Raw genomic sequence first — 225077 nt, forward strand, 5'->3', positions numbered from 1 at the left:
ACGGGCTGGTGATGCAGGTCGGCACCCCGACCGAACTCTACGAGCGGCCGAATTCGGTGTTCGTCGCCGGCTTCATCGGCAGCCCGAAGATGAACTTCGTCAACGGCCAGATCGCCCAGGGCTTCGACGCCCACACCATCGGCATCCGCTCCGAGCACATGGTGGTCGACAACGTCAGCCCGATCTGGCGCGGCGAGGTCGTCCACGCGGAAAACCTCGGCTCGGACAACTATCTCTTCGTCGACATCGGCTCCGAGGAGCCGATCCTGGTCCGGCAGGAAGGCAAGACCGCGATCCCGTGGGGCGCGAACATCGGCGTCCGGCCGCTGGTCGAGAACCTGCACCGCTTCGACGAGAAGGGCACCCCGATCCGCTGAGGGCCGGTCGCGCCGTTGGCCTCGATGCCCGCGGCGCGACGTACCCCCCGGGGGCCGCCAGTGAGCGCGCTCGGGGCGCCGCCGGGCGGCATGAAAGGGCCCCCCTCGCCCTCCGAGTGACCCCGCACCTCTTCGATCCCCAGCCGCACTCTCCCCCCAGCCGCACTCTCCCCCCGGTCGCACCGTCGGACTGACGGCGAGCGACAGGGCGGACGCAGCGCCAGCAATCCGGGCGCATGGCTTTCGATCCAACGCGCGAGCAGCTACGGTCCGGGCCATGGTCGGACGCATCATCGAGACGGACGACGACGTGGCCGAGGGGGCGGCGCATCTGGCCGCTGCCGAGCCGCGCTTTGCCCGGGCGCTGGCGCTGACCGGGCCGTTGCCGCTGCGCCGGCGCGAAGACGGCTTTGCCACGCTGTTTTCGGCGATCGTCAGCCAGCAGGTCTCGACGGCGGCGGCGGGCGCGATCTGGGACAGGCTGATCGCGATGGAGGCGCACACGCCCGAGGGGATTTCCGCCGCCACCGACGAGGCGTTGCGGGCCGCCGGGCTGTCGCGCCAGAAGATCGCCTATGGCCGGGCGATCGCGGCCGCGGGTCTCGACTTCCCCGCGCTGCGCGATCTGCCGGATGCCGAGGTCGTCGCAGAGCTGGTGCGGATCAAGGGCATCGGCGTGTGGACAGCGGAAATCTACGTGATGTTCTCGCTCGGTCGGGCCGACGTCTTCGCGCCCGGGGACCTCGCCTTGCAGGAGGCGGCGGCGCGGCTGTTCGAGCTGCCGGCCCGTCCGCGCGAGGGCGAACTGCGCGCGATGGCCGAGGCCTGGTCGCCGTGGCGCTCGGTCGCCGCGCGGCTGCTCTGGGCCTACTACCGGGTCAGCGCGGGGCGTGAAGGCATCCGCTGAGCCGGAGCGCCAGCAGGCCGAGCACCAGCAGGGGCACCAGCACCGCCGCAGCGAGACTGAGGTGATGCCAGATCCACGGCACGAAGGCGTGGGCGTCGCGGCCGAGGCGCCACGCGAGGGTACACCAGAGCCCGACCCAGAGCGCCGCGCCGAGCGCGTTTGCCGCGAGGAAGCGCGGCCAGGCCATGCCGGTGGTGCCGGCAACGATGCCGTTGAGCTGCCGCAGCAGCACGACGAAGCGGGCGGCCACCACCATGAGCGGCCCCCAGCGTCGCGCGACGGCCTCGACCCGATCGAAGGCGGCGTCGGTCACGCCGAACCGGCTGCCATAGCGCACCACGGTGCGGCGGCCGAGCTTGCGGCCGATCAGGAAGCCGATGTTGTCGCCGAGCACAGCGCCGGCGAAGGCCGCGACCGCGACTGCGCGGATGTCGAGTTCGCCCCGGCTGGCCGCAGCGGAGGCGGCGATCACCGCGCTCTCGCCCGGCACCGGCGCGCCCAGGCTCTCGAGGGTCAGCGTGACGAAGAGCGCCGGCGCGCCCAGCTGCGAGACGAGATGTTCGACGGTCGCGACGATGCTCATCGGCGGCTCCGGTGGCTCGAGGGCGGGCCAGCATAGCGCGGCAGGGGCCCGGCCGGGAGGCCGGTTGCGGCGCGGGGGGTTTCCGCCTACCACCGCCGGTGACGCATTGCGGGAGCCGACCGATGACCACCCCCCTGACCGGGCCGGAGCGCCCTGCCCTCTCTGGCACCGCCGACAGCCTCGTCGTGTTCCTTCACGGCTATGGCGCGGACGGGGCGGACCTGATCGGCCTCGCCGATCCGCTGGCGCCGCATCTGCCGGCGACGGCCTTCCGCGCGCCGAACGCGCCCGAGCCGTCGAGCGCGAACCCGATGGGCTATCAGTGGTTCCCGATCCCCTGGCTCGACGGCACGCCGGAGGACGTGGCCCGGGCCGCGGCGGCGCGCTCGTATCGCCTGCTCGACGACTGGCTCGACGCGCTGCCGGCGGCGACCGGGATCGGGCCGGAGCGCACGGTGCTGGTCGGCTTCAGCCAGGGCACGATGATGGCGCTGCACGTCGGGCTGCGCCGCAGCGCGCCGCTCGCGGGGATCGTCGGCTTTTCCGGCCGGCTGCTCGATCCCGAGGCGCTGCCGGGCGAGATCGCCTCGCGGCCGCCGGTGCTGCTGATCCACGGCGACGCGGATCCGGTCGTGCCGTTCGAGAGCCTGGGCCACGCCGAGGCCGCGCTCACCGCGGCGGGTGTCGAGACGCTCACCCACGTCTCTCGCGGCGCGGGGCACGGGATCGCGCCGGACGGGCTGACGCTGGCGCTGCGCTTCATCCGGGCGAGATTCGGCCTCGACTGAGGCCGGTTGTCGGCACGGAGCCGATGGCCGGCGGGAGGCCGGCCATCGGCGCCGGTTCAGTGGCGCTGGACGTCCGCCGGGACCAGTTCGGCGGCAGCCTCGGGCGCGGGGATCTGCGCGACCTCGGGCTCGACAGCTGCCGGCTCGGTGACTTCAGGCTCGGAGACGGCGGACGCGGCGACCGCGGGCTCGGCCACGGGCAGCGGCGGGATCGCCTCGGCCATCGGGCTCGGCGTGACCTCGGCCACGGCGGCGACGGCGGCCTGGGCGACCTCGGCGCTGTCCTGCACGGTCTCGATCACCCGCTGATTGCAGATACCGGCGAGCGTACCGAAGTTGTCGGAGTACTGCTTTACGGTGCGCTCGAAGTGGCGCCCCCAGATCGCCACGCGATCCTGCAGGTTCGGAGTCTGCACCAGATCGCGCAGGGTGCTGCGGTTCTCTTCCATCCGGGTCGTGGCAAAGCGGAATCCCTCCACGCACAGCCGCTCGAGCCGCTCGAAGGCCTGGCGCTGCGCCGCCGCGGCCATCCGCAGGCCATCGCGGGTTTCCGCGGCCTCGGCAACGGCAGTCGTGGACGTGGCGCCAGCAGACACGGCAGCGGCCGGGCTCTGCTTACGGGCGGCGGCGGGCTTTCGGCGGGATGTCTGGGCGGTCATGTCGCTCTCCTTTTGCGGCAGAGAGGCCGGGGCGCCTCCCCGCGCCCGCCGGCCCTCTGGGGGATTCGGCAGCGCCCGCGGTATGGCGGGCACAGCTACCTACGGCAAGGCGGTGCACTGCCGCAAGGCACAGCCGCAGGTAGAGTCTCCGCCAGCCGCTCGCCTCAGGCAGGACCCGCCGCGGCATAGATCATGTCGATCAGCCGCTGGTTGCCGCGCGACATTTCCAGCGGGCAGGCGTAGGGCACGCCGTCGAGCAGGCTGGCGTTGAACGCGTCGATCTGCGCCCGATACTGGTCGGATCGCGGGAAGCGCTCGAACACGGTGCGCGCGTCGGCGGACCGCAGTTCGATCACCGGATCGCCGTAGGCGCCGGCGTTGAACGGCGCATGAACCGAGAGCCATCCCTCGTCCCCGTGGAACGTCATGATCTGCCGCGGCGCGAGGCGCATGGAGACATAGAAGTCCAGGGTGAACCCGGGGAAGTCGACCACCGCCCGCGCGGTGGCGTCGATGCCGCCGTCCCAGTCGATGCGGGCGTAGGGCACGGCGGTGGGCTCCGCGCCGCTGACGAAGCGGGTGGAGATCGCGGGATAGACTCCGATGTCCCGCAGCGCGCCGCCGCCAAGCTCCGGCATGTTGCGGATGTTCGCCGGATCGGGATTGTAGAAGCTGAAGGCGCCCTGCACGGCGGTCAGCCGCCCGATGGCGCCTTCCGCCACCAGCTCCCGGGCCCGGATCCACTGCGGATGGTGCGTGACCATGAACGCCTCGGCCGCGAGGAGGCCGGTCTCGTCGCGCAGCGCGATCAGGCCGTCGATTTCCTCGGCCCGGAGCGCGATCGGCTTCTCGCAGAGCACGGGCTTGCCCGCCTCGAGGCACTTGCGGGTCCAGGCGACATGCGCGTCGTTCGGCAGCGGGATGTAGATCGCATCCACCTCCGGGTCGGCGAGCAGCGCGTCGTAGTCGTCGTGGAGGCGCACCCCGGCGCCATAGGGCGCCGCAAGGGCGGCGGCCTTGCCCGGGGTGCGGCTCGCCACGGCCGCCAGTTCGCCCCGGTCGCTCATGTGGATGCCGGGCACCACCCATTCGCGCGCGATCTTGCCGGCGCCGAGGATTCCCCAGCGCACGCGGTTCCCGTTCCCATGGACGTTGGTCATGCGAGCCTCCCCCTCGATCTGTTTGGGCCGCACCCTAGGATCTGTCCCGGGCCGAGGCAACGCCGGCGACCGTGCGTTGAAACGGCTTGACCTCGGGTGCGGGAAAACCTAAGGCAACCCTCGCTGAAGGGGTGTAGCTCAGTCGGTAGAGCATCGGTCTCCAAAACCGAGGGTCGTAGGTTCGAAGTCCTATCGCCCCTGCCAGCGGAAGCGGCGGCGCACTCAGGCCCGCCGCGTCGCCCCCTCCTTCGCCCGCCGCGACAACCGGAGCCCGCTCAGCAGCGCGGCCGCGAGTCCGAGGCCCGTGGCGATCGCGAGCCCGACAGGCTCGGCCCGGGCCGGCGCCAGATGGAAGACCAGCGCCACGATCGAGGCCCCCACCGTCATCCCGAGCAGCCGCGCCGTAGCGAGCATGCCGCTCGCGGCGCCCGCACGGGTCCGCGGCGCGGCGGCGAGCATCGTGCGGTTGTTGGGCGCCTGGAAGAACCCGAAGCCGAAGCCGCAGAGCGCCATCCGCCAGGCGATGCCGGCCGCGCCCATCTCCGGCCCCGCCAGCGTCAGGAGCGCGAGCCCGGCCGCGAGCAGCAGCATCCCGAAGGCCCCGAGCACCCCGGCAGATGCCCTGTCCGACAGCCGGCCGGCGATCGGCGCGGCGAGGCCGAGCGCCACCGGCCAGGGCGTCATCAGCAGGCCGGTCGACACCTGGTCGAGGCCGAGCACCTGCTGGAAGTAGAAGGGCAGCGCCACGAAGGCGATGGTGAAGGCCGCGAAGGCACAGACCGACGCGCTGACCGAGAGCGCGAAGACTCCGTTGCGGAACAGGTCGACCGGGATGAGCGGCGCGGGGTCGCGGCGGCTGCGCCGGACGAGGAACACTCCGGCGGCGATCGCCACGGCGATGCCGATCGCCGCCGGCAGCGCCCCGCCACCGCGGGTGAAGGTGTCGGCGCCGATGAAGAACAGCCCGAGCATCATCGCGCTCAGCACCGCGCTTGCCCAGTCGAACGGCCGCGCCAGCTGTTCCGAGCGCGGCAGGTAGCGGAGCGCCAGCCACAGGTTCAGCGCGCCGAACGGCACGTTGACCGCGAAGAGCCACGGCCAGTTGCCGACCGCGAGGATGCCCGCGGCGAGCGACGGCGCGACCGCCGCCGACAGCGAGACGACGAGGCCGTTGAAGCCGACGCCGCGGCCGAGCTGCGAGTCCGGATAGATGTGGCGGACCAGCGCGCCGTTGACGCTCATGATCGCGGCGCCCCCCATCCCCTGCACCACCCGCGCGGCGACGAGGAGCGGCAGGCTGTGGGACAGCGCGCAGGCGAGCGAGCCGAGGGTGAAGAGCGCGATGCCCCAGCGATAGACCCGCCGGTAGCCGACCCGCTCCCCTAACGAGGCGAGCGGCATCAGCAGCGCGACGATGACGAGCTGATAGGCGTTGATGACCCAGACCCCGGCCGAGGGGGTGGTGCCAAGCTCGGCGACGATGCTCGGCAGCGCCACGTTCACCACCGTGCCGTCGAGCACCGCCATGGCGATGCCGATGGCGATGGCGCCGACCGCGAAATGCCGCTGGGGCAGCGGCAGGCCGTCGGGGTGGATTTCGTCCGGCACGGCGATGGGCGCCCTCTCGCTGCGTCTCTGGCCTATAGACTGGATGAACAGCGGGCGGTGGCAAGGGCCGGCCTGAAGGCTCTCCCCGGCCCCCGCGCTTGGCACTTGCAAAGCCGCAGCCACTGGCCTAGGTGCAGGCACCGCCGAGGATAGAGAGACCCATGGCCCGCACCAACCCCCTGCAGTTCATCCAGCAGGTCCGCGCCGAGACGGCGAAGATCGTCTGGCCGACGCGGCGCGAGACCATGCTGACCACGGTCATGGTGATGGTCATGGCGTCGATCTTCGCCATCTTCTTCTTCACCGTCGACGTGCTGATCCGGTTCGGCCTCGAGGCTGTGCTCCGCATGGCGAGCTGACGGCCCGCCGGACAGCAAATCCGTCCTTTCAAATCCGCGTTGGCGCACTGACCGCACTGGCGTGAGCCTTTGGTGGCGGTCGAATGCCTCCATCGGAAGTTCTGCACCAGGCGCGCAGGTGGACGGCACCGGGGACGCGACGCGGACATCGCGACGGATCGGCGGCGGCAAGGTCCGCTCCGGCCGGCCCGGACGAGATCGCCCCTTGAACCCCCGGTCGGGCCGGCGTATGTGCGCGCTTCCCGACAAGACCGCGGCGGGCGACGATTCGGTCGCGCGTCGCTTTTTGATTGCGCCGCAGGCGCGCGCCAGAGACTGAGCCGGCGGACACCGCCGCGGAGAACTGAGGTAACGGACGACATGGCGATGCGCTGGTATTCGGTAAGCGTGCTGTCGAACTTCGAGGAGAAGGTCGCCGAGGCCATCCGCGAGGCGGCAGCGCAGCACCATCTGGACGACGAGATCGTCGAGGTCATCGTCCCGACCGAGGACGTCATCGAAATCCGCCGCGGCAAGAAGGTGCAGACCAAGAAGCGGTTCATGCCCGGCTACGTGCTGGTCAAGATGGAGATGTCCGACCGGACCTATCACACGGTCACCTCGATCAACCGCGTGACGGGATTCCTCGGCCCGCAGGGCAAGCCGACGCCCATGAAGGACGACGAGGTCGCCCGCATCCAGAACCAGGTGGTCGAGGGCAAGGAGCGTCCGCGCTCGATCATCACCTTCCAGACCGGCGAGCAGGTCAACGTGACCGACGGTCCGTTCGAGGGCTTCTCCGGCATGGTCGAGGAAGTCGACCAGGGCAACAGCCGGCTCAAGGTGTCGGTGTCGATCTTCGGCCGGGCGACCCCGGTCGAGCTGGAATTCACCCAGGTCGCCAAGGCGAGCTGAGTGCGCACGGTGGGAGGCGAGGCCGGCGCGCCGGTCGAACCGCACCACCCCATGTAGCGCCCCGAGGTCGCGACCGACGGGCATGGAAGCAAGGAGGCCATCATGGCCAAGAAGGTAGCGGGGCAGCTCAAGCTGCAGGTTGCCGCCGGCAAGGCGAACCCCTCTCCGCCCGTCGGGCCGGCGCTGGGTCAGCGCGGCATCAACATCATGGAATTCTGCAAGGCGTTCAACGCGCGCACGCAGGAGATGGAGGTCGGCCAGCCGACCCCGGTCATCATCACCTACTACACCGACAAGTCCTTCACGATGGAGATCAAGACGCCGCCGGCGTCGTTCTACCTGAAGAAGGCGGCGGGCCTGAAGTCGGCGTCGAAGACGCCGGGCAAGGGCGCGAGCGCGGGGTCGGTGACGCTGGCGCAGCTGCGCGAGATCGCCGAAGCCAAGATGAAGGACCTGAACGCCAACGACGTCGACGCCGCGATGCAGATCATCGCCGGCTCCGCGCGCTCGATGGGCATCGAGGTGAAGGGGTAAGGCGATGGCGAAGATCGGAAAGCGCACCACCGCCGCCCGCAAGGCGTTCGACGGCAAGGCCGACCTCACCGTCCCGCAGGCGGTCGAGCTCATCAAGGCGAATGCCTCGGCCAAGTTCGACGAGACCCTCGAGATCGCGATGAACCTCGGCGTCGACCCGCGCCATGCCGACCAGATGGTCCGCGGCGTGGTCAATCTGCCGAACGGCACGGGCAAGGTCGTCCGCGTCGCCGTTTTCGCGCGCGGCGCGAAGGCGGACGAGGCGCAGGCCGCCGGTGCCGACATCGTCGGCGCGGAAGACCTGATGGAGACGATCCAGGGCGGCAAGATCGAATTCGATCGCTGCATCGCCACGCCGGACATGATGCCGATCGTCGGGCGCCTCGGCAAGATCCTCGGGCCGCGCAACCTGATGCCGAACCCCAAGGTCGGCACGGTGACGATGGACGTGGCCAACGCCGTGAAGAACGCCAAGGGCGGCGAGGTCCAGTTCAAGGTCGAGAAGGCCGGCGTGATCCACGGCGGCGTCGGCAAGGCGAGCTTCGCCCCCGAGGCGCTGGTCGAGAACGTGAAGGCCTTCGTGCAGGCGGTGAACCGGGCGAAGCCGAGCGGCGCCAAGGGCACGTACCTGAAGAAGATCTCGCTCAGCTCCACCATGGGCCCGGGCGTGACCGTCGACGTGTCGAACGCGGTCGGCGAGTAAGAGATTCCCCCCGGGCGACCGGGGGGATGTTCCGGGAGGGCAACCTTCCGAACTGTCCGAGACGGTGGGTGGGGGGAAACCTCGGAAATCCTGCCTGAGACGGGGAACGATCAGGATCCATCGGAGGCAACCCCTCCGGGCGATGTTGGCGGGACCCGGGTTAAGGACCCCGACGCCGGGAAAACCCGGCGAAACCTGAGCCGGTGCCGGAGGGGGCAGCCCCGATGGCGCCAAACTTGGAGCAATACCGTGGATAGAGGCCAGAAAGAGGTCGTGGTCGCCGAGCTCGGCCAGATCTTTGCTGACTCTGGTGTCGTCGTGGTCGCGCACTACGAGGGCATGTCGGTTGCAGAGATGACGGATTTCCGTCTCCGGCTGAAGCAGGCCGGGGGTGGCGTCCGCGTCGCCAAGAACAAGCTCGCCAAGATCGCCCTGATGGGAACTCCCGCTGAAAAGATGGGAGACCTCCTCAAGGGCATGACGGTGATCGCCTATTCCGAAGACCCCGTCGCCGCGGCCAAGGCCGTCGACGAATTCTCCAAGACCAGCAAGAAGCTTGTTGTGCTTGGCGGGGCCATGGGGGCGACGCCGCTCGACGAGGCCGGTGTGAAGGCCGTGGCACAGATGCCGTCGCGCGAGGAGCTTATCGCTTCCGTCGTGGCCTGCATCGGCGCCCCGGCCGGCAACCTGGTCGCGGCGATCGGCGCTCCGGCATCGAACATCGCGGCGATCCTCACCACCCTCGAGGAGCGTGAGGCGGCTTGACGCAACCCGACAGACCCGCGTGGGGCAAGGCCCTTGTCACACCGGACCTGACACCTTATGTGATGGAACCTGAAAATGGCTGACCTGAAGAAGCTGGCGGAAGAGATCGTGGGGCTCACCCTCCTCGAGGCCGCCGAACTGAAGAAGATCCTGAAGGACGAGTACGGCATCGAGCCCGCTGCGGGCGGTGCCGTGATGATGGCTGCCGGTCCGGCGGCTGGCGCTCCGGCCGAAGCGGCCGAGGAGCAGACCGAGTTCGACGTCATCCTGAAGTCGGCCGGCGCCCAGAAGATCAACGTCATCAAGGAAGTCCGCGCCATCACCGGCCTGGGCCTCAAGGAGGCGAAGGACCTGGTCGAGGCTGGCGGCAAGGCCGTCAAGGAAGGCGTGTCCAAGGCCGAGGCCGAGGACATCCAGAAGAAGCTCGTCGCCGCTGGCGCGGAAGTCGAGCTGAAGTGATCTCGGCAGGCGCCTTCGGGCGTCCCTGACCAGAAAACGGGCTGGAGCCGCGGCGACGCGGGTCCAGCCATCATGCGTCTCTGGGGGCACCTGCGTGCGGGTGTCGGCAAAGACGCAGGGTGGTCCGGGTGTGCGATGTGGGAAGTCGCACAAGCATAGGGCCGTCGCGTCCGGCACAGCCGAGGCATCCGTCCCCACCGGATGGCTCGCATGCAACGAGGTTCGAGCATGGCTCAGCGGTATTCAGGTCACAAGCGCATTCGGCGATTCTACGGCAAGATCCGCGAGGTCGCGGAAATGCCGAACCTCATCGAGGTTCAGAAGTCGAGCTATGACCTGTTTCTCGCGTCCGGCGACGGCCCGGAGCCCCGCGACGGCGAGGGGCTGAAGGGGACGTTCCAGTCGGTCTTTCCGATCAAGGACTTCAACGAGACCGCCGTTCTCGAATTCGTGAAGTACGAGCTCGAATACCCGAAGTACGACGTGCAGGAATGCATGCAGCGCGACATGACCTATGCCGCGCCGCTCAAGGTCACGCTGCGCCTGATCGTCTTCGAGGTCGACGAGGAGACCGGCTCCCGCTCCGTCAAGGACATCAAGGAGCAGGACGTCTACATGGGCGACATGCCCCTGATGACGCCGCACGGCACCTTTGTCGTCAACGGCACCGAGCGGGTCATCGTCAGCCAGATGCACCGCTCTCCGGGCGTGTTCTTCGACCACGACAAGGGCAAGACCCATTCCTCGGGCAAGCTGCTCTTCACCTCGCGCGTGATCCCCTACCGCGGGTCCTGGCTCGACTTCGAGTTCGACGCCAAGGACATCGTCTATGCCCGCATCGACCGGCGCCGCAAGCTGCCGGTGACGACGCTGCTCTATGCCCTCGGCATGGATCAGGACGCCATCATGGCGGCCTACTACGACACCGTGACCTACCGTCGCGAGGGCAACGGCTGGGCCACCCGCTTCTTCCCGGAGCGGATGCGCGGCTCGAAGCCGAGCTATGACCTGATCGACGCCGCTTCGGGCGAGGTGATCGCGCCGGCCGGCAAGAAGGTCACGCCGCGCATGGTCAAGGAGTGGCAGGAGAAGGGCGACATCGCCGAGGTGCTGGTGCCCTTCGACGCCATCGTCGGCCGCTTCGCCGCGCGCGACATCATCAACGAGGATACCGGCCTGATCTGGGCCGAGGCGGGCGACGAGCTGACCTGGGACATCGACACCAAGAGCGGCGACGTCACCGGCGGCGTGCTGAAGGTGCTGCTCGACAACGGCGTCACCGAGATCCCGACCCTCGACGTCGACAACATCACCGTGGGTGCGTACATCCGCAACACGATGCAGGTCGACAAGAACATGAACCGCGACCAGGCGCTCATGGACATCTACCGCGTCATGCGCCCGGGCGAGCCGCCGACGGTCGAGGCCGCCGACGTCATGTTCCAGAGCCTGTTCTTCGATCCCGAGCGCTACGACCTCTCGGCCGTCGGCCGCGTGAAGATGAACATGCGCCTCGACCTCGACGCCGAGGACACCGTCCGCACGCTCCGCAACGCCGACATCATCGCCTGCATCAAGGCGCTGGTCGACCTGCGCGACGGCCGCGGCGAGATCGACGACATCGACCATCTCGGCAACCGGCGCGTGCGTTCGGTGGGCGAGCTGATGGAGAACCAGTATCGCGTCGGCCTGCTCCGCATGGAGCGCGCGATCCGCGAGCGCATGTCCTCCGTCGAGATCGACACGGTGATGCCGCAGGATCTCATCAACGCCAAGCCCGCGGCGGCGGCGGTGCGCGAGTTCTTCGGCTCGTCGCAGCTCAGCCAGTTCATGGACCAGACCAACCCGCTCTCCGAGGTGACGCACAAGCGCCGCCTGTCGGCGCTCGGGCCGGGCGGTCTGACCCGTGAGCGTGCGGGCTTCGAGGTCCGCGACGTTCACCCGACCCACTACGGCCGCATGTGCCCGATCGAGACGCCGGAAGGCCCGAACATCGGTCTCATCAACTCGCTCGCCAGCTTCGCGCGGGTGAACAAGTACGGCTTCATCGAAACCCCGTATCGCCGGGTGAAGGACAGCACCGTCACCGACGAAGTCGTCTACATGTCGGCGACCGAGGAGATGCGGCACACCGTCGCGCAGGCGAACGCCGATCTCGACGAGACCGGGCGCTTCACCAACGACCTCGTGTCGACCCGCAAGGCCGGCGACTTCATGCTGAACCCGCCGCAGAACGTCGACCTGATCGACGTCTCGCCGAAGCAGCTCGTTTCCGTCGCCGCCTCGCTGATCCCGTTCCTCGAGAACGACGACGCGAACCGCGCGCTGATGGGCTCGAACATGCAGCGGCAGGCGGTGCCCCTGCTCCGGGCCGAGGCGCCGTTCGTCGGCACCGGCATCGAGGAGATCGTGGCCCGCGATTCCGGCGCCGCGCACACCGCCAAGCGCGCGGGCGTGGTCGACCAGGTCGACGCGATGCGCATCGTCATCCGGGCCACCGAGGACGTGGCGCCGGGCGATCCGGGCGTCGACATCTACCGCCTGCGCAAGTTCCAGCGCTCGAACCAGAACACCTGCATCAACCAGCGCCCGCTGGTGAAGGTGGGCGACACCGTGGGCAAGGGCGAGTTCATCGCCGACGGCCCGTCGACGGATCTGGGCGAGCTGGCGCTCGGCAAGAACGTGCTGGTCGCGTTCATGCCGTGGAACGGCTACAACTACGAGGACTCGATCCTCATCTCCGAGCGCGTGGCCAAGGACGACGTCTTCACCTCGATCCACATCGAGGAGTTCGAGGTCGCCGCCCGCGACACCAAGCTCGGGCCGGAGGAGATCACGCGCGACATCCCGAACGTTGGCGAGGAGGCCCTGCGCAACCTCGACGAGGCGGGCATCGTCTATATCGGTGCCGAGGTCGGGCCGGCGGACATTCTCGTGGGCAAGATCACGCCCAAGGGCGAAAGCCCGATGACGCCGGAGGAGAAGCTGCTCCGCGCCATCTTCGGCGAAAAGGCGTCCGACGTGCGCGACACCTCGCTGCGGCTGCCGCCGGGCGACTATGGCACGGTCGTCGAGGTGCGGGTGTTCAACCGGCACGGCGTCGACAAGGACGAGCGCGCGCTGCAGATCGAGCGCGAGGAAGTCGAGCGTCACAGCCGCGACCGCGACGACGAGCTCGCCATCCTCGAGCGCAACATCTACGCCCGCCTGAAGAGCCTGATCCTCGGCAAGACCGCGGTGAAGGGCCCGAAGGGCATCAAGGCCGGCTCCGAGATCAGCGAGGAGCTGCTCGGCACGCTCAGCCGCGGCCAGTGGTGGCAGCTCGCGCTCGGCGACGATGCCGACGCGCAGGCGCAGGAGGCGCTGCACGGCCAGTTCGAGATCCAGAAGAAGGCTCTCGAGCGGCGGTTCGAGGACAAGGTGGAGAAGGTGCGCCGCGGCGACGACCTGCCGCCGGGCGTGATGAAGATGGTCAAGGTCTTCATCGCGGTGAAGCGCAAGCTGCAGCCCGGCGACAAGATGGCCGGCCGTCACGGCAACAAGGGCGTCGTCTCCCGCGTGGTGCCGGAGGAAGACATGCCGTTCCTCGCCGACGGCACGCCGGTCGATCTCGTGCTGAACCCGCTGGGCGTGCCGAGCCGCATGAACGTCGGGCAGATCCTCGAGACGCACATGGGCTGGGCCGCGCGCGGCCTCGGCAAGGCCGTGGACGCCGGCATCCAGGAGTACAAGCACAAGGGTGACATGACGCCGCTCAAGGAGGCGATGAAGATCGCCTACGGCGAGGACGTCTACAACGAGGCCATCGCCGACCTGCCGGAGGAGCAGTTCCTCGAGGCGGCGGGCAACGTCACCCGCGGCGTGCCGATCGCGACCCCGGTCTTCGACGGCGCCAAGGAAGCGGACGTGAACGACGCGCTGGAGCGCGCGGGCTTCGACACCTCGGGCCAGTCCGTGGTGTTCGACGGCCGCACCGGCGAGCAGTTCGCCCGTCCCGTGACCGTCGGCGTGAAGTACCTCCTGAAGCTGCACCACCTCGTGGACGACAAGATCCACGCGCGGAGCACGGGGCCGTACTCCCTCGTCACCCAGCAGCCGCTGGGCGGCAAGGCGCAGTTCGGCGGCCAGCGGTTCGGCGAGATGGAGGTGTGGGCGCTCGAAGCCTACGGCGCCGCCTACACGCTGCAGGAGATGCTGACGGTGAAGTCGGACGACGTGGCCGGCCGGACCAAGGTCTACGAGTCGATCGTCAAGGGCGAGGACAACTTCGAGGCCGGCGTGCCGGAATCGTTCAACGTTCTCGTCAAGGAGATCCGCTCGCTCGGGCTGAATATCGAGCTTCTGGACTCGGAAGCGGAGTGAGGGCGGCCGCCGCCCCCACTTTCCCGCAACACGGATAAGGATTCGAGATGAATCAGGAACTTACCAACCCGTTCCAGCCAGTCGCCCCCGTCCGCACGTTCGACGAGATCAAGATCTCGCTGGCGTCGCCCGAGCGTATCCTCAGCTGGTCCTACGGCGAGATCAAGAAGCCGGAAACCATCAACTACCGCACGTTCAAGCCGGAGCGTGACGGCCTGTTCTGCGCGCGCATCTTCGGGCCGATCAAGGACTACGAGTGCCTGTGCGGCAAGTACAAGCGCATGAAGTATCGCGGCGTCGTCTGCGAGAAGTGCGGCGTCGAGGTGACGCTCCAGAAGGTCCGGCGCGAGCGCATGGGCCACATCGAGCTGGCCTCGCCGGTGGCCCACATCTGGTTCCTGAAGAGCCTGCCGAGCCGCATCGGCCTGATGCTCGACATGACGCTGCGCGACCTCGAGCGCATCCTCTACTTCGAGCAGTACGTCGTCATCGAGCCGGGTCTGACCGACCTGAAGCAGAACCAGATGATGACCGAGGAAGAGTACCTCGACGCGCAGGACCGCTTCGGCGAGGACGCCTTCCGTGCCGGCATCGGTGCGGAAGCGATCCGCGAGATGCTGGCGGCGATCGACCTCGACCAGGAAGCCGAGCAGCTGCGCGCCGACCTCGCCGAGGCGACCGGCGAGCTGAAGCCGAAGAAGATCATCAAGCGGCTGAAGCTGGTGGAATCCTTCCGCGAGTCCGGCAACCGTCCCGAGTGGATGGTGCTGACGGTGATCCCGGTCATCCCGCCCGAGCTGCGCCCGCTGGTGCCGCTGGACGGCGGCCGCTTCGCGACCTCGGACCTGAACGACCTCTACCGCCGCGTCATCAACCGCAACAACCGCCTGAAGCGGCTGATCGAGCTGCGCGCGCCCGACATCATCATCCGCAACGAGAAGCGGATGTTGCAGGAATCGGTCGATGCGCTCTTCGACAACGGCCGTCGCGGCCGGGTCATCACCGGCACCAACAAGCGGCCGCTGAAGTCGCTCTCGGACATGCTGAAGGGCAAGCAGGGCCGGTTCCGCCAGAACCTGCTTGGCAAGCGCGTGGACTTCTCCGGCCGCTCGGTCATCGTGACCGGCCCGGAGCTGAAGCTGCACCAGTGCGGCCTGCCGAAGAAGATGGCGCTCGAACTGTTCAAGCCGTTCATCTATTCGCGTCTCGACGCCAAGGGGCTTTCCAGCACCGTCAAGCAGGCGAAGAAGCTCGTCGAGAAGGAGCGCCCGGAGGTCTGGGACATCCTCGACGAGGTGATCCGCGAGCATCCGGTGCTGCTGAACCGCGCGCCGACGCTGCACCGCCTCGGCATTCAGGCGTTCGAGCCCGTGCTGATCGAGGGCAAGGCGATCCAGCTGCACCCGCTGGTCTGCTCGGCCTTCAACGCCGACTTCGATGGCGACCAGATGGCCGTGCACGTTCCCCTCTCGCTGGAAGCCCAGCTCGAGGCGCGCGTCCTGATGATGTCGACGAACAACGTTCTGTCGCCCGCGAACGGCAAGCCGATCATCGTGCCGTCGCAGGACATGATCCTCGGGCTCTACTACCTGTCGATCCAGCGCGACGGGCAGCCGGGCGAGGGCATGGTCTTCGGCTCGATCGAGGAAGTCGACCACGCGCTGCACGCCGGCGTCGTCAACCTGCACACGAAGATCACCGCCCGGATCGAGCAGATCGACGAGAACGGCGAGTCGATCACCAAGCGGTTCGAGACGACCCCCGGCCGCCTGCGGCTCGGACAGCTCCTGCCGAAGAACTTCAAGACGCCGTTCGACATCGTGAACCGCCTGCTTCGCAAGAAGGAGGTCGGCGAGGTCATCGACACCGTCTACCGCTACTGCGGCCAGAAGGAGTCGGTGATCTTCTGCGACCAGATCATGGGTCTCGGCTTCACCGAGGCGTTCAAGGCCGGCATCTCGTTCGGCAAGGACGACATGGTGATCCCGGAAGAGAAGTGGCCCATCGTCGAGGAAACCCGGAGCCTCGTGAAGGACTTCGAGCAGCAGTACATGGACGGCCTCATCACCTCCGGTGAGAAGTACAACAAGGTCGTCGATGCCTGGTCGAAGTGCAACGACCGGGTGACGGACGCGATGATGAAGGCCATCTCCGCCACCCGGCGGGACGAGGCCGGCGCCGAGCAGGAGCCGAACTCGGTCTACATGATGGCCCATTCCGGCGCCCGCGGCTCGGTCACGCAGATGAAGCAGCTCGGCGGCATGCGCGGCCTGATGGCCAAGCCCTCGGGCGAGATCATCGAGACGCCGATCGTGTCGAACTTCAAGGAAGGCCTGACCGTGCTCGAGTACTTCAACTCGACCCACGGTGCGCGGAAGGGCCTGTCGGACACGGCCCTGAAGACGGCGAACTCGGGTTACCTGACCCGTCGTCTGGTGGACGTGGCGCAGGACTGCATCGTCAAGATCGACGACTGCGGCACGGAAAAGTCGATCACGGCGCGGGCGGCGATCGCCGACGGCGAGGTCGTGTCCTCGCTCGCCGAGCGCATCCTCGGCCGCGTCGCGGCGGAGGACGTGCTCGACCCGAAGACCGGCGAAGTGATCTTCCGGGCGAACGACCTGATCGACGAGCGCGACGCCGACCGTATCGAGGCGTCGGGCGTGCTGGAGATGCAGATCCGCTCGCCGCTCACCTGCGAGGCCGACGACGGCATCTGCGCCCAGTGCTACGGGCGCGATCTGGCGCGCGGCACCAAGGTGAACCCGGGCGAGGCGGTCGGCATCATCGCGGCCCAGTCGATCGGCGAGCCGGGCACCCAGCTCACCATGCGCACCTTCCACATCGGCGGGATCGCGCAGGGCGGCAGCCAGAGCTTCCTCGAGTCGAGCCAGGCCGGCAAGGTCGAGTTCCGCAGCGCCAGCCTGCTCACCAACCTCGAGGGCGAGCAGATCGCGATGGCGCGCAACATGGAGATCGCCATCGTCGACGAGAACGGCGTGGAGCGGATGGTCTCCAAGCTCGGCTACGGCACCAAGCTGCTGGTGAAGGAGGGCGCGGAGGTGAAGCGCGGCGACAAGCTTGCCGAGTGGGACCCCTACACCCTGCCGATCATCGCCGAGAAGGCGGGCGTCGCGAAGTTCGTCGATCTCATCCCGGGCCTGTCGGTCCGCGAGGAGATGGACGATGCCACCGGCATCAGCCAGAAGATCGTCTCCGACTGGCGCGCCGCGCCGCGCAGCAACGACCTCAAGCCCGAGGTCATCGTCATGGATCCCGAGACCGGCGAGCCGGTTCGCCTCGCGAACGGCAACCCGGAGGTCCATGCCATGTCGGTCGACGCGATCCTCTCGGTCGAGGACGGCCAGCACGTCAGCCCCGGCGACGTCATCGCGCGTATCCCGCGTGAAGGCGCGAAGACCAAGGACATCACCGGCGGTCTGCCGCGGGTGGCCGAACTCTTCGAGGCGCGGCGACCCAAGGACCACGCGATCATCGCCGAGATCTCCGGCCGGGTGAAGTTCGGCAAGGACTTCAAGAACAAGCGCCGGATCATCATCGAGCCCAACGAAGAGGGCTTCGAGGCGGTCGAGTACATGGTGCCGAAGGGCAAGCACATCCCCGTGCAGGAAGGCGACCTCATCCAGAAGGGCGAGTACATCATGGACGGCAACCCTGCCCCCCATGACATCCTTGCCATCATGGGCGTCGAGGCGCTGGCCGACTACCTGATCGAGGAGGTGCAGGAGGTCTATCGCCTGCAGGGCGTGAAGATCAACGACAAGCACATCGAGGTGATCGTCCGCCAGATGCTGCAGAAGTGGGAGATCGCGGAGTCCGGCGGCACCACGCTGCTGAAGGGCGAGCAGGTCGACAAGCAGGAGTTCGACGAGGAGAACGAGAAGGCGATCGCCGCCGGCCGCGAACCGGCCAAGGGCGCCCCGATCCTGCTCGGCATCACCAAGGCGAGCCTGCAGACCCGCTCGTTCATCTCCGCCGCCTCCTTCCAGGAGACGACGCGGGTGCTGACCGAGGCGGCGACGCAGGGCAAGCGCGACAAGCTCGTCGGGCTGAAGGAGAACGTCATCGTCGGCCGGCTCATCCCCGCCGGTACGGGCGGCGCGACCCACACGATCAAGAAGATCGCGACCGACCGCGACGCGGCGATCATCGCCGACCGCCGCGAGGAAGCGATGGACGCGCTGGCAATCGACGAAATCGCCGAGCCCATGGGCTTCGACGTCGAGTAATCGCGATCCGGAATACCGAGGGCCCGCCGATTCCGATCGGCGGGCCCTCGGCTTTTCACGGTCACATTCTGCGATGCTGCACCGGCCGGCCGGAGCCGCGTTCGCGCGGGCGGCGCAGCGTAATACCAGCGCGCATAGGTCCTGACTCACGCGGGGGATTCCCCTGAGGGCGTTGTCGTGATTCATCATGGAGAACGAAGGGGTTTTCCATGGCGGCAGCGATCGGGCTTCGGGGTGATCTGGATGGTGACGATCTTCGCCGGCTGGCGCGGGACAGCCGGGATGCGAAGCAGGTGCGTCGGCTGCTGGCGCTGGCGGTGATCGCGGAGGGCGGCACGCGGACGGAGGCGGCGCGGGTCGGCGGGGTCGGGCTGCAGATCGTGCGGGACTGGGTGCTGCGGTTCAACGCGGAAGGCCCGTCGGGGCTGATCGACCGGCATGCCCCCGGCAAGGCGCCGACACTGACGGCAGAGCATCGGGCGGCGCTGGCGCAGGTGGTGGAGGCGGGACCTGAGCCCTGGCGCGACGGGGTGGTGCGCTGGCGGCGGATCGACCTGGTGCAGTGGCTCTGGGAGGCGTTCCGGGTGTCGGTGAGCGAGGCGACGGTGGGACGGGAACTCCGGGCGCTCGGCTTCCGCAAGCTTTCGGCGCGGCCGCGGCACTACGCCCAGGATCCGGAGGCGGCGGCGGCTTTCAAAAAAGTCTCCCGGAGCGCGTGGCGGAGGTCCGCGCCGCGCATCCCGGCAAGCGCATAGAACTCTGGTTCCAGGACGAAGCGCGGATCGGGCAGAAGAACAAGCTCACCCGAAGATGGGCGCGGCGGGGCGCCCGACCGCGGGCGCCGCACGACCAGCGCACCGCCTGGGCCTACATCTTCGGCGCGATCTGCCCGGCCGAGGGCAAGGGCGCCGGCATCGTCATGCCGTTCTGCGACACGCCGGCGATGCAGACGCACCTCGCGGAGATCAGCACCGCGGTGGCGCCGGGCGCCCACGCCATCCTCATCCTCGACCAGGCCGGCTGGCACCTCGCCCGCGCCCTCATCGTGCCGAAGAACATCACCATCCTGCCACTGCCGCCCCGCTCGCCCGAGCTGAACCCGGTCGAGAACATCTGGCAGTTCATGCGCGACAACTGGCTCTCGAACCGGGTCTTCAAGGGCTACGACGACATCGTCGCCCACTGCTGCGCCGCTTGGAACGACCTCGTCGACCAACCCTGGCGCATCCGATCCATCGGCCGTCGGGACTGGGCGCAAGGGTTCTGATCAATGCGGGTTGGTATAAACCATAGTTTCCCATTTACGCCCGGGAGGCCTCGGTTTGACCGGCCTCGCCTTGCGAACTGCCATTAGTTGTGTTGACCATGCCTCCGCGCCCGAGCACGGGTCCAAGCGACAGGTCGAGTTGAGGGCTGCACACCCTCGCTCAACCAACAGGAGGAAATTCATGCCACGCTATCTCGGAACCGCCGGCGCCGACAATCTCGCGGGCGGCCCGCTCAACGACTACATCAACGGTCTCGGCGGCGACGACACGATTTCGGGCCGCTTCGGCAACGACCGCCTGGTCGGGGGCGTCGGCAACGACTCGATCCATGGCGATCAGGGCAACGACCTCCTGAACGGCGGCACCGGCGACGACGTGCTGTTCGCCGACAACGGCGCGGATACGGTCTATGGCTGGACCGGCAACGACCTGCTGCGCGGCGGCAACGCGGCCGACATCCTGGACGGCGGCGACGGCAACGACACCATCAACGGTGACGAAGGCAACGACACGATCTTCGGCGGTGCCCATCACGACCGGCTGAGCGGCGGCTGGGGCAACGATTCGATCGACGCCGGCGACGGCAACGACACGGTCTACGGCAACCTCCACGACGATCGGCTGTTCGGCGGCACGGGCTCGGACAGCCTGGACGGCGGATCGGGCCGCGACCTCCTCTCCGGCGGCGCCGGACGCGACGTGCTCGCCGGCGGCACCGACAACGACCGCCTCGTGGGCGGCCAGCTCGCCGATACGTTCGTCTTCGAGGAGAGCAGCGGCACCGACACGGTGGTGGACTTCGGCCGCGGCAACGACAGGATCGACGTCGAGGACTTCGACTTCGCCAGCGCCGACGACGTGATCGCCACCGCCTATCAGAACGGGTCCGACGTGGTGTTCAACCTCGGCTCCGGCACGCGCATGGTCCTCGCCAATCACGTCGTGGCCGACTTCGACGCCACCGACTTCATCCTGTAAATATCGAGAGGGAGCAGACACATGCCCGTACAGGTTGGCACCACCGGCGCCGATATCCTGATCGGCGGCCCGCGCCAGGACATCCTCTTCGGTCTCGAGGGGAACGATACCCTCTACGGCCGCTTCGCGAACGACAAGCTCGTCGGCTATTTCGGCGCCGACGTGCTCTATGGCGACCAGGGGTCCGACACCCTGATGGGCGGCGCCGGAGACGACTCGCTCTACGGCGCGAATGGCCAGGACTCGCTCGATGGCGGCGCCGGCAATGACTACCTCTCCGGCGGCAACTCCGAGGACATCCTGTTCGGCGGCACCGACAACGACACGCTGCAGGGCGACGGCTGGAACGATACGCTCTACGGCAATGCCGGCAACGACTGGGTGAACGGCGGCACCGGCGACGACTTCGTGTCCGGTGACGAGGGCAACGACGACCTGCGCGGCGGGGCGGGGCTCGACCGGCTGGCCGGCGGCCTCGGCCAGGACACCCTGCAGGGCGGCGGCGACAACGACGCGCTGGTGGGCGGCGGCGGGCGCGACCTGCTCTCCGGCGGCACCGGCAACGACCGGCTGCAGGGCGGCCAGCTCGCCGACACCTTCGTCTTCTCGCTGCGCCAGGGCACGGACGTCATCCGCGACTTCGGCACCGGCAACGACAAGATCGACGTGACCGACTACGACTTCGCCAACGCCCAGACGGTGCTCGACACCGGCTATCAGAACGGCGACGACGTGGTGTTCAACATCGGCCTCGGCACCCGGATCGTCATCGAGAACCACGTGCTCGCCGACTTCGACGGCAGCGAGTTCATTCTCGCCTGACGCTTCCCGAGGTCTGGCGGCGTTCGTCAGAACTCGGAAAAGACCCGGAGCCCCCGCGTGGTCTGCTCGACCGCAAGGGGGCTCCCATAGACTTCGCTCAGACGGTCCGCCCGAAGCACCTCGACGGGCGGCCCGGCGGCCACGATGCGGCCTGCCTGCATGAGCGCCGCCCGATCGGCGAACCCGGCCGCGAGGTTCAAGTCGTGCAGCACGCAGAGCACGCCCGCTCCCGCGCGCACCTCGGCCCGCGCCGCGCGCATCACCACGAGCTGATGGGCGATGTCGAGGCTCGCCGTCGGCTCGTCGAGCAACAGATAGCGCCCGCCTCCGGCCGCCCGTCCGGCCCAGAGCTGCGCCAGCACCCGGGCCAGATGCGCCCGCGCCCGCTCGCCGCCGGACAACCGATCGGCGCCTCGCCCCGCCAGATCCGCGACCCCCGCCGCCGCAAGGGCCCGGGACCGGATGGCGGCCTCGTCGACGTCGGCCCGCGCCACCAGCGACATGCCGAGCCCGACCAGCTCCGACACGGTGAACGGCGCGGCCAGCGTCGGCGCCTGCTCGAGGATCGCCCGTTCCCGGGCGAGCGCACCGGGGCCGAGCGTCGCCAGCGGCCGGCCGTCGAGGCGCGCTTCCCCCGCCCCGGGGCGCAGCTCGCCCGCGAGCACCGCGAGCAGGCTCGATTTCCCGGCCCCGTTCGGCCCGCAGAGCGCCACGAGTTCCCCCGGCGCGACTGCCAGCGACACCGAGTTCGAGGACCGGCCGCCCGCCGCGCGCGAGCGAAACCCCGCGCGCCTCAAGCATTCCGCCGCATCCGCGCGAGCAGCAGCCACAGGAAGAACGGCCCGCCGATCAGGCTGGTGGCAAGACCGACCGGCGGCTCGGCGGGCGGCACCACCAGACGCACCGCAAGATCGGCGCCGAGCAGCAGCCCCGCGCCCACCAGCGCCGCGGCCGGCGCCACCAGCCGGTGCGACGGCCCGACGCACAGCCGGGCGATGTGCGGCGCGACCAGCCCGACGAAGCCGATCGGCCCGGCGACCGCCGTCCCCGCCCCGACCGCGAGCGCCGAGAACAGCCCGGCCCGCCGCTTCAGCCGCTCGACCTCCAGCCCGGCGTGCCACGCCGCCCGCTCGCCGAGCTGCAGCAGGTCGAGCCCCGCCGCGAGCCGCCAGAGCCCGGCGCCAGCAACGAGCGCGCAGGCCGCGGCCAGCCCGGCCGCGCGCCAGCTGGCGCCGCCGAGCCCGCCCATGCTCCAGAACGTCAGGTCGCGCAGCTGGCGGTCGTCGCTCAGGTAGGTCATCAGTCCAACCCCCGCGCCGGCAATGGCGTTGATCGCGACGCCGGCGAGGATCAGTGTCGCCGCGTCGGTCGTCCCGCCGCGCCGCGCGATGGCGAAGACGAGGGCCGTGGACGCCAGCGCGCCCGCGAACGCCGCCCCGGGCAGCAGCCACGGCCGGACCTCCGCCGGCACCGCCCCGACGAGCGCCTCGGCGAAGACGATCGAGGCGATGGCGCCGAGCGCCGCCCCGGCGGTGACACCGATCAGCCCGGGGTCGGCCAGCGGATTGCGCAGCACCCCTTGCAGCGTCGTGCCCGACAGCGCGAGCCCGGCGCCGACCGCCGCGCCCAGCGCCACGCGGGGTGCGCGGATTTCGATGACGATCGCCCGCGCGCTGTCGCTGCCCTGCCCCGAGAGCGCGGCCAGCACCTCGCCGAGGCCGAGCGGCACCGGCCCGAGCGCGATCCCGGCGACCGCCAGCGCCAGCACCGCCAGGGCGAAGCCGGCGAGAACGACCGCCGGTCGCGGAGACGGCCGCCTGCGAAGCGACCGCATCAGAAGCTCGAGGGTCGCGCCGGGATGCAGGGCGCGGGCCAGCTCTGCCACCGCCTCGGGCGTGCGCGGGCCGAAGCCGAGCAGCTTCAGCCCGTCCATCACCACGATGCGGCCCGTCCGCCCGGCCGGCGTCTGCCCGAGCCCGGCGGCGGCCACCGCCTGCTCTGCCCCGCCTGCCGGCCCGACCGCATGGTCGGGCAGCAGGACGACCTCGGGCGCGAAGCCGACCGCGGCCTCCGCGGACAGCGGCTTGTAGCCGTCGAAGCCCTTGACGGCATTGCGCGCGTGGGCGAGGCGGATCATGGCATCGGCGGCGGTGTCGCGCCCGGCGGCCATCGGCGCACCGCGGCCGACCGAGATCAGGAACAGGACCGACGGCGTGTCAGGCAGGGGGGCGAGCGCCGCCTCGACGCGCGCGAGATCGGCCGCGACCGTCGCGGAGAGCCGCGCCGCCGCATCGGAAAGCCCCAGGCTTGCACCGACGAAGCCGATCTTGGCCGCCACCGCCGCCATGTCGTGGCCCGGCGGCCCCACCTCGACCCGGAGGCCGGCCGCGCGCAGCTGGTCGAACACGGCGGGCGGCCCGGCATCCGCGCTGGCGAGCACGAGGTCGGGCGCGAGCGCGAGGATGCCCTCGGCCGCCAGCCGGCGCATGTAGCCGACCTTGGGCAGCGCCGCCGCCTCCGGTGGCCAGGTCGCGGTGTCGTCGGTGGCGAGCACCCGGCCGCCGGCACCGAGGGCAAAGGCGATCTCGGCGAGGTCGCCGCCCGCGATCACGATGCGCCCGGCCTCGGCCGCCCGCACCCGCGGCGCGAGGAGCGCCGCCCCGCCGGCGATGAGCGCCGCGCGACGGGTCAGCCCGCCGCGGTCAGACCCCCTCGACACTGGTGAAGCCCTCGAACTCGGGATGCCCGAGGTAGAGCGGCTTGTTGGCGCCCGCCCCCTTGTGCGCCTCGCGGAACTGCTCCGACTTCGTCCACGCCTCGAAGGCGTCGCGATCGCGCCAGATCGTGTGCGAGGCATAGAGCGTATGGTCGTCGCGCCCCGGCCCGCGCAGCAGGTGGAAGTCGACGAACCCGTCCATCTCGTCGAGCCGGCTCTTGCGGCTGCGCCAGACATCCTCGAAGGCGTCCTCCGACCCATGCTGCACCCGGAACCGATTCATCGCCACGAACATCTCGCTGGTCCTTCCCTTGCCGACGGCGCGGATGCCGCGGATTTCCAGGCGGTTTGCCCGTCCAGAGCGATTCAGTCAAGAATACGAAAGCGACGCCGCCGCATTGTTGACTGCGTAAGTCAGGAATGCTAGCGCGTTGGCGGAATAGGGGAGCCCGCCGCGGTCACTGCACCGCTCCCGAGGATCCGGCCCCGGGGTGGGGCCGCCCTCGCCGCCAGTCACGTCCTATTTGCGCCGGTCCCGTCGCCTCGACGCCCGGACGCATGCAGCAACGCCGACGAGCGGGGGACAGGACATGACCACAGCGGTGCTTTCCATCGACGCGACCGCCCTCAAGGGCTTCGATTTCGCCACCTACATCTCGACGCTGTTCGCCGACTCCGGCGCGAGCGACTACACGTTCTACGGCGGCACGGCCGACGGCGCCTTCGGGGCCACGTACTACCTGAACGGCAGCCAGATCGTCACCAGCTACGCGGACACCGCCACGGTCGCGATGATGGACGGCGACAATCTCGCCTACGACTTCATCCACTACGGGCCGGCCTACGGCCACGGCATCTCGGGCACGCTCGACTCCCTCGTCTTCGGCGACTGGGTCGACGGCGTGACCACCGGCACCGAGGGGACCGGGGCGGCCGGCCGCGTCACCGGGCTGGCCGAGGGGCTCGTCATCGACGGCTTCGGCCTGACGGCGGCAAAGGGCGCGGGCTTCGATCCGGCGACGAACAAGGTCTATGCCATGTATGCGGCGCTGACCGGCAAGGACGCGGCCGCTGTCTACGGCCTCCTCTCCGGCTACGCGCTCGACGTCACCGGCTCGGCGAAGCAGGACCGGCTCGCCGGCTATGACCACGACGACACGCTGAGCGGCGGCACCGGCAACGACCACCTCGCCGGCAAGGGCGGCGCCGATGTGCTGAACGGCAACGGCGGGTCGGACGTGCTGCTCGGCGGCACCGGCAAGGACCAGCTCTTCGGCGGCAGCGGCACGGACGCGCTCTATGGCGACGGCGGCGCCGACCGGCTGAGCGGCGGGCTCGGGGCCGACAAGCTGTCGGGCGGGCTCGGCGCCGACACCTTCGTGTTCGCGGCCGGAGACGGCGCCGACCGCATCCTCGACTTCAACCTCGCGCAGGACAGGATCGACCTGACGGCGTTCCACCTCGATGGCTTCGGCGATATCGACGTCGAGGATCGCGGCTATGGCGCCCACGTCACCGTGGCCGACGTGAGCATCGACCTGCGCGGGATCGAGGCGGGCGACCTCGGCGCCGACCACTTCCTGCTCTGAGGCGCGACGGCATGGCCCGCCGCGGGCGCCTCCTGCCCCTGCCGGTCGCCGCCGCGGCGCTCTGGGCGACGGCCGCCGTTGCCCAGGACGCGCCCGAGGCGGAGACCGTGCTCGACACCCTCGTCGTCACGGCGTCGCCGGGCGGCGAGGGGGCGGACGCGCGCGGCTTGGTCGATGCCGACGCCCTTGCCGGCGCCTACCAGGGCGCCGGACTTGCGACCGTGCTCGACGGCATCGCCGGCGTCACCACCGCGACGAGCGCGGGCGACCCGGCGATCGCCGTCAACATCCGCGGCCTGAGTGGCCAGGGGCGCACCGTCGTCACCATCGACGGCGCCCGCCAGAACTTCGCCCGCAGCGACCACGGCGTCAGCGGCAGCTTCTACCTCGACCCGGAGATGCTGCGCTCGGTCGCGGTGGTGCGTGGCACCACCGGCACCGATGCCGCGCCGGGCGCGATCGGCGGCACCGTCGCGCTGCGCACCCTCGAGGCGGGCGACCTCCTCGCCCCCGGCGCGACGCAAGGCGGCGAGGCCCGCGTGCGCACCGGCACGCTGACCGCCGAGCCGACGCTGCACGCCGCCTATGCCCGCACGCTGGGCGAGCGCGCGACCGGCCTCGTCGCCGTCACCCGCGCCGAGGCGTCGGACTACGACGCCGGCGACGGCGCGCGCGTCGAGGCCGCCGAAAGCCTGCGCTCCGGCCTCGCCAAGTTCGGCTTCACCTTCGACGGCGGCCAGGCCCTCACCCTGGGCTATTCGGCGCTCTCGTCCGACTTCCGCACGGGCACCACCTCCGGCTATCCGCGCCGCAACGCGGCCGAGGTCTCGAACGCCACCCTTGCCTATCAGGCGGGCCCGGCCGAGCTGACGCTCTACCGCAGCGAGACCGATCTCGCGCAGCAGAGCCTCGACGCCGCGCTGGCGCCTACCGGCCCGTGGCGCTCCTACGACACCACGACCGACGGCCTGCGTGCAGCGAGCAGCATCGACGTCGCCCTCGGGCCGACCGACCACACCCTCGGCCTCGTGGCCGAGGCGTTCCGCGACACGGTGACGACCGACGATCCCGCGGCCGCCCTGACCGGGGGCAGCCTCACGCCCTCGGGCAAGCGCCGCATCGCCTCGCTCCTCGCCGAGGACAGCGTGCAGCTCGGGCTCGACACCCGCGTCGCCCTGTCGCTGCGCTATCTCGACTACGCGCTCGACAGCCCGGACGGCGCCGTCTCCGACACCTCGCTCTCGCCCGCGGTCACGCTGGAGCGCCGGGTGCTCGGCGGCCTCGTGCTCTACGGCACGCTGGCACGGGCCAGCCGGCCGCCCACCCTGTCGGAGTCGCTGGTGAACGGCAGCCATCCGCCGCCCGCGACCTTCGACATCCGGCCAAACCCCACCCTCTCGCCCGAGCGCGCGCTCACCACCGAGATCGGCGCGACGCTGGCGCTCGCCGACCTGATCGTCCCGGGCGACAGCCTCGACGCCCGCCTTGCCGTCTATCGCAACGACGTCGACGACTTCATCGGGCTGGTGCAGAGGGGCACGCTGTTCGACGCGTGGTTCCAGTACGAGAACATCGACAAGGTGCGCATCGAGGGCGTGGAGCTCGACCTCGCCTATGACGCCGACCGGGTCTTCGGCAGCCTTTCGGGGCAGATCATGGCCGGCGAGAACCGCACCACCGGCGGCGCGGTCTCCGGCGTGCCGCCGAGCCGCCTCGTCCTGACCGGGGGCCTGCGCGACCGCGACCGGACGCTGGAGGCCGGCGCCCGGCTCTCCGTCACCACCGCCCGCGCGGACGGCACCCTGTCGAGCGCGGCCTGGACCACGCTCGACCTGTTCCTGACCCGCGACCTCGGCCCGAACGCGCGCCTCGGCCTCGCGCTCAACAACATCACCGGCGAGACCTACACCCCCTACCTCACCACCGAGCCCGCGCCCGGCTTCAACGCGCTGGCCTCGATGTCCATCACCTTCTGACCCCCGCCAGCAACCCCGAGAGGACGCGCCCCATGACCCTGACGATCACGCTCACCGCCCAGAACGGCCAGGGGGTGAACTTCAACACCGGCTACGACGCCTTCTTCAACGACTTCACGCCCTACGGCTTCCCGCTGATGAACGGGCCGACCTCGACCCGGATCACCCAGTTCGTCCACCTCGACACCCCGGTCACGGGCCAGGAGGCACAAACCAAGGCGATCCTCGTGAACGGCGACAATTTCCAGTACACCTTCGCCAATCACACCGTCAGCGGCGAGGTCGACGAGGTGCGCCTCGTGCGTCTCGGCGCCGCGTACAATGCCGGCACCGGCGATCTGAACCTCACGAACGGCACGGTGCAGACCGCCGCGGACTACATCACCATCGCCGGCCTCGACCTGCAGAACGCGCCGGGGGTGAAGGGCGACGTCCACGAGCTGATCGCGGGCTTCATGGGCGGCGGCCCGTCGGGCACCGAGGCCGACCCGACCGCGCTTTCCGACCACCTCTGGTCCGAGGGCCACAACGTCATCGGCTCGACGGGCAGCGACTCCTACGTCGGGTCCCGCTTCGCCGACATCGCCCGCGGCTACGGCGGCAACGACACGCTGTCGGGCCAGCAGGGCAACGACCGGCTGGAGGGCGGGGTCGGCAAGGACGTCCTCCTCGGCGGCATCGGCAACGACACGCTGGTCGGCGGCGGCGGCGCCGACCGGATGACCGGCGGCACCGGCGCCGACACCTTCGTCTTCAACGCCGTCACCGAACCGGCGACCGATCTCGTCACCGACTTCAGCCGCACGCAGAAGGACAAAATCCAGCTCAGCGCCATCGACGCCGATACCTCCACCGCCGGCAACCAGGCGTTCCACTGGATCGCGAAGGCGGCGTTCTCCGGCGACGCGGGCGAGCTGCGTTACGTCACGTCGGGCGGCAAGACGATCGTCTACGGCGACGACGACGGCAACAAGGTGGCCGACTTCCACATCGACCTCACCGGCACCATCGCCCTCGCCGCGAGCGACTTCATCCTGTGATCCGCCGCGGGCGCTGCCGGTGCGCCGGCGGCGCCTACCCCTCGAAGCGCCGCGGCTTGTGCTTGTCGAGCGACGTGACGTTCGCCTTGCGCCGGTTGGCATACGGATTGTCGCCCGAGCGCAGGTACAGCCGGATCGGCGTCCCCGGCATGTCGAAGTCCCGGCGCAGGCCGTTCACCAGGAAGCGCTTGTAGTCCTCCGGCACCGCATCCGGGATCGAGGCGAACAGCACGAACGTCGGCGGCCGGGTCTTCACCTGCGTCATGTAGCGCAGGCGGATCCGCCGCCCGGCGGGCGCGGGTGGCGGATGGTCGCCGACCTGCGCCGCCAGCCAGCGGTTCAGCCGCGCCGTCGAGATCCGGGTATTCCAGACCGCATAGGCCTTGACGATCGCCGCGTGCAGCCGGTCGAGCCCCTTGCCGGTCAGCGCCGAGACCATGACCATCGGCGCGCCGCGCAGCTGGGGCAGCAGCCGGCCGAACGCCTCGCGCAGCTCGTTCAGCTTCTGCGGCTTCTCTTCCTCGAGATCCCACTTGTTGACGGCCACCACCACCGCGCGGCCCTCGCGCTCGGCCAGATCGGCGATGCGCAGGTCCTGGCTCTCGAACGGGATCTGCACGTCGAGCAGCACCACGACGACCTCGGCGAACTTCACCGCGCGCAGGCCGTCCGACACCGAGAGCTTCTCGAGCTTCTCCTGGACCTTCGCTTTCTTGCGCATGCCCGCGGTGTCGAAGATGCGGAACGGCGTCCCCATCCAGTCGGCCTGCACCGCGATGGCGTCACGGGTGATCCCGGCTTCCGGCCCGGTCAGCAGGCGGTCCTCGCCGAGGATGGCGTTCACCAGCGTCGACTTGCCGGCGTTCGGCCGCCCGACGACGGCGATCTGGATCGGTCGCCCGACGGGCAGCGCCGCCCCCTCGCCTTCCTCGTCGACATTGTCGTCGATCTCGTCGCCGCCGTCCACGTCGACCACCTCGGCGGCATCGGGGAACTCCTCCGCCACCGTCTCCAGCGCCCGGAGCAGATCCTCCATGCCGATGCCATGCTCGGCCGAGAGCGCCACCGGCTCGCCGAGGCCGAGCTTCCCACGCCTCGATCAGCCCCGCCTCCGCCGCCCGCCCCTCGGCCTTGTTGGCGCCGAGGATCACCCGCGGCGCGCGCTTGCGCAGCAGCTCGGCCAGCGTGCGGTCGACCGGCGTCACGCCGACCCGCGCGTCGATGAGGAACAGGCAGACGTCGGCGGCGTCCACCGCCCGCTCCGTCAGCGCCCGCATCCGGCCGGGGAGGCTCGCGTCCGTCACCTCCTCGAGCCCGGCGGTGTCGATGACGGTGAAGCGCAGCGGCCCGATCCGGCCCGCGCCCTCGCGCAGGTCGCGCGTCACCCCCGGCTGGTCATCGACCAGCGCGAGCTTCTTGCCGACGAGGCGGTTGAAGAGCGTCGACTTGCCCACGTTCGGGCGCCCGACGATGGCGAGGGTAAAGGACATTTCGAGCGGCTTTCCCGGGCGGGCAGCGCCCGAGGCGCCGCGCCGGCCGATCCTTAACCGCGCGACGGGTCATTGGAAAGCGAGAAGCTGCCCCTCGGTGGTGACGATGTACATGACGCCGCCCGCGACCGCCGGCTGAGCCGCGGCGCCGCCCGGGATGGCGATCTCCGCCAGCCGCGAGCCGTCGACCGGCGAGAACGCCCGCAGAAAGCCGTCACCGCTCGCCACCCAGATCCGCCCGCCCGCGAGGATCGGGCCGTAGTAGGGCACCGCCCGGCTCGGCTTGCCGCGGCCGAACAGGCCGCCGTAGGGGAACCACTGCGGCAGGCTCACCTGCCAGATGTAGGCGCCGGTCGCCGCGTCGGCCCGCACCAGCGCGCCCTCGTCGGAGAGCAGGAAGATCGAGCCCCCGACCGGCCACGCCGGGCCATAGGAGCCCTCGTCCATCGTCCACACCCGCTCGCCGGTCGTGGCGTCGATCCGGGTGGTGCGGCCGGCCTGGTTCGAGGCGTAGACCACATCGCCGTCCACCACCGGCGCGCCGCTGATGTCGACGATGGCGCTGCGCACGTTTTCCGGGCGGCCGCCGGTGATCGCGGTGCCCCAGATCGTCAGGCCGTTGCGCGCCAGCACGCCCAGCATCTCGCCGGAGGCGAAGGGGACAACCGCGAGCTGGCCGTTCACCGCCGGGCTCGAGCCGCCGAGCACGCCCGGGCCGCCGGTGCCCTGCACCTGCCACAGGATCTCGCCGGTGCGCGCGTCGAGGGCAAAGCCGTTGTCGTCGCGCTGCACCACGATCACCCGGCCGTCGGCAACGGCAGGCGCCGCCTGAATTGGCGCGGAGAGCTTGCGCTGCCAGATCGTCGCGCCGGTCGCCGGCTGCAGGGCGTAGACCTCGCCGAAGCCGGTGGTGACGTAGAGCACGCCGTCCGCCGCGGCAAAGCCGCCGCCCGGGCCGTTGTCGTTCATCTGTCCCGGCGGGACGAGGCTCTTGGTCCAGGCGACCTGGCCGTTGCGCGTGACGGCGGTCAGCTGGCCGCCGGCGTCGATGGTGAAGACCAGCCCCTGCGTGACGATGGGTCCGGTCAGGAGCCGCCGCCGCCGGGCGTCGCCTTCGCCGATCGACACCGACCAGGCGAGCTGCGGCACCGGCCGGAACGCCGGGTTGACGAGCCGCCCGGCCGAAGCGCCGTTGCGGTGGGTCCAGTCGGCATTCGCCACCGGCGCCGGGATCGCGATCGGCTTCGCCTGACCCGGCCCGGCGGCCGGCGGCACGGTCTCCTCGCGGACGGGAATGCGCACGCCGGGCAGCGGCGCGTCCTTCTGGCTGCAGGCGGCGAGCGCGAGGAGGATCGCGACGGCGGCAGGCAGGGCGTTGGCGGGCAGCACGCGCGGACCCATCGACGTGCCGCCGTCAGCCGTTGGCCAGGGGCAGCGTCGCGCTGCCGCCTGCGGCGATGACGAGCTGGCGCGCCCGCGCCCGCAGCGCCTCGGTCGAGGCCGGATCGGCGATCACGGCGTTCAGGTCCTCGATCGCGGCCGGCTTGTCGCCCTGGTCGAGGTGCATCAGCGCCCGCTGCTCCAGCGCCAGCGGCCGGTACGGCGCATCCGGCGCCGCCAGCGTCTCGAGCGTCGCCGCGCGTTCCGAAGGGTCCATGGTCTTGCCGAGCAGCATCACCCGCTCAAGCGCGGCGAGCTGGCGGTAGACCGGCAGCGCCGTGCTGTCGTCGGCCAGCGCGAGCAGCACCGCGGCGGCCTTGTCCTGCTGCCCCGCGGCCACCAGCGCCCCGGCCTCGCCGAGCCGGGCGACAATGGCGTGCGGCGCGTCCTTCGCCACGTCGCCGAACAGGCCGGCGCGGGTCGCCGCGTCGGTCTCGGCAAACGCGGTGCGCAGCGCCTCGCCCGCGCCTTCCGCCTGGCTGGCCCGTCGCGATTTCAGCACCTCGTTCGCCGCCGCGCCGCCGACGATCACCGCGACGAGGGTGACGAGGATCCAGCCGTACCGGCGCAGCGTGGCATAGAGGCGATCGCGGCGGACCTCCTCGCTCACCTCGTGGATGAAGGAATCGCTGTTGTGCAAGGCCCGAGGTCTCCGATCCGGTCGCCGCCCCTCTTACCCGCCGGCCCGCTTGGTGCCAAGGGCTTCGGGTAACACGCTCCCCGGCCGCCTCACTCCGCCGGCGCGGCGGCTTCGTCCGGCACGCGGAAGATCTGGCCGGGATAGATCAGGTTCGGGTCGCGGATCAGGTCGCGGTTGGCGGTGTAGATCTTGGTGTACTCCACGCCCGAGCCGTAGCGCGCCCGCGCCAGCATCCAGAGGTTGTTGCCCGGCTGCACGGTCAGTTCCGGCCCCGTCGCGGCGATGGCGCCGGGGGTCGAGCCGTCCGGCCGCGGGCGCGGCGGCGGCGGCAGGTCGCGCTGGAACGGCGTCTCGATCCGGCTCGCCACCACGCCCGTCGGCCCGAGCTGGTCGACGCGCAGGCGATAGAGGCCCTGCGCCACGTCGCCGAGCGCTGTCTGCCACCGGCCGTCCCCCGCCACCCGCACCTCGCCGGCAAAGCGGTCGTCGACGTAGACGCGCACGACCGCGCCGGCGGTGCCGACGCCCGCGAGGCGCACCTCGCCGCTGGCGGCGTAGGAAATCGAGCCCAGCGTCACGCGCCGCGGCGCCGCCGGATCGCCCGGCGGCGGCAGCACGTCCACGCCGCCCTCCCGCACGATCGCCGTTGCCGCCACGGCCGGCGCCGCTGCCGTCTGGTCCGCCACGGGCGCGGGGGCGTCCGCGGAAGCCGAGGGGGTGGGCGGGGTCGCTGCCGCGTCGGCCACCGACTCCGTCTCCGGGGCCTGCGGCAGCAGCATCACCACGTCGGAGGAGTTCTCCGTTCCCGCCGGGGTGGCCGCCCCGAGGGTCAGCGCCCGCGGCGCGGCGCTCGGCTCGACGGAAAACAGCGCGACGAAGTTGCCCTGCCCGTCCGCTTCCGCCTCGGCGACGGGCGCGCCGTCGGCGAAGACCGTCACCTTTGCGTTCGGCGCCGCCGTGCCGACCACGGCGGCCTGGCCGTCGGGTTCCACCCGCACCACGTCGAACCCGGGCGCAGGCTGCGCCGACCCGGGCGCGGCCGGCGTCGCAGCGGTGCTGGCCTCGGCAGGTGCTGTCTCGGCAGGTGCTGTCTCGGCGGGAGTCGCGGCCGGCGCCGCGTCGGGCGCCGGCGCGGCGGCAGTGGCCGTTTGATCGGCCGGACCGCTCACCGGCGCCGGCTCCGGGCGGCCCGTGAGCCACGCCGCGGTGCTGCCCGCGACGATCAGGAGCGCCGTCGCGGCGAGAACCAGCGCAGAGCGCGACGATCGGTCGCCCATGTAAGCCTTCCTTCCGGGCCGCGCCGCCCCTCGCCTCGGCCGCAGCAGTTTGCTAGCTGACAGGTTGTCACAGTTTGTCCACGGCGCAAAGTCCGAGAAAGATCAGGAGCCTGCTCATGCCAGTTCCAACGGCCCGATCCGTCTGCGTGTTCTGCGGCTCGCGCGCCGGCCGCAAACCTGTCCACGCCGATGCGGCGCGCAGCCTCGGCCGCGCGCTCGCGGAGGGCGGCTTTCGCCTCGTCTATGGTGCGGGCGACGTCGGATTGATGGGGGAGGTCGCCCGCGCCGCGCTCGGCGCCGGCGGCGAGACCTTCGGCGTCGTGCCGCAACACCTGATCGACCGGGAAAGGGGCAAGCGCGACCTCGGCCGGCTCATCGTCACCGAGACGATGCACGAGCGTAAGAAGGTGATGTTCATGAACGCCGACGCCGTCGTCGCCCTGCCCGGCGGCCCGGGCACGCTCGACGAGCTGTTCGAGGTGCTGACCTGGCGCCAGCTCGGCCTGCATGCCAAGCCGGCGTTCGTGCTCAACACCGGCGGCTACTGGGATCCGCTGCTCGCGCTGCTCGAACACATCGTCCACGAGGGCTTTGCCGAGCGCAGCTTTCTCGGCTTCCTCGAGCCGGTCGCCAGCGTTCCCGAGCTGATGGAGCGCCTCAGGGCCCGGGTCGGCTGACCGCGAGGCGCTCCTGACGCAGGCTCTCGCTCGAGTAGAGCGCGAGCCCGGTCCAGATCAGCGCAAAGGTGACGCCGTGCCAGACGGTGAACCGCTCGCCGAAGACGAGGACGGCGACGAGAAACTGCAGCGTCGGGTTCAGATACTGCACCAGTCCGAGCGTGGCATAGGGAATCCGCCGCGCGGCGTAGGAGAACAGGATCAGCGGCCCGCCGGTCAGGATGCCGGAGAAGACCAGCATCGCACTGGTCCAGAAGTCCCGCCCGAACGCGCCACCCGTGCGGCCGCCGATGTCGGACCAGGCGCCGGTGTGCATCCCCCAGAGCCAGACCAGCGCCAGCGGCGTCAGGATCAGCGTCTCGAGGAACACGCTGATGACCGGCCCGAGCGGCAGGCGATTCTTCACCAGCCCGTAGACGCCGAACGTCCCGGCGATGGCGAGCGCCGTCCACGGCGCCGCCCCGAGGCCGTAGGTAAGCAGGCAGACGCCGGCCACCGCGAGCCCGATCGAAACCGACTGCAGCCGGGTAAACCGTTCGCCCAGCACCAGATAGCCGAGCGCCACCGCGAGCAGCGGGAAGATGTAGTAGCCGAGGCTCGATTGCAGCGCGTGGCCGGTCTGCACCGCATTGATGAAGAGAAACCAGTTGCCGGCGATCATCGCCGAGCTGATCGCCAGCAACGCGAGGATCCGACGGTCGGCCAGCGCCGCACGCACGTCGGCCCCGCGCCGCTGGATCAGGATGACGACGCCGAAGAACACCGCGCTCCAGAGCGTCCGGTGGCTCAGCACCTCAAGGGGCGGGACGGCGGCGAGCGCCTTGTAGTAGATCGACGACAGGCCCCAGATCGTCGCCGTCGCGACCATCGCCAGCACGCCCTTCCGCCCCTCGGTCAAGCCCACGTCCGCGCCTCGGCCACGGGCGCCCCTCCCCTTGTCAGGGGCGCGACGATGGCCGAGACGGCCGGCGGCGGCAAGAGGAACCCCCAAGGCCGCCGCCCAGCCTCCCGGCCGGGCTGCCGTCAGCCGATGTCGCGCGAAATGTCGTGCGTCAGGCCGCTGACCTCGCCCTGGAGGCGATAATAGCTCGGGTCGGGCAGCCAGCCGTGGATGTCGGCGGCGCGGATCGCCTGCGACCGGATGCCGGCATCCTCGGCCATCAGCGTGTTGTAGCTCGCCCCGGACAGCCGGCCCGCGGCGCGGTCGGCCCGAACCTGCGACGCCTGGCTGCCCAGCTCGTCGAGCAGGAAGTCGAGACGCGGGCGGCTGTGCACGGCCGGTTCGACGACATAGGCCGGCCCGGGCACATAGACCGGCTCGGGCACCACGACGGGCGCCGGACGCCATCCCCAGTAAGGCCCCCAGTACGGGTGGTGCCAGCCCCACGAGTCTCCGACCGTCACCCACGTACCGGCAGAAGCCGTCCCGGCAATGCTCAGGCTGGCGGCGAGGACAGCACCGGCAATGCCGGCGGATTTCAGAAGATTGCGCATCGTCTCGCGCTCCAGAACGCCGGCGCCGCTCACGGGCCGCCGGATCCCTCCCGAGCCTTCCGGGACATGTCGCGTCGCCCGGGGCACCGTGTCGCCGCCGAGCCGGCATGTCCGGGCTCGTGGCAAGGATCTAGGCCGATCCCCCGCTGTGCCGCAAGGCGGGCACACGCGAACGGGAAGGATGGTCCCGGGCCGGTGAACGACGGGGCAGCGTTCGGTCGCGGCGGCGATGAGCGATGCTTCAAGCAGCCGGTCGGGAGAAGCTGGTCCAGCCGAGGCTCAAGCGACCTTGCGCGGTTCGGAACAGCTGCGAGCTTCAGATTGGCGAAGATAGAAATTGGCGGACGCGAAACTACGCGAGTTCAGAGAATTGCAGGACATTGCCGCGTGTGGCGCCAAGGGCGGGCGGTTCGCCGCCCTTGGACCGGCGGGGTGGCTCAGAGCGCGCCCGCGACCTTTTCCCAGTTCACGAGCTTGTCGAGGAAGTTCGTGAGATAGGCCGGGCGCTTGTTGCGGAAGTCGATGTAGTAGGAATGCTCCCACACGTCGACGCCGAGCAGCGCCTGCTGGTTGAAGCAGAGCGGGTTCACGCCGTTCTCGGTCTTCGTCACCTTCAGCGCGCCGCTCTCGTCCTTGACGAGCCAGGCCCAGCCCGAGCCGAACTGGCCGGCGCCGGCGGCGGAGAAGTCTTCCTTGAACTTGTCGACCGAGCCGAACGCTTCGGTCAGCGCCTTTTCAAGGTTGCCCGGGATCTTCACCGGGGTGGGCGACATCCACTCCCAGAACTTGCAGTGGTTCCAATGCTGCGAGGCATTGTTGAACAGGCCGTTCTGCGCGACGGCCCCCTCCTGGTAGGTCCCCTTGACGATCTCCTCGACCGACTTGTTCTCCCACTGCGTGCCCGCGATCAGCTTGTTGCCGTTGTCGACATAGGCCTTGTGGTGGATGTCGTGGTGGAACTCGAGCGTCTCCTTCGACATGCCGGACGCGGCGAGCGCGTCGTGGGCATAGGGAAGCTCCGGAAGTTCGAAAGCCATCTCGTTTTCCTCGCTGGTTGGTCGTCTTGGGCAGGGAACCCCGCCGTTGTTATAGTCCGCGGTTCCGCCCGCGAAAGGCCCGAACGCCTCAGATCGGCATCAACGCGGCCGCCACCCGCCGCCCTTCGCCGAGCAGCACGTTGTAGGTCCGGCAGGCCGATGGCGTCGCCATGACCTCCACCCCCGGCCCCCGCGCCTCGAGCGCCGACCGCGCGGCGGCAACGCGTTCGGGCAGCGGGCCGACGCTCGGCCCGACACCCAACAGGAGAACGTCGAAGCTCTCGGCGCGTTCCAGGAACGGCGCAAGGTCGGGCAGCCCGTCCCATGCAACGATCCCGTCGGGCAGCAGGGCGAGCGGCCCCACGTGGACCGCCCCCCGCACCCGGAAGCCGCCCGCGCCGTAGCCGTCGACCGGAATCCGGCCGTCGAAGCTCACCTCGAAGGTGCGCATCAGGCCTTGGCGCCCTTGAGCGCGGTCCCCGCCTTCTTGTCGGTCGAGCCCCAGTCGCGCTTGACGCCGAAGTAGATCACCACCGCGCTGGCGACGTAGATCGAGGAGTACGTGCCGACCAGCACGCCGAAGATCACCGCGAACGCAAAGCCCGACAGCACCTCGCCCCCGAAGAAGTAGATAGCGAAGAGCGCGATCAGCGTGGTGGTGGAAGTCATCACCGTGCGGCTCAGCGTCTCGTTGAGGGCGATGTTCATCACCTCGGGCAGCGGCAGCTTCTTGTACTTGCGCAGCACCTCGCGCACCCGGTCGAACACCACCACCGTGTCGTTGATCGAGTAGCCGAGCACCGTCAGGATCGCCGCGATGATCGTCAGGTCGAACTCGATCTGCAGCAGGCAGAAGATGCCGACGGTGACGATCGCGTCATGGATCAGCGAGGCGACGGCGCCGAGCGCGAACTGCCATTCGTAGCGCATCCAGACGTAGATGCCGATGCCGACGAAGGACAGCACAACGGCGAGCACGCCGTTGCGCACCAGCTCGGACGAGACCTTGGCGCCGACGCTGTCGATCTGCAGGAACTGGATGCCGGGGAAGCTCTGGCCGAGGCCCTCCTTCACCTTCGCCACCAGCGCCTGCTGGCTGTCGGGATCGTCGCCCGAGATGCCGAGCCGCATGAGCAGCAGGTGCCGGCCCTGGCCGCTGTCGTCCGAGATGTTCGTGACCGCGACGTCGCCGACGTCGAGCTTGCTCAGCGCCTCGCGGAACTGGCCGACGGGAACCTCGTCCTGCGTCTGCACCGTCGCGATGGTGCCGCCGCGGAAGTCGACGCCGTAGTTGAGGCCGTGGGTAAAGAACAGGACGATCGACGCGATCATGCCGATCGCGGAAACCCCGAGCCAGACGCGCATCGCTGTCCGGCTGAAGAAGTTGATCTTGGTCTCGTCGGGGACCAGTCGCAGGCGCCAAGCCATTCTCGTCTCCTCAGACCGTGATCGTCTTGGGCCGGCGCCGGTTGAACCAGAAGCCGACGGTGATCTGCGTCACGTAGACGGCGGTGAACACCGTCGAAATGATGCCGAGCGCCAGCGTCACCGCGAAGCCCCGGATCGGCCCCGTGCCGAGGTAGTAGAGGATCACCGCGACGATGAGCGTCGTCACGTTGGCGTCGATGATCGAGGACATCGCCCGCTCGAAACCCGCGTCGATCGCCCGCGCCGGCCCGCGGCCCGCGCGCAGCTCTTCTCGGATGCGCTCGTAGATCAGCACGTTCGAGTCGACCGCGACACCGATCGTCAGCACGATGCCGGCGATGCCGGGCAGCGTCAGCGTCGCGCCGATCAGCGTCATCATCGCCATGATGAGCGTGACGTTGATGACCAGCGCGAAGATCGCCATCCAGCCGAACCAGCCATAGCTCGCCACCATGAAGGCCGTGACCGCGACGAACGCGACGAGGGCGGAGAGGCCGCCGGCGTTGATCGAATCCTGCCCGAGCTCCGGCCCGATGGTCCGCTGCTCGAGCACCTTGATCTCGGCGGGCAGCGCGCCGGCGCGCAGCAGGATCGCGAGCTGGGTCGACTGGTCGACGGTGAAGTTGCCGGTGATGATGCCCGAGCCGCCGGCAATGTGCGACTGGATGACCGGGGCCGAGATCACCTGGTTGTCGAGCACGATGGCGAACGGGCTGCCGATGTGCTCGGCGGTGTACTGGCCGAAGGCGGCGCCGCCCGAGGGGTTGAAGCGGAAGGTCACGGAGGGGCGGTTGTTCTGGTCGAAGGACGGCTGGCTGTCGACCAGCTGCTCGCCCGTCACCACCGGGCGCTTGTCGACCACGTAGAAGATGCCCGGCTCGTCCATCGACGGCAGCACCTCCTGCTCGAGGCCGGGGCGGACGTTGGGGTCGCTGGTGCGGTTCGCCACCGGATGGAACGACAGGCGGGCGGTCTTGCCGATGATCTGCAGCAGTTCCTCGGCCGAGCCGATGCCGGGCACCTGCACGAGGATGCGGTCGGTGCCCTGCCGCTGGATCGACGGCTCGCGCGTGCCGCTCTCGTCGACGCGGCGGCGGATGATCTCGAGGCTCTGCTGCATCGTGCGCTGGTCGAGCGCGGCCTTCTGCGCGTCGGTGAGCGTCACGACCAGCTGGTCGCCGTCGGCCCACGCCTGGAATTCGCGCCCCGACGATCCGGTGAGCGAGAAGACGGGCTTCGCCACCTCGTCCACCGCCTTCAGCGCCGCGTCCATGCCGGCGGGCGTGCCGATGCGGATGCGCAGCTCCTCCGGCGTGCCGTCGAGCCGCCGCACGCTGCCGACCTGATCGCGCAGGTCGCGCAGCTTGTCGCGCAGGTCGGGCCAGAGCCCTTCCAGCTGCTCGGCGTGGACGTCCTCGGTCTGGACCTGCACCAGCACGTGCGCGCCGCCGCGCAGGTCGAGGCCGAGGTTCACCAGCGCGTGCGGCAGCCAGACCGGCCAGCGGCCTTCCGCAGCGGCCATCTCGTCGGTGAGCGTCTGGCCGCGCTCCACCTCCTTGCGGGCGTCATTCGCCCCCTCGACGCGCGGATAGAACAGATTCGGCAGCACGATGATGAAGCCGATCACGCACACGGCGAGGATCAGGAGCTTCTTCCAGGTGGGGGTATGCAGCATGGAACGGGGCGTCTCCAGGCGGCGGCCGCCGGGCCGCCGCGGGCGGGATCAGGCGTCGTTGGCGGCCGGCTCGGTCTTGCTCAGCACCTGGGTGAGGGTCGACTTCACCACGCGGACCTTGACGTTCGGGGCCAGCTCGACCTCGACCTCGCCGTCGGCGACCTTCGTCACCTTGCCGAGCAGGCCGCCGCCGGTGACGACCTGGTCGCCACGGCGCACCGCCTCGATCATCGCGCGGTGCTCCTTCACCTTCTTCTGCTGCGGCCGGATCATCAGCACGTACATGATGACGAAGATCAGGACGATCGGCACGAAGCTGATGAGGCTGCTCGCAGCGCCGCCGGGCGCCGCAGCGGCCTGCGCGAAAGCAGGCGATGCGAACATGTCGTTTCCTTCCCTGGCCGAGCGGGCGGCCAGTCCACCCCGCCCCCCTGAAAAACCGCGCGGACCCTAGCCGCGCGCCCCGGGATTGGCAAGGCGAGTTGGGCCGGCCCCTACCGCGCGACCGCGAGATGGCGCAGGTAGCGGCCTTCCAGCCGGCGGAAGATCAGGACGAGCCCGAAGGTGATCGCCATGTAGAGCAGCGCGGCGGTCACGAATCCCTCGTAGGCGAGGTAGAACTTGGCGTTGAGCGTGCGCCCCGCCCCGAGGATGTCCTGAATGGTGATGACGCTCGCCACCGCCGAGCCGTGCAGCATGAAGACCACCTCGTTGCCGTACTGCGGCAGCGCCCGGCGCAGCGACGAGGGGACCTGGACGAGCCACGTCACCATCGACGGCCGGAGGCCCAGCGCCCTGGCCGCCTCGATCTCGCCCTTCGGCGTGGCCTCGATGGCGCCGCGCAGGATTTCCGTCGCATAGGCGCCGGAGTTCAGCGAGAAGGCGATGACGGCGCACCACCATGGATTGCGCAGGAATTCCCAGGCCCAGCTCGCGCGGATCCAGCCGAACTGCGCCAGCCCGTAGTAGATGAGGAAGGTCTGCACCAGGAGCGGCGTGCCGCGGAACAGGTAGACGTAGGCGCCGAGCGCCGGCGTCACCCAACGCACCCGGCGGGCGCGGGCCAGCCCCGCCGGCAGGCCGATCAGGAAGCCGACCGCCACCGCGATCGCGGTCAGCTCCAGCGTGATCCAGACGCCGCGGGCGAACAGCGGCCAGTTGGCGAGAACGAGGTCAACGCGCATCGGCGATCCCCCGCGTCGCCCGCCGCTCCAGCCGTTCCAGCGCCAGCGACGAGACCCAGGTGATGAGCAGGTAGACCGCGAGCACCACGATCAGGAACAGGAAGGGCTCGCGCAGGGTCTTGCCGACGTCGTTGGCCCGGCCGACGAGATCCTCGAGGCCGATCACCGAGACCACGGCGGTGGATTTCACCAGCACCTGCCAGACGTTGGCATAGCCGGGCAGCGCGAAGCGCACCACTTGCGGCAGCATCACCGTCCGGAACACCGCGAGGCGGTGCAGCCCCAGCGCCTTGCCCGCGTCCGCCTGCCCGCGCGGCACGGTGAGATAGGCCCCGCGGAACGTCTCGGAGAGGTATGCCCCGTAGAGAAAGCCGATGGCCAGCACGCCCGCGAGGAACGGCGGGAGGTCGACCGCCGGCAGGCCGATCGCGTCGAGGGCCGTGTTGAGCAGCCGCTGCCCGCCGAAATAGACGAGCAGCAGCATCACGATGTCGGGCACGCCGCGCACCAGCGTGGTGTAGGCGAGCGCCGCGCCGTGCGCGACCGGCGAGGCCGAGAGCTTGCCCGCCGCGCCGAGCGCGCCAAGAACGGTGGCGAGCAGCAGCGCCGAGAGCGCCAGCGCCACGGTGACGAGCGCCCCGGTCAGGAGGATCGGCGCGTAGCGGAGAAGATCCCCCATCGGCGCGGCGGCTCAGTCGTCGCCGTAGATGTCTTGGGAGAAATACTTCTTCTCGATCGCCTGATACGTGCCGTCGGCGCGGATCGCGGCGATGGCGGCGCTGAACCTGTCGCGCAGCGCCGTGTCCTCCTTGCGGACGCCGATCGACGCGCCGGTGCCGTGCACCGCCGGATCGTAGTGGTCGCCGCCGAGGAACGCGAAGCCCTGGCCGGCCGGCGTCTGCAGGAATCCGGCGTCGAGGGCGATGCCGCTCGCCATCACCGCGTCGAGCCGGCCGGCGCCGAGGTCGAGCACCATCTCGTCCTGCGTGCCGTAAAGCTGGAGCTGGGTGTCGGGATAGTGCGCCTCCATGAACGCCTGATGGATCGTGCCGCGCTGCACCCCCACCGTCTTGCCGGCCAGCCCCTCGGGCGTGTCGGTCAGGCCCGAGTTGGCGGCAGCCACGAAACGGTTCGGCTCGCGGTAGTACTTGGCGGAGAAGTCGATCACCTGCTTGCGCTCGTCGGTGGCCGACATGGACGCCATGATCGCGTCGCACTTCTTCTCGAGCAGCGCCGGGATGATGCCGTCCCAGTCGACCTTGCGCAGGTCGCAGGTCTCGCCCATCTGCTTGCAGAGCGCCATGCCGATGTCGATGTCGAAGCCGACGACCGAGCCGTCGGCCGCGGTCTCGGAAAACGGCGGATAGGCGCCCTCCACGCAATAGGTGAGGGCGAGCGCCGGGGACGCGGCGGCAAGGCCCGCTGAAAGCGCCACGGCGCGGATCATGCGCTGCATGAGGTTCGGCTCCCTGTCGGTTCTGTGACGCCCGAGCGTAGCCGCAGCATCCCGCGCGTCAAGCCGCGGCGCAGCGGGGTTCACCCTACGTCAGGCGCCGGATCGACGCGGATTGACAGGAGCCCCGCGCTTGGTCGCAATCTCGCCCGAAAGACGCGAGAGGGAGAGAGCCGTGCTGCCAGGCGGACCCGCGGCAACCCCGGGCCAGCGCATCGGCCTGCTGGGAGGATCGTTCGACCCGCCGCACGCCGGCCACGTCCACATCACCCGCCGGGCGCTCACCGCCTTTGGCCTGGACGCGGTGTGGTGGCTGGTGACGCCGGGCAACCCGCTGAAGCCCGACGCCCCGGCCGACCTCGAGCGGCGCATGGCCGCGGCGCGCGCGCTCATGCGCCATCCGCGGGTGCGCATCACCGACCTCGAGCGCCGGCTCGGCACGCGCTACACCGCCGCGACCCTTGCGGCGCTGCGCCTGCGCTATCCCGGGGTGCGTTTCGTCTGGCTGATGGGATCGGACAACCTTGCGTCGTTTCACCGCTGGGACCGCTGGGAGGAGATCTTCGCGACGGTGCCGGTCGGCGTGCTGGCGCGCCCGGGCCAGCAGCTGCACGCCGGGCTCTCGCCCGCGGCGCGGCGCTTTGCCCGGTGGCGCGTGCCGCAGGCCGGGGCACGCAGCCTGGCGCTCCAGCAGCCGCCGGCCTGGTGCCTCTTGAGCGGGCGGATGCTCGACCTGTCGTCGAGCGGCCTGCGGGCGCTCGGGATCTGGCGGCGGTGAGGACCACGCGGCGGAGCCTGCTGATCGCCGGGGCGGCCAGCCTCGTTGCCGCCCGCGCACGCGCCGCCGACGAGGACCTCCGGCCGCGGCCGCGCGCGCCGGGTGGAACCGGCGGCTCCGGTGGCGGCCCGGGCGCGGCGCCCCCCGACTCGCTCGACGCGATCTTCGCCCGCTCCGGCCTGCGCCCGTCGACGGGCTTCGTCGTCGTCGATCTCGAGACCGGCGCGACGCTGGAGGCCGAGGCGCCCGACGTGCCCCGGCCGCCGGCCTCGGTTCAGAAGATCGTGACCGCGCTCTACGCCCACGAGACGCTCGGGCAGGACTATCGCTTCGCCACCCGGCTGCTCGCCACCGGGCCGATCGGCGGCGGCCGCCTCGACGGCGACCTCGTGCTCGCCGGCGACGGCGACCCCACGCTCGACACCGACGCGCTCGGCGCGCTCGTGGCCGGCCTTCGAGCCGGCGGGGTGGCGGCGGTCGCCGGGCGCCTGCGGGTCGCCGAGGGCGCGCTGCCGGTCAGCGAGGCGGTCGACGACGCGCAGCCGGCCGATGCGGCCTACAATCCCGGCGTCTCCGGCCTCAACCTGAACTTCAACCGCGTCTTCGCCGGCTGGAAGGCGGGGGGCGACGGCCTCGCCTTCAGCGCCCCCGGCGAACGCTTCGAGGTGGCCGTCGACGGCATCCGCGGCGAGGCGGCCGACGTCGCGTTGCCCGCCCGCCGGCTGACCGACGACGCGGAGATCTGGACGCTGCCGCGCGCGGGAATGCGCCGTTCGGGCAGCCTCTGGCTGCCGGTGGCGCACGCCGGCCGCTACGCGGGCGAGGTCTTCCGCGGGCTGGCAGGCCAGCGCGGCCTGATCCTGCCGCAGGCCGAGCGGGTGTCCGCGCCGCCGGCGGGCGCGCTGGTCGGCCTCGGGCTCAGCCCGCCGCTCGACACGATCCTGCGCGACATGCTGCGCTTCTCGACGAACCTCACGGCCGAGGTCGTCGGCCTGCGCGCCAGTCAGGCGCGGGGCCTTGCCCCGGCGGGCTTCGCGCCCTCCGCCGCGGCGATGGCGGGTTGGGCCGGGGGCCGCGGGCTCGACCCCGCGCATCTCGTCAACCATTCCGGCCTGAGCGGCGCGGCGCGGGTCACGCCCGCGGCGCTCGCGCGGTTCCTGCAAAGCGCCGCGCCGACGGCCCTGCCGGAGCTGATGCCGTCCCGTCCGATCCTCGACGACGCGGGCAAGCCGGCGGAGATCGACGTGACGGCGCGGGTGAAGACCGGAACGCTCGACTTCGCCAGCGGCCTTGCGGGCTATCTCACCGGGCGGCGGCGGCTCGGCTTCGCGATCCTCGTCGCCGATCTCGACCGCCGTGCCGCCCTCGGCCCGGCCGAGCGGGCGGACCCGCCGGGCGGCGACGCCTGGACGGCGCGCGCCCGGCGGCAGGAGCAGGCGCTGCTGAGGCGCTGGGCCCGGGTCTATGTGGGGTAAGAGCGTCTGCGAAGACGTGGCAAGGCCGGCGCGGCCACACGCGAAGCATCCGGCAGTGCTTTGAATCCCGAGGGATTCGCCTTCAGATACGTCGCGGCCGCCTCACTCGACCGGCAGGCGGCGGTGGCGGGCGGCGCTGCCGCGCTCGATCGCCGCCGCGTGCAGACGGTCGATGTCGAGTTCCTCGCGCAGCTCGAGCAGATAGCGCAGCTCGGCCTGGAAGGCGTGGCCATCGGCTGCGGCAACGTCGCAGCAGAGGGCATAGGCGGTCTCGCGCATCGCCGCGGGCAGCGCGTCCCGCATCAGGCCGAACAGCGCGTCGAGGCCGTCCTCCTCGGTCAGCAGGTCGAACACCGTCTCGCCGATCACCCGCACCCGGTCGGTGTCGTAGCCCTCGAAGATCGGCAACGTCTCGATCATCCGGCTGATCGACAGGATCTCGCGGGTGGTCGGGTTTGCGTCCGACGCGGAAACGCCCACCATCGCCGCGACGAGCGCGTCCTGCGGGCTGAACGAGGGGAAGTCTTCCGTTTCGGTCATTTCGGTTGCCCCGGGGCTGGCGAGAGCCTCGTATAGGGGCGCCGGAGGCACCCGGCAAGCGCCGCCTCGGGCACCGATGCCCCCCCGTGGCGGGGCCGCGCGGCCGGGGCAGGTGGCTCGCTTGTGGCGCCCGCGCGCTTCGCCTAGTCTGGCTCCGATTTTTATCGCGGCGCACCGGCGCCGCACACCGATCGGGGACGGGGGATCAATGGCTAGACGGAAATCCGACGGGGCCGGGAGCCGCGCAGACGAGCCGACGCAGGACGCGCCGCCGCAGGACGCGCCGCCGCCCGACGTTGCGTCGGACGACGTCGGCCCGCTGCCGACGGCCGGCGCCGAGTCGGCGCCGGTGCCGGAGGAAACCGGCTTCGAGGGCGGCCCCGTGGCAGAGACCGAGGCCCTCGCGGCCGAGGCCTTCTCGACCGAGGCACCCGCGACCGAGGCACCCGCGACTGAGACCGTCGACACCGCAGCCGCCGGGATCGGCGACGTGACGCCGGACGCCGGGCTCGTGCCGCCCAACCTCTCGGAGCCGGCCGAGCCCGCCTCGCCGGAGGCCGAGGCGCCGCTCCACGCTCCCGAGGACACGGCGAGCGTCGAGCCCGAGGCCGACCGCTGGTCTGTTTCCGGGCCCGTAGCCGAACCCGAGCTTGCGGCAGAGCCCGAGCCTGCGGCGGAGCCGGTGGCCGCGCCGGTACACCATGACGGCCACGACGACGAGGAAGAGAGCGGCACGTCGGTCGCCGCCTGGGCGCTCGGCATCCTGCTGCTCCTGCTCGCCGGTGCCGCGTTCGGCACCTGGGCCGCGCCGAAGATCGCGCCCGCCCTGCCCGCCGGGATGAAGCCGGTGGCCGACTGGCTCGAGCCGGGCAAGGCCGACGCGGAGGCCGAGATCGCCGCGCTCCGGGACGAGCTGGCGGGGGTCGAGGCCAAGCTCGGCGCGGTGCCCTCGTCGGGCGATCTCGACGCCCGCATCGGCGCGGCGGTCGCGCCAGTGGCCGACAAGCTCGGCGCCGACCTCGCGACCCTGCGCCAGTCGATCGACGCGAGCGGCGGCACCGAGGCGCGCCAGCAGTTCGACTCGCTCACGGCCGACCTGAAGAACCAGGCCGCCCAGCTCGAGACGCTGAAGTCCGACTTCAGCGGCGCCGCCGGGCAGGTCAGCGGCGACGTGAACGTGTTCAAGGCCGATATCGACGGGATGCGCGCCGAGATCGAGAGCCTGCGCGCGCAGGTGAGCGGTCAGGCGTCGCGGCTCGACGAGGTGGCCAGGAGCGCCGAGGCGCGTGTCGCCTCCGCCGAACAGCAGGTGGCCGAGACCGAGCAGAAGGCCACCACCGCACTCGACGCCGCCCAGGCAGGCGCCCAGGCGGCGCTGATCCGCGCCGCCGTCGCGAGCGGGGCGCCGTATGGCGAGCCGGTCGCGGCGCTCGAAAGCCGCGGCGTGACGGTGCCGCCGGCGCTCGCGGCCGGAGCGCAGGCCGGCATCCCGACGCTCGCGTCGCTGCGCGACGGCTTCCCCGCAGCGGCCCACACGGCGATCCAGGCGAGCATCCTCGCCGCCGCCGGCGACGGCGTACTCGCCCGCGCCAACGCCTTCCTCAAGGCGCAGGTCGCCAGCCGCTCGCTGAGCCCGAAGCAGGGGCCGGGCACCGACGCGGTGCTGTCGCGGATGGAGGACAAGCTCCGCCACGACGATCTCGCCGGCGCGCTGGCCGAATCGCAGGGGCTGCCCTCGGAGGCCGCCGCCGCCATGAGCGGCTGGCTCGACAGCGCGAAGCTGCGCCTCGGCGCGACCGACGGACTGGCGGCGCTCGCCTCGTCCCTTCCCGCCACCAACTGAAGGCCAACGCGATGCTCTGGTCCATCTTGAAGATCCTCGCGTTCCTCGCCATCGCGGTCGCCCTCGCCTTCGGCGCGAGCTGGATCCTCGCGACCCCCGGTCAGGTGACGATCGCCTTCGACGGGCGCGAGTTCACCCTCACCCCGATCGGCGCGCTCGTCGGCCTCGTGGTGCTGCTGGCCGCCGTGTTCGTGCTCCTGAAGCTGCTCGGGCTGCTGCTCGCGGTGATGCGCTTCCTGCTCGGCGACGAGACCGCGATCAGCCGCTATTTCTCGCGCAACCGCGAGCGCAAGGGCTTCTCGGCCTATTCCGACGGGATGCTCGCGCTCGCCTCGGGCGACAGCAAGGGCGCGCTCCGCAAGGCGCAGCGTGCCGACCGGCTGCTCGACCGGCCCGAGCTGACCAAGCTCCTCGCGGCGCAGGCGGCCGAGATGGGCGGCGATCGCGACAAGGCGTTCGATGCCTACAAGCAGCTCCTGCCCGACGACCGCACCCGGGCCGCCGGCATCGAGGGTCTGGCCCGGCTGAAGCGCGACGAGGGCGACCTGCCCACCGCCATGGCGCTCGCCAAGAAGGCCGTGGCGCTGCGGCCCGACAACGAGCGCATGCTGCGCATGCTCTTCGACCTGCAGACGCGCCAGCATGACTGGGCCGGCGCGCGCGAGACGCTGACCTCGGCCATGCACGCGCGCCAGCTGCCGCGCGACGTGGGGACCCGGCGCGATGCGGTGCTCTCGCTCGCCGACGCGCAGGCCGCGGCCGCCGCGGGCAACCAGGCGGGTGCCGACGAGGCGGCCATCCAGGCGAACCGGCTCGCGCCGACGCTGATCCCGGCCGCGGTCCTCGCCGCGCAGGCGCAGGCCCGCACCGGCAACAAGCGCAAGGCCACGCGCATCCTCACCACCGCCTGGGCCGGCACGCCGCACCCGGACATCGCCGAGGCGTTCGCCGGGCTCGAGCCGGACGAGACCCCGGCGCAGCGGCGCAAGCGCTTCGCGACGCTGGTCTCCGCCGCGCCCGGCCGGCCGGAGAGCCGCATGGTCGAGACGGCGCTCGCCATCAAGGCCGAAGACTTCCCCGCCGCCCGGCGCGCGCTCGGCAGCCTCGCCGAGGACGAGCCGACGGCGCGCAATCTGACGCTGCTCGCGGCGATCGAGCGCGGTCAGGGCGCGCCCGACGCGGTGGTCTCGGGCTGGCTCGCCAAGGCGATCACCGCCTCGCGCGGACCGCGCTGGGTCTGCACCAACTGCACCGGGATCCAGGCCGCGTGGACGCCGGTCTGCGAGCATTGCGGCGCGTTCGACACCCTCGACTGGCGCACGCCGCCGCACGCCGAGGATCAGGACCTCGCGGAAGCGGCAATGCTGCCCCTCGTCACCGGCACCCTCGACGAGCCGCCGGCGGCGGCGCCCGAGGCCCCGGCCCCGAAGGCCGACGTCCGGCCGGACGGCCGCTCTCCCGAGGTGGAGGACGCGGTTCTCGCCAGCGTCGCCGACAACGCCCGAGTGGCCGGCGCCAACTGAAGACGCCTGACGACCCCGGCGGGCAGGATGCCCGCCGGCCGGCCCGGCCCTGCCCGAGCCACGCGCGCCAAAGAAATCGCGCCGGCCCCGAAGAGGCCACGGCGCCGCCCGGCGCAGTCCCACGAACTCCAGAGGCTGTTTTTCGCGATCCCGGGGCGTGACGAGCCCCGAAGGACGACCCGGCAAATATCTCGGCGAAGTCCCTCAGACGCCGTATGCGAAACAGAGGGTTCCCGCCCGCTGCCCTGTCCAGCACCTCCCGAGGGTTGTCCCGGCGCGCCAAAACGCTAGTTTGCGCTGCAACAAAGGGAGACGCTCGATGCAGACCAGAGCCCTTGGCAGCACCGGATTCGACATCGCCCCGCTGGTTTTTGGCGGCAATGTCTTCGGCTGGACAGCAAACGAGGCCGAAAGCTTTCGGCTTCTGGACGCGTTCGTCGACGCCGGGCTGAATGCGATCGACACCGCCGACGTCTATTCGTCGTGGGCGCCCGGCAACGCGGGCGGCGAATCCGAGACCATCATCGGCAACTGGCTGGCCCGCGACCCGGGCAAGCGCGAGCGCGTCGTGCTCATCACCAAGGTCGGCTCGGACATGGGCCAGGGCCACGTCGACCTGTCGGAGGCGTGGATCCTCGAAGCGGTGGAGCAGTCGCTCCGCCGGCTGCGGATCGAGGCGATCGACGTCTATCTCTCGCACTGGCCCGACGCGCGCACCCCCCACGCCGAGACGCTCGGCGCCTACCAGAAGCTGCTCGAGCAGGGCAAGATCCGCTCGATCGGCGCCTCGAACCTCGACGCCGCCGGGCTTGCGGAGGCGCTGAAGGTCGCCGACGAGACCGGCCTGCCCCGCTACCGCGTGCTGCAACCCGGCTACAACCTGCTGGACCGCAAGACGCTCGAAGGCCCGCTCCTCGACCTCTGCCGGGCCGAGAACCTCGGCGTCATCACCTACTTCTCGCTGGCGAAGGGCTTTCTCTCCGGCAAGTACCGCAGCGAGGCCGACCTCGGCAAAAGCCCGCGCGGCGGCGGCGTGAAGGACTATCTCACCCCGCGCGGCTTCGCGATCCTCGGCGCCCTCGATCAGGTCGCGGCCCGGACGGGCGCCGCGCCTGCCGAGATCGCGCTGGCCTGGATCGCCGCGCAGCCCGGTGTCACCGCGCCGATCGCGAGCGCGACCAGCCTCGACCAGCTCGCGAGCCTCGTGCGGGCGGCCGAGCTGACCCTCTCGACCGAAGACATCGCGATCCTCACCCAGGCGAGTGCCTGACAAAAAACGCCCATGCACACCGCAAAGGGCTAGCCAAAGGACAGTGACATGCGACAGCTTCAGGCTTACGCCCCGATCGTGCTCGGGATCCTCCGCATCGTGACCGCGCTGCTCTTCATCGAGCACGGCACCGCCAAGCTGCTGAACTTCCCCGCCAGCGAGATGCACCCGCCGCTGTTCTCGCTCTTCGGCCTCGCGGGCGTGCTCGAGATCGCCGGCGGCGTGCTGGTGCTGATCGGCCTCTGGACCCGGCTCGCGGCCTTCCTGCTCTCCGGCCAGATGGCGATCGCCTACTGGATGGTTCACGCGCCGCAGAGCTTCTTCCCGGTCAACAACGGCGGCGACGCGGCGATCCTGTTCTGCTTCGTCTTCCTCTACTTCGTCTTTGCGGGCCCCGGCGCGTTTGCACTGGACAACAAGCGCGCGTGATCCGCACCGACCTCGACAGCCCGCGGCGAAGACCTTAAGTCTCGCCGCGAGCTTCGAGGAGGACCCGACGGATGCACCCGACCCTGACCCGCGACGCCCGCGACCCCGCCGGCGGCGACGACCTCGGCACCCTGCCCGTCTGGGATCTCTCCGACCTCTACGCCGCGCCCGACGCTCCCGAGATCGCCCGCGATCTCGACTGGCTGGCGGCCGAGGCGCGCAGCTTCGCCGCCGACTACGAGGGCAAGCTCGCGACGCTCGACGCGGCCGGCCTGCTGGCGGCGATCCGGCGCAACGAACGCATCGACCAGGTGGCGGGCCGGCTCGGCAGCTATGCCGGGCTGCGCTACTACCAGCTCACCACCGACGCGGATCGCGCCAAGGCGTTCGGCGACATCCAGGGGCGCCTCACCGACGCCTCCGCGCCGCTGGTGTTCTTCTCGCTCGAACTGAACCGCATCGACGACGCCCGCCTCGACGCACTGCTCGCCGAGAACGCCGATCTCGCCCGCTATCGGCCGATCCTGGCGCGCATCCGCAAGATGAAGCCGCACCAGCTCTCCGACGAACTGGAGCGCTTCCTCCACGATCAGTCCGTCGTCGGCGCCACCGCGTGGAACCGGCTGTTCGACGAGGCGATGGCGGGCCTCACCTTCGAGATCGACGGCGAGGAACTTGCGATCGAGGCGACCCTCGACCGGCTGAGCGATCCCGACCGCGCCAAGCGGCAGGTGGCGGCCGAGGCGCTGGCCGGCGTCTTCACCGAGAAGCTGCCGTTCTTCGCCCGCGTCACCAACACGCTGGCCAAGGAAAAGGAGATCGAGGACCGCTGGCGCAAGTTCCCGAACCCGCAGGCCTCGCGGCACCTCGCGAACGACGTCGAGCCCGAGGTGGTGCAGGCGCTGCGCGATGCAGTGGTGGCCGCCTACCCGAAGCTCTCGCACCGCTACTACGCGCTGAAGGCGCGCTGGCTCGGCCTCGACAAGCTCGCGGTCTGGGACCGCAACGCGCCCCTGCCCAGGGACGACGACCGCAAGATCGCGTGGCCGGAAGCGCGCGAGACCGTGCTCGCCGCATACGGCGCGTTCGATCCGCGCATGGCCGAGCTGGCGCAGCCGTTCTTCGACAAGGGCTGGATCGACGCGCCGGCGACCCCGGGCAAGGCGCCCGGCGCCTTCGCGCATCCGACCGTGACGGACGCGCACCCCTACGTGCTGCTCAACTACCTCGGCAAGACCCGCGACGTGATGACGCTCGCCCACGAGCTCGGCCACGGCGTGCATCAGCGCCTCGCGGCCGGGCAGGGCGAGTTCCTGTCCTCCACGCCCCTCACGCTGGCCGAGACCGCCAGCGTCTTCGGCGAGATGCTGACCTTCCGCCGGCTGCTCGCGGGCGCGCCGGACGCCAGGGCGCGCAAGATCCTCCTCGCCTCCAAGGTCGAGGACATGATCAACACCGTGGTGCGCCAGATCGCGTTCTACGACTTCGAATGCCGCGTCCACGCCGCCCGCCGCGAGGGCGAGCTGACGCCGGACGATCTCAACGCCATCTGGATGGGCGTGCAGACCGAGAGCCTCGGGCCGGCGTTCGACTTCATGCCGGGCTACGAGACCTTCTGGACCTACATCCCGCATTTCATCCACTCGCCGTTCTACGTCTATGCGTATGCGTTCGGCGATGGCCTGGTGAATGCGCTCTACGCGGTCTACGAGGAGGGCGACCCGGGCTTTCGGGACAAGTATTTCGCGCTGCTCGAAGCCGGCGGCTCGCAGCACCACCGCGAACTGCTCGCGCCCTTCGGCCTCGACGCCAGCGACCCGACGTTCTGGGACAAGGGCCTGTCGCTCATCTCCGGCATGATCGACGAGCTGGAGGCGATGGAGTAGGCCGCTCCCTTTCGCCCACGACGCGCGCGTCCGGCAACAGCCGGAAAAGAGGACTCTGCGCGCACCCGCGCGCGCCTTGTGGCGGCAAAGGCTGCCTCCCCGGCCGGGCGCGGACGACAGCTCGGGCCAGGGGCTGCCAGCGTCACGAAACTGTCCCATATCTGTGGCAAGGCAGGCGCGCCCGACTCGGTGGACGCGCCCGACTCGGCCGACGGACACGACTCGCGGCCCGCTTGAGGAGCTGACCAACCGCCATGGTGCACATCGTCTCGGCCTTCGATGAGGAGCTCGTCCAGCTCCAGGCCCGGATCTCCGAGATGGGCGGGCTCGGCGAGGAGCTGCTCTCCCGCGCGCTCGAGTCGATGCAGGGGCGCGATGCCGGGCTCGCGCGCACTGTCATCGAGCGCGACAAGGTGCTCGACGCCATGGAGATCGCCGTCGAGGAAAGCGTGGTGAAGCTCATCGCCCAGCGCCAGCCGGTCGCCTCCGACCTGCGCGTGCTGATCGCCGCGATGAAGATCGCCTCGACGCTGGAACGGATCGGCGATCTGGCGAAGAATGTCGCGAAGCGGGCAATCCCGCTGTCGTCCGCCCGGCCGATCAAACCCACCGCGTCGATCGTCCGCATGGGCCGCCAGACCCTCAGCCAGCTCTCGGACGTGCTGAACGCCCACGCGGCGCGCGACGTGGATCTGGCGGTGCAGGTCTGGAATCAGGACGTCGAGCTCGACGAGATGTACAACGCCATCTTTCGCGAGGTGGTGACGTACATGGTGGAGGACAGCCGGCTGATCGGCGCCGGGGCCCAGTTGATGTTCATCGCCAAGAACCTCGAGCGGATCGGCGACCACAGCACCCATATCGCCGAGATGGTCTACTACATCGCCACCGGCAAGTCGCTCGGCGACGACCGCCCCAAGGGCGAGCCGGCCGGCATCGAGTTCGTGCGCGAGTAAGGAGGTCAGGATGGCAGCCAAGGTTCTGGTGGTCGAGGACGAGGAGGCCATCTCCCACCTCCTCGCGTACAACCTCGAGAAGGAGGGGTTCAGCGTGCGCGTGGCGGGCGACGGCGACGAGGCGCTCGTCGCCTTCGACGAGGAGCGTCCCGACATCGTGCTGCTCGACTGGATGCTGCCGAACGTCTCGGGCATCGAAATCTGCCGGCAGCTCCGCGCCCGCCCGGCGACGCGCGACCTGCCCGTCATCATGCTGACCGCCCGCGGCGAGGAGGAGGACCGGGTGCGCGGCCTCGACGTCGGCGCCGACGACTACGTGACGAAGCCGTTCTCGATGTCCGAGCTGGTGGCACGGATGCGCGCGGTGCTGCGCCGCTCCGCCCCGACGCTGGCCGGGGACGTGGCGACCTTTGCCGACATCGTGCTGGACCGGCAGCAGTGCCGCGTCCGCCGCGGCAAGCGCGACATCCACCTCGGCCCCACCGAGTTCCGCCTGCTTGACACGCTGATGCAGCGGCCGGGGCGGGTCTACTCGCGCGAGCAGCTGCTGGATCGGGTCTGGGGACAGGACGTCTACGTCGAGATCCGCACGGTCGACGTCCACATCGGCCGGCTGCGCAAGGCGCTCAACCGCAGCGGCGAGCGCGATCCGATCCGCACGGTGCGGTCGTCGGGGTATGCGCTCGACGAGACCTACGGGGCCTAGCGCCGCGCGGGTTGCGGCGTCGCGACGCCTCCGGCGGGAATATTTTCAGCAAGAGGAAGGCCAGGCGCCGGCGCCCGCCGCGGCGGCGCCAACCACGCGGCAGCGCGCCCCCTTCCGGTGACAGGAGGCACGCGCGTCGGCTCGCGATCAGGGACGCTGCGGCGTTAACCGCGATCTCGCCTCAGCGTCAGGCGAGATCGCCCGTCGGCGTAAGCTGGCTGCGGCCACCGAGGTAGGGCCGGAGCGCCTCGGGAAGCGTGACGGACCCGTCCGCCTGCTGCCCGTTTTCCAATATGGCGATCAGCGTCCGGCCGACCGCGAGACCCGAGCCGTTCAGCGTGTGGACGAATTCCGGCCGGGCGCCCTCCTCGCGACGGAAGCGGGCATTCATCCGCCGCGCCTGAAAGTCGCCGCAGTCCGACACGGACGAGATCTCGCGATAGGTGCCCTGCCCCGGCAGCCAGACCTCGAGGTCGTAGGTGCGCCGCGAGCCGAAGCCCATGTCGCCGGTGCAGAGCACGATGACGCGATAGGGCAGCCCCAGCGCCTGCAGGATCGCCTCGGCGCAGCCGACCATGCGCTCCTGCTCGTCGCGGCTTTCCTCCGGGCGGGTGATCGACACCATCTCGACCTTCTCGAACTGGTGCTGGCGCAGCATTCCGGCGGTGTCCTTGCCGGCCGAGCCTGCCTCGGAGCGGAAGCACTGGGTGTGCGCCGTCATCCGGAGCGGCAGGCGCGCGTCCTCGACGATCTGGCCGGCGACGAGGTTGGTCAGCGTCACCTCCGACGTCGGGATCAGCCACCAGCCATTCGTCGTCTGATAGCTGTCCTCGGCGAATTTCGGCAGCTGGCCGGTGCCGAGCATCGCCTCGTCGCGCACCAGCACCGGCGTCCACATCTCGGTCAGGCCGTGCTTTTCGACGTGGGTGTCGAGCATCAGCTGGGCCAGCGCCCGATGCACCCGCACCAGCCCGCCGCGAAGCACGACGAAGCGCGCCCCCGAGAGACGCCCCGCCGCCTCGAAGTCGAAGCCGGCCTTCGCCGCGGGGATCTCGTAGTGCTCGAGCGGCTTGCCCTCGAACGCCCGCGGGGTGCCCCAGCGGCGCACCTCGACGTTGCCGGCCTCGTCGGCGCCGTCGGGCACGTCGTCGTAGGCAAGGTTCGGGATGCCCATCAGCAGGTCGCGCAGGGCGGTGTCGGCAGCGCCTGCCTCGGCTTCGAGCCGGCCGATCTCGTCCTTCTTGTCGGCGACGAGCGCGCGCAGCCGCTGGAATTCGGCCTCGTCCCCCTTGGCCTTCGCGGCGCCGACCTCGCGGCTCGCGGCGTTGCGCTCGGCAAGGGCCGTCTCGGCGGCGGCGATGCGCGCCCGGCGGCCCTCGTCGATCGCGAGGATGTCCGACGACACCGGCGCCAGCCCGCGCCGCGCGAGCGCGGCGTCGAAGGCATCGGGGGCTTCGCGGATCAGGCGGATGTCGTGCATGGGCTCGGGCCTTCGGCGGTTGCGGCCGGGGTTATCGCCGACAACCGCCGGGATGGGAAGCGCCTTGCCGCGCCCCGCGGTGCGGGCTCATTCCGCTGCGCTCGTCACAGGCTCGCCCGCGACCTCGGGCGAGAGGTCGAGGAAGCCGCCCGACTGCCGCGACCAGAGCCGGGCATAGAGGCCGCCCGCGGCGAGCAGCTGCTCGTGCGGGCCCTCCTCGACGATCCGGCCGCGGTCGAGCACGACGATGCGGTCCATCCGGGCGATGGTCGAGAGCCGGTGCGCGATCGCGATCACCGTCTTGCCCTGCATCACGCCGTAGAGCGTTTCCTGGATCGCGGACTCGACCTCGGAGTCGAGCGCGCTCGTCGCCTCGTCGAGCACGAGGATCGGCGCGTCCTTCAGGATGACGCGGGCGAGCGCGATCCTCTGCCGCTGGCCCCCCGACAGCTTCACGCCGCGCTCTCCCACATGCGCGTCGTAGCCGGCGCGCCCGCCGCCGTCCTCGAGGCCGAGGATGAAGTCGTGCGCCTCGGCCCGCTCGGCGGCGGCCACCATCTCGGCCTCCGAGGCATCGGGCCGGCCATAAAGGATATTCGCCCGCACCGAGCGGTGCAGCAGCGAAGGATCCTGCGTCACCATGCCGATCCGGCTGCGCAGCGAATCCTGCGTGACGGCGCGGAGATCCTGGCCGTCGATGCGGATCGCGCCGCCCTCGGCGTCGAAGAAGCGGAGCAGCAGGTTGACGAGCGTCGACTTGCCCGCGCCCGAGCGCCCGACCAGCCCGACCTTCTCGCCCGGCCGGATCGTCAGCGCCACGTCGGCGAGCCCGCCGGAGCCGCGGCCGTAGTGGTGGCGCACGTGATCGAAAACGATCTCGCCCGCCGTCACCCGCAGTTCGGTCGCGTCGGGCGCATCGGTCAGGTCGACCGGCTGGCCGATGGTCTCGAGCCCCTCGCGGATCACGCCCACGTTCTGGAACAGCGACGAGAGCGACCACATGATCCAGCCGGTCATCGCGTTCAGCCGGAGCGTCAGGGCCGACGCGGCCGCAACCGTGCCGATCGACGCGTTCCCGCCCTGCCAGAGCACCAGGGCGAGGCCAATCACCGCGACGATGAGCAGACCGTTCAGCACGGTCAGCCCGAGGTCCATCAGCGTGATGACGCGCATCTGGTCCATGAAGGTGCGACGCGCGTGCTCGATCGCCTCGTCGGCGTAGGCTTCTTCCGTGCGGGTGTGGGCGAACAGCTTCACCGACTGGATGTTGGTGTAGCTGTCGACGATGCGGCCGGTGATCGCCGAGCGCGCGTCCGAGAACGCCTTCGACGCCCGCCCCACGCGCGGGATCGTCCAGGCGACCAGCCAGACGTAGAGCCCGAGCCAGACGACGAGCGGCAGCGCGAGGCGCAGGTCGGTGCCCGACAAGAGCCAGAGCGCGCCGGCGAGGTAGACGATCGCATAGACGATGGCGTCGAAGGTCTGGAACGTCGCCTCGCCCACCGCCGGCGCGGTCTGCATCATCCGGTTGGCGATGCGCCCGGCAAAGTCGTTCTGGAACCAGCCGACCGACTGGCGCAGCACGTGCCGGTGCGCCCGCCAGCGCACGATGGTGCCGACGTTCGGCATCAGCGACTGGTTGAGCAGGGCCGCCGAGACGGTCTGGATCAGCGGCCGGGCGACGAGGATGAAGGCCGCGACGATCAGGAACTCGACGCCATGGCGCGTCCAGACCTCGGCAGGCGCGGTGTCGCCGAGCACGTCGACGATGCGGCCGGCGTACCAGATGAGCCAGATCTCGACCAGCGCCACGGCAAAGACCGAGACGATGGTGAAGGCCATCACCTTGCGGGCGGGCTTCAGGTAGGCGTTCAGGAACGGCCAGAGCCGGGAGGGCGGCGTTTCGCGCTCGGCGTAGGGCGCGTAGGGGTCGACGAGCGCCTCGAAGAAACGGAACATGCGGGGAGACCCTGAGACGGAGAGCGAGGCAGTGCAGGAAGCGCGGGCCATCCGGCCCACTGGTCCAGGCCGGTCAGATCAGCGCGGAGGACCAGGTTGGCTTCATGCGAGGTGCCTTCTCAGGGGGTTTCGGTGGCGTCTTGGTACAGGAAAGTGCCGTCCGAGTCACCCCCTTCACGCCTCCTCCTCGATCGCCGCCTGTGCGATGGCGCTGGCCCCGCCGTTCAGGCGCGCGCCGAGGGCATGGCCGAGGGCGACGAAGGCGATGCAGGTGACGACCGAGACGGCGATGTTCATCCCCGCCCGCGCGGGATGCCCGGCCCGCAGCAGGTCGAGCGTCTGCAGGCTGAACGAGGAGAAGGTGGTGTAGCCGCCGCAGATGCCGATCATCACGAACAGCCGCAGGTTCTCGGACACCGGGTAGCGTCCCGAGGCCAGCGTCAGCGTGCCGAACAGGCCGATGAGGAACGAGCCGCTGACGTTGATGAGGATCGTGCCCCACGGCAGGTTGCGGCTGATCGGCGCCGCGAGCACGGACACGACGTAGCGTCCGAGGGTGCCGAGGGCACCGCCCAGCATGACGATGAGGCAGGAGGTGAACGACATGCGCGCTTCCCCGAGGATCAGGCGGCGGGCATGGCGGACGCCCGCCCCGGACATCGCGGACAGGAGTCGTCAGCCCCGAGGGGCGGTTACGAGGGGAACCCTATCTCCCCGTCCCCGGAGGGTAGGTCGCGGTTTGGCGCGGCGCAAGGAGGCTTGCGCCGCGCCGCCCGATCCGGGAGAGCTTGCGCAAACGGCCCGGGAGGGGCCGGAGGGGGCAGACGGATGACGCAGACGGTCGATCTCGCGGGGCTCGCCGCCCTGCTCGCCGCGGAACAGGGCGCGGCCCGGCGCCTCGTCGCCGTGGCGGGCCCGCCGGGCTCGGGCAAGAGCACGTTCACCGAGCAGCTCCATGCGGCGCTGGCCGGGCGGGTTGCGGTCGAGGTGCTGCCGATGGACGGCTATCACTACGACGACATCGTGCTGAACGCCCGCGGCCACCGGGCGCGCAAGGGCGCGCCGCATACCTTCGACGTCGACGGCTTTGCCGCGATGCTGGCGCGGCTGCGCGCCGACGACGGGCGCGACGTGGCCGTGCCGGTCTTCGACCGTTCGATCGAGATCGCGCGCGCCGGCGCACGCATCATCCCGGCGGCCGTGCGGCTGGTGCTGGTCGAGGGCAACTATCTGCTGCTCGACGATCCCGCCTGGTCGCAGCTCGGGCCGCTGTTCGACCGCACGGTCTTCCTGCGCGTGCCGGAGGACGAACTGGCCCGCCGGCTCACCGCGCGCTGGCAGGGCTACGGGATGGACGAGGAGACGGTGCGGGCAAAGGCCGAGGGCAATGACCTGCCGAACGCCCGGCAGGTCAACGCGCAGTCGGTGCCGGCGGACTACGAGGTGGCGAACGTCGCCGCCCCTACCACTTGAAGATCAGCGCCGCGCCGCAGGCGATGAGGGCAAAGCCGGCCGCGTGGTTCCAGGTCAGCGGCTCCTTCAGGTAGAGCACCGAGAAGGCGGCGAAGACGGTGAGGGTGATGACCTCCTGCATCGTCTTCAGCTGCGCCGCGGAATAGACCGTGTGGCCGATCCGGTTCGCGGGGACCGCGAGCCAGTACTCGAAGAACGCGATGCCCCACGAGGCGATCACCGCCATCCAGAGCGGCGACGTGGAGAAGCGCAGGTGGCCGTACCAGGCGAACGTCATGAAGACGTTCGAGGCGATCAGCATCAGGATCGGCAGGACGTAGGGAGAGAGCAGCGTCGACATGAGCTTGGGGTCTCGCGGCGAGGGGTGGGAGCGGCGCGGGCGCTGCTGAAGTGTACGACCGGCACCCCCCGCCGAGACGGGCGAGCGCCGCTTCGGGGCGGGACGCTAGCCGAAGGCGGCGGATGGCGCGAGGGCGCCCGAGGCCCGCAGGCGCATTTTCGCCCGAGCCCTGGCGGCTGCCCGCGTCGCAGGGGCCTTGCGCCGGGCGGGTGCCAGATCGCGGACCCGCAACGCCTCGCTGGACAACGCGCGCCCCATGCGACTTAAGCGAGGCGGAGAGATGGAGTCGGCTTTGGACACGGTGGGCGGCATGGTAGCGATCGGCGAAGCCGAGAAGGCGCGGGCGGCGCTCTGGTTCGAGGAGCTGCGCGACCGGATTTGCGCGGCGTTCGAGGCGCTGGAGGATGCCCAGGGCGACGGGCCGTTCGCCGGCCTGCCGGCCGGGCGGTTCGAGCGCAAGCCGACGCTGCGCGAGGGCGGTGAAGGCGGCGGCGGCGTCATGTCGGTGATGCGCGGCGGCCGGGTCTTCGAGAAGGTGGGGGTAAACATCTCCACCGTCCACGGCCAGCTCGCCGCGCCGGCCCAGCACAGCCTGACCGCGCGCCGGGAAATCCCCGGGCTGGCCGAGGACCCGCGGTTCTGGGCCTCGGGGATCAGCCTCGTCGCGCACATGCGCTCGCCCCGGACGCCGGCGGTCCACATGAACACCCGGATGTTCTGGACCCCGGGGGCCTGGTGGTTCGGCGGCGGCGCCGATCTCAACCCGATGATCGAGGTCGCCGAGGACACGGCCGACTTCCACGCCGCGATGCGGGCCGCCTGCGACCGGCACGATGCGGAGTACTACCCCCGCTTCAAGGCCTGGGCGGACGACTACTTCCTCATCCGCCACCGAGGCGTGGCGCGGGGCGTCGGCGGCATCTTCTACGACGACCTGTCGAGTGGCGACTGGGAGGCCGACTTCGCGTTCACGAGGGACGTCGGCCGGGCCTTCCTCCAGATCTTCCCGGCGCTGACCGAGCGGCGGATGGCCGAGGCATGGACCGACGCCGAGCGCGAGATCCAGCTGGTGAAGCGCGGCCACTATGCCGAGTTCAATCTGGTCTATGACCGGGGGACGAAGTTCGGGCTGGAAACCGGGCACAACGTCGAGGCCGTGCTGATGTCGCTGCCGCCCGAGGCCAAATGGCCCTGAACGCGGCTGAGGGCGCGCCGCGCTGGCCCCGGACCGGAGGGCAGGCCGCACCCCGGAGGGCGGGCCCGCAGCAGCCGAACGCAGCGGGATGAACCCGCCGAAACAAACTCGGGATACCTGGCTACTTTTCCGGCCCTGCTTCGGGCCAACGCGACGCCGGACCAAGGTGAAGCGCAAAGCTTAAGGGGGGGTTAGCGGCCGACTCTGCCGCACCGCCCCTGTGTCGCCGGAACACCCCGGTTTCCTCCGCAAACAGCCGTTCATTGGCGCCGGGGAGCGATACCGCTCGTTGCGCCGCAGGGCGTGAAACGTCAGCCTTGCGCTGCTTCTCGGACCCGGCATCGTCCGGTCTGTCGCAGGAACGGCAACAGACCGTTGGCCTCCGGCGGTTTGTCTCCCGGGTGAAATGGCCCTACCTTCGGGACCACCACGCGAGGAGACGGGAGCCATGCCGATCGACACCGCCGATGCCGCCGAGAGCTACGTCCATCATGCCGAGGGCATCGGCGCAGGGCGGCCGATCGTCTTTGCCTTCCACGGCACCGGCGGCACCGAGACGCAGTTCGTGCCGCTGATCCGCGAGCTGCGGCCGGGAAGCGCCATCGTCGCGGCACGCGGCGACGTGAGCGAGCACGGCGCGCTCCGCTTCTTCCGGCGTCTCGGCGAAGGGCGGTACGACATGGACGACCTCGCCCGGCGCACCGCGGCGATGACCGCCTTCGTCGAGGCGCAGGTGGCCCGCGCCCGCCCCTCCGAGGTGATCGGCCTCGGCTACTCCAACGGCGCCAACATCCTCGCCAGCGTGCTCTTCAGCCGGCCGCACCTGTTCCACCGCGCCGTGCTGATGCACCCGCTCATTCCGTGGACGCCGCCGCCCGCCGCGATCTCGACCAAGGTGCTCATCACCGCGGGCGAGCGTGACCCGATCTGCCCGCCGCAGGCGACGCGCGCGCTGGAGGCGTGGCTCCGTGCCCAGGGCACCACGGTCCGCACCGCTTGGCAGCCGGGCGGGCACGAGATCGGCCGGGGAGAGATCCCGGCCATCGCGCAGTTCCTGCAGTGACGGAAAGGGAGTGAAGCCATGGCGATCGACCCGAGCGAAATCACCTTCGAGGACGGCGGCTCCAAGGGCCGCTACGTCTACCGCGCCGACGGGGCGGAGGCGGACATGACCTTCACCCGCGCCGGAGAGGGGCTCGTCATCATCGACCACACGGGCGTGCCCGACGCCTTTCGCGGCCAGGGCGTCGGCGCGGCGCTGGTGGCGAGGGCGGTCGCGGACTTCCGCGCCGCCGGCAAGAAGGTGCTGCCGCTCTGCACCTTCGCCGCGGCGCAGTTCCGCCGCCACCCGGAGTGGTCCGACCTGCTGCAGGACGGCAGGCCGTGAGCTGGAACCCGACGCTCGACCCCGCCTGCCCCGGCGCGGACTCGGTCGAACTCGATCGAGACGCTGATCGTGCCGCGCGCCCGCGACCTCGGCGGCTTCGAGGTGCGCCGCGCCCTGCCGGCGCCGAAGCGGCAGATGGTCGGCCCGTTCATCTTCTTCGACCAGATGGGCCCGGCAGAGTTCCTGACCGGGCAGGGCATCGACGTGCGCCCGCATCCGCACATCGGGCTTGCGACCGTCACCTACCTGTTCCGCGGCGAGTTCCAGCACCGCGACAGCCTCGGCTCGAACCAGATGATCCACCCGGGCGCAGTCAACTGGATGATCGCGGGCCAGGGCGTCACGCATTCCGAGCGGACCAGCGCCGAGACGCGCCGCAACCCGAGCAGCCTGTTCGGCATCCAGACCTGGGTCGCGCTGCCGGAGCGCGCCGAGGACGATCCCGCGGGGTTCGAGCATGTGGGCAAGGATGCCCTGCCCTACTTCGACGACGCCGGCGTGAAGGCCCGGCTGATCCTCGGCACCGCCTGGGGTGAGCGGGCGCCGGTGAAGACCTTCACCGAGATGTTCTATGTCGACGTCGAGCTGGCCCCGGGCGCCCGGCTGCCGCTGCCCGACGGGCACGAGGACCGCGGCCTCTACGTGGTGTCGGGCAGCATCGTCGTCGCCGGCCAGCCGTTCGCGGCGATGCAGATGATGACCTTTCGCCCCGGCGACCGCCTGTCGGTGACGGCGGGGCCGGAGGGTGCCCGGCTGATGCTGCTCGGCGGCGAGACCCTCGGTGGCCCGCGCTACATCTGGTGGAACTTCGTCGCCTCGTCGAAGGAGCGCATCGAGGCGGCGAAGGAGGCGTGGCGGCAAGGCGACTGGGCGCACGGCCGCTTCCAGCTGCCGCCGGGGGACGAGGCCGAATTCATCCCGCTGCCGGCGCGCTGAGGCTCACGCAAGGGGAACGACCTCGGCCCGCGCGTCGGGCGGGAGCGCCGCGACCAGCTCGCGTACCGTGCGGCCGAGCAGCGGGTGGCGCCACTCGGGCGCGACCTCCGCGAGCGGCACCAGGACGAAGGCGCGCTCGTGCATCCGGGGATGCGGCAGGAGCAGCCCCGGGGGAACCTCGCGCTGCGCCGCGCCAGAGCGCTCCATCCATCCGCGCACCGTCGCGGCATCCGGGCTCACCACCGCACCACTCGCGACAAGATCAATGTCGCAGGCGCGCGGGCCCCACCGCTCCGCCCGCGTCCGACCCAGCCGCGCCTCGATCCGGTGCAGGGCCGCGAGCACGTCCTGCGGCGAGGCATCCGCCTCTATCTCCGCGGCACCATTGATGAACTCCGGCCCCGACCCGGGCGGCCACGCCGGGGTCCGATACCACCGGCTGCGGCGCACCACCGTCATGCCGTCGGCGATCCCGTCGAGCACCAGTTCCAGCGTCTCGCGCGGCGTCCGCCCCTGCATCGGCAGATTTGCGCCGATTGCGATAAGGTGGCTGTGTGTCAACATATCCTCCAAGGGCTTTCGCGCAGCATCGGCCCGCCGTATAAGCCAGACAAGACCTCAAGGACGCCGATTGGCTCCGGTCGCCCCCACGCTCGTCCTCTGGAGGATTTGAAAGCAATGTTTTACCGTGACGAACGGCTCGCCCTGTTCATTGATGGGGCCAATCTCTATGCCGCGGCACGGGCGCTCGGGTTCGATATCGACTACAAGCTGCTGCGCACCGAATTCATGCGCCGGGGCAAGCTGCTTCGCGCGTTCTACTACACGGCTCTCCTCGAGACCGAAGAATATTCGCCGATCCGTCCGCTCGTCGACTGGTTGAATTACAACGGCTTTGCCATGGTGACGAAGCCGGCGAAGGAATTCACCGACTCGACCGGACGGCGCAAGGTCAAGGGCAACATGGACATCGAGCTCGCGGTCGACGCGATGGAGATGGCGCCCCACGTCGACCACATCGTGCTGTTCTCCGGGGACGGCGACTTTCGCCCCCTGGTGGAGTCGCTGCAGCGCCAGGGCGTGCGCGTCTCGGTGGTCTCGACCATCCGCTCCTCGCCGCCGATGATCGCCGACGAGCTGCGCCGTCAGTGCGACAACTTCATCGAGCTCGACGAGCTGCGCGAGGTGATCGGCCGGCCGCCCCGGGGCGAGCAGGTGCAGAACGTCGTCACCGCCGACGAGGACGACTGACAGCTCGGATTGACTTCGCCGCGGCGAGTGCCGAGATAAAGCCCATGGCTATCTCGACCCGTCGTCACCTGCTGCGCAGCCGGACCTCCAGTGCCCACGCGGCGCTCGACGAGACCGTCGGCACGCTCGACACCCTGGAGCAGTATCGCCGCTACCTGCGCGGGCTGCTCGCGTTCCGTGAGCCGGCGGAGCGGCTGATCGCCGACGAGGCACCGTTCGGCCTGCGGCCGACGCGGATCGCGGCGCTCCTGCACGCCGACATGACCGACCTCGGCGTGATGCCGGCCGAGCCGGTGGCGCTCGCGGCACCCGTCGGCACGTCCGGCCTGATCGGCCTCGTCTATGTCCTGGAAGGCTCCGCGCTCGGCGCCCGCCTGCTCCGGCGGCAGGCGGCGGCCATCGGCCTCGACGCCCGGCATGGCGCGCGGCACCTCGCGGCACAGGCGGAGAGCCTCGACGCCTGGACCGGCTTCCTCGCGGTCCTCGACGGCTTCGACGCCTTCGACGAGGCCGAGGCGGTCGCGGCCGCCGAAGCGGCCTTCGCCGCTGCCCGGGCGGCGTTCACCCGGCTCGATGCCCCGGAAAATCTCGCGATCCGTGACTGACCCTGTTGATCTCTCGAACTGCGACCGCGAGCCGATCCACATCCCCGGCGCGATCCAGCCGCACGGCTGCCTGCTCGCCTGCGACGCATCGGCGGGCCGGATCGAGCGCATTTCGACCAATGCGGCGACCATGCTCGGCGCCTCGGGCCCGATCCTCGGCCAGCGGCTCGAGGAGGTCGTCGGCAATCAGGCGGCCCACGACCTGCGCAACGCCCTGACCGGCGTCACCGAGGACGGCCGGCCCGCGCTGATGCTCGGCCTCGAGACCCGTGGCGGCGTGTTCGACGTGGCCGCCCACCGCCTGCGGGGGCACTCGATCATCGAGTTCGAGCCGCCGGGCGACCTGCCCCACCCGCTGCATCGCGCCCGCGAGCTGATCGGCCGGATCAGCGGCCTGCGCGACGTCGACGCCCTGATCGCCCGCGCGGCGCGCCTCGCCCACGCCGTGCTCGGCTACGACCGGGTGATGGTCTACCGCTTCGAGGCCGACGGCTCGGGCAAGGTCGTGGGCGAAACCCGCCGGCCGGGGCTCGAGAGCTTCCTCGGCCAGTACTTCCCGGCAAGCGACATCCCGCAGCAGGCGCGCGAGCTTTACCTGCGCAACACCCTGCGCATCATCTCCGACGCCGCCAACCCGCGCGTGCCGATCGTGCCCGAGATCGACGCCGCCGGCGATCCGCTCGACCTCTCGCACGCCCACCTGCGCAGCGTGTCGCCGATCCATTGCGAGTATCTGCGCAACATGGGTGTCGCGGCGTCCATGTCGGTCTCGGTGCTCATCGAGGGACGCCTCTGGGGGCTCATCGCCTGCCATCACTACGCCCCCCGCGTGCTGCCGATGGCCGACCGGGTGGCGGCCGAGCTGTTCGGCCAGTACTTCTCGCTGCAGCTCCACACGCTGAAGCAGAAGCGCAACCTCGACTCCGCCGCCGAGGCCCGCCGCACCCTCGACCGCTTCCTGCGCCGCGCCTCGCAGCAGCCGGAAATCGACGCGCTGCTCCGCGAAAACCTCGACGAGCTGCGCCGGCTCATGCCCTGCGACGGGGTCGGCCTGTGGATGAACGGGCGCTGGAGCGCCGCGGGCTCGACCCCGCCCCCCGCGGCGATCCCCGAGCTGGCGCGCTTCGTCGAGACGGTGGCGGAAGGCCGGGTCTGGTCGACCCATCGCCTGCCGCAGGCCCACCCCGCGGCCGAGGCGTACCATGCCGCCGCCTCGGGCGTGCTGGCGATCCCGCTGTCGCAGCTGCCGCGCGACCATTTCTTCTTCTTCCGCAAGGAGCTGGTCGAAACGCTCGAATGGGCCGGCGATCCGCGGAAATCCTATCGCACCGGGCCGCTCGGCGACCGGCTGACCCCGCGGACCAGCTTCGCGGTCTGGAAGCAGACGGTGGACCGGCAGGCGCAGCCCTGGACCGAAGCCGACCGCGAGATCGCCGAGGCAACCCGCGCGGCCGCCGTCGAGATCGTCCTGCGCCACAACGAGGTGATGGCCGAGGAGCGCGGCAAGGCCGAGTTCCGCCAGCGGATGCTGAACGAGGAGCTGAACCACCGGGTCAAGAACATCCTCGCGGTCATCAAGTCGCTGGTGGCGGGTCCCGCGGCGCCGGGGCGCTCGATCGAGGACTACGTTGCCTCGCTCTCGGGCCGCATCCAGGCGCTCGCCTATGCCCACGACCAGGTGGTGCGCGGCGACGGCGGCGGCACGCTCGCCGACCTGCTGGCCGCCGAGCTCGGCCCCTATCGCGGCCAGGGCGCGGTGGTGACGATCGACGGCCCGCCCGTCTGGCTCGACGCGCGCGCCTTCTCGGTCATGGCGCTGATGCTGCACGAGCTGGCGACTAACGCGGCAAAGTACGGCGCCCTCTCGGTGCCCGGCGGCGGGGTCGAGATCGGCTGGACAATGACGGACACGGGGGCCGTTGAAATCAACTGGCGCGAGCGGGGCGGTCCGCCCGTCCGGGCGCCGAGCCGCGCCGGTTTCGGCAGCGCGCTGATCCGGCGCAGCATCCCGTTCGACCTCGGCGGCGAGAGCGACGTTGACTATCGCCCGGAAGGGCTGGCGGCGCGCTTCGTGCTGCCGGCGCGGCACGTCTCGGCGGCCAGCTCGGCGCGTCTCGACTGGCCGAAGAGCGCCGCGGCCGCGCCCGATGCGCCCGCGGCCCTGCCACCCGGCCTCGACGTGCTTCTGCTCGAGGACCAGATGCTCATTGCGGTCAACGTCGAGGACATGCTCGCACGGCTCGGCGTCGCGGCGGTGCGCACAGCCTCGACGGTCGCCGATGCGCGCCGCCGCCTCGCGGACGCCCGTCCCGACGTGGCGGTTCTCGACGTCAACCTCGGCCAGGATACCTCGATGCCGTTCGCCGAGGAGCTGGCCGCCGCCGGCATCCCCTTCATCTTCGCGACCGGCTACGGCGACGAGGCGTTGATCGCCGGCGGCTTCACCGCGGCGCCGGTGGTGCGCAAGCCCTATGACTCCGCCGTTCTCGCGCGCGCGATCACCGCCGCGCTCGAGATGTCATGACCTGAAGCCACCGGGGAGATCATCCGCATGGGCAAGACCCGCGACGTCATGGCCCGCTTCCGCGGCGGCATCCTCGCCGTGGTCGGCCTCATCCTGGTGATCGGGATCGCGGTCCTCATCGCCTGAGCGCGCGCTCACGGCAGCGGCCCGGTGCGGTGCAGCCCGACCCGCAGCCCGCCGTGCGGCACCGGCGGCAGCGGCGGCAGGAACGGCAGGCCGGTGGCGCGCGCGAGCGCCGGCTCGCTCGTGACGATGCCGACGCGCCAGCCGGAAAACCCGGCGCGCAGTACCTTGCCGAGCGTGCCGTAGAGCCCGCGCAGCAGCTCGCGCTCGCCGATCCGCCCGCCATAGGGCGGATTGACCATGACGAGGCCCTTCGGCCCGTCGGGCGCCACCAGATCCGAGATCGCCTGCCGCTGGAACGCGATGGCGTCCGCGACGTCCGCCCGCCCGGCGTTCGCCTCGGCCATGCGGATCGCACCCGCATCCCGATCCGCCCCCAGGCACCGCCACGCGGGCACCGGCCGCGCCGGGCGGTCCCTCAGGCGCGCCCAGGCGGCCGGCTCGAAGGTCGCCAGATGCTCGAACGCGAAACGCCGCGACCGCCCGGGCAGCAGGCCGCGGGCGATCTCCGCCGCCTCGATCACGAACGTGCCGGAGCCGCACATCGGATCGACCACCGGCTCGGTCCCGGCATAGCCGCACTGCCGCAGGAACAGCGCCGCCAGCGTCTCGCGCATCGGCGCCTTGCCGACCGCGACCTTGTGGCCGCGCTTGTGCAGCGACTCCCCCGAGCTGTCGACGCCGAGCGTGCAGAGATCGTCGTCGAGCCGCACCCGCACCACCACCGGCGCGTCGTCCGCCACCGGCGCGCCCAGCTCTTCGCGGATCGCCCGCGCCACCCGCTCGGCCGCGGCCCCGGCGTGGTAGATCTTCGAGCGCGTCGAGCTGGCCTCCACCCGCACCGGCACGTCCGGCCGCAGCACCTCGCCCCACGGGAACCGGCGCGCGCGCTTGTCGAGCTGCGCGAGGTGCAGCGCCCGGAACGCCCCGATCGTCACCAGCACCCGCGTCGCCCCGCGCAGCTCGAGATTGGCCCGCCAGACCTCGGGCCAGCCACCGGCGATGCGCACCCCGCCCGGCACCGCCTCCGCCGGCGCGAACCCCGCTGCCCGGGCCTCCTCGGCCAGCACCGGCTCGAGGCCGGGCGGGGCGACGAGGAAGATCTCGAGCGGCGCGCTCACCTCACGCCTCGGCCCGGCTCGGCCGCAGCGAGATCGCCTCCCACGCAGCGACCACCACCATCACCACCGCCGCGAGCAGCCCCTGCCCGAGCAGCGTCAGCGCCGTCGACATGACCGCGAGCGCCGCGAGCAGCCCGAGCCCCACCAGATGCGACAGCGGCGTCCAGCGGCCCGTCACCGTCTTGAACCAGGCGTTCCCCGCGAGAAACAGCGCCGGCCCGCCGATGATCGCCGCTGCCTGCCCGGCGGTCACATGGTGCGCGGGCTCGGCGATGATGAGTTCCGAGGCGACGGCCGACAGGACGATGCCGGCGATGATCGGAATATGCGCATACGTGAACGCCAGCCGCGCCACCCGGCCCGGATCATCGTGATGCTCGATCAGATGCGCCGCCCGCTCGTGGCCGACGTTGAAATAGACCCACCACATCGCCACGGACGACACGAAGTCGGCGAGGAAGGCCGCGAGGCCCGTCCCCGTCCATTCCGCCTCGGCGAAGGTCGCGCCGCTCACCAGCAGGGTCTCGCCGAGGCAGATGATGACGAACAGACCGCAGCGCTCGGCAATATGGCCGCCGAGCACCCGCCACTCGTCCGTCGTCGACCGTCCGAGGCCCGGGGTCCAGAACGCGAAGACCGGCCCGAGATACTCGATCGCCAGCGCAATCAGCCAGATCGGCAGGCGCACCTCCGGCGCCGCCAGCCCGCCGATGATCCAGACCACGCCGGACACCGCGAGCCAGATGCTGATCCGCTGGAAGTTGCGGGCATTTTCCGGCGCTGCCCGGCGCAGAATGACCATGGTGAACAGGCTGCGCCCCACCTGCATCCCCGCGAAGGCAAGCGCAAAGACCAGCCCGCGCTCGCCGAACGCCTCGGGGATCGCCATCGACATGAACAGCCCGAGCAGCATCGAGGCATAGAGCATGACCCGCACCGGGATCGCCTCGGGATCGAGCCAGTTCAGCGCCCACGTCGTGAAGATCCACACCCACCAGACCGCCAGCAGCAGGACCGCCGTCTCGACCGCCCCAAGCAGCGTGTAGTGGTGCAGCAGCAGATGCGAGAGCTGGGTGATCGCAAACACGAACACCAGATCATAGAACAGCTCGACGAAGGCCACCCGCCCCGCTCCGGCTGCGCCTCGGTCGCGGACCAGCGCCGCTTGCCTGCCTGTCATCGTCAACTCTCCAGCGATTTCGTCAGTCCATCGTCTGCGCGCGGCCGGTTGCCCTGCCATCCGGGCAGGTTGCCGCGAATCAGGTCGCGCGCCGCGCGGATGCCGCCGACCAGCTGCCGCTCGAAACGCTCCGCGTCGCGCTCGCGCACGTCGCGCATGATCTCGGGCACCAGCTCCGGGTCGGCGCCGAGCTGGCGGATCGCCTGCTCGCCCAGCGCCAGCGCGGCCTCGAAGGTGTCGCGCACCTGGAAATCCACGCCCGCCCCCGCCAGCGCCAGCGCGGCCTGCCGGTCGAACGCCCGCGACAGCACCGGCACCAGCGGGAACTCGGACTTCACCAGCTCGACGATGCGCAGTTGCGTGGCGGGATCGTCGACGCAGACCACGATCACCCCGGCCTCGGCGGCGCCGGCGGCATGCAGGATGTCGAGGCGCGTGCCGTCGCCGTAGTGAACCTTGAAACCGAACTCCGCCGCCGCTGCGATCATCTCCGGGTCGGTCTCGATCATGCTGATCGAGCAGCCCTTGCCCAGCAGCGGCTGGCTGACGATCTGGCCCACGCGGCCGAAGCCGATGATGAGCGCGCTGCCCCGGAGCCCGTCCGGCGCCTCGAGCCCGTCGCGTGCCACCGACCGCCGCGCCGCCAGGCGGTCGTGCAGGAGCACGAGCAGGGGCGTCGCCGCCATCGAGAGGATGATGATGGCGGCGAGATTGGCGCTCTCCTCCCGCGACAGCAGCCCGACGCCCACCGCCGAGGCATAGAGCACGAAGGCAAACTCGCCGCCCTGGATCATCAGCACCGCCCGCTCCAGCGCCTCGGCATGGGACGCGCGCGCCAGCCTCGCCACCGCGTAGATGCCGAGCGCCTTCAGCCCCATGTAGCTCACGACCCCGAGCAGGATCAGCCACAGGTTGCGCGCCACCACCGCGAGGTCGAGCGACATGCCGACGCTGAGAAAGAACAGCCCGAGCAGGATGCCGCGGAATGGCTCGACGTCCGCCTCGAGCTGGTGGCGATAGGTCGACTCCGACAGCATGACCCCGGCGAGGAACGCCCCCATCGCCATCGAGAGCCCGGCGCGCTGCATCACGAGCGCGGCCCCGAGCACGACCAGCAGCGCCGCCGCCGTCATCACCTCGCGCGCCCGCGCATTCGCCAGCACCCGGAACAGCGGGTCGAGCAGCCAGCGCCCCGCCGCGATCAGCGCCGCGATGGCGGCGAGGCCGACCGCGACCCCTTGCAACCGCTCAGCTGGCGTCGCCGCCCCGCCCCCGGGCGCGAGAAAGGCGACGAGCGCGAGCAGGGGCACGATCGCCAGATCCTCGAGCAGGAGGATCGCGACGATCCGCCGCCCCGCCGGCGCGTTCAGGCCGCCGCGCTCCTCCAGCATCTGCATGACGATGACGGTCGACGTCAGCACGAAGCCGGTGCCGGAGATCAGGGCGACGGCCACCGGATAGCCGAGCGCCAGCCCGACCGTCCAGAGCAGCAGCATGCACACCCCGACCTGCGCCACCCCGAGCCCGAAGATCTCGCCGCGCATCGACCAGAGCCGCGACGGCTGCATCTCGAGCCCGATGACGAAGAGAAACAGCACCACGCCGAGTTCGGCGACCTGCAGGATGGTCTGCGGATCCGAAAAGAGCCCGAGCCCGAACGGCCCGATCACCAGCCCCGCCGCCAGATAGCCGAGCACCGATCCGAGGCCCAGCCGCCTGAACAGCGGCACGCCGATCACCCCCGCGGCGAGCAGCACGACGATGCTCACCAGGTCGGGACCATGCGCGGCCACCTCCGCGGCGTGGGACACATCGGCCATATGGGCCTCTTCCAGACAGGGACAGCCTTCAGTGATAGGCACGGCAGCGGTCGCCGGCAACGCCCCTTCTGCCGCCCATGCCCAGTGCTTTTTCTCGGCGAAAAGTACTCTCGGGGGTGAACTGGCCGCAGGCCAGGAGGGGGCGGAAAGCCCCCTCCGCAACGCCGCCCCCGCGCGCCACGCCCGCCCGCCCGCGACATTGCACGCGGGATCCATGGCCTGCCCGCGGGGCTCTTCCGTCCGCGGGCCACCGGGAGTATGCCGCTGCCCATGCAGCAGGCAAATCTCCTCAAGGCCGGCCTCTGGATGCTCGGCGCCATCGTCTCGTTCGTGGCGATGGCGGTCGCGGGCCGCACGATCCAGGTCGAGATGAACACCTTCGAGCTGATGCTCTACCGCTCGGGCATCGGCTTCGCCATCGTCCTCGTCGCACTCGCCGCCAGCCCCGCCGGGCTCGGCCAGATCCGCACCCGGCACGTCGGGCTGCACCTGAAACGCAACCTCTTCCACTATGCCGGCCAGAACCTCTGGTTCTTCGCGCTGACCCTCGTCCCGCTCAGCCAGCTGGTGGCGCTGGAGTTCACCAATCCGATCTGGGTCGCGCTGCTCGCGCCGATCCTGCTCGGCGAGCGGCTGACACGGACGCGCCTCCTTGGCGCGCTCCTCGGCTTCATCGGCGTGCTCGTCGTCGCCCAGCCCGGCAGCTCGACGCTCGGCCCCGGCCACGCCGCAGCCCTCGTCGCCGCCGTCTGCTTCGCGCTCAACACCATCTTCACCAAGCGGATCATGGCCCACGACAGCGTGCTTTGCGTCATGTTCTGGATGACGCTGATCCAGGGCCTGCTCAGCCTCGCCCTCTCGGCCCCGGGCGGCATCCCGCTTCCCTCCGCGCACCTGCTGCCGTGGATCGCCGTCGTCGGCGTGACCGGCCTCTCCGCCCACTACTCCCTTACCTCCGCCCTCGGCCACGCGCCGGCGACGATCGTCGCACCGATGGAATTCCTGCGCCTGCCGCTCATCACGGTGGTCGGATCGGTGGTCTACGGCGAGGACCTGCGCCTCTCGGTCTTCGTCGGCGCCGCGATCATCATCGTCGGCAACCTCGTCAACATGCGCGCCGAGACCCGCCGCACGCTGGCCTGAGCGGATGTGCGGACACGCCGCAGGCCGGGCCCATCCGGTCCCTTCGCGCCCGGTGCGTCGGTCTCCCGGGTGCACGACGGTCCCGCGCCGGACCTCCGCCATCGAATTTCGGACGGTGCCTGAGGACACATGCCACTCGCACGGCGCCGGCCCCGGCGCCCTCCCTTGACATTCCGCCGCCGAGCCGCAGCATCGCGGCCAGCCGGACGCGGAACCAATCCGCGCGATCAAGGGGGGACGTCCATGCGCCAGACCGACTGCGGGCCCGCCCGGGCGAGGCCCTGACCCGTGGCCCGCATCACCTACCTCACGGCCATCGACTTCGGCCCGGGCGAGATCGCCTCGCTCGCCCCGGCCTGCGCCGAGCTGGGCATCACCCGGCCGCTGCTCGTCTCCGACCGCGGCCTCGCCGCCACTGGCCTTCTGGACCGGGTGCAGCCGCTGATGCCGGCCGGCGCGCGCTTTCTCGACACGCCGCCAAACCCGACCGAGGCGGCGGTCCACGCCGCGCTGGCGCTCTACCGGGGCGACGGCTGCGACGGCATCGTGGCACTCGGCGGCGGCTCGCCCATCGACCTCGCCAAGGGCGTGGCGCTGCTCGCCACCCACGACGGCCCGCTCGAGGGCTACGCCGCGATCCTCGGCGGCATCGCGCGGATCGGGCCGGTGGCGCCGGTCATCGCCATTCCGACCACCGCGGGCACCGGCGCCGAGGTCGGGCGCGCCGCGCTGCTCAGCCTCGACGACGGCCGCAAGCTCGGCTTCATCAGCCCGCACCTGATCCCCCGGCGCGCGATCTGCGACCCCGAGCTGACCCTCGGCCTGCCCGCCGGGCTCACGGCCGCGACCGGGCTCGACGCGCTGTCGCACTGCATCGAGACCTACCTCTCGCCCCGGCTCAATCCGCCCGCCGAGGCGATCGGCCTCGATGGCGCCGGTCGGATCTGGGCCAGCCTCGAGACCGCCGTAGCAAGCCCGCGCGATCTTCCCGCCCGCACCGAGCTGATGATGGGTGCCCTCGAGGGCGGCCTCGCGTTCCAGAAGGGCCTCGGCGCCATCCACTCGCTCAGCCATGCCCTCGGCAGCCTCGGCGACCTGAAGCTGCACCATGGCACACTCAACGCCCTGCTCCTGCCGCCGGTGCTGCGCTTCAACGCCCCGGCGGCCGGGGAGAAGCTCGGCCGGCTGGCCGCGGCGATGGGGCTCGCCGCGGCAACCGACCTCGCCGAGGCCATCGCCGGGCTCAACCGACGCCTCGGCCTGCCCGCCGGTCTTGCCGCGCTCGGTGTCACTCCCGATCGGCTCGACCTGGTGATCGAGCGCGCCCTTGCCGACCACAGCCACGCCACCAACCCCCGCGAGGCCAGCGCGTCCGACTATCGCCGCCTGCTCGCCGAAGCCATGTAATCCAAGGACAGAGACTCCGAATGCCCGCGATCTACCCCGACCTGCGCGACAAGACCGTCATCGTCACCGGCGGCGCCTCCGGCATCGGCGCCGCGATCGTCGAAGCCTTTGCCGCGCAGGGCGCGCGGGTCGGCGTTCTCGACCTCGACGCGGAGGCCGGCACGGCACTCGTCGACCGGCTGGCCGGCGACGGCGCCACCGCACAGTTCGAGCCGGTCGACCTGCGCGACATCCCGGCGCTGCGCGCGGCCATCGTGGCGGTGCGCGCGGCGCTCGGCCCGATCGGCGTGCTGATCAACAACGCCGCCCGCGACGACCGCCACCCGACCGAGGAGGTCGAGCCCGACTATTTCGACGAGCGGATGGCCACGAACTTCCGCCACCAGTTCTTCGCCTCGCAGGCGGTGCTGCCCGACATGGTGGCGCTCGGCGGCGGCGCCGTCGTCTCGCTGTCCTCGATCGTGCCGATGGTCGGCATGGGCGGCATGCCGGTCTACTCGGCGGCGAAGTCGGCGGTGGTCGGCCTCGCCCGGTCGCTGGCGCGCGACTACGGCCGGCACAACGTGCGGGTGAACGTCATCGCTCCGGGCTGGATCATGACCGAGCGGCAGAAGACGCTCTGGCTCACCCCCGAGGCCGACGCGATGCGGGCCGAGCGCCAGTGCCTGCCCCGCCGTCTGGTGCCCGAGGACATCGCCCGGGTGGCGGTCTTTCTCGCGTCGGAGGACGCCTCGGGGATCACCGGCCAGACGCAGGTGGTGGACGGCGGCTGGCTCTAGCCGACCAAGAAGCCTCTGCGCCGGGCGGCGCGGCCCGGCCGCTCGCGCGACCCGACGGGTCTTCATACGGCCTTGAAACCTGGAGAGCAGACGTTTTCCGGCAACAGCCGGAGAACCGGAAAAGAAGACTCTGCGCGCACCGGCGCGCCCCTTCTCGCGGCAAAGGCCGCGTCCCGCGGCCTCCGCCCCGCGACCGTCGGAGGGACTCCCGCGACGGGCAAAGCTCTGGTACTCTTGCCCCCGCGCGCTATTGGTCGCGCCGTTTCGAGCCAAAGTCTTTAGTCCCGCGCCGGATCGGTCGCATCACCTTGGGGGAAGTCCGCAGAATGGCACGCAAGAGGCGCCCTGCCCCGGTCCCGCCGTCTCCGCGCCTGCCGCGACTGGTGTTCGCCCAGGCCTCGCCGCACTCGATCGGCGGGCGGTCGCTGTTCGACGCGGACAGCGGGCCCGACGCTACGACGGTCGACGACTTCCGCTCCGAGGCCCGGATCTACGACCGCGCCGTCGACGAGCTGAGGCGCGCCGGCTTCACCGTGCTGCGCGCTGACCCGGAGCGGCTGTCGGTGAATTTCGCCGGCCCGCCGAGCCTCTTCGCCGCCGCCTTCGGTGCGCCGCTCTTCGCGGAGGAACGCGAGGTCATCAAGCCCGGGCAGGTGCATACCACCGCGACCTTCCTCGACTGCCGCAACGCCCGGCGCCGCGGCCTCGTCGCCACCGCGCGCAGCCGCTTCGGCCAGGCGATCGAGGGTGTCGCGATCGAGGCGCCGCGCTTCCTGATGGGCCGGCCCAGCGCCGTGGCGCCGACGGTCGACTACTGGCATCTCGACGTGCCGGACGGCGTGGCGCTGGCCAGCCGCGCCACCCTCGCCCACCGCGCCGGGATCACCGGCCGCGGCATCCGCGTCGCCATGGTCGACACCGGCCATCAGGCGCATCCGTTCTTCGAGCGGCACGGCTACCGCGTGGCGCCCGTCGTCCTCGGCCCCGGCGCCACCGACCCGGCGCGCGACACTGACGGCCACGGCACCGCCGAGAGCGCGAACATCTTCGCCGTCGCCCCGGATGTCGAGCTGCTGCCGGTCAAGATGTCGACGGTGAACACCGCCGCCGCCTTCAACGTGGCGGTCAGCCTGCGGCCGCATGTCATCTCGCTGAGCTGGGGCGGCAACCTCAAGCCGCCCGCTACCCTCGAGGCGCCGGACCTGACCCTCGCCGCCGCCATCGCGGCCGCCGTGCGCGCCGGGATCGTCGTCGTGGTCTCCTCCGGCAACGGCGAGTTCGGCTTCCCCGGAATGCACCCGGACGTGATTTCGGCCGGCGGGGTCTTCATGAACCGCGACGGCCGGCTGCGGGCGTCGGACTATTCCAGCGGCTTCGACGCCGGCTATGTCTATCCGCACCGGCACGTCCCCGATCTCTGCGGCCTCGTCGGCCAGCTGCCCAAGGCCGCGTACATCCTGCTGCCGATGCCGAAGGGCTGCCGCATCGACGACATCCGCGGCGGCGGCCGGCATCCCTATGCCGACCAGACCGGCAGCCACGACGGCTGGGCGGCGATGAGCGGCACCTCGGCCGCGGCGCCGCAGCTCGCCGGTGCGGCCGCCCTGCTGCTGCAGGCCTGCCCGAGCCTGACGCCGCACGACGTGCGGGCGATCCTCGTCGGCACTGCCCGCGATGTGCACCGGGGCCGCTGCCATCCCAATCAGGACAACAAGGCCCGCCGCGGCCGCGATCTCGCCACGGGCGCGGGCCTCGTGGACGCCGGCCGGGCCGTGATGGTGGCGAAATTCCGCGGCCTCGGCTCCCCGGGATCGCCGCCGCTGACGCCCGGCGAGGCGGCCCGCCTCGCCGACATGCTGAGCGGACCGGGCAGCTAGGGGACGCGCATGAGAGGGACACTCCCCAAGGTGATCTCGGCGCAGGTGCTCGTCGCCGGCAACGGCGACGGCACCCGGCCCGAGCGCCTGCGCACCGCCTGGCGCGAGGCGGGCTTCGAGGCCGGGCCGGTGGTCGGGGGCACCTTCTCGGTGGCCGCGACGCCGGCGCGGTTCATGGAGGTGTTCGGCGGGAAGCTGACCGCCGACGCGGAGGGCGGGGTTCTCGCCGGGAGCGAGCGGGCCCTGCCGCTCGACCAGTTGCCCCGGGCGCTGCGCGAGGGGGTGAGCCTCGTCGCTTTCGGCCGGCCCCCGAGCTTCGGCCCGCGGCGGCGCTGACCCCGCCGGCACCGCCAGATCGGCCGCCCCGTGCGGGCTACCGTGCGCGGCGATCAGCAGCTATCGTCAGGGTGCAGGAGGAGCCATGCCGCGCCATACCCAGACGCTCGACGCCCGGATGCCCGTTGCCCGGATGACCGTTGCCCGGATGACCGTTGCCCGGATGCCCGAGACCGGCGTCAGTGCCGCGCTCCGCCCCGCAGCCCGCCGTCGCCAGCAACTCGGCCGGCTCGCGCTCGTCGCGCTCGCCATCCTGCCGGCCGGATGCTCGTGGGTCGGGCTGCCCAGCCCGGCGCTGCCCGGCTCCGGCAACAAGGGGATGGAGGAGCTGCTGCGCGATCGCGTCTGGCTCAACCAGTCGCCCGACGTGCCGCCCGGCACGCTGCGCGCCTTTCTCTCCGACGGGACCCTGGTGATGACCAGTTGCGTCGAGACCTATCGCCTCGCGCCCTGGCGCTGGGTGTCCGGGGCGCGCATCGTCTGGGAGGAGGACGGCACGAACGTCGGGGCGGAGGTCGTGGTCGTCAGCAAGGACACCCTCGGGCTCGCCATCGACCTCGCCGACGGCACCACCGAGACCCACACCTTCAAGGCCGCCCAGTCGCCCGTCGTCTGTCCCGACCTGCCGCGCTGAGCCGAGCAGGCCGGCGGGCGCATCGGCCCGCCCCTCCAGCGCGACGAGCCGCGCGGTGCGGCGGGCGAGTTGCGCCTGATACGCCTCGAAGCGCGGCCGCTGCAGCCGGAACGCGATGACCCAGACCGCCACTTCGGCGACCATCACCTGCCAGACGGCGGGATCGGCCGGCACCGCCGGCAGGAACAGCGCGAGCATGGGCAGCGACGCAAGCAGGACAGCGAGCATCGAGATCGTTTCCGGCGCCACAGCGCGCCAGCCGAACTCCGCCGCGGTCTCGGCCTGAAGCCGGTCGAGCTTCTTCCGGTAGCCGGCGATGCAGGCCGCCGCCGTCGCGTCGCTCGCAGTTTGCAGTCGGGGCATCGGGGGGCTCCCGGTCAGGCTTCAGCTGCCCGGATCCAACCCCCGCATGCTTAAGAACCGGTTTCAACTCCCGGTAAAATAGTTCTCATCAACCTTAGGTTGTGTGTCTTGGCGGCAACCGTCGCCACTCGCGCCAGATCAGCGCGACGAGAATCGAATCAAAGATGCTGAGCGCCAGCAGGCCGAGCCCGAAGGTCAGGCTGAAACGCCACATCTGATAGGCGACGAACATCGACATCACGACGATCGACGTCGGATAGGCCCAGCGCTTGCGGCGGAACAGGCCGAGGACCAGCGACAGCTTCACCATGCCGTGCGCGAACAGGTAGACGGCGAAAAACTTCTCCGCCTGTACCGAGAAGCTCTGCGCCGCGTGCAGCAGAGTCGTCGCCAGCCAGTCGGTGTGGTCGCCCGGACGCACCGCGTTGATCCGGGCGATCAGCCGCAGGATCGGCGTCGGCCCGATCAGCCAGAGCAGCAGGCCGGCACTCGCCTCGAGCAGGGCGAACGCGCCCTTGAGCAGGATCGCCCCTTCGAAGGTCTCGTGCGCCAGCCGCTCGAACCGCTCGTGGGCCTCCTGGTCCAACGGCGTCGCGCTACTCGCCACGGAACGGCCGCACGTACTGGAGCGCCATGTCCCATGGGAAGAAGATCCAGGTGTCCTGGCTCACCTCGGTGATGTAGGTGTCGACCATCTCCCGGCCGTGCGGCTTGGCATAGACCGTGGCGAAGTGCGCCTTCGGATACATCCGGCGCACCAGCTCCAGCGTCTTGCCGCTGTCGACCAGATCGTCGATCACGAGGATGCCGGTGCCATCGCCCATCAGCCCCTCGTCAGGCGCCTTCAGCACGGTCATCTCGCCGGTCTGCTTCTGCCAGTCGTAGGACTTGACGCTGATCGTGTCGATGGTGCGCACGTCGAGCTCGCGGGCAATGATCATCGCCGGCGCCATGCCGCCGCGCGTGATGGCGACGATCGCCTTCCACTCGCCCCCCTCGCCCGGCCCCTGCTTGTCGAGGCGCCAGGCCAGCGCCCGGCTGTCCCGGTGGATCTGGTCCCAGGAGACGTGAAAGCCCTTCTCGTGCGGCAGCCGGTCGTTCATCCCACCCTCAGGTCATGGCGATCTTGAGCCCGAGGAGCGCGAGCAGCCCCCCGAAGGCCCGGTCTATCCCGCTCTTCATCCGCAGATACCCCGCCCGGGTCCGCTCGAGCGAGAAGATGCGGGCGACGAAGGTGTTCCACAGCGTCTCGTTCAGGAACACCACCAGGAGCAGCGCGCCGATCACCCATCCGGGCGTGCCCGGCGGCACGGTGCCGACGAAGATCGCCGAGAACATCACCGCGGGCTTCGGGTTGGCGAGCTGGGTCAGGAGGCCGAGGCGGAACGCCGAGAGCGCGCTGCGCGGCAGCCGGGCGCCAGTGTCGGCGATCGGCGCGTCGGCGTTCTTCCAGAGATGCCACGCGGTCCAGAGGAGATAGGCCGCGCCGGCGATCTTCAGGGCGACGAACAGCGTCGGCGCCAGCTTGAAGACGATGGCGAGGCCGAAGAGCGCGGCCGAGGCCCAGACCACCGCGCCCGCGCCGATGCCGATCGCGAGGAAGGCGCCGGTGCGCATCCCCTCGGTCACGCCGGTGCGCGCGGCCATCAGCACGGCCGGGCCGGGGCTGACCGCGGCCATGAGGCTCAGGAGCGCGATGGCGAGAAAGGCCGCGGGGCTCACGATGCGTCCTTGCGGCCGGACACGACGTCGATGTCGGGCGCGTCCTCGGCCTTCATGCCGACGATGTGATAGCCTGCATCGACGTGGTGCGTCTCGCCGGTGACGCCGGAGGAGAGGTCGGACAGCAGGTAGAGCGCGGACTTGCCCACGTCGGCCTGGGTCACGTTGCGCCGCAGCGGCGAGTTCAGCTCGTTCCACTTCATGATGTAGCGGAAATCGCCGATGCCGGACGCCGCGAGCGTCTTGATCGGGCCGGCGGACAGCGAGTTCACCCGGATGCCCCGGGGACCGAGGTCCATCGCCATGTACTTGACCGACGCCTCGAGCGCGGCCTTGGCCACGCCCATGACGTTGTAGTGCGGCATGACCTTCTCGGCGCCGTAGTAGGTGAGCGTGAGGAGCGAGCCGCCCTCGGGCATGAGCTTCGCCGCCCGCTGCGCCGCGGCGGTGAAGCTGTATACCGAGATCAGCATGGTCTGCTGGAAGTTCGCGGCCGTCGTCATGTCGGTGTACGACCCGCGCAGCTCGTTCTTGTCCGAGAAGCCGATGGCGTGGACGAGGAAGTCGAGCTTGCCCCAGGTCTCCGCCACCGTGGCGAAGGCCGCGTCCATCGAGGCCTCGTCGCTGACGTCGCAGGGAATCACGATGTCCGAGCCGACGCTGGCGGCCAGCGGCTGCACGCGCTTGCCCAGAGCCTCGCCCTGATAGGTGAAGCCGAGCTCGGCGCCGGCATCGTGGCAGGCCTTTGCGATGCCCCAGGCGATGGACTTGTCGTTGGCAACCCCCATGACAAGGCCGCGCTTGCCGCTCATCAGTCCGCTTGCCATGCTCTAACCCCCCGGGCGTTTGGCCCTTTTCTCTAAGGGAAAGCCCCCGGCGCTTCAAGCGCGCGGGGACTCGCATTCAGACCCGCGTGCCGCCCCGCCACACCCCCGTGAGGCCGAGCCCGGCGTCGAGATGCACGAGATCGGCCGGGCTGCCCGGACCGAGCCGGCCGAGGTCGGGCCGCCCGAGCGCGAGGGCGGGGGCGACGGTCGCCATGCGCAGCGCCTGACCCAGCGTCAGGCCGACCGCGCCGGTCAGCACGCGCAGCGCGCCCGCCATGTCGACATCGGCGCCCGCGAGCGTCCCGTCGGCGAGGGTCAGGCGGCCGTCGCGGCGGTGGATGGTCCGGCCGTTCAGCGTGAAGCACGTGGCATCCGTGCCGGCGACCGCCATCGCGTCCGTGACGACGAAGACCGTGTCCGCGCCCGGCTTCGCCGCCAGCGCGACGCGGATCGTCAGGGGATCGACGTGGATGCCGTCGGCGATGAGCCCGGCGCGCACCTCGCCCGAGTCGAGCGCGGCGCCGGCGAGGCCCGGCGCGCGGGATCCGAACTGGCTCATGGCGTTGAAGATGTGGGTGACGAGCCGGGCGCCGGCGCCGAAGCTCGCCTGCGCGCCGGCCGCCGGCGTGTCGCTGTGGCCGAGGCTGACGATCGCGCCGGCCGCGGCCAGCGCGGCGACCTGCTGCGGGTCGACCGCCTCCGGCGCCACGGTGACGAGCAGGGCCGGCAGCCGGGCGGCGGCGGCGCGCAGCGTGTCGAGATCGTCCGCGGTCATCGGCCGGATCAGGCGGCCATCGTGCGCGCCCTTGCGCCGTGGGTCGAGGTGCGGGCCTTCGAGGTGCAGGCCGAGAAAGCCCGGGACCTCCGCCTCCGCCGCGGCGATCCCCGCCGCAATCGCCGCGCGGGTGGTCTCGGGCGTGTCGGTGATGAGCGTCGGCAGGAGCCCCAGCGTGCCGAGACGGGCATGTGTCGCGCAGATCGCGCGGATGCCGTCGAGCGTGGGCGCGTCGTTCAGCAGCAGGCCGCCGCCACCGTTCACCTGCAGGTCGATGAAGCCCGGCGCCAGGGTGCCGCCGGCGAGCAGCACCCGCTCGCCACGCGGCGCCTCGTCGGGCGGCACGATGGCCGCCACCCGGCCGTCCTCGACCACCAGCGCGGCCGTGGCGTGCAGCCGGTCGCCGTCGAAGATCGCGGCGCCCTCGAAGACGGTCACGCCGCTCCCGGCCTGCATCGCGGCGCTCATCGCGTCTCCGTCACCTTGCGCAGGTACGGCGGCGTGTCGGGGTTGAAGCCGCGCCGCCGGGCCAGCGCCTCGATGAAGCGATAGAACGACACGGCGGCCACGAGCGGCGCGGTCAGCGGGTGGACGTCCGCGACCGAGGGCAGCGGCACCACCGGCGGGGCGGCGCCCGGCGCGGTCAGGAACACGTCCGCCCCCTGCCCCGCCAGCCGCTCGGCGGTGGCGACGACCTGCGGCAGCGCCGCGTCGGCGACGCCGAGCGCGAGGACGGGAAAGCCCGCCTGCACCAGCGCGGCGGGGCCGTGCAGCACCTCGGCGGCGGAATACGCCTCGGCGTGGATGGCACAGGTCTCCTTGAACTTCAGCGCCATCTCGGCCGCGATGGCAAATCCCGGGCCACGGCCCAGGACGAACGCCTGCGACGCGCGCACCAGCCGGTCGGCGAGCGGCGTCCAGTCGCAGGCCAGCGCCCGGTCGAACTGCAGCGGCAGCGCGGCGATGGCGGCGCGCAGGCCGTCGTCCTGCCGCCACTCGGCGACGAGGGCGAGTGCCGCGACCACCGAGACGACGAAGGTCTTGGTGGCGGCGACGGACAGCTCGGGCCCGGCATGGAGCGCGAGCGTATGGTCGCAGGCCATGGCCATCGGGCCATCGGCGGTGTTGGTGACGGCAACCGTGAGGGCACCGCCGTCCCGCGCGCTCTCCATCATCATCACGATGTCCGGGCTGCGGCCCGACTGCGAGATGCCGAGGCAGACCGCGCCGTCGAGACGCAGCCGGCGGCCGTAGACCGAGGCGACCGACGGCCCGACCGAGGCGACGGGGATGCCGGCCGTCATCTCCACCGCGTACTTCAGGTAGGTCGCCGCGTGGTCGGACGAGCCGCGGGCGACGGTGACGACGAGCCGCGGATCGGACGCGCGCATCGCGGCCCCGGCGGCGGCGGTTGCGTCGGCAGCCTCGGTCAGGAAGCACGCGGCCGCCGCGGGGATCTCGGCGACCTCGGCCGACATGTGGGTGGGGCGCGTCATGCGGCTGGATCCTGTACGAGATCCCGCGCCATCGCGAGCGCCCCGTCGAGGGCGCTGCCCTTGGCCGGGCGCACCAGCGTGGGATAGCGGTGGCCGAGGCGGGCGGCGAAGGTCGCGCCGAGACCGCCGGAAAAGATGATCGGGATGGCGCCGTCCGCCTCGAGATGGTCGAGCGCCCGGGCGATCGCCGCATCCGCGTCGGCGAGAATGCGGTCGGCAGCCGGGTCGCCGGCGGCGGCGAGCACCCGCGGCGCCGCCCGGGCGAAGTCGGCCGGGCCGGCGCGGCGGGCAAAGGCGACGATGGCGTCGGGCGAGCGCATCTCGCGCAGGATGCCGGCAAGCAGCGGGGTCTGCGCGATGAAGCCGTCGTGGGCGAGCAGCGCCGCCTCGTAGAGGTCGCGGCCCATGCGGGCGCCCGAGCCATGGTCGCCGAGGATGAGGCCCCATCCGCCCGCGAGCCGCACCCGGCCGCCCCGCTGCGTGCCGTAGATCGCGCCGGTGCCGATGGCCGCGACGATGCCGTCCTCGACGCCGAGCGCGCCCTTCACCGCGACGGTCACGTCGTTCTCGACCCGGGCGCTCGCAAATGGCAGGCGGGCGCGAAACGCCACCGCCGCCTCCGCGACGTTCGCGCCGGCAAGCCCGAGCACGGCGACCAGCCGGCCGAGGTCATCGCCTTCTCCCGCCGCGGCCATCGCGCCCCAGGCGGCGGCGAGCACGCTCGCGAACGCCGTGTCGGGGTCGCTCACCACATTCGCCGGCCCACCCTTGCCCTCGCCGAGAATCCGTCCCGCGGCATCGGCGACCGCCGCCCGGCAGCCGGAGCCGCCACCATCGATTCCAAGGAAGAGCGCATCACGGGTCATTCCGCGACAAGACACCGATCCGGGGCCGGATGGAAAGAGGCGCATGCTCTCGACTGCGCGATGAGCCGGCGCTACGCTCCCGCGAAGCAGGGAGAAAAAACACATGCGCATCGCACTGAAGGGCTTCCTCCTCGGGACCACGCTGCTCGCGGGCGGCGCGGCCTTCGCGCAGGACACGACGCTGACGATCGAGAGCTGGCGCAACGATGATCTGGCGATCTGGCAGGACAAGATCATCCCGGCCTTCGAGGCGTCGCATCCGGGCATCAAGGTGACGTTCTCGCCGTCGGCGCCGACCGAATACAACGCCGCGTTGAACTCGAAGCTCGACGCAGGGTCCGCCGGCGATCTCATCACCTGCCGGCCGTTCGACGCCAGCCTCGAGCTCTTCAGCAAGGGCAAGCTCACGGACCTGACCGGGCTGAAGGCGATGGCGAACTTCTCCGACATCGCCAAGGCCGCGTGGTCGACCGACGACGGCAAGCAGACGTTCTGCGTGCCGATGGCGAGCGTGATCCACGGCTTCATCTACAACAAGGCCGCCTTCGCCGAGGTGGGGGTGGAGCCGCCGAAGACCGAGGCCGAGTTCTTCGCGGTGCTGCAGAAGATCAAGGACAACGGCACGTACATCCCGATGGCGATGGGCACCAACGACCAGTGGGAAGCCGCGACGATGGGCTACCAGAACATCGGGCCGAACTACTGGAAGGGCGAGGAGGGGCGGCTCGCGCTGCTCAAGGGCACCCAGAAGCTGACGGATGACGACTGGGTGCAGCCGTTCCGCGAGATCGCGAAGTGGAAGGACTACCTCGGCGACGGCTTCGAGGCGCAGACCTATCCCGACAGCCAGAACCTGTTCACGCTCGGGCGTGCCGCGATCTACCCGGCGGGCAGCTGGGAGATTTCGCCGTTCCGGGCGCAGATCGGCAACGGCTTCGAGATGGGCGCCTTCCCGCCGCCGGTGCCGACGGAGGGCGACCAGTGCTATATCTCCGATCATCCCGACATCGCGCTCGGGCTCAACGCAGCGTCGAAGAATGCCGACGCGGCGAAGCAGTTCCTCGAATGGGTGGGCAGCCCGGAGTTCGCCACGCTCTACGGCAACGCGCTGCCGGGGTTCTTCCCGCTGCAGAAGGACGCGGTGACGATCGAGGATCCGCTGGCGCAGGAGTTCCTGAGCTGGCGCAAGACCTGCGAGTCGACGATCCGCTCGACCTACCAGATCCTGTCGCGCGGCACGCCGAACCTCGAGAACGAGACCTGGAACGCCGCCGCCAACGTGATCCGCGGCACCGAGACGCCGGAGGCCGCGGCGAAGCGGCTGCAGGAGGGGCTCGACAGCTGGTTCAAGCCGGCGGAGTGAGGGCGTGAACGCTTGCTGGCCGGCCTCGCCCGATGGTTCGGGCGGGGCTTTACTTGAGTAAGGAATATCCTTACATTCAAGCCTGAGCAGGAGCGGGCCATGATCCAGAGCCGTATCACCAGTAAGGCACAGACGACGATCCCTGCTCCGGTGCGCAAGGCGCTGGGACTTCGCGAGGGCGACCTCGTGACCTACCGGATCGAGGAGGGGCAGGTCGTCATATCGCGCGCCGAGCCGATCGACGACCCGTTCGTGACGTTTACCGAGTGGGACAGCCCGGAAGACACCGAGGGCTATGCCAACCTTTGACTCGCCTCCGGGCACGGTGATCAGCGTACCATTCCCGCACACCAATGCCGAGACGCGGCAGCGCCGGCCCGCCCTCGTCATTGCCGAGACCGGCCCGGAGCAGGCGCCCTTCCTGCTCTGGGCGCTGATGATTACATCCGCGACGCACCGGCGATGGAAAGGCGACGTGGAGATACCCGATCCTGCCGCCGTGGGCCTGATGATCCCGTCGGTGATCCGCACAGCGAAAGTCGCAACGGTTGAGATCGCCCGCGCCGACCGGCTTGGCAGCGTCGGCCCGGAAACGCTTGCCGCAGTGCGTGACGAAATCGGCCGATGGCTTATCGCCGGCCACACGGCATGACGGAGGCCGGGACCGCGCGATGAGCGACCGCCGCCCCGTCCGCTGGCATATCCCGGTGTTCCTCGCGCCCGCCGTGCTCGTCTACACCGCGATCATGATCGTGCCCCTGTTCGGCACCCTGCAGCTCGCGCTCTACCGGACGGCCGAGGGCGTGACGAGCTTCGTCGGGATCGACAACTTCCGCACCCTGTTCGGCGATCCACGCTGGTCGGCGAGCTTCTGGAATGCGCTCGGCAACAACTTCTGGTTCTTCCTGATCCACATGGCCGTGCAGAATCCCATAGGGATCCTGCTCGCCGCCCTGCTCTCCTCGCCGCGGCTGCGCTTCGCGGCGGTCTATCGCTCGGCGATCTTCGTGCCGACCGTGCTCTCGTTCGTGATCGTCGGCTTCGTCTGGAAGCTGATCCTGTCGCCGGTCTGGGGCATCGCGCCGTCGATGCTCGACGCGGTGGGGCTGAAGGCCCTGTTCCAGCCCTGGCTCGGCAAGGAGGCGACGGCGCTGACCACGCTGGCGCTCATCTCGGTCTGGCAGTTCGTCGGCATCCCGATGATGCTGATCTACGCCGCGCTGATCTCGATCCCGGAGGAGGTGCTCGAGGCGGCGGAGATGGACGGCATCACCGGCTGGGCGCAGTTCTGGAAGATCAAGCTGCCGCTGATCCTGCCGTCGATCGGCATCATCTCGATCCTGACCTTCGTCGGAAACTTCAACGCCTTCGACCTGATCTACGTGAGCCAGGGCGCGCTCGCCGGGCCGAACTTCGCCACCGACATCCTGGGGACGTTCCTCTACCGGACGTTCTTCGGCTTCCAGCTGCAGCTCGGCGACCCGCACATGGGGGCGGCGATCGCCACTGCGATGTTCGGGATCATCCTCGCCGGCGTGTCGGCTTACCTCTTCGGCGTGCAGCGGCGGCTCCGGCGGTATTCGTAGGGCGACTCTCCCGCGGAGCCGCGCCCGCTACGGCCGCCAGGCGAGGAAGTTCGCGATGAGGCGCAGGCCGGTCGCCTGGCTCTTCTCCGGGTGAAACTGCGTGCCGATCAGGTTGTCGCGCGCCACCACCGCCGTCACCGGGCCGCCGTGGTCGACCGTGGCGAGCCGGTGCGCCGGGTCCTGCGGGATCAGGTGATAGGAGTGAACGAAATAGGCGTGATCGCCCGAGGCGATGCCCGCGAGGACCGGGTGCGTGCCGGTGATCTCGAGCGCGTTCCAGCCCATGTGCGGCACCTTGAGGCCCGGGTCGGCGGGAGCGAGGCGCACGACCTCGCCGGGGATCCAGCCAAAGCCCGCGTGGTCGCCGAACTCGCGGCCGACCGACCCCATCATCTGCTGGCCGACGCAGATGCCGATGAACGGGGCTCCCTGCCCGATCGCCCGCGTCTCGATCGCCTCGAAAAGTCCCGGGATCGCCGCGAGGCCGGCCCGGCAGTCGCCGAAGGCGCCGACGCCGGGCAGCACGATCCGCTCGGCGCGCAGCACGACGTCCGGGTCGGCGGAGACGACGACGGGGCCGCCCCGGCCGGTTTCGTCGGCCATGCGCTGGAAGCTCTTGGCCGCCGAGTGCAGGTTGCCGCTCTCATAGTCGACGATGACGGTGGTCATTCCGAGAGCGTGCCCTTGGTCGAGGGGATGCCGGTCGAGCGCGGGTCGGGCTCGACCGCCGCGCGGAGCGCCTGGGCGACGGCCTTGAACGCGGCCTCGGCGATGTGGTGGCTGTTCTCGCCGTCGAGCTTCGCGACGTTCAGGGTCATGCGGGCGTTCGTCGCGAAGGCGGTGAAGAACTCGCGCACGAGCTGGGTGTCGAAGCTGCCGATCTTCTCGGTGGGGAAGTCGACCTTCCAGACCAGAAACGCGCGGCCCGAGAGGTCGAGCGCGGCGCGGACCAGCGCCTCGTCCATGGCGAGGTGGCACGAACCGTAGCGGCGGATGCCGCGCTTGTCGCCGAGCGCCTCGGCCAACGCCCGGCCGAGGGCGATGCCCACGTCCTCGACGGTGTGGTGGTCGTCGACGTGCAGGTCGCCGGCCGCGCGGATCTCGAGGTCGATCAGCGCGTGGCGGGCGAGTTGGTCGAGCATGTGGTCGAAGAAGCCGACGCCGGTCTGGTTCGAGTGCCGGCCGGTGCCGTCGAGGTTCAGCCTGACGCTGAGATTGGTCTCGGCGGTGCCGCGGCTGACTTCGGCTTCGCGCATGGCTCGGGTCTCCCGGGGATGGACGGCCCGGGGTATAGCCGACGCGGTGCCGGGGTCCAAGCGCCGATCCGGCGGTGGCGACGGCGTCGGTTCCCGCGGTCCGCTGTAGTATCGGGATACTACCCGGCCCGGTTTGCGCCGGCCTAGGCTTGCCCAAACGGGCCCCGAGACCCGCCAAGGAGGAACCATGGCCAAAGCCGTTCACAGCATGATCCGCGTGCTCGACGAGGCACGCTCGATCGCCTTCTATCGCGACGCCTTCGGGCTCGAGATCGCCGACCGTCTGGATTTCGACGGCTTCACCCTCGTCTACCTCCGCAACGCCGAGGCCGACTTCGAGGTGGAGCTGACCATCAACAAGGACCGGACCGAGCCCTACGCGCTCGGTGACGGCTACGGGCACATCGCCTTCGTCGTCGACGACGTGGCGGCCGAGCACGCCCGCTTCACGGCGGCCGGCTTCGCGCCGCGCAAGCTCGTCGACTTCAAGCACGACGGCGAGCTGCTCGCGCAGTTCTTCTTCGTCGCCGATCCGGACGGATACCAGATCGAGGTGATCGAGCGGCGCGGGCGCTACCGCTGACCGCTGCGCTTTCCTTGCCAGCCAAGAAAAAAGAGCCAGTCGGGAGGATACCAATGACACAGCTACGATCGCGCGGCCTGACCCGCCGCGCGCTGCTCGCGCATGCGGTGGTGGCGGGGGCGGCATTCTCGATCGGCTCGGGCTTCGTCGCCGCGCGCGATGCCGCCTGGGCGCTCGAGGTGACGAACCTGAAGCCGGAGACGATGGCGACGCTGATCCAGATGGCGCGCGACATCTATCCGCACGACCGGGTGGCAGACAGCTTCTATGCCGTCGCCGTCAAGGGCTACGACACCGCCGAGGATGCGGCGGCCGTCGAGGCGGGCATCGCCGCGCTCGACGCCGCGGCGCAGGGCGCGGGCCATGCCAGCTATCTCGCGATCGGCTGGGAGAGCGAGCGCGTCGCGCTGCTCAAGGGCATGGAGCTGAGCCCGTTCTTCCAGAAGATCCGCGGCGGGCTCGTCACCGGCCTCTACAACCAGAAGGAGGTCTGGCCGATCTTCGGCTATCAGGGCGAAAGCTACAGCCAGGGCGGCTACATCCACCGCGGCTTTGACGACATCAGCTGGCTCTGAGGGGGGAACGAGAGATGGTCGCGAAGTTCGATCTCGACGACGACAGCGTGGTGGTGATCGTGGGCTCCGGCGCCGGTGGCGGCGTGCTCGCGAACGAGCTGGCGCAGAAGGGCGTCAAGGTGGTCTCGATCGAGGCCGGCGGGCGCTACCTGCCCGACGACTACCTCAACGACGAATGGGCGAGCTTCCAGCAGCTCGCCTGGACCGACATGCGCACCACCTCGGGCGACTGGCGGGTGGCGAAGAACTTCCCCAACCTGCCGACGTGGATCGTCAAGGCGGTGGGCGGCACCTCGATCCACTGGGCAGGCGCCAGCCTGCGCTTCCAGGATCACGAGTGGAAGGCGAAGACCACCTACGGCGACATCGCCGACGCCAACCTGCTCGACTGGCCGATCGACTCCGCCGAGATGGACCCGTGGTACGCCAAGGCCGAGCACAAGCTCGGCGTGACGCGGACGGAGGACCGTCCGGGCCTGCCGGGGAACAACAACTTCAAGGTGTTCGAGGCGGGCGCCAAGGCCATCGGCTACAAGGACGTGCACACCGGGCGGATGGCGATCAACTCGATCGACTACGACGACCGGATGTCCTGCCAGCAGACCGGCTTCTGCTTCCAGGGCTGCAAGTGGGGCGCGAAGTGGTCGGCCGCCTACACCGACATCCCACGCGGCGAGGCGACCGGCAACCTCGAGGTGCGCGACCGCTGCTTCGCGATCCATGTCGAGCACGACGACAAGGGCCGTGCCACCGGCGTCGTCTACGTCGATGCCGACGGCAAGACCCAGCGGCAGAAGGCGCGGCTGGTCTCGGTCGCCTGCAACACCATCGAGAGCCCGCGGCTGCTGCTCAATTCCGCCTCGTCGATGTTCCCGGACGGGATGGGGAACTCCTCGGGCCAGGTCGGGCGCAACTACATGCGGCACACGACGGGCTCGGTCTACGCGGTGTTCGACAAGCCGGTCAGGATGTGGCGCGGCACGGTGATGGCCGGCTACGTCGGCGACGAGCGGAAGAACGACCCGTCCCGCGGCTTCGTCGGCGGCTTCGAGCTGGAAACGCTGTCGCTCGGCCTGCCGTTCATGGCGGCGTTCCTCGACCCCGGCGCCTGGGGACGGGAGTTCACCACCGCGCTCGACGGCTACGAGAACATGGCCGGGCTCTGGATCGTCGGTGAGGACATGCCGCGCGAGACCAACCGCGTGACGCTCAACACCGACGTCAAGGACGCGAACGGCATGCCGGTGCCGAACGTGCACTTCGACGACCACCCGAACGACGAGGCGATGCGCAACTATGCCTACGCCAAGGGCGAGGAGATGTATCGGGCGGTCGGGGCGACGCGGGTGTTCCCGACGCCGCCCTACCCCTCGACCCACAACCTCGGCACCAACCGGATGAGCGAGAAGCCGCGGGACGGCGTCGTGAACAAGTGGGGGCAGAGCCACGACATCCCCAACCTGTTCGTGTCGGACGGCAGCCAGTTCACCACCGGCGCGGCGGAAAACCCGACGCTGACCATCGTCGCGCTGGCCATCCGGCAGGCGGACCACATCGCGAGCGAACTCGGCAAGGGCAACATCTGAGCAGACGCCCCGGGCGGCGGTCGCCCGGGGCGCGCCGCACCTGTCGATGGTGGCTCGGCACGGTCGCGAGGGGGCCTTCCGCCCCCTCCTGGCCTGCGGCCAGTTCACCCCCGAGAGTACTTCTGCCAAGAAAAAGCCGAAAAGCCGGGGCGCTTCGCGCGGTTGCCCCGGGCGTTTCGAACTCGACCCGGGTTGAATTTCCGACCGATTCGCTCGAAAGAGGGAGGAGCCAAGCGCGCGCCGGCGCGCCCAGCCACGTCTCTGATACTGGTGGGGAGTGGCGCGTGGCGGGATTCTGTCGAGGCGAGCCGGGGTGGCCGGCGCGGCGCGGTCTGGCGGGAGGTTGCCGGCTGGATCGAGGCGCGGCCCGTTCTGGTGCGGTGGCTCCTGGCGGGGCCGGGGGCGATCCTTGCCGGGCTCGCGACCATGGCCGCCATGCCGCTCTGGGTGCCGGCGGGCAGCGCCGGGGTGAACGATGTGGCGCTGCCGATCATTCTGACACCATTGCTCTGGGCCGCGCCGTTCTTCTACGCGGTGCTGGCGCGCGACCTCGTGCGCGCCGTGGTCGTCCTCTCGGCGGCGATCGTCGTGCAGGCCACCGCCGTGCTCATTTCACTGGCCTGAGGGAGGACGGACGCCATGGTCCTCGGACAGATCGAGCTGAAGCGCCTGACCGCCATCCATGGCTGGTCGGCGGTGATCCTGGGACTGCTGCTCTACGTCGTGGTCGCGACCGGCGCGGTCGCCGTCTTCGCCGAGGAGATCGGCCGCTGGTCGGCGGGAGACGTGCGCGCCGCCGCGCCGATGGAGCAGCCGGTCGACGCCACGCTGCGCCGCCTCGCCCGGCAGGTGGACCCGGAGAATCGCGAGGACGTCGGCATCTGGGGCGGCGAGGGCCGCGACCTGTTCCTGTTCTTCCATACCCACAAGACCCACCCCGAGAGCGGCGAGCTCGAGGAGTTCGGCACGATCTTCCGCGCCGACAGCATCACCGGCCAGGCGATCGACCGGCACGACGGGTTCGTCTGGCGCGACGCGCCCGCCTGGGAGGACAGCGCCCTGCGCCGCTTCCTCGTCGACCTGCATGTGCAGCTCTACCTGCCGTCGCCCTGGGGCCTCTATCTCACCGGCGTGCTGGGGCTGATGATGATGGCGGCGGTTGTTTCGGGCGTGCTGATGCACCGCCACGTCATCCGCGACCTCTTCGTCGCCGAGCGGAGCGGCGGGCGGCTGGTGGGCGCGCGCGACCGCCATGCGCTGTCCTCGAGCTGGAGCATCCCGTTCGCGTTCCTGCTGGCCTTCACCGGCTCGTTCTTCAGCTTTGCGGGCACCGTCGGGTTTCCGATCGTGGCGACCGTCGCCTTCGGCGGCGATCAGGAGGCGCTGAGTGCCACGCTGTTCGAGCCGCCGGTGCCGGAGGACGCGACGCCTTCGACACTGGCCAACCTGAACGCGATGATCTCGGATTCCCGCGCGCGGAGTGGCGGCGCACCGACCTTCGTCGACGTGTCGCACTTCGGCCGCGCCGACGCCCGCGTGACCGTCTGGCACGATCCCTCGGACGGCGGGATGATCTATCCGGTCAACCACTACGACGGCACGACCGGCGTCTGGCTCGGCGCGAAGTCGACCCTCGGCAACGGTCCGTCGCTCGGCAGCACGCTCTACGGGCTGATGTACCCGCTGCATTTCGGCCACTTCGCCGGCCTGTTCTCCAAGGTGGTCTGGGGTGCGCTCGGCGTCACGATGTGCGTCGTGATCCTGTCGGGCTTCCGGCTCTGGGTGCGCCGGCGCGAGGGCGATCCGGCCTGGCGCCGGTTCGGGCAGGCGGTGCAGATCGTCGGCTACGGCCTGCCGGTCGGGATGCTGGTGGCGGGCTTCGCGTTCTTCCTGACCCGTCCGGCGCTCGACCCGTTCTTCTGGACGCCGCTCGGCTTCGTGCTCGGGGTTGCGGTCGCCGTGGCGCTGGGGGTGCGGGTGCCGGACGAACGGCGCTATGGCACGCTGGCGCAGCGGCTGCTCGGCACGCTCTGCCTGATCCTGCCGGTGCTGCGGCTGGCGACGGGCGGGATGGACTGGGCGACGGCGCTCCTGCACGGCCAGACCGATGTCGTCACCGTCGACCTGCTGCTGCTCGTCGCGGGCGCGAGCCTCTGGTGGTTCGCCCGGCCGACGCGGACGGTCGCGCGGCTTCTCATCGAACCCGCGGAGTGAGCATGGCCGCCACCGTCGTCGCCATCGTGGCCAGCCTCGCCGGGCTCGCCTATCTGACCGGCACCGATCCGAAGCGTCGGCGGGCGTTCCGCCTGCCGCCGGCCGCGTCGTCGCATCCCCGCCTCGGCTGGGCCGCCGTGCTGGGGCCGGGGATCGTGCTGCCGGTCTTCGCCGGGGGCGGCGGCTTCACCATCTGGATCGGCGCGGTGTCGGTCATCGGCTGGGCCATGGCCGCGCTGCCGCCGGAGCGGACGGCGCTGGTCGGGCGGCGCTGCGCCGCCTTGGTCGACCGGATCGCCGCCTTCCGCCCGGCGCGGCCCGCGTGGCCCATGCGGCCGGCGACCGACGACCGGGTGGCGGCCCTCGAGGCGCGGGTCCGCGCGCTCGAGGCGCAGCTCGCGGCCGGCGACGCCCCGGCCGAGTCCGACCCCGCGCCCCGCCCGCGCAGCCGCAAGACAGAGGCGGTGCGGCCGAACTGACGAGTTGGGCGGCTTCGGGCGGTTCGCCCTTGATCCGGGCCGGGGGTTCCGCGACAAGCGCGGGCATGACCGACGCCACCGTGCCCAGCTGGCGCCTGCTGCCCGCCGCCGCCTCGGGGCTGGGCTTCGCGGCGTTCGCCGCGCTGGTGCCCGAGGTGGCGGCCGGCGCGGCGCCGGAGCTGTCGTTGCCGTGGGTGCCGGCGCTCGGGGTCTCGGCGGCGTTCCGGGTCGACGGGCTCGGGCTCGCGTTCGCGCTGCTCGTCACCGGAATTGGCGCGCTGGTGTTGCTCTATACCGCCACCTACTTCCGCGGCGACCGGCGCCTCCGCTCGCTGCTCGCGACTCTCGTGGCGTTCGAGCTCGCCATGCTCGGCGTGGTGACGGCGGACGATCTGGTGACGCTGTTCGTGTTCTGGGAGGCGACGACGGTGACGTCGTGGCTGCTCGTCGGCTTCGACCACGAGCGGGCGGCGGCGCGGGCGGCGGCATTGCAGGCGCTCGTCGTCACCGCCGCGGGCGGGCTCGCCCTGCTCGCCGCCCTGATGCTGATGGGCGCGGCGGCGGGCACCGCGCGGCTCTCCGGTCTCGGGGCGCTGCAGGCGGACCCGGCCTGTCCGGTGATCCTCGGGCTGGTCGTGGTGGCGGCCTTCGCCAAGTCGGCGCAGTGGCCGCTGCACTTCTGGCTGCCCAACGCCATGGCGGCGCCGACGCCGGTGTCGGCCTACCTGCATTCGGCGACGATGGTGAAGGCCGGGGTCTACCTGCTGGCGCGGCTGTCGCCGGCGCTGGGCGGCACCGCGCTGTGGCAGGGGCTGCTGGTGCCGGCGGGGGCGGCGACGATGCTGATCGGCGCGGTCTGGGCGCTCCGGCAGGCTGACCTGAAGCTGATGCTGGCATGGACGACGCTGATGGCGCTCGGGCTGACGACGCTGCTGCTCGGGGTGGGCGGCGCCGAGGCAGTGACGGCGGCCATGGCGTTCCTGCTGGTGCACGCGCTCTACAAGGCGGCGCTGTTTCTCGGTGTCGGCATGATCGAGACGGGCGCCGGATCGCGCCAGTATCCCGACCTCGGCGGGCTTCGACGCGCGATGCCGGCGACGGCGGCGGTGGTGGCGCCGGCGGCGGCGGCGATGGCCGGCGTCCCGCCCTTCCTCGGGTTCGTGGCGAAGGAGCTGGTCTATGGCGCAACCGTGCCGGGCGTCGGGCTGACGCTGGCGGTGCTGCTCGCGAGCGCGGCGATGGTCGCCTGTGCCGGCGCGGTGGCGCTGCGCCCGTTCGCCGGGCCGGCGCGGCACCCGGCGGCCCTGCCGAAGGATCCGCGGTGGGGGCTGCGGCTCGGGCCCCTGGTGCTGGCGGTGCTGGGGCTCGGCTTCGGGCTGGCCCCGGCGCTGGCGGAAGCGTGGCTCGTCGGGCCGATGGCGCGCGCCGCCGGCAGCACGCCGGCGCATCTCGCGCTCTGGCACGGGGTCGGGGCGCCGCTGGCGCTCAGTCTCGCCACCTGGGCGCTCGGCGCGGCGCTCTATCTCCGGCTCGACCGGCTGCGCGCGCGGCTGTCGGCGGCCGAGCCGCGGCTGCCGCGGGCGGAGGCGGCCTATGCGGCGGCCTTCGCCGGGCTCCTCGCCGCGGCGCGGACGGTCACGGCCGCGACGCAGACAGGGCGCGCGACAAGCTACCTGCGGGCGAGCTTCGCGACCCTCGCCGTCCTGATCTGGGGGGCGCTCGCCGCGGGCGGCATCGCGTGGCCGCCCGTCGCGGCGCTCGCCTCCGCCAGCTTCGTCGACTGGGCGGTGGCGGCGATGGTGCTCGGCTCGGTCGGCGTGGTGCTGGCGACGCGCTCGCGGCTGACCGCGATCGCGGCGCTCGGTGGCGTCGGGTCGGGCATCGCGTTCGTCTACGTGCTCTACGGCGCGACCGACGTGGCCATGACCCAGCTCTTCGTCGAGATCCTCGTCGTCGTCTTCCTCGCGCTCGCCATGGTCCACCTGCCGGCGGCGGGCCGCCTGCCGTTCCGGCCGCGCGACGCCGGCCTCGCCGCCGTGCTTGGCACCGGCGCCACCGTCGCCGTGCTCGCGGTGCTCGGCACGCCGCTCGACACCGGCCTGTCGCGGTTCTTCGAGGCGGAAAGCTATCCGACCGCGCACGGGCGCAACGTCGTCAACGTGATCCTGGTCGACTTCCGCGGCTTCGACACGCTGGGCGAAATTTCGGTCATCGTCATCGCCGCGGTCGCGACCATCGCCGTCCTGGCGCGGAGGGTGCGGTGAACTCGCTGATCCTGACGACCGCGGCGCGCTTCCTCGTGCCGGCGATCCTCGCGTTCTCGGTCGTCGTGCTCCTGCGCGGCCACAACGCGCCCGGGGGCGGGTTCATCGGCGGGCTGCTCGCGGCCAGCGCGTTCGCGCTGATCGCCAAGGCGCGCGGCACCGCGGCGGCGCGCCGGGCGCTTCGGGCCCGGCCGCTGTCGATCGCCGCGGTCGGGCTCGGCGCCGCGCTCGCGTCCGGCCTGTGGGGCGGCCTCGCGCGCGGCACCTTCCTGCGCGGCATGTGGCCGCTCTACGACGCGACCGGCTCGCATCTGCCGCTCGGGTCGGTGCCGCTGTTCGACCTCGGGGTCTACCTCGTCGTGCTCGGGGCCGTGAGCGGCATCCTCTTCGCGCTCGACGAGGCGCTGGCCGACGATGCGCGCGGCGCCGGGCACGGGGAGGGCGGCTGATGGAAATCGTCCTCGCCGGGCTGGTCGGCGTGCTGGTTGCGGCCGGCGCCTACCTGATGACAGCCGGGCGGACCCTGCCCTACCTGTTCGGGCTGACCCTGCTGTCGAATGCGGCGAACCTCGCGATCTTCGCCACCGGGCGGCTGACCTTCGGCAGGCCGCCGCTGGTGCCGGAGGGGGCGGAGACCGTCGCCGGCGCGGCCAACCCCTTGCCACAGGCGCTGATCCTCACCGCCATCGTCATCGGCTTCGGGCTCGTCGTCTTCACCCTGGCGCTGGCGCTGCGCAGCTATCGCACCCTCGGCATCGACGACATGGACGCCGCCGCAGAGGATGCCGCCGAAGTCGCCGCCGGGGGCCGCGGCTGATGCTCCTGTTCCTGCCGCTGGCGCTGCCGTTTGCCACCGTCGTGCTCACCCTGCTCGCCTGGCGCCGGCCGGCGCTGCGCCGCGGCCTGTCGCTCGCCGGCGCGCTGACGCTGCTCGGGGCGGGCGGGGCGATCCTCGCGCGGGTGCTCGCCACCGGGCCGTTCGCGCAGCAGGCCGGCGGCTGGCCCGCGCCCTATGGCATCACCCTCGTTGCCGACGGGCTGTCGGCCAGCCTCGTCGCGCTCACCGGCGTCACCGCCACGCTGGCGCTGGTGTTCGCGCGCGCCGACGTGACGGCGGGCGAGGAGCACGCGGGCTTTCACCCGCTGGTCCACGCCATGCTCGCGGGTGTGGCCGGCGCGTTCCTGACCGGCGATCTCTTCAACATGTACGTCTGGTTCGAGGTGATGCTGATCTCGACCTTCGGCCTGCTCGTCATCGGCTCGGGCTCGCTCGACGGCGCGATGAAGTACGTCGGGCTGAACCTGATCGGCACCGTCGCCTTCATCACCGGGGTCGGCCTGCTCTACGGCACCACCGGCGCGCTCAACATGGCCGACCTGCACGCCCGCCTGCTCGGCCGCGGCGACGCCCCGGTGCTGGCGGCGGCGGCGCTGCTGGTCTTTGCCTTCGCCGCCAAGGCCGCGCTCGCGCCGCTGCACTTCTGGCTGCCCGCGAGCTATCACACGCCCGCCTTCACCACCTCGGCGCTGTTCGCCGCACTGCTCACCAAGGTGGGCGTCTACGCGCTGGTGCGGGTGTTCTCGCTGGTGTTCGACACGACCGGCACGCCGATCCACGGCCTCCTGCTCGCGCTCGCCCTCGTCTCCATGGCGCTCGGCTGCCTCGGCGCGCTGGTGATGCCCTCGGTCCGGCGGGTGCTCGGCTTCTCGATCACCGCCTCGATCGGCGCCATGGTGCTCGGCCTCGCCGTCGGCACGCCGGCCGCGCTGGCGGCGACCATCCTCTACCTCGGGCAGGACGTGCTGGTGAAGGCCGCCCTCTTCCTCGGCGCCGGGGCCATCGCACACGCCACCGGCTCGGAGACCCTCGCCCGCTCCGGCGGCCTCTGGCGCAGCCAGCCCGCCACCGCGCTGCTCTTCCTCGTCCCGGCGCTGGCGCTGGCCGGGATGCCGCCGTTCTCCGGCTTCTGGCCAAAGCTGATGCTGGTCCGCGCCACGCTCGAGGCGGGCTCCGGCTGGCTCGCCGCCGCGGTTCTCGCCATGGGCCTTCTCACCCTCGTCGCGATGGCCCGGGTCTGGGCGGAAGCGGTCTGGGCGCCGGCCGCGTCCGGGGCGCCCGCCGCCCCGCTGCCGCCGGCGATGCTCTGGCCGCTCGCGATCCTCGCCGCGCTCATCATCGTCGCGGGCGTCTGGGCCGGGCCGCTCGTCGGCCTTGCCGACCAGATCGCCGGCCAGATCCTCGATCCCGCGGCCTACATCGCCGCCTTATCGGGGCACGGCCGATGAGCCCGCTCGGCACCGCCACGCTCGGCCTCGCCTTCCTGCGCGACCTCGCGCTGTCGAGCCTCGCCGTCGCCCGAACGGTGCTCGACCCGCGCCGCGCCGCGCCGGGCTTCGTCACCGTGCCGCTGACGCGGGCGCGCACCGACCTCGAGATCACCCTCGTCGCCAACTACATCACACTGACCCCCGGCACGCTGACCGTCGACGTGAGCCCGGATCGGCGCACGCTGCTCGTCCATGCGCTCGATGCCGACGCCGCGAGCGTGCGCGCCGACGTGGCCGCGATCGAGGCGCGCGTCGCGGCGGCGGTCTCGGCGGCGGTCCCGGCGGCGGTCCCGGGGGGGCGCCGATGACCCTGCCCCCCGGCCCGCTGGGCGCGGCTGCCCTCCTCGGCCTCGCGTGCCTCGTCGCGGCGGTCGCCTGCGCCGCCTGGCGGCTGCTCGCCGGGCCGACGCTGGCCGACCGGGTGGTCGCGCTCGACCTGCTCTCGGGGTTGCTCGTGGTGTTCCTGCTGGTCTTCCGCATCCTCACCGGCGAGGCGGCCTATGTCTTCGTCGCGCTCGGGCTGGCGCTGATCGCCTTCCTCGCCACCGTCGCCTTCGCCGGCCTGCTGGGGCGCCGCGACGATGATTGACTGGTTCGCCGCACTCCTGATCGTCGCGGGCGCGGGCTTCTGCCTCGTGGCGGGCATCGGCGTGGTGCGGTTTCGCGACGTCTACACCCGGATGCACGCGGCGACGAAGGCGGGCAGCTTCGGCCTCGCGCTGGTCGCGGCCGGAACCGCGCTCGCCGCCGACGGCTGGGCCGAGGCGTTGCAGGCGGCGGCGGTGTTCCTGTTCCTGATCGCCACGGCGCCGATCGGCGCGCATCTCGTCGGCCGCGCCGCCTTCCGCGCCCGCGCGCCGGAAGCGCCGGGGACCCGCGCGACCGAGGGCGTCGAGGCGTTTCGCAGCGGGGACTGAGCCGCCGCGGGCAGCGGCGCCGGGCCGGCGACGCCCCCGACCGATCGCACCGGCGGGAAAGTCCCCTCCGGCGCGCCGCCGTCAGCCCGCCTCCTCCGCCCCGTGCCCGAGCTTGCGGCGGATCCGGCGCACCATGAACCAGACCAGCGCGACCACCGGCAACGTCAGGAGCGCGAGCAGCAGGGCCTCCGAGACATGGACCGCCTCGGCGAGCGGCGCGAACAGATGGCCCGCGAGGCTGAGCGCGTAGTAGCTGATCGCGACCACCGACAGTCCCTCGACCGTCTCCTGCAGGCGCAGCTGCATCGCCGCGCGCCGGTTCATCGCGTGCAGCACCTCGACGTTCTGCGCCTGGTTCGCCACGTCGACCCGGGTCCGGAGCAGGTTCGCCGCCCGCTCCGCCCGGCCCGACAGGTCGGCGAGCCGCTGCTCCGCCGAGCGGCAGGTGCGCATCGCCGGCTCGAAGCGGCGCATCATGAACTCCGAGAACAACTGCCGCCCGCCGATGCGCTCCTCGCGCAGCACCTGGATGCGCTGGTTGACCAGCGCCTCGTAGGCGCCGGCCGCGCCGAAGCGAAACGCGCTGGTCGCGACCAGATGCTCCACCTCGGCCGACAGCTTCAGCAGGCGCTGCAGCGTGTCGGGCTCGTGGCCGGTCTCGGCCGCCATGCTGGCCACCACCTCGGCGAGCTCGCGGTCGAGGCGCGCCACCGTCACCGCGACGTGCCGCGCCACCGGCAGGGTGAGCAGCGCCATGGCCTTGTAGGTCTCGATCTCCAGCACCCGCTGCACGATCCGGCCCAGCCGCCGCTGACCCACCGCGGGCGAGGCCAGCACGACGAAACGCTCGTGGCCGTGCTCGTCGATGCGGAAGTCGCCGGCGATCACCGCCTCGGAGTCGACGACCTGCGCCACGGCGAGGCTTTCGAGCACGAACCACTGCGGGAAGTCGTCGTCGAGCGCCACCGCCACCCGCTCCGGCGTGGCGGAATCGACTCGGACCAGCGTGGACGTGACGATCTTGCCCGGCGTCTCGGTCAGCCAGTCGGACGGAAAGATCGTCGACATCTCGCCGGAAAACGGCACCCGCGACACGCCGTCGAGAAACAGCGTGTAGGTGACGAACTCGGTGTGCATCTCCCATTTGAGAAAGCCGCGCCCGAGCGGCCCGGAGTAGTGGTTGGCGCCGGGCGGCAGATGCGGCGCACCGTAGCGGTCGAGCAATGCGGCGAGGTGCGCGCGGTCGCGCGCGCGGTCGCGCCCGGCGGCGTCGCCCTCCGGCTTGATCGCGAGATGCAGCGCCCGGCAGGGCGCGGACAGCTCCGGGAACGGCCGCGCGTGCAGCTCGTTTGTCAGCGCGTAGCGGCCGGGGTAGTCGTCGAGGGCAAGGATCGCCATGGCGGTATCCCAAGGAGCTGCGGGTGGCGGCACGCTACATGGCCCGCCGCGCTTGCGGCACCCCTATGCGCACCGGCCGGCAACCGCAGACCGATCCGGCAGGCGGCTGTTGCAGCGGTGGCACGGCGGCGGACGCGAACACTTAGCCGACCAGCAAAGTTACCGCTTGCCCGCGCCGCGCACAGGCGTATGGTTAGCCACATGTCTAAGCATGATCCGGACCTCTCGCTGCTGTTTCACGCCCTGTCGGACCCGACCCGGCGGGCGATCCTGCGGCGTCTGGCCGCCGGGCCGGCGCCGGTGTCCGAGCTGGCCGGGCCGACGGGGCTCCGGCTGCCGACGGTGATGCGCCACCTTTCGGTGCTGGAAGAGGCGGGGCTCATCCTCACGGCCAAGGACGGGCGCGTGCGCACCTGCGGGCTGGTGCCCGAGGCGCTGGCGCCGGTCCGCAGCTGGCTCGACGAGCAGCGCGACCTCTGGGAGGCCCGCCTCGACCGGCTCGACGACTACGTCACCCGCCTGATGGAGGAGCGTGCGAAATGACCCTGGCACTCGACGATGCGGCCGACATCGCGGCCGGCGACCGCTTCCCGACGCTGCGCTTCACGCGGGAGATCGCGGCGCCGGCCTCGGTGCTCTGGCAGGCGTGGACCGCACCCGCCGCGCGGGCGGTCTGGGCCGCGCCCTCGCCCGAGGTGCGCGTGACGTTTCTCGAGGCCGATCCGCGGGCCGGCGGCCGCGAGGTGTCGCTCTGCCCGGTGGCAGGCCAGCCCGACATCCGCTGCGAGGTGGGCTGGCTGGCGCTGGAACCGGGCCGGCGCAGCGTCAACTCCGAGCTGCTCCTCTGCGAAGGCGTGCCGCAGTCGGCGGCGCTGGTCACGGCGGAGATCGCCGATCTCGGCGGCACGCGCAGCCGCCTCGCGGTGACGGTGCAGCTCGCCGCGCTCGCCACCGACATGGCGGCCGGCTACCGGCGGGGCTTCGCCGCCGGGCTCGACACCCTCGCGCGCGTCGCCGAGCGCACCATGGTGATGCAACGGGTGATCCGCGCGCCCCGGGCGCTGGTCTGGGCGGCGTGGACCGACCCGGCGACGCTGCCGCAGTGGTGGGGGCCGGACGGCTTCTCCTGCCGGACGAAGCGGATCGACCTGCGCGCGGGCGGCGAATGGGTCTTCGACATGATCGCGCCCGACGGCACGGTCTTCCCGAACCACCATCGCTACGGCGAGATGCGCCGCGAGGAGCGCCTCGGCTACACGCTGCTCTGGGGCGAGGATGGCCCGAAGCACGCCGACGCCTGGGCGACGTTCGACGAAGCCGGCGGCGTCACCACGGTGACGCTCGGCATGGTGTTCAGCACCGCCGCCGAGTTCCAGGCGGCCGCAGGCTTCGGCGCGGTGGAGCTGGGACTGCAGACGCTCGGCAAGCTCGCGCGGTTCATCGGCGCGACGTAGCGCCGGCCGGCGCCGGGCAGGCGCCACGCCGAACCGGCGGTCGCCACCCGGCTTCTTTCACCGACGGGGAACAATACCGGCTGGCGCCGCGCCGGATACGGGCGGAAGATGCGAATAATTTGTGCGTGAGTCTCGTTGCCGGCCCGCGATGAATTGCCGTCTCCCGTGTTTCTCTCCCCCCGCCTTCTTCGCTGCAAGGACACATCCCATGACCACCACCGTCTTCTCGTCGTCCGTCTCCTCCGCCGGAATTGGTCCGGTCTTCATCTACAAGGCGAGCGGCGACGGCCTTGTCGTCAATGCCGGCGTAACGCTGTCGAGCGGGTTCACGGCGGCGGTCGCGCGCGAGGGCCTGACCGGCCTTCAGGCCACCATCAACGGCACCCTTGCGGCAACCGTCGGCATCGACGCGTATGGCGCGTCGCTCGACCTGACGGTCGGCAGCGAGGGCAGCACCGGGGGGATCAACGCAAGCGCGGACAGCTCCGTCTGGAACCACGGCTCGATCCGCGGGCTGCACCTGTTCGACGTCACCGAGTTCGACCGTGGAGAACTGGGGCACCCTGGGCGGCAACGGGGTCCTCTTCTACAACTACGACTCCGCCCCCGGCGATGTGACAGTCATCAACCACGGGACGGTGGATTCCTGGTCCCACGGAATAAGCGTCCAGGGCAATGACCTGAGCCTCGTCAACGAAGGCAGCATCGTCTCCGACTGGTCGGTGATCGGCTTCGGCAAGTTCGAGCCCGGCCTCTCCGCCACCATCGAGAACACCGGAGTCATCGCCACCCGGTACGGCGGTTACGCCATCGCCGCGAGTTCTCAGGTTCATCTGACGAACGATGGCACGATGTCCGGGAAATTCGGATCGCTCCACTTCGTCTCGGACGGCGAAGACATCGTCACCAACAACGGCATCCTCGACGGCATGGCCAAGCTGGGCGGTGGCAATGACATCTACCACGGCGAAAGCGGCAGCATCACCGGCACCGTCTTCGGCCAGGCCGGCGATGACCTGATCGCGGGCGGCGCTGGCGCGGAGAACCTCAGCGGCGGCAGCGGCGACGATACCATTACCGGCGGCGCGGGCGCGGACAGGCTGACCGGCGCGACCGGGGCCGACCACCTGTCCGGCGGCGTCGGCGACGACGTGTTCCGTTTCGTCACGGCACGCGAGTCGCAGGGCGACACGATCGTGGCCTCGGGCGGCGCGGCGGCGTTCGAGGGCGCCGGCACCGCGGGCGGCGACCGGATCGACGTCTCCACGGTCGACGCCGACGAACACGTCGCCGGCTCCCAGCACTTCGTGTTCGGCACCTCGCACGACGCCGGCCATCTCTGGGCGGTGGACGTCGGCGGCGTGACCCACATCCTCGGCAGCGTCAGCGGCGACTCGACCCCGGAGTTCGACCTCGCGATCAACGACGGCGCCGGCGTCGCCGCCAGCGACTATTCCGCCGCCGACTTCATCCTCTGAGGCCCTGACACGCCCACGCCCGGAGAAGGGCTTCGGCCGACCATTCGTCGCGACCTCAACGCCGGACGGATTTGTCCGTCGACAAATCCGTCCGCGGTCGCCGGGGCGACCGAAGCCGCCGTGGCAACGGGCCGGCCCGGAGGCAGGCCCGTCGCCGGTCGCGTCACGCGCTCGCCGCCTCCGGCTCGTCGACCAGCGGATGCGCCAGACGGTTCAGCATCTCCTTCGGCACGATCTGCCGGAACTTCGGCAGCGCCTCGTCCCAGTGCCGCAGGATCTCGGTGCCGAGCGGGCTCGCGGTCTCGGCGACATGGCGCTCGATCAGCCCGCGCAGCTCGCTCTCCCAGGCGTGGGAGCGCACCGGCACGTCGATGACCGTCTCCGGATTCAGCCGCAGCTCGAGGTCGCCATCGGGATCATAGAGGAACGCCACGCCCCCGGTCATGCCGGCGCCGAAGTTGTCGCCGAAGCGCCCGAGGATCACCGCCGTGCCGCCGGTCATGTACTCGCAGCCGTTCGAGCCGCAGCCCTCGACCACCACCGTCGCGCCCGAGTTCCGCACGCAGAACCGCTCGCCCGCCCGGCCGCTGGCAAAGAGCGCCCCCGCGGTCGCGCCATAGAGCACGGTGTTGCCGATGATCGCGTTGTCTTCCGGCTTCAGCGGCGAGCCGAGCGGCGGCCGCACCACGATGGTGGCGCCCGAAAGCCCCTTGCCAACGTAGTCGTTCGCCTCGCCCATCACCTCGATCTTCAGGCCCGATGCCGCGAACGCGCCGAGCGACTGCCCGGCCGGCCCGGCGAGCTTGATGGTCAGGTGGTCGGACTGAAGATTGTTCTTCATGCCGAACCGCTGGACGATATGGCTCGACACCCGCGTACCGATGGAGCGCAGGGTGTTCTGCACCGCATAGCTGAGCTGCATCTTCTCGCCGTCCTTGAAGAACGGTTCGGCGTCGGTGACGATCTGCGCGTCCAGCGTGTCCGGCACCGCGTTGCGCGGCTTCTTCCGGTCATAGCTGACCGCATCGCCCTGATCGACGTTGATGAGCAGCGGGTTGAGGTCGAGGTCGTCGAGATGCTCGGCGCCGCGGCTCACCTGCGTCAGCAGGTCTGCCCGCCCGATCACCTCGTCGATCGACCGCGCTCCGACGCTCGCCAGCACCTCGCGCACTTCCTGCGCATAGAAGCTGATGAGGTTCACCACCTTGTCGGCCGTGCCGGTGAACTTCTTGCGCAGCTCCGGGTTCTGGGTGCAGACCCCGACCGGACAGGTGTTCGACTGGCACTGCCGCACCATGATGCAGCCCATGGCGATCAGCGCCGCGGTCCCGATCCCGAACTCCTGCGCGCCCAGCATCGCCGCGATCACGATGTCCCGCCCGGTGCGCAAGCCGCCGTCGGTCCGCAGGATCACCCGATCCCGCAGGTTGTTCACCGTCAGCACCTGATGCGCCTCGGACAGCCCCATCTCCCAGGGCAGCCCGGCGAACTTGATCGACGTCACCGGCGACGCGCCGGTCCCGCCGTTGTGCCCCGAGATCAGGATCACGTCCGCCTTGGCCTTCGCCACGCCCGCCGCGATCGTGCCCACGCCCGACTGGCTGACCAGCTTCACGCAGACCTTCGCCCGCGGGTTGATCTGCTTCAGGTCGTAGATGAGCTGCGCCAGATCCTCGATCGAGTAGATGTCGTGATGCGGCGGCGGCGAGATCAGCGTCACGCCCTGCGTCGAGTGCCGCAGGCGCGCGATCAGCTCCGTCACCTTGATCCCGGGCAGCTGGCCGCCCTCGCCCGGCTTCGCGCCCTGGGCGATCTTGATCTCCAGCTCCTCGCAGTGGTTGAGGTAGTCGGCCGTCACGCCGAACCGCCCCGACGCCACCTGCTTGATCTTCGCCGACGGGTTGTCGCCGTTCGGCTCCGGCGTGTAGTGCGCCGGATCCTCGCCGCCCTCGCCCGAGTCGCTCTTCGCCCCGATGCGGTTCATCGCGATGTTGAGCGTCTTGTGCGCCTCCGGCCCGAGCGCGCCGAGGCTCATGCCCGGCGTGACGAACCGCTTGCGGATCGCGGTGATCGACTCCACCTGGTCGAGCGGCACGGGCGCGTGCTTCGGCTGGAAGTCGAGCAGGTCGCGCAGGTGGATCGGCGGACGCGCCTGCATCGCCTTGGAATACTGCTTCCAAACGTCGAAGGAGCCGCGATCGCAGGCCGACTGCAGGATGTGCATCGCGCGGGCTTCCCAGGCGTGGCTCTCGCCCGAGCGCCGCGACTTGTAGAACCCGCCGATCGGCAGCACCGCGTCGACGCCGCGCCACGCCTGCGCGTGGATCGCCTCCACCTGCCGCTGCAGGCCGGTGATGCCGATGCCCGAGATCCGGCTGAGCATTCCGGGGAAATACTCGGCCACCATCGCGCGGCTGAGGCCGACGGCCTCGAAGTTCAGGCCGCCGCGATAGCTGGAGATCACGCTGATGCCCATCTTGGACATGATCTTCAGCAACCCCTGGTCGACCGCCATGCGGAAGGCGTTCACCGCCTCGGTCAGCGACCCGGCGAGCAGCCCCCGCGCCACCCGGTCGGCAATCGAATCCTGCGCCAGATAGGCGTTCACCGTCGTCGCGCCCGACCCGATCAGCACCGCGAAATAGTGCGGGTCGATGCACTCGCCCGACCGCACGTTGAGCGAGGTGAAGGTGCGCAGGCCCTTGCGCGTCAGCCACGAATGCACCGCGCTGGTCGCGAGGATCATCGGCATCGGCGCACGGTCGGCGCTCTGCTCCATGTCCGACAGCACGATGTGGTTGGCACCGGCGCGAACCGCCTCCTCCGCCTCGGCGCGGATACGCGCGAGCGCCACCTGCAGGCCGTCGGAATGACCGCACTCGAAGGTCGCGTCGATCTTGACCGCCGACGCGCCGAAGTGGCGCACCATCGCCTCGAAGCGGGCGTTCGACACGAACGGGCTTTCGAGCTGCAGGATCTCGGTCTGGCTGTTGTCCTGGTCGAGCACGTTCTTGAGGTTGCCGAAGCGCGTCTTCAGGCTCATCACCCGATGCTCGCGCAAGGAGTCGATCGGCGGGTTCGTCACCTGGCTGAAGTTCTGCCGGAAGTAGTGGCTGAGCGGCCGGTAGCGCGTGCTGAGCACCGCGGGCGGCGTGTCGTCGCCCATCGAGCCGATCGCCTCCTTGCCGTCCTCCGCCATGGCGTGCAGGACGACCTCCAGCTCCTCCACCGAGTAGCCGGCCGCGATCTGCCGCCGGCGCAGCTCCGCCGGCTCGAACAGCGGCTTTTCCTCGGCGTCCTGCGTCGCCTTCTCCAGGTCGGTGATCGAGCCCACCCAGTCGCCGAACGGCTGGCTTGCCGCCATGAAGTCCTTGATCTCGGCGTCGTGGTAGAGCTTGCCCTCGCCCATGTCGACGGCAAGCAGCTGCCCCGGCCCGAGCGCGCCCTTCTCCACCGCCGTCAGCGGATCGGTCGGGACCATGCCGGCCTCCGACCCCGCGATGACCAGCCCGTCGCCGGTCACGACATAGCGCATCGGCCGCAGCCCGTTGCGGTCGAGCCCGCCGCAGACCCAGCGGCCATCGGTCATGGCAAGCGCCGCCGGCCCGTCCCACGGCTCCATCACCGCGTTGGAATAGGCGTACATGTCCTGCCAGTTCTGCGGCATCTTGGTCGCGAGCTTGGACCAGGCCTCCGGCACCAGCATCGACTTCGCCATCGGCGCGATCCGGCCCGCGCGCACCAGCACCTCGAACACGTTGTCGAGCGCGGCCGAGTCCGAGCTCCCCGGCAGGACGATCGGCTTGATGTCCTCGGCGAGGTCGCCGAAATAATCCGACGACATGCGGATCTCATGGCTCTTCAGCCAGTTCAGGTTGCCCTTCAGCGTGTTGATCTCGCCGTTGTGGGCGAGCATGCGGAACGGCTGCGCCAGCCACCAGCGCGGGAAGGTGTTGGTGGAGTAGCGCTGGTGATAGATCGCGAAGGCGCTGACGAAGCGCGGATCCTGCAGGTCGGGATAGAACACCGACACATGCTCGGCCAGCATCATGCCCTTGTAGATCACCGACCGGCAGCTCATCGAGCAGATGTAGAAGTCGCGGATCCCCGCGCCCGCCTTCTCGATGCGGCGGCGGATGACGTAGAGTTCGCGCTCGAAGGTCTCCTCGTCGACGCCCTTGGAGTTGGAGATGAGGATCTGCTCGATTTCCGGCCGCGTGGCATTGGCCTTCTGCCCGAGGCAGGAGATGTCCACCGGCACATGCCGCCAGCCATAGATGTAGTACCCCATGCGGAGCACTTCGGTCTCGACGATGGTCCGCGCCGTCTCCTGCGCGCCGAAATCGCTCCTCGGCAGGAAGATCTGGCCCACCGCCAGCCGCTCGCCGCGCGGCTGGTGGCCGGTGCGGCGCACCTGGTCCTCGAAGAACGCCGTCGGGATCTGCACGTGGATGCCCGCGCCGTCGCCGGTCTTGCCGTCGGCATCGACCGCGCCCCGGTGCCAGATCGAGCTGAGCGCCTTGATGCCGCTCTCCACCACCTGCCGCCGCGGCTTGCCGTCGATCGCGACCACCAGCCCGACGCCACAGGCGTCCCGCTCCTGTTCGGGATGATAGAGCCCCTCGTCGGCCAGCCGCTTCAGCTCGGCTTCCGTGCGGGCGACCCAAGCCTCATCATAGTTCGTCATGGCGTCACTCCTGGCAGGGGCGGCAAGGCCGCAGGCTTGAAGGAAGAGAGTTTTTATGCATATATTTACTCGGCGCTAACCGGCGCCGGCGCTGATCGGGCGCATGAGCGAAGTCAGCTACGAGTGGGATCCGGCAAAGAGGCTCGAGAACCTTGCAAAGCATGGCGTGGATTTCACGGCCGCCCACGTTTTCGACTGGGATACCGCGGTAGTGTTCGAGGACGGCCGCAAGGACTATGGGGAAGCCCGCTTCCTCGCGTACGGCTACGTATCCACCCGACTGCATGCCGTCGTTTTCACCGACCGGGCGGGCATCTACCGGATAATCAGCTTCAGGAAGGCAAACCGACGTGAACAAGCCGCATATGCCCCAGAACCGCGTCGCTGAAGATGACGACGACGTGGACTTATCGGACCTCGGCCCCGACGACGCACCGGAACTCACACCGGAAATGATGCGGAACGCCCGGACGATCTTCGAGATCCCCGAACTCGCCGACCTAGCGGAGCTTGTCCGCAAGGGCGGCCGGCCCGCGCTGCCCGAAAGGGACCGCAAGCGCCGCGTCACCATCATGCTCGACCCCGACGTGATCGAGCACTTCAAGGCCGAGGGAAAGGGCTGGCAGACCCGCATCAACGCCGCCCTCCGCAAGGCCGCGGGCTTCGATCCAAGCTGACGCCCGGCAAACGCCACAGGGGAAATTCGGGTCAGCCCCACTGACCCGAATTTTTCCCACGCGCCCGGGCCGCTGCAAATCGTATGCATGATCCGTGCATGCCCTGTGCATGCGTTGTGCATGCCACGATCACTCCGCCGCAACGGCCGCCGAACGGGTGTCGAGCCAGGCGAGGATGCTCTCCGCCGCCTCCCGCCCGTCGCGGATCGCCCAGACCACGAGGCTCGCGCCCCGCACGATGTCCCCGGCCGCATAGACCCCCTCGAGGCTGGTCTGCTTGGTCAGGAAGTCGGCCTTGATGGTGCCCCAGCGCGTGACTTCCAGCCCCTCGACGTCCCAGAGCTTCGGCAGCTCCTCCGGCTCGAAGCCCAGCGCCTTGATGACCAGCTCCGCCGGCTCGGTATAGTCCGCATCCGGGATCACCTCCGGCGTCTGCCGACCCGTGGCGTCCGGCGCGCCGAGCCGCATCCGGCTCACCCGCACGCCCGTCACCGCCTCGTCGCCGGTGAAGCCCTTGGGCGCGGTCAGCCAGCCGAACTCGACGCCCTCCTCCTCGGCGTTCGCGACCTCGCGCTGCGAGCCCGGCATGTTCGCCCGGTCGCGGCGGTAGAGGCACGTCACCTTCGCCGCGCCCTGGCGGATCGCGGTGCGCACGCAGTCCATCGCCGTGTCGCCGCCGCCGATCACCACCACGCGCTTGCCCTCGGCGTTCAGCTCGCCCGAGTCGTACGCCGGCACCGCGTCGCCAAAGCTCAGGTGGTTCGAGGCCGTAAGATAGTCGATCGCCTTGACGATCCCGGGCAGCCCGGCACCCGGTCCGCCGAGGTCGCGCGACTTGTAGACGCCGGTCGCGATCAGGATCGCGTCGTGGCGGGACCGCAGTTGCTCGAAGCTGATCGTCTCGCCGATGTTGCAGTTCAGCTCGAACGTCACGCCGCCGTCGGCCAGCTGGCCATTGCGGCGCATCACCACGTCCTTCTCGAGCTTGAAGCCCGGGATGCCGTAGGTGAGCAGGCCGCCGGCCCGGTCGTGCCGGTCGTAGACCGTCACCTGGATGCCCTGCCGCCGCAGCATGTCCGCCGCCGCGAGCCCGCCCGGGCCGCCGCCGATGATGCCGACGCTCTCCGGCCGTTCCGCCGCGGGCTTCGCCGGGATCACCCAGCCCTCTTCCCAGGCGGTATCGGTGATGTACTTCTCCACGGCGCCGATGGTGACGGTGCCATGCCCCGACTGCTCGATGACGCAGTTGCCCTCGCAGAGACGGTCCTGCGGGCAGATCCGGCCGCAGATCTCGGGGAAGGTGTTGGTGCTCTGGCTGATCTCGTACGCCTCGCGCAGCCGCCCCTCGGCGGTCAGCTTCAGCCAGTCGGGGATGTTGTTGTGCAGCGGGCAATGGCTCTGGCAGTAGGGCACGCCGCACTGCGAGCACCGGCTCGCCTGCTCGGCGGCCTTGGCCGCGGCGAACTCGCGATAGATCTCGTTGAAATCCTCGCGCCGCTCCGTCGCCTTGCGCTTCGCCGGCATATCGCGGGAGACGCTGACGAACTTGAGCATTTTCTGTTCGGCCATCCGACCCTCCCACGCCAATCGGGCGGGCTCCAGCCAACGCCCACCATTGCGCCAGCTTCTAAATCATTTGGCAACGATTTAAAAGTCAGTACGACTGACCCAATTTGAACTTATCTCGCCCAAGGCGTGTGCAGCGTGCCGAAGTTTTCGGCAAAATAGGTCGCAATCCCGACCTATACCGTGCCGGACTGCAGCCAGAGGCCGATCAGGGCCGCGACACCGACGATGATTCGCCACCAGCCGAACAGTCCGTAGCCCCGCCGGGACACGAAATCGAGCAACCGGCTGACCACCAGAACCGCCGCGATGAAGGCACAGACGAAGCCGACGGCGATCACCGCGAAGTCGCTGGAATTCAACGCATCTCGGTTCTTGAACAGGTCGAAGGCAAAGGCGCCCGCCATGGTCGGCATCGACAGGAAGAACGAGAACTCTGCCGCTGATCGCTTGTCGGCACCGAGCAGCAGCGCGCCCACGATGGTCGAGCCCGACCGCGACACCCCGGGGATCATCGCAAGGCACTGGAACAGGCCGATCTTGATCGCCATCGGCAGCGAGAACTGCATCGCGTCGGTATAGACCGGCCGCTCCTCGCGCCGATCCACCCAGAGCAGAACGAACCCGCCGAGGATCAGCATGATCGCGATCAGCATCGGCGTCTCGAACAGCACGTTCTTGATGAAGTCGTGCGCCAGCACGCCGATCACCACGGCGGGCAGGAAGGCGAGGAACACCGCGAGGATGAAGCGCCGGGCCTGCGGATCGCGCGGCGCGGCCAGGAACAGCGACAGGAGGCGGTGGAAGTAGACCGTCAGGATCGCGAGGATCGCCCCGAGCTGGATCAGCACCTCGAAAGCCTTCCCGGTCGAGTGGAAGCCGAGGAAGTGCCCTGCGAGCAGGATATGGCCGGTGGAGGAAACAGGGATGAACTCGGTCAGCCCCTCGAGCACGCCGAGGATGGCCGCTACCAGAAACGCGTTTTCGTGCAAGGTCAGGTCCTGGGACGGAGGTTGCGGGCAGACGCCGTGATCTCGTCATACTGGCCGTGCGGACGGTAGACGTAGAGATAGTCCTCGAGCACCGCCTCCATCGCCGTCGGAGCGATGCCGATCTCGGCGAAGCCCGGCAACGTGCCCGAGACGACATTGTCCTTGGCGAGCAGCGTGATCTGGTCGTCCGTGACGAGCGTGTTGGCGACAAGTCCGCCCGTCATGCGTTGCACGCGGTCAAGCAGCCGCGCCGGCACGCGCGCGACGCCCGCGGGGACTGCGAAGGCGAGCCGCCGGCGCTGGGTGATCTCGAGGATCCGCGCCATGACCGCGCGAAAGCTCACCACCTCCGGCCCGCCCAGCTCGTAGGTGCCGGGCGCGACGCCGCCGGCGGCCGCGCGGGCCGTCGCTTCCGCCACGTCGCCGACGAAGACCGGCTGGAACCGCGTCTCCGGCCCGACCACCGGCACGATGGGCGACATGCGCGCCATCGACGCGAACTTGTTGAAAAAGCCGTCGCCCACGCCGAAGATCACCGAGGGGCGCAGGATCACCGCATCCGGGAAGGCGGCCAGCACGGCGGCCTCGCCACGGCCCTTGCCGGCGGCATAGGCGCTCGGGCTGGCCGGGTCGGCGCCGATCGCCGAGAGATGCACCAGGCGCGTCACCCCCGCTTCGGCCGCGAGCCGGGCGATGCGCGCCGGCCCCTCGTCGAGGATGGCGCCGAAGGTCTGCTTTCCCGACTCCGACAGGAGGCCGGTGCAGTTCACCACCGCGGTCGCCCCGATGATCGCCGCCCGGGTCGACGCCTCGTCGCGGATGTTCGCCTGGATCGGCTCGACCTGGCCGACGAAGCCATAGGGGCGCACGAAGCCCGCCTCGTCGGGGCGCCGGACTGCGACGCGCACCCGCCAGCCAGCACGGGCCATGCGTTGCGCGACCTGCCTGCCGACGAACCCGGAACCGCCAAAGATCGTGACGATGGGGACGGACATGGGTGGGGCCTCCGCTGTTCGCTTCTGCAATACGGCGATCCGACGCGGCCGGCAAGCGCCCGCTTCGGTGGGAAAGACGCCACTGCATCTCCCGGGCCGGAAGAAGCGGCTCGACCCGCCGGCCGAAGGTCGCCACCGGCGGGGAAGACGGAACGGATGAGTACCGAATCCGGCCGCGGCAGTCCCTGCGGGAGGCTGGCGCGAATTCGCGCCAGCGGGGGCAGCCACGGCGGGAGGGCGCCTCCCGCAACGTCTGCATCCCTCGTGGCTTTCGACCGATCGAAAGCCCGCTTCGGTCGGTCGCCGGCACTCAACTGCCCCACGGCAGTCCGATCGACAGCGCAGCCCCCTACTCCCGCCACGCCTCCGCCACCCAGGGCGCGGGCCGCAGGTAGTGCCGGAGGTAGCGCAGCGGCGGGTCCGGGCGGTCGCCGAACAGGCCGCGGAGGTGCTCGCCCGGGCTCGCGGCGCGGTAGTTCGGCCCCCAGTGGCCTTCGATCGCATGCGGCGGCAGCAGGCCGCCGGGAAAGATCACCACCTTCGCCTCCGCCGGCAGCTTCGGCGGCAGGAAGAAGTTGAGCGGCAGCGTGCGGGCGCAGTGATAGCGGAAATGCCGCACCCACGGTGCGGGCCAGAGCTTCACGCCGCCCGGCGCCTCGCGGGTGACATAGCGCTGCTCGAACCTGTAGGTATCTGCCACGCCCTGCGGGTCGGCGCGGAAGCGCTCCTGCAACGGCACGAGCTTGCCGACCGGAAAGCGGAAGAGCGAGGTCTGGCCGAGCCGCTCCAGCGGCGTGTTCGGATTGCGGGCGAGGATCACCTCGTCCGGGGCGCCGAAGCTGAAGAAGTCGTCGAGCGAGCCCACGACCACCAGGTCGAGGTCCATGAACAGCACCGGCCCGGTCAGCTTGCCCAGCGTCGGGCTCCAGAGCCGGGCCTTGGGCCAGATGCCCTTGGTGCCCGTCGGCATCGGCACGTCGAGCGGCGGCAGCGGCTCGGCCTCGATCTCGGGGCGCAGGCCGGCGGGATCGTCGGTGAAGCAGGTGAAGCTGAACGGCGGCGTGATGTTGCGGGCCACCATGCCGTAGAGCCGGTTGACGTAGGGCGGCCCGTACTTGGTGCCCCAGCTGATGCAGATCACCTGCTTGACGGGCGAAGTCGCGGGAGAGGTCTCGGGCGGGGCGGAGGCGCGGTCCATGGGCACGGTCAGAAGTCGACCGCCAGGCCCTTCTTCTCCCAGTCGCCGTAGCGCACCGGCTCCGGCCCGTCGCGGCCGCCGATCTCGGCCGGCAGCGCGGGAGCCGGCCGCGCCGCACGGCGCGCCTCGGCCTCGGCGAGCGCGCGTGCCGCCGCGGCCGCCTGCCGCGCCTGTCGCTCGGCCGCCTGCGACGCCGGCTGCCCGTCGGCCTGCAGCACCTCTTTCTCCGCCGGCTGCGCGCACATATATCTTCTCCCGCGATGCTCCCCGGCCGATCATAAGCCGACGGCGCGGCGTCGCAAGGCGGGAGGGGGAGGATGAACTACGTCCGGACGATGATGCTGCTCGCGGCGATGACCGCGCTCTTCATGGGCGTCGGCTACCTGCTCGGCGGCACCGGCGGCATGATGATCGCGCTCCTCTTCGCCATCGGCACCAACGCGTTCGCCTACTGGAACTCGGACAAGATGGTGCTCCGGATGCACAACGCCGAGCCGGTGACGCGGGCGAGCGCACCCGAACTCTACGAGATGGTCGGCCGCCTCGCCGGCCGGGCCGGCCTGCCGATGCCCAAGGTCTACCTGATCCGCGAGGACCAGCCGAACGCCTTCGCGACGGGGCGCAATCCCGACAATGCCGCCGTCGCCGCGACGACCGGCATCCTGCGCCTGCTCGACCGCGACGAGCTGGAGGGCGTCATCGCCCACGAGCTTGCCCACGTGAAGAACCGCGACATCCTGACGATGACCGTCGCCGCCACCGTGGCCGGTGCCATCTCGATGCTCGCCCAGTTCGGCTTCCTGTTCGGCGGCCACCGCGACCGCGACAACCCGCTCGGCCCGCTCGGGGTGCTGCTCGCGGTGATCTTCGCGCCGATGGCGGCGATGCTGATCCAGATGACGATCAGCCGCACCCGGGAATATTCCGCCGACAAGCTCGGCGCCGAGATCAGCGGCAACCCGCTCGGCCTCGCCGCGGCGCTGCGCAAGATCTCCGGCGCCGCCAGCCGCATTCCGATGCCGACGGCGGAGCGCAATCCGACCTCGGCCCCGCTCTTCATCATCAACCCGTTGTCGGGGCAGCGCATGGACAACCTGTTCTCCACCCACCCGAACGTCGAGAACCGCATCGCCGCGCTCGAGGCGCAGGCCCGCGCCATGCCGGTGCGCTCCAACCTGCGGGACAGTCCGATCCCCGTCGTGCGGCGGACCCGGCCCTGAGCCGCGCCCCCGCCCCCCGTCGCGGCGCCCCGGCGCGCGGCGACCGCGCCCGCCCGCAGCCGGTCGCCGTCCCGGGCCTTGCCGCGCGCGAGGCGGCCGCGCGGCTCCTCTCCGGCGTGCTGCGCGAAGGCCGGCCGCTCGGCGAGCAGACCGGCGGCCTCGACGCGCTGCCCCCGCCCGACCGGGCGCGGGCGCAGGCGCTGGCCGCGACGACGCTGCGCCACCTCGGCCGCATCGACGACCTGCTGCAGGAGTTCGTTCCCCGCCGGCCGCCCGCCCCCGCCCTCGACGCGCTGCGCCTCGCCACCGCCGAGCTGCGCATCGACCTGATCCCGCCGCACGCCGCGGTCGACGCCGCCGTCCGCCTCGTCTCCACCGGCAAGGGCCGCACGCTCGCGGGCCTCGTCAACGCCGTCGCGCGCAAGATCGCCACGGCCGCCGACCTCTGGGACGCGACGCCGGAGGCGCCGCTGCCCGACTGGCTCGCCCGGCCGCTCGCCGACGCCTGGGGCCCGGAGGCGGCCGGGCGCATCGCGCGCGCCTGCCGCCAGCCGCCGCCCCTCGACGTCACGCCCCGCGATCCGGGCGACGCCGACGCGCTGGCCGGCGCGCTCGGCGCCACGCGGCTGCCGACCGGCAGCCTGCGCCTCGCCGCGCCCGGGCAGGTGTCGGCGCTGCCGGGCTACGACGCCGGCACGTGGTGGGTGCAGGATGCCGCGGCGGCCCTGCCCGCGCGGCTGCTGCCGCCGGTCGCGGGCCGGCGCGTCCTCGACCTCTGCGCCGCGCCCGGCGGCAAGACGCTGCAGCTCGCCGCGGCCGGTGCCTGCGTCACCGCGCTCGACATCTCCGAGGCACGCCTCGCCCGGCTGCACGCCAATCTCGCGCGCACCGGCCTCGCCGCCGAGACGGTCACGGCCGACGCGCTCGAATGGGCGCCCGAGGCACCGTTCGACGCCATCCTGCTCGACGCCCCCTGCAGCGCCAGCGGCACCCTGCGGCGGCACCCGGACCTCGCCCACCTGCCCCGCGACCTCGGCCCTCTCACCCGGCTGCAGGCGGCGCTGCTCGAACGGGCGTGGCGCTGGCTCGCACCCGGCGGCACCCTGGTCTTCTGCACCTGCTCGCTGTTCCCCGCCGAAGGCGAGGAGCAGATCGCCCGCTTCCTCGCCGCACACCCGGAGGCGCGCGTGCTGCCGGCAGACCCCACGCGCCTCGGCGTGCCGGCCGACTGGATCGACGCCCGCGGCGCGCTCCGCACACGTCCGGATTTCTGGCCCGGGTCGGACGACACCGGGTCGGACGATGGCGGGTCGGACGCTGCCGGGCCGAACGCGCTCGCGGCGGGTGGGCTCGACGGCTTCTATGCCGCCTGCCTCGCCGGCCCGCCGTGAGCGCGCGCAGGGAGCCGCCCCAAATGAGCCCGCCCCCAATGAACCCACCGCGGTGAGCCCGGCGCGTTTACCCATCCGTCACCGTCGCCGGCCTAGGAACCCGGTGGAATGGCACAGAATCCAGCCGTCGGCCCCGACACGCGCAACCTCCCCGGGACCGGCCCGGGGAACGGACGCGTGACAGGACCCCCCGCGAGTGGCTATCTGCAGTCCCAACCCTCAGCCCGCGGTCCGCTCGACATGCCTTCGCCCTCTCTGACCCTCAAGGCCCTGGGTGGGCAAATGGGCCGGCGGCCGCGCGCCTGGCAGAATCGCCTGTGGGCGCGTCAGGCGTGGTCGAACCGCCACCCGGCGCTGGCCGAGACCCTGCCCGAGCCGGTGCTGCTCGGCGACGCCGGCCGTGGCCAGCGCCTGCTTGCGGGCACCTGGGACGCGCTCGCGACGGCGCAGCCGATCGGCGAGGCGACAATCTGGCAGGCACCCGTTGCCGACGGCAACGACGCGACCCTCGACCCGCGCCTCGAGCCGCTGCGCCAGACGTTCCGCTGGCTCGACGACCTGGCCGCCCTCGGCAACCGCAGCGCCCGGCTGCAAGCGCAGGCGTGGCTCGGCGACTGGATCCGCCGCTACGGCCGCGGGTCCGGCCCGGGCTGGCAGCCGGCACTGGCGGGCGAGCGGGCGATGCGCTGGACGGCCCACGCCCGGCTGCTGACCCAGGATCTCGACGCCGGCGCGGCCGCCAGCTTCTGGCGCGCGCTGCACGCGCATCAGCGCTATCTCTCCCGCGCATGGCCACACGCCGCGCCCGGCCTGCCCCAGCTGCAGGCGCTCGGCGGGCTGGTCTGGACCGGCCTCGTCCTGCCGCATCCCGGCCACGCCGGCGCGGTGGCCGAGCTGGCGGCGCTGGCCGAGTCGCTGGTGCAGCCGGACGGCGGCACCGCCGCGCGCGCGCCGGAAGAGCTGGCCGAGGCGCTGATCCTGCTGATCTGGACCGCCCGCCTGCTCGAGGACGCGGGTCAGCGCACCATGGCGCCGCACCTTCAGGCGATCCTGCGCGCCGTGCCGGTGATCCGACCGCTGCGCATGGGCGACGGCGGCACGGCGCGCTTCCACGGCGGCGGCCGCGGCGAGCCCGAACGCCTCGACCAGGCGCTGGCCGAGCTGAAGCTCGCCGCCCAGCCGAAGCCGGCCCTGCCCATGGGCTTCGCGCGGCTGGCGGGCGGGCGCGCCGTGCTCGTAATGGACGCGGCCGCCCCGCCGCCGACCGGCGCCGCCGGCACGCTCGCCTTCGAGCTCGGCGTCGCGCGCCAGCCGTTCGTGGTGAACGCCGGCCCCGGCCACGTCTTCGGCCCGGTCGAGGGGCTGCGCGCCCGCGCCACCGCGGCCCACTCCACCGTCGAGGTCGGCGACCTCTCGTCCGCGCTGATCGCCACCGACGATCTCGCCGCCCGCACGTTCGGGCCGCGGCTCGAGGCGGGCCCGGCGCTCGTCGCGGTGCGGCAGGCGCAGGACGCGTCGGGCCAGTGGCTCGTCGCCACCCACGACGGCTATGCCGGCCGGCTCGGCCTGCTGCACGAGCGGCGGCTGTTCATCGAGGCCAAGGGGGCCGAGCTGCGCGGCGAGGACATCCTGAGCGTGCCGGACGCCGGCGCCCGCGACCGCTACGAGCGGGCGGTGCCGGCACTCGGGGGAACGGCCGGCCGCGCCCGCTTTGCCGTGCGCTTCCACCTGCACCCGGCGATCGAGGTCGATCACGACGACATCCGCCAGCTCGTCATCCTCACCCTCCCCTCCGAGGAGGTCTGGATGTTCCGCGCCGCCGGGGGCGGCATCTCGATCGAACCGTCCGTCTACTACGACGCGATGGCCCAGGCGCCACAACCGGCCGCACAGGTGGTTGTCCGCGCCGAGGTGGTCGGCTATCTCGGCCAGGTCACCTGGTCCTTCACCCGCCTCGCCGAGCCCGCCGCGCGCTGACCCGGGGGGTCTGTGGCGGACTTTCCGAAGCGGAGCCATCGCGAACCCATGCCCACCGAACTGGTCCCCATCCGGCGCGCCCTCCTGTCCGTCTCCGACAAGGCCGGCCTCCTCGACCTCGCCCGCGCGCTCGACGCCCGCGGCGTCGAGATGCTCTCGACCGGCGGCACCGCGCAGGCGCTGCGCGACGCGGGCCTGCCCGTCAGCGACGTGGCCGAGGTCACGGCGTTCCCCGAGATGCTCGACGGCCGGGTCAAGACGCTGCACCCGGTTGTCCACGGGGGCCTGCTCGCCCGGCGCGACCTTCCCGAGCATCGCGCCGCCCTCGACGCCCACGGCATCGGCACGATCGACCTGCTTGTGGTGAACCTCTATCCGTTCGAGGCGACGGTCGCGAAGGGCGCCGACTTCGACACCTGCATCGAGAACATCGACATCGGCGGCCCGGCGATGCTGCGCTCCGCCTCGAAGAACCACGCCTTCGTCACCGTCCTGACCGACGTGGCCGACTATGCGCCGCTCCTCGCCGAGCTGGAGGCGAACGACGGCGCGACCACCGCCGCGTTCCGCCGCGCCTGCGCGCTCACCGCGTTCAGCCGGACGGCCGCCTATGACGCCGCCGTCTCGGCATGGATGGCCAGCGCCACCGGCGACGCGATGCCCCGGCGCCGCGCCTTCGCCGGGACGCTGGCCCAGCCGATGCGCTACGGCGAGAACCCGCACCAGGGGGCCGCGTTCTACCGGGACGGCTCGGCCCGGCCGGGCGTCGCCTCGGCGCGGCAGCTGCAGGGCAAGGAACTCTCCTACAACAACATCAACGACACCGACGCCGCCTTCGAGCTGGTGGCGGAGTTCGCCCCCGGCGACGGCCCGGCCTGCGCGATCATCAAGCACGCGAATCCCTGCGGCGTCGCCCGCGGCGCCTCGCTGGCGGACGCCTACCGCGCCGCCTACGACTGCGACCGCACCTCGGCCTTCGGCGGCATCGTCGCGCTGAACCGGACCCTCGACGCCGAGACCGCCGCCGCCATCGCCGAAATCTTCACCGAGGTGGTGATCGCCCCCGACGTGACCGACGAGGCGGCGGCCGTCTTTGCCGCCAAGAAGAACCTGCGCCTGCTCGTCACCGGCGGCCTGCCCGACCCGACGGCCCCCGGCCTCGCCTGGCGGCAGGTGGCGGGCGGCTTTCTCGTGCAGGCGCGCGACAACGGCCGCCTCGATCCCGCCGCCCTCAAGGTGGTGACGAGGCGGGCGCCGACCGACGTCGAACTCGCCGACCTCGCCTTCGCCTGGACCGTGGCGAAGCACGTCAAGTCCAACGCGATCGTCTACACCCGCGGCGGCGCCACCGTCGGCATCGGCGCCGGCCAGATGAGCCGCGTCGATTCGACCCGCATCGCCGCCCGCAAGGCCGAAGACATGGCCGCGGCCCTTGGCCTGACCACGTCGCCCACCGTCGGCTCGTGCGTCGCCTCGGACGCGTTCTTTCCGTTCCCCGACGGCCTTCTCGCCGCCGCCGCCGCCGGCGCCACGGCGGTGATCCAGCCCGGCGGCTCGATGCGCGACGCCGAGGTGATCGCCGCCGCCGACGAGGCCGGCCTCGCCATGGTGTTCACCGGCATGCGCCACTTCCGTCACTGAGGCTCAGGCAGCAAAGCGACACGGGGTCCCCAGCCATGCCGAACCTCGCCCGAACCCTCCTCGTCGCGCTCGTCGCGTTCCTGATCGACCGGGCGACGAAAATCTGGGTCGTCGTCCACCTCGACCTCGCCAACCGGATGCACATCCCGGTCGCGGACCCGTGGCTGAACTTTGCCATGGCGTGGAACGAGGGCATCAACTTCGGCCTGTTCAACTTCGGCGCCGCCGGCCGCTGGATCCTGACCGCGCTGGCACTCGCCATCTGCGCGGGCCTGCTCGCCTGGGTCCGCCGCGGCGGCTGGCCGCAGGCGGTGGGCGCCGGCCTGATCGTCGGCGGCGCGCTCGGCAACGTCTGGGACCGCGTGCGCTGGGGCGCGGTCGCCGACTTCATCAACATGAGCTGCTGCGGCATCGCCAACCCGTTCGCGTTCAACGTCGCCGACGCGGCGATCTTCGCCGGCGCCGCCCTGCTGCTCCTGTGGAGCCGGCCATCCGGCGACGCCCCGGACGACGACGGTGCCCCGCGCAAGGGGTGGTGACGCCGCTGCCCGAGTAGGCTAGAGGTGCGCAAGACGGCTTCGAGGAGGATCATGCGCTCACGGCGGACACTGGCGGCGGCGACGCTGCTCCTGGCGGTGACGGCAGTGGCCGGCTGCCAAGGCCGCGGCGCGGCCGGCGCGTTGCGCTCGGCCGGCGTCGGCAGCACGCCCGACGAGTTCATGGTCCTGCCGACGAAGCCGCTCGATATGCCGAAGGACCTCGCCGCCCTGCCGCCGCCGACGCCGGGCGCGGTCAACCGCGTCGACTACCAGCCGCTCCAGCAGGCCGTCGCCGGCCTGACCGGCCGCCCGACGCTGGCCACGACGAACGGCACCGTGCTCGTGGCCCGTGCCGGCCCGGTGGACCCGAACGTCCGCACCGAGCTCGCCTCCGAGGACGCCGAGTGGCGCGCCACCCACCACGGCCTGTTCTTCGAGCGGATGTTCACCCGCGACAAGGCGTCGCTGGTCTACAAGCCCATGGTCCTCGACGCCCCGGCCGAGCTGGAGCGCCTGCGGCGGATGGGCATCGAGGTGCCCCCGCCGCCGCCCGCAGTGATGGACCAGAACTGAGTCCCTCCGGGCGGCGCCTTCCGCGCGACAATCTCCCCATCCCGGCCGGTGCAATGGTTCCGGCGGTGAAAGGATTGCGCGAACGCTGACTCCGGTGCGCGGGAAGACGTCCCCCATTAACCATTCTTCAGTGGCGCCGCCGCCGCGCCAATGCTACCACTAGCGTCATGAACGCGCCCACCCCCAACATAGGCCGTCGCTCCATCCGCCAGCTCGACGCAGCGGCGGCCAATCGCATTGCCGCCGGCGAAGTGGTGGAGCGCCCGGCCTCGGCCGTGAAGGAGCTGGTCGAGAACGCCATCGACGCCGGCGCCCGCCGGATCGACGTGTCCTATGCCGACGGCGGCAAGCGGCTCCTCCGCGTCGAGGACGACGGCCACGGCATCCCGGCCGACGAGCTGCCCCTGGCGCTGCAGCGGCACGCCACATCCAAGATCGACGGCAGCGATCTCGTCAACATCCTGACCTTCGGCTTTCGCGGCGAGGCCCTGCCCTCGCTCGGCGCCGTGGGCCGGCTCACCGTCACCTCCCGCGCCTCCGGCGCGCCGGAGGCCGCGAGCCTGACCGTGCGCGGCGGCGACACCCATCCCCTGCGGCCCGCGGCGCTCGCCCGCGGCACCGTCGTGGAGCTGGAGGGACTGTTCACCGCCACCCCCGCCCGCCTCAAGTTCCTCCGCTCCGACCGTGCCGAGGCGCAGGCGATCGGCGAGACGCTGCGCCGCCTCGCCATGGCCGCGCCCGGCGTCGCCTTCTCGCTCACCGACCGCTCCGACCCCGACTCACCCCGCGAGATCCTGCGCCTCGAGGCCGAGACCGGCGACCTGTTCGACGCCCTCGGCAGCCGCCTGCGCGCGATCCTCGGGCCGGACTTCCTCGGCAACGCGCTCAGGATCGACGCCGAGCGCGACGGCGTGGCGCTGACCGGCTATGCCGCGCTGCCCACCTATTCCCGCGGCTCGGCCGTCACCCAGCACATCTTCGTCAACGGCCGCCCGGTACGCGACAAGCTGCTGCTCGGCGCGCTGCGCGCCGCCTATTCCGACCTGCTCTCGCGCGACCGCCACCCGGCCGCCGCGCTCTTCGTCGAGGTCGACCCCGATCAGGTCGACGTCAACGTCCACCCGGCCAAGGCCGAGGTGCGGTTCCGCGATCCCGGCGTGGTGCGCGGCCTCGTCATCGGCGCCCTGCGCCAGACGCTTGCCGGCGCCGGCCACCGCGCCAGCACCACCGTCGGGGGCGCCATGCTCGGCAGCTTCCGCTCCGAGCCGGGCTTGAGCGGGGAGCCCCGCCCGGCCTACGCCGCCGCCCGCGCGGGTCTGCAACCGGCGCCATGGACCCCACGCCCCGCCGACGGCTTCGCCGAGCCGCAGGCCGCGGGCTGGTCCGCCCGCATCGACCCGCCCGCCGCGGAGCCGGAGGCGGCCAACCTGCCGCTCGGCATTGCACGCGCCCACATCCACGAGACCTACATCGTCGCCCAGACCGCCGACGGCATGGTGCTCGTCGACGCCCACGCCGCCCACGAACGCCTGACCTATGAAAAGCTGAAGGCCGCCCGCGCCGGCAGCGGCGTTCCGGGCCAGATGCTGCTGATCCCCGAGATCGTCGAGCTCGACGCCGCCTCCCGCGGCCGCCTGATCGAGGCCGAGACCGAGCTTGCCCGCCTCGGCCTCGGGTTCGAGCCGTTCGGCGGCAACGCCCTCTGCGTCCGCGAGACGCCGGCGATCCTCGGCGAGGTCGACTGCCGCCGCCTGCTCCCCGACCTCGCCGACGCGCTGGCCGAGGACGAGGGCCGCGGGCTGGAGGCGAGGATCGACGCGGTTCTCTCCCGCATGGCCTGCCACGGCTCGATCCGCTCGGGGCGCGCGCTCCGCGCCGAGGAGATGAACGCGCTGCTGCGCGCCATGGAGGCAACGCCCCTGTCCGGCCAGTGCAACCACGGCCGCCCGACCTACGTCGAGCTGAAGCTGCACGACATCGAACGGCTGTTCGGGCGGCGATGATGCAGAGCCGTCTTCTTCTCACCGCCCGAACCATGGCACCGTCGCGCCTGCCCGGGCGGGCGCGACGCGCCAACGGGGGGGCAGGCAGGCGCTGCCGGTGCCGGCGCACCGGCAGGGGCACCGGCGCCCGCCCCGCCGGAGATACGGCATGATCCAGCTCGGCTCCCTCACCCTCTCGCTCGCCGACCCGCGCCTCTGGGCCGCGGCCGCCGTCCTCGTGCTCGCGCTGCTGCTGCTCCGCGCGACCTCCCGTGCCGCGCGCGCGGTCGAGCCGGTCGCCCGCCACCTCGCCGACCTCGACGGCGCCGTCCGTGCCCTGAACGACGGCCAGCAACAGCTGCACGGCGGCCTCACCCACGTCTCGGAGGCGCAGATCGCCGCCCAGACCCGCCTCGCGCAGTCGCTCGACGCCCGCCTCGCCGACGTCACCCGCGCGATGGGCGACTCGCTCAACGCCAGCGCGCTCCGCACCGCCCGTTCCCTCGGCGAGTTGCAGCAACGCCTCGAGACCATCGACAAGGCCCAGTCCAACATCGAGAAGCTGTCCGGCAACGTGCTCGGCCTGCAGGACATCCTGTCGAACAAGCAGACCCGCGGCGCCTTTGGCGAGATCCAGTTGCGCGAGATCGTCACCCGCGCGCTGCCGCCCGATGTCGTCAGCTTCCAGGCGACACTCTCCAACGGCACGCGCGCCGACTGCCTGATCCAGCTGCCGAACCCGCCCGGCCCCATCGTCATCGACGCGAAGTTCCCGCTCGAGCCCTACGAGGCGATCCGCGCGGCCAGGACCCCCGCCGACCTGCAGGCCGCCCAGCGCCAGATGCGCGCCGCCGTGCGCGCCCACATGAAGGCGATCGCCGAGAAATACGTGATCGAGGGCGAGACCGCCGAGGGCGCGCTGATGTTCCTGCCCTCCGAGGCGGTCTATGCCGAGCTGCACGCCAATTTCGGCGAGCTGGTGCGCGAGGGTTTCGCCCTGCGGGTCTGGACCGTCTCGCCCACCACCTGCATGGCGACGCTGCACACGCTGCGCGCCATCCTCAAGGACGCCCGCCTGCGCGCCGAGGCCCACACCATCCGCCGCGAACTTGGCCTGCTCCACAAGGATGCCGAGCGGCTGGCGACCCGCGTCGCCAGCCTCGACCGCCACTTCGGCCAGGCCCAGAAGGACATCGAGGAGATCAAGATCTCCGCCGATCGCACCCAGACCCGTGCCCGCCGGCTGGAGGCGATCGACTTCGCCGACCTCACCCCCGCCGAGCGCCCGGACGCCAACGCCGCAATCGTCGAGCTGACCCGCAGCCGCGAGGGCTGACGCCGGGCGCCGGCCTGACGGTCCGGCATGGCCCCGGCAGGCCCGGCGTCGGGCCCGTTGCAAGAACCGACTTTCGTCCTCCCACAAGCCCGTTGTCGGACGCCGCCCGACTGGCTAGCGTAGGCGACGCTGCAGCCGTCAGAGCGAACCATGCAGCACCATATCCCAGGGAGGGACCACGATGAATCGACGCAGCTTCCTCAAGTCGTCCGCCGCCGCCGGCGCGCTCGCCGCGGTCAGTGGCGTGGCTGGCGGCGCCGCCTTCGCCGCCGACGAGATCACCATCCTCGGGTCGGTGCCGAGCCTCAGCTTCCCGTTCTTCGTCCACATGCTGAACCAGATCAAGGTCGAGGCCCAGGCGCAGGGCGTCAAGCTGATCGAAAGCGACGGCCAGAACTCCGCGCCGAAGCAGACCGGCGACATCGAGGCGGCGCTGGTGCAGGGCGTGAAGGGCATCGTCATCTCGCCCCTCGACGTCAACGCGCTCTCTCCCGCCGTCGAGCAGGCGGTGCAGGCGGGCGTCCCCGTCGTCACCATCGACCGCCGGGTGGATGGCGTCGAGGGCATCCTCGCCCACGTCGGCGCCGACAACGTCAAGGGCGGTGAGGCGCAGGCCAACGCCATCCTCGCGGCCTTCCCGAACGGCGCGAAGATCTTCCACCTCCAGGGCCAGCCCGGCGCCGGCCCGGCGATCGACCGCAACAAGGGCGTCCACAACATCCTCGACGGCGTGAAGGACAAGTACCAGATCGTCTTCGAGCAGACCGCGAACTTCGCCCGCGCCGAGGCGCTCACCGTCACCGAGGCGGGCCTCACCGCCAACGGCAAGCCCGACGTCATCGTCTGCGCCAACGACGACATGGCGCTCGGTGCCGCCGAGGCGGTCGCCTCCGCCGGCATGAAGGACGTGGCGATCTACGGCTTCGACGCGCTGCCCGAGGCGCTGGTCGCCGTGCGCGACGGCAAGCTCGCCGGCACCGTCGAGCAGTTCCCGGGCGAGCAGTCGCGCACCGCGGTCAAGATCGTCGTCGCCAAGGCCCGCGACGGCAAGGATCCGGAGCAGAAGCTCGTGCTGCTGACCCCGATCGTCATCGGCAAGGACAACCTCGACAAGGCCGAGCGCATCGGCGAGACCAGCTGACGCGCCCGCGGCCCGGGCGTACCCCGGGCCGCCGTCCTCCCCTCAGGAGATACCGCCCGTGGCCAGTCCCGCCGCAACCCCGGCGCGCCCGTGGAGTCGTCGACCATGGAGCCGTTGACCGTGGCGCCTTCGACCGTGGCCCCGTCGGCAGCGGCGCCGCTCCTCGTCGTCGACGCCCTCGGCAAGCGCTTCACCGGCGTCACCGCGCTTCACGGCGTCTCGCTCGACGTCCGCGCCGGCGAGGTCCTCGGCCTGCTCGGCGAGAACGGCGCCGGCAAGTCGACGCTGCTCAAGATCCTCTCCGGCGCCCAGCCGCCCAGCTCCGGCAGCATGAGCTTCGCCGGCGCGCCCTACGCCCCCGCCGACCCGGTGGAGGCCAAGGCGCGCGGCATCGTCACCATCTACCAGGAGCTTTCGCTGATCCCGACGCTCACCGTCGCGGAAAACATCTTCATCGGCCGCGCGCCCCTCACCCGGCTGCGCCTCGTCGACTGGCGCCGGATGCGCCGCGAGACGCGCGCGATCATCGCCCGCGTCGGCCTCGCCATCGACCCCGAGACGCCGGTCTCCGCCCTCTCCGTCGCCGAGCAGCAGCTCGTCGAGATCGCCCGCGCCCTCTCGCTCTCCTCCCGCCTCATCATCATGGACGAACCGACCTCGGCCCTGACCGAGGCCGAGGTCGCGCGCCTGCTCGGCATCATGGACCGCCTGCGCAGCGAAGGCGTCGCCATCATGTTCGTCACCCACCGCCTCGAGGAGGCCTCCTCGATCTGCGACCGCGTCACCGTGCTGCGCGACGGCCGCCTCGCGGGCCACCTCGCCCGCGCCCCCGGCCCGATCCCGATCCCCGCGATCATCGAGCGCATGGTCGGCCGGGCCGCCGCCGACCTCTACGCCCGCCCGCAGGAGCGCCACGCGGCCGGGGCCACCCGCCTCGCCGTCCGCGGCCTCGTCACCCCGAAGAACCCCGAGGCGCCGAACGCCATCACGCTGGCCGGCGTCGACCTCGACCTCCGCGCCGGGGAAATCCTCGGCCTCGCCGGCCTCGTCGGCTCCGGCCGCACCGAACTCGCCCGCGCGATCTTCGGCGCCGACCCGATCGCAGCCGGCACGCTGACCCTCGACGGCGCGCCGTTCGCCCCCACCTCGCCGCACGACGCCATCGCCCGCGGCATCGGCCTCGTGCCGGAGGACCGCAAGCACCAGGCGATCTTCGCGGCCCTGGGCATCCTGCCCAACTTCTCCGTCGCCGCGCTCTCCCGCTTCACCGGGCCGCTCGGCATCATGCGCGAGCGGGCCGAGCGCGCGGCGCTCGCCGACTACCGCCGGGCGCTCTCGATCCGCATGGCCTCGCCGGAGCAGCGCATCGACGGCCTCTCCGGCGGCAACCAGCAGAAGGTCATCCTCGCCCGCTGGCTCGCCCGCGATCCGAAGGTGCTGATCGTCGACGAACCCACCCGCGGCGTCGACGTCGGCGCCAAGGCCGAGGTCCACCAGATCCTCGTCGAACTCGCCGCCCGCGGCATCGCCATCCTCGTCATCTCCTCCGAGCTGCCGGAAATCCTCGCCGTGTCCGACCGCATCGTCACCATGCGCCAGGGCCGTATCACCGGCGAGATGCCCGCGCTCGAGGCGACCGAGCACAAGCTCATGGCGCTGATGGCGCTCGAGACGCGGGAGAACCCGGCGGCATGACCGGCACCCGGGCCTCTCGCGTCACCTCGCCCATATCCCCGCCGGTGCGCCAGCACCGGCAGCGCCTGTCTGCCCGTCACGCCGAAGGCGTGCCTCCGGCACGACGGCAGGCGCTTCGCACCCGCCCAGGCGGACGCGCCGGTGCCCCTTTGCGCCGTCGCCCCAGCCGTTGTGCCCGAGCAGAGAAGCCATGACCCAGCCCACCACCCCGGCCGACGACGCCGCCCGCGCCTTCAACCCGTTCGCGCTCCTCAAGCGCTTCGGGCCGCTGCTGTTCCTGCTGGTGCTCATGGTCGGCTTCACGATCATGAACCCGAACTTCCTGAACCCGGTGAACCTCTTCAACGTGCTGCGCCAGATCTCGATCACCGGCCTCATCGCCCTCGGCATGACCTTCGTGATCCTGACGGCGGGCATCGACCTCTCCGTCGGCTCGCTGCTCGCGCTCTGCGGCATGATCGCGGCCGTCGTGGCAAAGGGCGGCACGGCGAACACCCTCTCGCTCGAAGGCGGCGCCGCCACCGGCTACGGCTGGGCAGCCGCCCTCCTCGCCGCGATCCTGACCGGCGCGCTCTGCGGCCTGATCCAGGGCCTCGCCATCACCCGGCTGAAGGTCCCGCCCTTCGTCGTCACCCTGGGCGGCCTCACGATCTTCCGCGGCCTGACGCTCACCATCTCCAACGGCGGCCCGATATCGGGCTTCACGCCCGAGATGCGCTGGTGGGGCACCGGCCTCATCGGCCCGGTCCCGGTGCCGGTCATCATCTTCCTCGGCGCGGCGCTCCTCTGCCACCTCACCTTGCGCTACACCCGCTACGGCCGCTCGGTCTACGCGGTCGGAGGCAACGCCGAGGCCGCCCGCCTCTCGGGCCTCCGCGTCGACCGCATCCTCGTCTCGGTCTACGTGATCGTCGGCTTCTTCTGCGGCCTCGCCGCCTTCGTCCTTGCCGCCCGCCTGAACTCGGCCGAAGCCGTCGCCGGCATCGGCTACGAGCTCACCGTGATCTCCGCCGTGGTGATCGGCGGCACCTCCCTCTTCGGCGGCGTCGGCAGCGTCGGCGGCACGGTGATCGGCGCGGCGCTGATCGGGGTGCTGGTGAACGGCTTGGTGCTGAACAACGTCTCGTCCTACACCCAGCAGATCGTCATCGGCCTGATCCTGATCCTCGCGGTGGCTTTTGATCGGTGGTTGAAGACGCGGACGCGTGGGTAGATAAGTGGCGGACTGCCTAGCTAGGCGCTCCTTAGCTACCCGTGTGGATCGCCGCTGCGTTACCCTCCGCCCTCAACGGCGTCAGCGAACCTCCCCTATCTGTTGCGCCCGCGCATACTTGTGCCCCCCGCACACCCCCCAACCCCCTTGGTTACCCCCCCTCCCCCGTTGACCATTCCTTTACCGTCCCCGGCGCAACGTCCCCTCACGCGTCTCTGACGCGGTTGACGCGAGAAGCGCGGGAGACGATGCGATGGACCTGGCCGGCTATGTCGCCCTTACCCGGCAGTCGGGGCTGGCGAAGGAGATGCAGTCCGTCGCCAACAACATCGCCAACCTCTCCACCACCGGCTTCCGCCGCGAAGGCGTGATCTTTGCCGAGGAAGTCGAGGCCCTCCCGGCCGAGGGCGGCAGCGTGGCGATGACCGAGGCCCGCGCCCGCTATACCGACAGCCTGCAGGGCTCGCTGGAGGAGACCGGCGGCACGCTCGACCTCGCCATCGAGGGCGACGGCTACTTCACGGTGATGACGCCGCAGGGCGAACGGCTGACGCGGGCCGGCGCCTTCACCCGCAGCGCCGACGGCACCGTCGTCAACATGGACGGCCACCCCCTGCTCGACGAGGGCGGCGGCGAGATCGTCATCCCGGTGGAATCAAAGGCGATCAACGTCGCCGCCGACGGCACGCTCTCGATCGACGGCGCGCCGGCGGCCAAGGTCGGGCTGGTGAAGCCGACCGACCCGACCAAGGTCTCGCGCGAGGCCGGCACCCTCTTCAAGGCCAGCGCGACCGAGCCGATGGAAGACGGCCGCGTGGTGCAGGGCTTTCTCGAACAGTCGAACGTCAATCCGATCTCCGAAATGGCCCGGATGGTCGAGGTGCAGCGGGCCTACGAGTACGGCCAGAAGCTGATGGATCAGGAGGACGAGCGGATCCGCCTTGTGGTGAAGACGCTCGGCCAGTTGGGGTAAGGAGTAACCAGTCATGCGTGCTTTGAACATCGCCGCGACCGGAATGGCGGCCCAGAACATGCGGGTCGAGGTCATCTCGCACAACCTCGCCAACATGAGCACGACTGCCTACAACGCCCGGCGGGCCGAGTTTTCCGACCTGCATTACCAGCAGGCGGAACGGCCGGGCACGATCACGTCGTCCGACGGCACCGTGCTGCCGGCCGGCGTGCAGCTCGGCCTCGGCGTGCGGACGGCCGCGGTGTCGGTGCAGGTGGCCGAGGGCTCGCTGACCGAGACCGGCGGCTCGCTCGACGTGGCGATCGACGGCAAGGGCTATCTCGAGGTGACGCTGCCGAACGGCGACGCCGCCTATACCCGCGACGGCGCGCTGAAGCGCAACGGCGACGGGGCGATCGTGACCTCCGACGGCCTCGCGGTGGCGCCGGGGATCACCATCCCCGAGGACGCGAAGGACATCGAGATCAACGCCGACGGCGAGGTCTACGCCTACTTCGACGGCCAGGTGAAGGCGCAGCTGCTCGGGCAGATGACGCTCGCCACCTTCTCGAACGACAAGGGCCTCGAGGCGCTCGGCTCGAATCTCTACAAGGAAACCGAGGCTTCCGGCGCGCCGAGCCCGGGCGCGCCCGGCGAGGACGGCCGCGGCACCTTCCGCCAGGGCTATCTCGAGGCGTCGAGCGTCGACGCGGTGCACGAGATCACCGGGCTGATCGAGGCGCAGCGGGGCTACGAGATGAACGCGAAGGTCATCACCGCGGCCGACCAGATGCTGGCCGCGACGGTGCAGATCCGCTGAGGTGAATGGCTGACATGGCCCGCGCCACCGCGCTCTTCCTGCTCTTCGTCGCCCTGCTCTCGGCCGGCGCCGTCTTCGCCGAGACACTGGAGGAGATCACCCGCCGCGCCGCCGTGGCGGACGCGGCGGACGCGCCGCCGCCCGCGCCGGTGCCGGCACCGCCACCCGCGCCGGCGCTCGCCGATCTCGAACCGGAGGGGCAGTCGGTGACGGTGGTCCGCGCGCTGCGCAGCCAGAGCGTCATCGAGGCCGACGATCTCGCCGTGACCCCCGGCGGCACCCCCGGCGGCATCGATTCGGTCGAGGCCGCCGTCGGCATGGAAGCCAAGGTGGCGCTCTACCCGGGCCGCCCGATCCTCGCCAGCCAGATCGGCACGCCCGCGCTGGTCGAGCGCAACGCGCTGGTCAAGATCAGCTACATGAAGGGCCCGCTCTCGATCATCACCGAGGGCCGTGCGCTCGACCGCGCCGCCGTGGGCGAGGCGGTTCGCGTGATGAACCTCCAGTCGAAACAGACAGTGACCGGGACCGTCACCCCGGACGGCAGCGTCGAGGTCGGACAATGAAGAAAGAGATCGCCCTCGGGCTGTTGATGGGCCTCGCCGCCTGCGACATCGGCACGGTCGGCAAGGAGCCGGCGATGACCTCGATCGGCCAGGCGCGCAACGACGCGCAGCCGATCCTGACCCCCGACCGCGCCGCGCTGGCCGTGCCGCCGCCGCAGCCGGCGCGCTATGCCTACCAGCAGGGCTCGCTCTGGAACACCGGCCCGACCGGCCTGCTCGGCGACAAGCGCGCGCGCAACGTCGGCGACCTGCTGACCGTCGTGATCGAGATCGACGACAAGGCCGAGATGAAGAACTCTACCGACCGCGAGCGCTCGGGCAGCGAGGACGCGGGCGTCGACGCCTTCTTCGGGGCCGGCAACATCCTGCCGCCCGGCGCGATGAAGCTCAATCCGAACGTCGGGATGAACTCCGACTCGCAGTTCAACGGCTCGGGCTCGATCAAGCGCAACGAGAAGCTGACGCTGCGGGTCGCGGCGACCGTGGTGGAGGTGCTGCCGAACGGCCAGCTGGTCATCCAGGGCGATCAGGAGGTCCGGGTGAACTACGAGCTGCGCGACCTGCAGGTGACGGGCATCGTGCGCACCGAGGACATCTCCCGCCACAACGAAGTCGACTACGACCGCATCGCCGGCGCCCGCATCATCTACGGCGGCCGCGGCCAGCTCTCCAGCGCGCAGCAACCGCGCTACGGGCAGCAGGTGGTCGACCGCTACATGCCCTACTGAGGAGACCGGCGCCTTGAAGAAGCTGATCCCGCTCCTGATCGCGCTGCTCGGCCTCGGCACGGGCGTCGGCGCCGGCATGGCGCTGAAGCCCGCGCCGGAGCCGGTGGCCGACGCCTGCGCCGCCGTCTCTGCCGCCGCAGCGCCGGCGGCCCACGGCACGCCTGCCTCCGCGCACGGAGCCGAAGGCACGGCCGGGGCCGAGGGCGGCAAGGCGGCCGAGGGCGGTGCGGCGGCCGAGGCACCCTGCCCGCCGGCGGACCCCTTCGCGCCGGAGACTGTCGCGGGCGAGGGCGAGGGTGGCGAGCACGGCGGCGAGAAGGCCGAGATCGCCTATGTGCCGATCGAGAAGCCCTTCGTGGTGCCGATCTTCGCCGGCGACAAGACGGTCGCGATGGTGGTGATGTCGCTGTCGATCGCGACCGAGGGCGAGAAGGCGGCGAGCGAGCTCGAGGCGGTTCAGCCCCGGCTGCGCGACAGCTTTCTCAAGGTGATGTTCCGCCACGCCAATTCCGGCGGCTTCGATGGCAGCTACACCACCGGGCGCAAGATCGAGGACCTGAAGTCGGCGCTGCTCGGCGCCGCGCGCGAGGTGGTCCACGACGCACCCGTCGACGAGGTGCTCATCACCGAGATCGCCCGTCAGGACAGCTGACGGCCTGACGCAGGTTCAGACGGCGGGCGTGAGCTTCGGGCGGCGGCCGTAGACCGGAGCGGTCAACACCGTCTGCGGCTTGCGCCCGCCCAGCTCCAGCGTCCGGGAGCGCAGCACGTCCGTCGCCTCCGCCGAGCTTACCGGCAGCGAATCGGGCTCGATGACGCGGCCGATGTTCAGGCGATACCGCTGGCGCGGCTTGTTCAGCACCTCGTGGAACAGCGTGATGTCCCGCAGGGTCGGATGGATCCGGTCGAACAGGTAGAACAGGGCCGAGTTGCGCGCGGTGATGTGCAGCGGCACGACCGGCAGGTTGAACTTGCGCACCATCATCGCGCCAGAGGCCATCCACGGCCGCTCATGCAGCGACAGCCACCGCCGCTTGGCAAGCCGGCCCGACGGAAACAGTACCGCGAGGCGCCCGTCGTCGAAGGCGCGCCGGGTGTAGTCCATGGTCTCGCGGTTCTGCCTGTGCGTCCGCTTCTCCGGCCGCCACTCCACCGGAGCGATCACCTCGCCCAGCGCCGGCAGCACGCGCACCGCATCGGCGTTGGCGAAGATGAACAGGTCGGGCCGGATCGCCGAGAGCACGCCGTAGAGCACGATGCCGTCGGCGATCCCGGTCGGATGGTTGCAGACCACCATGGCGGGACCGCTGCGCGGCACGTTCTCGAGGCCGCTGACCTCGACGTGGTGCGCGATCATCTCGAAGAGCGACTGCAACGCGACGCCGCCGGGAAAGGATTCGAGCGCCTCGCCGATCTTCACCGTCCGCTCGTACTGGAGCAGGACGTGCAGCACGCGGCGGGCCAGGGCGACTCCGGGGCCCTGGCGCCGCAGCCACGGCGCCCGCTCCTCGATCAGCTGGTCGACGACCTCGCGCATGGCGCCCGACTCCTACCTCCGCGCCCCGGTCCTTGGCAAGCGGGCCGGATCAGCCGCCCGCCGCATCGCGCAACAACCTGCCGACGATCTCGGAGGTGTCCCGCGACAATCCCGCCAGCGCACCGAGTCGGCCGAGTTCTGCCCGCATCAGGGCCTGCCGCGCCGGATCGAACATCCGCCACGTCCCGAGCAGGCTGGCGAGGCGCGCCGTCGTCTGAGGGTTGACCGGATCGAGGCGGACGAGCCAGTCCACCACCAGCCGATACCCTGCCCCGTCCGCCCGGTGGAAGCCCGCCGGATTTGCCGAGGCAAAGGCACCGATCAACGAACGGAAGCGGTTCGGGTTCCGCCACTCGAAGTCCTCATGGCGGGTCAGCGCCTCGACGGTCTCCACCGCGGTCTCGGGCGGGGTCAGCGCGGCCTGCACGGTGAACCACTTGTCGACGACCAGCCGATCGTGCGCCCAGTCCGCATGGAACGCCGCCAGCTCGGCCTCGCCCAGCCCGCGGGAAACGAGCAGCGACAGCGCCGACATGCGTTCGGTCATGTTGTCCGCCGCGGCGAACTGCGCGCGCGCCAGCGTGGCGTCCGGGTCGAGCGCGGTCAGCGCCGCGAGCGCACGCCCCCGCAGCGCCCGGCGCCCGGCCGAGTCGGCGTCGGGCGCGTAGGGCCCGGACACCGCGTTCGCCTCGTAGAGCCGCCGCGCCCGGGTGCCGAGCGCCCGGGCGACGGCGGCGTCCAGCCCGCGCCGACGGCGCCAGACCGCCAGCGGATCGGGCACGCCACCCGCCCCGGCGATGTGCGCCATCACCTCGTCCTCGGACGGCAGCGACAGGAGCAGCGCCCGGAACGCCGGATCGAGGCCGGGGTCGTCCGCCACCGCGACGAGCGCGGCGAGATACGCGGGGTCGGGCTCGGCGTCGAACTTCGTCAGCTCGGCCAGCGCAAAGCTGCGGCCCGCCTCCCAGCGGGTGAAGGGGTCGGTGTCGTGCGCCAGCAGGAACGCCCGCTCCGCCGGCGGCACCTCGCGCTCGACGATCACCGGCGCCGAAAAGCCGCGGAGGAGCGAGAGAACCGGCCGTTCCGGCAGGTCCCAGCCGACGCTCGTCTCGGCCCCGGTCATCTCGACCACCCCCTCGGCCAGCGTGCCGCCGTCCCGTCCGAGCAGGCCATAGGCGACCGGCAGGACCAGCGGGCGCTTGTCCGGCTGGCCCGGGGTCGGCGGCGTCGCCTGCGACAGCCGCAGGGTGAAGCGGCCATCGGACCATTCCGTCTCGGCCCTCAGCCGCGGCGTTCCGGCCTGCGCATACCAGAGCGCGAACTGGCCGAGGTCGCGGCCGGAGGCGTCCTCGAACACCTTGAGCCAGTCCTCGATGGTGCAGGCCTGCCCGTCGTGGCGCTCGAAATAGAGGTCGAGCGCCTTGCGATACGTCTCCGCCCCGACCAGGCGGCGCAACATGCCGATCACCTCGGCGCCCTTCTCGTAGACGGTCGCCGTATAGAAGTTGTTGATCTCGATGTATTCGCTCGGCCGCACGGGGTGCGCCAGCGGCCCCGCGTCCTCGCGGAACTGCGTCGCGCGCAGGCGCAGCACGTCCTCGATCCGCTTCACCCCGGCGCTGCGCTGGTCGGCGGCGAACTGCTGGTCGCGATAGACCGTCAGCCCCTCCTTCAGGCAGAGCTGGAACCAGTCGCGGCAGGTGATGCGATTGCCCGTCCAGTTATGGAAGTACTCGTGCGCGATGATCCGCTCGATCGAGGCATAGTCCGCATCCGTCGCCGTGTCGGGGCTCGCCAGCACGAAGCGGGAGTTGAAGACGTTGAGCCCCTTGTTCTCCATCGCGCCCATGTTGAAGTCGTCGACCGCGACGATCATGAAACGATCGAGGTCGTATTCGCGCCCATAGACCTCCTCGTCCCAGCGCATCGACCGCTTGAGCGAGTCCATGGCATAGGCGCAGCGCGGCTCGTCACCCGGCCGCACCCGAGATCTGCAGCAGCACGTCGCGGCCGGAGGCGGTGGTGAAGCGGTCCTCGACGGCGCGGAGATCGCCCGCGACCAGCGCGAACAGGTAGGAGGGCTTGCGCCACGGATCCTCCCACTCCGCCCAGCCGGGACCGGACGCGACGAGGTTGCCGTTCGAGAGCAGCACCGGGGCGCTGCCGTCCCCGGGGCCCTCGATGCGCACCCGATAGGTCGTCATCACGTCCGGCCGGTCGGGCCAGTAGGTGATCTTGCGAAAGCCCTGCGCCTCGCACTGGGTACAGTACATGCCCCTCGACATGTAGAGCCCTTCCAGCGCCGTGTTGGTCTCGGGCGAGATCTCGACCTCGGCCTCCCACACGAAGGCCGCGGGCACGTGCGCCGCGGCCACGGTCAGGCCCTCGTCGTCCTGCGTCAGCGCGTTCTGCGGCACCGGGGTGCCATTGATCGCCGCCGACACGAGCCGCAGCGCCCGCCCGTCGAGCCGCAGGTCTGCGGGCCCCTCGACGGCAGGGTTGCGGCGGAAGGCCACACGGGACAGCACCCGCGTCGCCGTCGGATGCAGCCGCACCGTCAGCTCCACCGAGTTCGACGAGGTGGTCGGGCAGGCGATAGTCCGCGAGGCGGATGGTCGGGGCTTGGGCGTCGGTACGCATCGGCGGGCTCCTCTTCGGGATCGCGGCGGCCGGACCATGCAACCGGCGCGGGAGGGGCGCAAGGGCCGGACGCCGCCGGCCCGGACGCCCGCCCTGGGCATCGCCGGTTGAAATGCCGGGGAGAAAAGCCGATTAAGACACTATCGAGCAAGCCCGAGGCCGTCGAAACATGCGTCGTCTCTATCATCAGCCGCTGTCGCCGTTCTGCCGCAAGGTCCGCCTGGTGCTGGCCGAGAAGAAGATCGAGGTCGAGCTGGTGGAGGAAAAGCCGTGGGAGCGGCGCATGGACTTCCTCCGGATGAACCCCGCCGGGCAGGTGCCGGTGCTGAAGACCGACGGGCTGACGCTCGCCGACAGCCAGGCGATCTTCGAGTACATCGAGGAGACGACGCCCGATCCGCCGCTGCTGCCGCGCAACCCGGCGCTGCGCGCCGAGGCGCGCCGGCTGACCGCGTGGTTCGACGACAAGTTCCACAACGAGGTGACGGCGAACCTGCTGTACGAGCGGGTGAACAAGAAGCTCGCCAAGACCGGCTATCCGGAGAGCGAAAAGATCAAGGCCGGCCTGCGCAACATCAAGTATCATCTCGACTACATCGGCTGGCTGATGGATCACCGGCGTTGGCTGGCCGGTGACACGATGACCATCGCCGACTTCGCCGCCGCGGCGCATCTGTCGTGCCTCGACTACATCGGCGACGTGGACTGGACCCGGAACGCCGGGCTGCACGAGTGGTACGCCAAGATCAAGTCGCGGCCGGCGTTCCGCTCGATCCTCGCCGATCTGGTGCCGGGCTTCACCCCGCCACAGCACTATGCGGATCTCGATTTCTGAGGCGTCCCGCAGGCTGCGTCGACAGGACGCGGCCTTTGCCGCGAAGTCGTGCGCGCAGGTGCGCGCAGAGTCCTGTTGCCTGTTTTCCGGCTGCTGCCGGAAAACCGTCTGCTCTCCAGGTTTCAAGGCCGTATGAAGACCCCGGGGACAACGGCCGCCGCCGCGCCCGAGGCCCTGGCGCGGGCGCTGAAGGCGCGGGCGGAGGCAGAGGGCTTCTCCGCCTGCGGGATCTGCGCGCCGGACGCGGTGCCGGAGGCGGCGGACCGGCTGTCGGCGTTTCTTGCGGCAGGGCTCCACGGACAGATGGCGTGGATGGCCGAACGCAGCCACTGGCGCGGGTCGGCGGCCGCGCTCTGGCCCGCCGCGCGGTCGGTGGTCATGCTGGCGGAGACCTACACGCCCGAGGTCGACCCGCTGGAGGCCACCCGACGCCCGGATCGCGGGGCGATCAGCGTCTATGCGCGCGGGCGGGACTACCACGACGTGGTGAAGGCGCGGCTGAAGCGGCTCGGCCGCTGGCTGGTCGGCGAAACGGGCGCCGAGATCAAGGTCTTCGTCGACACCGCGCCGGTGATGGAGAAACCGCTGGCGCAGGCGGCGGGGCTCGGCTGGCAGGGGAAGCACACCAACCTGCTCGGGCGCGGCCTCGGCAACTGGTTCTTCCTCGGAGCGATCTTCACCACCCTCGACCTGCCACGCGACGCCGCGGAGGCGAGCCGCTGCGGCAGCTGTCGCGCCTGCCTCGATGCCTGCCCGACGGCGGCATTCCCGGCGCCCTACCGGCTCGATGCCCGGCGCTGCATCAGCTACCTGACGATCGAGCACGACGGGCCGGTGGACCCGGACCTGCGCGCGCGGCTCGGCAACCGCATTTACGGCTGCGACGACTGTCTCGCGGTCTGCCCGTGGAACAAGTTCGCCGCGGAGGCGCGTGAGGTGAAGCTGGCCGCGCGGCCGGAGCTCGACGCGCCGCGGCTCGCGGAACTGGCGGCGCTCGACGACGCGGGGTTTCGCGCGCTGTTTTCCGGCTCGGCGGTAAAGCGGATCGGCCGCAACCGCTTCGTGCGCAACGTCGCGTATGCCATCGGCAACTCGCGGGATCCCGCGCTGCTGCCCGTGGCCGAGCGGCTGGCGCGGGACCCGGATGCGACGGTGGCCGAGGCGGGCGCCTGGGCCACGGCCCGGCTCAGGGCAGCCGCTGCAGATTGAGCCGCGCGAGCCCGGCGAGGCTCGAGTCCGGGTGTTGCTCGATCAGCGCGAGCCAGGCGGCGGACGCGCCCTTAGCGTCCCCCGTTTCGGCACGCGCGGCCCCCTGCTCGAACATCGCCTCCGGCAGATCCGGGGCCAGCGCCACGGCGCGGTCGGCCTCAGGCAGGGCCGCCGCGGCATCGCCGCCGTTGCGCAGGGCGGCCGCGAGCAGCGCGTGGGCCAGCGCATCGTCGGGCGTGGTGGTGAGCGCCGCCCGCAGCGCGGTCGCGGCGGCGGGCCAATCCTCCTCGGCGGCGGCGGCCCGCGCGGCAAGGACGAGGCGTCCGGCATCGGGCGGCGTCACGGTGTCGGCCCGGTCGATCAGCGCGCGCGCGAGGTCGGGCTTTCCGGCGGCGAGCCACTGGTCGGCCGCGTCGACGAGGGTCTGGACGCGCAGGCCGGTCGACATGGCGCGGTTGGGATTCTCGGCCAGCGCCGTCAGCATCTGCGCCGCGGTGGCGTGCGCGCCGGTCGCCGCGAGCGCCGCCGCGGAGCAGAGCCGGGCCGGCACGCCGCCGCCGCTCCGCTCCCAGACCGCCGCATCCTCGCGCGCCTTGGCCGGGTCAGCGGCCAGCGCGGCCTTGCATTCGTCCGTGTTGGTGATCTCCGCCACCGCAGGCCATGCCAGCATCGCGACAAGCGGCACGGCGGCAAGCGGCACGGCGGCAAGCAGCACGGCGGCGCAAGAGGTGGAAATCAGCCGTCGCAAGCCGCCGCGCCTTCGGTTAGGCAGGAGGGCATGACCCAACCCCTTGTCCTGATGCTCGGCCATGGCTACTCGGCGGCGGCGCTGGCCGCAAGGCTCGGTGGCACGCGCGTGCTCGGCACCACCCGCTCGGCCGAGCGGGCGGCGGCGATGCGCGCGGCCGGTGTCGAGCCGGTCGACTGGGCCGACGCAGGCGCTGTCGACCGGGCGATCGCCGCGGCATCGGCGATCCTCGTCTCGGTGCCGCCGGATGCGGAGGGCGACCCGGTGCTCCGGCGCCATGGCGCGGCGCTGGTCGCGGCGCGGCCGGGCTGGGTCGGCTATCTTTCGACGACCGGGGTCTACGGCGACCGCAGCGGCGGCTGGGTGGACGAGACCGACGCGCTGACACCGGCCGGCGAGCGCGCCCGGCGCCGGGTGGCGGCCGAAGCGGCGTGGAGCGCCACCGGCCTGCCGGTACAGGCATTCCGGCTCGCCGGGATCTACGGCCCGGGCCGCAGCGTGCTCGACAAGCTGCGGGACGGCACCGCACAGCGGGTGGTGCGGGCCGGCCAGGTGTTCAGCCGCATCCATGTCGATGACGTGGCGGCCACCCTCGCCGCCTCGATGACCCGTCCCGCGCCCGGGCAGGCCTACAACGTCGCCGACGACGAACCCGCGCCGCCGGCCGACGTCGTGGCCTTCGGCGCGCGCCTGCTCGGCCTGCCGGTGCCCCCGGAGGTGCCGTTCGAGGCCGCCGACCTCTCGCCGATGGCGCGAAGCTTCTGGGCGGAGTCGAAGCGGGTGTCGAACCGCCGGATCCGCGAGGATCTTGGGGTGGCGCTCGCCTTCCCGGACTACCGCGCCGGCCTGCGCGCCATCGCGGCCGCAGGCGGCTGAGTCGGGACTTCGCGCAACAGCAATCGCCAAAACGGACAGGGCCCGGTTTTCCGGGCTGGCGTTCCGGGCATGCATCGGCCAAGACTCGCCTCAAAGTCGCCACAAGGCGAAGCGGGGGCCGTTGAGGTTAGGTGGTATGAGCGAGAGACGCCTGCGCGCGGGAGCGGCCGTGCTGGCTCTGGCCGCGGCCGCGGCGATAGCCCCGGGAGCGTCGGCGCCGGCGCAGGATGTGCCCTCCCGCGATGCCGAGGGGCGCGAAGTGGCAGCGCACCGTCCGTCGATGAACCTTTACGGGTCGACCGGCATCATCGACTTGCCGAGCGCCGAGATGCAGCCCGATGGCCAGGTGACGGCGAGCTACAGCCAGTTCGGTGGTTTCGTGCGGCGGAACTTCGATTTCCAGGCGCTGCCACGCCTCGAGATGTCGCTGCGCTACTCGACGATCCACGACTGGGGCCGGCCGCAGAATCCCGACTATGACCTGTTCGACCGCAGCCTCGACATGCGGCTGCAGCTCCTGCGCGAGGGCGACTATCTTCCCTCGCTCACCATCGGCTTCCGCGACCTGCTCGGGACCGGGGTGTACTCGTCGGAGTATGTGGCCGCGACGAAGAACTTCTTCGACAACTCCCTCAAGGTGACGGGCGGCGTCGGCTGGGGCCGGCTCGCCAGCGTCGGCGGCATCGAGAACCCGTTCTGCACCATCTCGAGCAGCTTCTGCACGCGCGAGATCGAGTACGGCAAGGGCGGCAAGCCCACGTTCAAGTCGATGTTCCACGGCGAGGACATGGGCTTCTTCGGCGGCGTCGAATGGCAGACCCCGATCGACAAGCTGACGCTGAAGGCCGAGGTATCGTCGGACGCCTACACCCGCGAGCAGGAGAGCCCGGACGCGACGTTCGACCGCAGGTCGCCCTTCAACTTCGGCGCTGAATACCGGGTCATGAACGGGATCACCCTCGGCGGCTACTGGATGTACGGCGACGCCATCGGGTTCAACATCGTCGTGTCGGGCAACCCCTACGAGCCGATCACGCCGCAGGACCTCGGCTCCGGTCCGATGCCGGTCAATCCGCGACCGGCGAACGCGAACATGAGCACTGCCTGGGTCAAAGACCCTGCCGCGCGCGACAAGCTGACCTCCGCGCTGAGCGATGCGCTCAGGGCCGACGGCATCACGATCGACTCGATGAAGTTCGAGGGCGACGCGGTCGACGTCTACATCATCAACCGCCGCATGAACCGGACGCCGAAAGCGATCGGGCGCACGGCGCGGGTGCTGGCGGTCGGCATGCCGTATTCGGTCGAGACCTTCCGCATCACGCCCGTCGAGAACGGCGTTCCCACCACCACCGTCACGGTGAACCGCCGCGACCTCGAGGGGCAGGTCGCGCGGCCGGATGCCGGCATGCTCAGCTGGAACACCGTGCAGATGGATAGCGCCGTACCGGCGCTGACCGGGCAGGTCTGGCACCGTGACGTCTATCCGATCTACGACTGGGCGCTGTTCCCGGTGCCGACGATCCAGCTCTTCGGCGGCAACGACGGCTTCAAGCCGCAGTTGACGGCGCAGCTGCGCGGCTCGGTGCGGGTGACCCCGGGCCTGTCGTTCTCGACGCTGGTCCGCCAGCCGGTGCTCGGGGTTTTCGACGATCCGGGCTCCAGTTCGTCGAGCGGCCTGCCGCCGGTGCAGAGCGACTCGCAGCGCTACTATGCCGGGTGGTCGCCGAAGCTGGTGCGCCTGACCGGCGATTATCTGTTCAAGCTCAACCCGGACACCTATGGCCGGGTGTCGGCCGGCCTGCTGGAACGGCAGTTCGGCGGCATCTCCGGCGAGGTGCTCTGGAAGCCGGTGAATCAGAACTGGGGCCTCGGCGCTGAGCTGAACTACGTGAAGCAGCGCGACTTCGACAGCCCGTTCGGCTTCGGCCACTACGACTACGATGTGGTGATGGGGGGCGCGTCCCTTTACTGGAACACTGGTTTCGAGGGGATCGAGACGCAGCTCTATGCCGGGCGCTACCTCGCCGGCGACTGGGGCGCGACGCTCTCCGTGGCGCGGCGCTTCGCCAACGGCTGGTCGGTCGGCGCGTTCGTGACCAAGACCGACGTGACGGAGGACGAGTTCGGCGAGGGCAGCTTCGACAAGGGGCTGACCATCTCGATCCCGCTGCGCTGGTCGACGCCGTTCGAGACGCGCCAGAGCATCGACGGCGACCTGCGCTCGCTCGCCAGCAACGGCGGCGCGACGCTCGACATCGAGAACCGGCTCTATCCGATCGTGCGGGACATGGACCGGGATCACCTGGAACAGAACTGGGGCTCGTTCTGGCAATGATTCGTCGTTCGCTTGCCCTCGCCGCGCTCGCCCTTCTCGCCGGATGCGGCAGTCAGAAGGATCCGGTGCTGTCGGAGGCCATGGGCGCGCTGGAGGGCATGTGGCGCACCCAGCCGGCAGCCACGCCGCAGCGTCAGGTGACGCGCGCCGACATCGAGCGATCGAACGTGGCGGCGATCCTGGCCCGGCTCGAGACCGACCAGCGCGGCACGGTGCTCTATGCCAGCGCCGACAACGGCGGATACGTCACCTACGTGTCCCCGCTGCTGCAGCAGGTCACGCTGAAGGGCGCGGAGATCACGGCGACGCGCGGGCTCGGCACGGACCTTCTGTCGGGGTGGAGCAGCAGCAACGACCCGCTGGTGCGCCAGACGCCGCCGGCGGCCTGGCCGGCACGGGTGGATCGCACCTACGAGCTGCCCAGCGAAGGGCCGCGTGGCCGCGTCGAGCGCTACACCTGCACGTTCCAGCCCGGCGCGGTGACCGACATGGTCATCCTGCAGGTGCGCTATTCCGGCCTGGAGATGAGCGAGACCTGCACCGGCGCGGACGGCAGCTTCGAGAACCTGCACTTCGTCGACCCGACGACAGGCGCCGTGCGCCGGTCGCTGCAATGGGTCGGTCCGAGGGTCGGGCATATCGACATGCAGGTACTCGAGCCCTACACCCCCTGATCCCGACCCTCGCGGACCGACGTCCCAATCGTCCCGACTTCGATCGGGACGTGGCGATTTCGTGCGCCACTGAAGAGGCCTTGGCCGCCCGGCGACTTCCGGGAATACGCGCATTCCGAGCGATCCAGCCTCGGGCGGATGCGCCGATCCGCGGGCACGGAGCGATGTCCCTGCGCCGAAAAGCAAATGGGCACCGCCTGACGGCGATGCCCAGAAGTCACGCGCCGCAGATCACCCGCGGCTCCGGGAGGTAGAGATCAATCGGTGGTGTCGTCGTCGTTGTTGTCGTTCGCGATGGCGTAGGCAATCGCGGCGAGACCAATGACCGGGATGATCCAGGCGGCGTTGGAACCACCCATCGGGGCCGGCTCAGCAACCACGACGGGCTCCTGGGGGGCCTCGAAAACGAGGTTGCCGGCAAACGCCTGACCGGCCAGCAGGAGAGCCACCGCAGTGCTAACGATAAGTTTCATTGTTGTCCTCCTCAGAGTGCGGGTCTGCGATACTGCTAACTCGTCCGGACCTGCGAGCGGACAAGCTAATGCCTGAACACTAGCCAACTTTCCGGCGCGTTTTCAATCGGCGAAAGCGGGCCTCCCGAGTTAAGCACAGGTGTTGTCATTCTGGCAACACCGGCCTGCAACCTGCCCGGAAGGCGCGCTGATTTGCCACTCTCGTCCCTGCCGGACCCGCTCGGATCGCAGGGAAGGCCTCCACTCCTTGTGCGGCACACTCCCCGCACCGCAATATGGCGCGGGTGTCCCGGAGGCGCAGCCACACGAGCCGCCGCGAGAGCGGACGGTGCGGAATTCATTCTGAGGGAGAAAAGCCCGCCTCTGCGGGACCGAGGAATCGGTCCCGCAGAGGTCAGGAACAGGCGTCAGACTAGCAGGACGGGCGTGCCGACCTTCGCGCGGTCGTAGACCTCGATGATGTGCTCGTTGAACAGGCCGACGCAGCCCGACGAGGACTGCCGACCGATCTTGCGGATGTCGTTCGTGCCGTGGATGCGGTACGCCGGCCACCCCAGATTGAGCGCGCGAACGCCCAGCGGGTTGTCCGGGCCGGGCGGCACGTAGCTCGGCAGGTCGGGGCGCCGCTGCAGCATCGCCTCCGTCGGGCGCCAGTCCGGGTCCGGCCGCTTCAGCGTGATGGAAGTGCGGCCGCGCCGGGTCATCTCGTCGGTCAGGGGAACCGACGTCGGGTAGATCCGATAGAACCCGTCCGCCCCCCAGTAGTGCAGCACCCGGTCGTCGATGTTGACATAGATCGCGTCGTTCTCGATCGAGTCGAAGTGGTCCTGCCAACGGGCGGTGTGCAGCCCCGAGATGCGGCGCAGGATCGTCTGCTTGTCCTGGCTGTCGGGCACATAGTCGTGCAGCGGCTCGTCGGACTCCGCAGCGAAGGCGGCGCCGCCAAAGGCAAGGGCGGCCACGCCGGCCAGACCGCCGGCCGCGAGGCGCGTGAAGCCGCGCCGATCGAGGCGGGCGGGGCCGTCTCCGTGGTCTCGTTTCATGGGGTCGTCTCTCCGCGACTGCAATCTTGGTGGCGATTATGCCGCACCCGGCGGCGTTTCTGCAACTCACAGTTGGGAGTGTTCACACGACGGGCAATAGGATTTGAACGCTGTCGTGAAAGCCGCTACCACCCGTCAGACGCCCTAACCGACGGATCCCGCGATGCTTCGCCCGCTCAGTGCTGCCCTCGCCCTCCTTCTGCTCACGGCCTGCGCGGACACGAGTGGTGTCACCCGCCTCGGAGATCCCGACGAGATCCGCCTGCGGCACCTCGACGCGGTCAACGCGGTGCGCCAGAGCGACGGCCTCACCGAGCTGCAGCTCTCGGGAGAGCTGGACGCGGCTGCCGAGACCCACGCCCGCGACATGTACGTGCAGCAGCGCGCGTGGCATTTCGGCTCCGACCTCACCAGCCCGCGGGAGCGCGCGTTCCGCGCCGGCTACCAGGGCGAGATCGTCGGCGAGAACCTGTCCGAGGGGACGGACTCCGACATGTCCGTGCTCGAAAGCTGGCTGAAGTTCCGCGATACCCGCGCGGTCATCATGGACCCGGCGGCGCGCGGCCTCGGCCTCGGCTGGTATCAGGAGCCGAACAGCAACAAGACGTGGTGGGTGCAGGTCATCGGGCAGTAGCGCCCGGTCAGGGGCGGCGCGACCGCGCCGCCCGTCGAGCCGGCCTCAGGCGAAGATCACCACCGGCGTCCCGGTCGGGACCATGGACCAGATCTCCTCGATCTCCTGATCGGTGACGGCGATGCAGCCGGCCGTCCAGTCGGTCTTGCTCCGGTCCGAGGACCGGCGCGGGCCGCCGTGGATCATGATGTCGCCGCCCGGCCGCACCCCGAGCGCCTGCGCCCGGGCCACGTCCACGGCATTCGGATAGCTGATGCCGAGGCTCAGGTAGAAGTCGCTGCGCGGATTGCGGCGGTCGATGAAATACTGGCCCTCCGGCGTGCGGCCGTCGCCGGACATCACCTTCTGCCCCACCGGCTGGAAGCCCAGATGGACACTGTAGCGCTTCAGGAGCTGGTCGCCGGCCCGCAGCTCCAGCACCCGGTTCCGCTTCGAGACCACGACCACGCTGGCGCGCGGCGCCGTCACCGGCACATAGGAGGCCCGCGCCGGCATCGCGCCCGCCGCGAGAAAGCCCGCGGTCAGCGCCAGCGCGTTGCGCCGCGTCCAGAGTCGCATCTCGTCCGCGTCGCTCCGACGCCCGTCATCCGGAAGGATGTCTTCGCTCTCCGACAGCAATGTCCGCTCGCCCATGTCTTTGCCTGCTCGTTTGTTTTTTGTGTGCGCGTCCTTTAGGACGTCGCGATTTCTTCCTGATAAGGTTGAGATAACGCTAATTCGGAAGATTCGGGAAGAGCTTTCCCGTGGCCGATCCTCAGGACGCGCGGGCGGCGCGGCGGACGCGTTCTGTCGCGCTCTTGAGCTGGCCGCAGGCGGCCATGATGTCCTCGCCCCGCGGCGTGCGGACGGGCGAGGCATAGCCCGCCCGGTTGACGATATGACCGAACGCCTCGATCCGCTCCGCATCCGACCGCTCGTAGGGCGAGCCCGGCCAGGGATTGAACGGGATGAGGTTAATCTTCGCCGGGATGCCGGCGATCAGCTTCACCAGCCGCCGCGCGTCGGCGTCGGAGTCGTTGACCCCCTTCAGCATCACGTACTCGAACGTGATCCGCTCGGCATTGGACAGCCGCGGATAGGCGCGGCAGGCGTCGAGCAGCTCGGCGATGTTCCACTTGCGATTGATCGGCACGAGCTGGTCCCGCACGGGATCGGTGGTGGCGTGGAACGAGATGGCAAGCAGGCAGCCGATCTCCTGCCCGACGCGGGCGATCTCGGGCGCCACGCCCGAGGTGGAGAGCGTGATCCGCCGGCGGCTGAGCGCGATCCCCTCGCTGTCCATCGCGATCTTCATCGCGTCGCGCACCGCATCGAAGTTGTAGAGCGGCTCGCCCATGCCCATGAGCACCAGGTTCGACACCAGGCGCTTCTCGTCGGGCTTGCGGCCCCAGTCGCCGATGTCGTCGCGCGCCACCATGATCTGGCCGACGATCTCGGCCGCCGTCAGGTTCCGCACCAGCCGCTGCGTGCCGGTGTGGCAGAACGAACAGGTGAGCGTGCAGCCGACCTGCGACGAGACGCAGAGGGTGCCGCGGTCGGTCTCGGGGATATAGACGGTCTCGATCTCATGCCCGCCCGCGATGCGCAGCAGGTACTTTCGCGTGCCGTCCGCCGAGATCTGGCGGGTGACGATCTCCGGCCGCTCGATGGTGAAATGCGCGGCCAGCAGCTCGCGATAGGGCCGGGCGAGGTTCGTCATGCCATCGAAGTCGCAGGCGCCGCGGTGATAGATCCACTGCCAGATCTGGCCGACGCGCATCGTCGCCTGCGGCTCCGGCGTGCCGGCGTCGATCAGCGCCGCCCGCATCGCCTCGCGCGACAGGCCGACGAGGCTCGCGCAGCCGCCCTCCGCCGCCTTGCGCGGCAGGGTCAGGAACTCGGGCGTGATCGGCGGCGGGACGTTCATCGGGGCGCATGACAAAAGGCGCGCCGGGGCGGCACGCCATGCGCCGATATAGCGCCGCACGGTCGGAATTGCCAGCCCCGGCGCCGCGACAACCGCGTCATCTTGTCGCGACCCGGTGCGACACGGCTGTTACAACTCGGCGCTACCTCCGTCGGCGCAATTCGCTTCTCCCATTTCATCAGCAGGAGGATGGGCCATGTCAGTCATCGACGGCACCGCGGGCAACGACAGGATCACTCCGGATCTCATCACCAAGGGCGTCATGGGAACGCCAAGCGCATTCCCGGACGACGGCGACGACGAACTGCACGGCCACGCCGGCAACGATACGCTGGTCGGCGGCGGCGGCAGCGACTTCCTGTTCGGCGACGACCTGCAGAGCGAGAAGGGCAACGACTTCCTCGACGGTGGCACCGGCGCCGACTACCTCTACGGCGCCAACGGCAATGACACCTACGTGGTCGACAACGACGGAGACGAGATCTTCGAATCCGTCGACGGCAAGGCCGGGGGCGTCGACAAGGTGCAGTCCTCGGTCATCAGCATCGACCTCGGCCACTACTACGACGACGGCTTCGGCATCGAGAACGCCACCGTGCTCGGCTCCAAGGGGCTGGGCATCAACGGCAATTACCTGGACAACGTTCTGACCGGCAACGGCGCGGCCAACACCCTCCTCGGCGAGGGCGGCAACGACACGCTGATCGGCAACGGCGGCAACGACTACCTCGACGCCCAGAACGGCACCGACCGGGTGCAGGGCGGCGCCGGCAACGACACGCTGCTCGGCGGGCCCGGCGCGGACGTGGTGATCGGCGGCGCCGGCAACGACGTGTTCAAGTTCGGCGCGCTGATCGGCTCGGTGCCGGGCGCGGTCGACCAGCTCACGGCGGGCGACGGCGGCGCGGCCTTCGACGGCGCCGGCGCGGCGGCGGGCGACAAGTTCGACATGTCGATCATCGACGCCGACACGACCACGATGGGCAACCAGACGTTCGTCTTCGGCGGCACCGGCAAGGGCCACGTCTCGCTCGTCGAACTCGGGGACCGACACCATCGTGCGCGCCAACATGGACAACGACGCGGCCTTCGAGTTCCAGCTCGTCATCCACGACGGCGGCGTGCACGCCAGCGCCTACACCGCGGCGGACTTCATCCTCTGAGGCGTCCGACCCCGCCTCCGGCGTCCGGTCGACGTCGAGGTGGGGAGCCTCCGGCGGGAGTATTTTCAGGCAAGAGGAAGGCCGGGGCCGCGGGAATCGCGGCGCCGGCCCGCGATCAGTTCAGCAGGCCCGCGTGCCGCATCGCCGCGCGCACCCGCTCCTTGGTCGGCTCCTCGAGCGTCACCATGGGCGAGCGCACCTCGTCCGAGCACATGCCGAGCAGCGACAGCGCAAATTTCGTCGGCGACGGGTTCGGCTCGGCAAAGCAGGCGCGGTGCAGCGGCATCAGCCGGTCCTGATAGGTGAGCGCCCGGGCGAAGTCGCCGGCGAGCATCGCCTCCTGGAATTCCGACGAGAGCCGCGGCGCGACGTTCGCCACCACGCTGATGCAGCCGTGGCCGCCGTGCGCCATGAAGCCGAGCGCGCTGTCGTCGTTGCCCGAGAACTGCAGGAAGTCGCTGCCGCAGGCGAGGCGCTGGTCGGAGACGCGGCCGACATCGCCGGTCGCGTCCTTCGCCCCGATGATCCGCGGCAGCCTGCTGAGCTCGCCCATCGTCGCCGGCGTCATGTCGATCACCGACCGGCCGGGGATGTTGTAGATGATGATCGGCAAGTCCACGGCGTCGTGCAGCGCCTTGTAGTGGTGGTAGAGCCCGCGCTGGCTCGGCTTGTTGTAGTAGGGCGTGACGACCAGCGCCGCGTCGGCACCGACCGACTTCGCGAAGCGCATCAGCCGCACCGATTCCTCGGTATTGTTCGAGCCGGCGCCGGCGATGATCGGGATACGCCGCGCGGCGGTCTCGACCACAACCTCGACGACGTGTTCGTGCTCCTCGTGCGTCAGGGTCGGCGTCTCGCCGGTGGTGCCGACCGCGACGATGCCGTGGCTGCCCTCCTCGACATGCCAGTTCACCAGGTCGACCAGCGCTTTCTCGTCGACCTTGCCGTCCTTGAACGGAGTGACGAGCGCGGGGATGGAGCCTCTGAACATGGCGGGAGTCCTTGCCGGGAAACGGGGCCGGGAAACGGCGGCGCGACCCTAGTCGGGAACGGCGGAAGCCGCAAGCCGGCGACCGGCCGGTTGGGGGCGGGTGGAGCTTACGGAAGTGTTAACCTCTCGCTTGCAGACGGGACCCCGCAGCCTGTGGCATAGTGGCGTCCAGGCAGGAAAACCCGGGAGGTCGTCCCGACCCGATGCGTGCAGTCACGCCCCTTTCGCTCGCGCTCGCCCTGTGGCTCGCGGGCAGCACCACGGTGCCGGCCGAGCCGGCGCCGTCGGGGCCGATCGTCGCCGAGGCGCTCGACGCGGCGGCCCGCGGCGAGTGGACGGATGCGACCGTGCTCGCCGGCTCGACGGGCGCCCCCGTGGCGCTCGACATCGTGCTCTGGATGCGGCTGGCAAGCGGCGCCGGGGAGTTCGACGAGTACCGCCGGTTCCTCTCGCGCAACGCCGACTGGCCGGCCATGGACGCGCTGCGCCGCGGCGCGGAGCGGGCGATGCCCGAGGGGCTGCCGCCGGCGACCGTGACGGACTTCTTCGCCGACCGCGCGCCCCTCACCGGCACCGGCTCGCTGCGCCTCGCCGACGCGCTCGCCGCCACGGGTCGCGAGGCCGACGCCGAGGCCGAGATCACCCGCGCCTGGACCAGCTTCTCGCTGACGCCCGGCGAGCGGTCGGCGGCGCTCGACCGCTGGAAGGCGGTGCTCGCGCCGGCGCACGTCGCACGTCTCGACATGCTGCTCTGGCGCGGGCTGACCGCGGAAGCGCAGGCGATGCTGCCGCTCGTGCCCGAGGACTGGCAGAAGCTGGCGCAGGCCCGCATCGCCACCCGCAAGGACACCGAGGGGCTGCAGTACGCGATCAACACCGTGCCGCCCTCGCTGCGCGACGATCCCGGCCTCGCCTTCGAGCGCTACCTCTACCGCGTGACCAAGGGCCGGTGGCAGGAGGCGGAGGACTTCCTGCTCGCGCGGTCCACCTCGAAGACGGCGCTGGGACGGCCGGAGTTCTGGATGGATCGCCGGGCCAACCTCGCGCGTCAGGCGCTGGAGGACGGCGACGCGCGGGCGGCCTACCGCATCGCCGCGCAGAGCTTTGGCAGCGAAGGGCCGGAGTACGCGGATGCGGAATGGGTGGCGGGCTTCATCGCGCTGACCCGGCTCGACGACCCGAAGCGCGCGGTGGGGCATTTCACCCGCTTCCAGTCGGCGGTGGCGACGCCGATCAGCCTCGGGCGCGCCGGCTACTGGCTCGGCCTCGCCTATCGCCGGCTCGGCGACCATGCGGCGGCAGAGCACGCCTTCCGCGCCGCCGCGGCGTGGTCGACCAGCTTCTACGGCCAGCTCGCCGCCAAGGAGCTGGCCGCCGACACCACGCCCGATACGGCCGCCGGCACCCCCACCGACGCCCCCGCCGACGCCCCCGGCCCCGACCCCGACCAGGCCGCGCTTGCCGTGCCCGACTGGCACGATGCCCGGCTGACCGGCCTGCCCGTGGTACAGGCAGGTCTCCTGCTGCTGCGCGCGGGCGACGAACGGCGGGGCTCGACGTTCCTGCGCGCCGCGGCGGCCGGCCGGCCGGCGGCAGAGCGGGCGGCGCTCGCCCAGATGAGCATCGACCGCGGCCACCCGGAGATCGGCATCCGCATCGCCAAGGACGCGGCCAACGACGGCATCGTCCTGCCGGCGCAGTACTACCCCCTGCACCAGATCGCCGGCGAGACCTGGCCGGTCGCCGCCGCCTATGCGCTGGCCATCGCGCGGCAGGAGTTGGAGTTCGACGCCGGCGTCGCCAGCTCGGCAGGGGCGCGCGGCCTGATGCAGCTGATGCCGGCGACGGCGAAGCATGTCGCCGAGACGTCCGGCGTGCCCTACGACCTCGCCCGGCTGAGCGCCGATCCGCTCTACAACGCCCGGCTCGGGACGTCCTACCTCGCCGGCCTGCTCGACCGCTACGATGGCTCGTACCTGCTCGCGACCGCCGCCTACAACGCCGGCCCCGGCCGGGTCGACCAGTGGCTGCACGATCTCGGCGACCCGCGCACCCCCGACGCCGACCCGGTCGGCTGGATCGAGTCGATCCCCTACACCGAGACGCGCAACTACGTGATGCGGGTGCTCGAAGGGCTCGAGGTCTACCGCGGCCGCCTCGGCGACGGCGCCCCGCCCGCCCCCGTCGAGGAGGCGCAGCCGGCCGATGCCGTTCAGCCCTCCCCCGACAGCTCCACCGGCTGACGCAGCAACCGGATCGTCGGATCCGCGGCCAGCAGCGCAAGGTCGCGGGCATAGGCCGCGCGCATCCCGGCGACCGTACCGGCGTCGAACGGCTCGAACGGCGCGCGGCGGCATCGCCCGCTGCGGCCAGCCCGAGGCGAACGCCGTCCGCCGACGGCGATGCGCAGCGCGCACAGCTCCCACGCCGGCACGAAGTCGATGCCCTCGGCCCGGAGCGCCCCGGCATGGCGCGCCAGCGTGCGCTGGAGGTGGGTGCTGGCGGTCTTGTGCGCACCGAGGTGCAGGCGGACGGCGCGCGGGCCGTTCACTCGATCTCGCCGTTGAGCTGGCGCCAGAGATAGCCCGCGCCGTCCGGATAGAGTGCGATCATCGTGTCGAAGCCCGCCGGCTCGTCGTGGGCGATGCGGTACGCCGTCGCCCGGCCGGCGGCGAGGTCGTCCGTCAGCCGGGCGGCGTCGAAGCAGCGGAACCAGAACGGCGCCACCAGCGGCGTCGCGTCCGCCACAGGCGCGAGGCCCGCGACCGCCGCCGGGTCGATGCGGAAGCAGCCGCGCAGCTTCAGCGGCGAGGTCGTTGCGTCAATGCCGTCATAGTCGGCGATCGGCACCGGCGCGCCCGCGATCTGCAGCGCCCCGACCCCGGACTGCCGCTCGTAGAACGCGAAGAACTGGAACCAGACCAGCGCCGCGGCGAAGAGCGCGACGAAGGCGGCGAAGCCGAGGATCAGCCGGCGACCGCTCAAGCCGCGGCGCCCTCGCCGGCCTTCACGAAGGCGTCGGCGCACATCTTCGCCAGCGCCCGCACCCGGCCGATGTAGGCCTGCCGCTCGGTGACGGAGATCACGCCGCGGGCGTCGAGCAGGTTGAAGAGGTGGCTCGCCTTGATGCACTGGTCATAGGCGGGCAGCGCCATGACGATGCGCCGGCCGGTCCTCGGGTCCACGTCCGGCTGGGCGAGGATGCGCGCGCACTCCGCTTCCGCGTCCTCGAAGTGGCGGAGCAGCATGGCGGTGTCGGCCACGTCGAAGTTCCAGCGGGCATATTCCGCCTCCGCCTCGCGGAACACGTCGCCGTAGGTGAGCGGGATCGGCGCGTCGGGTGCATTGAACGGCATCAGGTTGCCGTCGTCGTAGCCGAGCACGTACATCGCGAGACGCTCCAGCCCATAGGTCAGCTCGCCCGCCACGGGGCGGCAGTCGTGGCCGCCGACCTGCTGGAAATAGGTGTACTGCGACACCTCCATCCCGTCGCACCACACCTCCCAGCCCAGACCCCAGGCGCCCAGCGTCGGGCTTTCCCAGTCGTCTTCCACGAAACGGATGTCGTGCAGGTCGGTGTCGATGCCGATGGCCTTCAGGCTGCCGAGATAGAGCTCCTGCAGGTCCGGCGGCGACGGCTTGATGATGACCTGGTACTGATAATAGTGCTGCCAGCGGTTCGGGCTGTCGCCGTAGCGGCCGTCCGTGGGGCGGCGCGAGGGCTGGACATAGGCCGCAGACCACGGCTTCGGCCCGAGCGAGCGCAGCGTCGTCGCCGGGTGGAAGGTGCCGGCGCCGACCTCCATGTCGTAGGGCTGCAGGATGGCGCAGCCCTTCGCCGCCCAATAGGCTTGCAGCCGCAGGATGATCTCCTGAAAGCTCCTCGGCGCGTCGATCGTGGCCATGTCGCGGACTCCTGCCTCCCGGCTCGGCCCGGGCTTTAGCCCGGCGGTCGCGCGCGGGTCAATCGCGGGCGAACGGCCTCACCGCCCCGGGGTGCGCTCGTCACCCCCGCCAGAAGCCGGGGGTGAGGATGATGTAGGCGGTGAGCAGCTCCAGCCGCCCGACCAGCATCAGGAACGAGCAGATCCACTTCGCCGTGTCGGGCAGCGGCGCGAACGTGCCGGCGGGACCGATCACCGGCCCGAGGCCCGGGCCGATGTTCGAGAGGCACGCGACCGCCCCGGAGATCGCCGTCACGGGATCGAGCCCGGCCAGCGACAGCAGGACCGCGCCGACGCCGAAGCTGAGCAGGAACATCATGAAATAGGCGATGACCGAGTTCGAGCAGCTCGTCGGAGATCGCCACGCCCTGATAGCGCGGCGTCGTCACCAGGTTCGGGCTGTGCAGCCGCCCCACCTCGGCGGCCGTCGCCGAGAACAGCAGCTGGTAGCGAAAGACCTTCGGCCCGCCCGACGTCGAGCCGGAGCAGCCGCAGACCATCATCGCGCAGAAGAACACCACCTCGGCCATCGGCCCCCACTGCGAATAGTCGGTGGACGCGAACCCGGTGGTCGACAGGACCGAGGCGAGGTTGAAGGCGATCTCGCGCAGGCTGGTGCCGTCGATCGCCGTACCCTGCAGCCGCCGGGCCACCACCAGCGCGGCGCAGAGGCCGAGGTAGATCCCGAGGAAGGTGCGGATTCTGGCTGTCCTGAAACAGCGGCCGCGGCTCGCCCCGGACGAGCTGGACGTAGCGCACGAACGACAGCGAGCCGATCAGCATGAACCCCGTGCCGATCCATTGCGCCGCCGGCGAGAAATCGGCGAACGAATTGTCGCGGTTCGCCATGCCCCCGGTCGCCACGGTGGACATGGCGTGGACGAAGCCGTCGAACCCGTCCATCCCCGCCCAGACGTAGCCGAGCCCGCAGGCGAGCGTCAGCCCGGCGTAGACCGAGCCGATCGAGGTGGCGATCGCCTTGGCCCGGGGCATGATCTTGCCGAGCGTGTTGAAATCGGAGTTCCGCAGCAGCTGCATCCCGCCGACGTTCAGCACCGGCAGCAGGATCATCGCCAGCAGCACCACGCCGATGCCGCCGACCCAGGTGACGATGCCGCGCCAGAGCAGCACGCTGCGCGGCAGCGCGTCGAGGTCGGTGATGACCGTGCCCCCTGAGGTGGTGAGCGCCGAGGTGAACTCGAAATAGGCATCGGTGAAGCTCAGGTGCGGCACGCCCAGCATCAGCGGCAGGCCGGCAACCGCCGGAAACACCACCCAGGACCCGGTGGTGAGCAGGAACCCCTGCCGCAGGGTCAGCGGCCGCGGCCGCTGCTCGGCGCAGGCCACGGCGAGACCGGCGCCTCCCACCAGCGCAAGCAGCGCCGCCACCGCGAAGGCGACGGCGTTGCGATGCCCGTCGAAGGCGTCGATGAGCATCGGCATCAGCATGGCGAGCCCGAGCCCCGCCACGAGCCAGCCGATGATGGCGCCGACCGGCCGGATGTCGATCGTCAACCGCCCCCTCCGCGTTTGCCGGGCGAGGCTTGGGCGCGCAGACCCCGGCTGTCAAGCCGACCACCGCGCCCCGACTCTCGCGTTCCGGCTCTCGCGGCCCGCCCCGCCGTCCGCCTTTCTCTTGCTTCAAGTCCTCTCGGGGGTGAACTGGCCGGAGGCTGGGAAGGGGCAGAAAGCCCCTTGCAACGTCTCGGCTCAGGACAGAAGCGCACGCTCGCCCCGCGCCGGAGCGGTCCCCCGCTACCGCCAGCGCCTCTCGTGATAGATCGCCGCCGCCGTCGGATGCAGCGGCGCCACGGCCGCCGCCGCCAGCATCTCCCGCCGGTCGAGCCCGGCCAGCACCGGCTCCAGCCCGCGCAGCATGTCGAGATCGTCCACGACCGAGCGGACCAGCACGGCCACCGTTGCGTCGGGGACGCTGGCCGTCGTCACCAGCGTGGCGCTGACGCCGAAGGTGTCGACCGGCCCGGCGGTGCCGCGGTAGAGCCCGCCCGGGATCGTGGCCGCCACGTAGATCGGTTCGCGCTTCACCATCGCGTCCACGGCGGCGCCCTCGACCGGCACCAACCGGGCGTCGCAGCTCGTGGTCGCCTCCTGAACCACCCGCGCCGGATGACCGATGGCGACGAAGAAGGCGTCGATCTGCTTGTCGCAGAGCGCCTGCCCCAGCCGCTCCGGCGCGATGTCCGGCGTCGCGCCGAAGCTCGCCGCCGTCCAGCCGAGGGCGCCCATCAGCGCGTCGGCCAGCGACCGCGTGCCCGAGCCCTCGGCGCCGAGCGCCACGCGCTTGCCGGCGAGGTCCTCGACCCGCGCAACGCCGGCGTCGGCCCGGGCCACCAGCGTCAGCGCCTCGGGGTAGAGCCCCATCACCGCGCGCAGCCCCGTGTCCGGCCCGGCGGCGGCAAAGGCGCCGCTGCCCGCCACCGCCTGCGCCAGCGCGTCGGACTGGACGATGGCGAACGAGAGGCTGCCGTCCGCGAGCCCGGCGACATTCGCCACCGAGCCGGCCGTCTGGGTCGCGGCGCAGCGCAGCCCGGTCTCGGCCCGATGCTGATTCGCCAGCCGGCAGAGCGCGACGCCCACGGGGAAATACACCCCCGCGATGCTCCCCGTCCCCATCCGCGCCAGGACGGCCGGCACGACCACCCCGTCGTCCGCCGCGCCATCATCCGGCGCGCCGCTGCCCGCCGGGGCGAGGGCCTCGGGCGCCGTCGCCTGCTCGGCCGTCGCTTCCGCCGCTGCGCCAGCGGCGTGCCCGGGCGTCGCCGACGCGAGCGTCGCCGCGAACGCCAGTGCCCGAAACGCAACCTGCCATGCCGCCATGTCCTGCCTCCCGCGCGCCGTCGAAAGCAAGGCTAGTGCGCCCCCCCAACCGTGGCAAATCCGTGATGCACTTTTGGAATTCGGTGCGGCCCTCTTGCCGCGACCGGGCGCGCGGCGCTACTCATGGCAGCATTACCCCCCTGCCTCGCACATCGCCAGGACGTCATGGATCGCATGTACCAGGAACGCGCGCCGTTCCTGCCCAAACTCGTTACCACCCTTGCGGAAGGGTACGGTCCGGCGCAGCTCAAGGCGGACCTGCCGGCCGGCCTGACGGTCGCCATCGTCGCGCTGCCGCTCTCCATGGCGATCGCCATCGCCTCCGGCGTCGCGCCCGAGCGCGGGCTCTACACGGCGATCGTCGGCGGCTTCCTCGTCTCGGCCCTCGGCGGCAGCCGCTTCCAGATCGGCGGCCCGGCCGGGGCCTTCATCGTCCTCGTCGCCGCGACGGTCACGGCCCACGGCCTCGACGGGCTGGTGCTCGCCACCATGCTCTCCGGCGTGATGCTCGCCGCCGCCGGCCTGCTGCGGCTCGGCACCTTCGTGAAGTTCATCCCCTACCCCGTCACGGTCGGCTTCACCTCCGGCATCGCGGCGCTGATCTTCGCCAGCCAGATCGTGCCGCTCCTCGGGCTCACCCTCGCCGGCAAGGAGCCGGGGCCGCTCGTCGACAAGCTTCCCGCGCTCTGGGCGGCCGGGCCCACCGCAAACCTTGCCACCGTCGCGGTCTCGCTCACCTGCATCGCCGCCCTGCTCGGCCTGAAGCTCGCCCGCCCGCACTGGCCGCGCATGCTGATCGTCGTCGCCGCCGCCTCCCTCGCCTGCTGGGCGCTCGGCCTGCATGTGGCGACGATCGGCACGGCCTTCGGCGGCATCCCCCGCGGACTGCCCAGCCCCGCGCTGCCGGACGTGAGCCTGGCGAAGGTCGTCGCCGTCCTGCCCGCGGCGTTCAGCTTCGCCCTGCTCGGCTCGATCGAATCGCTGCTGTCCGCGGTGGTCGCCGACGGCATGACCGGGCGGCGCCACCGCTCCAACACCGAGCTCGTCGCGCAGGGCATCGCCAACGTCGGCTCGGCGCTCTTCGGCGGCATCTGCGTCACCGGCACCATCGCCCGCACCGCGACCAACGTCCGCGCCGGCGCCTACGGGCCGATCGCCGGCATGTCGCACGCGCTGTTCCTGCTGGTCTTCATCCTGGTCGCGGCGCCGCTCGCGTCCTACGTGCCGCTCGCCGCGCTCGCCGCCGTGCTGGCGCTCGTCTGCTACGACATGGTGGAAAAGCCGGCGTTCGCTGCGCTCATCCGCTCGTCCTGGGGCGATGCGACGGTGCTGCTCGTCACGCTCGGGCTGACGCTGTTCCGCGATCTCTCCGAGGCGATCGTCGTCGGCTTCTCGCTCGGCGCCGTGCTGTTCATCCACCGCATGTCGAAATCGGTCGAGGTTCGGGAGCATGGGCGCGACCCCTACCGCCAGGCCGAGGGTGCCGATCCCGAGGCGGTGATCTTCCGCGTCACCGGCGCGATGTTCTTCGGGGCCGTGTCGGCGGTCGGCGCGGCGCTCGACCGCATCGGCGACGAGCATCGCGTCCTCGTCGTCGACCTCGGCGGCGTGACGCTGGTCGACTCGTCCGCCGCGAACATGCTGGAGGGTCTGGCCCACAAGGCGCAGCGCCGCGGCGTGGCGGTCTATCTCACCGGCGCGTCGCCGGAGCTGCGCCGCGAACTGCTCTCGCACGGCCTGCGCCGGCCGCTGGTGCGCTACGCCGCAAACATCGAGGCCGGGCTCGCCGCCGCCCGCAGGCGGGGAGAACTCGGCCCCGAGAAAATCACGGGTGCAGTGGCTGGCTGACGGGCTGGCTGCTGCACCTGGATCCCGGGGGCAGTGGCTGGCTTGTGGACTGGCGCCCGCCCCGGAACGGCGGCACCCGGAATTTTCAAGGGTCCCGGGTACCCTCGTCTCACTCCACGCCGTCCGTGGACTTCGCGTTGAGCTGGGCCCAGTTCTGCTCCCCGATCCGGTCGACCAGGTCGATCTGGGTCTCGAGGAAGTCGATGTGGCCTTCCTCGTCGCCCATCAGCTCCTCGAACAGGTTCTTCGACACGTAGTCGCCGACCTTCTCGCAGTAGTCGCGAGCCTCCTTGTAGAGGTTGCGCGCGTCGTATTCGCCCGCGAGGTCGCACTTCAGCGTCTCGACCGGGTTCTCGCCGATGCGCAGCGGGTCGAGGGTCTGCAGGTTCGGATGGCCTTCGAGAAAGATGATGCGGTCCATCAGCTTGTCCGCATGGCCCATCTCCTCGATGCTCTCCTTGCGCGACTTGTCGGCCAGCTTGCCGACGCCCCAGTCGGCCTGGAGCCGATAGTGCAGCCAGTACTGGCTGATCGCGGTCAGCTCACTCCTGAGCGCCTTGTTGAGATATTCGATGACGCCAGAATCGCCCTTCATCGCTCCGCCTTTCCCCGTATGATGCGGGAAAATCCCGCTCGCACAGGTAAGCTAGGCGGTCCCGGGCCGGGCCGCAATATGGAATCGTTCTAAAAAGTGCGGCGGCTCAAATTTCCTCCAGCCGCACCCTCCGCTCCTTCCGGCGCAACCCGCGCAGCTCCACCGGAACCGCGAGATTGTCGTCCGCCCGCATCTTCTCGACGAACAGCTTGATGCAGCCGCCACAGTCGGCGGACTTGCCGAGCGCGCGGTAGATCTTGCCGGGGGTGATGAGCGTGTACGGATCCGACGCCCGCATCCAGGCGATGGTATCGCGGATGTCCGTATCCGTCACTCGGCAGCAGGAGCAGACGATCATCGGGGCACGCGGATCTCGTGATTCAGGCTGGCCCCTAACCTGACCGCTTCGCTCGGGAATTGCAATGACTAATCTGGTCAACTATGCGACCAGCCGCGAGCGGCGGCATTGTCGCAGCGGCACGGGCACCCGGGTCAGTTGTTCAAATGGAACTTTGCGGACCAGCCCAATTCAACGCTGTGCCCGCCGTCCGTCACACGTCGCGCGTCAGGCGACCGCCCGCGACAGCGCGCAGTGGCTCCAGAGATCGGTCAGCGCCCGCATCAGGTGATCGAGGTCGCCGTCCGTGTGCAGCGGCGACGGTGTGAACCGCAGGCGCTCGGTCCCCTTCGGCACCGTGGGATAGTTGATCGGCTGGACATAGATCCCGTAGTCGTCGAGCAGGATGTCCGAGATCATCTTGCACTTCACCGGGTCCTTCACCATCACCGGCACGATGTGGCTCGGGTTCGGCAGGTGCGGGATGCCGAGGTGGTCGAGCCGGGCGCGCAGCTTGCGCACCATCTCGCGCTGGCGCGCCCGCTCCATCTGGCTGACCTTCAGGTGCGCGATGCTGGCCCGCGCCCCGGCGGCGATCGCCGGCGGCAGCGACGTGGTGAAGATGAAGCCCGACGCGAAGCTGCGGATGAAGTCGACCAGGGCGGCCGATCCGGCGACATAGCCGCCCATCACCCCGAACGCCTTGCCGAGCGTGCCCTCGATCAGCGTCACCCGGTGCGCGAGCCCGCGCTCCTCCGCGACCCCGCCGCCGCGCGACCCGTAGAGGCCGACGGCGTGAACCTCGTCGAGGTAGGTCATCGCGCCGTGGCGCTCGGCCACGTCGAGGATCTCGGCCATCGGCGAGATGTCCCCGTCCATGGAATAGACGCTCTCGAACGCCACCACCTTCGGCCGGCTCGGGTCGATGTCGGCGAGCTGACGCTCGAGATCGCGCGGATCGTTGTGCTTCCACACCCGCTTCTCGCAGCGGGCGTGCCGGATGCCCTCGATCATCGACGCGTGGTTCAGCGCGTCCGACAGGATCACCGCGTTGGGCAGCCGCGCCCCCAGCGTCCCGAGGGACGCCCAGTTCGAGACATAGCCCGAGGTGAACAGCAGCGCCGACTCCTTGCCGTGCAGGTCGGCCAGCTCGCGCTCGAGCAGGATATGATCGTGGGTGTTGCCCGAGATGTTGCGCGTGCCCCCGGCGCCCGCGCCGGTACGGTCGATCGCCTCGTGCATCGCGGCCAGCACCTTCGGGTGCTGCCCCATCCCGAGATAGTCGTTCGAGCACCAGACCGTGATGTCGCTGGCCCGGCCGTCGCGATAGCGCCGCGCCCGCGGAAACGCCCCGGTCGTCCGCTCCAGCTCGGCGAAGACCCGATAGTTTCCGTCCTTGCGCAGCGCATCGAGCTGGCCGCGGAACAGGGCGTCGTAGTCCATTCGCAATTCCCTCAGGTCCACCGGCCGCCGCAGGCGCCCCACCCGGTTGTCTGGTTCCTGCAGCCTGACGCAAAAGTCAACCGCCGGGCACCCGGCAGGCCGCGATGGCGTCAAACTAGCACAGCCCCCGACCCCGGTCGATCCGCGCGCGGCCCGACTTTCGTCTTGAACTGTTTCAGCGGGATCGCGAAGACGCGCCATGTCCCAGATCAAAGACGACCTGATTCCGGCCTGGACTCTCAGCGGTCTCGCGCCGGTGCCAAAGCTCGAGGTCCATCGCCGCGGCCTGCTTCACCCGGCCGTGTCGGTCTTCCTCGTCACCGGCACCGGGACCGAGGCGCGCACGCTCATCCAGCGCCGGGCGGCGGGCAAATACCACTCCGGCCTGCTCTGGGCCAACGCCTGCTGCACGCATCCGCGCTGGGGCGAAGCGCCGCTTGACTGCGCCCACCGCCGCCTGCGCGAGGAGCTCGGCGTCTCGGGCCTCGCGCTCGACTGGCGCGAGCGGCTCACCTACCGCGCCGAGGTCGGCGAGAGCCTGGTCGAGCACGAGGAGGTCGACGTCTTCGTCGCCCACTGCCCGGCGGAGCCCGCGCTCGCGCCCGACCCCGCCGAGGTCGCGGACGTCCGCTGGATCGGGCTCGCGGCGCTGGCGGGCGAGATCGCCGCCGCGCCGACCGACTTCGCCCCGTGGCTGCGGATCTATCTCGACGGGCACGCCGGGCAGATCTTCGGCACGGTCAGCGCAGGTCCGCGCCCTTGAGCAATGCCAGCGTGCGCGGGTCCGGCACCCCATCGGAGAACGCCGCGAGCGCCGCGCCGAACAGCGGCTCGGCGGGGTCCGCCGCCTGGAACAGCGTCATCGACGAGCGGAGCTTCAGCGCGTCGACATGCCCGAGGATCAGGCTCGCCTCACGCCCCGCATGACAGAGGATCAGCCCCGTCGCTTGCCGGAGACGGGGGGCGAGAACGGGATGCGCGAGATAGCTGCGCGCCTCGGCCAGCGATCCGATGGCAAATCGCACGGCCGTCTCGCTGCCGCCGAGCCCGGCGATCTGCGGGAAGACGAACCACATCCAGTGGCTGCGCTTGCGCCCGGCGGCAAGCTCGGCCGTGACGGCCGGCCAGACCGCATCCTGGGCCGAAACGAAGATGTCGAACCGGGTCACGCCTGCGATCCTCTCCCACGCCGGGAAGAACGCCCGCCGGTCTTCGCCGTTCCCGCCGCGTCACTCCGCCGCGGATGCCGCCGGCGCAACCGGCGCGACGACGATGAGCCGCACCCCCGCCGCCTCGACCATCGCCGCCGCCCGATCGTCCAGCCGGTCGTCGGTGATGATCGTGGCGATCCGCTCGAGCCCGCACAGGATCAGGCTCGAGCGCCGGGCGAACTTGCTCGAGTCGACCAGCACCACCAGCTCGTCGGCCTGGTTGACCAGCTTCTGCTCGGCCTGGATCAGCAGCGGGTCGGCCTCCATCAGCCCCAGCGCGCCGACGCCCTGTGCCCCCATGAACATGTGCCGGGCGTAGAAGTTTCGGGTGACGTCGTTCTCGAACGGCGAAAGCACGATCATCTGCTCGCGATAGATCGTGCCGCCGGGCAGCAGCACCGCGTTGCGCGACTGGCGCAGCAGGTGCTCGGCGATCGGGAACGAGTTGGTCATCACCTGCAGCCGCCGGGTGGCGAGCGGATAGACCATCTGGAACGTGGTCGTCCCGCCGTTGATGATGATCGACTCGCCGTCCTCGCACATCTCGACCGCCGCGCGCGCGATCGCCCGCTTCTCGGCGACATGCGACGTCTCGTTCAGGCTCCACGGCCGCCCCGCGAGCCCGGCGAAGGCCGGCGGCGTGATCGCCTCGGCGCCGCCACGCACCCGGCGCAGCTTTTTCTGCATGTGCAGCGCCGCGATGTCGCGGCGGACCGTCGCCTCCGACGATTCGGTCAGCTCGACCATCTCCTGCACCGTCACCAGCGGCTTGCCCTGGACGGCGGCGAGGATCACGCGATGCCGCTCCCTCTCGTGCACGGCGCTCCTCCCCGGGTTCTGCCGCCGGCAGGCTCGCACCCGGATGGCGCCGCGTCAATCATCTCCGATCAACTCCCGCCATCAGGCGCCGCGCACGTCGCCTCCGACGCCGCTCTCGCCAGACGCGACCCGGTCCGCATTGCCGCCCCGACGCCCGCGCCCTACGTTGGTGTGCCCGCGACCCGAAAGGACGACGCGCCGTGCTCCGCACGCTCCACCTTCATGCCGGCGTCCTGCTCAGCCGGCTGACCGAGATGTTCCGCCCGCGGCTCAGCCTCGGCGTGCGGCTCGTTGCGCTCGACGACGCGGGCGGCGTCTTTCTCGTGCGCCACTCCTACCTTCCCGGCCTGCACCTGCCCGGCGGCGCGGTCGACCCCGACGAGACCTGCCGGGCGGCGGCGGTCCGAGAGGCGGCGGAGGAGGGCGGGCTGGTCCTGGCCGGCCCGCCGGAGCTGTTCGGCGTCTATCGCAGCGGCTTCGGCGGGCGCCGCGACCATGTCGTCCTCTACGTCAGCCGCGGCGCGCGGCAGCCGCATCCGAAGCGCGCCTCGCTCGAAATCCTGTCCGCGGCCTTCTATCCGCTCGCCGACCTGCCGGGCGACGCCAACCGCCCGACCCGCGAGCGTCTCGCCGAGGTGATCGACGGGGCGCCGCAGAGCGAGACCTGGTGAGGCTCGGCGGCCGTCTGGAAATCCGGCACCGGGCCGACCCGTCCGAGTTTTCAAGCCGGCTCTCAGGCCACCTCGAGCACGATCTTGCCCGTGACCTCGCCCGACTCGAGCCGGGCGTGCGCCTCCGCCGCCTGGTCGAGCGGAAAGGTCTCGGCGATGACCGGGGCGATCCGCGCCGCGTCGAGCAGCGGCCAGACCTCGCGGCGCAGCGCCTCGGCGATCCGCGCCTTGGCCTCCACCGACTGCGGCCGCAGGGTGGAGCCGGTGATGGTCAACCGCTTCACCATGACGATGGCGAAGTTCAACGCCGCCTCCGCGCCCTTCTGGTGCGCGATCATCACCAGCCGCCCGTCCGGCGCCAGCGCCCGCACGTCGCGGGCAAGATAGTCGCCGCCCACCATGTCGAGGATCACGTCGACGCCACGGCCGCCGGTCGCGTCCTTCACCGCCGCGACGAAATCCGCCTCGCGGTGGTTCACCGCCATCTCGGCCCCGAGGTCGAGGCAGGCCTGGCACTTCGCCTCGCTGCCGGCGGTCACGAACACCCGCGCGCCGCGCGCCCGCGCGATCTGGATCGCCGTGGTGCCGATCCCCGACGAGCCGCCGTGCACCAGCAGGCTCTCGCCCGCCAGCAGCCGGCCGCGCTCGAAGACATTGCTCCAAACCGTGAAAAAGGTCTCGCAGAGGCCGGCGGCCTCCACCATGCCGAGCGGCTTCGGCACCGGCAGGGCGTGGTCGGCCGGCGTGACGACATATTCCGCGTAGCCGCCGCCGGGCAGCAGCGCGCAGACCGGGTCGCCCACATGCCAGCGCGAGACGCCCGCGCCCACCGCCGCCACCTCGCCCGCCGCCTCGAGCCCCGGCAGGTCCGACGCCCCCGGTGGCGGCGCATAGGAGCCGGCGCGCTGCAGCAGGTCGGGCCGGTTGACCCCGGCCGCGCGCACCCGGATCAGGATCTCGCCGGCCGCCGGCTGCGGCACCTTGCGCACGCCGGGCACCAGCACCTCCGGACCGCCCGGCCCGCTGATCTCGACGACGCGCATCTCTCCCGGCAGGCCCATGGCCGCATCCCTCCCTCGTTCGCCCCTCCTCTCTCCCCCGCGGCCCGCCGTGGGGTCAAGGGCCGGGGGACGGCCTCAGGAGTCGAGTGCGCCCGGCAGGCCCGGGGACGGCCGCGGCGCCTGGATCCGGTCGAGAAGCGCGGCCGGCCCCTTGAGCAGCGCGGCCGCGATCGGATTCGCCCGGACCTTGGCCTTCGCCCCCTCGATTCGCATCACGTCGTCGATCCGGCGCGCGACGAACTCCCGCGTGGCGGAAAAGCCCGGCGTCTCGTCCCCGAGCCAGTAGAGCAGCGCCGAGGAATAGACCGCCGCCAGCGTGGCCCGCTTCGAGTACCAGGAAAAGTCCCGCGCCGTGTCGCCGAGGCCGGACCAGATCGTATCGGCTGTCTGCCAGATCGCCCGCGCGCCGTCGGCGGCGTGGGTCGGCAGCGCGAACAGCGTCGCCCCCCGCCGCACCGCCTCGCGGTCGGCCCCGACCAGCTCGAGCCGGCGCATCACCGCCCAGGCCACCTTGTCGCGGAACCGCAGCCCCAGCAGGTCGGTCGAGGCCAGTTCCGCCGCCAGCTCCGCATCCCGCGCGGCATGGAACGCGAGCGCGAGATCAAGGCCGCCGCGCGGGAACGCCAGCCGCGCGAGCGCCGGGTCCACACCCGCGTCCGTCACCGCGCCGGCCAGCGTGCGGTCGCTCCAGCCGTCGAAGGCCACGTGCGGCAGTGCCGCCGCCAGCACCGCGGCCCGCGTCGCAGCCAGATGGTCGTCCTCGGCCATGCGTTCGTCGGCCATGCGTTCGTCGGTCGGGCTTTCGTCGGTCATCGTGTCGATCCCCCAATTCTCCGGAGCCGGCTCTCGACAGCCGGCGCTTCCAGAGCTATATAGCGCCCCTCGGCCGGTTTTCGAACCGGCCTTCGTCATTCGCTCATGCACGCAAAACGGGAAGGTGGTGAAAGCACAGTGCAGGTAATGGTTCGTGACAACAACGTCGATCAGGCGTTGCGCGCGCTCAAGAAGAAGCTGCAGCGCGAGGGCGTCTTCCGCGAAATGAAGCTCCGGCAGCATTTCGAGAAGCCGTCCGTCAAGAAGGCCCGTGAGCGGGCCGAGGCCATCCGTCGCGCGCGCAAGCTGGCGCGCAAGAAGATGCAGCGCGAGGGCCTCCTCTGACCCCCTGACCGACAGGTCACGACGCTTTTCACCGGGCCGCGCTCTTGGGCGCGGCCTTTCGCATTTCAGGCGTGCCGATGGCGGGGGGCGCCGCCGCCCCCTGCCGTCTCACCAGGTCTTCGTCAGCGTCAGCTCCACAGTCCGCGGCTCGCCGTAGAAGCACATGTAGGTGCAGGCCGCCACGAACGTCCTGTCCGTCAGGTTGGTGCCGTTCATCGCCACCCGCCAGCCGTTCGCGAAGTCGTAGCGCACCATCGCGTCGACCAGCGTCACCCCCGGGATCGTCACGTCCGGCATCCAGTAGCCCGTCGTGTCGCCGACGTAGCGCACGCCCGCGCCAGCCCGGAGACCCGGCAGCCCGAACGCGCTGAAGCTGTAGTCGGCCCAGAGCGACGCCTGATTGTACGGCACCCCGCCGGTGCGCCGGCCGACGTTCTCCGGTGTCAGCGGGCTGCTCTTCGTCGTGCGCGCGTCGGTGTAGGCATAGGCCGCGATCACGTCGAGATTGTCGGTGAGGCTCGCCCGCGCCTCCAGCTCCAGCCCGCGCGAGCGCACCTCGCCCTCCTGGATCGAGAAGTTCGGGTCGACCGGGTCCGTCACCAGCACGTTCTGCTGCTTGATCTGGTAGACCGATGCGGTCAGCAGCATGTCGGCGCCCGGCGGCTGGTAGCGCACGCCTGCCTCGATCTGCTGGCCGGTGGTCGGCTCGAATCGCTGCAGGTTGCGGTCGACGCCGCCCGTGGGCTCGAACGACGTGCTGTAGCTGACGTAGGGCGCGATGCCGTTCGGCGCGAGATAGATGATCCCCGCCCGCCCGGTGAAGGCGCTCGTGTCCTCTTCGCTCCGGAACGAAGTACCGGCGTAAACACCGCGGTCGAGGTAGTCGACCCAGTCGTGCCGGCCGCCGAGCGACACCACCCAGCGGTCGCCGACGTGGACCTGGTCCTGCAGGTAGAGGCCGTAGCGCTTGTACTCTTCGCGCTCGACATACGTGGCGCTCACGTCGCCGAGCGCGCCGCCATAGACCGGATCGAACAGGTCGAGCGGGTCTGCCGAGCGGTTGGCGCGGTCGGTCTCGTGCCGCGACTTCGTGGCCTCGAAGCCGAGCAGCGTCTTGTGCGTGGTGCCGCCGAGGCTCCAGTCGTACTGCAGCGAAGTGTCCGACACCGCCGCGTCCGACCAGTCCGCACGGTCTTGCGCGTTGCGGGTGATCGTCCGCATGTCGTCCTGCAGCGTGTCGAGCCAGATCGACGGCATGTCCACGTCGGCCCGGTCGTACCGCACGCCGCTGCGGAAGGTGAGCGGCACCGTCTCGAACGCGTGCTCGAACAGCACCGCCGCCGACTTCCGCGTCGTCTCGTAGCGATCATACCCCGGCTCGCCGACGAAGCGCTGCAGCGGGATCTGCCCGTTCGGGTTCGGCAGCACCGTTCCCTCCGCCGGCAGGCCGTAGATGTACTTGCTCTTGTCGCGCTGGTAGAGCCCGAGCAGCGTCACCGACGTCCGCTCGTCCGGACGCCAGGTCAGCGCCGGCGCGAGGAACTGCCGGTCGTTCGGCACGTAGTCGACCGCCGTATCGGCATTGCGCCACAGCCCCGTCAGCCGGTAGGACAGCGCCCCGTCCGCGTCGAGCGGACCGCCGAAGTCGCCCGAAACCTGGGTGGTGTCGAAGCTGCCGAGCGTGAAGTTCAGCTCGCGCAGGGGCGTGTCGGTCGGCCGCTTGCTGACGCTGTTCACCACGCCCCCGGGCGCGGCCATGCCGTAGAGCACCGACGACGGCCCGCGCAGCATCTCGATCCGCTCGAGGCCGTAGAGCTCCTGCGATCCGTCGAACACGTTCACCGTGTAGCGCAGGCCGTCGCGGAAGAAGCTGCCGTAGTACGGGTCCACCCGGAAGCCCCGCGCCATCAGCGAATCGCCGGCGTAGTCGAGCCCGCCGAACGTCGTGATCCCGGCGCTGTAGCCGAACGCCTGCCCCACGGTCTGCGCACCGATCGCCTGCATCTCGTCGGTGCCGACCACCGTCACCGACTGCGGCGCCTCCAGGATCGGCACGTCGAGCTTCGTCGCGGTCGCGGTGTCGGCCGGCACGATGCCGTCGACCGGTCCGCTGCCGTCGAGCGTCCGCCCGGTGATGACCAGGGTCTCGAGCACCATGCCCGCCCCCGTCTCCTGCGTCTCCTGTGTCTGCTGCGCGTCGGCAGGCAGGGCGCCCGCCAACGCGCCCAACGTGGCGAGGACCGCTGCGCGGCCCGCCGTCAATTCTGTCATCTCGCTCTTCCCCGGATCGGGGGCTTGCGCCCCTGCGTTCGCTCCGGCCGGACGTGGCGATATGGCTAAAGCCGACCCCGGGGCCGGGACTAGAAAGCCTGACGCTTTCCGTCAAGAAGTCGTGATCCGAATTCCGAGGGCCGTGTCCCGTCCGCGCGCGTCTGGCGGATCGCCGGCGTCAGAGCCCGAAGCCCTGCTCCACCAGGTGCGCCCCGCCTTCCGCCAGTCCCCAGGCAAAGCCCGACGCCACGACGACGCCCGCGGCGGCGACCCCGCCACCGGCCGCGACCATCAGCCCGTCGCGCGCCAGCAGGCCGAGCGCCATCAGCACCAGCGCCAGCCCGGGCAGCGAGTTGCCGAACGGGATCGGCAGGAAGATGATCGTCGCGAGCAGCAGCCCGATCGCGCCCACCACGCGCCGCCCGACCCGGCCGGTCAGCACCGCGTGCCGCGGCCGCATCCGGGCCTCCAGCCGCTCGAGCCGCGGGACGACGCGCTCGACCAGCCGCGCCAGATCCACGCGCCGCACCGACCGGCGCCGGATGATCCCGGGCAGCCACGGCCGGCGGCGGCCGAGCATCATCTGCGCGGTGACGAGGATCAGCGGCGCGCCGAGGACCGCCGAGATGCCGGGCAGCGCCACGGGCAGAATGTTCGGCGCCGCGAACAGCACGATCAGCGGCCCGTAGGCGCCGATCTCGAACGCCTCGACCAGATCGCCGAACGACACGCGCTCGCCCGTGCCGCTGCGCGCCAGCCGGCGCAGGACGCCCGAGATGCCTGCACCGGCGGGCGCCGCCACGGCCGGAACTGCGGGCTCCGCGCCATCCGGGAAGTGCGGTTGTGCCGCGCCGGTCACGATCGCGGCTGGTCGCTGTGCTCCCAGACCTTGTTCTGACCGATGTCGTTCTCGTAGACGAAGGTGGTGCCGACCCCGGGCATCCTCTCGAAATCCTTGCGGAGCGCCTCCGGGAAGACGCTCTTGGTCACGCCCTCGAACGGGGCGACCGGGCGCAGCACGTCGGCGGTGGCGAGCGAGCACATCATCTTCATCTGCTGCCCCTCCGCCTGGGCATTGGCGATCAGCTGGTCCGCCTGCGCCCGGGTGATCGGCACCTTGTCGGCCTCGACGAAGTAGCCGAAGCGGGCATGATACCGCTCGTAATAATCCACGTAGCGCGGCGTCATCCCGTAGTGGATATCCCCCGCCCGCGGCAGATCCGGGTGGGTGAAGGTGCCGGCGGGGTCGAAGAGCACCTGCTGCGAGCCGTTGATGAGCAGACCCGCGTGCTCCGACCGCCCGGAGGATTCGTTCACCATCGACATCAGCGTCACGGAGGGCGGCTCGGGGCTGACATAGCGCGCCGCCTCGATCGCCTCGGGCGTGGCGGGCTTGTAGACCTCGCAGCCGGCCAGCGCCGACACCGCGGCCAGGGCGATGATCGCGCGGCGCAAGGCGGTCCCCTTCCCGATCGGTTCCCGGATCAGGCGTTGACCAGCGCGATGAAGATCAGCAGCAGCGCGGCAAAGCCGAAGACATAGACCCAGAAGCGGATGAACGACTCGAACGTGCGCTGATGCTCGGCCGCGTCGTTGATCGCCGGCACGTGCGCCGCTGCGTGGCCGACATGCCCGTGGGATTCGCTCGCCATCACCCGTCTCCTCAACGCTCGCCCGGGCACGCGCCACGGTCCGGTTCGGTCGAGGTTCTACCGTGAAGCGCGCGGCGTGTCAGTCGCTTTTTCGTCGCAGGCGACCGCCTGCCAGCGCCACGCGCCGTCCTCGCCACGCCTGCGCAGCGCCCGTCCGGTGCGCACCAGCCGGTTCAGGTGGCCGACCGCCTCGCCGAGCGCCAGCAGGTACTCGCCCGATCCGATCGCCCGACCGTACAGCACGCCGAAGCAGTCGGTCGCCCGCTGCGGCTCCACGAGGTGCGCCGCCAGCCGGTCGAGCCCCGCCTCGCCATGCTCCGCCAGCTCGGCCAGCCGCGCGCCCAGCCCGAGGAACGGCCGCCGGTGCCCCGGCAGCGCCAGTTGCCCCGGCGCGGCCAGCGCCCCGAGCCGGCGGCAGGAGACGAGCCACTCGCCCACCGGATCGGCCTCCGGCTCGGTCGCATAGACCCCGAGGTTCGGCGTGATCCCCGGCAGCACTTGGTCGCCGACGACGACCAGCTCGTGCCCGATGCCCCAGAGCGTCGCCTGCTCCGGCGCATGGCCATGGCCGATCTCGACCCGCCAGCGCCGCCCGCCCGCGACGATCTCGTCGTCCTGCGCGATCGCGCGAAACCCGAGCGGCAGCGGCGCCACGCAGTCGGCGTAGTTGAACGGCCGGCGCCCCGCCCGCTCGGCCAGCACATCCTCCGGCATGCCGCCCGCGCGCCAGTAGGCGAGCGTCTCGGCCCGCGGGCGCTCCTGCTCGTCGAGCGTCAGCATCCGCGTCGCCAGCCACGCCGTCCGCGTCGCCCACAGCTCCGCGCCGCGCGCCTGCAGCCAGCCCGCGAGCCCCACGTGATCGGGATGATGATGCGTCAGCAGCACCCGCCGCACCGGCCGCCCCGCCAGCGGCCCGGCCAGCAGCGCCTCCCAGACCTGCCGCGTGCGCGGCGTGTCGAGCCCGGTGTCCACCACGCTCCACCCGTCGCCGTCGTCGAGCGCATAGGCGTTCACGTGGTCCGGCCGGAAGCTCTCCAGCGGGATGCGCAGCCACAGCACCCCCTCGGCCACCTCCACCGCCTCGCCCGGCGCCGGCGGGGCGAACGGAAAGACGATCTCCGCCGCGTCCTTCACGCGCCGGCCACGCCGTCGAGCGCCCCCGCCCCCTGGCACGCCGCCTCGCAGAGCGCCGCGACCTCGGGCAGGATCTGACGGATGTGGAACCGCGCGAGCGGCATCCGCCCCGCCTCCGCCAGTGCCGCCTTGAGCAGGTAGTGCCCGCCCAGCACCAGCGCGAATGCCCGAAGATAGCGCGTCGCGCCGGCAAAGCGATCGTTCGGCTCGGCCGCCAGCATCCATGCCGTCGCCGACGCCACGTCGAGCGCCGCGTCCGCCAGCCGCTCGCCGAGATCGCCGCCCGCCGCTGCCGCGGTCTCCGCCACCTCGCCCAGCAGCGCGCGGGCCGCGACGCCACCGTCGCCGAGCTTGCGCCCGACCAGATCCATCGCCTGCACGCCGTTCGTGCCCTCGTAGATCGCCGTCACCCGCACGTCGCGATAGAACTGCGCGACCCCGGTCTCCTCGACATAGCCCATGCCGCCGAAGACCTGCACCGCCAGCTCGGCCACCGCGCAGCCCGCGTCCGTGCCATGGGCTTTGGCGATCGGCGTCAGGAACGCCGCCCGCGCCGCCCACTCCGGCGCGGCCGTAGCCGTGCCCATGTCGATCGACACCGCGCAGTCGAGGCAGATCCCCCGCGCCGTCGCCACGGCAGAGGCCATCGTCGCCAGCATCCGCCGCACGTCGGGGAAGCCGGCGATCGTCTCGCCGCTCGGGGGCCGCCCCTGCCGCCGCTCGGCCGCAAAGGCGCACGCGGCCTGATACGCCGCCTCCGCCTGCGACAGCCCCTGCACGCCCACGCCGAGACGGGCGTTGTTCATCATCGTGAACATCGCCGCCATCCCCTGATGCGGGCCCCCGACCAGCCAGCCGGTCGCGCCGTCGAACTCCATCACGCAGGTCGGGCTGCCATGCAGGCCGAGCTTGTGCTCGAGCGAGATCGGGCGCACCGCGTTCGCCACGCCCGGCTCGCCCGCGGCGTCGGGAATCCGCTTCGGCACCAGGAACAGCGACAGCCCCCGCGTCCCCGGCGCCCCGTCCGGCAGCCGTGCCAGCACGAGGTGGCAGACGTTCTCCGCCACGTCGTGATCGCCCCACGAGATGAAGATCTTCTGCCCGGTGACACGGTACGTGCCATCGCCCGCCGCCTCGGCCCGGGTCGTGACCGCCCCGACGTCGGTCCCCGCCTGCGGCTCGGTCAGGTTCATCGTTCCGGTCCAGGTGCCCGCGACCAGCTTCGGCAGGTAGAGCGCCTTCAGCTCGTCGCCCGCATGATGCTCCAGCGCCTCGATCTGCCCCTGGCTCAGCAGCGGGCAGAGCGACAGCGCGAGGTTTGCCCCGGAGCACACCTCGTTCAGGCATTCGAGCAGGGTCACGGGCAGGCCCATCCCGCCCCACGCCGGATCCGCCGCGAGCCCGACCCAGCCGCCTTCCGCCAGCGTGCGGTAGGCCGCCCCGAACCCCGGCGTCGTGCGCACCACGCCGTTCTCCAGCCGCGCCGGCTCGAGATCGCCGGCGCGGCGCAGCGGCGCCAGCACGTCCTCGGCCAGCCGTGCCGCTTCGCCGAGGATCGCCTCCACCGCTTCGGGCGTCGCCTCGGCAAAGCGCTCCGTCGCCGCCACCCGGTCGAACCCGAGCACCCGGTCGAGCAGGAAGCGCATCTCGGCAACGGGGGCGCGGTAAGTCATGCAACAGGTTCCTTCGGGAGCGGCCCGCACGGTGGACGGATGGTGGCCGCTCGGGCTATGGCAGGGGCGCGGGCGGCGGAGGATAGGCGCCACCCGCGCCCCTGCCAAGCCGAACCACCCGGCCGGAATGCTGCATCACATGCCCGATCCCGACGCCGCCGCGCTCAACACCGTCGTCCTGTCGCCCACGCCGCGCGGCCTGCGCGCCGCCGCCGGCCTGCTGCGGTCAGGCGCGCTGGTCGCCTTCCCGACCGAGACGGTCTATGGCCTCGGCGCCGACGCCCGGTCGGATCGGGCCGTCGCCGCGATCTACGCCGCCAAGGGCCGCCCGAGCTTCAACCCGCTCATCGTCCACGTCGCCGGCACCGATGACGCCGACGCGGTGGCGCGGCTCGATGGGGCCGCCCGCGCGCTCGCGGAGGCGTTCTGGCCCGGCCCGCTCACCCTCGTGCTGCCGCGCCGCCCGGGCAGCGGCCTCGCCGACCGGGTGACGGCCGGCCTTGCCACCGTCGCCGTCCGCGTCCCGGCGCACCCGCTCGCCCGCGACCTGCTCGACGCCTTCGGCGGCCCGCTTGCCGCCCCGTCCGCCAACCCGTCGGGGCGGGTGAGCGCCACGACCGCAGCCCACGTGCTCGACGGCCTGCGCGGCCGGCTCGCCGCGGTGATCGACGGCGGCGCCTGCCCGGTCGGGGTCGAATCGACCATCGTCGGCTTCGACGGCAGCGGACCGGATGGCATCGAATCGGGCGGCTTTGAATCGGGCGGCTTTGAATCGGGCGGCGGCGCCCCCGTCCTGCTCCGCCCCGGCGGCCTCGCGGCCGAGGCGATCGAGACGGTGCTCGGCCGGCCGCTCCGGGCGCGCGCGGGCAGCGCCGTCACCGCCCCGGGCCAGCTCGCCTCGCACTACGCCCCCGCCGTGCCCGTGCGTCTCGACGCCAGCGGGCCGGCGGCGGCCGAGCTCTGGCTCGGCTTCGGCCCCGGCCCGGAGGCCCCCGGCCTCAATCTCTCGCCTGGCGCCGACCTCGCCGAGGCGGCGACGAACCTCTTTGCCCACCTGCGTGCCCTCGACGCCCGCGCCGCCGTGGAGGGCGCCTCCGGCATCGCCGTGGCGCCGATCCCCCGCGACGGGCTCGGCGCGGCACTGAACGACCGCCTGACCCGCGCCGCCGCGCCGCGCGACTGAGGAGGCCCGACGATGCGCTTCACTGCCAGCCTCGAGGTCTTTTCCGACGCAAGCTGCCTCGGCTGGGTGCACGAGCTGCCCGGCTGCGCCGCGCGCGTGCGCCACCGCACCGAGATCGAGCGCGCGCTCGCCACCGAGATCCGCCGCTTCCTCGCCGAAGCGGACGAACCCCTGCCGAGGACGATCGAAATCGCCATCGCCATCGAGGCGGAGTCGTCCGGCAGCGGCCCCGAGGCGACCGCCGCGCTGATCGCTCCTGACCGCGAGGCCCTCGACCCGCTTGCCTGGGCCCGCATCGCCCACCGCCTCGCCGGCTCGCGCGAGCGCCTGCTCGACCGGCTCGACGCCGCCGGCGGGGCGGACCCCGCGCTCCTTGACGAAGCACGCCACGTCGGCCTGCTCGAACTGCTTCTCGCCGGCCAGACCTTCGACACCACCACCACCGACGGCGCGCGCAGCTATCTCGCGTGGACCCGCAGCGTGACCATGGCCCGCCTCTCCACCGCCGCCGCGAGGGACACCGGGCAGGTCAGCGGCGGCGGCGACACCGAGGCGTGGAGCGCCGCCAAGGTCGCCCGCCGGCTGGTCTGGCACGAACGGCTGCACGGCGGCGAGTGACCGGCCGCCCCCGGCCTTGCGGCCTCACTCCCCCGGCCCTCCCGCCGCCAGATCGGCCGCCGCCAGCTCCGCTTCCAGCCGCTCGGTCTCGGCCACCCGCGGCTTCGACAGCCCGGCGAGCGCCAGATAGACCACCGGCGTCAGGAACAGCGTCAGGATCGTCGCGAGGCCGAGGCCACCGACCATCACCCAGCCGAGCGCATGCCGCGCCTCCGCGCCCGCCCCGCCGGAGAACACCAGCGGCACCGCCCCGAGGATCGTCGCGGCCATGGTCATCATCACCGGCCGGAGCCGGATCCGGCACGATTCCTCGATCGCCTCCCGCACCCCCGCCCCGTGGTCGCGCAACTGGTTGGCAAACTCCACCACCAGGATGCCGTTCTTGGCGATGATCCCCACCAGCAGCACCAGCCCGATCTGGCTGTAGACGTTGAGGCTGACCCCGGTCAGCACCATCGCGACGATGGCGCAGCCGAGGCCGAGCGGCACCGTCGCCATGACGATGAGCGCCGAGACGAAGCTCTCGAACTGCGCCGCCAGCACCAGGAACACCACGAGGATCGCAAAGCCGAACGTCACGAGCAGCCCGTGGGTCGTGTCCCCGAGCGTCGCGGTGTCGGCGAGCGGGATCAGCCGCGTCCCCGGCGGCAGCGGCGCCGCAAGCTCCTGCGCCAGCGGCCACGCCGCCCCGAGGGGCAGCGCCTCGCCGAGGCCGGCGGTGACGGCGACCGCCCGCATCTGGTGCTCCCGGTCCAGCTCCGGCGCCACCGCCCGCTCGTCGAGCGTCACCACCGTCGACATCGGCACCATGTCGCCCGAGCGGGTCTGCAGGAACAGGTTCTCGAGGTCGGCGGGATCGCGCACCGGCGTCGTCGTCGAGGTGAGCTTGATGTCGTAGCTCCGGTCGCCGACGAAGACCGACCCCACCGGCGCGCCGTCCAGCACCGCCTGCATCGTCGCCCCGAGCCCGTCGATGTCGATCCCGAGATCCGACGCCCGCTCGCGGTCGACGTGGACGTAGAGCTGCGGCTGCGTCGACTCGTAGGAGGAGCGCACCTGTCCGAAGCGCGGGTCCTTTTCCAGCGCGTCGACGATCCGGTCGGCCGCCGCGCTCAGCTTGGCAAAGTCGCCGCCGACCACCGCGAACTGCAGCCCCTGCCCCGCGCCGCGGATGCCGAGCGAGTTCGGCTGGATCGCGAAGGCGCGCAGGCCCACCACCTCGCGCGCGGCCCGGCCGATGTCGGCGACGATGTCCTGCTGGCTGCGCGCGCGCTCGCCCCACGGCGCCAGCGTGAAGATCATGAAGCCGGTGTTGTCGTTGCCGTTCTGCCCGGCGATCGAGAACAGGCCGATCACCTCTCCCGCCTGCCGCAGCGGCGCGGTGCGTTCCTCGATCTCGCGCATCTTGGCCGCGGTATAGTCGAGGCTCACCCCCTGCGGCGCCTTGACGCGCAGCATCGCCTGCGCCCGGTCCTCGACCGGCGTCAGCTCCTGCGTGACGCTCTCGAACATCAGGAGCGAGGTCACGCCGAACACCGCGGCCAGCATCAGCACCACCGCCGGCGCCGCCAGCGCCGCGTGCAGGACCCGCTGGTAGAGCCCGGCCAGCGCCCCGCCGAGCCGTCCGACGATCCCGGGCGGTCCGGCGTCCGGCAGGGCGTGCGCCGTCAGCATCCGCGACGCCATCATCGGGCAGAGCGACAGCGCGACGAACGCCGAGATCGACACCGCGAGCGCCAGCGTGATGCCGAATTCGAGAAACAGCGCCCCGGTCTGCCCCGGCAGGAACGACAGCGGCACGAACACCGCCGCCAGCGTCGCGGTGGTGGCGATGACCGCGAAGAACACCTGCTCCGTCCCGAGCACCGCAGCCGCCCGCGGCCCCAGCCCCTGCGCCCGGCGCCGCACGATGTTCTCGAGCACGACGATCGCGTCGTCGACCACGAGCCCCGTGGCGAGCACCAGGGCGAGCAGCGTCAGGATGTTGATCGAGAACCCGGCCACCCAGAGCGCGGCCAGCGTGCCGATGAGCGCGACCGGGATCGACACCGCCGGGATCAGCGTCGCCCGCCAGTCGCGGATGAACAGGTAGATGATCCCGATGACGATCGCGACGGAGAGCGCCAGCGTCAGCATCACTTCGTGGATCGAGCCGTTGATGAACAGCGCGTCGTCGCCGGTGACGAAGATCTTCACCCCCGCCGGCAGGCTCGCCTGCAGGTCGGCAACCGCCCGGTGGATGCCCTGCGAGATCGTCAGCGTGTTGCTCTGCGCCTGCTTGATGACGCCGAGCCCGAGGCCGCTCTCGCCGTTCGAGCGCAGCACCGAGTTGCCGATGTCGGGGCCGAGCGTCACCGTCGCCACGTCGCCGAGACGGGTCAGCGGGTCGAGCATCAGCGCCTCGAACCCCTCCGGCGTCTCCACCGTGGCGGTGGTGCGCACCACGAGGCTCTGGTTCGACGCGGTGAGCGAGCCCGCCGGCTGGTCGAAGGCGACCGTCGCCAGCGCCTTGCGCACGTCGGCCAGCGTCAGCGCGCGGCTCGACAGGGCGAGCTGGTCGACGTCGACCCGGAAGATCCGGTCGCGCCCGCCGTAGACCGCCACGTCGGCAACCCCCTCGACCGAGATCAGCCGGTCGGTAATCTCGTTGTCGACGAGGTCGGTCAGGTCCTCGACCGGCATGGTCGAGGAGGTGACGCCGATCCGCATCACCGGGTCGGAATTCGCGTCCGCCTTGACCACGCGCGGCTCGTCCACGTCGTCCGGCAGCTGGTTGCGCACCCGGTTCACCGCGTCGCGCGCATCCGAGGCGGCGGCGTCGAGGTTCACGGAGTCGTTGAACTCGACGACCACCCGGCTGCGGCCGAAGCTGGAGGTGGACGAGATGTCGGCCACCCCGGCGATCCGGCCCATCGCCCCTTCGATGATGCCTGTCACCTCGCGGTCCACCGTCTCGGGTGCCGCGCCGGGAAAGGACGTCGTCACGGTGATGACCGGCCGGTCGACGTCCGGCAGCTCGCGGACTTCGATCGCCAGCCCGGCGGCGAGCCCGGCGATGACGATCAGGCTGTTCAGCACGATGGCGAGGATCGGCCGCCGCACGAAGAGCGCGGTGAAGCCCTTGCCGGACCCTGAGACGTCGGCCCGCGACCGCCCGCCCGCCATCAGCCGCCCGACCGGGCAGGCGGCGCGGCCGTCGTCCCCGCGGGCGCATCGCCCTCGAACCGGAACGGCGCGCCTTCGCGCAGCAGCTGCACGCCTTCGGTCACGACGCGGGTTCCGGGGGCGAGGTCGGCGTCGACCAGCACCGCATCGTCCTCGCGCTGCAAGATCCGCACCGGCACCTGCGCCGCCTTGCCGTCCCGCGCCACCCAGACGTACGGCCCCTCGGCGCTCCACTGCACCGCCAGCGGATCGACCGCCGGGTAGCTCTCGCCCGGAAACCGCAGCCCGATCGAGAACGCCATGCCGGCGCGCAGCCGGTCGTCGGCGTTGTCGAGGCTCGCCCGCACCCGCAGCGTGCGCGTCGCCGGATCGACCCGGGTGTCGAGCGTCGCGATCTCGCCGTCGAGCGAGACCCCGCCGTGCGCCAGCGGCCGCGCGCTCACCGGCAGGCCGGGGCGCACCTGCGCGACGAAGCGCTCCGGGATGCGGAAATCGACGAGGATGTGCGAGCGATCGTCGAGCGTGCCCAGCCCGGTCTGCGCCTCCACGTGGTCGCCCACGTCGACCGAGATGATCCCGACCCAGCCGTCGAACGGCGCGCGGATGACCCGGTGGTCAAGGGCGACCTCGGCGTCGCGCACCTCGAGCTCGCCCTCGCTGACCGCGAGCTCCGACTGGTGCAACTGCGCCTCCGTCACCCCGCGCGAGCCGACGAGCTGGTTGCGCTTCAGCGTCGTCCGCGCGTCCTCGAGCGCGAGCCGCGCCCGGTCGAGCGCGATCTCCTCCGCCTCCTGGTCGAGCCGGACGATGGGGGTGCCCGCCGTCACGAAGGCGCCGGACGCCACCTCCACCGCCGCGACCCGGCCGGGATCGTAGGGCGAGATCGTGACCGAGCGGATGGCGCGGCCGTCACCGATCGCCGAGACCCGGTCGTTGATCGTCGCCTCGCCGACCGGCTGGCCGATCACCACCGGCGGGCCGCCGCGCCCAGCCCCCTCCGCGGCCGGCGCCTCGACCGACGCGGTGGCGACGGGAAACCCCAGCCGCTCGACGAACGCCCCGGCCTGCGGGAAGTGCCGCACCCAGAGTGCGCCCGCCACCGCAAGCACGGCGAGCGACAGGAGCGCCTGCCTTCCCCATTTCATCGCAAGAGCTTCTCGGCCGACATGGGCCGAGGATACCGCAGACCGGGCCGCTGCGGCAGCCCCTGCCGGCCCGGTTCACCAACTTGTCGCCCGCGCTCAGGCGCCGAGCCGCGCCGCCACCGCGTCGAGCCCCGGCAGGTCGGGGCCGACCGGCACGATCCCGGTCGGGTTCAGCGACTTGACCGAGTAGTAGCCGCGCTTGATGTGGTCGATGTTCACCGTCTCGCGCACCCCCGGCAGGTCGAGCACCCGGGCGAGATAGGTCGAGAGCGCGGGATAGTCGGCGATCCGCCGCAGGTTGCACTTGAAGAGCCCGTGATAGGCCGCGTCGAAGCGCACCAGCGTGACGAAGAGCCGGATGTCGGATTCGGTGAACCGCTTGCCGAACAGGAACGGCCCCCCGGCGTCGAGCCGCGCCTCGAGCGCGTCGAGTTCGGCGAAGACGTCGGCGAACGCTTCGTCATAGGCCACCTGCGTGGTGGCGAAGCCGGCGCGATAGACGCCGTTGTTGAGCCGCGGATAGATCTCGGCATTGAGCGCGTCGATCTCGCCGAGCAGGTCGGGGGGACAGAGGTCGATGGCGCCGCGCGCCAGCCCGCCAAAGCCTGCGTTCAGCATCCGCACGATGTCGGCCGACTCGTTGTTGACGATCGTCCGCCGCACCTTGTCCCACAGCACCGGCACGGTCGCGCGTCCGGTATAGTGCGGGTCCACGCGGGTGTAGATCTCATGCAGGTAGCTGGCGCCGTTCAGTGCATCGGGGTCGGAGCCGGGATAGTCGCCGAAGCGCCACCCCTGCGCCGACAGCGCCGGCTCCACCACCGAGACGGACACCACCTCCTCGAGGCCCTTCAGCCGCCGCGCGATCAGCGTGCGCGACGCCCACGGACAGATCAGCGCGACGTAGAGGTGATAACGCCCGGCCTCGGCGGGAAAGCCGGCCGCGCCGGTCGGGCCGGCGCTGCCGTCGGGCGTCACCCAGCTGCGAAAGCCCGAGACCTGCCGGACGAAGCCGCCCTTGGCGTCGGTCGCCTGCACCGGCTGCCAGTCTTCCGTCCACTTGCCATCAACCAGCATCGCGCCTCTCCGTCCGTGACTGGCCGGGGAGATACCGCACGTCCGCCGCGAGGATTAGCCCCCGCGCCGGACGATCACTGCGCACGGATCGGCACCAATCGGCCGCCGGTCTCTCAAGCGGCGACCACCTCGTATCCGGCCGCGTCCATCACCCGCAGCAGCTCCTTGTGGCCGACCTTGGCCATCTCGAGCGGCGGCGAGACCTTCGGATCCTGCTCCGCCTCGACGACGAACCAGCCTTCGTAGCCGTAGCCTGCGAGCTTCTTCACGATCGCCTCGAAGTCGAGGCTGCCGTCGCCCGGCACGGTGAAGGCGCCCTTCACCACCGCGTCGAGAAAGCTCTCGCGGCTGCGGTCGAGGCCGTCGATCACCGCCTTGCGCACGTCCTTGGTGTGGACGTGGCTGATCCGGGCGTGGTGGTTGTCGATCACCCGCAGCACGTCGCCGCCGGCAAACGCCATGTGCCCGGCATCGTAGAGCAGCGGGATGCCCGCGCCCGAGTGCTTCATGAACAGGTCGAGCTCCGCCTCGGTCTCGATCGCCGCCGCCATGTGGTGGTGATAGCTGAGCGGCATCCCCTGCTCGGCGCACCACTCGCCGAAGGCGGTCATCTTGCGGGCGTAGACCTTGATCTCGTCCTCGGACAGCTTCGGCTTGGTCGCGAGCGGCTTCGAGCGGTCGCCCTGGATCGAGCGCGCGGTCTCGCCATAGACGATGCAGGGCGCGTTCATCGCCTTGAAGAGCGCCATCTGGCCGGCGATCCGCTCCTTCTCCACCTCGATGTCGCCGTCGAGCAGCAGGCCGGAGAACCAGCCGCCGCACACCGAAATCCCGTACGTCCCGAGGATCGGCCCCAGCTCCCTCGGGTCGAGCGGAAAGCGCCGGCCGGTCTCCATGCCGGTGAAGCCCGCGACGCTCGCCTGCCGCAGGCATTCCTCAAGGCTCACGTCGTCGGAGAGCTCCGCCAGATCGTCGTTCCACCACGCGATCGGCGCGATGCCGAGCTTCGCCTTCATCCCTCTTCCCTCCGGTTCCGCGGGCGATTCCGCTGCCCGCTGTTTAAGCAATCCCGATTGACAGCACAACAATTCTGAATGATACGCATCATGGAATATTTATTCCTTTCGGGAGGGGAAGGCGCGATGGGCAAGCCCGTGCTGAACGTAGGACTGATCGGAACCGGGTTCATGGGCAAGACCCACACCTTCGGGTTTGCCGCCGCGAGCCGGGTGTTCGACCTCCCCTTCGAGGTGGTGCTCCACACCGTCGCCGACCGCACCGAGGACCTCGGCCGGGCGGCGGCGCAGAGCCTCGGCTTCCGCCACGGCACCGGCGACTGGCGGCGCCTCGTCGCCGATCCCGAAATCCACCTCGTCGACGTGACGACGCCGAACGCCTTCCACAAGGAGATGTCGCTCGCGGGCCTCGCCGCCGGCAAGCATGTCTACTGCGAGAAGCCGTTGGCGCCGCTCGCTTCCGAGGCGCGCGAGATGGCCGACGCCGCCGACCTGTCGGGCACGAAGACCCAGGTCGGCTTCAACTATCTCTGCAACCCGATGATCGGCCTCGCCCGCGAGATGATCGAGGCCGGAGAGCTGGGCGAGATCCGCACCTTCCGCGGCATCCACGCCGAGGACTACATGACCGACGCGGGCCACCCCTACAGCTTCCGCAACGATCCGGTCGGCGGCGGCGTGGCGGCCGACCTCGGCAGCCATATCCTCGCCACCGCCGAGCACCTGATGGGCCCGATCGCGCAGGTGCTGGGCGACGCGGTGACGGCGATCGCCACCCGACCCGACGGCAAGGGCGGCAGCCTGCCGGTCGCGACCGACGACGTGACCCGCGCCTTCCTGCGCTTCGAGAACGGCGCCACCGGCTCGATCGAGGCGAGCTGGATCGCCAACGGCCGCAAAATGCAGCACGACTTCGAGATCTACGGCTCCAAGGGCGGGCTGATCTTCAGCCAGGAACGCTTCAACGAACTGCACTTCTACCGCAGCGAGGACCCCGCCGGCCGCCAGGGTTTCCGCCGGATCGAGGCCGGGCCGGCGCATCCGCCCTACGGGCTCTTCTGCGTGGCGCCGGGCCACCAGCTCGGCTTCAACGACCTGAAGGCGATCGAGGTCGCGCGCTATCTCGACGCCATCGCCGGCACGGCGCCGGAACCGTTCAACTTCCGCAAGGGCCTGCATATCCAGGAGCTGGTCGAGACGATCCTGCGCTCGAGCCGCGAGGCCCGCTGGCTGTCGCCGGCGGCCTGACGCCCGGGGCGCCTACCCCCGCCGAACCCCGGGGCCCGGACGGAAAAAGGGCGCGAGACCTGCACGCCCCGCGCCCCGAATACCGTCCACAACTCACCCTCGCCAACACTTCGCGGCAGCCACCAAGGCCGCCCGGCCATCCCTCCCCGCACATCCGTCACCGGCAGCGGGGCAAAGCCGCCATTCTCTTCCGGGCACACCCGACAACCTGCCAGGTCTCGCACTGTCGAACCACAATCCGACACTGGCCGTATGCGAGCATTCTTTCGCAACTGCACACAAAATTCAAGCGCGATTCTGTTGGTTGGGGCGCAAAAGCGAAAAAAGACGAATGCGTGACGATATAGGCACCAGATCGCCGGAAACTGGCGGGGAATCACGCACGATCCCCGACCGTAGCGCCCCGCCGTCACATGCCGAGCGCCTGCTTGTAGAGTTCGAGGATGGCCTCTTCCTCACTGACGTCGGAGCTGTCCCGCTTGCGCAGTGCGATCAGCTTCTTCAGCACCTTGACGTCATAGCCCCGCGCACGCGCCTCGGCCATGACCTCCTTCATCTGGTCGGCGATGTCCTTCCGCTCGGACTCCAGCCGCTCGTAGCGTTCGACGAACTGCCGCAGCTCTCCCGCCGTCACCTTGTAGCGATCGCTCGCCTCGTCCTCGACGATCTCGTCCATCTTCGCTCTCGTTCCTGCCTCTGCGCGAGCCGCGGACCCTATCCCCGGCCCCGGCCGGCATCAAGCCGACGCCTTGCGCCAGCGGGTGCCCGCAGGCTAGAGGAAGCGTCATGCACCTCCTCGCCCCTCTCGGCCTCGTTCTGACCCTCGCCGGCCTCTTCGGCCTCGGCGCCTGCATCTGGCGCGGCGTGCGGATCCGCCGCTCGGCGCTGCCGCCGGCCGAGGTCCACGCCGCGCTCCACCGGCTCATCGCGCTCAACCTCGCCTCGGTCGGCGCCGCGGCCATCGGCCTCGGCCTGCTGGTCGTCGGACTGGTGCTCTGAGCTTCACCGCTCCGTAACGCCCGCCGGCCTGCCGGCGCGGTACAGGCGGGAGCGCCGATGACCGCGCAAGGGGAAGGCGCCCTGCCGCGCGGCGGGGCGTCTTTTCCCTCTCCCCCGAGCGCTTCGCGGTTCCACAGGTCGGCTGCCTCCGGCGGAAGGCTTCTGCCCTCTCGATCCGCGCGCCGGCCGGCATCTTCCCCCCGCGCCGGCGCGGGGCTATATCGCGGCCCATGCTCGACCGCACCGCCAACACGCCCCCGCTCCCGCCGGAAGTCGCCCGCAGGCGCACCTTCGCCATCATCTCGCACCCGGACGCCGGCAAGACGACGCTGACGGAAAAGTTCCTGCTCTACGGCGGCGCCATCCAGATGGCCGGCCAGGTCCGCGCCAAGGGCGAGGCGCGGCGCACCCGGTCGGACTTCATGAAGCTGGAGCAGGAGCGCGGCATCTCCGTCTCCGCCTCGGCCATGTCGTTCCCGTTCCGGGACTGGTGGTTCAACCTCGTCGACACGCCGGGCCACTCGGACTTCTCCGAAGACACCTATCGCACGCTCACCGCCGTCGATGCCGCGGTGATGGTGATCGACGGCGCGAAGGGCGTCGAGAGCCAGACCCGCAAGCTCTTCGAGGTCTGCCGGATGCGGGATCTGCCGATCCTGACCTTCTGCAACAAGATGGACCGCGAGGCCCGCGACACCTTCGAGATCATCGACGAGATCCAGCAGGAGCTTCAGCTCGACGTCTGCCCGGCATCGTGGCCCATCGGCCAGGGGCGGGAGTTCCTCGGCTGCTACGACATGCTGAACGACCGGCTCGAACTCATGGACCGCGCCGACCGCAACAAGCGGGCCGAGAGCGTCAAGATGCAGGGCCTCGACGACCCGGCGATGGCCGAGCACATCCCGGCCGACCTCCTCGCCACCCTGCGCGAGGAGGTGGCGATGGCCCGCGAGCTGCTGCCCGCCTTCGACCACCAGGCGATGCTCGACGGCAACCTCTCGCCGATCTGGTTCGGCTCGGCGATCAACTCCTTCGGCGTGCAGGAGCTGATGGCCGGCATCGGCGCCTTCGGGCCCGCCCCGGGCGTCGCCCCGGCCGAGCCCCGCACGGTCGGCGCGTGGGAGACGCCCGTCACCGGCTTCGTCTTCAAGGTTCAGGCCAACATGGACCCGAAGCACCGCGACCGCGTCGCCTTCGTCCGCCTCTGCTCCGGTCACTTCCAGCGCGGCATGAAGCTGCAGCACGTGCGCACGGCCAAGCCCATGGCGATCTCGAACCCGGTGCTCTTCCTCGCCGCCGACCGCGAGATCGCCGAGGATGCCGTCGCCGGCGACATCATCGGCATCCCGAACCACGGCCAGCTCCGCATCGGCGACGCGCTGACCGAGGGCGAGGCGCTGCGCTTCACCGGCATCCCGTCGTTCGCGCCCGAGCTGCTGCAGGCGGTGCGCGCCGCCGACCCGATGAAGGCGAAGCACCTCGAGAAGGCACTGACCCAGTTCGCCGAGGAGGGCGCCTCGAAGCTCTTCAAGCCCGCCTTCGGCTCCGGCTGGATCGTCGGCGTCGTCGGACCGCTGCAGTTCGACGTGCTCGCCTCCCGCATCGAGCAGGAATACGGCCTGCCCGTCCGATTCGAGCCGACGCAGTTCACCTCGGCCCGCTGGCTGTCCGGCCCGCGCGAGAAGATCGACGAGTTCACCAAGGCGAACCGCGGCCACATGGCCGAGGACCACGACGGCGACCCGGTCTACATGACCCGCCTGCAATGGGACATCGACCGGGTGGGCCGCGACTGGCCGGACCTGCGGCTGACGGCGACGAAGGAGACGATGGCTTAACGCGCGCAGCCCGAGCCGCTAGGCTCGGACGAAAACAGGGGGACGCGCCGGATGAAGTCGATCCTGATCGCCAACCGCAAGGGCGGCTGCGGCAAGACCATGGTGGCGATCACGCTGGCCGCCGCCCTCGCCCGGCGGGGCGGCGCGGTCGGCCTCGCCGACGCCGATCCGCAGAAGTCCTCGCTGCGCTGGCTGAAGCACCGCCCCGACACCGCCGCGCCGATCCGCGCCATCGACTGGACCGACCCGGCGGATTTCGGCGAGGCGCCGAAGAAGCTCGACTGGCTGGTGATCGACGCTCCCGGCGCGCTGACCGGCGAGCGGGCCGAGGCGCTGGTCGCGGAGGCCGAGGCGGTGGTGACGCCAGTGCTGCCCTCGGTGTTCGACGTCGAACTCGACGCGGAAGTTCCTCAAGGAGATCGAGCACGTCAAGCGCGTGCGAAAGGGCAAGGTCGGCGTCAGCCTGATCGCCAACCGCACCCGCGCAGGCAAGGGCAGCGATCGGCTCGGCGCCTTCTTCGAAAAGCTCGGGCAGGAGCCGCTCACCTGGATCACCGAGCGCACCGCCTATCCCGAACTCGCGGCGCTGGGCCTCGCGATCTACGACAAGCCGCAGAAGCTCTACGAGCCGCTGAAGGCGCAGTGGGCCCCGGTGCTCGCCGCGATCGACTGAAGGAGACGAACCATGGACCTCGGAATCCGCGGCAAGCGTGCCATCGTCTGCGCCGCCTCGAAGGGCCTCGGCCGCGGCTGCGCCGAGGCGCTGGCGGGCGAAGGCGTCGATCTCGTCCTCAACGCCCGCGGCGCCGACGCGCTCGAGACGACGGCCGCGGCGATCCGCGCGGCGCACGGCGTCGAGGTGACGACCGTCGCCGGCGACATCACCACCGAGCCGGTGCGCGCCGCCGTCCTCGCCGCCGCGGGCGCGGCCGACATCCTCGTGACCAACGCGGGCGGCCCGCCCCCCGGCCTCTGGTCGGGCTGGGGCCGCGACGACTTCCTCCGCGCGATCGACGCCAACATGCTGACGCCGATCGCGCTGATGCAGGGCGTGCTGCCCGGCATGATCGCGCGGCGCTGGGGGCGGATCGTCAACATCACCTCCGCCGCCGTCCGTTCGCCGGTGCCGGTGCTCGGCCTCTCCAACACCGCCCGCACCGGCCTCACCGGCTTCGTCGCCGGCACCAGCCGGCAGGTCGCGCCGGACGGCGTCGTCATCAACAACCTGCTGCCCGGCATCCACGACACCGACCGCGCCACCGCGCTCGACACCGGCGTCTCCCGAACCGAGGGCATCGGCATCGACGCGGCCCGTCGAAACCGCGAGGCGACGATCCCGGCCCGCCGCTACGGCACGCCGGCCGAGTTCGGCGCCGCCTGCGCCTTCCTCTGCTCGCAGCATGCGGGCTTCATCATCGGCCAGAACCTGCTGCTCGACGGCGGCGCCTTCAACGCGACGATGTGAGCCCGATGCTCTACGTCGACGCCGATGCCTGTCCGGTCCGCGACGAGGCGCTGAAGGTCGCCGAACGCTACGGCATCGCGGTGGTCTACGTGACGAACGGCGGCCTGCGGCCCTCGCGCCACCCGCTCGCGCGGATCCAGATGGTGCCGGAGGGCGCCGACGCCGCCGACAAGTGGATCGCCGAGCGCGTGGGCCCCGGCGACGTCTGCGTCACCTCCGACGTGCCGCTCGCCGCGCGCGTGGTCGAGGCGGGCGCAACCGCGCTCGCCCCCGACGGCCAGCCGTTCACCGCCGCGAACGTCGGCGCCCGGCTCGCGCTCCGCGACCTGATGGCCGACCTCCGCGCCGCCGACCCGTTCCGCCAGGGCGGCGGCAAGCCCTTTAGCCCCGCCGACCGCTCGCGCTTCCTCGACGCGCTCGACCGCCTGCTGCGCCCCGGAAGAGCCTGACCCCGGTCCGCGCGCGCGGCACAGGTATTCATACTGGCAGAAACCCTATCGGGCAGTCGCAGGGGCCCCGCCCACAGGCGGGGAGAAAGAAAGACTCGCCGCGCAACGGCGCGGCCTCCTGAGGGACGGACCGCAACGGCGGCCTGTCACGTAGCGCCGGCCGAGCGGGAGCCCCCAAAGGGCTCCCCGAGGGCGGCGCTCCCCCCCCCGCCGGGCTCAGAGCCGTTCGAGCAAGGCCATCGCCGCGGCCGGATTGCGGACTTTCCCGCCCGAGATCACATAGAGGAACACGTCGCGCGCGCCGGCCTCGACCGGGGCCAGCAGCGGCAGGCCCTCCGGCGCCCGGCCCGCCGCCAGCGCGGTCGCCCGACCCGCCCAGGCGTCGAGGGAAGCCGCGGGATAGCCCTGCGGCTCAGCCTCGTCGGTCCCCATGATCCGGGCGTAGACAAAGGGCGCGGTCGCGTCCCAGATGGCCGGATACACGCTGTCCCCGGCCGCCACGATCGCGACGCCATGCGCCCGTGCGAGCGCCAGCACCTCCGGCACGGCAAAGCTCGGATGCCGCACCTCGACCGCGTGCCGGACCGCCCGCCCCTCCACCTCCCGCGGCAGCAGCGCGAGAAAGGCGGCGAAGTCCTCAGGGTCGAACTTCTTCGTCGCCGCGAACTGCCAGTTGATCGGCCCGAGCTTTTCCTTCAGCTCCAGCACCCCGGTGCCGAAGAACCGCTCGACCGACTCGCCCGCCTCGGCCAGCACCCGGCGGTTGGTGGCGAACCGCGGCCCCTTCAGCGCGAAGACGAAGTCCTCCGGCGTCTCGTCGTACCACTTCCGGAAGCTCGCCGGCTTCTGCGAGCCGTAGAACGTGCCGTTCACCTCGATCGTCGTCAGCTTGCGGCTGGCGTACTCGAGTTCGCGCTTCTGGGTCAGACCGTCGGGATAGAACGTGCCGCGCCATGGCTCGAACACCCAGCCGCCGATGCCGACCCGCACCCGGCCGCTCATGCGAGCAGACCGCGCCGGGCGAGGTTGCGCATCAGCGCGGCCGCGCCGAAGGTCCATTCCGGCGCCTCGGTCGACAGCGCCACGGTGTTCACCAGCGCCCCGAGCCCAGGGGCGGCGATCGTCACCACGTCGCCGACGTGGTGGGTGAATCCCTGCCCCGGCGCGTCGCGGTCCTCGATCGGCGCAAACATCGTGCCGAGGAACAGCATGAATCCGTCGGGGTACTGGTGGTGCCGCCCGATCGTCTGCGCCACCAGATCGGCCGGATCGCGGCTGATCTCGCGCATCGACGAACGCCCGCCCAGGGTGAAGCCGTCCGCCCCCTGCACCGTCATTGTCAGCTCGGCCCGCCGGACGTCGTCGAGCGAGAAGCTGGCGTCGAACAGCCGGATCATCGGTCCGACGGCACAGGCGGCGTTGTTGTCCTTGGCCTTGCCGAGCAGCAGCGCCGAGCGGCCCTCGACATCGCGCAGGTTCACATCGTTGCCGAGAGTCGCGCCGAGGATGCGGCCCCGGCTCGACACCGCCAGCACCACCTCCGGCTCGGGGTTGTTCCAGCGGGATATCGGATGCAGGCCCACCTGGGCGCCGAAGCCGACCGACGACAGCGGCTGCGCCTTGGTGAAGACCTCCGCGTCCGGGCCGATGCCGACCTCCAGGTACTGGCTCCACAGCCCCTCGCCGATCAGCGCCGCCTTCGCCGCCGCCGCCTCGTCGCTGCCCGGCCGGATGTCGCGCAGAGACGCGCCGATCAGCGTGGAAAGCCGGCCGCGCAGCGACTCCGCCCGGGCCGGATCGCCGGCCGCCCGTTCCTCGATCACCCGTTCCAGCAAGGACCGCGCAAAGGTCACGCCGCAGGCCTTCACCGCCTGCAGGTCGCACGGTGCGAGCAGCCGCCCGGCGGCCGCAACCTCGTCGAGCGCCCCGACCGGCCGCCCCGGCGCGGCGGCGAGCCACGCGGCCGGATCGTCGCGCTCGAGCAGGTCGCGCACGGTCGGCACCTCCGGGCAGGTCACATCGACCAGTCCTCCGGCGCGCAGCGTCACCACCGCGGGGCCTTCGGCCTTCTCGTCCCACATCCGCCCGACCCAGAGGCCGTCCTGGCCCTCTCCGTGCGGCAACGGCCCGGTCATCGTGTCACTCCTCCCTGATGCCGCCTGGTCCGCCGGCGGCTTGCGTTGCACGATACCCTCGGGCACCGCCGCATCAAGCCATCAATCGCGACGCGGCGACTGGCCCTCGCCCCCGCCGCATGCAAAGGTCCGCGGCAACGCCGGCCGCGATCGACGGCCGGCACGACCGGGGAGGAACGAATGAGCGCGAGCGGGCAGACCCGTATCCTCGTGCTCGGAGGCGGTTTCGCGGGCATGTTCGCGGCCCGCGAGCTGCGGCGCCAGCTCGGCGCGCACGCGGAGATCGAGCTCATCAACGACGTCAACTACTTCGTCTTCCAGCCGCTCCTGCCCGAGGTCGCCGCCGGCAGCATCTCGATCCGCGACGCGGTCTCGCCGCTCCGCCGGCTGCTCCCCGGCGTGCGGGTGCGCCAGGCGCAGATCTACGACATCGACCTCGCCCGCAAGGTGGTGGTGATCTTCCAGGGCGTGCAGAGGCGCTATGTGGAGGTCGGCTATGACCACCTCGTGCTCGCGCTGGGGCAGGAGATCGACCTCAGCCGCATTCCCGGGCTCGCCGCGCACGCGCTGACCATGAAGGCCCTGGGCGACGCCATGGCGCTGCGCAACCACGTCATCGACAAGCTCGAGCACGCCGACATCACCACCCTGCCCGAGGTCAAGCGCGAGTGCCTGACCTTCACCGTCATCGGCGGCGGCTTTTCCGGCGTCGAGACGGTGGGCGAGATGCGCGACCTGATCTTCGGCTCGCTGCACTTCTATCCGAACATCCGCAAGGACGAGATCCGCGTGCTGCTGATCGAGTTCGCCGACCGGCTGCTCGGCGAGCTGCCCGCCTCTCTCGGCGCCTACGCCCAGTCGTTCTTCGCGAAGCAGGGCATCGAGGTGCTGCTGAAGACCGGCGTGTCGGAGGCGACGGGCACGGCGATCGTCACCACCTCGGGCGAGGTGATCGGCACCCGCACCGTGGTGGCGACGATCGGCAACGCCCCGTCGAAGATGGCAGAAAAGCTGGGCCTGCCGAACGAGCGCGGCCGGATCCGCACCGAGCGGTCGCTGCGCGTCGAGGGGCACCCGGAGATCTGGGCGCTCGGCGACGCGGCGCTGATCCCGCTGGTCGACACCCCCTCGGCCCGGCACGACTATGCCCCGCCCACGGCGCAGTTTGCCGTGCGCGAGGCGCGCCATCTGGCGCGGAACCTGCGTGCGGCCCTCGACGCCCGGGCGCCGGAGCCGTTCCGGTACAAGTCGAAGGGCTCTCTCGCCTCGCTCGGCGCCGGCCGCGGCGTGGCCGAGGTCTTCGGCTGGCGGCTCACCGGGTTTCCCGCATGGGTGCTCTGGCGCACGTACTACCTGAGCTTCGTGCCCGGCTTCGCCACCAAGGCGCGCATCGCCTCGCAGTGGATGCTCGACCTCGTGCTCGGCCGCAGCACGGTCCAGACCGGGAACAAGCCGCCGGAAGGGACGAAGTACCTGCGCTACCGCGCCGGCGACCGGGTGTTCGAGGAAGGCAACCGCGCCGACGGCTTCTACGTCGTGAAGAGCGGCCGATTCGAGCTGACCTGGCGCGATGCCGAGGGCAAGGCCAACCGGCTGGAGATCGGGCCGGACGGACATTTCGGCGAGCGCGCGCTGCTGGTCGAGGGGCTGCGCACCGGCACGGTTCGGGCGATCGAGGATTCCGAGGTGCTGTTCGTCACGGCCCGCGACTTCCAGCGGCTCGCAAGCACCCTGCCGCCGCTGCGCGACTACTTCGGCGGCTATCTCGAGCAGGCGTTCAACCTGCCCGCCACCGCCGCCGGCCAGCCACCCCGCGCCGATGCGGGATGAGGGCGGGTGGTGCCGGCTGTCAGGATTGAACTGACGACCTACCGCTTACAAGGCGGTTGCTCTACCGCTGAGCTAAGCCGGCGCGCAGGCATCTCTAGCGGCAGGACCCTCCGCGATCAACGGCGCGATCTCCCGTGCCCCGCCGCGACGTCGACACCCGCTTGCGGATCGGGGGCCGCCGCGGCTATGGTCCGCGCCGCGCGGGTGTGGCGGAATGGTAGACGCGAGGGTCTCAAACACCCTTTCCGAAAGGAGTGTCGGTTCGAGTCCGACCACCCGCACCATGTCCCGCCTCGGGCGCTTCGGGGCGCCTGACGTCGCCGGAACTCACACCAGGCCATTGCCACGCAGCGAGGATTGCAGCGTCTGCTTCGAGCTGGACAGGTGCCGCAGCGCCGCCGCTTCCGCCGCCGACCCATCGCGGGCGAGCAGGCCGTCGATGATCGCCACGTGCTCGCCGATCGCGACGCCGTTGCGCTGCCGCTCCTCGGTCTTGTCCCACATGTAGTGGTAGTGGAAGATCAGCGCCACAATCTTCTGGAACTCCCGCACGAAACGGTTGCGCACGACGCTGTTCACCGTGGTATGGAAGCGCTCGTCGAGCCGCGAGAAGTCGTGGAAGTCCGTGTCCAGCCGCTCCAGCAGATCGAGGTGATCGCGCCGCAGCGCCTCGAGCCGCTGCCAGACCGGATGCCCCTCGGGCAGCGCGAGCAGGTGCCGGATGGCGTTGAGCTCCAGCACGCCGCGGAACTCCGACAGCTCCAGCGCATAGTCGGCGGTGAACCCGAGCAGGCGCCAGCCGCCCCGCGCCCGCCGCTCGACCAGCCCGGAACGGCTGAGACCGGCGAGGAATTCCTGCAAGGTGTGCGGCGGCACCGCGAATTGCCGCGACAACTGCGCCACGTTGAGCGACGTCCCGGCCGGAACGTCGAAGCGCAGCACCCAGTCGAGGAACCGCGACTCGAGTTCGTCGGCATCCGGCGCCTGCGGCTGCACCGGCAGGCGGTCGGACTCTTCCGGCCGGCGCAGCAGCGTCTTCTCGCGCCCGCGCCAGCGCACGATCCCGGCATCGCTCAGGCGTTGCAGCGCGCCGCGCACGACCGTGCGGCTCACCCCCGCCCGTTCGGCGAGCGCGTTCTCGGCGGGCAGGGCCTGACCCGGCCCCAGCTCCGCGCAGAGGGTCAGCAGCGCGTTGTAGGTCTCGCGAAACCGCCCATCGGTACGCGCCATGCCGTCCCCTTCCCGCCGGCCCCTCCGGGCCGATCGCCGTTCTCCAGAATATCGGCGGCCTGTCCGACGTTTGGAGTCTGAAATCGCAAAAATCAATCGCCGCGACGCCTCCCGCCGCGACGAACGACGGGGAAAGGCGGCGTTACGCCGAGCGGAGGGTGCGGGTGAGGCCGAAGAGCAGGTCGCCGAGATCCATCAGCCGGGCGACATAGAGGTCGTAGGCGACGAAGCCCTTGTGGTCATCGGCGCGAAATCCCGCCTCCAGGCTGTCGACAAGGGCGGCAAGCCGCCGGTGGTGCAGGCCCGCGGCCCGCTGCACCGGGTCGGAGATCATCCCGGCGAAGGCGGTCGCGACCGCGGCCACCCCCATCACCCCCGCGGTGGCCGCGGTGACGAGGCCCGCCGACGCCTGCGCCGGGAACGCGCCGTACCAGAGGCCGCCGGCCGCCGAGCCCAGCGGAAAGCCGGCGATCGCCGAGGACTGCGCCAGCGTGCCGGCCAGCACCGGCCCGAGCGCAAGGGCGCCGGGCGTCGCCTTCTGGAACGCCACGGCGCCGGTGCCGAGGGCGACGAGGCCGGTGGTGATCTCCGCGGCCGCCGCGCGCGTCCCGGTATATCCCGCGAGCGACGCTTCGAGCCGGGCACGAAACGCCGGATCGTCGCCGCGGGCCGCGGCGGCCCGCCCTGCCGCGGCGAGCAGCGCCTGCACCTGCGGATGCGCGAGGATCGCCTCGGCCAGCCCGTCGTCGGCCGAAACCCGCTCCGCGTCGACGAAGGGCAGGCGCAGCAGGTCCGTCATCAGCCGCCAGCGCAGTTCGCCCGCCACGGCGGTCGCAAGGAAAATGTCGCGGTCGAGCCGCCGCGCCAGCCCGGGGCTGCCCAGCCGCCCCGCCGCACCGGACCCGAGCCGCAGCAGGATCTGCGGGACTGACAGCGCGACGTTGGCCGGCGCCTTCAGCAGGTCCCAGCCCACCGCCCGGCGATGCAGCCGCGCGGACCCGGCGATCGAGAAGTTCGCCCGGACGAACGGATCAATCCGCTCGCGGCAACCGGCAAAGTACACGCGGGCTGCGTCGGCCACGATGGCGTCGGCCTCCGCAGGGCCAATGGCCGACCCCACCCCTTCGGCGTCGGTCAGATCGGTTTCCTCATCGCTCACGCCGGACCTCCTTGCGCCCCACGGGAGATGGGGCCGTCCGCCCCCGGCACAAGGGCTCGCCTCTCGACAGCCGGCCGGCGATGCGGCAGGAACGGCACGAGAGGTGGTGCCGATGTCCGAGAAGACCCCGATCCTGTTCCTGCACGGCGCGTTCTCCGGCCCCGAGGTCTGGACCCGCTTCGTCGCGCCGTGGTTCGCCGCCCGCGGCCACCCGGTCGCCGCACCGCGCCTGTCGGATCCGCTCTCGACCCGCCCGGCGCGGCTGCGCGACTACGTGCGCCGGGCGCAGACGGCGTCCGACGCGCTCGGGGCGCCGCCGGTGGTGATCGGCCACTCGCTCGGCGGACTGGTGGGCCAGCACCTCGCCGCGCGCCGGCGCGTCGCGGGCCTCGCGCTGGTCGCTTCGCCCGGGCCGGCGGGGCTCGGGCCGTCGCTCTGGCAGCTCTCGGCCGGCGCGCCCGAGGTGATCGGCGCGCTCATGGTCGCCCAGGCGGGCGGCGGCGCCTTCCTCGGCGTCGAGGCGGTGCGCCGGGCGCTCTTCACCGACGAGACCCCGGACGACTGGATCCGCGACGTGATGCAGCCGCTGACCCAGGAGAGCCCGCTCGTCCTGCTCGACGGCCTGACCTGGGATCTGCCACCCTGGTTCCTGATGCGGCGGATCCCGGTGCTCGGCCTGCTCGGCGACCGCGACGCCTTCGTCCCGGTGACCGATCTCTGGTCCACGGCGCTGGCCTACCGCGCGGAGACCGAGGTGCTGCGCGGCTTCGGCCACGGCCTGCCACTCGATCCGCACTGGAAGTCGCTCGCGTGGCGGTTGAACGCCTGGATCGATGAACGCCGGATCGGCGTCACCGACCGGCAACACTCTGCCGTGCGTTGATGAGCACCCTCGCCTTGGGCGTTGTTTTCGGCTAGAGAACGCTCGTTAACAAGTATAACCCCTTTCGGGCCACGATTTGACGAGATGACTGGGACACACCCCGTCCTGCACATTGCCGAGCTCATTGTCCCCGCCGCGATCGCTGCGGGGCTGACGCTGGCGCTTTGTCTCGTCCTGGTCTGGACACGCGGCTGGCACGGCCACGTCACCAACGACGGCACCCGCGGCGTCCAGAAGTTCCACCTCGTTCCCACGCCGCGGATCGGCGGGCTGGCGCTGGCGCTCGGCTACTGGCTGGCGGTGCCGGCTCTGCCGCACGGCATGCGCGACCCTTGGGTGCTCATCGGCCTCTGCGGTTTGCCCGCGCTCGCCGCCGGCCTCGGCGAGGACCTGACGCGCAAGGTCGGGGTGAAGGCCCGGCTGCTTGCCACCATGGGCGCGGGCGTGCTCTTCGCGCTCGCCACCGGCTACACCATGCATCAGGTCGACCTGCCCGGGGTCGACTGGATCCTGTCGTTCTCGCTGGCGGCGGTGCTCTTCACCGGCTTCGCCATGGGCGGGGTGGCGAACGCCGTCAACATCATCGACGGCTTCAACGGCCTCGCCTCCGGCTCGCTGATGATCATGTTCGCCACCTTCGCCTACGTCGCGCACCGCGTGGGCGACGATCTCGTGTTCTCGCTCGCGCTGGTCTGGGGCGCGCTGGTTCTCGGGTTCTTCCTGGTGAACTTCCCCTTCGGCAAGATTTTCCTCGGCGACGGCGGCGCCTACTTCGCAGGCTTCCTGCTCGCGGCGCTCGGCGTGCTGCTGCCGATGCGCAACCCCGAAGTCTCGTCCTGGAACGCCATCCTGATCTGCGCCTATCCGGTCATCGAGACGCTCGCCTCCATGCGACGCAAGTCGCGCCGCGTCGGCCACAGCGTGGGCCAGCCGGATCGGGTGCATTTCCACATGCTCGCCCACCGCCGCTATGCCCGCCGGCTGGTGCGGGCGCAGCACGCGGCGCACCTGCGCAACCCCGCCACCAGCGTCGTCACCTGGTTCCTGCCGGTGCTGAGCGCCCTCTTCGCCATCCTGTCCTGGGACAGCGCCATCGGCAGCGCGTTCCTGTTCTTCGTCACGGTGTTCGTCTACGGCCAGATCTACCGCGTGATGTCGCTCAACGCCCCGAACCTGCCCCTCGGCCTCGCCCGCCTGCTCTGATCGGGCCCCCTGCCCGGTCGCCGACTCCGGGCTTTTTCTTGGCGAAAATACTCCCGCCGGAGGCTCCCGAAGCCGCCAACTCCCCCGACGGCTCGTCTCGCCCGCAGCGTCAGTCCGGCGTTCCGCGCACCGTGCCCGCCGGCCGGGCGAACAGCGTCACGCCCGGGTCCGGCCGCACCGTCATGTGCATGATCGGCCGCGGCGCGGAACCGGCCGGAACGAAGCGGAACCGGCCGAGCAGCGTGGCCAGGATGATCCCCGCCTGCATCATGGCGAAATTCGCGCCGACGCAGATCCGCGGGCCGGCGCCGAACGGCAGGTACTGATACCGATCGCGGGCGGCGACCGCCTCCGGGGCGAAATGCTCGGGGTCGAAGGCGTCGGGCTCCTGCCAGTACAGCCGGTGCCGGTGCAGCGCCTGGATGTTCAGGAACACCGTCTCGCCCGGGCGGATGTCGCGGTCCTCGATCCGGTCGGGGGCGAGCACGTTGCGCGCCAGGAACGCGACCGGCGGATAGAGCCGCATCGCCTCGTCGATCACCTGCCCCACATAGGGCATCCGCTCGAGATCGTCCGCCGTGGCGGCGCGGCCCCCGAGCGTGCCCTCCGCCTCGGCACGGGCACGGTCCTGCGCCTCCGGGTCGTTCGCCAGCAGGAACAGCGACCACGAGAGCGCGAGCGCGGTGGTCTCATGACCTGCGACGATGAAGAACTGCATGTTGTGCAGCAGGTCCTCGTCGGTCATCCGCCGGCCGGTCTCCGGGTCCTCGGCGCGGATCATGTAGTCGAGCAGGTCGTCGGGCACGTGCGGCCCGGCGCGGCGGCGCGCCTCGATGGCGCGCGCCACCATGCCGTGCATCGTGCGCACCGAACCGAGCGCCAGGATGTTGCCGGGCCGCGGGATCCACTGCGGCACCTCGAGGAAATCCAGCAGCGAGGCGCGGCCGGCCGTCAGGAAATAGCGGGTGATCGCCGCTGCGTAGACCTCCGGGTCGATGTGCTCGCGGCCGGAGAGCGCCACCTCGCAGATCACGTCGAAGGTCGCGGACAGCATCTCGCGCACCATCTCCACCGGCCCGGGGCCGGCGGCGGCCACCCGCTCGGCCGCGCGCGCTGCGGTGCGGGTCATCATCGGCGCCAGCGCGGCGACGTTGCGCGCGGCAAAGACCGGCGCGATCGCCCGGCGCTGCCAGCGCCAGCGCGTCCCCTCGGCGGTGAACAGGCTCGCCCCCACCGCCGGGCGCAGCATGCGGATCATCACCTCGGACTTCGGATAGTTCCCGACGTTGTCGAGGAAGATCCGGCGCATCCCCTCCGGCCCCTGCACCATGTGCCAGCGGGCGGGGCCGGTGGTGCCGGTGACGATCGGCTGGGTGTAGGAGATCGCCGGGATGATGTTGAGCACGTTCCGCCGCACCGCCCGGACGCTGGCGAGGACGCCGAGGGGGCGGCCGGGCGGAGTGACGGTCGGCGGGACGAAGAGGCGGCGCGACGGCATGGCCCGATCCTAGCCGCTCCCGCCCCCGCCGTCACGCCGCCACCGTCACCCCGCTACCGTCACGCCGCACCTTCATGGCACCCCGCGATGGCGTGCGGCGGCCCTCGACACGCGGCACCGGCCGCGGTTTCTCGCAGCGGATTGTCTCTCGCCCGGAGCGGCTCGTCGCCGAGCCACCCTCGCCCGCAGCCTGCCCTCGGGCCCGATCCCTCCGGAGCTGTCGATGGACCATCCCGTCCTCAATCCCGCCGCGCCGCACCACCTGCCATCCTTCGTCACCGCACCCGGCCAGTCCGACTGGCTGATGACGATGATGGCGGTGTTCCTGTTCGTCGCCGTGATCTCCGTCGGCCTCGTCTATCTCAAGCTGCACGCGCTGCCGGAGCACATGGCGCATCGCACCAACAAGGTGCAGCTGCAGTTCGTCGCCGTGCTCGGGCTGCTGCCGCAGGGCTCGTCCTGCGTCGCCACCGCCTGCACCTCGAACCACGACGCCCTGCAGGATCCGGCGATCGGCGGCTTCCACGCCTTCGTGCTGCACGCGATCGACGCCGGCCTCGTCCACGCCGCACTGCTCCGACTGCAGGCCCTGATCCTGCCGGTCAGAACGCTGGTGCTGTCGGGCCACTGAGGACGGTCCGGCGCGCCCAAGCGCCCGGTGGCTGCCTTGCCGCCCTGAACGGGAGGCTCTGGCCGGCCTTCGCCCTCCGCGGGGCGCGGCCTTAGGCTCCCGTTCGCATCGGGCGGACGGCAGGAGCCAACCCCCAGGGGGCGGACATCCTGCAACGCTCGCCTGCCCCTCCAGTCCCTCAGGGAGCCGCCCGGACGGCCACGGCCTCGTTCTCGCCGCCGCCTGCCACCATCGTCATGTGATGGGCGATACGCGCCGACACGCGTCCCGGCGGTCGCATTGCCTGCCCGCCGCCGGGGGCGGCGAGGTCGTCGGCAGCGAGATTGCCCCGGCTCTCACACGGCGGATGCCGTCGGGCTCGATGCGATCGTTCCGTCCTTCGACAATAGGATGGCGACGGCGCGCGTGGATTCGAACTCGTTGAAGACGATGACGAGGATCGCCATGATCGGCACCGACAGGATGGCGCCCGCAATGCCCCAGATCGACGCCCAGGCGACGAGGCTGACCAGGATGATGAACGGGCTGAGGTTGAGCGAATTGCCCATCAGCCACGGCTCGATGAAGTTGCCGAGCGCCACCTGCGGGATGCACATCACCAGCACGAACATCACCACGGGCCAGATCTCGCCGAACTGAACCAGCGCAAGCATCGTCGGCAACGCCACGCCGAGAATGCCGCCGAGATAGGGGATGTAGTTGAAGAGCCCGATCAGCAGCGCCCAGAACCCGGCCAGCTCGATGCCGTAGAGCCTGAGGATCACGTAGCTCGCGATGCCGAGGGTCAGGTTGATGAGCGTCTTCATCACCAGATAGGTGCCGATCCGGCTGTTCACGTCGCGGATCACCTGCTGGATCTGGCTGGTCTTCGCCGGCTCGTCCGAGAGCCGGGCGATCTTGTTGGCGAAGGCCTTCTGCTCCGACAGGATGAAGCCGGCATAGACCAGAATCACGGCAAAGGTGCCGACGATCGACGCCACCGACACCACCGAGGTCAGGATCACCCGGTGGAGGTTCAGCTGACCCACGATGTCGCGGCGCAGGCTCTGCCAGCTTGGCTCGTTGTCGAGTCCGGCCGCGACCGCCCCCCGCTGGATCAGCGCGAGGAACTGGTCCTGGTAGCGCGGCACCAGCGCCGACACCTGGCTGATGTTCTGCACGATCAGCCACACGATGAAGCCCATCGCCCCGAGGCTGAGGGCCACGGCCAGGGCATAGCGCAGCGCGGCCGGCACCATGCCGAACCCGGGCGCGCGGCCGATCAGCTCGGCAAGCCCGAGCACGACGTAGGCGACGACGACGCTCGCCACGACCGGCAGGATGATCGGCCGGCCGATCAGGAGGACCCATCCGACCATCAGTGTCAGTCCGAGCCCGTAGAAGAGCCGAGGCAGTCCGTCGCGCATCGTGGATCCTGTATGTCTGTTGCGACGCATGGAACCCGATCGCACCGGGAGCGTCCATCGCAATCGCTCTTCGCCCGCGCGTGTCTCCCGCCTGCGTGTCCTTCCCCGCATCAGTCCAGAGGGGTGGACCGGAGCAGGTCGGCGGAAAACGAGAACGGGGGGCGCGAGGCCCCCCGTTCCGCAATCGACCCTGACGGGTCAGATCACATCATGCCGTCCATGCCGCCCATGCCGCCCGGCATGCCGCCGGCGGCCTGGCCCTTCGGCTCCGGCTTGTCGGCGATCATCGCCTCGGTGGTGATGAGCAGGCCGGCGACCGAGGCCGCGTCCTGCAGCGCGGTGCGAACGACCTTGGCCGGGTCGATCACGCCGAACTTGTACATGTCGCCGTACTCTTCGGTCTGGGCGTTGAAGCCGAAGGCCGAGTCGTTCGAACTCGATGATCTTGCCGGCAACGACGGCGCCGTCGACGCCCGCGTTCTCGGCGATCTGCCGCAGCGGCGCCTGAAGCGCGCGACGGATGATCGCGATGCCCGCCGACTGGTCGGAGTTGTCGCCGCTCACACCGTCGAGCTTCTTCGAGGCGCGCACCAGCGCCACGCCGCCGCCGACGACCACGCCTTCCTGAACCGCGGCGCGGGTCGCGTTGAGCGCGTCATCGACGCGATCCTTGCGCTCCTTCACCTCGACCTCGGAGGCACCGCCGACGCGGATGACGGCAACGCCGCCCGCCAGCTTCGCCAGACGCTCCTGGAGCTTCTCCTTGTCGTAGTCCGAGGTGGTCTCCTCGATCTGCGCGCGGATCTGGGCGACGCGGGCCTCGATCTCGGCCTTCTCGCCGGCACCGTCGACGATGGTGGTCTCGTCCTTGGTGATGGAGATCTTGCGCGAGCGGCCGAGCATGTCGAGGCCGACATTCTCGAGCTTCATGCCGAGGTCTTCCGAGATCACCTGGCCGCCGGTCAGGATCGCGATGTCCTGCAGCATGGCCTTGCGGCGATCACCGAAGCCCGGCGCCTTGACGGCCGCGATCTTCAGGCCGCCACGGAGCTTGTTGACCACGAGGGTCGCGAGCGCCTCGCCGTCCACATCCTCGGCGATGATGAGCAGCGGCTTGGAGTTCTGGATCACCGCCTCGAGCAGCGGAACCATCGGCTGCAGCGACGACAGCTTCTTCTCGTGGAGCAGGATGTAGGCATCCTCGAGCTCCGCGATCATCTTGTCGGCGTTGGTGATGAAGTACGGCGAGAGATAGCCGCGGTCGAACTGCATGCCCTCGACGACCTCGGTCTCGGTCTCGAAGCCCTTGTTCTCCTCGACGGTGATGACACCCTCGTTGCCGACCTTCTGCATCGCGTCGGCGATCTGCCGGCCGATCTCGGTCTCGCCGTTGGCGGAGATGGTGCCGACCTGGGCGACTTCCTCGGAACCGGAGACGGTGCGGGCCTGCGCCTTGATGTCGGCGACGACGATCTCGACGGCCTTCTCGATGCCGCGCTTCAGATCCATCGGGTTCATGCCGGCGGCAACCGACTTCATGCCCTCGCGGACGATCGCCTGAGCGAGAACCGTCGCGGTGGTGGTGCCGTCGCCGGCCTCGTCGTTGGTGCGCGAAGCGACTTCGCGGACCATCTGCGCGCCCATGTTCTCGAACTTGTCCTCAAGCTCGATTTCCTTGGCGACGGTGACGCCGTCCTTGGTGATGCGCGGGGCACCGAACGACTTGTCGATGACGACGTTGCGGCCCTTCGGGCCGAGGGTCACCTTCACCGCGTCGGCGAGCAGGTCCACACCACGAAGCAGGCGGTTGCGGGCATCGGTATCAAACTTGAGCTGCTTAGCGCCCATGTTCAGATCTCCTAAAAATGGCTTGGAAGGGTTCAGGCGGCCTTGGCGGCCGCGTTGCCCGTGGTGATGATGCCGAGGATGTCGCTCTCCTTCATGATCAGGGAGATCCTCGCCGTCGATCTTCACCTCGGTGCCCGACCACTTGCCGAACAGGATGCGGTCGCCGGCCTTGACGGTCATCGCGATGAGCTCGCCCGAGTCCTTGCGGGCGCCCTCACCGACGGCGACGACCTGACCCTCGGAGGGCTTTTCCTTGGCGGTATCGGGGATGATGAGCCCGCCCTTGGTCTTCTCTTCGCCCTCGATGCGACGGACGACAACGCGGTCGTGCAGCGGCGTGAATTGCATGTGGATCGCTCCCTTGGTACGCGTTCCTGCGCGGGCGGCCGTTCTCGGAGACTTAGCACTCGCCGCCCCTGAGTGCTAACACGCCGTACGAGGTATGAAAGCGGCTCTGGCGAGTCAAGGGGCTCGTCCGGGCGACGGCGGCGAAAAATCGGCTCGCACGCCATCGTCAACCGGGTGCTCCGCGCGCCGCGCGAGGCACCCGCTGCATGGACCCCTGCGTCCCGGATGGGGGTCCGTTTCAGATTTTCTGCGCGTTGTCGGTGACTTCCGGCGCCCGGCTGCCCTAGCCCGTGAACGGGCGCAGCCGCGGGTGGCGGTTCACGTCCTTGTAGAGCAGATACCGGAACCGCCCCGGCCCGCCGGCATAACATCCCTGCGGGCAGAAGGCGCGCAGCCACATGAAATCGCCGGCCTCGACCTCCACCCAGTCGCGGTTCAGCTTGTAGACGCCCTTGCCCTCCAGCACGTAGAGGCCGTGCTCCATGACGTGGGTCTCGGTGAACGGAATCTCCGCCCCGGGCATCAGGTTCACGATGGTGACGTGCATGTCCATGCGCATGTCGTCGTGGTCGAAGAAGCGCGTGGTGGTCCAGCGGCCGTCGGTGTCGGGCATCGGCGCGTTCTTCACGTTCCGCTCGTTGCCGACGATCGGGTCCGGCAGGCCCAGGCCCTCGACCGGCTCGTATGCCTTGCGGATCCACTGGAAGCGCGCCGGCTCGGTGCTGCGCGCCCACGCGCTCCAGACGGTGCCGGGCGGGACAAAGGCGTAGCCGCCGGGCGCCAGCACGTGCTCCGTTCCGGCGATCGTCAACGTCAGCTCACCCTGCAGCAGGAAGAGGCAGCCCTCCGCCCCCGGGTCCGGCTCCGGACGGTCGCTGCCGCCGCCGGGCTGCACCTCCATGATGTATTGCGAGAACGTCTCGGCAAAGCCCGAGAGCGGCCGGGCGATGATCCAGGCGCGGGTCTTCTCCCAGAACGGCAGGGCGCTGGTCACGATGTCGGTCATCACCCCGCGCGGGATGAAGGCGTAGGACTCGGTGAAGACCGCGCGGCCGGAGAGAAGCTCGTGCTGACCGGGCAGGCCGCCATAGGGCGCCCAGTAGCGCGGCAGGGCCTTGGTGGGGGAGTCGTCCTTCATGGCAGCATCTCCTTCAGCCGGAGGGTGGCGATCCGCTCCACCTGGGCACAGGCGGCTGCAAACTCCGTGGGGCGGTCGTTGGCGATCCGCGCCTCGAAGGCGGCAAGGATCGCCGCCTTGTCGAGGCCGCGGACGGCGATGATGAACGGGAAGCCGAACTTGGCGGTGTATGCGTCGTTCAGCTCGGTGAAGCGTGCCTTTTCGGCGTCGGTCAGGGAGTCGAGGCCCGCGCCCGCCTGCTCGGCGGTCGATTCCGCCGTCAGCCGCTTTGCCGCCGCGAGCTTGCCCGCGAGGTCCGGGTGCGCGGTCAGCACGCCGAGACGCTCGTCCTCGGAGGACGAGCGGAAGACGCGGGCGAGCGCATTCGCGAGCCCGACCGCGGTGTCGTGCGCCGGGCCGAGTTCGAGGGCGTGGGCCCGTTCGGCGATCCAGGGGGAATGCTCGTAGACCCCGCCGAACCGCGAGACGAAGGCGCCGCGGTCCAGGGTGGTGGGGCGCGGCGCAATCGCCGGGGCGGGGAAGCGGCTGCTCCAGTGCCGGGCGATCTCGCCCCGGGTGGCGATCCAGACGCCATCGCGGGCGCCGATGTAGTCGAGGAAGTCGATCAGGCCCTTGATCCGGCCGGGGCGTCCGACGAGGCGGCAGTGCAGGCCGACGGTCATCATCTTCGGGCTGCCCGCCTCGCCCTCGGCGTGGAGCGCGTCGAAGGTGTCGCGGAGGTAGGTGAAGAAGTCCTCGGAGGTGGTGAGCGTACCCGCCGAGAACCGCATGTCGTTGGTCTCGAGGGTGTAGGGGAGGATGAGCTGCTGCCGGCCCTCGCACTCCAGCCAGTACGGCAAGTCGTCGTCGTAGGTGTCGGCCACCCAGTCGAAGCCCTGCTCGCAGGCGAGCGGCACGGTGTGGATCGAGGTGCGGCCGGTGTACCAGCCCCGCGGCGCCTCGCCCGTCACCTCGGTGTGGAGGCGGATCGCCTCGATCATGTCGGCCTTCTCGGCCTCGCGCGTGTGGTTGCGGTAGTCGATCCAGCGCAGGCCGTGGGAGGCGATCTCCCAGCCGGCGGCCTGCATCGCGGCGACCTGGGCGGGGGAGCGGGCGAGCGCCGAGGCGACGCCGTAGACGGTGATCGGCAGGTCACGCTTCACGAACAGGTCGTGGAGCCGCCAGAAGCCGGCGCGGGCGCCGTATTCGTAGATCGACTCCATGTTCCAGTGCCGCATGCCCTGCCACGGCTGGGCACCCGGCACCTCCGAGAGGAACGCCTCCGAGGCCGCGTCACCGTGCAGGATGTTGTTCTCGCCGCCTTCCTCGTAGTTCAGGACCAGGCTGACCGCGACCTTCGCGCCGCCCGGCCAGTCGGCGGCGGGCGGGTGTCCGCCGTAGCCCTGCATGTTCCGCGGATAGCGCATTCCTTCCCCTCCTGGCGGCACGTCTCCCGAGGGATATAGTCGAGGCGGGCCCGGCGGGCTTTCAAATTCGCAAGGAAGGTGCTTTCGGGCCTGCGGGCTGGATCCGGGCGGCCGGCGCGGGGATAGTTCCGGGCGAAGCAGGCGCCCCGCGGAGGATCCAGGATGGCCGATGGATATGTGACGACCCACGTGCTCGACGCCGGCCGCGGCTGTCCGGCGGCCGGGATGCGGATCGACCTCTACCGGATCGACGGCGAGGCGCGGAGCCTCCTCCGCTCGGTGACGACGAACGCGGACGGCCGGACGGATTCGCCGGTGATCCCCAAGGGCGAGGTCGGAGTCGGGGTGTTCGAGCTGGTGTTCCACGCCGGGGACTATCTCGACGCGGCCGGGGCGCCGGGGGAGAGCCCGCGGTTCCTCGACCTGATCCCGATCCGCTTCGGCGTCGCGGACGTGGCGGCACACTATCACGTGCCGCTGCTGCTGGCGGGGTACAGCTATTCGACGTACCGGGGCAGCTGAGGCCCGGGCCGCGCGGAGGGAGCGCCGGCCTCGGGGGGCATGAAGCCCCCGCTCGGCCGGCGCTTGTCGGTCGGCCGCCGTTGCGGCCTCCCCTCAACTCCACGAGGCGCTTTCGCGCCTCGTGGAGTTGAGGGGTCTCCCCGCTGTTGCGGGGCCCCTTGCGTCCTGCCCGATAGGGTTTCTGCCTGTATGAACACCAGGGGGCGCACCGGCGGAAAGGACGGCGCGACCTTCAGAGCAGGGTGGCGGCGCCGCGGTCGAGGTAGGTCTCGAGGAAGCGGTCGATCCGCGGGTTGCGCGGTTTGCCGAAGACCTCGCCCGGCTTGCCCTCGACGAGAATCCGGCCGTGGTCGAGGAAGACGATCTTCGAGGCGACCGACGCGGCAAAGCCGATCTCGTGGGTGACGACCAGCATGGTGATGCCGGTGCCCGCGAGGTCGCGCATCACGTTCAGCACCTCGCCGGTCAGCTCCGGGTCGAGCGAGGCGGTCGGCTCGTCGAAGAGCAGGATGCGCGGCTCGAGCGCCAGGGCGCGCGCGATCGCCACCCGCTGCTGCTGGCCACCGGAAAGCTGGCTCGGGTAGTGCTGCGCCCTGTGGGCGAGGCCGACGCGCTCGAGCTGGGCCATGGCCTTCGCCTCGGCCTCGCGGCGCGGCAGGCGCTGGACGTGGGTCAGCGCCTCGGAGACGTTGCCGAGCGCCGTCATGTGCGGCCAGAGGTTGAACTGCTGGAAGACCATGCCGATCTTCCGGCGCACCGCGCGGATCTGCGCGGCGGGCAGGCGCACGCGGCCCGAGGGGCCGGGGCCGAAGCCGAGCGGCTCGCCGTCGATCTCGATCAGCCCGTCGGTCGCCTCCTCGAGGAAGGCGGTGCAGCGCAGCACGGTGCTCTTGCCGGAGCCGGAAGGTCCGATCAGGCAGGTGACTTCGCCCCGCGCTGCCTCGAAGGACAGGCCGTCGAGGACGCGCGTCTCGCCGAAGTCCTTGACGAGGCCCTTGATCGCGACGGCGGGGGTGATGGACGCGGCTGGAAGAGACGACATCAGGCGAACCGATATTTCGCCAGCCGCCGCTCGGCCAGCCGGCCAAGGGCGCCGCAGGTCTCGACCAGCGCCCAGTAGATCAGCGCCAGCACGGTGAAGCTCTCGACGAAGGCATAGTTCTGCGTGCCGAGCGCGCTCACCGTCAGCGTCAGCTCCGGCACCGAGATGATCGACAGGATGGCGGTCTCCTTCAGCATGAGGATCGTCATGTTGACCATCGCCGGCAGCACCAGCGTGGTCATCTCCGGCAGGATGATGCGGGTCATCGTCTGCACCGACGACATCCCGACGCAATCGGCGGCCTCGAGGTGGCCCTTCGGGATCGCCGCGAAGCCGCCGCGCCACAGCTCGGAATAGTAGGCGGCGGCGTAGATCGACAGGGCGAGCACGCCGGCCGGCAGGTTGTCGAGGCTGAGGCCGATGAACGGCCCGCCGTAGTAGAGCAGGAACACCTGCACGAGGAACGGCGTGCCGCGGATCACCTCGACCGGCACGAACAGCACCGCATTCACCAGCCGGCCGCCATAGGCCCGCGCCACGGCGATCCCGAAGCCGAGCGCAAGGCCAAGCGCGGCGCAGACCACCCAGACCAGCAGCGTGACGCCGACGCCGCGCAGGATGTCGGGCGCCGAGGCGGCGATGAGGCCGAAGTCGAAGCTCACGTCCGCCCCCAGGAGAATCGCGCCTCGAGCCCGCGGCCGGCCAGTGCCACCACGACGTTGATGCAGAGATAGATGACGCCCGCCGCGGCGTAGAGCTGGAGCGGGCGATAGGTCGAGGCGGCGAGATCCTGCGCCATGCGGGTCAGCTCGACGACCCCGACCACCGAGACGAGGGACGACGACTTCAGCATCATGATCCACTCGTTGATGAGCCCGGGCAGCGTCAGCTTGAAGGCGATCGGCAGCCGGATGCGCCGGAACGTCGCCGCCCGCGACATGCCGACCATGTCGGCCGCCTCGACGAGGCCCTGCGGCACCGCCGCGAAGCCGCCGCGCATGATCTCGGCCTGATAGGCGGCGGTGCAGAGCGACATGCCGGCGATCGCCGCCACCTCCGACGGCACGTCGAGGCCGATGGAGGGCAGGAGGTAGTAGATGAGCAGCAACTGCACGAGCAGCGGCGTGCCGCGGAAGAAGCTGACGAACAGCCGTCCCGCGCCGCGGACGGCGCGGTTCTGGCTCATGTTCGCGGCACAGACGCCGGTGGCGAGCAGAAAGCCGAAGATGCCGATCGAGACGACGCTGAGGATGACCGTCAGCCGCGCCGCCTCGAGCAGCAGCAGGAACAGCTTCCAGCTCATGGCTGCCGACCCGCCAGCCGGGTCAGAATGCCGCGTCGGTCAGCGGCGCGTCCGGCGTGTCGAAGGTGACGCCGAACCATTTCTTCTGGAACTCCGCCAGCTTGCCGTCCTTCTTCATGTCGAGGATCGCCGCGTCGATGGCGTCCATCAGGCTCGCGTACTCGGGGTCCTTGCGGCCCGGGAAGCCGAAGTAGGTCTTGGCGCCGAACGGCGGCTCGACGATGGCGAAGGTGTCCGGGCGCTGCTGCGCCACGTAGGCGATGTTCGGGAACGAGTTCGCCACCGCGACGATCCGGCCCGCCGCGAGATCGGCATACGCCTCGTTGAAGCTGACGTATTCCTTGGCGTCCACCGGCTCGGGCAGGGTCTTGGCGAACTCCTGCAGCTGGGCGAGCTGGGCGGTCGCCTTGCCGGAGCCCACGGCCTTGCCGGCGATGTCGGCCGGCTTCGTGATCGTGTCGTCGCCCGCCTTCTTCAGCAGCGCGACCGTCGCCTCGGCGACCGGCACCGACCAGCGATAGCGTTCCATGCGCGCCTTGGTGATGGTGGCCGGGCCGGCGACCACGTCGAACTTGCCGCTTTCGAGCCCCGGCAGCACGCCGTCCCACGGCAGCGTCACCCATTCGATCTTGACGCCCAGCGCCGCGCCGATCGCGTCGAACACGTCGATGTTCATGCCGACGTGCTCGCCCGCGTCGATGAAGTCGAACGGCGCAAACGCCGTCTCGGTGCCGACCTTCAGCACGCCGGCCGCCTTGACGCGCTCCAGCGCGTCCTCGGCGTGCGCCACCGCGCCGAGCGCGAGCGCGAGAACGCCCGCCGCGATTGCCTTCAGAAACATGCCGCCACCCCCTGCTGCTGCAAGTCATCGCCGCTTCGGGCGATCCCGCCGGGCATATGACACGAAAACCGGCAGGAAAGGCCAGCTTTGTGAGCGCACCGCTGCGCGCGGCGCGAATTGCCCAGCAATCCGGCAGAAGCAGCGGCGACGGCCTGCGCCGGAGGCAGGTCAGGCGCGCGACGGCAGGGGCCGGTGTCCCGAGACCGCCGCCCCCGCGTCGGCCGGGAGCCGCAGGAAGACCACCGCCGCGAGCGAGGTGATGACGCCGACGACGAGGAAGGCCGCGTGGAAATCCTCGAGCCGCAGCGGCCCGCCGTGCAGCCGTGCGGCAAAGTCGAGCACGCCGCCGGCGAGTGCCACGCCCGTGGCGAGGGAGATCTGCTGGAACACCGCGTTGATCGCCGTCGCCTGGCCGCTGTCGCGTTCGTCGATCTCGGCGAAGACCAGGGCGTTGACGCCGGTGAACGAGATGGAGCGCAGGATGCCGCCGGCGAGAAGACACGCCATGATGAGGCTCTTCGGCGTGTCGGGGAAGAACAGCGCGTTGACCGCGATCAGCGCGGCCGAGCCGACGGCACAGAGCGCGAAGACGTTGCGGAAGCCGAACGCGCGATAGATGCGCTGGACGCCGAACTTCGACGACAGCGCGCCCACCGCCGCGATGAAGGTGATGAGGCCGGACTGGAACGGCGTCAGCCCGAAGCCGAGCTGCAGCATCAGCGGCAGCAGGAAGGGAATCGCGCCGATGCCGATGCGGAACAGCGAGCCGCCGACGATCGCGGTGCGGAACAGGCGATGGCGCATCATCCTCGGGTCGAGCAGCGGATGCGCGGTGCGGCGGGCATGCCGGAGATAGGCACAGCCGGCGAGGATGCCGAAGGCGACGGCGGCGTACCCCCAGGCGATTGGCAGCGCCGGCAGGCTCATCACCGACATGCCGAAGACGAAACCGCTGAACGCCACCGCCGAGAGCAGGAAGCCCACGAGGTCGATCGGCCGCGGCGCGTAGGTTTCGCCGGCCGGCAGGTACTTGGTGACGAGCGCGATGCCGAGAAGGCCGATCGGCACGTTGATGAGGAAGATCCAGTGCCACGTCGCGTAGGTGGTGATGAAGCCGCCGAGTGGCGGCCCGAGGATCGGCCCGATCAGCGCCGGGATGGTGAGCCAGGCCATCGCGCCGACCAGCTCGCTGCGCGGCGTGCCGCGCACCAGCAGCAGGCGGCTGACCGGCGTCATCATCGAGCCGCCGACGCCTTGCAGGAAGCGCGCCAGCACGAAAGCGTGCACCGACCCGGCGAAGGCGCAGGCGATCGAGCCGGCGATGAAGACGGCGATCGCGACGCGGAAGACGTTCTTCGCGCCGAAGCGGTCGGACATCCATCCGGAGATCGGGATGAAGATCGCGAGCGCCACGAGGTAGGAGGTGACGGCGAGCTTCAGCGCCACCGGCGTGGTGCCGAGGTCCGCCGCGATCGCCGGCAGCGAGGTGGCGATGACCGTCGAATCCATCTGCTCCATGAAAAGCGCGACGGCAAGGATGACAGGGACGAGCGGCATGGGAGTGGGCTTAGCGCCCGGGCCGCCGGTGGCAACACACGGGCACGACACAATTCCGAGCCGGCCGGCACCGGGCGACCGACGCGCGCGCCCGAGGGATCGCAGCCGCGGCAAGGCCGGGCACTTCCCCGGCCGCGCCGACGTGGGGACCCTCGCGGCCGTCGCGTCAGCCGAGGATCGCGCCCAGCCGCTCGAAGCTCGCCGCCACGCCGTCCGGCGCGGTCTCGGTGAAGAAGGCGTCGAGCTTCGGCCAGATGCGGATCGCCTCGTCGATGGCCGGATCGCTGCCCGGGGCATAGAGGCCGGTCTGGATCATCAGGGCGGCGTTCTCGTAGGCGGTCAGCACGCGGCGGGTGCGCGCAATGAGCGCGTTCTCCGCCTCGCTGGCGATGCCGGGCAGGCTGCGCGAGACCGAGCGGCGCACGTCGACGGCCGGGAAGCGGCCGCGCTCGGCGATGGCGCGGTCGAGCACGATATGGCCGTCGAGTACGCCGCGGGTGATGTCGGCGATCGGCTCGTCCATGTCGGAGGCGGCGACGAGCACCGAGAAGATCGCGGTGATGTCGCCCTTGCTGAAGGCACCGGGCCCTGCCCGCTCGCAGAGGGCGGCGATCAGGTTCACCACCGACGGCGGGAAGCCGCGCAGCGTCGCCGCCTCGCCGGCGGTGAGCGCGATCTCGCGGTGCGCCTCGGCAAAGCGGGTGAGCGAATCGATCAGCAGCAGCACGTGGCGCCCCTGGTCGCGGAACACCTCGGCCGTCGCCATCGCCATCCACGCGGCGCGGCGCTTGATGAGCGGCGCCTGGTCCGAGGTGGCGGCGACGACGACGGCGCGCGCCATTCCGGCGGGGCCGAGCACGTTGTCGACGAAATCGCGCAGCTCGCGGCCCCGCTCGCCGATCAGCGCGAAGACCACGATGTCGGCCTCGATGCCACGGGCGAGGTCGCCGAGCAGCGTCGACTTGCCGACGCCCGACCCGGCGAAGACACCGATTCGCTGGCCGCGCGCGAGCGGCAGCACGGTGTCGAAGACGGTAAGTCCGGTAGCGAGCCGGGCGCCGAGGCCCTTGCGGGTGGCGGGCGCCGGCGGGCTGCGCCGCAGGGTCGCACTGGCGGCGCCGGGGTTGATCGGGCGGCCGTCGAGCGGCTGGCCGAAGGCGTCGACGATGCGCCCGACCCAGGTCTCGGCCGGGTGGACGCCGGCGGCGCCGAGCAGCGTCGCGGCGTTGCCGACCGCGGCACCGTCGAGCGGGCCGTAGGTCATCGCGCGCACGATCTGCTCCGAGACGCCGACCACCTCGCCACCGATCTCGCCGGGCGCGGCGCCGCTGCCGACGCCGATCGCCACCTGGTCGCCGATGCGGGCGTGGTTCGAGAGGCCGGCGATCTCGAGCGCCGCGGTGCCGACGGCCGTGACCCGGCCGACGCGTCGCTGGTTCGGGATGCGCGCAAGCTCGGCGGTGAGCGCGGAGAAGTCGGTCAGCACCGGCGAGGCCCTCGAAGCTGGTAAACGATTACACTTTCTCAACCATCGACCGTTAAGCCCGCGTTGACGCTGATCCCTTGGAACCCGCCCCCATGGACCTCAACATCCTGAGCCTCGCGAGTGCGCTCGCCCGACACGCCTCGGCCCGCCAGCAGGTGATTTCCGAGAACGTGGCCAACGCCGACACCCCCGGCTACCGCGCGCGCGACATCAGGTCCTTCGGCGAGCTCGTCGACCCCGTCGTGTCCGGCTCCCCTGCCTTCGAGGCGAAGCGCACGCGCCCCGAGCATGTGGCCTTCGGCTCGTCCATCGACGGCTTCGAGCCGGAGATGTCCGCCGCCTTCGGTGCCGAGACGCCGAACGGCAATTCGGTGTCGCTCGAAGATCAGATGATGCGCGGCGCCGAGGTGCAGCAGGAGCACGGGCTCGCCATCGGCGTGTACCAGAAATCGCTGACGATCCTGCGCTCCGTCGTCGCCAGCCGCTGAGGGAGACCGCGATGAACGAGATGATGAAGACGATGGCCGCCTCGGCGAGCGGCATGGCGGCCCAGGCCGCGCGGATCCGCCTCGGGTCGGAGAACATCGCCAACGTCGATACGCCGGGCTACCACCGCAAGACCGTGAGCTTCGAGGAAGCGTTCGGCGAGGGGTTCGGCCACGGGATCGGCGACGCGTTCGGTGACGATCCGCGCGCGGTGACGACCGGCCCGGTGCAGCTCGACCGCAACGAGCTGGACCGCACGTACGACCCGACCAGCCCGCTGGCTGGCAAGGACGGCTATGTCGAGGGGTCGAACGTCGACCTGCTCGTCGAGATCGCCGACGCCCGCGAGGCGAACCGCTCCTATGAGGCGAACCTGAAGATGTTCGACCAGGCGCGGCAGATGGCCAGCTCGCTTCTCGATCTCATCCGGCGCTGAGGAGACAGCCCATGGACGTCAAGGCAACCCTGGCCTCCCAGGTCTATTCCCAGACCCAGGCGGTGGCGAAGCCCGTGCCGCAGGACGCGGGCGGCAGGACCGTCGGCGAGGCCTTCGAGGCCGGGGCGAGCGACTTTCTCGCGACGCTGCGCGAGGGCGAGGAGACGGTGAAGTCCGGCCTCGCCGGCCGGGCCGATCCGCAGGCGGTCGTCGAGGCGCTGGCCGCGACGGAGCTGGCGGTGCAGACCGCCGTCGCGGTGCGCGACAAGGTGGTCGAGGCGTACCAGGAAATCCTGCGCATGCCGGTCTGAGGGCGGAGGCGTCGACATGGACGAGGCCGCGGTCCTCGACATCCTGCGCGCGGCGCTCTGGACCGCGCTCACCGTCTCGACGCCGATCCTCGCCGTCGCGCTGGTGGTTGGCCTCGGCATCGGCCTGCTGCAGGCGCTGACCTCGGTGCAGGAAACGACGCTGACCTTCGTGCCGAAGCTCGCGGCCATCCTGGCGGTGTTCTGGCTGACGATGGGCTTTTCCGGGCACACGCTGGTGCGGTTCTATCAGGACCAGATCATCCCGAAGATCGTCGTCGACTGACCGGACGCGGCCTGCCGCTCCGGTCGCACGTCATATCCTGAACAGCGGCTGGAGCAGGCGCGGGACCAGCGCGCGGAGGCGCAGTGGCGCGTCGGTGGCCGCGACGCAGAGGCAGGGCCCGTCGTCCGTTGCGCGCGGAACGTGCCCGAGGCTTTCGTCGGCGACCTCGAGATCGCCCGCCCGGAACAGCCCCGTCTCGTCGGAAAAGGCACCGCCCAGCACCAGCGTCAGTTCGAGCCCGCGGTGGCCGTGCTCCACCGTGGTGCTGCGCTATCGCCTGCGCCTGCCGGAGACGTCGCATGAGGTCGACGTGACCGGCTGGCTCTATCTCGGGCCGGACGGCGTCATCGCGAACCGCGCCCAGTTCCGCCGCTTCGGCATCCGGCTGGGGGAGATCGTCGGGACAATTCGCCCGATTGACGAATGATGCGACGGGCGCCGAGACTGCCGGGCGATGACATGGCCAACCCCTCCCGCCGCAGCTTTCCCGCCACTGGCCTCGCGACCGGCCTCGCTGTCGGCGCGGCCTCCGGGCTCGCTGCATGCCAGCCGGTGCAGACCGTGAAGGCGGCGTCCGACGCCGGCGGGACGACGGTCGAGGTCGAGGGGGTGCCGATCCACCTCGCCCGCTCCGGGCAGGGCCGCCCGCTCGTGCTGATCCACGGCGCCAGCGGCAACCTGAACGACATGACCTTCCGCCTCGGCCCTGCACTCGCCGACCGCTTCGAGGTGATCGCCGTCGACCGGCCGGGCCACGGCCGCAGCGGCATCCCCGCCGGCGGCGACGTCCCGATCACCACGCAGGCGCGGCTGATCCGCGGCGCGCTGGCCCGCATCGGCATCGACCGCGCGCTGGTCGTCGGGCACAGCTACGGCGGATCGGTCGCCCTCGCGTGGGCCGTCGACGCGCCCGGCAGCGTGTCGGCACTGGTGCTGCTCGGCGCGCCGTCGCAGGTCTGGGAGGGCGGCCTCGGCCTGACCAACGACCTGCTGGCCAGCGCGGTCATCGGTCCTGCCCTTGCCAGCGCGCTGCCGCATCTCGTGACCGAGGGCTTTGCGACACGGACGCTCGCGACCGTCTTCGCGCCGCAGCCCGCGCCGCCGGGCTATCTGGCGCATCTCGACCTCGGCCTCGTGCTCCAGCCCGCCAGCCTGCGCGAGAACGCCCGGCAGCTCGTCGGGCTGAAGGAGGAGATCCGCCCGCTGGTGCCGGCCTATCCGCGGCTCGCGATGCCGATCGAGCTGGTGCATGGCGACGCGGACCGGACGGTCGGGCTCGACATCCACTCGCGGCCGTTCGCCCGGCAGGTGCCGCAGGCCGAACTCGTGGTGCTTCCGGGTGTCGGCCACATGCTGCATCAGGTCGCCACCGCCGAGGTCGCCGCGCGCATCCGCGCCACCGCCCGCCGGACGGCGGGCTGACGACGCCACGCCCGCCGCTCGGCGGGGCAGGGCCGCGCGGGTGGGCCGACGGCCCTGCCCCGCGCGGCCGGCCGTCACTTGGTCTCGCCGACGGCCTGTTCCGCGGCATGGATCAGGCTCTGCCGCTTGGTGATGATGTCGCCGATCGGCGGGCCCTGGAAGCGGTGCTTCTCGAAGGCGAACCACACGATCGCCGTCAGGATGAAGAAGCCGACGGTGATGTAGAGCGCCCACTGGTTCGGCGGCTGGATGCCGATCACGAAGATCAGCACCATCGACAGGATCGACAGCACCGCGAACAGCGTGAACACCCCGCGCCCGAGGTCCCACGGCCCCATCTTCTCCCACTTCGGCGTGCCCCAGGCCAGAAGGCCGAGGGTGATCGGCAGGGTGAAGGAGATGAAGAGGAAGATGACCGTGCACGACACGACGATCGTGTACGCCGACGTGCCCGCGACCGACACCAGCGACGAGCCCCAGACGAACAGCACCGACAGGACCGCGGCGGTCCAGATTGCCGCGACGGGCGTGCGATAGGTCGGGCTGACGCGGGACAGGGACTTCGACCCGGGCAGGCCGCCGTCGCGGGCGAAGGCAAAGATCATCCGGCTGGCCGAGGTGACGGTCGCGAGACCGCAGAGCAGCTGCGCCAGGAACACGACGAGGTAGACGAACCACTTGACCGCGCCGTTCACCCGGGCGTCGAAGGCCCAGAAGAACACGTTCCAGCCCTGCGCCGCGGCCTGGTCCATGTCGGGGATCATCAGCACGAACGAGGCGAGGAACAGGTAGCCGAAGAGCGCCGACCAGATCACCGACATCACCATGGCGCGCGGCACCGAACGGGCGGCGTTGAGCGTCTCCTCCGACGTGTGGGCCGAGGCGTCATAGCCGGTGATGGTGTAGATCGGCAGCAGCAGGCCGAGGGCGAAGACCCAGCCGTTCGAGACCGCCGGCCAGACGTTGCCGCCCGCGTCGCCGGAGTAGTTCTTGAAGGTGACGAGCCGGCTGAAATCCCAGCTGTCGGCGGCGGCCAGGCAGACGATGGCGATCAGGATCGAGCCGGCAAAGATCAGCCAGCCGGAGAAATCGGTCAGCCGGGCGGTCAGCTTGATGCCCATGTGGTTGATGAGCGCCTGCCCCCCGGTGATGACGGCGAGGAAGATCATCTGCGTGGTCATCGTGTTCTCGATGCCCAGCGCCGCGCCGAAGGTGCCCATGAAGAAGGTCCAGGTGCCGACGTTGATCGCGCCGAGCACGGTGACGAGGCCGAGGAGGTTCAGCCAGGCCGTGACCCAGCCGGTGCCGCGGTTGCCGAGGATCGAGCCCCAGTGATAGAGGCCGCCCGCCGTCGGGTAGGCCGAGCTGATCTGGCTCATGGCGACGGCGAAGACCAGGCTGACGAAGCAGCCGACCAGCCAGCCGATGCCGATGCCGACGCCCCCTGCCCCGGACGTCGCCTGCGCCAGCGAGTTGATGCCGCCGGACAGGATGCAGATGATGGAGAAGGAGATGGCGAAGTTCGAGAAGCGGCTGAGGTTGCGCTGCAGCTCCTGGGCATAGCCCATGCCGTGCAGAACCTTCATGTCCTCGTTGCGGTCGTGGTCTGAGTACCTGTCGCTCATCTTGCCCCTCTGTCCCGCTTCAGGCAGCGTTTTCCGACCCATCCTCGACTCGACGGTGGATCGGTCGTGAATGGCAGTTGAAACGCGCCTCGCAATTCGGTCAATCCTGCATGTATCGTTTGGGGCACTGGCCCGGTTCTGCGCACTCGTCTGGCACTGGCGCGATCAATTTCCGCTCATCAGTGTCGTGCTGCGCGATCTGGGCCGAAACGCGGGGGAATCATCCATGTCGAGACGTCTCGAGGGCAAGGTCGCGCTCGTCACCGGCGCGGCCAACGGCTGCGGCTTTGCCGCGGCCCGGCTGTTCGCGCGCGAGGGCGCGCGGGTCGGGCTCGTCGACCTGCCGGGATCGCGTGGCGAGGCCGCGGCCGCCGAAATCGCCGCCGAGGGCCACGACGCGGTGTTCGCCGCCGCCGACGTCTCGGATGCCGCGCAGGTCGCGGCGGCGGTGGCGGCGATCTCCGAACGCCTCGGACCGATCACCGTGCTGATGAACCATGCCGGCGTGCTGGCGGCCGGGCCGTTCCTCGAGGTCGAGGAGACCGAGTGGGATCGGGTGATGGCGATCAACGTCAAGGGCATGTTCCTCGTGACGCGCGCCGTGCTGCCGCAGATGCTGGCCGCCGGCGGCGGCAGCATCGTCTGCACCTCGTCGATCTCCGGCGTGGTCGCGACGCCGATGGAAGTGCTCTACTGCACCAGCAAAGGCGCGTGCCACATGTTCGCCCGGGCGCTGGCCGTCGAGTTCCGCGACCGCGGCATCCGCAGCAACGCGGTCTGCCCCGGGTTCATCGCCACCGCCCACGGCAAGCGCGAGATCGAGGTGCTGTCCCGCTACGGCGTCGACGTCAGCGACGGGGCGATCGCCGCGGCCCAGGGCCGGCTCTGCCGCCCCGAGGAAGTGGCCGCCGCCGCGCTGTTCCTTGCCAGCGACGAGGCGAGCTTCGTCAACGGCGCGCACCTGTTCGCCGACAACGGCTTTACCGCGATCTGAACCGCGACCGCACCGGAGAACCACGATGGCGACCGCTTCGCACAACATGCAGGTCAACGACTTCGGCATCGACAGCCCGCACTGGCGGAACTGGGTCGGGAACCAGTCGTGCATCCGCGCCGCCCGGGGCGCGCCCGCGGGCGAGGACGAGCTGTGCGCCATGGTGCGCGACGCCGCGGCGCGCGGGCTGAAGGTCCGGGTCGCCGGCTCGGGACACTCGTTCACCCCCGTCGCGCTGACGAACGGCCTGCACCTCACGCTCTCCGGCATGACGGGCGTGCGCCATGTCGACCGCGAGCGGCGCCGGGTCACCGCCTCGGCCGGGACGACGATCAACGAGCTGGTGCGCGTCCTGAAGCAGGAGGGCCTGTCGATGGTCAACCAGGGCGACATCGACAGCCAGGCGATCGCCGGCGCGCTCACCACCGGCACCCACGGCACCGGCGCCCGCCTCGGCGCGCTGGCCTCGTCGATCGTCGGCCTGCGTCTGGTGCAGCCAGACGGCACGGTGCTTGTCGCCGACGAGACCACGCCCGACCTGCTGCTCGCCGCCCGGGTCTCGCTCGGCACGCTCGGCGTCATCTCCGAGATGACCCTGCAGGTCGCCGACGGCTATCGCCTGCGCGAGCGGATCTGGCGCGAGGACTTCGAGACCGCGATGGAGAGGCACGACGAACTGGCCGCGACGCATCGCCATTTCAGCTTCTTCTGGTGCATGACCGAGGCGAGCCGGCACTGCTACTGCCTGCCCGACACCGCCGCCACGTCGCGCTCGGGCCGCACGACCGACGTGTGCGAGATGAAGGTGATGGACATCACCGACGACGAGCCGTTCGCGAGCGAATTCGTGAAGGTCGCCTACAGCTCCGACGTCTATCCGATTGAATACATTCCGAACTTCCATGAACTCGAGTACGCGGTGCCTGTCGAGCACGGCAAGGCGGCGGTACGCGCCGTGCGCCAGCTGATGCTCGACGAGTTCCCGGAGGCGATCTATCCGATCGAGTACCGCTTCACCGCCGGGGACGACGCGTGGATGAGCCCGTTCCATCGCCAGGACAGCGTGACCGTCTCGGTCTCCGGCGAGCCCGGCACTGACTACTGGCCGTACCTCCGCGCGGTGGACCGCATCCTGCGCGGCTATGGCGCGCGGCCGCACTGGGGCAAGCTGCATTTCCTGACCGGCGAGGACGTGACCGCACTCTACCCCAAGGCGGGCGAGTTCCGCACGTTGCGCCGCAGGCTCGACCCGGAGGGCACCTATCTGAACGACCACCTCGCCGGCCTGTTCCTCTGAGGGACGAGGGAGCCTCGCCACACAGCAAAATCCCGACGCCGCTCTACGGGCGCCAAGCGACCGAAGTGCGCGAGCGCCGGCGCGACAAGCGAAAGCACTGCTTTCGCCGCGCCAGCGGCGGGGAGCGCGGAGGCCGTCAGGGGCGGAGATTTCTGCGGCAGGGCGCCAATCCGTCCGTGGCTGCCCCGGCTGGCACGGCAACGCGCCTGCCCCCGCAGAGGCAGACGCGGACGGATTTGTCGACGGACAAGTCCGTCCTTCTCCACCTCGCGACCAGAAACCAGACCGCGCCTCTTCCCCACCGTCGCATCGCAGGCCGGCGTTTCAGACAGCCTCTCAGGTCTTCTCCACCGGCTTGGAGCGCATCCGGGCCACCGTTTCGCGCTCGGCCCGCTTCAGCCGGGCGGGTGGCAGGCCGCGGTCCATCAGGGCCATGTCGTCAAGCACCATGTCGCCCATCCGCGTGAGCGCCGAGGTCAGCGCGCCGGCCCGGTGGGCCGACCGCAGGAACCCGGGCAGCGCGCGGACGGGATGCCCGGGGGGCAGCGGCTCCTCGGGGTAGACGTCGCTCGCGGCGACGATGTGGCCGGAGGCGACCGCCGCCATCAGCGCGTCGAAGTCGACGACGCCGGCGCGGCTCAGCAGGATGAACGCCGCCCCCGCGCGCATCCGGGCGAAGGCGTCGGCGCCTAGGAAGCCCTGGTTCTCCGAGGTGACGGAGGCGACGACGAAGATGAAGTCGCTCGCCGCCAGCACGGTGTCGAGGTCGGCGGGCTCGGCGCCGGCCTCCGCGATCACCGCGTCGGGCAGCCACGGGTCGAAGACCCGGAGGCGGGCGCGGAACGGCACGAGCAGGCGGTGCAGCGCGCGGCCGAGGTCGCCGTAGCCGACGAGGCCGATGTCCGAGCCCGTGAGCAGGCGCGAGCGACGCGCGCCGTCGAGGCCCCAGGCCTCGCGGCCTTCGCGGAAGTCGAGGTCGGCGTCGACGATCTGGCGGGCGAGCGCGAGGGCAAAGCCGAGGCCGATCTCGGCGACCGGCTGGGCGAAGACCTGGCCCGTCGTGAGCACATGGATGCCGCGCTCGAAGAGCGGCGCATACGGCATGTTCTGAAGCAGGTTCGACTCGACGTTCAGGATCGCGCGCAGGCTCGTCATCGCGGCGAGGGCGCTCTCGTCCAGCGGCGGCTGGCCGAGGATATAGCGCGCCTCGGCCAGGGTCTCGGACGGCAGCGCGGCGACGGAGGCCGCGTCGGTCTCGTGCAGGCGGTAGCGGTCGCGCAGGGTGGAGAGCGCCTGCGGCGTGAAGATCTGGTCGAGGGCACGCGGCTCCGGGGCGCAGAGGACGAGGGGTCTTGTCACGCGATGGGTCTCCCGTCGGCGGTCATGCCGGTGATGATCTGCTCGACGGCCTCCACGGTGGTCTCCCTCGGGTCGATGTCGTCGGCCACCTTTCGGCCGCGGCGCATGACGACGATGCGGTCGACGACCTGGAAGACGTGGTGGATGTTGTGAGCGATGAAGATGCAGGAGTGCCCCGACGCCCGGGCGCTGCGCACGAAGTTCAGCACGCCCTGCGTCTCGGCGACGCCGAGGTTGTTGGTCGGCTCGTCGAGGATGATGAGGTCGTTGGCGAAGTGCATCGCGCGCGCGATGGCCACCGCCTGCCGCTCGCCGCCGGAGAGCGAGGAGATCGGCGTCGCGGGCGGGATGTCCTTCTCGATGCCGACCCGGCGCAGCAGGCCGTTCGCCGCGGCGTTCATCGCCTCGAAGTCAAGGGTGCCGAACGGGCCCTTCGTGGGCTCGCGGCCGAGGAACAGGTTTCGCGCGATCGAGAGTTGCGGCACGAGCGAGCTGTCCTGATAGATCGTCTCGATGCCGCAGGCGATGGCGTCGGTGGTGGAGCGGATCTCGACCGGCCTGCCGCGCAGCCGGATCGTGCCGCTGGTGATCGGCACGGCGCCGGAGAGCACCTTGATGAGCGTCGACTTGCCCGCGCCGTTGTCGCCGAGCAGGCCGACGATCTCGCGCTCGCCGACGTGGAAGTCGACGCCATCGAGCGCGACGACGTTGCCGTACTGCTTGCGGATGCGCTCCATCTGGATGAGGGCGGTCATGGGCGGGGCTCCGGCCGCGCGGATTTCCTCGCCGGTGCGCAGGCGAAGGTGCGCAGGTGCCTTGCTTCGGGCGCTCTCAGGCAGCTGCTGCCGCTGGAAAGAAACGTCATGCCTTACACCCCCGCGTTGTGGCGGCGCTCGAGCCACGAATGCAGCGCCATCATGCCGAGGATGATCGCGCCGACGAAGATGTTGTAGGCGAGCCCGGGCACGCCGATCAGCACGATGCCGTTGCGCATCACCCGCAGGATCAGCGTGCCGATCACCGTGCCGAGGATGGTGCCCCGGCCGCCGGTCAGCACGGTGCCGCCGATCACCACCATGGCGATGACCTCGAGCTCGTAGCCGGTGCCGCTGTTCGGGTTGGCGGCGGAGGTACGGATCGAGGAGATCATGCCGGCGAAGGCCGCGCAGGACGCCGTGAGCATGAAGAGCGCGATCTTGACCCGCTCGACCTTCACGCCGCGGGCGCGGGCGGCGAGCGGGTTGCCGCCCGCAGCCTGGATCCAGTTGCCCGCCTTTGTCCGGTTCAGCAGATAGCCGAAGGCGACGGCGAGGCCGATGAACCAGAAGAGCGAGGCATAGATGCGGAACGGGCCGACGTAGAAGTCGCCGACGAGGAGGGTGGCAAGCCACGTGCCGCCCGCGCTCCACGTCCGCTGCGGGAAGCCGTCGGTGATGTAGAGCGCTGTGCCGCGCACGACGAGCAGCATGCCGAGGGTGACGAGGAACGACGGGATCTTCAGCCGGGTCACGAAAAGCCCGTTCACCAGCCCGACGGCGACCGCGACCAGCATGGCCGCAAGAAACGCCGCGCCGAACGGCAGGATGCCGGCATTGAAGAGCGTCCACATGAGCACCGGCGCGAAGCCGAACATCGACCCGACCGAGAGGTCGAACTCGCCCGCCGTCATCAGGAGCGTCATGGCGAGCGCGATGATGCCGAGTTCCACCGTGAAGGTGAGCGTGTTCGCGATGTTGAGCGGCGACAGGAACGTCGGGTTGATCGCGGTGAAGAGCGCGATCTCGGCCACGAGCAGGACCAGCGGGCCGAACTCGGGCATGGCGACGAAGCGCTGCAGGGGCGAGGGAGATGTCATGCGGGGTCCTGGCCGAGGGTGAGTCCGTGCCGGGCGCGCCACCCGTCGAGGGCGGCGACGCTGGCGTCCGGCGCCGCCACGGCGACGTAGGTGTCCGGGCGGATCAGGTAGGCGGCCTCCCGGGCGAGCCCGGCCCGGGAGGCCGCGTCGTCGAAGCCGAAGCGGTGCAGCGCGATGCCCTGCGCGCGGCACCACGCCACGAGATCGGGGCGGGCGGTGCCGTAGACGTGGACCTGCCACGCCATCGCCGAGAGCGGGGCGTGGTTGTCCACCGTTTCGATCCACGGCAGGCGGTCGCCGCCGCGGACATCGCCGGCGCGGCCGGCGCTGATCGGGCCGTCGTGGTAGCTGAGCTGGGTCTGGGACACGATGCGGAACATCGCCGCGCGCACCATCTCGAAGCTGTAGGCGGCGGGAGCGAGCACCGGCGCGAGGTGCAGGCGGACGAAATCTGCGAGGCCGCCATCGGCGGTGACGAAGCTGAACACCCGGTCGGTGGTGGCGACCAGCCTCTCGGCGAACGGCCGGCGCTCGCCCTCATAGCTGTCGAGGAGCGCGTCGGGCGCCCTGCCCCGCTGCACCGCGGCGAGCTTCCACGCGAGATTGATCGCGTCGCCGATGCCGGTGTTCATCCCCTGCCCGCCCGCCGGGCTGTGGATGTGCGCGGCGTCGCCGAGCAGGAACGCGCGGCCCTGCCGGTAGCGATCGGTCACGCGGTGGTGCACGCGGTAGGTCGAGAACCAGTTCACCCGTCCGACCTCGAGGCCGATGTCGGTCATCGCCCGCCGGCCGACATCCTCGAAGCGCCGGGCGGTCTCGGCCCCGCCGTCTTCATCGTCGGGATCGTCGACGACCCCGATCAGCCGGCCGCGACCGGCGTCGTCGTAGCCGATCCACGCCACGAAGTCGGCCTGGTCGAGCGCGATGTTGACCTCGCCGTTCGCGGCCGCGCCGCGCGCCTCGACATCGGCCACGTAGAAGACCTTGGAGTATGTGCCGCCGGGGAAGCCGGCACCGATCCGGTGCCGCACGACCGAGCGGGCGCCGTCGCAGCCGGCGAGCCACGCGGCCTCGACGGTGCGCTCCGCGCCGTCCGGGCCGCGCAGGCGGGCGGCGACGTGGTCGCCCCGGTCGTCGAAGTCGAGGAGTTCCGTCCGGCGCTCCACCTCGACGCCGAGCGCCGCCAGCCGCTCGACCAGCAGGCGCTCGTGGCGATCCTGCGGATAGACCAGCAGGAAGGGATAGGGCGTCACGCCCGCGCCCGCGCCCGCCTCGCCGAAGGCGACGCGCGCCCGGTGCCGCCCGCCGGTCCAGAGGTTGAAGGCCGGGTTGCGGAAACCCGCGGCGACCACTGCCTCGGCGAGGTCGAGCTGCCGGTAAAGCTCGAGCGTGCGTGCCTGCACCACCATGGCGCGCGACGCGGTGCCGGGGCCGGCGGCGGCGTCGACGACGCGCACGCGCATCCCCTGCCGCACCAGCCAGAGCGCCAGCACCAGCCCGGTCGGGCCGGCGCCGACGATCAGCACGTCATCGCGTGCGCTCGATGCCCTGGCGTCCTGCACGTTGCCTCCGCGGGCCCGCCGGTGACGGGCCCGCCCCCTGCCGTTACTTGCCCGAGAGGATGTCGTCGTAGATCTGCGCCGCGTCCTTGTCGTAGAGCGCGCCGGTGATGACGTTGAAGCCGGCCGGGATGCCGCCCGCCTCCATCGCCGCGAGCGACAGCGCCACGTAGGACGTCGCCTGCGGATCCTGCCACTGCGCGGCGTTGACGTAGCCGTTCAGCACCTCCTGCGTGGTATCGAGCGAGTTGCCCCAGCCGAGCACCGGGATCTCGCCGGGCTTCACGCCGACCTGGTCGAAGACCCGCTTGATCGAGCCGGTAACGAGATCGCCGAGGCCGATGATCGCCTTCACCTTGTCGCGGTTGGCGGTGAGGTAGTCGCTCATCCGGGTGATGACCTCCGCCTGGTCGAGGGTGGCGTCGGTCACTTCCCACGTGATGCCGAGCGGCTCGAACACCGACTTGATGCCCTCTTCCTCCTGCACGCCATAGGTGGCGCCGGGCACCTCCACCGGCAGCCAGACGAAATCGCCCTGCTTCACCAGCCCGTTGTCGACGAGGTACTGCGCCCACGAGGCGCCGAAGACCACGTTGTCGCCGCCGACGTAGGCGTCGAAGCTGGCGCTGGGGTCCGGCGTGTTGAAGTTGATGATCGGGATGTCGGCCTCGTTCGCCTCGGTGGCGACGCCGACGAGGCTGCCCGGGTCGGGGCTGGTGGTCACGATGCCGTCGGCGTGGGCGGCGATGGCGGCCCGCACCGCCTCCTGGTGCGCGGCGACGTCGCCGTTGTGGAACGAGGTGTTCACCGTGTTGCCGGTGTCCTTCGCCCACTGCTCGGCGCCCTGCAGGAAGTAGGTCCAGACCGGATCGGCGGGCGAGCCGTGAGAGATCCAGTAGAAGGTCTTTGCCTCGGCCGCCGTGGCGGCGAGGCCGAGCGCCATGGCGCCGGCGAGAAGCGCCCGCGTGATCCGTCTCATCGGTTGTCTCCCTGGGTTCGGACGGCGCGCGGCAGCGGTTCGCCTGCCGCGATGGCGGCTGGCGGCGGCACGGGGAGCGCGCGGTCGGTCAACGTCTCTTCCTCCCTGCCGGGCGTTGCCGGCACGCCCCCGTCTCTCGCGGGCGGCGCTGGTCGGAGGAGTGAACGCCGCCGCGGCGCGACCTGTCAAGGCGCGGTCCGCGGTGCGGCGCACGAGGCTGGCAGGCACCGCTGCGGCCGTCGCTCCCGCGGGCCGCGTCGAAAGGGGGCTTTCCGCCCCCTCCTGGCCGTTGGCCAGTTCACCCCCGAGAGTACTTTCGCCGAGAAAAAGGCTCGGGGCGGGGCGCCTCAGGACGGCTCGAGGCCGGTCAGGGCGCGGGCGAATTCCTCCGGGTCGAAGGGCTGGAGGTCGTCGATGGCCTCGCCGACGCCGATGGCGTGGATCGGCAGGCCGAAGCGGTCGGCGAGCGCGACGAGGACGCCGCCCTTGGCGGTGCCGTCGAGCTTGGTCATCACGAGGCCGGTCACGTCGGCGATGCGGCGGAAAATCTCGACCTGCGACAAGGCGTTCTGGCCTGTCGTCGCATCGAGCACGAGCAGGGTGTTATGCGGCGCCTCCGGGTCGCGCTTGCGGATCACCCGGACGATCTTCGCGAGCTCGGCCATCAGGTCCTCGCGGTTCTGCAGCCGGCCGGCGGTGTCGACGAGCAGAAGGTCGGCGCCTTCGGCCTCGGCGCGGGCCATGGCGTCGAAGGCGAGGCTCGCGGGGTCGGAGCCCTGCGCGGCAGTCATCACCGGCACGCCGGCGCGGCTGCCCCAGATCTGCAGCTGCTCGACGGCCGCCGCGCGGAAGGTGTCGCCGGCGGCGATCACCACCGACTTGCCGGCGGCCTTGAACTGGCTCGCGAGCTTGCCGATCGTCGTGGTCTTGCCGGAGCCGTTCACGCCGACGACCAGCACCACCTGCGGCCGCTTGGGATAGATCGGCATCGGCCGGGCGACCGGCTCCAGCACGCGGGCGATCTCGGCGGCGAGCAGCTCGCGGATCTCGGTCGCCCCCACCCGCCGGCCGAAGCGGCCCTCGGCAATGCGGGCCGTGACCTTCAGCGCGGTATCGACGCCCATGTCGGCCTGGATCAGCAGTTCCTCGAGGCTTTCCAGCATGTCGTCGTCGAGCACGCGGCCCCGCTCGCCGCCGAGCAGGCGACCGACGAGGCCCGCGCGCTCCGGCTCCGCGGCGCGCGGCGCGGGCGAGGATGGCGCGACGGTCGGCTGCGGCGCGGGTGCGGGCGCCTCGTCGATGATCGCGTCGAGGCCCTCCCCGAGCTTCGAGGAGGACTTGAACAGCCGATCCTTGAGCTTCTGGAAGAATGCCATGTCGATCTCCGTGTCGGGCTCCGCGCCGGAGCCGCCCTCCCCTAGCGGGCGGGGCCGGCGGATGCAAACCTAGCGCGGGCGCAACCGGCGCCGGGCGGCTCGCGGCTCGCCCACCGGGACAGGCTTCTCGTCGCGGAAGATCGTCCAGGCGGCCATGAACAGCGCGGCGATCAGCGGACCGATGACGAAGCCGTTGATGCCGAAGATCGAGATGCCGCCGAGCGTCGAGACGAGGATCACGTAGTCCGGCATCTTGGTGTCGGCCCCGACGAGCTTCGGGCGCAGCAGGTTGTCGACGAGGCCGATGACGCCGACGCCGACCGCGACGAGGATCAGTCCCTTGCTGACCGCGCCGGTGGCGATCAGGTAGACCGCCGCCGGCAGCCAGATCAGCGCCGAGCCGACCGCCGGCAGCAGCGACAGGAAGATCATCAGCGCGCCCCAGAGCAGCGCCCCCTGGATGCCGAGCAGCCAGAACGCGACGCCGCCGATCACGCCCTGGATTACCGCGATGGCGATGTTGCCTTTCACCGTCGCCCGGACCACGGCGGCGAACTTGTGTATCAGCGCGCGGTTCTTCGCGTCGCTCATCGGCATGCAGGCGAGCACGTTGCGGCCGATGGCGCGGCCGTCGCGGAACAGGAAGAACAGCACGTAGAGCATGACGCCGACGCTGGCGATGAAGCGCAGCGTGTTGGAGCCGAAGGTGAAGGCGCGGGTGGCGAGGAACTGGCTCACCTGCTGGAAGATGCTGACCAGCCGGTCGCGCAGCGCGTCGAAGTCGCCCATGCCGAGGCGGTCGAAGGTGGTGTCGAGCCACGGCGGCATGGCGGCGTGCAGGTCCTGGATCGCCTTGCCCGGGTCGTACTGGTTTTCCTGCACGCGCGCGACCAGCGCCGCGCCCTCGCTGACCAGCGCGCCGAGGATGACACTCATCGGGATGATGGCGATCACCACGCAGACCAGCACGCTCAGCAGGGCCGCGACGGTGCTGCGGACCCCGAACCGCCGCTCCAGCCGGCGCTGCAGCGGATTGAACACGATGGCGAGGATCACCGCCCAGAACACCGCCCCGTAGAACGGCAGGAGCAGCCAGAAGAACGCCACCGAGACGACTGCCAGCAGGAGCAGGAACGCCTTGTGCTGCAGCTCGGTTTCCAAAGGGCGCCCCCGCGGGCGCAGGATGCGCCGGCGGCGAGGCTATCCGCGCCGTGCGGGCGAAGGCAACCCGTGGCGGCAACCCGTGGCGGCAACCCGTGGCGGAGCGGCGCGGAGGCGCGGGTCAGGCGGCGCTGCTGTCCTTGTCGAGCAGGCGGACGGTACCGGCCTTGACCTGGGCCTGGATCGCCTTGGTGATCTCGATCTGGGCCAGCTCGCCCTCCTTGCGCGGCACGTCGCCGAGCGCGCCGAGTTCCTCGACGTAGCGCTCCGACAGGCGGCGCGGCAGGTTCTCGAGGATGAAGCCGACCGAGGCGCTGCCGAGCACCTGGCCGTGGCGCATCGCCTTGAGTAGCGTCTCCTCCGGCACGTCGCGGATCACGCTGGCGATGTCGCGGCCGGCGACGCGGAGTGCGATGTCGTCGAAGGTGAACATGATGCGCTGCACGTCCTGAGCGAGGACCGCATCCTGGGCCTCGAGGAAGTTCAGGAAGCCTTCGCGCACGTCGGTCGAGATGTTGTTCATCAGGCTCGCGATCATGTCGGCCGGCCGGCGCTTCGACAGGTTGCGCTGCAGGACCGAGAGGAAGTCGCGCTCGATCGCGCCCTGGATCGCGTCCGCCACCGCCGGATCGAGGGTCGGCACGCGCGAGAGGCGCAGGACGACTGCCTGGGCAAAGCCGCGGTCGAGGCGCTCGAGCACGCTTGCCGCGATCTCGGGGCGCAGCTCGGAGATGACGACCGCAGCGGTCTGCGGATGCTCCGCGGCGAGGAAGGTCGCGGTGGAGGGCGCCGGGGTCTGGTTCAATTGCTCCCAGACCGGGCGGTTGTCGGCCTTGCGCCGCCCGTCGAGCAGGCGCTGCACCTCGTCGTCGTCGCCGACGACGGCCGAGAGCAGGCGCCGGGCGGCCTGCGCGCCGCCGGACAGCTCCGGCCCGGTGGTGAGCAGTTCGAGGAACTCGACGATGATCGCGTCGAGCACGTCCTGGGGGATGCGGCCGAGGCCGCCGATCGCCCGGGCGAAGCGCGCCATCTCGGGCTCGGACAGCTCGCGCAGGATGCCGCTCGCCAGCTCGGGCCCAACTGCCGTCAGGATCACCGCGGCCTTCTCGATCGGCGAGGGCATGGCCTCGGGCCGGATCCCGCCCGCCCCGAGCTTCAGCTTGTCGACGGCCTTCGGCCGGGCGGGAACGAGGGAGGTCTCACTCATTGGCTGTAGCTCCGGACAAGCGCCCCGGCGAGCAGGCTCCAGCCGTCGGCGATCACGAAGAAGGCGAGCTTGAAGGGCAGCGACACGAGCGACGGCGGCACCATCATCATGCCCATGGACATGAGCACGGCAGCGACAACGAGGTCGATGACGAGGAACGGCAGGAAGATCAGGAAACCAACCTCGAAGCCGCGACGGATCTCGGAAAGCAGGAAGGCGGGCACGAGGACGGAGAGCGGCGCATCGCCGTCGGCGGCCGGCCGGGTCGGCGCGGCGTCCTCGAGCAGGCGCACGGTCTCGGGGTCGACGCGGCCCGCCATGAAGCCGCGAAACGGCGCCATGACCGGGG

General features: G+C 71.0%; 211 protein-coding genes, 3 tRNA genes, 9 pseudogenes and 1 riboswitch (2 of these 224 running past the window's edge). Of the genes and pseudogenes, 117 read left to right on the forward strand and 106 right to left on the reverse strand.

What is annotated here, in order from left to right; all coding sequences use genetic code 11:
- Together QM699_RS12260 and QM699_RS12265 are read left to right on the forward strand one after the other, a co-directional pair.
- Positions 1–377, forward strand: partial view of an ABC transporter ATP-binding protein gene (locus tag QM699_RS12260; RefSeq protein ID WP_415011383.1) — the 3' end only. Its footprint begins 628 nt before the window's first position; 377 of the gene's 1005 nt are visible here — the last part of the coding sequence; its start codon lies off the left edge, out of view; its stop codon occupies positions 375–377.
- Positions 378–654: 277 nt separating this feature from the next.
- Entirely contained in the window at positions 655–1284 is a 630-nt protein-coding gene (locus tag QM699_RS12265; protein ID WP_415011384.1) for a DNA-3-methyladenine glycosylase family protein, read from the forward strand.
- Here QM699_RS12265 and QM699_RS12270 read toward each other — a convergent pair.
- Positions 1256–1867 (reverse strand): DedA family protein, encoded by a 612-nt coding sequence (locus QM699_RS12270; RefSeq protein ID WP_415011385.1) that lies wholly within the window; start codon positions 1865–1867, stop codon positions 1256–1258. The two genes, QM699_RS12265 and QM699_RS12270, sit on opposite strands and share 29 nt — an antisense overlap.
- A 122-nt stretch (positions 1868–1989) precedes the next feature.
- Between QM699_RS12270 and QM699_RS12275 the strand changes: the two genes are divergently transcribed.
- Positions 1990–2655, forward strand: coding sequence for an alpha/beta hydrolase (locus QM699_RS12275; RefSeq protein ID WP_415011386.1), 666 nt, complete (start codon positions 1990–1992; stop codon positions 2653–2655).
- A gap of 56 nt (positions 2656–2711) precedes the next feature.
- On the opposite strand, the gene QM699_RS12280 is transcribed toward QM699_RS12275, so the two are convergent.
- Together QM699_RS12280 and QM699_RS12285 are read right to left on the reverse strand one after the other, a co-directional pair.
- Positions 2712–3314 (reverse strand): phasin family protein, encoded by a 603-nt coding sequence (locus QM699_RS12280; protein WP_415011387.1) that lies wholly within the window; start codon positions 3312–3314, stop codon positions 2712–2714.
- A 164-nt stretch (positions 3315–3478) separates the two neighbouring features.
- Positions 3479–4474 carry a Gfo/Idh/MocA family protein gene (locus QM699_RS12285; RefSeq protein ID WP_415011388.1) on the reverse strand — a complete coding sequence of 332 codons (996 nt, stop codon included), beginning with the start codon at positions 4472–4474 and terminating at the stop codon, positions 3479–3481.
- 127 nt (positions 4475–4601) lie between these two features.
- Here QM699_RS12285 and QM699_RS12290 point away from each other — a divergent pair.
- Positions 4602–4678: transfer RNA gene (locus QM699_RS12290), tRNA-Trp, on the forward strand.
- Positions 4679–4696: 18 nt separating this feature from the next.
- Here QM699_RS12290 and QM699_RS12295 read toward each other — a convergent pair.
- Positions 4697–6082 carry an MFS transporter gene (locus QM699_RS12295; RefSeq protein ID WP_415011389.1) on the reverse strand — a complete coding sequence of 462 codons (1386 nt, stop codon included), beginning with the start codon at positions 6080–6082 and terminating at the stop codon, positions 4697–4699.
- 161 nt (positions 6083–6243) lie between these two features.
- Between QM699_RS12295 and secE the strand changes: the two genes are divergently transcribed.
- The 11 genes from secE to QM699_RS12350 all read left to right on the forward strand — a co-directional run bounded on the left by secE (position 6244) and on the right by QM699_RS12350 (position 21476).
- Positions 6244–6441, forward strand: a complete 198-nt coding sequence (secE, locus tag QM699_RS12300) for a preprotein translocase subunit SecE (protein ID WP_415011390.1) — start codon at positions 6244–6246, stop codon at positions 6439–6441.
- Positions 6442–6801: 360 nt separating this feature from the next.
- On the forward strand, positions 6802–7335 hold the full coding sequence (gene nusG / locus QM699_RS12305) for a transcription termination/antitermination protein NusG (protein WP_415011391.1): 534 nt from the start codon (positions 6802–6804) through the stop codon (positions 7333–7335).
- A 102-nt stretch (positions 7336–7437) separates the two neighbouring features.
- Positions 7438–7869, forward strand: a complete 432-nt coding sequence (gene rplK / locus QM699_RS12310; RefSeq protein ID WP_415011392.1) for a 50S ribosomal protein L11 — start codon at positions 7438–7440, stop codon at positions 7867–7869.
- 4 nt (positions 7870–7873) lie between these two features.
- Positions 7874–8572, forward strand: a complete 699-nt coding sequence (rplA, locus tag QM699_RS12315) for a 50S ribosomal protein L1 (RefSeq protein ID WP_415011393.1) — start codon at positions 7874–7876, stop codon at positions 8570–8572.
- 249 nt (positions 8573–8821) lie between these two features.
- Positions 8822–9337 (forward strand): 50S ribosomal protein L10, encoded by a 516-nt coding sequence (rplJ, locus tag QM699_RS12320; RefSeq protein ID WP_415011394.1) that lies wholly within the window; start codon positions 8822–8824, stop codon positions 9335–9337.
- A gap of 75 nt (positions 9338–9412) precedes the next feature.
- A complete protein-coding gene (gene rplL, locus QM699_RS12325) occupies positions 9413–9796 on the forward strand; it encodes a 50S ribosomal protein L7/L12 (RefSeq protein WP_415011395.1) in 384 nt (127 codons plus the stop codon).
- Positions 9797–10024: 228 nt separating this feature from the next.
- On the forward strand, positions 10025–14158 hold the full coding sequence (gene rpoB, locus QM699_RS12330) for a DNA-directed RNA polymerase subunit beta (RefSeq protein WP_415011396.1): 4134 nt from the start codon (positions 10025–10027) through the stop codon (positions 14156–14158).
- Between the two features lie 47 nt (positions 14159–14205).
- Positions 14206–18408: a DNA-directed RNA polymerase subunit beta' gene (gene rpoC, locus QM699_RS12335; RefSeq protein ID WP_415011397.1), complete on the forward strand. Its 4203-nt coding sequence runs from the start codon at positions 14206–14208 to the stop codon at positions 18406–18408.
- 209 nt (positions 18409–18617) lie between these two features.
- Positions 18618–19675 (forward strand): IS630 family transposase gene (locus QM699_RS12340; RefSeq protein WP_415009400.1). Its coding sequence is split into 2 segments (ribosomal slippage): positions 18618–19098 and positions 19098–19675, totalling 1059 coding nucleotides; the frame shifts between segments, so codons are not numbered across the junction.
- A 181-nt stretch (positions 19676–19856) separates the two neighbouring features.
- On the forward strand, positions 19857–20654 hold the full coding sequence (locus QM699_RS12345) for a calcium-binding protein (RefSeq protein WP_415011398.1): 798 nt from the start codon (positions 19857–19859) through the stop codon (positions 20652–20654).
- A 21-nt stretch (positions 20655–20675) separates the two neighbouring features.
- The gene (locus tag QM699_RS12350) at positions 20676–21476 is read left to right on the forward strand and encodes a calcium-binding protein (RefSeq protein WP_415011399.1); all 801 of its coding nucleotides are present in this window, start codon (positions 20676–20678) and stop codon (positions 21474–21476) included.
- A gap of 26 nt (positions 21477–21502) precedes the next feature.
- Here QM699_RS12350 and QM699_RS12355 read toward each other — a convergent pair whose 3' ends face one another.
- From QM699_RS12355 to QM699_RS12365, 3 genes are read right to left on the reverse strand one after another with little or no spacing between them, the layout of a single operon-like run.
- The gene (locus QM699_RS12355; protein WP_415011400.1) at positions 21503–22273 is read right to left on the reverse strand and encodes a heme ABC transporter ATP-binding protein; all 771 of its coding nucleotides are present in this window, start codon (positions 22271–22273) and stop codon (positions 21503–21505) included.
- Positions 22270–24195, reverse strand: coding sequence for an iron chelate uptake ABC transporter family permease subunit (locus QM699_RS12360; RefSeq protein WP_415011401.1), 1926 nt, complete (start codon positions 24193–24195; stop codon positions 22270–22272). The genes QM699_RS12355 and QM699_RS12360 overlap by 4 nt, the downstream gene beginning before the upstream one ends.
- Positions 24179–24487, reverse strand: a complete 309-nt coding sequence (locus tag QM699_RS12365; RefSeq protein ID WP_415011402.1) for an antibiotic biosynthesis monooxygenase family protein — start codon at positions 24485–24487, stop codon at positions 24179–24181. Before QM699_RS12365 ends, QM699_RS12360 begins: the two co-directional genes overlap by 17 nt.
- Before the next feature lie 295 nt (positions 24488–24782).
- Between QM699_RS12365 and QM699_RS12370 the strand changes: the two genes are divergently transcribed.
- From QM699_RS12370 to QM699_RS12380, 3 genes are read left to right on the forward strand one after another with little or no spacing between them, the layout of a single operon-like run.
- Positions 24783–25781 carry a calcium-binding protein gene (locus QM699_RS12370; protein ID WP_415011403.1) on the forward strand — a complete coding sequence of 333 codons (999 nt, stop codon included), beginning with the start codon at positions 24783–24785 and terminating at the stop codon, positions 25779–25781.
- An 11-nt stretch (positions 25782–25792) separates the two neighbouring features.
- A complete protein-coding gene (locus QM699_RS12375) occupies positions 25793–27757 on the forward strand; it encodes a TonB-dependent receptor domain-containing protein (protein ID WP_415011404.1) in 1965 nt (654 codons plus the stop codon).
- Positions 27758–27789: 32 nt separating this feature from the next.
- On the forward strand, positions 27790–28797 hold the full coding sequence (locus tag QM699_RS12380) for a calcium-binding protein (protein ID WP_415011405.1): 1008 nt from the start codon (positions 27790–27792) through the stop codon (positions 28795–28797).
- Positions 28798–28831: 34 nt separating this feature from the next.
- Here the strand turns inward: QM699_RS12380 and der are convergent.
- From der to QM699_RS12400, 4 genes and pseudogenes are all read right to left on the reverse strand, one after another.
- Positions 28832–30287 (reverse strand): annotated as a pseudogene (gene der / locus QM699_RS12385) (ribosome biogenesis GTPase Der).
- A gap of 69 nt (positions 30288–30356) precedes the next feature.
- Positions 30357–31688, reverse strand: a complete 1332-nt coding sequence (locus tag QM699_RS12390) for a PQQ-binding-like beta-propeller repeat protein (protein ID WP_415011406.1) — start codon at positions 31686–31688, stop codon at positions 30357–30359.
- A 13-nt stretch (positions 31689–31701) separates the two neighbouring features.
- Positions 31702–32367: a hypothetical protein gene (locus tag QM699_RS12395; protein ID WP_415011407.1), complete on the reverse strand. Its 666-nt coding sequence runs from the start codon at positions 32365–32367 to the stop codon at positions 31702–31704.
- Positions 32368–32456: 89 nt separating this feature from the next.
- On the reverse strand, positions 32457–33644 hold the full coding sequence (locus QM699_RS12400; protein ID WP_415011408.1) for a LysM peptidoglycan-binding domain-containing protein: 1188 nt from the start codon (positions 33642–33644) through the stop codon (positions 32457–32459).
- A gap of 116 nt (positions 33645–33760) precedes the next feature.
- On the opposite strand from QM699_RS12400, the gene QM699_RS12405 reads away from it, so the two are divergent.
- Positions 33761–34321: a TIGR00730 family Rossman fold protein gene (locus QM699_RS12405; RefSeq protein ID WP_415011409.1), complete on the forward strand. Its 561-nt coding sequence runs from the start codon at positions 33761–33763 to the stop codon at positions 34319–34321.
- Here the strand turns inward: QM699_RS12405 and rarD are convergent.
- From rarD to QM699_RS12455, 10 genes are all read right to left on the reverse strand, one after another.
- On the reverse strand, positions 34302–35225 hold the full coding sequence (gene rarD / locus QM699_RS12410; protein ID WP_415011410.1) for an EamA family transporter RarD: 924 nt from the start codon (positions 35223–35225) through the stop codon (positions 34302–34304). The genes QM699_RS12405 and rarD overlap by 20 nt on opposite strands.
- A gap of 119 nt (positions 35226–35344) precedes the next feature.
- Positions 35345–35848: a hypothetical protein gene (locus QM699_RS12415; protein ID WP_415011411.1), complete on the reverse strand. Its 504-nt coding sequence runs from the start codon at positions 35846–35848 to the stop codon at positions 35345–35347.
- Positions 35849–36252: 404 nt separating this feature from the next.
- The gene (locus QM699_RS12420; RefSeq protein WP_415011412.1) at positions 36253–36852 is read right to left on the reverse strand and encodes a superoxide dismutase; all 600 of its coding nucleotides are present in this window, start codon (positions 36850–36852) and stop codon (positions 36253–36255) included.
- A gap of 88 nt (positions 36853–36940) precedes the next feature.
- Positions 36941–37303, reverse strand: a complete 363-nt coding sequence (locus QM699_RS12425) for an Mth938-like domain-containing protein (RefSeq protein WP_415011413.1) — start codon at positions 37301–37303, stop codon at positions 36941–36943.
- Positions 37303–38280: a protein translocase subunit SecF gene (gene secF / locus QM699_RS12430; RefSeq protein ID WP_415011414.1), complete on the reverse strand. Its 978-nt coding sequence runs from the start codon at positions 38278–38280 to the stop codon at positions 37303–37305. The genes QM699_RS12425 and secF overlap by 1 nt, the downstream gene beginning before the upstream one ends.
- A 10-nt stretch (positions 38281–38290) precedes the next feature.
- Positions 38291–39955 (reverse strand): protein translocase subunit SecD, encoded by a 1665-nt coding sequence (secD, locus tag QM699_RS12435; RefSeq protein ID WP_415011415.1) that lies wholly within the window; start codon positions 39953–39955, stop codon positions 38291–38293.
- Positions 39956–40003: 48 nt separating this feature from the next.
- The gene (gene yajC, locus QM699_RS12440; protein WP_415011416.1) at positions 40004–40339 is read right to left on the reverse strand and encodes a preprotein translocase subunit YajC; all 336 of its coding nucleotides are present in this window, start codon (positions 40337–40339) and stop codon (positions 40004–40006) included.
- Between the two features lie 110 nt (positions 40340–40449).
- A complete protein-coding gene (locus tag QM699_RS12445) occupies positions 40450–41139 on the reverse strand; it encodes an ABC transporter permease (RefSeq protein WP_415011417.1) in 690 nt (229 codons plus the stop codon).
- Positions 41129–41818, reverse strand: a complete 690-nt coding sequence (locus tag QM699_RS12450; protein ID WP_415011418.1) for an ABC transporter permease — start codon at positions 41816–41818, stop codon at positions 41129–41131. Before QM699_RS12450 ends, QM699_RS12445 begins: the two co-directional genes overlap by 11 nt.
- 12 nt (positions 41819–41830) lie before the next feature.
- Positions 41831–42595, reverse strand: a complete 765-nt coding sequence (locus QM699_RS12455) for a transporter substrate-binding domain-containing protein (RefSeq protein WP_415011419.1) — start codon at positions 42593–42595, stop codon at positions 41831–41833.
- A gap of 172 nt (positions 42596–42767) precedes the next feature.
- Here QM699_RS12455 and QM699_RS12460 point away from each other — a divergent pair, with 172 nt between their 5' ends.
- Both QM699_RS12460 and dacB read left to right on the forward strand, forming a co-directional pair.
- Positions 42768–43370 carry a nicotinate-nucleotide adenylyltransferase gene (locus tag QM699_RS12460; protein WP_415011420.1) on the forward strand — a complete coding sequence of 201 codons (603 nt, stop codon included), beginning with the start codon at positions 42768–42770 and terminating at the stop codon, positions 43368–43370.
- A complete protein-coding gene (gene dacB, locus QM699_RS12465; RefSeq protein WP_415011421.1) occupies positions 43367–44845 on the forward strand; it encodes a D-alanyl-D-alanine carboxypeptidase/D-alanyl-D-alanine-endopeptidase in 1479 nt (492 codons plus the stop codon). The genes QM699_RS12460 and dacB overlap by 4 nt, the downstream gene beginning before the upstream one ends.
- 102 nt (positions 44846–44947) lie before the next feature.
- Here dacB and QM699_RS12470 read toward each other — a convergent pair whose 3' ends face one another.
- Positions 44948–45385 carry a tellurite resistance TerB family protein gene (locus QM699_RS12470; RefSeq protein ID WP_415011422.1) on the reverse strand — a complete coding sequence of 146 codons (438 nt, stop codon included), beginning with the start codon at positions 45383–45385 and terminating at the stop codon, positions 44948–44950.
- Between the two features lie 208 nt (positions 45386–45593).
- Here QM699_RS12470 and QM699_RS12475 point away from each other — a divergent pair, with 208 nt between their 5' ends.
- From QM699_RS12475 to phoB, 7 genes are all read left to right on the forward strand, one after another.
- The gene (locus QM699_RS12475) at positions 45594–47228 is read left to right on the forward strand and encodes a mitofilin family membrane protein (protein WP_415011423.1); all 1635 of its coding nucleotides are present in this window, start codon (positions 45594–45596) and stop codon (positions 47226–47228) included.
- 11 nt (positions 47229–47239) lie between these two features.
- Complete coding sequence (locus QM699_RS12480; protein ID WP_415011424.1) at positions 47240–48751, forward strand: heme biosynthesis protein HemY; 1512 nt, start codon at positions 47240–47242, stop codon at positions 48749–48751.
- Between the two features lie 319 nt (positions 48752–49070).
- Positions 49071–50021: an aldo/keto reductase gene (locus tag QM699_RS12485; protein ID WP_415011425.1), complete on the forward strand. Its 951-nt coding sequence runs from the start codon at positions 49071–49073 to the stop codon at positions 50019–50021.
- A gap of 48 nt (positions 50022–50069) precedes the next feature.
- On the forward strand, positions 50070–50450 hold the full coding sequence (locus tag QM699_RS12490; protein WP_415011426.1) for a DoxX family protein: 381 nt from the start codon (positions 50070–50072) through the stop codon (positions 50448–50450).
- Positions 50451–50521: 71 nt separating this feature from the next.
- Positions 50522–52336 (forward strand): M3 family oligoendopeptidase, encoded by a 1815-nt coding sequence (locus QM699_RS12495; protein WP_415011427.1) that lies wholly within the window; start codon positions 50522–50524, stop codon positions 52334–52336.
- Positions 52337–52590: 254 nt separating this feature from the next.
- On the forward strand, positions 52591–53292 hold the full coding sequence (gene phoU, locus QM699_RS12500) for a phosphate signaling complex protein PhoU (protein WP_415011428.1): 702 nt from the start codon (positions 52591–52593) through the stop codon (positions 53290–53292).
- Between the two features lie 10 nt (positions 53293–53302).
- Positions 53303–53998, forward strand: a complete 696-nt coding sequence (phoB, locus tag QM699_RS12505) for a phosphate regulon transcriptional regulator PhoB (RefSeq protein WP_415011429.1) — start codon at positions 53303–53305, stop codon at positions 53996–53998.
- Between the two features lie 187 nt (positions 53999–54185).
- Here phoB and serS read toward each other — a convergent pair whose 3' ends face one another.
- The 3 genes from serS to crcB form a co-directional block, all read right to left on the reverse strand.
- Positions 54186–55478, reverse strand: coding sequence for a serine--tRNA ligase (serS, locus tag QM699_RS12510; RefSeq protein WP_415011430.1), 1293 nt, complete (start codon positions 55476–55478; stop codon positions 54186–54188).
- Between the two features lie 87 nt (positions 55479–55565).
- Complete coding sequence (locus QM699_RS12515) at positions 55566–57437, reverse strand: ABC transporter ATP-binding protein (protein WP_415011431.1); 1872 nt, start codon at positions 57435–57437, stop codon at positions 55566–55568.
- A gap of 174 nt (positions 57438–57611) precedes the next feature.
- Positions 57612–58043 carry a fluoride efflux transporter CrcB gene (gene crcB, locus QM699_RS12520; RefSeq protein WP_415011432.1) on the reverse strand — a complete coding sequence of 144 codons (432 nt, stop codon included), beginning with the start codon at positions 58041–58043 and terminating at the stop codon, positions 57612–57614.
- Positions 58044–58096: 53 nt separating this feature from the next.
- Positions 58097–58160: riboswitch (Fluoride riboswitch) on the reverse strand.
- Positions 58161–58265: 105 nt separating this feature from the next.
- Here crcB and QM699_RS12525 point away from each other — a divergent pair.
- Positions 58266–58910, forward strand: a complete 645-nt coding sequence (locus tag QM699_RS12525; RefSeq protein ID WP_415011433.1) for a nucleoside triphosphate hydrolase — start codon at positions 58266–58268, stop codon at positions 58908–58910.
- Here QM699_RS12525 and QM699_RS12530 read toward each other — a convergent pair.
- A complete protein-coding gene (locus QM699_RS12530; protein ID WP_415011434.1) occupies positions 58900–59250 on the reverse strand; it encodes a DMT family protein in 351 nt (116 codons plus the stop codon). The genes QM699_RS12525 and QM699_RS12530 overlap by 11 nt on opposite strands.
- 280 nt (positions 59251–59530) lie before the next feature.
- Between QM699_RS12530 and hemF the strand changes: the two genes are divergently transcribed.
- The 4 genes and pseudogenes from hemF (at position 59531) to QM699_RS12550 (ending at position 62768) form a co-directional block, all read left to right on the forward strand.
- Positions 59531–60445: an oxygen-dependent coproporphyrinogen oxidase gene (gene hemF, locus QM699_RS12535; RefSeq protein ID WP_415011435.1), complete on the forward strand. Its 915-nt coding sequence runs from the start codon at positions 59531–59533 to the stop codon at positions 60443–60445.
- A gap of 448 nt (positions 60446–60893) precedes the next feature.
- A complete protein-coding gene (locus tag QM699_RS12540) occupies positions 60894–61508 on the forward strand; it encodes an alpha/beta hydrolase (protein WP_415011436.1) in 615 nt (204 codons plus the stop codon).
- An 18-nt stretch (positions 61509–61526) separates the two neighbouring features.
- The gene (locus tag QM699_RS12545; protein WP_415011437.1) at positions 61527–61832 is read left to right on the forward strand and encodes a GNAT family N-acetyltransferase; all 306 of its coding nucleotides are present in this window, start codon (positions 61527–61529) and stop codon (positions 61830–61832) included.
- Positions 61829–62768: pseudogene (locus tag QM699_RS12550) on the forward strand (pirin family protein). The gene QM699_RS12545 and the pseudogene QM699_RS12550 overlap by 4 nt, the downstream one beginning before the upstream one ends.
- 3 nt (positions 62769–62771) lie before the next feature.
- Here QM699_RS12550 and folK read toward each other — a convergent pair.
- Complete coding sequence (gene folK / locus QM699_RS12555; protein ID WP_415011438.1) at positions 62772–63329, reverse strand: 2-amino-4-hydroxy-6-hydroxymethyldihydropteridine diphosphokinase; 558 nt, start codon at positions 63327–63329, stop codon at positions 62772–62774.
- Positions 63330–63446: 117 nt separating this feature from the next.
- Between folK and QM699_RS12560 the strand changes: the two genes are divergently transcribed.
- Genes QM699_RS12560 through QM699_RS12570 form a run of 3 tightly spaced genes read left to right on the forward strand, consistent with a single transcriptional unit; the run spans position 63447 to position 67148 of the window.
- Positions 63447–64019 (forward strand): NYN domain-containing protein, encoded by a 573-nt coding sequence (locus QM699_RS12560; protein WP_415011439.1) that lies wholly within the window; start codon positions 63447–63449, stop codon positions 64017–64019.
- Between the two features lie 44 nt (positions 64020–64063).
- Entirely contained in the window at positions 64064–64624 is a 561-nt protein-coding gene (locus QM699_RS12565) for a biliverdin-producing heme oxygenase (protein ID WP_415011440.1), read from the forward strand.
- Positions 64617–67148 carry an HWE histidine kinase domain-containing protein gene (locus tag QM699_RS12570; RefSeq protein WP_415011441.1) on the forward strand — a complete coding sequence of 844 codons (2532 nt, stop codon included), beginning with the start codon at positions 64617–64619 and terminating at the stop codon, positions 67146–67148. Before QM699_RS12565 ends, QM699_RS12570 begins: the two co-directional genes overlap by 8 nt.
- 134 nt (positions 67149–67282) lie before the next feature.
- Here the strand turns inward: QM699_RS12570 and QM699_RS12575 are convergent, their stop codons facing one another.
- Genes QM699_RS12575 through QM699_RS12585 form a run of 3 tightly spaced genes read right to left on the reverse strand, consistent with a single transcriptional unit; the run spans position 67283 to position 71392 of the window.
- On the reverse strand, positions 67283–68392 hold the full coding sequence (locus tag QM699_RS12575) for a THUMP domain-containing class I SAM-dependent RNA methyltransferase (RefSeq protein ID WP_415011442.1): 1110 nt from the start codon (positions 68390–68392) through the stop codon (positions 67283–67285).
- Position 68393: 1 nt separating this feature from the next.
- Positions 68394–69572 carry a low temperature requirement protein A gene (locus QM699_RS12580; protein WP_415011443.1) on the reverse strand — a complete coding sequence of 393 codons (1179 nt, stop codon included), beginning with the start codon at positions 69570–69572 and terminating at the stop codon, positions 68394–68396.
- A 2-nt stretch (positions 69573–69574) separates the two neighbouring features.
- Positions 69575–71392: a monovalent cation:proton antiporter-2 (CPA2) family protein gene (locus tag QM699_RS12585; protein ID WP_415011444.1), complete on the reverse strand. Its 1818-nt coding sequence runs from the start codon at positions 71390–71392 to the stop codon at positions 69575–69577.
- 270 nt (positions 71393–71662) lie between these two features.
- Here QM699_RS12585 and QM699_RS12590 point away from each other — a divergent pair, with 270 nt between their 5' ends.
- From QM699_RS12590 to QM699_RS12620, 7 genes are all read left to right on the forward strand, one after another.
- Positions 71663–72535, forward strand: coding sequence for a DMT family transporter (locus QM699_RS12590; RefSeq protein WP_415011445.1), 873 nt, complete (start codon positions 71663–71665; stop codon positions 72533–72535).
- A 288-nt stretch (positions 72536–72823) separates the two neighbouring features.
- Complete coding sequence (locus QM699_RS12595) at positions 72824–73942, forward strand: iron-containing alcohol dehydrogenase (RefSeq protein ID WP_415011446.1); 1119 nt, start codon at positions 72824–72826, stop codon at positions 73940–73942.
- Between the two features lie 20 nt (positions 73943–73962).
- Entirely contained in the window at positions 73963–74721 is a 759-nt protein-coding gene (locus QM699_RS12600) for an SDR family NAD(P)-dependent oxidoreductase (protein WP_415011447.1), read from the forward strand.
- A gap of 326 nt (positions 74722–75047) precedes the next feature.
- On the forward strand, positions 75048–76598 hold the full coding sequence (locus QM699_RS12605; protein ID WP_415011448.1) for a S8 family serine peptidase: 1551 nt from the start codon (positions 75048–75050) through the stop codon (positions 76596–76598).
- A gap of 9 nt (positions 76599–76607) precedes the next feature.
- The gene (locus QM699_RS12610; RefSeq protein WP_415011449.1) at positions 76608–76934 is read left to right on the forward strand and encodes a hypothetical protein; all 327 of its coding nucleotides are present in this window, start codon (positions 76608–76610) and stop codon (positions 76932–76934) included.
- Between the two features lie 85 nt (positions 76935–77019).
- Positions 77020–77568 (forward strand): hypothetical protein, encoded by a 549-nt coding sequence (locus tag QM699_RS12615; RefSeq protein ID WP_415011450.1) that lies wholly within the window; start codon positions 77020–77022, stop codon positions 77566–77568.
- Positions 77569–77683: 115 nt separating this feature from the next.
- A complete protein-coding gene (locus tag QM699_RS12620) occupies positions 77684–77854 on the forward strand; it encodes a hypothetical protein (RefSeq protein ID WP_415011451.1) in 171 nt (56 codons plus the stop codon).
- 171 nt (positions 77855–78025) lie between these two features.
- Here QM699_RS12620 and QM699_RS12625 read toward each other — a convergent pair whose 3' ends face one another.
- The 7 genes from QM699_RS12625 to QM699_RS12655 form a co-directional block, all read right to left on the reverse strand.
- A complete protein-coding gene (locus QM699_RS12625; protein WP_415011452.1) occupies positions 78026–78517 on the reverse strand; it encodes a DUF2127 domain-containing protein in 492 nt (163 codons plus the stop codon).
- A 10-nt stretch (positions 78518–78527) separates the two neighbouring features.
- Positions 78528–79034, reverse strand: coding sequence for a xanthine phosphoribosyltransferase (gene gpt, locus QM699_RS12630; RefSeq protein WP_415011453.1), 507 nt, complete (start codon positions 79032–79034; stop codon positions 78528–78530).
- A gap of 7 nt (positions 79035–79041) precedes the next feature.
- Complete coding sequence (locus QM699_RS12635) at positions 79042–79653, reverse strand: LysE family translocator (protein ID WP_415011454.1); 612 nt, start codon at positions 79651–79653, stop codon at positions 79042–79044.
- Positions 79650–80480, reverse strand: coding sequence for an enoyl-ACP reductase FabI (gene fabI, locus QM699_RS12640; protein WP_415011455.1), 831 nt, complete (start codon positions 80478–80480; stop codon positions 79650–79652). The genes QM699_RS12635 and fabI overlap by 4 nt, the downstream gene beginning before the upstream one ends.
- Positions 80481–80556: 76 nt before the next feature.
- Positions 80557–81723: an N-acetylglucosamine-6-phosphate deacetylase gene (gene nagA, locus QM699_RS12645; protein ID WP_415011456.1), complete on the reverse strand. Its 1167-nt coding sequence runs from the start codon at positions 81721–81723 to the stop codon at positions 80557–80559.
- Positions 81720–82751 (reverse strand): SIS domain-containing protein, encoded by a 1032-nt coding sequence (locus QM699_RS12650; protein WP_415011457.1) that lies wholly within the window; start codon positions 82749–82751, stop codon positions 81720–81722. Before QM699_RS12650 ends, nagA begins: the two co-directional genes overlap by 4 nt.
- Complete coding sequence (locus tag QM699_RS12655) at positions 82748–83617, reverse strand: BadF/BadG/BcrA/BcrD ATPase family protein (RefSeq protein WP_415011458.1); 870 nt, start codon at positions 83615–83617, stop codon at positions 82748–82750. The genes QM699_RS12650 and QM699_RS12655 overlap by 4 nt, the downstream gene beginning before the upstream one ends.
- Before the next feature lie 103 nt (positions 83618–83720).
- On the opposite strand from QM699_RS12655, the gene QM699_RS12660 reads away from it, so the two are divergent.
- The 4 genes from QM699_RS12660 to QM699_RS12675 all read left to right on the forward strand — a co-directional run bounded on the left by QM699_RS12660 (position 83721) and on the right by QM699_RS12675 (position 86566).
- The gene (locus QM699_RS12660; RefSeq protein WP_415011459.1) at positions 83721–84980 is read left to right on the forward strand and encodes an ABC transporter substrate-binding protein; all 1260 of its coding nucleotides are present in this window, start codon (positions 83721–83723) and stop codon (positions 84978–84980) included.
- A 99-nt stretch (positions 84981–85079) separates the two neighbouring features.
- On the forward strand, positions 85080–85289 hold the full coding sequence (locus QM699_RS12665; protein ID WP_415011460.1) for a type II toxin-antitoxin system PrlF family antitoxin: 210 nt from the start codon (positions 85080–85082) through the stop codon (positions 85287–85289).
- Positions 85276–85632, forward strand: a complete 357-nt coding sequence (locus QM699_RS12670; protein ID WP_415011461.1) for a type II toxin-antitoxin system PemK/MazF family toxin — start codon at positions 85276–85278, stop codon at positions 85630–85632. The genes QM699_RS12665 and QM699_RS12670 overlap by 14 nt, the downstream gene beginning before the upstream one ends.
- A gap of 19 nt (positions 85633–85651) precedes the next feature.
- A complete protein-coding gene (locus QM699_RS12675; protein WP_415011462.1) occupies positions 85652–86566 on the forward strand; it encodes a carbohydrate ABC transporter permease in 915 nt (304 codons plus the stop codon).
- Between the two features lie 27 nt (positions 86567–86593).
- Here the strand turns inward: QM699_RS12675 and hisH are convergent, their stop codons facing one another.
- Both hisH and hisB read right to left on the reverse strand, forming a co-directional pair.
- A complete protein-coding gene (gene hisH / locus QM699_RS12680; protein WP_415011463.1) occupies positions 86594–87235 on the reverse strand; it encodes an imidazole glycerol phosphate synthase subunit HisH in 642 nt (213 codons plus the stop codon).
- Entirely contained in the window at positions 87232–87822 is a 591-nt protein-coding gene (gene hisB / locus QM699_RS12685; RefSeq protein WP_415011464.1) for an imidazoleglycerol-phosphate dehydratase HisB, read from the reverse strand. Before hisB ends, hisH begins: the two co-directional genes overlap by 4 nt.
- Positions 87823–88009: 187 nt before the next feature.
- Between hisB and QM699_RS12690 the strand changes: the two genes are divergently transcribed.
- The 13 genes from QM699_RS12690 (at position 88010) to mnhG (ending at position 98768) form a co-directional block, all read left to right on the forward strand.
- Positions 88010–88405 (forward strand): VOC family protein, encoded by a 396-nt coding sequence (locus tag QM699_RS12690; RefSeq protein ID WP_415011465.1) that lies wholly within the window; start codon positions 88010–88012, stop codon positions 88403–88405.
- Between the two features lie 53 nt (positions 88406–88458).
- Positions 88459–88980 (forward strand): Twin-arginine translocation pathway signal, encoded by a 522-nt coding sequence (locus QM699_RS12695; RefSeq protein WP_415011466.1) that lies wholly within the window; start codon positions 88459–88461, stop codon positions 88978–88980.
- 14 nt (positions 88981–88994) lie between these two features.
- Positions 88995–90566, forward strand: a complete 1572-nt coding sequence (locus QM699_RS12700; RefSeq protein WP_415011467.1) for a GMC family oxidoreductase — start codon at positions 88995–88997, stop codon at positions 90564–90566.
- Between the two features lie 270 nt (positions 90567–90836).
- A complete protein-coding gene (locus QM699_RS12705; protein WP_415011468.1) occupies positions 90837–91190 on the forward strand; it encodes a hypothetical protein in 354 nt (117 codons plus the stop codon).
- A 15-nt stretch (positions 91191–91205) separates the two neighbouring features.
- On the forward strand, positions 91206–92780 hold the full coding sequence (locus QM699_RS12710) for a PepSY-associated TM helix domain-containing protein (RefSeq protein ID WP_415011469.1): 1575 nt from the start codon (positions 91206–91208) through the stop codon (positions 92778–92780).
- Positions 92781–92782: 2 nt separating this feature from the next.
- On the forward strand, positions 92783–93259 hold the full coding sequence (locus tag QM699_RS12715; RefSeq protein ID WP_415011470.1) for a hypothetical protein: 477 nt from the start codon (positions 92783–92785) through the stop codon (positions 93257–93259).
- Between the two features lie 65 nt (positions 93260–93324).
- Positions 93325–95523 carry a hydrogen gas-evolving membrane-bound hydrogenase subunit E gene (mbhE, locus tag QM699_RS12720; protein WP_415011471.1) on the forward strand — a complete coding sequence of 733 codons (2199 nt, stop codon included), beginning with the start codon at positions 93325–93327 and terminating at the stop codon, positions 95521–95523.
- On the forward strand, positions 95520–95972 hold the full coding sequence (locus QM699_RS12725) for an MnhB domain-containing protein (protein ID WP_415011472.1): 453 nt from the start codon (positions 95520–95522) through the stop codon (positions 95970–95972). The genes mbhE and QM699_RS12725 overlap by 4 nt, the downstream gene beginning before the upstream one ends.
- Positions 95972–96340, forward strand: coding sequence for a Na+/H+ antiporter subunit C (locus QM699_RS12730; RefSeq protein WP_415011473.1), 369 nt, complete (start codon positions 95972–95974; stop codon positions 96338–96340). The genes QM699_RS12725 and QM699_RS12730 overlap by 1 nt, the downstream gene beginning before the upstream one ends.
- The gene (locus QM699_RS12735; RefSeq protein ID WP_415011474.1) at positions 96340–97809 is read left to right on the forward strand and encodes a proton-conducting transporter membrane subunit; all 1470 of its coding nucleotides are present in this window, start codon (positions 96340–96342) and stop codon (positions 97807–97809) included. Before QM699_RS12730 ends, QM699_RS12735 begins: the two co-directional genes overlap by 1 nt.
- Positions 97806–98159: a Na+/H+ antiporter subunit E gene (locus QM699_RS12740; protein WP_415011475.1), complete on the forward strand. Its 354-nt coding sequence runs from the start codon at positions 97806–97808 to the stop codon at positions 98157–98159. The genes QM699_RS12735 and QM699_RS12740 overlap by 4 nt, the downstream gene beginning before the upstream one ends.
- Complete coding sequence (locus QM699_RS12745; protein WP_415011476.1) at positions 98156–98440, forward strand: monovalent cation/H+ antiporter complex subunit F; 285 nt, start codon at positions 98156–98158, stop codon at positions 98438–98440. Before QM699_RS12740 ends, QM699_RS12745 begins: the two co-directional genes overlap by 4 nt.
- Positions 98433–98768, forward strand: coding sequence for a monovalent cation/H(+) antiporter subunit G (mnhG, locus tag QM699_RS12750; RefSeq protein ID WP_415011477.1), 336 nt, complete (start codon positions 98433–98435; stop codon positions 98766–98768). Before QM699_RS12745 ends, mnhG begins: the two co-directional genes overlap by 8 nt.
- Positions 98769–98849: 81 nt before the next feature.
- On the opposite strand, the gene QM699_RS12755 is transcribed toward mnhG, so the two are convergent.
- A complete protein-coding gene (locus QM699_RS12755) occupies positions 98850–100166 on the reverse strand; it encodes a DUF3422 family protein (RefSeq protein ID WP_415011478.1) in 1317 nt (438 codons plus the stop codon).
- Positions 100167–100367: 201 nt separating this feature from the next.
- On the opposite strand from QM699_RS12755, the gene QM699_RS12760 reads away from it, so the two are divergent.
- From QM699_RS12760 to QM699_RS12775, 4 genes are all read left to right on the forward strand, one after another.
- Positions 100368–100709, forward strand: a complete 342-nt coding sequence (locus QM699_RS12760) for an ArsR/SmtB family transcription factor (protein ID WP_415011479.1) — start codon at positions 100368–100370, stop codon at positions 100707–100709.
- Entirely contained in the window at positions 100706–101620 is a 915-nt protein-coding gene (locus tag QM699_RS12765) for an SRPBCC family protein (RefSeq protein ID WP_415011480.1), read from the forward strand. Before QM699_RS12760 ends, QM699_RS12765 begins: the two co-directional genes overlap by 4 nt.
- A gap of 208 nt (positions 101621–101828) precedes the next feature.
- Positions 101829–102299 (forward strand): hypothetical protein, encoded by a 471-nt coding sequence (locus tag QM699_RS12770; protein ID WP_415011481.1) that lies wholly within the window; start codon positions 101829–101831, stop codon positions 102297–102299.
- A complete protein-coding gene (locus tag QM699_RS12775; protein ID WP_415011482.1) occupies positions 102259–103098 on the forward strand; it encodes a calcium-binding protein in 840 nt (279 codons plus the stop codon). The genes QM699_RS12770 and QM699_RS12775 overlap by 41 nt, the downstream gene beginning before the upstream one ends.
- A 163-nt stretch (positions 103099–103261) precedes the next feature.
- On the opposite strand, the gene gltB is transcribed toward QM699_RS12775, so the two are convergent.
- Positions 103262–107785, reverse strand: a complete 4524-nt coding sequence (gene gltB / locus QM699_RS12780; RefSeq protein ID WP_415011483.1) for a glutamate synthase large subunit — start codon at positions 107783–107785, stop codon at positions 103262–103264.
- 103 nt (positions 107786–107888) lie between these two features.
- Between gltB and QM699_RS12785 the strand changes: the two genes are divergently transcribed.
- The gene (locus QM699_RS12785; RefSeq protein WP_415011484.1) at positions 107889–108173 is read left to right on the forward strand and encodes a BrnT family toxin; all 285 of its coding nucleotides are present in this window, start codon (positions 107889–107891) and stop codon (positions 108171–108173) included.
- A 13-nt stretch (positions 108174–108186) separates the two neighbouring features.
- The gene (locus QM699_RS12790; RefSeq protein WP_415011485.1) at positions 108187–108462 is read left to right on the forward strand and encodes a BrnA antitoxin family protein; all 276 of its coding nucleotides are present in this window, start codon (positions 108187–108189) and stop codon (positions 108460–108462) included.
- Positions 108463–108591: 129 nt separating this feature from the next.
- On the opposite strand, the gene QM699_RS12795 is transcribed toward QM699_RS12790, so the two are convergent.
- From QM699_RS12795 to QM699_RS12815, 5 genes are all read right to left on the reverse strand, one after another.
- Entirely contained in the window at positions 108592–110031 is a 1440-nt protein-coding gene (locus QM699_RS12795) for an NAD(P)-dependent oxidoreductase (protein ID WP_415011486.1), read from the reverse strand.
- 173 nt (positions 110032–110204) lie between these two features.
- Positions 110205–111020, reverse strand: a complete 816-nt coding sequence (locus QM699_RS12800; protein WP_415011487.1) for an undecaprenyl-diphosphate phosphatase — start codon at positions 111018–111020, stop codon at positions 110205–110207.
- A 2-nt stretch (positions 111021–111022) separates the two neighbouring features.
- Positions 111023–112015, reverse strand: coding sequence for a complex I NDUFA9 subunit family protein (locus tag QM699_RS12805; protein ID WP_415011488.1), 993 nt, complete (start codon positions 112013–112015; stop codon positions 111023–111025).
- A gap of 349 nt (positions 112016–112364) precedes the next feature.
- Positions 112365–113213, reverse strand: a complete 849-nt coding sequence (locus tag QM699_RS12810) for a glycosyl transferase (RefSeq protein WP_415011489.1) — start codon at positions 113211–113213, stop codon at positions 112365–112367.
- A gap of 8 nt (positions 113214–113221) precedes the next feature.
- Positions 113222–113458: a DUF1674 domain-containing protein gene (locus tag QM699_RS12815; protein ID WP_415011490.1), complete on the reverse strand. Its 237-nt coding sequence runs from the start codon at positions 113456–113458 to the stop codon at positions 113222–113224.
- A gap of 72 nt (positions 113459–113530) precedes the next feature.
- Between QM699_RS12815 and htpX the strand changes: the two genes are divergently transcribed.
- From htpX to QM699_RS12895, 16 genes are all read left to right on the forward strand, one after another.
- Positions 113531–114433, forward strand: a complete 903-nt coding sequence (htpX, locus tag QM699_RS12820; protein ID WP_415011491.1) for a zinc metalloprotease HtpX — start codon at positions 113531–113533, stop codon at positions 114431–114433.
- A 116-nt stretch (positions 114434–114549) separates the two neighbouring features.
- Positions 114550–115824: an RsmB/NOP family class I SAM-dependent RNA methyltransferase gene (locus tag QM699_RS12825; RefSeq protein WP_415011492.1), complete on the forward strand. Its 1275-nt coding sequence runs from the start codon at positions 114550–114552 to the stop codon at positions 115822–115824.
- A gap of 282 nt (positions 115825–116106) precedes the next feature.
- Complete coding sequence (locus QM699_RS12830; protein ID WP_415011493.1) at positions 116107–117801, forward strand: heparinase II/III family protein; 1695 nt, start codon at positions 116107–116109, stop codon at positions 117799–117801.
- A gap of 48 nt (positions 117802–117849) precedes the next feature.
- On the forward strand, positions 117850–119442 hold the full coding sequence (gene purH / locus QM699_RS12835) for a bifunctional phosphoribosylaminoimidazolecarboxamide formyltransferase/IMP cyclohydrolase (protein ID WP_415011494.1): 1593 nt from the start codon (positions 117850–117852) through the stop codon (positions 119440–119442).
- Between the two features lie 35 nt (positions 119443–119477).
- Positions 119478–119981, forward strand: a complete 504-nt coding sequence (gene lspA, locus QM699_RS12840; RefSeq protein ID WP_415011495.1) for a signal peptidase II — start codon at positions 119478–119480, stop codon at positions 119979–119981.
- 51 nt (positions 119982–120032) lie between these two features.
- The gene (locus QM699_RS12845) at positions 120033–120554 is read left to right on the forward strand and encodes a DUF3035 domain-containing protein (protein ID WP_415011496.1); all 522 of its coding nucleotides are present in this window, start codon (positions 120033–120035) and stop codon (positions 120552–120554) included.
- 167 nt (positions 120555–120721) lie between these two features.
- Positions 120722–122557, forward strand: coding sequence for a DNA mismatch repair endonuclease MutL (gene mutL / locus QM699_RS12850; RefSeq protein ID WP_415011497.1), 1836 nt, complete (start codon positions 120722–120724; stop codon positions 122555–122557).
- A 148-nt stretch (positions 122558–122705) separates the two neighbouring features.
- Positions 122706–123872 carry a DNA recombination protein RmuC gene (locus QM699_RS12855; RefSeq protein WP_415011498.1) on the forward strand — a complete coding sequence of 389 codons (1167 nt, stop codon included), beginning with the start codon at positions 122706–122708 and terminating at the stop codon, positions 123870–123872.
- A gap of 181 nt (positions 123873–124053) precedes the next feature.
- Positions 124054–125013 (forward strand): substrate-binding domain-containing protein, encoded by a 960-nt coding sequence (locus QM699_RS12860; protein ID WP_415011499.1) that lies wholly within the window; start codon positions 124054–124056, stop codon positions 125011–125013.
- A gap of 105 nt (positions 125014–125118) precedes the next feature.
- Positions 125119–126708 carry a sugar ABC transporter ATP-binding protein gene (locus tag QM699_RS12865; RefSeq protein ID WP_415011500.1) on the forward strand — a complete coding sequence of 530 codons (1590 nt, stop codon included), beginning with the start codon at positions 125119–125121 and terminating at the stop codon, positions 126706–126708.
- 190 nt (positions 126709–126898) lie between these two features.
- On the forward strand, positions 126899–127921 hold the full coding sequence (locus QM699_RS12870; protein WP_415011501.1) for an ABC transporter permease: 1023 nt from the start codon (positions 126899–126901) through the stop codon (positions 127919–127921).
- Positions 127922–128174: 253 nt separating this feature from the next.
- Complete coding sequence (locus QM699_RS12875; protein ID WP_415011502.1) at positions 128175–128894, forward strand: flagellar hook-basal body complex protein; 720 nt, start codon at positions 128175–128177, stop codon at positions 128892–128894.
- Between the two features lie 13 nt (positions 128895–128907).
- The gene (flgG, locus tag QM699_RS12880) at positions 128908–129693 is read left to right on the forward strand and encodes a flagellar basal-body rod protein FlgG (RefSeq protein ID WP_415011503.1); all 786 of its coding nucleotides are present in this window, start codon (positions 128908–128910) and stop codon (positions 129691–129693) included.
- A 14-nt stretch (positions 129694–129707) separates the two neighbouring features.
- Complete coding sequence (flgA, locus tag QM699_RS12885; RefSeq protein WP_415011504.1) at positions 129708–130259, forward strand: flagellar basal body P-ring formation chaperone FlgA; 552 nt, start codon at positions 129708–129710, stop codon at positions 130257–130259.
- The gene (gene flgH, locus QM699_RS12890; protein ID WP_415011505.1) at positions 130256–130987 is read left to right on the forward strand and encodes a flagellar basal body L-ring protein FlgH; all 732 of its coding nucleotides are present in this window, start codon (positions 130256–130258) and stop codon (positions 130985–130987) included. The genes flgA and flgH overlap by 4 nt, the downstream gene beginning before the upstream one ends.
- Before the next feature lie 13 nt (positions 130988–131000).
- Positions 131001–131639, forward strand: a complete 639-nt coding sequence (locus tag QM699_RS12895; protein WP_415011506.1) for a flagellar basal body-associated FliL family protein — start codon at positions 131001–131003, stop codon at positions 131637–131639.
- Positions 131640–131654: 15 nt separating this feature from the next.
- Here QM699_RS12895 and QM699_RS12900 read toward each other — a convergent pair whose 3' ends face one another.
- Positions 131655–132524: a 1-acyl-sn-glycerol-3-phosphate acyltransferase gene (locus QM699_RS12900; RefSeq protein ID WP_415011507.1), complete on the reverse strand. Its 870-nt coding sequence runs from the start codon at positions 132522–132524 to the stop codon at positions 131655–131657.
- A 49-nt stretch (positions 132525–132573) separates the two neighbouring features.
- Positions 132574–135164 (reverse strand): annotated as a pseudogene (gene pepN / locus QM699_RS12905) (aminopeptidase N).
- Between the two features lie 169 nt (positions 135165–135333).
- On the opposite strand from pepN, the gene QM699_RS12910 reads away from it, so the two are divergent.
- The gene (locus QM699_RS12910) at positions 135334–135999 is read left to right on the forward strand and encodes a glutathione S-transferase family protein (RefSeq protein ID WP_415011508.1); all 666 of its coding nucleotides are present in this window, start codon (positions 135334–135336) and stop codon (positions 135997–135999) included.
- Between the two features lie 132 nt (positions 136000–136131).
- On the forward strand, positions 136132–137208 hold the full coding sequence (gene queG, locus QM699_RS12915; protein ID WP_415011509.1) for a tRNA epoxyqueuosine(34) reductase QueG: 1077 nt from the start codon (positions 136132–136134) through the stop codon (positions 137206–137208).
- Here queG and QM699_RS12920 read toward each other — a convergent pair.
- Complete coding sequence (locus QM699_RS12920) at positions 137186–137956, reverse strand: tetratricopeptide repeat protein (protein ID WP_415011510.1); 771 nt, start codon at positions 137954–137956, stop codon at positions 137186–137188. The two genes, queG and QM699_RS12920, sit on opposite strands and share 23 nt — an antisense overlap.
- Positions 137957–137986: 30 nt before the next feature.
- Here QM699_RS12920 and QM699_RS12925 point away from each other — a divergent pair, with 30 nt between their 5' ends.
- The 3 genes from QM699_RS12925 (at position 137987) to QM699_RS12935 (ending at position 141844) form a co-directional block, all read left to right on the forward strand.
- Positions 137987–138832, forward strand: coding sequence for an SDR family NAD(P)-dependent oxidoreductase (locus QM699_RS12925; RefSeq protein WP_415011511.1), 846 nt, complete (start codon positions 137987–137989; stop codon positions 138830–138832).
- Positions 138833–138968: 136 nt separating this feature from the next.
- Positions 138969–141170 (forward strand): YjbH domain-containing protein, encoded by a 2202-nt coding sequence (locus QM699_RS12930; protein ID WP_415011512.1) that lies wholly within the window; start codon positions 138969–138971, stop codon positions 141168–141170.
- The gene (locus tag QM699_RS12935; RefSeq protein ID WP_415011513.1) at positions 141167–141844 is read left to right on the forward strand and encodes a YjbF family lipoprotein; all 678 of its coding nucleotides are present in this window, start codon (positions 141167–141169) and stop codon (positions 141842–141844) included. The genes QM699_RS12930 and QM699_RS12935 overlap by 4 nt, the downstream gene beginning before the upstream one ends.
- Before the next feature lie 257 nt (positions 141845–142101).
- Here QM699_RS12935 and QM699_RS12940 read toward each other — a convergent pair whose 3' ends face one another.
- Together QM699_RS12940 and QM699_RS12945 are read right to left on the reverse strand one after the other, a co-directional pair.
- Complete coding sequence (locus QM699_RS12940; RefSeq protein ID WP_415011514.1) at positions 142102–142317, reverse strand: hypothetical protein; 216 nt, start codon at positions 142315–142317, stop codon at positions 142102–142104.
- A 407-nt stretch (positions 142318–142724) separates the two neighbouring features.
- Positions 142725–143360: a L,D-transpeptidase gene (locus QM699_RS12945; RefSeq protein WP_415011515.1), complete on the reverse strand. Its 636-nt coding sequence runs from the start codon at positions 143358–143360 to the stop codon at positions 142725–142727.
- A gap of 163 nt (positions 143361–143523) precedes the next feature.
- Here QM699_RS12945 and QM699_RS12950 point away from each other — a divergent pair, with 163 nt between their 5' ends.
- Positions 143524–143994, forward strand: a complete 471-nt coding sequence (locus tag QM699_RS12950) for a CAP domain-containing protein (RefSeq protein ID WP_415011516.1) — start codon at positions 143524–143526, stop codon at positions 143992–143994.
- A 45-nt stretch (positions 143995–144039) separates the two neighbouring features.
- On the opposite strand, the gene QM699_RS12955 is transcribed toward QM699_RS12950, so the two are convergent.
- Positions 144040–144552 carry a L,D-transpeptidase family protein gene (locus QM699_RS12955; protein ID WP_415011517.1) on the reverse strand — a complete coding sequence of 171 codons (513 nt, stop codon included), beginning with the start codon at positions 144550–144552 and terminating at the stop codon, positions 144040–144042.
- Positions 144553–144748: 196 nt separating this feature from the next.
- A complete protein-coding gene (gene rlmN, locus QM699_RS12960; protein ID WP_415011518.1) occupies positions 144749–145900 on the reverse strand; it encodes a 23S rRNA (adenine(2503)-C(2))-methyltransferase RlmN in 1152 nt (383 codons plus the stop codon).
- 262 nt (positions 145901–146162) lie between these two features.
- On the opposite strand from rlmN, the pseudogene QM699_RS12965 reads away from it, so the two are divergent.
- Positions 146163–146723, forward strand: a pseudogene (locus tag QM699_RS12965) (calcium-binding protein); the annotation flags it as partial.
- A 455-nt stretch (positions 146724–147178) separates the two neighbouring features.
- Here QM699_RS12965 and dapA read toward each other — a convergent pair.
- The gene (gene dapA / locus QM699_RS12970; protein WP_415011519.1) at positions 147179–148054 is read right to left on the reverse strand and encodes a 4-hydroxy-tetrahydrodipicolinate synthase; all 876 of its coding nucleotides are present in this window, start codon (positions 148052–148054) and stop codon (positions 147179–147181) included.
- A gap of 203 nt (positions 148055–148257) precedes the next feature.
- Here dapA and QM699_RS12975 point away from each other — a divergent pair, with 203 nt between their 5' ends.
- Positions 148258–150297, forward strand: coding sequence for a lytic transglycosylase domain-containing protein (locus tag QM699_RS12975; protein ID WP_415011520.1), 2040 nt, complete (start codon positions 148258–148260; stop codon positions 150295–150297).
- On the opposite strand, the gene QM699_RS12980 is transcribed toward QM699_RS12975, so the two are convergent.
- From QM699_RS12980 to QM699_RS13005, 6 genes and pseudogenes are all read right to left on the reverse strand, one after another.
- Positions 150267–150605: a hypothetical protein gene (locus tag QM699_RS12980; protein ID WP_415011521.1), complete on the reverse strand. Its 339-nt coding sequence runs from the start codon at positions 150603–150605 to the stop codon at positions 150267–150269. The two genes, QM699_RS12975 and QM699_RS12980, sit on opposite strands and share 31 nt — an antisense overlap.
- Positions 150602–151039, reverse strand: coding sequence for a DUF6446 family protein (locus QM699_RS12985; protein ID WP_415011522.1), 438 nt, complete (start codon positions 151037–151039; stop codon positions 150602–150604). The genes QM699_RS12980 and QM699_RS12985 overlap by 4 nt, the downstream gene beginning before the upstream one ends.
- On the reverse strand, positions 151036–151959 hold the full coding sequence (locus QM699_RS12990; protein ID WP_415011523.1) for a glycine--tRNA ligase subunit alpha: 924 nt from the start codon (positions 151957–151959) through the stop codon (positions 151036–151038). Before QM699_RS12990 ends, QM699_RS12985 begins: the two co-directional genes overlap by 4 nt.
- A 100-nt stretch (positions 151960–152059) precedes the next feature.
- Positions 152060–152654, reverse strand: a pseudogene (locus QM699_RS12995) (potassium transporter TrkG).
- Positions 152655–152814: 160 nt separating this feature from the next.
- Positions 152815–153447, reverse strand: a pseudogene (locus tag QM699_RS13000) (potassium transporter TrkG); the annotation flags it as partial.
- 306 nt (positions 153448–153753) lie between these two features.
- Positions 153754–154836, reverse strand: coding sequence for a TAXI family TRAP transporter solute-binding subunit (locus QM699_RS13005; protein WP_415011524.1), 1083 nt, complete (start codon positions 154834–154836; stop codon positions 153754–153756).
- Between the two features lie 174 nt (positions 154837–155010).
- Between QM699_RS13005 and QM699_RS13010 the strand changes: the two genes are divergently transcribed.
- Positions 155011–156684: a SulP family inorganic anion transporter gene (locus QM699_RS13010; RefSeq protein ID WP_415011525.1), complete on the forward strand. Its 1674-nt coding sequence runs from the start codon at positions 155011–155013 to the stop codon at positions 156682–156684.
- Between the two features lie 109 nt (positions 156685–156793).
- Here the strand turns inward: QM699_RS13010 and bfr are convergent, their stop codons facing one another.
- The 3 genes from bfr to hemA form a co-directional block, all read right to left on the reverse strand.
- Positions 156794–157279 carry a bacterioferritin gene (gene bfr / locus QM699_RS13015; protein ID WP_415011526.1) on the reverse strand — a complete coding sequence of 162 codons (486 nt, stop codon included), beginning with the start codon at positions 157277–157279 and terminating at the stop codon, positions 156794–156796.
- Between the two features lie 106 nt (positions 157280–157385).
- Complete coding sequence (locus tag QM699_RS13020; RefSeq protein WP_415011527.1) at positions 157386–157637, reverse strand: bacterioferritin-associated ferredoxin; 252 nt, start codon at positions 157635–157637, stop codon at positions 157386–157388.
- Between the two features lie 207 nt (positions 157638–157844).
- Positions 157845–159059 carry a 5-aminolevulinate synthase gene (gene hemA, locus QM699_RS13025; protein WP_415011528.1) on the reverse strand — a complete coding sequence of 405 codons (1215 nt, stop codon included), beginning with the start codon at positions 159057–159059 and terminating at the stop codon, positions 157845–157847.
- Between the two features lie 199 nt (positions 159060–159258).
- On the opposite strand from hemA, the gene QM699_RS13030 reads away from it, so the two are divergent.
- Positions 159259–159822, forward strand: coding sequence for an isopentenyl-diphosphate Delta-isomerase (locus tag QM699_RS13030; protein ID WP_415011529.1), 564 nt, complete (start codon positions 159259–159261; stop codon positions 159820–159822).
- Here QM699_RS13030 and QM699_RS13035 read toward each other — a convergent pair.
- Together QM699_RS13035 and QM699_RS13040 are read right to left on the reverse strand one after the other, a co-directional pair.
- A complete protein-coding gene (locus QM699_RS13035) occupies positions 159800–160228 on the reverse strand; it encodes a DUF1810 domain-containing protein (protein WP_415011530.1) in 429 nt (142 codons plus the stop codon). The genes QM699_RS13030 and QM699_RS13035 overlap by 23 nt on opposite strands.
- 60 nt (positions 160229–160288) lie before the next feature.
- Positions 160289–161089 (reverse strand): DeoR/GlpR family DNA-binding transcription regulator, encoded by an 801-nt coding sequence (locus tag QM699_RS13040; RefSeq protein WP_415011531.1) that lies wholly within the window; start codon positions 161087–161089, stop codon positions 160289–160291.
- A 200-nt stretch (positions 161090–161289) separates the two neighbouring features.
- Between QM699_RS13040 and QM699_RS13045 the strand changes: the two genes are divergently transcribed.
- Entirely contained in the window at positions 161290–161760 is a 471-nt protein-coding gene (locus QM699_RS13045) for an NUDIX domain-containing protein (protein WP_415011532.1), read from the forward strand.
- Positions 161761–161822: 62 nt separating this feature from the next.
- On the opposite strand, the gene QM699_RS13050 is transcribed toward QM699_RS13045, so the two are convergent.
- Both QM699_RS13050 and QM699_RS13055 read right to left on the reverse strand, forming a co-directional pair.
- Positions 161823–162821, reverse strand: coding sequence for an NAD(P)H-quinone oxidoreductase (locus QM699_RS13050; protein ID WP_415011533.1), 999 nt, complete (start codon positions 162819–162821; stop codon positions 161823–161825).
- A gap of 75 nt (positions 162822–162896) precedes the next feature.
- Positions 162897–163589, reverse strand: coding sequence for a COQ9 family protein (locus QM699_RS13055; protein ID WP_415012755.1), 693 nt, complete (start codon positions 163587–163589; stop codon positions 162897–162899).
- A gap of 183 nt (positions 163590–163772) precedes the next feature.
- On the opposite strand from QM699_RS13055, the gene rpsU reads away from it, so the two are divergent.
- Entirely contained in the window at positions 163773–163979 is a 207-nt protein-coding gene (gene rpsU / locus QM699_RS13060; RefSeq protein WP_184148041.1) for a 30S ribosomal protein S21, read from the forward strand.
- A 108-nt stretch (positions 163980–164087) separates the two neighbouring features.
- On the opposite strand, the gene QM699_RS13065 is transcribed toward rpsU, so the two are convergent.
- The 6 genes from QM699_RS13065 to QM699_RS13090 all read right to left on the reverse strand — a co-directional run bounded on the left by QM699_RS13065 (position 164088) and on the right by QM699_RS13090 (position 170709).
- Positions 164088–166250, reverse strand: a complete 2163-nt coding sequence (locus QM699_RS13065; protein ID WP_415011534.1) for a TonB-dependent siderophore receptor — start codon at positions 166248–166250, stop codon at positions 164088–164090.
- A 178-nt stretch (positions 166251–166428) separates the two neighbouring features.
- Positions 166429–167052 (reverse strand): exopolysaccharide biosynthesis protein, encoded by a 624-nt coding sequence (locus QM699_RS13070; protein WP_415011535.1) that lies wholly within the window; start codon positions 167050–167052, stop codon positions 166429–166431.
- Positions 167053–167105: 53 nt separating this feature from the next.
- Positions 167106–167705 carry a hypothetical protein gene (locus QM699_RS13075; protein WP_415011536.1) on the reverse strand — a complete coding sequence of 200 codons (600 nt, stop codon included), beginning with the start codon at positions 167703–167705 and terminating at the stop codon, positions 167106–167108.
- A 29-nt stretch (positions 167706–167734) separates the two neighbouring features.
- A complete protein-coding gene (locus QM699_RS13080; RefSeq protein WP_415011537.1) occupies positions 167735–167902 on the reverse strand; it encodes an aa3-type cytochrome c oxidase subunit IV in 168 nt (55 codons plus the stop codon).
- A 57-nt stretch (positions 167903–167959) separates the two neighbouring features.
- Positions 167960–169036: an MBL fold metallo-hydrolase gene (locus QM699_RS13085; protein ID WP_415011538.1), complete on the reverse strand. Its 1077-nt coding sequence runs from the start codon at positions 169034–169036 to the stop codon at positions 167960–167962.
- On the reverse strand, positions 169033–170709 hold the full coding sequence (locus QM699_RS13090) for an acyl-CoA dehydrogenase (RefSeq protein WP_415011539.1): 1677 nt from the start codon (positions 170707–170709) through the stop codon (positions 169033–169035). Before QM699_RS13090 ends, QM699_RS13085 begins: the two co-directional genes overlap by 4 nt.
- A gap of 139 nt (positions 170710–170848) precedes the next feature.
- On the opposite strand from QM699_RS13090, the gene QM699_RS13095 reads away from it, so the two are divergent.
- Positions 170849–171892, forward strand: a complete 1044-nt coding sequence (locus QM699_RS13095) for an L-threonylcarbamoyladenylate synthase (protein ID WP_415011540.1) — start codon at positions 170849–170851, stop codon at positions 171890–171892.
- A 12-nt stretch (positions 171893–171904) separates the two neighbouring features.
- Positions 171905–172510: a hypothetical protein gene (locus QM699_RS13100; protein ID WP_415011541.1), complete on the forward strand. Its 606-nt coding sequence runs from the start codon at positions 171905–171907 to the stop codon at positions 172508–172510.
- Between the two features lie 24 nt (positions 172511–172534).
- On the opposite strand, the gene QM699_RS13105 is transcribed toward QM699_RS13100, so the two are convergent.
- The 4 genes from QM699_RS13105 to iolE all read right to left on the reverse strand — a co-directional run bounded on the left by QM699_RS13105 (position 172535) and on the right by iolE (position 178913).
- Complete coding sequence (locus tag QM699_RS13105) at positions 172535–175675, reverse strand: efflux RND transporter permease subunit (protein WP_415011542.1); 3141 nt, start codon at positions 175673–175675, stop codon at positions 172535–172537.
- Complete coding sequence (locus QM699_RS13110) at positions 175675–176820, reverse strand: efflux RND transporter periplasmic adaptor subunit (RefSeq protein WP_415011543.1); 1146 nt, start codon at positions 176818–176820, stop codon at positions 175675–175677. The genes QM699_RS13105 and QM699_RS13110 overlap by 1 nt, the downstream gene beginning before the upstream one ends.
- A gap of 96 nt (positions 176821–176916) precedes the next feature.
- Positions 176917–177897, reverse strand: a complete 981-nt coding sequence (locus tag QM699_RS13115; RefSeq protein WP_415011544.1) for a glutathione S-transferase family protein — start codon at positions 177895–177897, stop codon at positions 176917–176919.
- 113 nt (positions 177898–178010) lie between these two features.
- Entirely contained in the window at positions 178011–178913 is a 903-nt protein-coding gene (gene iolE, locus QM699_RS13120) for a myo-inosose-2 dehydratase (RefSeq protein WP_415011545.1), read from the reverse strand.
- 126 nt (positions 178914–179039) lie between these two features.
- Between iolE and QM699_RS13125 the strand changes: the two genes are divergently transcribed.
- Positions 179040–180161 carry a Gfo/Idh/MocA family protein gene (locus QM699_RS13125; protein WP_415011546.1) on the forward strand — a complete coding sequence of 374 codons (1122 nt, stop codon included), beginning with the start codon at positions 179040–179042 and terminating at the stop codon, positions 180159–180161.
- Positions 180162–180570: 409 nt separating this feature from the next.
- On the opposite strand, the gene QM699_RS13130 is transcribed toward QM699_RS13125, so the two are convergent.
- Entirely contained in the window at positions 180571–180837 is a 267-nt protein-coding gene (locus tag QM699_RS13130; protein WP_415011547.1) for a DUF2312 domain-containing protein, read from the reverse strand.
- A 110-nt stretch (positions 180838–180947) separates the two neighbouring features.
- On the opposite strand from QM699_RS13130, the gene QM699_RS13135 reads away from it, so the two are divergent.
- The 6 genes and pseudogenes from QM699_RS13135 to QM699_RS13160 all read left to right on the forward strand — a co-directional run bounded on the left by QM699_RS13135 (position 180948) and on the right by QM699_RS13160 (position 184912).
- Positions 180948–181160: a hypothetical protein gene (locus tag QM699_RS13135; RefSeq protein WP_415011548.1), complete on the forward strand. Its 213-nt coding sequence runs from the start codon at positions 180948–180950 to the stop codon at positions 181158–181160.
- A 230-nt stretch (positions 181161–181390) separates the two neighbouring features.
- Positions 181391–182998, forward strand: coding sequence for a peptide chain release factor 3 (locus tag QM699_RS13140; protein WP_415011549.1), 1608 nt, complete (start codon positions 181391–181393; stop codon positions 182996–182998).
- A 51-nt stretch (positions 182999–183049) separates the two neighbouring features.
- Positions 183050–183325 (forward strand): annotated as a pseudogene (locus QM699_RS13145) (AAA family ATPase); the annotation flags it as partial.
- Positions 183326–183434: 109 nt separating this feature from the next.
- Positions 183435–183671, forward strand: a complete 237-nt coding sequence (locus QM699_RS13150) for a hypothetical protein (protein WP_415011550.1) — start codon at positions 183435–183437, stop codon at positions 183669–183671.
- A gap of 12 nt (positions 183672–183683) precedes the next feature.
- Positions 183684–184463, forward strand: coding sequence for an SDR family oxidoreductase (locus QM699_RS13155; RefSeq protein WP_415011551.1), 780 nt, complete (start codon positions 183684–183686; stop codon positions 184461–184463).
- A gap of 5 nt (positions 184464–184468) precedes the next feature.
- Positions 184469–184912, forward strand: coding sequence for a YaiI/YqxD family protein (locus QM699_RS13160; protein WP_415012756.1), 444 nt, complete (start codon positions 184469–184471; stop codon positions 184910–184912).
- Between the two features lie 216 nt (positions 184913–185128).
- On the opposite strand, the gene QM699_RS13165 is transcribed toward QM699_RS13160, so the two are convergent.
- Together QM699_RS13165 and QM699_RS13170 are read right to left on the reverse strand one after the other, a co-directional pair.
- A complete protein-coding gene (locus QM699_RS13165; protein WP_415011552.1) occupies positions 185129–185914 on the reverse strand; it encodes a DUF72 domain-containing protein in 786 nt (261 codons plus the stop codon).
- Positions 185911–187047 (reverse strand): fumarylacetoacetate hydrolase family protein, encoded by a 1137-nt coding sequence (locus QM699_RS13170; RefSeq protein WP_415011553.1) that lies wholly within the window; start codon positions 187045–187047, stop codon positions 185911–185913. Before QM699_RS13170 ends, QM699_RS13165 begins: the two co-directional genes overlap by 4 nt.
- A 180-nt stretch (positions 187048–187227) precedes the next feature.
- Between QM699_RS13170 and QM699_RS13175 the strand changes: the two genes are divergently transcribed.
- Positions 187228–188877 carry an FAD-dependent oxidoreductase gene (locus QM699_RS13175; protein ID WP_415011554.1) on the forward strand — a complete coding sequence of 550 codons (1650 nt, stop codon included), beginning with the start codon at positions 187228–187230 and terminating at the stop codon, positions 188875–188877.
- A gap of 7 nt (positions 188878–188884) precedes the next feature.
- On the opposite strand, the gene QM699_RS13180 is transcribed toward QM699_RS13175, so the two are convergent.
- A tRNA-Thr gene (locus QM699_RS13180) sits at positions 188885–188959 on the reverse strand.
- 118 nt (positions 188960–189077) lie between these two features.
- Between QM699_RS13180 and QM699_RS13185 the strand changes: the two genes are divergently transcribed.
- A tRNA-Leu gene (locus QM699_RS13185) sits at positions 189078–189161 on the forward strand.
- A gap of 43 nt (positions 189162–189204) precedes the next feature.
- On the opposite strand, the gene QM699_RS13190 is transcribed toward QM699_RS13185, so the two are convergent.
- Together QM699_RS13190 and QM699_RS13195 are read right to left on the reverse strand one after the other, a co-directional pair.
- Positions 189205–190107, reverse strand: a complete 903-nt coding sequence (locus tag QM699_RS13190; protein WP_415011555.1) for a GntR family transcriptional regulator — start codon at positions 190105–190107, stop codon at positions 189205–189207.
- 142 nt (positions 190108–190249) lie between these two features.
- Entirely contained in the window at positions 190250–191266 is a 1017-nt protein-coding gene (locus QM699_RS13195) for a DUF6635 family protein (protein WP_415011556.1), read from the reverse strand.
- A 112-nt stretch (positions 191267–191378) separates the two neighbouring features.
- Between QM699_RS13195 and QM699_RS13200 the strand changes: the two genes are divergently transcribed.
- Complete coding sequence (locus QM699_RS13200) at positions 191379–192149, forward strand: alpha/beta hydrolase (RefSeq protein ID WP_415011557.1); 771 nt, start codon at positions 191379–191381, stop codon at positions 192147–192149.
- Between the two features lie 84 nt (positions 192150–192233).
- Positions 192234–193352 carry an MraY family glycosyltransferase gene (locus tag QM699_RS13205; RefSeq protein ID WP_415011558.1) on the forward strand — a complete coding sequence of 373 codons (1119 nt, stop codon included), beginning with the start codon at positions 192234–192236 and terminating at the stop codon, positions 193350–193352.
- Positions 193353–193461: 109 nt separating this feature from the next.
- Here the strand turns inward: QM699_RS13205 and QM699_RS13210 are convergent, their stop codons facing one another.
- Positions 193462–194850: a cytochrome P450 gene (locus QM699_RS13210; RefSeq protein WP_415011559.1), complete on the reverse strand. Its 1389-nt coding sequence runs from the start codon at positions 194848–194850 to the stop codon at positions 193462–193464.
- A gap of 223 nt (positions 194851–195073) precedes the next feature.
- Here QM699_RS13210 and QM699_RS13215 point away from each other — a divergent pair, with 223 nt between their 5' ends.
- Positions 195074–195481, forward strand: coding sequence for a hypothetical protein (locus tag QM699_RS13215; protein WP_415011560.1), 408 nt, complete (start codon positions 195074–195076; stop codon positions 195479–195481).
- 335 nt (positions 195482–195816) lie between these two features.
- Here QM699_RS13215 and QM699_RS13220 read toward each other — a convergent pair whose 3' ends face one another.
- From QM699_RS13220 to puuE, 5 genes and pseudogenes are all read right to left on the reverse strand, one after another.
- A complete protein-coding gene (locus tag QM699_RS13220) occupies positions 195817–196887 on the reverse strand; it encodes an AI-2E family transporter (RefSeq protein ID WP_415011561.1) in 1071 nt (356 codons plus the stop codon).
- Positions 196888–197090: 203 nt separating this feature from the next.
- Positions 197091–198735, reverse strand: a pseudogene (gene groL, locus QM699_RS13225) (chaperonin GroEL).
- 162 nt (positions 198736–198897) lie between these two features.
- Positions 198898–199083, reverse strand: a pseudogene (locus QM699_RS13230) (co-chaperone GroES); the annotation flags it as partial.
- A 283-nt stretch (positions 199084–199366) separates the two neighbouring features.
- Positions 199367–200221 carry a bifunctional allantoicase/(S)-ureidoglycine aminohydrolase gene (locus QM699_RS13235; RefSeq protein WP_415011562.1) on the reverse strand — a complete coding sequence of 285 codons (855 nt, stop codon included), beginning with the start codon at positions 200219–200221 and terminating at the stop codon, positions 199367–199369.
- Positions 200218–201627, reverse strand: coding sequence for an allantoinase PuuE (gene puuE / locus QM699_RS13240; protein WP_415011563.1), 1410 nt, complete (start codon positions 201625–201627; stop codon positions 200218–200220). Before puuE ends, QM699_RS13235 begins: the two co-directional genes overlap by 4 nt.
- Positions 201628–201789: 162 nt before the next feature.
- Between puuE and uraH the strand changes: the two genes are divergently transcribed.
- The gene (uraH, locus tag QM699_RS13245) at positions 201790–202149 is read left to right on the forward strand and encodes a hydroxyisourate hydrolase (RefSeq protein WP_415011564.1); all 360 of its coding nucleotides are present in this window, start codon (positions 201790–201792) and stop codon (positions 202147–202149) included.
- Positions 202150–202381: 232 nt separating this feature from the next.
- Here the strand turns inward: uraH and QM699_RS13250 are convergent, their stop codons facing one another.
- From QM699_RS13250 to QM699_RS13275, 6 genes are all read right to left on the reverse strand, one after another.
- Positions 202382–203191, reverse strand: coding sequence for an amino acid ABC transporter ATP-binding protein (locus QM699_RS13250; RefSeq protein ID WP_415011565.1), 810 nt, complete (start codon positions 203189–203191; stop codon positions 202382–202384).
- Positions 203191–203853: an amino acid ABC transporter permease gene (locus tag QM699_RS13255; protein ID WP_415011566.1), complete on the reverse strand. Its 663-nt coding sequence runs from the start codon at positions 203851–203853 to the stop codon at positions 203191–203193. The genes QM699_RS13250 and QM699_RS13255 overlap by 1 nt, the downstream gene beginning before the upstream one ends.
- Entirely contained in the window at positions 203850–204494 is a 645-nt protein-coding gene (locus tag QM699_RS13260; RefSeq protein ID WP_415011567.1) for an amino acid ABC transporter permease, read from the reverse strand. The genes QM699_RS13255 and QM699_RS13260 overlap by 4 nt, the downstream gene beginning before the upstream one ends.
- A gap of 22 nt (positions 204495–204516) precedes the next feature.
- Complete coding sequence (locus QM699_RS13265; RefSeq protein WP_415011568.1) at positions 204517–205335, reverse strand: transporter substrate-binding domain-containing protein; 819 nt, start codon at positions 205333–205335, stop codon at positions 204517–204519.
- A gap of 168 nt (positions 205336–205503) precedes the next feature.
- A complete protein-coding gene (locus QM699_RS13270; protein ID WP_415011569.1) occupies positions 205504–206892 on the reverse strand; it encodes an MFS transporter in 1389 nt (462 codons plus the stop codon).
- Positions 206893–207058: 166 nt separating this feature from the next.
- Positions 207059–208378: a FliI/YscN family ATPase gene (locus QM699_RS13275; RefSeq protein WP_415011570.1), complete on the reverse strand. Its 1320-nt coding sequence runs from the start codon at positions 208376–208378 to the stop codon at positions 207059–207061.
- 92 nt (positions 208379–208470) lie between these two features.
- Here QM699_RS13275 and QM699_RS13280 point away from each other — a divergent pair, with 92 nt between their 5' ends.
- Genes QM699_RS13280 through QM699_RS13295 form a run of 4 tightly spaced genes read left to right on the forward strand, consistent with a single transcriptional unit; the run spans position 208471 to position 209894 of the window.
- Entirely contained in the window at positions 208471–208866 is a 396-nt protein-coding gene (locus QM699_RS13280) for a flagellar basal body protein (RefSeq protein WP_415011571.1), read from the forward strand.
- 11 nt (positions 208867–208877) lie between these two features.
- Positions 208878–209300, forward strand: a complete 423-nt coding sequence (gene flgC / locus QM699_RS13285) for a flagellar basal body rod protein FlgC (RefSeq protein ID WP_415011572.1) — start codon at positions 208878–208880, stop codon at positions 209298–209300.
- A gap of 11 nt (positions 209301–209311) precedes the next feature.
- Positions 209312–209611, forward strand: a complete 300-nt coding sequence (gene fliE / locus QM699_RS13290) for a flagellar hook-basal body complex protein FliE (protein WP_415011573.1) — start codon at positions 209312–209314, stop codon at positions 209609–209611.
- 16 nt (positions 209612–209627) lie between these two features.
- Positions 209628–209894: a flagellar biosynthetic protein FliQ gene (locus QM699_RS13295; RefSeq protein WP_415011574.1), complete on the forward strand. Its 267-nt coding sequence runs from the start codon at positions 209628–209630 to the stop codon at positions 209892–209894.
- A gap of 30 nt (positions 209895–209924) precedes the next feature.
- Here the strand turns inward: QM699_RS13295 and QM699_RS13300 are convergent, their stop codons facing one another.
- Positions 209925–210152, reverse strand: coding sequence for a cupin domain-containing protein (locus tag QM699_RS13300; RefSeq protein ID WP_415011575.1), 228 nt, complete (start codon positions 210150–210152; stop codon positions 209925–209927).
- A 1-nt stretch (position 210153) separates the two neighbouring features.
- Here QM699_RS13300 and QM699_RS13305 point away from each other — a divergent pair, with 1 nt between their 5' ends.
- Together QM699_RS13305 and QM699_RS13310 are read left to right on the forward strand one after the other, a co-directional pair.
- Positions 210154–210321: a DUF3833 family protein gene (locus QM699_RS13305; protein ID WP_415011576.1), complete on the forward strand. Its 168-nt coding sequence runs from the start codon at positions 210154–210156 to the stop codon at positions 210319–210321.
- A gap of 32 nt (positions 210322–210353) precedes the next feature.
- Complete coding sequence (locus tag QM699_RS13310) at positions 210354–211316, forward strand: alpha/beta fold hydrolase (protein WP_415011577.1); 963 nt, start codon at positions 210354–210356, stop codon at positions 211314–211316.
- Between the two features lie 74 nt (positions 211317–211390).
- Here QM699_RS13310 and QM699_RS13315 read toward each other — a convergent pair whose 3' ends face one another.
- Positions 211391–212941, reverse strand: a complete 1551-nt coding sequence (locus QM699_RS13315; protein WP_415011578.1) for an amino acid permease — start codon at positions 212939–212941, stop codon at positions 211391–211393.
- A gap of 226 nt (positions 212942–213167) precedes the next feature.
- On the opposite strand from QM699_RS13315, the gene QM699_RS13320 reads away from it, so the two are divergent.
- A complete protein-coding gene (locus QM699_RS13320; protein ID WP_415011579.1) occupies positions 213168–213935 on the forward strand; it encodes an SDR family NAD(P)-dependent oxidoreductase in 768 nt (255 codons plus the stop codon).
- Between the two features lie 25 nt (positions 213936–213960).
- The gene (locus tag QM699_RS13325) at positions 213961–215232 is read left to right on the forward strand and encodes a D-arabinono-1,4-lactone oxidase (RefSeq protein ID WP_415011580.1); all 1272 of its coding nucleotides are present in this window, start codon (positions 213961–213963) and stop codon (positions 215230–215232) included.
- A gap of 336 nt (positions 215233–215568) precedes the next feature.
- On the opposite strand, the gene QM699_RS13330 is transcribed toward QM699_RS13325, so the two are convergent.
- The 9 genes from QM699_RS13330 to fliP all read right to left on the reverse strand — a co-directional run.
- Positions 215569–216591, reverse strand: coding sequence for a hydroxyacid dehydrogenase (locus tag QM699_RS13330; RefSeq protein ID WP_415011581.1), 1023 nt, complete (start codon positions 216589–216591; stop codon positions 215569–215571).
- Positions 216588–217346 (reverse strand): ATP-binding cassette domain-containing protein, encoded by a 759-nt coding sequence (locus QM699_RS13335; protein WP_415011582.1) that lies wholly within the window; start codon positions 217344–217346, stop codon positions 216588–216590. The genes QM699_RS13330 and QM699_RS13335 overlap by 4 nt, the downstream gene beginning before the upstream one ends.
- 113 nt (positions 217347–217459) lie before the next feature.
- Positions 217460–218446: an ABC transporter permease gene (locus tag QM699_RS13340; RefSeq protein ID WP_415011583.1), complete on the reverse strand. Its 987-nt coding sequence runs from the start codon at positions 218444–218446 to the stop codon at positions 217460–217462.
- Complete coding sequence (locus QM699_RS13345; protein ID WP_415011584.1) at positions 218443–220008, reverse strand: FAD-dependent monooxygenase; 1566 nt, start codon at positions 220006–220008, stop codon at positions 218443–218445. The genes QM699_RS13340 and QM699_RS13345 overlap by 4 nt, the downstream gene beginning before the upstream one ends.
- Before the next feature lie 43 nt (positions 220009–220051).
- The gene (locus tag QM699_RS13350; protein WP_415011585.1) at positions 220052–220984 is read right to left on the reverse strand and encodes a substrate-binding domain-containing protein; all 933 of its coding nucleotides are present in this window, start codon (positions 220982–220984) and stop codon (positions 220052–220054) included.
- 347 nt (positions 220985–221331) lie between these two features.
- Entirely contained in the window at positions 221332–222360 is a 1029-nt protein-coding gene (ftsY, locus tag QM699_RS13355; RefSeq protein WP_415011586.1) for a signal recognition particle-docking protein FtsY, read from the reverse strand.
- A 69-nt stretch (positions 222361–222429) separates the two neighbouring features.
- Positions 222430–223521, reverse strand: coding sequence for an AI-2E family transporter (locus QM699_RS13360; protein WP_415011587.1), 1092 nt, complete (start codon positions 223519–223521; stop codon positions 222430–222432).
- Between the two features lie 121 nt (positions 223522–223642).
- Entirely contained in the window at positions 223643–224728 is a 1086-nt protein-coding gene (locus tag QM699_RS13365) for a FliG C-terminal domain-containing protein (RefSeq protein ID WP_415011588.1), read from the reverse strand.
- Positions 224725–225077, reverse strand: the end of a protein-coding gene (gene fliP, locus QM699_RS13370) for a flagellar type III secretion system pore protein FliP (protein ID WP_415011589.1). 478 nt of this gene lie beyond the right edge of the window; only the last 353 of its 831 coding nucleotides appear in the window; its start codon lies beyond the right edge, outside the window — the gene reads right to left on this strand; the stop codon is at positions 224725–224727. Before fliP ends, QM699_RS13365 begins: the two co-directional genes overlap by 4 nt.

The sequence above is a fragment of the Amaricoccus sp. genome (assembly GCF_047602525.1).
GTDB lineage: Bacteria > Pseudomonadota > Alphaproteobacteria > Rhodobacterales > Rhodobacteraceae > Amaricoccus.

Excerpts from the sequence above, each read along its gene's own strand:
- QM699_RS12265 (WP_415011384.1), top strand. The coding sequence starts at position 655 with ATGGTCGGACGCATCATCGAGACGGACGACGACGTGGCCGAGGGGGCG.
- QM699_RS12270 (WP_415011385.1), bottom strand. The coding sequence starts at position 1,867 with ATGAGCATCGTCGCGACCGTCGAACATCTCGTCTCGCAGCTGGGCGCG.
- QM699_RS12275 (WP_415011386.1), top strand. The coding sequence starts at position 1,990 with ATGACCACCCCCCTGACCGGGCCGGAGCGCCCTGCCCTCTCTGGCACC.
- QM699_RS12280 (WP_415011387.1), bottom strand. The coding sequence starts at position 3,314 with ATGACCGCCCAGACATCCCGCCGAAAGCCCGCCGCCGCCCGTAAGCAG.
- QM699_RS12285 (WP_415011388.1), bottom strand. The coding sequence starts at position 4,474 with ATGACCAACGTCCATGGGAACGGGAACCGCGTGCGCTGGGGAATCCTC.
- secE (WP_415011390.1), top strand. The coding sequence starts at position 6,244 with ATGGCCCGCACCAACCCCCTGCAGTTCATCCAGCAGGTCCGCGCCGAG.
- nusG (WP_415011391.1), top strand. The coding sequence starts at position 6,802 with ATGGCGATGCGCTGGTATTCGGTAAGCGTGCTGTCGAACTTCGAGGAG.
- rplK (WP_415011392.1), top strand. The coding sequence starts at position 7,438 with ATGGCCAAGAAGGTAGCGGGGCAGCTCAAGCTGCAGGTTGCCGCCGGC.
- rplA (WP_415011393.1), top strand. The coding sequence starts at position 7,874 with ATGGCGAAGATCGGAAAGCGCACCACCGCCGCCCGCAAGGCGTTCGAC.
- rplL (WP_415011395.1), top strand. The coding sequence starts at position 9,413 with ATGGCTGACCTGAAGAAGCTGGCGGAAGAGATCGTGGGGCTCACCCTC.
- rpoB (WP_415011396.1), top strand. The coding sequence starts at position 10,025 with ATGGCTCAGCGGTATTCAGGTCACAAGCGCATTCGGCGATTCTACGGC.
- rpoC (WP_415011397.1), top strand. The coding sequence starts at position 14,206 with ATGAATCAGGAACTTACCAACCCGTTCCAGCCAGTCGCCCCCGTCCGC.
- QM699_RS12345 (WP_415011398.1), top strand. The coding sequence starts at position 19,857 with ATGCCACGCTATCTCGGAACCGCCGGCGCCGACAATCTCGCGGGCGGC.
- QM699_RS12350 (WP_415011399.1), top strand. The coding sequence starts at position 20,676 with ATGCCCGTACAGGTTGGCACCACCGGCGCCGATATCCTGATCGGCGGC.
- QM699_RS12365 (WP_415011402.1), bottom strand. The coding sequence starts at position 24,487 with ATGTTCGTGGCGATGAATCGGTTCCGGGTGCAGCATGGGTCGGAGGAC.
- QM699_RS12370 (WP_415011403.1), top strand. The coding sequence starts at position 24,783 with ATGACCACAGCGGTGCTTTCCATCGACGCGACCGCCCTCAAGGGCTTC.
- QM699_RS12375 (WP_415011404.1), top strand. The coding sequence starts at position 25,793 with ATGGCCCGCCGCGGGCGCCTCCTGCCCCTGCCGGTCGCCGCCGCGGCG.
- QM699_RS12380 (WP_415011405.1), top strand. The coding sequence starts at position 27,790 with ATGACCCTGACGATCACGCTCACCGCCCAGAACGGCCAGGGGGTGAAC.
- QM699_RS12390 (WP_415011406.1), bottom strand. The coding sequence starts at position 31,688 with ATGGGTCCGCGCGTGCTGCCCGCCAACGCCCTGCCTGCCGCCGTCGCG.
- QM699_RS12400 (WP_415011408.1), bottom strand. The coding sequence starts at position 33,644 with ATGGGCGACCGATCGTCGCGCTCTGCGCTGGTTCTCGCCGCGACGGCG.
- QM699_RS12405 (WP_415011409.1), top strand. The coding sequence starts at position 33,761 with ATGCCAGTTCCAACGGCCCGATCCGTCTGCGTGTTCTGCGGCTCGCGC.
- QM699_RS12420 (WP_415011412.1), bottom strand. The coding sequence starts at position 36,852 with ATGGCTTTCGAACTTCCGGAGCTTCCCTATGCCCACGACGCGCTCGCC.
- QM699_RS12425 (WP_415011413.1), bottom strand. The coding sequence starts at position 37,303 with ATGCGCACCTTCGAGGTGAGCTTCGACGGCCGGATTCCGGTCGACGGC.
- secF (WP_415011414.1), bottom strand. The coding sequence starts at position 38,280 with ATGGCTTGGCGCCTGCGACTGGTCCCCGACGAGACCAAGATCAACTTC.
- secD (WP_415011415.1), bottom strand. The coding sequence starts at position 39,955 with ATGCTGCATACCCCCACCTGGAAGAAGCTCCTGATCCTCGCCGTGTGC.
- yajC (WP_415011416.1), bottom strand. The coding sequence starts at position 40,339 with ATGTTCGCATCGCCTGCTTTCGCGCAGGCCGCTGCGGCGCCCGGCGGC.
- QM699_RS12445 (WP_415011417.1), bottom strand. The coding sequence starts at position 41,139 with ATGCGCGTTGACCTCGTTCTCGCCAACTGGCCGCTGTTCGCCCGCGGC.
- QM699_RS12450 (WP_415011418.1), bottom strand. The coding sequence starts at position 41,818 with ATGGGGGATCTTCTCCGCTACGCGCCGATCCTCCTGACCGGGGCGCTC.
- QM699_RS12455 (WP_415011419.1), bottom strand. The coding sequence starts at position 42,595 with ATGCAGCGCATGATCCGCGCCGTGGCGCTTTCAGCGGGCCTTGCCGCC.
- QM699_RS12470 (WP_415011422.1), bottom strand. The coding sequence starts at position 45,385 with ATGACCGAAACGGAAGACTTCCCCTCGTTCAGCCCGCAGGACGCGCTC.
- QM699_RS12475 (WP_415011423.1), top strand. The coding sequence starts at position 45,594 with ATGGCTAGACGGAAATCCGACGGGGCCGGGAGCCGCGCAGACGAGCCG.
- QM699_RS12480 (WP_415011424.1), top strand. The coding sequence starts at position 47,240 with ATGCTCTGGTCCATCTTGAAGATCCTCGCGTTCCTCGCCATCGCGGTC.
- QM699_RS12485 (WP_415011425.1), top strand. The coding sequence starts at position 49,071 with ATGCAGACCAGAGCCCTTGGCAGCACCGGATTCGACATCGCCCCGCTG.
- QM699_RS12490 (WP_415011426.1), top strand. The coding sequence starts at position 50,070 with ATGCGACAGCTTCAGGCTTACGCCCCGATCGTGCTCGGGATCCTCCGC.
- QM699_RS12495 (WP_415011427.1), top strand. The coding sequence starts at position 50,522 with ATGCACCCGACCCTGACCCGCGACGCCCGCGACCCCGCCGGCGGCGAC.
- phoU (WP_415011428.1), top strand. The coding sequence starts at position 52,591 with ATGGTGCACATCGTCTCGGCCTTCGATGAGGAGCTCGTCCAGCTCCAG.
- phoB (WP_415011429.1), top strand. The coding sequence starts at position 53,303 with ATGGCAGCCAAGGTTCTGGTGGTCGAGGACGAGGAGGCCATCTCCCAC.
- serS (WP_415011430.1), bottom strand. The coding sequence starts at position 55,478 with ATGCACGACATCCGCCTGATCCGCGAAGCCCCCGATGCCTTCGACGCC.
- QM699_RS12515 (WP_415011431.1), bottom strand. The coding sequence starts at position 57,437 with ATGTTCCGTTTCTTCGAGGCGCTCGTCGACCCCTACGCGCCCTACGCC.
- crcB (WP_415011432.1), bottom strand. The coding sequence starts at position 58,043 with ATGTCGTTCACCTCCTGCCTCATCGTCATGCTGGGCGGTGCCCTCGGC.
- QM699_RS12525 (WP_415011433.1), top strand. The coding sequence starts at position 58,266 with ATGACGCAGACGGTCGATCTCGCGGGGCTCGCCGCCCTGCTCGCCGCG.
- QM699_RS12530 (WP_415011434.1), bottom strand. The coding sequence starts at position 59,250 with ATGTCGACGCTGCTCTCTCCCTACGTCCTGCCGATCCTGATGCTGATC.
- hemF (WP_415011435.1), top strand. The coding sequence starts at position 59,531 with ATGGAGTCGGCTTTGGACACGGTGGGCGGCATGGTAGCGATCGGCGAA.
- QM699_RS12540 (WP_415011436.1), top strand. The coding sequence starts at position 60,894 with ATGCCGATCGACACCGCCGATGCCGCCGAGAGCTACGTCCATCATGCC.
- QM699_RS12545 (WP_415011437.1), top strand. The coding sequence starts at position 61,527 with ATGGCGATCGACCCGAGCGAAATCACCTTCGAGGACGGCGGCTCCAAG.
- QM699_RS12560 (WP_415011439.1), top strand. The coding sequence starts at position 63,447 with ATGTTTTACCGTGACGAACGGCTCGCCCTGTTCATTGATGGGGCCAAT.
- QM699_RS12565 (WP_415011440.1), top strand. The coding sequence starts at position 64,064 with ATGGCTATCTCGACCCGTCGTCACCTGCTGCGCAGCCGGACCTCCAGT.
- QM699_RS12580 (WP_415011443.1), bottom strand. The coding sequence starts at position 69,572 with ATGACAGGCAGGCAAGCGGCGCTGGTCCGCGACCGAGGCGCAGCCGGA.
- QM699_RS12585 (WP_415011444.1), bottom strand. The coding sequence starts at position 71,392 with ATGGCCGATGTGTCCCACGCCGCGGAGGTGGCCGCGCATGGTCCCGAC.
- QM699_RS12590 (WP_415011445.1), top strand. The coding sequence starts at position 71,663 with ATGCAGCAGGCAAATCTCCTCAAGGCCGGCCTCTGGATGCTCGGCGCC.
- QM699_RS12600 (WP_415011447.1), top strand. The coding sequence starts at position 73,963 with ATGCCCGCGATCTACCCCGACCTGCGCGACAAGACCGTCATCGTCACC.
- QM699_RS12605 (WP_415011448.1), top strand. The coding sequence starts at position 75,048 with ATGGCACGCAAGAGGCGCCCTGCCCCGGTCCCGCCGTCTCCGCGCCTG.
- QM699_RS12610 (WP_415011449.1), top strand. The coding sequence starts at position 76,608 with ATGAGAGGGACACTCCCCAAGGTGATCTCGGCGCAGGTGCTCGTCGCC.
- QM699_RS12615 (WP_415011450.1), top strand. The coding sequence starts at position 77,020 with ATGCCGCGCCATACCCAGACGCTCGACGCCCGGATGCCCGTTGCCCGG.
- QM699_RS12620 (WP_415011451.1), top strand. The coding sequence starts at position 77,684 with ATGACCCAGACCGCCACTTCGGCGACCATCACCTGCCAGACGGCGGGA.
- gpt (WP_415011453.1), bottom strand. The coding sequence starts at position 79,034 with ATGAACGACCGGCTGCCGCACGAGAAGGGCTTTCACGTCTCCTGGGAC.
- fabI (WP_415011455.1), bottom strand. The coding sequence starts at position 80,480 with ATGGCAAGCGGACTGATGAGCGGCAAGCGCGGCCTTGTCATGGGGGTT.
- nagA (WP_415011456.1), bottom strand. The coding sequence starts at position 81,723 with ATGAGCGCCGCGATGCAGGCCGGGAGCGGCGTGACCGTCTTCGAGGGC.
- QM699_RS12650 (WP_415011457.1), bottom strand. The coding sequence starts at position 82,751 with ATGACGCGCCCCACCCACATGTCGGCCGAGGTCGCCGAGATCCCCGCG.
- QM699_RS12655 (WP_415011458.1), bottom strand. The coding sequence starts at position 83,617 with ATGACCCGTGATGCGCTCTTCCTTGGAATCGATGGTGGCGGCTCCGGC.
- QM699_RS12660 (WP_415011459.1), top strand. The coding sequence starts at position 83,721 with ATGCGCATCGCACTGAAGGGCTTCCTCCTCGGGACCACGCTGCTCGCG.
- QM699_RS12665 (WP_415011460.1), top strand. The coding sequence starts at position 85,080 with ATGATCCAGAGCCGTATCACCAGTAAGGCACAGACGACGATCCCTGCT.
- QM699_RS12670 (WP_415011461.1), top strand. The coding sequence starts at position 85,276 with ATGCCAACCTTTGACTCGCCTCCGGGCACGGTGATCAGCGTACCATTC.
- QM699_RS12675 (WP_415011462.1), top strand. The coding sequence starts at position 85,652 with ATGAGCGACCGCCGCCCCGTCCGCTGGCATATCCCGGTGTTCCTCGCG.
- hisH (WP_415011463.1), bottom strand. The coding sequence starts at position 87,235 with ATGACCACCGTCATCGTCGACTATGAGAGCGGCAACCTGCACTCGGCG.
- hisB (WP_415011464.1), bottom strand. The coding sequence starts at position 87,822 with ATGCGCGAAGCCGAAGTCAGCCGCGGCACCGCCGAGACCAATCTCAGC.
- QM699_RS12690 (WP_415011465.1), top strand. The coding sequence starts at position 88,010 with ATGGCCAAAGCCGTTCACAGCATGATCCGCGTGCTCGACGAGGCACGC.
- QM699_RS12695 (WP_415011466.1), top strand. The coding sequence starts at position 88,459 with ATGACACAGCTACGATCGCGCGGCCTGACCCGCCGCGCGCTGCTCGCG.
- QM699_RS12700 (WP_415011467.1), top strand. The coding sequence starts at position 88,995 with ATGGTCGCGAAGTTCGATCTCGACGACGACAGCGTGGTGGTGATCGTG.
- QM699_RS12710 (WP_415011469.1), top strand. The coding sequence starts at position 91,206 with ATGGTCCTCGGACAGATCGAGCTGAAGCGCCTGACCGCCATCCATGGC.
- QM699_RS12715 (WP_415011470.1), top strand. The coding sequence starts at position 92,783 with ATGGCCGCCACCGTCGTCGCCATCGTGGCCAGCCTCGCCGGGCTCGCC.
- mbhE (WP_415011471.1), top strand. The coding sequence starts at position 93,325 with ATGACCGACGCCACCGTGCCCAGCTGGCGCCTGCTGCCCGCCGCCGCC.
- QM699_RS12730 (WP_415011473.1), top strand. The coding sequence starts at position 95,972 with ATGGAAATCGTCCTCGCCGGGCTGGTCGGCGTGCTGGTTGCGGCCGGC.
- QM699_RS12735 (WP_415011474.1), top strand. The coding sequence starts at position 96,340 with ATGCTCCTGTTCCTGCCGCTGGCGCTGCCGTTTGCCACCGTCGTGCTC.
- QM699_RS12740 (WP_415011475.1), top strand. The coding sequence starts at position 97,806 with ATGAGCCCGCTCGGCACCGCCACGCTCGGCCTCGCCTTCCTGCGCGAC.
- QM699_RS12745 (WP_415011476.1), top strand. The coding sequence starts at position 98,156 with ATGACCCTGCCCCCCGGCCCGCTGGGCGCGGCTGCCCTCCTCGGCCTC.
- mnhG (WP_415011477.1), top strand. The coding sequence starts at position 98,433 with ATGATTGACTGGTTCGCCGCACTCCTGATCGTCGCGGGCGCGGGCTTC.
- QM699_RS12755 (WP_415011478.1), bottom strand. The coding sequence starts at position 100,166 with ATGGCGATCCTTGCCCTCGACGACTACCCCGGCCGCTACGCGCTGACA.
- QM699_RS12760 (WP_415011479.1), top strand. The coding sequence starts at position 100,368 with ATGTCTAAGCATGATCCGGACCTCTCGCTGCTGTTTCACGCCCTGTCG.
- QM699_RS12765 (WP_415011480.1), top strand. The coding sequence starts at position 100,706 with ATGACCCTGGCACTCGACGATGCGGCCGACATCGCGGCCGGCGACCGC.
- QM699_RS12770 (WP_415011481.1), top strand. The coding sequence starts at position 101,829 with ATGACCACCACCGTCTTCTCGTCGTCCGTCTCCTCCGCCGGAATTGGT.
- gltB (WP_415011483.1), bottom strand. The coding sequence starts at position 107,785 with ATGACGAACTATGATGAGGCTTGGGTCGCCCGCACGGAAGCCGAGCTG.
- QM699_RS12785 (WP_415011484.1), top strand. The coding sequence starts at position 107,889 with ATGAGCGAAGTCAGCTACGAGTGGGATCCGGCAAAGAGGCTCGAGAAC.
- QM699_RS12795 (WP_415011486.1), bottom strand. The coding sequence starts at position 110,031 with ATGGCCGAACAGAAAATGCTCAAGTTCGTCAGCGTCTCCCGCGATATG.
- QM699_RS12805 (WP_415011488.1), bottom strand. The coding sequence starts at position 112,015 with ATGTCCGTCCCCATCGTCACGATCTTTGGCGGTTCCGGGTTCGTCGGC.
- QM699_RS12810 (WP_415011489.1), bottom strand. The coding sequence starts at position 113,213 with ATGGACCGCGCCTCCGCCCCGCCCGAGACCTCTCCCGCGACTTCGCCC.
- QM699_RS12815 (WP_415011490.1), bottom strand. The coding sequence starts at position 113,458 with ATGTGCGCGCAGCCGGCGGAGAAAGAGGTGCTGCAGGCCGACGGGCAG.
- htpX (WP_415011491.1), top strand. The coding sequence starts at position 113,531 with ATGAACTACGTCCGGACGATGATGCTGCTCGCGGCGATGACCGCGCTC.
- QM699_RS12830 (WP_415011493.1), top strand. The coding sequence starts at position 116,107 with ATGGGCCGGCGGCCGCGCGCCTGGCAGAATCGCCTGTGGGCGCGTCAG.
- purH (WP_415011494.1), top strand. The coding sequence starts at position 117,850 with ATGCCCACCGAACTGGTCCCCATCCGGCGCGCCCTCCTGTCCGTCTCC.
- lspA (WP_415011495.1), top strand. The coding sequence starts at position 119,478 with ATGCCGAACCTCGCCCGAACCCTCCTCGTCGCGCTCGTCGCGTTCCTG.
- QM699_RS12845 (WP_415011496.1), top strand. The coding sequence starts at position 120,033 with ATGCGCTCACGGCGGACACTGGCGGCGGCGACGCTGCTCCTGGCGGTG.
- mutL (WP_415011497.1), top strand. The coding sequence starts at position 120,722 with ATGAACGCGCCCACCCCCAACATAGGCCGTCGCTCCATCCGCCAGCTC.
- QM699_RS12855 (WP_415011498.1), top strand. The coding sequence starts at position 122,706 with ATGATCCAGCTCGGCTCCCTCACCCTCTCGCTCGCCGACCCGCGCCTC.
- QM699_RS12860 (WP_415011499.1), top strand. The coding sequence starts at position 124,054 with ATGAATCGACGCAGCTTCCTCAAGTCGTCCGCCGCCGCCGGCGCGCTC.
- QM699_RS12865 (WP_415011500.1), top strand. The coding sequence starts at position 125,119 with ATGGAGCCGTTGACCGTGGCGCCTTCGACCGTGGCCCCGTCGGCAGCG.
- QM699_RS12870 (WP_415011501.1), top strand. The coding sequence starts at position 126,899 with ATGACCCAGCCCACCACCCCGGCCGACGACGCCGCCCGCGCCTTCAAC.
- QM699_RS12875 (WP_415011502.1), top strand. The coding sequence starts at position 128,175 with ATGGACCTGGCCGGCTATGTCGCCCTTACCCGGCAGTCGGGGCTGGCG.
- flgG (WP_415011503.1), top strand. The coding sequence starts at position 128,908 with ATGCGTGCTTTGAACATCGCCGCGACCGGAATGGCGGCCCAGAACATG.
- flgA (WP_415011504.1), top strand. The coding sequence starts at position 129,708 with ATGGCCCGCGCCACCGCGCTCTTCCTGCTCTTCGTCGCCCTGCTCTCG.
- flgH (WP_415011505.1), top strand. The coding sequence starts at position 130,256 with ATGAAGAAAGAGATCGCCCTCGGGCTGTTGATGGGCCTCGCCGCCTGC.
- QM699_RS12900 (WP_415011507.1), bottom strand. The coding sequence starts at position 132,524 with ATGCGCGAGGTCGTCGACCAGCTGATCGAGGAGCGGGCGCCGTGGCTG.
- QM699_RS12910 (WP_415011508.1), top strand. The coding sequence starts at position 135,334 with ATGCGTCGTCTCTATCATCAGCCGCTGTCGCCGTTCTGCCGCAAGGTC.
- queG (WP_415011509.1), top strand. The coding sequence starts at position 136,132 with ATGAAGACCCCGGGGACAACGGCCGCCGCCGCGCCCGAGGCCCTGGCG.
- QM699_RS12925 (WP_415011511.1), top strand. The coding sequence starts at position 137,987 with ATGACCCAACCCCTTGTCCTGATGCTCGGCCATGGCTACTCGGCGGCG.
- QM699_RS12930 (WP_415011512.1), top strand. The coding sequence starts at position 138,969 with ATGAGCGAGAGACGCCTGCGCGCGGGAGCGGCCGTGCTGGCTCTGGCC.
- QM699_RS12935 (WP_415011513.1), top strand. The coding sequence starts at position 141,167 with ATGATTCGTCGTTCGCTTGCCCTCGCCGCGCTCGCCCTTCTCGCCGGA.
- QM699_RS12940 (WP_415011514.1), bottom strand. The coding sequence starts at position 142,317 with ATGAAACTTATCGTTAGCACTGCGGTGGCTCTCCTGCTGGCCGGTCAG.
- QM699_RS12945 (WP_415011515.1), bottom strand. The coding sequence starts at position 143,360 with ATGAAACGAGACCACGGAGACGGCCCCGCCCGCCTCGATCGGCGCGGC.
- QM699_RS12950 (WP_415011516.1), top strand. The coding sequence starts at position 143,524 with ATGCTTCGCCCGCTCAGTGCTGCCCTCGCCCTCCTTCTGCTCACGGCC.
- QM699_RS12955 (WP_415011517.1), bottom strand. The coding sequence starts at position 144,552 with ATGCGACTCTGGACGCGGCGCAACGCGCTGGCGCTGACCGCGGGCTTT.
- rlmN (WP_415011518.1), bottom strand. The coding sequence starts at position 145,900 with ATGAACGTCCCGCCGCCGATCACGCCCGAGTTCCTGACCCTGCCGCGC.
- dapA (WP_415011519.1), bottom strand. The coding sequence starts at position 148,054 with ATGTTCAGAGGCTCCATCCCCGCGCTCGTCACTCCGTTCAAGGACGGC.
- QM699_RS12975 (WP_415011520.1), top strand. The coding sequence starts at position 148,258 with ATGCGTGCAGTCACGCCCCTTTCGCTCGCGCTCGCCCTGTGGCTCGCG.
- QM699_RS12990 (WP_415011523.1), bottom strand. The coding sequence starts at position 151,959 with ATGGCCACGATCGACGCGCCGAGGAGCTTTCAGGAGATCATCCTGCGG.
- QM699_RS13005 (WP_415011524.1), bottom strand. The coding sequence starts at position 154,836 with ATGGCGGCATGGCAGGTTGCGTTTCGGGCACTGGCGTTCGCGGCGACG.
- QM699_RS13010 (WP_415011525.1), top strand. The coding sequence starts at position 155,011 with ATGTACCAGGAACGCGCGCCGTTCCTGCCCAAACTCGTTACCACCCTT.
- bfr (WP_415011526.1), bottom strand. The coding sequence starts at position 157,279 with ATGAAGGGCGATTCTGGCGTCATCGAATATCTCAACAAGGCGCTCAGG.
- QM699_RS13020 (WP_415011527.1), bottom strand. The coding sequence starts at position 157,637 with ATGATCGTCTGCTCCTGCTGCCGAGTGACGGATACGGACATCCGCGAT.
- hemA (WP_415011528.1), bottom strand. The coding sequence starts at position 159,059 with ATGGACTACGACGCCCTGTTCCGCGGCCAGCTCGATGCGCTGCGCAAG.
- QM699_RS13030 (WP_415011529.1), top strand. The coding sequence starts at position 159,259 with ATGTCCCAGATCAAAGACGACCTGATTCCGGCCTGGACTCTCAGCGGT.
- QM699_RS13050 (WP_415011533.1), bottom strand. The coding sequence starts at position 162,821 with ATGGGCCTGCCGGGAGAGATGCGCGTCGTCGAGATCAGCGGGCCGGGC.
- QM699_RS13055 (WP_415012755.1), bottom strand. The coding sequence starts at position 163,589 with ATGGCCGAGGACGACCATCTGGCTGCGACGCGGGCCGCGGTGCTGGCG.
- QM699_RS13065 (WP_415011534.1), bottom strand. The coding sequence starts at position 166,250 with ATGACAGAATTGACGGCGGGCCGCGCAGCGGTCCTCGCCACGTTGGGC.
- QM699_RS13080 (WP_415011537.1), bottom strand. The coding sequence starts at position 167,902 with ATGGCGAGCGAATCCCACGGGCATGTCGGCCACGCAGCGGCGCACGTG.
- QM699_RS13090 (WP_415011539.1), bottom strand. The coding sequence starts at position 170,709 with ATGACTTACCGCGCCCCCGTTGCCGAGATGCGCTTCCTGCTCGACCGG.
- QM699_RS13095 (WP_415011540.1), top strand. The coding sequence starts at position 170,849 with ATGCCCGATCCCGACGCCGCCGCGCTCAACACCGTCGTCCTGTCGCCC.
- QM699_RS13100 (WP_415011541.1), top strand. The coding sequence starts at position 171,905 with ATGCGCTTCACTGCCAGCCTCGAGGTCTTTTCCGACGCAAGCTGCCTC.
- QM699_RS13105 (WP_415011542.1), bottom strand. The coding sequence starts at position 175,675 with ATGGCGGGCGGGCGGTCGCGGGCCGACGTCTCAGGGTCCGGCAAGGGC.
- QM699_RS13110 (WP_415011543.1), bottom strand. The coding sequence starts at position 176,820 with ATGAAATGGGGAAGGCAGGCGCTCCTGTCGCTCGCCGTGCTTGCGGTG.
- QM699_RS13115 (WP_415011544.1), bottom strand. The coding sequence starts at position 177,897 with ATGCTGGTTGATGGCAAGTGGACGGAAGACTGGCAGCCGGTGCAGGCG.
- iolE (WP_415011545.1), bottom strand. The coding sequence starts at position 178,913 with ATGAAGGCGAAGCTCGGCATCGCGCCGATCGCGTGGTGGAACGACGAT.
- QM699_RS13125 (WP_415011546.1), top strand. The coding sequence starts at position 179,040 with ATGGGCAAGCCCGTGCTGAACGTAGGACTGATCGGAACCGGGTTCATG.
- QM699_RS13130 (WP_415011547.1), bottom strand. The coding sequence starts at position 180,837 with ATGGACGAGATCGTCGAGGACGAGGCGAGCGATCGCTACAAGGTGACG.
- QM699_RS13135 (WP_415011548.1), top strand. The coding sequence starts at position 180,948 with ATGCACCTCCTCGCCCCTCTCGGCCTCGTTCTGACCCTCGCCGGCCTC.
- QM699_RS13140 (WP_415011549.1), top strand. The coding sequence starts at position 181,391 with ATGCTCGACCGCACCGCCAACACGCCCCCGCTCCCGCCGGAAGTCGCC.
- QM699_RS13155 (WP_415011551.1), top strand. The coding sequence starts at position 183,684 with ATGGACCTCGGAATCCGCGGCAAGCGTGCCATCGTCTGCGCCGCCTCG.
- QM699_RS13160 (WP_415012756.1), top strand. The coding sequence starts at position 184,469 with ATGCTCTACGTCGACGCCGATGCCTGTCCGGTCCGCGACGAGGCGCTG.
- QM699_RS13165 (WP_415011552.1), bottom strand. The coding sequence starts at position 185,914 with ATGAGCGGCCGGGTGCGGGTCGGCATCGGCGGCTGGGTGTTCGAGCCA.
- QM699_RS13170 (WP_415011553.1), bottom strand. The coding sequence starts at position 187,047 with ATGACCGGGCCGTTGCCGCACGGAGAGGGCCAGGACGGCCTCTGGGTC.
- QM699_RS13175 (WP_415011554.1), top strand. The coding sequence starts at position 187,228 with ATGAGCGCGAGCGGGCAGACCCGTATCCTCGTGCTCGGAGGCGGTTTC.
- QM699_RS13190 (WP_415011555.1), bottom strand. The coding sequence starts at position 190,107 with ATGGCGCGTACCGATGGGCGGTTTCGCGAGACCTACAACGCGCTGCTG.
- QM699_RS13200 (WP_415011557.1), top strand. The coding sequence starts at position 191,379 with ATGTCCGAGAAGACCCCGATCCTGTTCCTGCACGGCGCGTTCTCCGGC.
- QM699_RS13205 (WP_415011558.1), top strand. The coding sequence starts at position 192,234 with ATGACTGGGACACACCCCGTCCTGCACATTGCCGAGCTCATTGTCCCC.
- QM699_RS13210 (WP_415011559.1), bottom strand. The coding sequence starts at position 194,850 with ATGCCGTCGCGCCGCCTCTTCGTCCCGCCGACCGTCACTCCGCCCGGC.
- QM699_RS13215 (WP_415011560.1), top strand. The coding sequence starts at position 195,074 with ATGGACCATCCCGTCCTCAATCCCGCCGCGCCGCACCACCTGCCATCC.
- QM699_RS13220 (WP_415011561.1), bottom strand. The coding sequence starts at position 196,887 with ATGCGCGACGGACTGCCTCGGCTCTTCTACGGGCTCGGACTGACACTG.
- QM699_RS13235 (WP_415011562.1), bottom strand. The coding sequence starts at position 200,221 with ATGAAGGACGACTCCCCCACCAAGGCCCTGCCGCGCTACTGGGCGCCC.
- puuE (WP_415011563.1), bottom strand. The coding sequence starts at position 201,627 with ATGCGCTATCCGCGGAACATGCAGGGCTACGGCGGACACCCGCCCGCC.
- uraH (WP_415011564.1), top strand. The coding sequence starts at position 201,790 with ATGGCCGATGGATATGTGACGACCCACGTGCTCGACGCCGGCCGCGGC.
- QM699_RS13250 (WP_415011565.1), bottom strand. The coding sequence starts at position 203,191 with ATGTCGTCTCTTCCAGCCGCGTCCATCACCCCCGCCGTCGCGATCAAG.
- QM699_RS13260 (WP_415011567.1), bottom strand. The coding sequence starts at position 204,494 with ATGAGCTGGAAGCTGTTCCTGCTGCTGCTCGAGGCGGCGCGGCTGACG.
- QM699_RS13265 (WP_415011568.1), bottom strand. The coding sequence starts at position 205,335 with ATGTTTCTGAAGGCAATCGCGGCGGGCGTTCTCGCGCTCGCGCTCGGC.
- QM699_RS13270 (WP_415011569.1), bottom strand. The coding sequence starts at position 206,892 with ATGCCGCTCGTCCCTGTCATCCTTGCCGTCGCGCTTTTCATGGAGCAG.
- QM699_RS13280 (WP_415011571.1), top strand. The coding sequence starts at position 208,471 with ATGGACCTCAACATCCTGAGCCTCGCGAGTGCGCTCGCCCGACACGCC.
- flgC (WP_415011572.1), top strand. The coding sequence starts at position 208,878 with ATGAACGAGATGATGAAGACGATGGCCGCCTCGGCGAGCGGCATGGCG.
- fliE (WP_415011573.1), top strand. The coding sequence starts at position 209,312 with ATGGACGTCAAGGCAACCCTGGCCTCCCAGGTCTATTCCCAGACCCAG.
- QM699_RS13295 (WP_415011574.1), top strand. The coding sequence starts at position 209,628 with ATGGACGAGGCCGCGGTCCTCGACATCCTGCGCGCGGCGCTCTGGACC.
- QM699_RS13310 (WP_415011577.1), top strand. The coding sequence starts at position 210,354 with ATGGCCAACCCCTCCCGCCGCAGCTTTCCCGCCACTGGCCTCGCGACC.
- QM699_RS13315 (WP_415011578.1), bottom strand. The coding sequence starts at position 212,941 with ATGAGCGACAGGTACTCAGACCACGACCGCAACGAGGACATGAAGGTT.
- QM699_RS13320 (WP_415011579.1), top strand. The coding sequence starts at position 213,168 with ATGTCGAGACGTCTCGAGGGCAAGGTCGCGCTCGTCACCGGCGCGGCC.
- QM699_RS13325 (WP_415011580.1), top strand. The coding sequence starts at position 213,961 with ATGGCGACCGCTTCGCACAACATGCAGGTCAACGACTTCGGCATCGAC.
- QM699_RS13335 (WP_415011582.1), bottom strand. The coding sequence starts at position 217,346 with ATGACCGCCCTCATCCAGATGGAGCGCATCCGCAAGCAGTACGGCAAC.
- QM699_RS13340 (WP_415011583.1), bottom strand. The coding sequence starts at position 218,446 with ATGACATCTCCCTCGCCCCTGCAGCGCTTCGTCGCCATGCCCGAGTTC.
- QM699_RS13350 (WP_415011585.1), bottom strand. The coding sequence starts at position 220,984 with ATGAGACGGATCACGCGGGCGCTTCTCGCCGGCGCCATGGCGCTCGGC.
- ftsY (WP_415011586.1), bottom strand. The coding sequence starts at position 222,360 with ATGGCATTCTTCCAGAAGCTCAAGGATCGGCTGTTCAAGTCCTCCTCG.
- QM699_RS13365 (WP_415011588.1), bottom strand. The coding sequence starts at position 224,728 with ATGAGTGAGACCTCCCTCGTTCCCGCCCGGCCGAAGGCCGTCGACAAG.